Below are 230686 nucleotides of genomic sequence, written 5' to 3' on the forward strand. Positions count from 1 at the left end.
GTGCCGAGCTCGACCATCGTCGCGGCGAGCTCGCGCGCCTGATCCAGCGACTTCATGAACGCACCCGATCCGCACTTCACGTCCAGGACCAGTGCGCCCGTCCCCTCGGCGATCTTCTTGCTCATGATCGACGCGGCGATCATCGGGATCGACTCGACGGTGCCGGTGACGTCACGCAGGGCGTAGAGCTTCTTGTCCGCCGGGGCCAGATCCGCACCCGCGGCACAGATGACGGCGCCGACAGCAGGATCGTCGAGGAGTCGGGTCATCTCGTCGGCCGTGAGATCGGCCCGCCAGCCCGGAATGGACTCCAGCTTGTCCAGCGTGCCGCCGGTGTAGCCGAGACCGCGTCCCGACAGCTGCGGCACCGCCGCACCGCACGCCGCGACGAGGGGTGCGAGCGGGAGCGTGATCTTGTCCCCGATACCGCCCGTGGAGTGCTTGTCGACGGTGGGACGCGAGATGGACGAGAAGTCCATGCGGCTGCCCGAGGCGATCATCGCGTCGGTCCACTGACGGATCTCCACGCGTGTCATGCCGCGCAGCAGAATGGCCATCGTGAGGGCCGACATCTGCTCGTCCGCCACGTCGCCACGGGTGTACGCGTCGACCATCCATAAGATCTGGTCCGAAGAAAGAATGTGGCCATCGCGTTTGGTGGCTATCACCGATACGGCATCAGGCATCGGTCACCGCCTTCTCGGCGGTGTTCGAGACCTGCCCGGCGGCGAGATCGTCGGGGCCGAACGCCTCGGGGAGGAGGTCGCTCAGTGGACGCACACCCGACGCCGTGTCGATCAGCAGATCGCCTCCGCCGAACTCGAACAGAAGCTGCCGACAACGGCCGCACGGCAGCAGGATCGAGCCTCGACTGTCGCAGCACGAGAACGCGATCAGGCGTCCGCCGCCGCTCGCATTCAGCGCCGACACCAGTCCGCACTCGGCGCAGAGCCCGAGACCGTATGAGACATTTTCCACATTGCATCCGGCGACGATGCGTCCGTCGTCCACTGTCGCAGCGGCCCCCACGGGGTAGTTCGAATAGGGCGCGTAGGCGTGGGTCATAGCCTCACGAGCACTGTCGCGCAAGGATTTCCAGTCGACTTCCGGCATGAGGGCGATCCTGTCACGTCGAGGCTGCCACTGCAGGCAACTCCGAGCGACCCACCAGGTCATTGGACAGGCAAACCTAACTTCCGGTCGGCAGGGAAACGCCAGGCCCAACGCGAATTAGTGCGTGTCCGAGCATGGGATTAGAGTTCGAAGAAGTCGTTTCACACACACGATCGAGCTGGATTTCTCCGGTATCTCTCCGGGCGTCTTCGCTCGTCGCGTCCATCAATGATGTTGGAGGCACTGCACTCGATGGCTAGCACGACCGAAGCCGCCCCGACGCGGGAGCGCACGCGGTCTCTGTACCGCGGAGACCCTGGCATGTGGTCCTGGGTTCTGCACCGGATCACCGGTGTCGTCACGTTCTTCTTCCTGTTCGTGCACGTCCTGGACACGGCGCTCGTCCGCGTCGATCCCCAGGCGTACAACGACGTGATCGACACGTACAAGACGCCGATCGTCGGCCTGATGGAGCTCGGCCTCGTGGCCGCGGTGCTCTACCACGCACTCAACGGCATCCGAGTCATGCTCGTCGACTTCTGGTCGAAGGGAACCCAGTACCAGCGCCTCATGCTGTGGGTCATCCTCGGCATCTGGTTCGTCGTCATGATCCCGGGCGCGGCACGCATCCTCTACAACACCTTCACCGGGGGGCACTGAGCCATGGCGACCACCGACGCAGGTGCCAAGCAGGCACGCACGCTGGGAACGTCTCACGACCGTCCCGCCAGCCTCGACAATCCGCGCTCACCGCGCCGGAAGAACCGCGGCAACTTCGAGCTCTACGCATGGCTGTTCATGCGCTTCTCCGGACTCGCGCTCGTCGTCCTCGTCCTCGGCCACATGTCCATCATGTTGCTGCTCGACGACGGTGTTCACCGCATCAACTTCGCCTTCGTGGCCGGCCGCTGGTCGAGCCCGTTCTGGCAGGTGTGGGACCTGACGATGCTCTGGTTGGCGCAGCTGCACGGCGGCAACGGTCTGCGGACCGTCATCGCCGACTACTCGCGCAAGGACTCCACGCGGTTCTGGCTCACCACGCTTCTGGTGCTCTCGATGATCCTCATCATGGGTCTGGGCACGTACGTCATCTTCACGTTCGACCCCAACATCATCGCCAGCTAGGGGAGAGTGCACATGCAGGAACATCGTTACGACGTACTGATCGTCGGTGCCGGTGGTGCAGGTATGCGCGCGGCGATCGAGGCCGGTCCGCGCGCCCGCACCGCGGTGCTCACGAAGCTCTACCCCACTCGCAGCCACACCGGCGCGGCTCAGGGCGGCATGTGTGCTGCCCTCGCCAACGTCGAGGAGGACAACTGGGAGTGGCACACCTTCGACACGATCAAGGGCGGCGACTACCTGGTCGACCAGGACGCTGCCGAGATCATGGCGAAGGAGGCCATCGACGCGGTCCTCGACCTCGAGAAGATGGGCCTGCCGTTCAACCGCACGCCCGAGGGCAAGATCGACCAGCGTCGCTTCGGCGGGCACACCCGTGACCACGGCAAGGCGCCCGTGCGCCGTGCGTGTTACGCCGCCGACCGCACCGGTCACATGATCCTCCAGACGCTGTACCAGCAGTGCGTCAAGCACGACGTGGAGTTCTTCAACGAGTTCTACGCACTGGACATCGCGCTGACGGAGACCGACGAGGGCCCCGTGGCCACCGGCGTCATCGCCTACGAGCTGGCCACCGGCGAGCTACACGTGTTCCACGCGAAGTCGATCGTGTTCGCCACCGGCGGTTCGGGTCGTATCTACAAGACCACCTCGAACGCCCACACCCTCACCGGTGACGGCATGAGCATCATCTTCCGCAAGGGCCTGCCGCTCGAGGACATGGAGTTCCACCAATTCCACCCGACCGGCCTCGCCGGACTGGGCATCCTCATCTCCGAGGCCGTGCGCGGTGAGGGCGGAATCCTCCGCAACGCGGACGGTGAACGCTTCATGGAGCGCTACGCCCCCACCATCAAGGACCTCGCGCCGCGCGACATCGTCGCCCGCTCGATGGTGCTCGAGGTGCTCGAAGGTCGCGGTGCCGGACCGAACAAGGACTACGTCTACATCGACGTGACCCACCTCGGCGCCGACGTCCTCGAGGAGAAGCTCCCGGACATCACGGAGTTCTCCCGCACGTACCTGGGCGTCGACCCGGTCACCGAGCTGGTGCCCGTGTACCCGACGTGCCACTACGTCATGGGCGGCATCCCCACCAAGATCCGCGGTGAGGTGCTCCGCAACAACGACGACGTCGTTCCCGGCCTCTTCGCCGCCGGCGAGTGCGCCTGCGTGTCCGTGCACGGCTCCAACCGTCTCGGCACCAACTCGCTGCTCGACATCAACGTGTTCGGCCGTCGCGCCGGCATCGCTGCCGCCGAGCACGCCAACAGCGTCGACTTCACCCCGCTGCCCGAGGCTCCGCAGAAGATGGTCGAGGAATGGCTCGAACTCATCCTCTCGGATCACGGCAACGAGAAGGTCGCGACCATCCGCACCGAGCTGCAGCAGTCGATGGACAACAACGCGTCCGTCTTCCGTACCGAGGACACCCTCAAGCAGGCCCTGAGCGACATCCAGGGACTGAAGGAGCGCTACGGCCGGATCACCGTGCAGGACAAGGGCAAGCGCTACAACAGCGACCTGCTCGAGGCCGTCGAGCTCGGCTTCCTGCTGGAGATGGCGGAGGTCACCGTCGCCGGTGCTCTCAACCGCAAGGAGACTCGCGGCGGACACGCCCGCGAGGACTACCCGGAGCGCGACGACGTCAACTTCATGCGCCACACCATGGCGTACAAGGTGGGCGAGGGTCTGCTCTCCGATATCCGCCTCGACTACAAGCCCGTGGTGCAGACCCGCTACGAGCCGATGGAGCGTAAGTACTGATGAGCGCACCCGCTATCGACAAGTCCGAAGACAAGGGCGGTCTGCCTGCGGTTCCGGACGAAGCAGTGATGGTCACACTGAAGATCGCTCGCTTCAACCCGGAGGACGACAAGGGTTCGCACTGGGACAGCTTCCAGGTCCCCACCCTGCCGACCGACCGTCTTCTCAACCTGATGCTGTACGTGAAGAACTACCTGGACGGCACGTTCTCGTTCCGCCGCTCGTGCGCGCACGGCGTGTGCGGCAGCGACGCGGTCCGTGTCAACGGTGTCAACCGTCTGGCCTGCAAGGTCCTGATGCGCGACATGCTCCCGAAGGACTCCTCGAAGTCCCTCACCATCACGATCGAGCCCATCCGCGGTCTGCCCGTGGAGAAGGACCTCATCGTGAACATGGAGCCGTTCTTCGACGCGTTCCGTGCCGTCAAGCCCTACCTGATGACGTCCGGCAACGAGCCCACGCGTGAGCGCATCCAGTCGGCCGCCGACCGCGCGCGGTTCGACGACACCACCAAGTGCATCCTGTGCGCGTGCTGCACCACCTCGTGCCCCGTGTACTGGAACGACGGCAGCTACTTCGGTCCCGCCGCCATCGTCAACGCACACCGCTTCATCTTCGACAGCCGTGACGAGGGCGCTCCCGAGCGCCTGGACATCCTCAACGACGTCGAGGGTGTGTGGCGCTGCCGCACCACCTTCAACTGCACCGACGCGTGCCCCCGTGGCATCCAGGTGACGAAGGCGATCCAGGAAGTCAAGCGCGCACTGCTCTTCGCACGCTGATCCTCGCGCACCACCACGAGAGCCCGCTCCTGCACTGCAGGAGCGGGTTCTCGTGCGCTTCGGACTAGACGAACGCCGAGTACCCCGTCACTCCCCTGCCGACGATGAGGTTGTTCATCTGCGACGTGCCCTCGTACGAGTACAGCGCCTCGGCATCGGTGAAGTAACGGATCACGTCGTAGTCGAGCACGATGCCGTTGCCCCCCATGATCTCTCGGGCCCAGCCCACCACCTCACGCAATCGCGTGGTGGTGTAGCTCTTGGACAGTGCCGCGTGCTCGTCGTGCTGCACCCCGGAGTCCTGCAGCTGCGACACCCGCAGGGCCATCCCGAGGCACGCGGTGATGTTGCCGGCCATGCGCGCGATCAGGTCCGAGATCAACTGGAACGACGCGATGGGCGCCCCGAACTGCTCGCGCTCCTGTGCGTAGGCCACCGCCTTCTCGAAGGCGCCGATCATCACTCCGACCGCGCCCCACGCGACGCCGCCGCGGGTGAGGGACAGGACCTTGGCGGTGTCGGCGAACGAGTTCGCGTGCTCGAGTTTGTTCGCGGTGGGCACCCGGCAGTCCTCGAAGTACAGATCTGCGTTCTCGACCGCGCGCAGCGAGTACTTGCGCTCGATCTTCTCCGCACGGAACCCCTCGGGGAAGCCGTCGTCCCCCTTCTCGAGGACGAAGCCCTTCACCTCACCGTCCGCCTCGTCCTTCGCGTAGACGATGATCAGGTCGGCGAAGGTGGCGTTGCCGATCCACCGCTTGCTGCCGTTGAGGATCCAGTGGTCGCCGTCGAGCCGCGCCGTGGTCTCCAACCCGCCGGCGACGTCGGAACCGCCGTGCGGCTCGGACAGGCCGAAGGCGCCGATCTTGTCCATGCGGCGCATGGCCGGGAGCCACCGCTCCTTCTGCTCGTCCGAGCCCAGGATGGCGATGCTGCTCATCGCGAGCCCGCTGTGGACCGTGAACATGGTGCCTGTGGACGGATCGACCCGCGAGAACTCCATGCCCAGCCACCCGGTGAAGACCTTGCGTGCGGGCGCCCGACCGTCGAACTCGTACTCCAGACCGACGATCCCGAGATCGGCCAGGCGCGGGAGCAGATGGACCGGTGACTCCGCCTTCTCCCAGAACTCGTTCGCGCGCGGGGCGACCTCGTCCTCGAGGAAGCGACGCACCACCCCGACCGTCTCCGACTCCTCGTCCGTCAGAATGCCCTGGTAGCCGAACATGTCCGCGGCGAGGAACCCCTTCGCGAGAGGTCCCAGCGGTTCGTGCTTGCTCATGTGCGGCTCCTGTGTCGGTCGTCCGGCGAGTGGTCGGGTGACGCCTGTGTCTGTCACCGTGCTGCACGGATACCCCGACTGTCCCGAGATCGGTCGAACCCGTCGAACGGATCTCGAGGTGTTCTCGAGGTATCCGGAGTCCCCGCTGTGCGGTCTCGACGAGGTGGGGCCATAGTTGAGCGGTGACAGAACCCGGGGGCAGCTCGACGACCGAACCCACCATCGGCCGCGGGCTGGTCCTCCTGTTGGCCGTCACCTGCGGTGTCCTGGTCGCGAATCTGTACTACGCGCAACCGCTGCTCGACACGATCGCTCGCTCCTTCGACATCGAGGAGGGCACGGCGGGCATCCTCGTCACCACCGCGCAGATCGGCTACGCCATCGGTCTGGCGTTCCTCGTCCCGCTCGGCGACCTGATCGAACGGCGGCGCCTCATCGTCACCGCCGCCCTGATCTGCGCCGTCGCGGACGGCATCGCCGTGGTCTCCCCCGGCTTCCCGATGCTCGCCGCCGCCCTCGTCCTCGCCGGGGTGGGAGCGTCCGCCGCCATGGTCATCGTCCCGCTCGCCTCGGCCCTCGCCGCGGAGGAGGATCGCGGACGCACCGTGGGCACCGTCATGAGCGGCCTGCTCACCGGAATCCTGCTCGCCCGCACCGTCAGTGGGTTCCTGTCCGAACTGGGCGGCTGGCGGTTGGTCTACGGGGTGGCCGCCGTGGCCATCGCCCTGCTCGCGGTGGTGCTGCGGAAGTACGTCCCGGTGTCGACCCCGGTGGTGACCGACACCTACCGCGGCATTCTCGGCTCCATCCTGACGCTCGTACGCGAACTCCGGGAGCTCCGGTTGCGCATGGCTCTGGGCGCGCTCCTCATGGCCGCGTTCTCGGTGCTGTGGACCGGGCTCGCGTTCCTGCTCGCGGCTCCGCCGTTCTCCTACGGTGACGCCGTCATCGGCCTGTTCGGCATCGCCGGGGTCGCCGGTGCGTTGATGGCACCCATCGCCGGGCGCATGACCGACAAGGGACACGGACGGCGCGCGACGACGCTGTGCCTGACGATCCTGCTGGCCAGCTGGGCGCTGCTCTTCCTCGGATCGGGCAGCTCCGCCGTGTCGGCCGTCGTCGTCCTGATCGTCGGCATCATGGCTCTCGACCTGGGCACCCAGGGCGCGCACATCAGCAATCAGAACGTCGTGTTCGTCCTGGATCCGCCGGCGCGAAACCGTCTCAACACCGCGTACATGGTGAGCTACTTCGGCGGCGGCGTCCTCGGTTCCGTCGCCGCGTCCGTCAGCTATTCCGTCGGTGGGTGGGCGGTGCTGTGCCTCACCGGGGCAGCGATCTCCCTCGCCGCACTCGCCATCTGGCTCCTCGGCCGGAGCGCGTCATCGGGGAGTGTTGTGCGGAGTGACCACGTGCACGGGTGACGGCTCGTCCCGAACACCGTCCAGGGCACCGGCGGCCTGCATGAGCAACCGGCACGCCGACCGCGCGTCGGCACGCAGATCATGGTGCAGCACAGCCGAGATGGAGCGCTCGGCCAGCAGCCGACGGTTGTCCGCGTCGAGGTCGTGGGCGATGAACACCCGGCACCGACGACCCACCCGCTCGAAGGCCCGCACGGTGGCGACGTTGCCGCCGCCGATGGAGTAGACCGCCTCGATGTCGGGGTGCTGCGTCAACGCCTCGACCACCAGGTCCTCGACCGTGTCGTCGAGTCCGCTGCTGCGGGCGATGTCGAACACGGCCCGCGGCACCCCGGACGCCGTGCGGCGCAGGGCCCGACGGAACCCGATCTCCCGTTCACCCTCGTTGCGGAACGTGTCGTGGCTCAATGTGACCAGCACGCTCGACGTCGACTCCCCCAGCCACTGATCGACGAGGTACGCCGCGGTGGCGCCCGCGGCGCCGTCGTCGATGCCCACGTACGCGGTGCGCGCGCTCGACGGCACGTCGCTGACGTAGGTCACCACCGGGATGCCGGCTGCCACGACGGCGTCGAGCGCGTCGGACACCTGCGGATCGTCCGGTGCCTTGACGATCAGTCCGTGCGAGCCGCGCGCGCGGATGCCGTCGAGCGTCTCGAGCATCGCGGGCACCGACTCCGTCTCCCGGAAGTGGAACCGCGACCGGACCACGGCCGGTGACAGCATCGGCAACTCGGCCTCGAGGGCGGACCGCACCTGGGAACAGAACCGCTCGGGTGCCTGCATGACCACGTCGACGAAGAACTTGCGCCCCGACAACCGCAACTGGGTGCGCTGCTTGTCGAGGTCGGCGATGGCCTGGCGCACCTCCGCTCGGGTGTCCTCCCGGACACCGGGCCGCTCGTGCAGCACCCGGTCCACGGTCGCCTCGCTCAGGCCCGACTGCTGCGCGATCTCCCGCACTTTGTAGCGATGTCCCACAGCAGTGTCCTCTCGAGGTGTTTTTGATGCGTTCAGAGTGTTGATCACCGGCGCCGGGACCGCAAGACTTCCCGGTGTGGGCACTCTTCTGGACGACACCGTCGTTCTCGTCAGCGGCGGCACGTCCGGTGTGGGCGCCGCCGTCGTGCGAGCGAGCCTCGCCGCGGGCGCACGCGTGGCCTTCAGCGGCCGACGTGACGAGGTGGGCACCGCGTTCGAACGCGAGCTGCGCGCCGACGGCCACGACGCGACCTTCGTGCGCGCCGACATCGCCGACCCCATCGAGGCGATCGCGAGCGTCGAGCGCACCGTCGAGCACTACGGCCGCGTCGATGCCGTGTGCAACGCGGCCGGACTCACCTCCAGAGGGTCACTGCTCGACACCACCCCCGAGCTGTTCGACCAGCACATGGCCGTCAACCTGCGGGGACCGTTCTTCGTCATGCAGGCCGCCGTCCGCGACATGCTCTCGCGCTCGGCTCCCGGCACCATCGTGAACATCGGCTCCGTGAGCGGCCGCGGCGGGCAGTCCTACCTCGCCCCGTACGTGGCGGCGAAGGCCGGCCTGTCGGGGCTGACCAAGAACGCGGCACACGCTCACCGGTTCGACCGGATCCGCATCAACGCACTCGACATCGGCTGGACCGAGACCGAGGGCGAAGCCGTGACGCAGAGGACGTTCCACGACGCGCCGGACGACTGGGCCGCCGACGCGGCCGCGCGCATGCCGATGGGCAAGCTCGGACAGCCCGACGAGATCGCCGACATGGTGGTGTTCCTGCTGTCGCCGCGCAGCGGCGTCGTCACCGGCTCGGTCATCGAATGGGATCAACAGGTAGTAGGAGGGCAGGACTGATGGGCAACGACGTTCGGAACCAGCGAATCGGAGTCGTCGGACTGGGACGCATCGGTGCGTTCCACACCGAGACTCTCGCCGGACTCGACGGGGTCTCGAGCCTCGTGGTCACCGACGGACGGCCGGAGGTCACCGACGCCGTCGCCGCGAAGTACGGCGCGGAGAAGGTCGACGGGGTCGACGCGATGCTCACCGCCGGCGTGGACGGCATCGTCGTCGCGGCGGCCACGCCCGCGCACGCCTCGCTGCTGCTGGCCGCGGTGGACGCCGGGATCCCCGTCTTCTGCGAGAAGCCGTTGGCCTTCACCGCCACCGAGAGCAAGGCCGTGGTCGACGGCATCGCGACCTCCGACGTGCCCGTCCAGATCGGGTTCAACCGGCGGTTCGATCCGGCCGTCGCGGCCGCCGAACGTGCCGTGCGCAGTTGGGATCTCGGGTTCCTGCACACCGTGCGGTCCACCACTCTCGACCCCGCTCCCCCGCCGATGGCGTACATCGCGGAGTCCGGCGGCATCTTCCGCGACTGCAGCGTCCACGACTTCGACGTCGTGCGCTGGATCGTCGGCCGCGAGGTCGTGTCCGTGTTCGCCACCGGCTCGAACCAGGGCGATCCCGCGTTCGCCGCCGCCGGCGACGTCGACTCCGCCACCGTGCTCCTGACGTTCGAGGGTGGCGCCGTCGGTGTCGTGTCGAACTCCCGCTACAACGGCCGCGGCTACGACTGCCGCCTCGAGGTCCACGGCCGGGACGACACGGTCGTCGCCGGCTGGGATCCCCACACCCCGGTCCGGAACATGGAAGCGCCTCAGCTCTTCCCGAACGGCGAGCTGTTCCCGTCGGACACGCCCCACGGGTTCTTCATGGACCGGTTCGCCGCCTCCTACCGCGCCGAGCTGTCCGCGTTCCTGGAGGTCTGCGCCGGCACCCGCCCGTCCCCCTGCACCGCGCAGGACGCCCTCGAGGTCGCCTGGATCGCCGAGGCCGCCACCGAATCCCTGCGCCGCGGCGCACCCGTCACCCTGGAAGAGGTCCGCTCATGACCGCCGCACCCGTACGTATCGCCGGAGCACCCATCTCGTGGGGCGTCTGCGAGGTCCCCGGCTGGGGATACCAGATGGACAACGACCGCGTGCTCCGAGAGATGCGCGGCGCCGGACTCACCGCGACGGAGAACGGTCCCGAGGGCTTTCTCCCGGCCGATCCGGCATCCCTGGCCGCAGTGCTCGCCGGTCACGACCTCACCTCCGTCGGGGGCTTCGCTCCCGTTCTGCTGCACGAGGAGTCGCACGATCCGGTGCCGACCATCGCCTCGCTGCTCGACGGCTTCGTGGCCGCGAACGCCGACGTCATCGTCCTCGCCGCGTCCACCGGCCAGGAGGGCTACGACGCCCGTCCGACGCTCACCGCCGATCAGTGGACCGTGTTGCTGCGCAACCTCGATCGTCTCGCCGCCGCCTCCGCCGAGCGGGGAATCCTCGCCGTAGTGCATCCCCACGTCGGCACCATGATCGAGCAGCGCGACGAGGTGCACCGCGTGCTCGACGGCTCCTCCATCCCGCTGTGCCTGGACACCGGGCACCTCATGATCGGCGGCACCGATCCGGCCGAACTGGCCACCGCGGCGGCCGATCGCATCGCGCACGCTCACCTCAAGGACGTCGACGCCGCCCTCGCAGCACGGGTCCGGGCCGGCGAGCTCACCTACACCGACGCGGTCCGCGCCGGCATGTACACGCCGCTCGGAACCGGGGACGTGGGCATCGGCGGCGTCGTCGACTCGCTCCTCGACGCCGGATACACCGGCTGGTTCGTGCTCGAGCAGGACACCATCCTGTCCGAGGAGCCGGGCGAGGTGGGCGGCCCGGTGACGGACGTCGTCGCCAGCGTGCAGCACCTCCACGACATCGTCGCCGCCCGAACGGCCGCGGTGTGACGGCACCTCTGCGCATCGGGGTCCTCGGCGCGTCGCGCATCGCGGAGCAGGCGATCATCGGACCGGCTCACGCGCTCGGTCATCGACTGGTGGTCGTCGCGGCACGCGATCGCGGCCGCGCCGAGGCCTTCGCACAGCGGTACGGCGTCGAGCGCGTCGCCGACGACTACGACGCGGTGATCGACGATCCCGAGGTGGACGCCGTCTACAACCCGCTCGCCAACGCCCTGCACGCCGAGTGGAACATGCGCGCACTGCGCGCCGGCAAGGCCGTCCTGACGGAGAAGCCGTTCGCGCGCAACGCCGCCGAGGCGCGGGCAGTGCGCGATGTGGCTAGCGAGACGGGCGCAGTGATCGTCGAGGGGTTCCACTACCTTTTCCACCCGGTGACGCGGCGGCTGCTGGACATCGCCGCGAACGGCACCCTCGGTCGCCTCACGCGGGTCGAGGTCGTCATGGCCATGCCCGCACCCGCCGACGACGATCCGCGATGGTCGCTCGACCTCGCGGGCGGTTCCGTCATGGACCTGGGCTGCTACGGGCTCCACATGCACCGCCTGCTCGCCGACGTCGCCGGCGGGCCTCCCCGCGTGGTCTCCGCCGTCGCCACCGAACGTGACCCCGGCGTCGACGCGACGTCGACCATCGAACTCGCGTTCCCCGACGGCGCCACCGGCACCGTGACGAACTCGATGGAGCACGCCGAGCACGAGTTCACAGTGCTGCTGACCTTCTCCGAGGGAACGGCGTTCGCGCACAACCACATCAAGCCGAACACCGACGACCGCGTCTCCGTCACGGATGCGTCGGGGACGACGGTGGAGCACCTCGGCACCCGCCCGTCGTACGAGTACCAGCTCGAGGCCTTCGCGGCGCACGTGCAGAGCGGCGCTCCGATCCCCCTCGACGCCGACGACGCGGTGGCCACCATGGAGCTCGTCGATGCCGCGTACGCGGCGGCAGGTCTCCCTCTCCGCTAGCCCCCGAGAACGTCGGCCCCGCACCCCTGGGCGAAAACCCGGGGTGCGGGGCCGTCGTCGTCGGTGCAGTTCTGCTCACGAGCACTCGCGCGCGCGGTCCGGGTGCCGACACGACACGGGCCCCGCACCTCGTGTGAGGTGCGGGGCCCGGGAGTCGAGCGTCAGCGGCGCAGTTCGTGGGTGAGCGTCTCGAGCTCGTCGCCGCCGGCCATCTCCTTGGTGAGATCGTCGAGGCTGATCTCGTCGTAGGAGCAGTCGAGCTTCTGGCGGCCACGGTTGAGCAGCACGAAGTGGTCACCGACCATGTACGCGTGGTGCGGGTTGTGCGTGATGAACACGACGCCGAAGCCCTGCTCCTTGGCTGCCGAGATGTAGCGCAGCACCATGCCGGACTGCTTGACGCCCAGCGCGGCGGTCGGCTCGTCGAGGATGAGGACACGGGCGCCGAAGAAGATGGCGCGGGCGATGGCCACACACTGGCGCTGACCGCCGGAGAGCGAGCCGATGGGGGCGTCCACGTCGGGCAGGTCGATGCCCATCTTGTGGAGTTCCTCCTTGGTCGTCGCGCGCATCGCGGCGGCGTCGAGGGTGCGGAAGACACCCTTCTTCCGGAGCTCCTGGCCCAGGAAGAAGTTGCGCCACACCGGCATCAGGGACACGACGGCGAGGTCCTGGTAGACCGTCGCGATGCCCTTGTCGAGCGCGTCCTTGGGTGAGGAGAACTTGACCTCCTCGCCGTCGACGAGCAGCTGGCCCTCGGTCTGCTGGTGCAGGCCGGCCATGATCTTGATGAGTGTCGACTTGCCGGCACCGTTGTCGCCGAGCACACCGGTGACCTCGCCGGCGCCGACGCGCAGGTTGATCCCGCCGAGGGCGATGATGTTGCCGTAGCTCTTGCCGACGTTCTTCAGCTCGATCAGCGGGGTCTTGCCGCCACTGTTCGATTCGAGGGGAGTCTCGATGGTTGCACTCATGTCAGGTGTCACCTTTTCGCAGCGTAGGAACGGAAGCTGTTGTTGGCGATGACGGCGAAGAGCAGCATCGCACCGAGGAAGAACTTGAACCAGTCCGGGTTCCAGCCGGCGTAGACGATGCCCTGGTTGGTCATACCGAAGATGAAGGCGCCGATGGCCGCACCGATGGCGGTACCGAAACCTCCGGTGAGCAGGCAGCCACCGATGACCGCGGCGATGATGTAGAGGAACTCGTTGCCGACACCCTGGCCGGACTGGACGGTGTTGAAGGCGAAGAGCAGGTGCATGCCGACGAACCAGGCGCAGAAGCCGACGAACATGAACATGCCGATCTTGACCTTGGTCACCGGCACACCGATGGCGCGAGCCGAGTCCTGGTTGCCGCCGACCGCGAAGATCCAGTTGCCGACGCGCGTCTTCATCAGCACGTAGGTGGTGATGAGCGTGAAGACGAGCCACCACAGGACGGTGATGCGGACCGAGACACCGAAGACCGAGAACGACGAGGCGAAGACCTTCTTCGCGGACTCGAACCCGTCCATGTCGGAGATGGACTGCGTCGCGACCTGGCCGGTGACGAGCTTGGTCACCGCGAGGTTGATGCCCGTCAACATCAGGAACGAGGACAGGGTGATGAGGAACGACGGGATCTTCGTCTTCATCACCAGGTACCCGTTGAGGAATCCCACCCCCAGTGCCAGCACCAGGGCGAGGACCGAGCCGATCCACACGTTGAGGTGGAGGTTGTAGGCCAGCATGGACGCGGCGATCGAGGAGAACGTCACCGCCACACCGGTCGACAGGTCGAACTCGCCGCCGATCATGAGGACCGACACGCCGCACGCCATGATGCCGATGGTCGACGAGGCGTACAGCACGGTGGCCAGGGCCTCGGGGCTCCGGAACGGCGGGGCGACGATGGCGAAGAACACGAAGATGATGACGGCGCCGAAGAGGGCACCGATCTCCGGACGGACCAGCAGACGCTGGAACGGCTTCTGCTTCTTCACCCGCTCGTCGGTCACGACGGTATGCGTGGCGAGATCGAGATCTGCCTGAGTGGACATGGACTTCCTTACCTGACGGGGGATTCTCTGCGCTGGCGGAGCATTCGTTCGGATGACACCCCGTGAGGGAGGCGAGCGGCGAACGTTCCGTGTGATGTCGATGTAATACGCATCACAGCCATAAGTCAATACTTTGTTCGGACATTAGGACTGCAGCCGGACATACCCGCTAGAGCGTGACCCACCTTCCCGACTCCACCGACTCCGTCATCGCGTCCAGCACCGAGGCGCTGCGGACAGCATCCCGCACGGTCGCGCCGACGGAGGCGTTCTCGGCGATCGACTGCAGGAAGCGCGCCGCCTCGACCACCTTCAGGTCGTCGTACCCCATCGCGGACGCGGACCCCGGCTGGAAGACGCCGTACTCGCCCGCTCCCGGACCGACGAAGAGCGTCGACTGCGGCTGGTCCTGATACAGCGGCTGATCCTCGCCGGCCGCCCGCAGGCCCAGCTGCAGCTCCCCCATCCGACGGAAGTCCCACGAGACCGAGCCCTTGGTCCCGTGGATCTCGAACCCGTAGGAGTTCTGGTCACCCACCGCCACGCGGCTGGCCTCGAGGACACACCGGGCGCCGGTCGCCATGCGCAGCTGCGCGGACACGAAGTCCTCGTTCTCCACCGGGCCCTGCTCACCGCCCGAGGCGCGCATGTGGCCGCTGGTCACCCCCGTCGGCTTGGCACGCTGCGGGATGAAGACGGCGGTGTCCGCCACCAGTGAGGCGATGTCGCCGAGCAGGTACCAGATCAGATCCGCGCCGTGGGACGCCAGATCGCCGAGCACGCCGCTACCGCCACGCTCACGCTCGAAACGCCAGCTCAGTGCGCCGTCCGGGTGGGCCGCGTAGTCACTGAAGAACCGGAAGCGTGCATGTGTCACGTCGCCCAGTTCGCCGGACGCGATGATGCCGCGCGCCTGCTCCACGGCCGGTGCATTGCGGTAGTTGAAGCCCACTGCCGTCTGCACGCCTGCCTTCTCCGCGGCGATCGCCACTGCGCGGGCATCGTCCGCCGACAGTCCCACGGGCTTCTCGATCCAGAGGTGCTTCCCGGCCTCGGCCACCGCGACGCCCATCTCCCGGTGCAGGAAGTTCGGCGACGTCACCGACACGGCACCGATGGACGGGTCGGCCACGACGTCGCGCCACGACTCGGTGGACGAGCCGAAGCCGAACTGCTCGGCAGCCTCGGCGGCGCGGCCGGGCACCTCGTCGGCCACGGTCGCGAGAACGGGCAGGGGTCGGAGCGCGGGGTAGTGGTGACGCACGCGGCTGTAGGCCTGCGTGTGGACGCGGCCCATCCAGCCGAAGCCGACGACGGCGACAGGCAGAGTGGTGAGGCGAGGGTCGGACATGGGTGCACTCCAGACGAGGGGGGTTGTTGGACCGTTCCAAACAGAAGACTGTCCGCAGTCTGCCCGTCGCCCGATCGCGCTGTCAACGCTCTTTCGTTCACCGCGTCCGTCCCGCTAGGCTGCGTTTGGCACGGTCCAACTCGGCGGGGCCGCCTCACCGGACGGAGCGAGCCGTGACGAACATCGAGCGGCCACCCACGATCCGCACCGTGGCCGAACGCGCCGGCGTGTCCAAGTCGCTCGTCTCCCTGGTCCTGCACGACTCCCCCAACGTCAGCGACGAGAAGCGCACGGCCGTGCACGCCGCCATCGACGAGCTGGGCTACCGGCCGAACCTGTCGGCCCGCAACCTGTCCCGGCAACGGACGGACATCGTCGGGGTCCTCATCAACGACCTCCGCAACCCGTGGTTCGTGGACTGTCTCGAGGGCATGGCCCCGGTGCTCGAGGCACACGGGCTGACCATGATGCTCGGCGACGGTCGAGCCGACCGGAGCGGAGACGACACCGTCGTCCGCAAGTTCACCGAACTGCGACTCGACGCGCTCGTCCTGGTCGGCACCCGGTCACCCACTCCCCTGGTCGCCGATGCCGCGACGTCCATGCCTACGGTGATCGTCGCGAGCCGCGACCTCGAACTCCCCCGCGCGGACGTCGTGGCCAACGACGACACCGCGGGATCCGCGCTGGCGGTGGCGCATCTCGCGGAACTGGGTCACCGCCGGATCGCCCACGTGGCCGGGTCGTTCGGCGCCGTGTCCGCTCTGCGCGCCGACAGCTACCGCGCCGCGATGGCGTCGCGCGGTCTGGACACCGACGGCCTCGTCGAAGCGTGCGACCTCACCGAGGACGGCGGATACGACGCCGCCCGGAGACTCCTCGCCCGCACCCCCCGCCCGACCGCCGTGTACGCGGTGAACGACATCGCCGCGGTCGGTGTCATGACGGCCTGTCAGGAAGCGGGACTGGCCGTGCCGCAGGACATCTCGATCGTCGGATACGACAACACCTCCATCGCACAACTGCGCCACGTCTCCCTGACGTCGGTGGACAACGCCAGCGCGTCGGTCGGTCGCCGGGCCGCAGCGGCGGTGATCGACCGGATCGCTCGTCCGACGGCAGCCGGCACCCTCGACCTCATCGCGCCGACACTGCAGGTGCGCGGAAGCACGGCACCGCCGGCCGACACGTAGCTCCCCACGCGGCCTCCCGGGTGACTTAGGGTACCCCTACCTCCGCGGTCTCCGGAGGCATCGCGAGCAGCAGGGGTACCGCATGCGCAGCACGACATCACGACGATTCGCCACGGCCGTCGCCGTTCTGACACTCCTCACGGCGGCCGGGTGCAGCAGTGATCAGGCGTCCGACGCGGTGCCCGACAGCGACGCCCCGACGGGCACCGTGACCATCGAGCACGCACTGGGCTCCACCGCGATCGACCGCGCCGAACTCGGGTCCGACCCGCGCATCGTCGCCCTCACCGCTCCGGCCGTGGACGCCGCGCTCGCCCTGGGGGTGCAGCCGGTGGCCTTCGCCTCGGACACGACCGGGGCACCGGACGGCCGCTATCCCTGGCAGTCGGAGCTGGCGGCGAACGTACAGCTCATTCCCGTCCCCGTCGAGGGCGTCCTCCCCATCGAGGAGATCGCTTCGTACGCACCGGATCTCATCCTCGCCGACTTCGCCGCGTCGACACCGACCCAGTACGAGCAGTTGACCGCACTGGCCCCGACCATTCCCGTCATCGGCGACACGGTCTCGCCCTACGACGCGCTGACGCGCGCGCTGGGCACGGCGCTCGGCCGCGAGGACGACGCCGACGCGGTGATCGCGCGGACGCGGACCGCCCTCGCCGATGCCGCCGCGGAGCTGCCCGGACTGGCGGGGAGGACGGCGCTGCTGTCGCAGTACATCCCGGCCACCCAGCAGCTCGTCGTGGTGGCCGATCCCGACGACGGCGCCTCGGCGTTCTACCAGGAACTGGGGATGACGCTGCCGGCCGTCGACCTGCCCGCCACGGCCGGCAACCGGCTCGTCGTCGGGCCCGAACGCGTCGACGTCCTGAACTCCGACCTGGTGATCATCCTCGTGAACGGCGGTACCGCCGCCGATCTCGAGGCACTGCCCGGCTGGGCTGATCTACCCTCGGTGCGCTCGGGCGGCATGCTGATCACGGACTACGCGACCATCATCGCGCTGAACACACCGTCACCGGCGTCGCTGACGTACGCGCTGGAGAAGGTTCGGCCGACACTCCGGTCGATCGCAGGCTGACGCCTCCGGGTCAGCGGTCGACGAGGGTCGTGTCGAAGTAGTACCGCGACGCGCGGTACACGTGCGACCCGTACTCGACCACCTTGCCGGAGTCGTCGAACGCCGTCCGGTGCATGGTGAGCAGCGGCGCCTTCGGCTTCTCGTCCAGCAGGTGCGCCTCGTCGCGATCGGCCGCCTTCGCCCCGATGCGCTGGCGAGCGAGGCGGATGTGGACTCCCTTGGTGCGAAGCGACTGGTACAGGCCGTGCGCCTCGAGCTCGGCGGGCTCCGGCGCCACGTCGACGGGCATGTAGTTGATCATCAGCGCGAGCGGTTCACCCTTGGTCAGTCGCAGACGCCGCACGGTGACCACCTCGGACTCCGGCCCGATGTTGAGCTCGCGCGCCACGTCCTCGGTGGGCAGCCCGACCGAGTACTCGAGCAACTTCGTCGTCGGGTCCTGGCCGGCGCGCGCCAGGTCGTCGAAGAGGCTGGTGAGCTCCACCGGTCGATGCACCGGGCTCTGCACCACCTGTGTGCCGACGCCACGCTTGCGCACCAGCAGCCCCTTGTCCACCAGTTCCTGGATGGCCCGACGCGTGGTCGGCCTCGACAGGTTCAGGCGCTTCGCGAGGGCGAGCTCGTTCTCGAAGCGGTCACCCGGGGCCAGACTGCCGCCGAGGATCGCGCCCTCGATGGCCTGCGCGAGTTGGTAGTAGAGCGGAACGGGACTCGACCTGTCGAGCTCCACGGCGAGCGGTTGACTCACGTACCAGCTCCGATCCGAAACTAGGCGGGTGTGCGGGCGGGCTGCCCGAGAACAGAGTGTAAGTGACCGTGCGCAATATGACGGCAAGTTAGAATGTCAGGACAAACTATTGACAGGTTGGTGTGGCGCGGAGCACAGTGATACCGGCCCCCACGCACACGCCCCGAGTATCGATGGAGCAGACCTTGACCACAGTGAACAACACCGGCCCCACCGGTGATGCACGTTTCGACGTGCTCGCCATCGGACGCAGCGGAGTCGACATCTATCCCCTGCAGGTCGGTGTGGGCCTCGAGGACGTCGAGACGTTCGGCAAGTTCCTCGGTGGCAGCGCCGCCAACGTCACCGTCGCCGCCGCGCGACTCGGGCGCCGCACCGCGCTGATCTCCGGCGCCGGCGACGATCCGTTCGGCCGCTTCGTGCGCGCCGAGCTCGCCCGCCTCGGCGTCGACAACCGCTACGTCGTGGTCGACGGCCAGTACGCCACCCCGGTCACGTTCTGCGAGATCTTCCCGCCGGACGACTTCCCGCTGTACTTCTACCGCAAGCCCACCGCGCCGGACCTGCAGGTGCGTCCCGAGGACATCGACACCGAGGCCGTCCGGAGCGCCGCTCTGTACTGGTCGACGGTCACCGGTCTGTCCGAGGAGCCTTCGCGCAGTGCCCACTTCACCGCCTGGGAGGCGCGTGGACGCGCTCCGCTGACGGTGCTCGACCTCGACTACCGGCCCATGTTCTGGGAGAGCCCCGCCGCCGCGACCGAGCAGGTCCAGCGCGCACTGCGACACGTCACGGTGGCCGTCGGCAACCGCGAGGAGTGCGAGGTCGCCGTCGGCGAGACCGAGCCGGACCGGGCCGCCGACGCGCTGCTCGACATGGGGGTGGAACTGGCGATCGTCAAGCAGGGCCCCAAGGGCGTACTGGGCAAGACGCGCACCGAGCGCGTGGAGGTGCCACCGAACTTCGTCGACGTCGTCAACGGACTCGGTGCCGGCGACAGCTTCGGTGGATCGCTGTGCCACGGACTGCTGTCCGGCTGGCCACTCGAGAAGATCCTCCGCCACGCCAACGCGGCCGGCGCCATCGTCGCGTCGCGCCTCGAATGCTCCACCGCCATGCCCACCGCCGACGAGGTCGCCGCCCTCGCCGAGTCCGCGGTCACCGCACCGGGTTCCGATCTCGCCGATTCCGAGGAAGCACATGTCTGAGACCATCACCGCGACCTGCACCACGTACGCCGACGTCACCGAGATCCGGGCGCACGACCCGGGCGCGATCGACCGCGCCTGGGCCTCTCGCGTCACCCGTGAGACGGTGCGCGGAGACGGGCGGCTCATGATCGTGGCCGCCGATCACCCCGCCCGCGGTGCCCTGTCGGTCGGCTCGAACCCGACGGCCATGAACAGTCGCACCGAACTGCTCGACCGCCTGCGTACCGCGCTGGCCGACCCGGGAGTGGACGGTGTCCTCGCCACGTCCGAGATTCTCGACGACCTCGTCCTGCTCGGCGCCCTCGACGACAAGGTCGTCATCTCCTCGATGAACCGCGGCGGACTCGCCGGCGCGTCGTTCGAGCTCGACGACCGGATGACCGGCGCGACCGCGGCGTCCACCGCGAAGGCGCGGATGAACGGCGCCAAGATGCTGACCCGCATCGACCTCGACGATCCCGGCACGCTCGGCACCCTCACCGCCTGCGCGCAGGCCATCGACGAACTCGCGGCCGAGGGCCTCATGGCCATGGTCGAGCCGTTCCTGTCGTCGCGCCGCGACGGCAAGGTGGTCAACGATCTGCGTGCCGACGCCGTCATCAAGTCCATCCACATCGCCCAGGGCCTCGGCGCCTCGTCGGCGTACACCTGGATGAAGCTGCCCGTGGTCGACGAGATGGAGCGCGTCATGGACGCCACCACGCTCCCGACGCTGCTCCTCGGCGGCGACCCGCAGACCGCGCCCGACGAGACCTTCGCCAGTTGGGCACGCGCACTGAAGATCCCCGCCGTCCGCGGCCTCATCGTGGGCCGCACACTGCTCTACCCGAAGGACGGCGACGTCGCCACCGCGGTGGCGACCGCAGTCGACATGGTGCGGGGCGGGGCGGACGAGTGAACAGCGAGTTCTACATTCCCGCCGTCCCCGGTGCCGGAGTCACCGTCACCCCGGAGAGCGCGGGATGGACCGAGTCCAGTCTGCGCACAGTGCTTCTCGCACCCGGCGAGTCCGTCGATCTCTCCTCCGACGTCGACGAGATCATGGTGGTCCCTCTGCAGGGATCCGCGACCGTCACGTGCGGCGAGGAGTCGTTCGCACTGACGGGGCGCGCGTCGGTCTTCGACGGGCCCTCCGACTTCGCGTACGTCGGCCGTGACAGCAGCTACACCCTCCGCAGCGAGCAGGGTGGACGTTTCGCGTTGTGCGGCGCACGCGCCTCGCGGGCCCTGCCGTTCCGCTACGTTCCCGCCGCCGACGTCACCGTCGAACTGCGCGGCGCGGGCAACTGCAGCCGGCAGGTGCACAACTTCGGCACCGCCGACACGTTCGAGGCCGACTCGCTCATCGCGTGCGAGGTCATCACCCCCGGCGGCAACTGGTCGTCCTACCCCGGCCACAAGCACGACGAGGAGACCGAGACCGAATCGGCACTCGAGGAGATCTACTACTTCGAGATCGACAGTGGCCGTGACGGTTCCGCCGGTTTCGGATACCACCGCGTGTACGGCACACCCGAGCGTCCCATCGAGGTGCTCGAAGAGGTGCGCACGGGTGACGTCGTCCTCGTCCCGCACGGGTATCACGGGCCGTCCGTCGCGGCGCCCGGCTACCACATGTACTACCTCAACGTCATGGCCGGACCGGGCAGCGAGCGCGCCTGGAAGATCGTCGACGATCCCGACCACACCTGGATCCGCAGCACGTGGGACGGCCAGGACGTCGATCCACGCCTCCCCCTCACCCCCCGACCTCCGCTGGACTCAGCGCACCGTGGAAAAGGAGCCTGACGATGGTGTCCACCGCACCGATGTCACAGAGCAAGACCGAGAACGCCGAGCCGATGGTGCACCTCACGGTGTCCCAGGCCATCGTCCGCTTCCTCGCCAACCAGTACGTCGAGCGTGACGGGGTCCGGACCAAGTTCTTCGCGGGCTGCTTCGGCATCTTCGGCCACGGCAACGTCGCCGGTCTCGGACAGGCGTTGCTGCAGGCCGAGATCGACGCCGTCGAGGCGGGCACCGAGCCGGAGCTCCCCTACGTCCTCGGCCGCAACGAGCAGGCCATGGTGCACAGCGCCGTCGGCTTCGCCCGCCAGAAGGACCGTCTCCAGACCTGGGCCGTCAGCGCCAGTGTCGGACCGGGCTCGACCAACATGCTCACCGGCGCGGCGTTGGCCACCATCAACCGGTTGCCCGTCCTGCTGCTCCCGGCGGACACCTTCGCCACCCGCGCCTCCTCGCCGGTGCTGCAGGAGCTCGAGCTCCCGTCCAGCGGCGACGTCACCGTCAACGACGCGTTCAAGCCGCTCTCGCGCTACTTCGATCGAGTGTGGCGCGCCGAGCAACTGCCCGCGGCTCTGCTCGGCGCCATGCGCGTCCTCACCGACCCGGTGGAGACAGGCGCCGCCACGGTCGCCGTCCCGCAGGACGTCCAGGCCGAGGCACACGACTGGCCCGAGTCGTTCTTCGCGCCGCGCACCTGGCACGTCGCCCGCCCGCTGCCCGAACGGTCCGTCGTCGCCCGCGCCGCCGAGATCATCCGCTCGGCGAAGGCGCCGCTGATCGTCGCCGGCGGCGGCGTCATCTACTCCGGTGCCACCGAGGCGCTCGCGTCGTTCGCGGAGAAGACCGGAATCCCCGTCGGCCAGAGCCAGGCAGGCAAGGGCTCCCTCGTGTACGACCACCCGCAGTCGGTCGGAGCGATCGGGTCCACCGGCACCACGGCCGCCAACGCCCTCGCGACCGAGGCCGACGTCGTCATCGGGATCGGCACGCGCTACAGCGATTTCACCAGCGCGTCGCGCACGGCCTTCTCCAACCCCGACGTGCGGTTCGTCAACATCAACGTCGCGTCCATCGACTCGGTCAAGCAGGGCGGTCTCTCCGTGGTCGCCGACGCCCGGGAGGCACTCGAAGCACTGACGGACGCGCTCGCGGACCACGAGGTGAGCGCCGAGTACCGTGCGCGCGCCACCGAACTCGCCGCCGAGTGGGACCGCACCGTCGCCTCGGTCTACGCCGTGGACGACGACAACCTCGGCATGAACCAGAACCAGGTCATCGGTCTCACCAACTCGCTGTCCGACCCACGCGACATCGTCGTGTGCGCCGCCGGCTCGATGCCCGGAGACCTTCACAAGCTCTGGCGCACACGCGATGCCAAGGGCTACCACGTCGAGTACGGGTTCTCCTGCATGGGCTACGAGGTGGCCGGCGGCATCGGCGTCAAGATGGCGGCACCGGATCGCGACGTCTTCGTCATGGTCGGCGACGGCAGCTACCTCATGATGGCCACCGAGCTGGTCACCGCGGTCCAGGAGGGCGTGAAGGTCATCCTGGTGCTGGTGCAGAACCACGGCTTCGCCTCCATCGGATCACTGTCGGAGTCGCTCGGCTCCCAGCGCTTCGGCACCGCGTACCGCTATCGGTCCGAGTCCGGTCGACTCGACGGCGGTGTGCTGCCCGTCGATCTGGCGGCCAACGCACAGAGCCTCGGCGCCGACGTCATCCGCGTGAACACCGCCGGCGAGTTCGCCGACGCCGTCAAGGTGGCCAAGGCGGCGGACCGCTGCACGGTCATCCACGTCGAGACCGATCCGCTGATCGCCGCGCCGGACAGCGAGTCCTGGTGGGACGTCCCGGTCAGCGCCACTTCGACGCTCGAGAGCACGCAGACGGCGTACGAGACGTACGAGGCGTGGAAGAAGGTCCAGCGGCCGTACCTCCGTCCGTCCGCCGACTGACTTCTCGATCCGGACACACCCGGTCACCCGGGGCGGCGTGCGCGAGCGCGCCGCCTAGGGTGACCGGTGATGAACATTCACGACCGCACCGGACGCGGCCGACGGACAGCCGCGGCGATCGCGACGGCGGTCGTGCTCGTGGGTACGCCGGCACTCCTTCCGAGTCTCGCCGGGGCGCAGCCCGCACCGCCTCCGACGTCCACCCCGTTCCGGACGCCCGACACCGACGCCTGTCCCCACCGTGACGTGCCACCACCGGCCATCGATGCGTCCGAGGTCCCCGCTCCCGGCGACGCGGAACCGCAGCCCGTACCCGTCCCGGCCGAGACGGTCGGCGGCGAGGAACTGGCGGCGTGCGGTGTGATCACCGCGGCCGGTGCGCCCGCTCTTCCCGCGGACATCTCGGCGGCGGGATGGGTGCTCACCGATCTCGACTCCGGCGCGGTGATCGCGGCGAAGGATCCGCACGGCCGGTACCGGCCGGCGAGCACGATCAAGGTCCTGCTGGCGCTCGTCGCGCTCGACGAGCTCGATCTCGATCGCACCGTGGTGGCCACCGCGGAGGACGCGGCCGCCGAGGGCAGCGCGGTGGGCATCGGTACCGGCGGCGTGTACTCGGTGCGCCAGCTGATGCAGGGGCTGGTGATGGCGTCGGGCAACGATGCCGCGCACGCCCTCGCCGTCCAGCTCGGCGGCGTCGACACCGCCGTGGAGAAGATGAACGCGAAGGCCAGTGAGCTTGGTGCCCTGGACACGCGCACCGCGTCGCCGTCGGGTCTCGACGGACCGGGCATGGCCTGCTCACCCTACGATCTGGCGCTCATCTTCCGGGCCGCGATGGATGATCCGACCTTCGCGGAACTCGTTGCCACCGAATCGGTTCCGTTCCCGGGCTATCCCAAGGACGCGTCGAAGCCGGACAATCCCTCGCGGCCCGACATGCCCGGCGTGCCGGTGAACCCCGATCTGCCGCTCAACGAGGACCGGCCGGGCTTCACCCTCGCCAGCGACAATGCGCTGCTGTTCAACTACCCGGATGCACTGGGCGGCAAGAACGGCTACACCGACGACGCACGCCAGACCTTCGTCGGCGCGGCCGAACGCGGTGGCCGCCGGTTGGCCGTGTCGCTCATGAATGCCGACGTGCTGCCCATCCGGCCCTGGGAGCAGGCCGCCCGCCTGCTCGACTACGGCTTCACGCAGCCTGCCGACACGGTGGTGGGCACCCTGGTGACCGGGAGCCCGGACGCGGCGGCGGCGCCGACCTCGTCGACCCCCGCCTCGACCGCGCCGACCGATCGGCGGACCGAGGCGAGCAGTGGCGGCGCCTATGCCGGAGTGGACGACGAGAGCGAGGTGGCGATCAGGGTCGGTGCGGGAGTTCTGGGTCTGATCGTCGTGATCGGGCTCCTCCTGTGGGCGCGCACGCTGCACCGCAGACGGTCCTGACCACACTGCACGTCAGCGTCAGCGTCGGCGCCGGCCGCGCCATCCTCCCAGGCCGAGCACGGTGAGCACGCCGGCGCCGACGAGAGCTGCCGCACCGGCGGGTGAGACCCCTTCGCGGACCACCACCTGCGGTGCGATCACCGCACTGTCGGGCACGGCGGGTGCCGCGAGGGACAGGTTCTCCGTGGCCGTCGCCGCCCACGCCGTCGAGAACAAGAGGAAGCGTGACGTCGTGAAGGCGAACACGAGGATGCCGATGATCGGTCCGAACGTGGCACCGGCCGGACCGGACGTGACGCTCTCGAGGTAGACCGCGCCGACCTGCTTGAAGATCTCGAACACCACGGCCGCCAACAGCGCGGCGCGTGCCGCGCTGCGCACGGTCACGGGCTCACGGGGCAGCCGGGCGATGACCCACACGAACAGTGCCCACGTCGCTGCGATCGCCAGGGCGAACGACGCGATCTGCACGGCGACGCCGACACCGGGAACATCGTCCAGATTGACGGCCTTCAGGAGTGCGGGGACCACCGACCCGCTGGCCACCGCCGACAGGCCGAGCGAGATCACCAGGGCCAGACCCAGACCGAGCAGCGCTCCGAGATCCTTGGCCTTGGTGGCCAGGAAGCTGCCCGCCTCGTGCGGCGTCTCCCACATCGCGGTGAGCGCCTCCCGCAGATTGGCCGTCCATCCGAGGCCTGCGTAGAGCGCACCCAGGAGACCGATGATGCCCACGCTGGTGCGCGACTCGATGGCACTCGAGACCAGTTCGTTGATGGTGCCCGCGAAACTCCCGGGAACGTTCTCGGCGATCTGGGACTGCAGTTCCGTCAACAGGTCCGGCCGGGAGGCCAGAACGAAGCCCACCACGGCGAACGCGACCATCAGCAGCGGGAAGAGGGCCAGAACGCTGAAGTAGGTGATACCCGCGGCGTAGTAGTCGCCCTTCTGCTGCTGGTACACCGAGCCGGCCCGCGCGAGGTGATCGAACCACGGCCACCGCCGTCGACGTTCCTCGATGATCGCCGCGAAGTCCGGCATGGCGCTCAGCCTTTCGGTGGAAGGAATCCGACCCTGTCGTACACCTGTGCCAGCGTCCTGGACGCGATCGAGCGTGCGTGCTCGGCCCCGTCCCGAAGAATCCGGTCGAGTTCGGCCGGGTCGTTCATGTACTCCGTGAACGCCGTGCGCACCGGGGCGGAGAACGCCGACACCGCATCCGCGGTGTCGCTCTTGAGATCACCGTATCCCTTTCCGACGTATCCCTCGACGAGCGTCGCGACGGGCGTGCCGGTGAGGGCGGACTGGATGGTGAGCAGATTGCTGACACCGGGCTTCTCCGCCGTGTCGTAGCGGATCTCACGCTCGTTGTCGGTGACCGCCGAGCGAATCTTCTTCGCCGACACGGCGGGGTCGTCCAGGATGTCGATCCGGCCCGACACGCCGGAGCCGGACTTGCTCATCTTCGCCGTCGGCTCCTGCAGGTCGTAGATCTTCGCGATACCGGTGACGATGTGCGCCTCCGGCACGACGAACGTCTTCTTGTAGCGCGAGTTGAAGCGTTGGGCGAGATCGCGGGTCAGCTCGAGGTGCTGACGCTGGTCCTCCCCAACGGGCACTCGCTGCGGGCGGTAGAGCAGGATGTCCGCGGCCTGTAGCACGGGGTAGGTGAACAGGCCCACACTCGCCTGATCGCTGCCCTGGCGTGCCGACTTGTCCTTGAACTGCGTCATGCGGCCGGCTTCGCCGAATCCGGTGATGCAGTTGAGAACCCACGCGAGTTGGGCGTGTTCGGGTACATGGGACTGCACGAACAGCGTGGAGCGCGCGGGGTCGATGCCGACGGCCAGCAACTGCGCTGCGGCGCGGCGAGTCCGGGCGCGCAACTCCTTCGGATCCTGCGGCACCGTGATGGCGTGCAGGTCCGGAATGAAGTAGAAGGCGTCGTACTCGTCCTGCAGTTCGACCCATTGCCGCACCGCGCCCAGGTAGTTGCCCAAGTGGAAGGAATCCGCCGTGGGCTGGATGCCGGAGAGCACTCGGTGCCGAGGTGCGACTCCTGCGCTGTCGGTCGCGGTGTCGGTCGTCATGATCTACAGATTCAATCACCTCTGCTCGCAGGGTCTGCGCCATGACCGTCGCAGGGTCTGCGCCATGACCGTCGTAGGGTCTGCGCCATGACCGTCGTAGGGTCTGCGCCATGACCACTGACAGGACGTCCGACACCGCCGTGACCATCGGCTCGGCGCCGGGGATCGAGGTGGAGGTGCTGCCGTACGGTGCGACCCTGCTGCGCCTGACCGTCACGGGCGGGGACGGTGTGCGCCGCGACGTGTCGGTCGGCGTCGCCGGCGAAGCCGAGTTGCGCGCGGGCACGGACTACCTCGGGGCGACCGTGGGGCGCTACGCCAATCGCATCGCGCACGGGCGATTCGACCTCGACGGTGAGCGGGTGGAGGTGTCGCGCAACGACGGCGACAACCACCTGCACGGCGGAGTCGACGGCTTCGACTCCCGCACCTGGACGGTGGAGCGGGTCACCGCTGACGAGGTGGAACTGTCCCTGGTGAGTCCCGACGGCGACCAGGGCTACCCCGGCGAGGTGCGGGCACGCGCCGTCTACTCGGTCCGGGGAGACACGATGCGCATCGAGTACCTCGCGCAGACCTCACGTACGACAGTGGTGAACCTGACCAGCCATGCCTACATCGATCTCGACGGACACGGTGTCGACGACCTCGAACTGCAGGTGGACGCGGCCTCGTTCGTGCCCGTGGACTCCGCGGGAATTCCCACGAACGGTGTCGTCCCGGTCGACGGCACGGCACTCGACCTGCGGCTCCCGCGCCGCATCGGCGACGTCGTCCGGTCCGACGATCCTCATGTGGCGGCCACGCGAGGGGTGGACCACAACTTCGTCCTCGACGGACCCGAGGACGGCGGGGAGTTGCGCCGCGCCGCGCGTGTCACGTCGCATCGCAGCGACACGACGCTCGAGGTGTGGACGAATCGGCCAGGGCTGCAGGTCTACACCGGCAACTTCCTCGACGGCAGCACCGTGTCCCGACGCGGTACCGCGCTGCGTCAGGGCGACGGACTCGCGCTCGAGCCCCAGTTCTTCCCCGACAGCCCGAACCGGTCGGCGTTCCCGTCGGCCGTCCTGCGCCCGGGCGAGACGTCTCGCTGCGTGATCGAGTACAGGTTCGCCGCGCGATAGTCGGCCCACCTCCAGCCTTCCCGCGGTGTGGTCGTCCGGCCCTGCCGCGACATGACCGGCCCATCATGCCACTGATGTGAGCGTTCACATCACGTTTCGGCAATGTTCGCGAACCTCTTGACGCGGAGAGATGTTAACGCTCACACTCTGTGTCACGCGTCACACGGCGTGATGCCTACAGAGGAGACCACGATGACGTCGAAGAGAGTCGTTGCAGCGAGCACGTTCCTGGTGAGCAGTGCGCTGATCCTGAGTGCCTGCGGCGGCGGAGGCGACTCCGCGAGCGGCGGAGGCGGGACCGTTCTGGGGTTCTCGCAGGTCGGAGCCGAGAGCGGCTGGCGCACCGCCAACACCACGTCGATCCAGGGCGCGGCGAGCGAGGCCGGAATCGATCTCAAGTTCTCCGACGCGCAGCAGAAGCAGGAGAACCAGATCAAGGCCATCCGCACCTACATCCAGCAGAAGGTGGACGTGATCGCCTTCAGCCCCGTCGTCGAGACGGGCTGGGAGCCGGTGCTGCAGGAAGCGAAGCGCGCGAACATCCCCGTGATCCTCACCGACCGCTCGGTCGACACGACGGACGAGTCGCTGTACGCCACGTTCCTCGGATCCGACTTCGTCGCCGAGGGCGTCAAGGCCGGCGACTGGCTCGTCGAGAACAGCGCGACGTCGGACGTCAACGCCGACGGACGCATCAACGTGGTCGAGCTCGAGGGCACGACGGGTGCCGCACCGGCCATCGATCGCGCCGAGGGCTTCCGCGAGGCCATCGCCGCACAACCGACCATCGCCATCTCCAAGTCCCAGACCGGTGACTTCACCCGCGACGGCGGCAAGCAGGTCATGGAGTCGTTCCTGAACTCCGACAAGGCCATCGACGTGGTCTACGCCCACAACGACGACATGGGCCTCGGCGCCATCGAGGCCATCGAGGCGGCCGGCCTCGTCCCCGGCAAGGACATCAAGATCATCACCGTCGACGCGGTCAAGGACGGCATGCAGGCGCTGGCCGACGGCAAGATCGACTACATCGTCGAGTGCAACCCGCTGCTCGGACCGCAACTGATGGACCTGACGAAGAAGGTCGTCGCCGGCGAAGAGGTACCCAAGCGCGTGGTCACCGAGGAGACCACGTTCACCCGCGAGCAGGCCGCCTCCGTGCTCGCCGACCGCCAGTACTGACATGAGCACCGAGATGATCGTCCCCCCGCCGACCACGACGGCGACGGAACCGATCGTGGAGATGACGGACATCTCCATCACCTTCGGCGCCGTCCGTGCCCTCGACGGCGTCTCCCTGCGGCTCTACCCGGGCGAGGTCCACTCGCTGATGGGCGAGAACGGTGCCGGCAAGTCGACGTTGATCAAGGCGCTCACCGGCGTCTACCCGATCGACAGCGGCACCGTCACCGTCGACGGGACCGTGCACGAGTTCGCGAGTCCGGCGGCCGCTCAGGCCGCCGGCATCAGCACGGTGTACCAGGAGGTCAACCTCCTGCCCAACCTCACCGTGGCCGAGAACATGCTGCTCGGGCGCGAGCCGCGGCGGCTCGACCGACTGCTCGGCAGCACCGGCGGCGCGGTGCGCACCGTTCTCGACGCCGTGGGCGGTATCGACACCCGGGCGATGAACCGCCGCGCACTTGCGACGCTCGATCGACTGGGCCTCGCGGTCGATCCCGCGTCGGTGCTCGGCGATCACCCCATCGCCGTGCAGCAGTTGATCGCGATCGCTCGTGCGGTGGACGTCGACGCCCGCGTGCTCATCCTCGACGAGCCCACCTCCAGCCTCGACAAGGACGAGGTGGAGACCCTGTACGGGGTCATCGAGCGGCTGCGGGACGCGGGTACGGCCGTCGTCTTCGTCTCCCACTTCCTCGACCAGGTCTATCGCATCTCGGATCGCATGACGATCCTGCGCAACGGACGCCTGGTGGAGGAGCGGTCGGTGGCGGACACCCCGCAACTGACCCTGGTGGAACTGATGATCGGCCGGGAGCTCGACACCCTGCGCGAGTTGGACGACCGCGAGCCCACGGTGGTCGATCCCACCACCGAACCCGTCATGGAGGTGCTCGGCCTCGGCCGCAAGGGCGCCCTCGAGGCGACGGATCTCCGGCTGTACGCCGGGCAGGTCGTCGGCGTCGCGGGGCTGCTGGGATCGGGCCGCACCGAACTGGCGAGGTTGCTCGGCGGGGCGGACCGCGCAGATTCCGGCACCATCGAGATCCACTCCACCCGTCGACGTTTCCGCACACCACGCAACGCGGTCGATCGACGGGTCGCGCTCACCAGCGAGGACCGCAAGGCGGACGGCGTCGTGGGCGACCTGACGGTGGCCGACAACATGATGCTCGCGCTCCAGGCCACTCGTGGGTGGATGCGCCCGATCCCCCGTGCCACCCGCACCGCCCTGGTGGAGAAGTACATCACTGCACTCGACATCCGCCCCGCGGACCCGAACGCGTTGATGCGCAACCTCTCCGGCGGCAACCAACAGAAAGTGCTGCTCGCGCGCTGGCTCGTCACGGAACCGGAGATCCTGATCCTGGACGAGCCCACCCGCGGAATCGACATCGGCGCCAAGGCGCAGATCCAGGCTCTCGTGGCCGATCTCGCCGAACGCGGGATGTCGGTCGTGTTCATCTCGGCCGAGCTCGAGGAGATCCTGCGCCTCAGCGACCGCGTCGTCGTGATGCGCGATCACCACCTGATCGACGAGCGCGTCAACCGCGGAGTCTCCGTCGACGACGTCCTCGCGACCATCGCGGCGGGAACCCGCGCAGACGACAGGAGTTCCGAGGCATGACCGACACTCTGGGAGTACGACCGACGTCGACGCCCCCGCCACGGCCGGCGTCCGACGCCCCGGCCGGTCGCCGGACCCCGGGATGGATGTCGCACCCGGTCGTCTGGCCGCTGCTCGCCCTGATCGCGCTGATCGTCGTCAACGTCGTCGCGACACCGGACTTCCTCGACATCAGGATCGAGAACGGTGGCCTGTTCGGCAACGTCGTCGACATCGCGCGGAACTCCGCACCGCTCATCCTCGTCGCGGTGGGCATGACGCTCGTGGTCGCGACCCGCGGCATCGACCTGTCGGTCGGCGCCGTCGCGGTCATCGCGGCGGCCGTGGCCTGCACCCGTATCGCGGCCGCCCCGGACGAGGGCGCCGTCACCACCGTCGTCATGGCCGTCGTGTGGGCACTGGGAGCCAGCGTGCTGCTGGGCCTGTGGAACGGACTGCTGGTGTCGGTGTTCGGGATTCAGCCGATCATCGCGACCCTGGTCCTCATGGTGGCCGGCCGCGGCCTGGCCATGCTCATCACGGACGGTCAGATCACCACCGTGCAGGACGGGGCCTTCAGCTCGCTCGCCTCGGGGATCGTTTTCGGACTCCCCGTGGCACTGCTGATCGCGCTCGCCGTCGTCGTGGTGACCGCCCTGCTGACCCGCCGTACCGCCCTCGGCATGCTCGTCGAAGCGGTCGGCATCAATCCCGAGGCCAGTCGCCTCGCGGGAGTGAGCGCCCGCACGATCGTGTGGACCGTCTACGTCTTCGCGGCGACATGCTCCGGCATCGCCGGTCTCATCATCGCCGCCAACACCAACTCGGTGAACGCCAACAGCCTCGGTCTGTGGATCGAGCTCGACGCGATCCTCGCCGTGGTGATCGGCGGCACGGCACTCACGGGCGGACGCTTCTCGCTCGCCGGCACCGTGGTCGGTGCGCTGCTCATCGGCACCCTGACCCGCACCATCCCGAATCTCGGCATCCCCTCCGAGGCCAACTACCTCTTCAAGGCTCTGGTCGTCATCGTCGTCTGCCTCCTGCAGTCACCGCGTGCCCGAGCGTCACTGCTGGGCCTTCGACACAGGAGACCGACGACTCGAAAGGCGGCCCGGTCATGACCGATCTGCTGACACGCCCCCCGGCCACCTCCACTGCGCCGTCCCGCTGGGACCGCATCCGGCGCTATTCGCCGCCGAGCAGGTTCCTGCCGGTCATCGCCACCTTCGCGTTGCTCGTCGGCCTGTTCGGCGTCGGCGAGATGCGCTACCCCGGCTTCGCCGACCCGCAGCTGTTCCTCTCCCTGTTCGTCGACAACGCGTTCCTGATCGTCCTCGCTGTGGGCATGACCTTCGTCATCCTGACCGGCGGTATCGATCTCTCGGTCGGCTCCGTCGTGGCGCTGTCGACCATGATCGCGGCGCGCACACTGCAACTCGGCTGGTCCCCCTTCCTCGTCATCGCGGCCGTGCTGCTGTGCGGCACGCTGCTCGGCACCACGATGGGCGTGTTGGTGCACTACCTCCAGATCCAGCCGTTCGTCGCCACGCTCGCCGGCATGTTCCTCGCCCGTGGTCTCTGCTACATGATCGGCGTCGAGTCCATCCCCATCACCGACGAGACGTTCAGCTCCATCGCGTTCGCCGTGATCGAGCTCCCGGGCGGCTACACCATCACGTGGAGCGTCGTCATCGCACTCGTGACCGTCGCGGTGGCGGCCTACGTCCTCGCATGCACCCGTTTCGGCCGGTCGGTCTACGGCATCGGCGGCAACGAGGCGTCGGCCGTGCTGATGGGACTGCGTGTGGCGGCGGTGAAGGTGGGTGTCTACTCGATCAGCGGTTTCTGCGCCGCGCTCGGCGGACTCCTGTTCGCGTTCTACGCCCTGTCGGGTTACAGCCTCCACGCGGTCGGCATGGAGCTCGACGCGATCGCCGCCGTCGTCATCGGTGGGACGCTGCTCACGGGTGGCCGAGGCTACGTTCTCGGCTCGGTCGTCGGTGTCCTCATCCTCGGTGCCATCCAGACGTTCATCGCGTTCGACGGGACCCTGAGTTCGTGGTGGACTCGGATCACGGTCGGAACACTGCTGCTCGTCTTCGTCGTCGCTCAGCGTCTGACCACGGTGCCGCGGGCCCGCTTCCGTCCGAGGCGAGCATGACCACCACGACCGGCACGGACGGTCGACCTCCCGTCATGGCCGACGTCGCCCGGCTCGCCGGCGTGTCCCATCAGACGGTCTCCCGAGTCATCAACGGACAGAACAACCTTCGTCCGGAGACTCGGGAACGGGTCCAGCGTGCCATCGACCAGCTCGGGTACCGGCCCAACCGGGCCGCCCGCGCCCTGGTGACGAAGCGGTCGGCCACCATCGGCATCATCGGCTCCAAGCTCGGATTCTGGGGCCCGAGCACCACCCACCGCACCGTCCAGAGCGCCGCCCGCGAGGCCGGTTTCTCGGTCAGCGCTGTCAGTCTCACGACCCTCTCGCGCGACGAGCTCGTCGACGCGATGCACCACCTGCACGACCAGGGCGTCGAGGGCATCGTCCTCATCGCCGCGACCGACGACGCGGTGGCCGCGGCGCGCTCCGAGGAGGCGGTGGTGCCCGTCGTCGTCGTGGAGGGCGATCCGCTGACCTCGCGCTGGACGGTCGGCATCGACCAGGTCGGCGGCGCCCGCCTGGCCACCCGTCACCTCGTCGATTCCGGACATCGACGCATCGCCCACCTCGCGGGTCCGCTGGGTTGGGCCGAGGCTCGCGCGCGCGAACAGGGGTGGCGGGAGGTCCTCGACGAGGCGGGGCTGCCGTGGACCCCTCCGCTCCGTGGTGACTGGTCCGCGCGCAGTGGGTTCGAGCGCGGCTCCCGGTTGGCGGCCGATCCCGACGTCACGGCGGTGTTCTGCGCCAACGATCAGATGGCGCTGGGCCTGCTGCGTGCGTTCCACGAGCACGGCCGTCGGGTGCCGGAGGACGTGAGCGTCGTGGGCTTCGACGACATCCCCGAAGCCGCCTATCTCATCCCTCCGCTGACGACGATCCGACAGAATTTCACCGAGGTGGGCCGACGCGCCATCGAGATCCTGCGAGCGGCGATCGACGGGACCGGCGGTCCCGAGACGCAGATCGCTCCGGAACTCGTCGTGCGCGCGAGCACCACCCGAGCCACAGGAGAACAGCCATGACGACGCCCGATCACGAGACCTACACCATCGGAGTCGATTTCGGCACACTGTCCGGACGGGCCGTCGTCGTGCGGGTCTCCGACGGTGCCGAGCTGGGTACGGCCGTGCACGAGTACCGACACGGAGTCCTGGAGTCGACGCTGCCCGGCGGCTCCGTGCGACTCGGCGACGCCTGGGCCCTCCAGGTTCCCGACGACTACCGCGACGTGCTCCGCACCGCCGTCCCGGCCGCCCTGCGCGATGCCGGTGTCCCGCCCGACCGGGTGGTCGGCATCGGGACCGACTTCACGGCGTGCACGATGGTGCCCACACTCGCCGACGGCACCCCGCTCGACGAGGTCGCGCAGTTCGCCGATCGGCCGCACGCCTACGTGAAGCTGTGGAAACACCATGCGGCACAGGGCCAGGCCGATCGCATCAACGCCCTCGCCGCGGAGCGCGGCGAGACGTGGCTCCCCCGCTACGGCGGACTGATCTCGTCCGAGTGGGAGTTCGCCAAGGCGTTGCAGATCCACGAGGAGGACCCCGAGGTCTACGACGCCATGGAGCGGTGGGTCGAGGCGGCGGACTGGATCGTCTGGCAGCTGTGCGGACGCTACGTCCGCAACGCCTGCACGGCCGGCTACAAGGGCATTCTCCAGGACGGCGAGTACCCGTCGGCCGAGTTCCTCACCGCCCTGGCACCCGGGTTCGCCGCGTTCGTCACCGACAAGCTCGACCAGCCGATCGGCGAACTGGGTTCTCGTGCAGGGTCTCTGACCGCCGAGGCCGCCGCGTGGACCGGACTGCCCCAGGGAATCGCCGTGGCCGTCGGCAACGTCGACGCCCACGTCACGGCGCCGGCGGCCCGCGCCGTGGAACCCGGTCGCATGGTGGCGATCATGGGCACCTCCACCTGTCACGTCATGAGCGCGGACGTACTGCGGGAGGTTCCGGGGATGTGCGGCGTCGTCGACGGCGGCATCGTCGCGGGGTCCTACGGGTACGAGGCCGGGCAGTCCGGAGTCGGCGACATCTTCGGATGGTTCACGCGCACCGGGGTTCCTGCCGACTACCGCGACGCCGCCGCCGAGGCCGGCGAGTCGGTCCACGAGTACCTGACCCGGCTGGCGTCCGAGCAGGAGGTCGGCGAACACGGGTTGGTGGCCCTCGACTGGCACAGCGGCAACCGATCCGTCCTGGTCGACCACCGACTGTCGGGACTGTTGCTGGGTGCGACTCTCGCCACCAGGCCCGAGGACATCTATCGGGCACTGCTCGAGGCCACGGCCTTCGGCACGCGGGTCATCGTCGAGACCTTCCGCGCCAGCGGTGTTCCGGTCGAGGAGTTCGTCGTCGCCGGCGGACTGGCGAAGAACCCACTGCTGATGCAGATCTACGCCGACGTGCTGCGCATGCCGCTCTCGGTCATCGGGTCCGACCAGGGTCCGGCGCTGGGGTCGGCGATCCACGCGGCAGTCGCGGCCGGCTGCTACGCCGACGTGCCCGTGGCCTCGAAGGCGATGGGCCGCGTGCACCGCGGCGCGTACCAACCCGACGAGGGCCGGTCGCAGGCCTACGACGCTCTGTTCCGCATCTACTCCGATCTTCACGACCACTTCGGACGTCAGGTGTCCACCATGCGCGACCTGCGGGCCCTCCGCGGCGACGTGCTCGACCGGAAGGCGGTTCGACGATGACCGTTCTCGACAGCGCTCGCGGCACCGTGGAGGCGGTCCGCGCCGAGGTGTGCGCGCTGCACGCCGAACTGGTGCGGTACGGACTGGTGGTGTGGACCGCCGGCAACGTGTCCGCTCGGGTCCCCGGCCACGACCTCTTCGTGATCAAGCCGAGCGGCGTCTCCTACGACGACCTCACCCCCGAGAACATGGTGCTGTGCGATCTGCACGGCACCGTGGTCGAGGGCGATCATGCCCCGTCCTCCGACACCGCGGCCCAGGCCTACGTCTACCGCCACCTCGATCACGTCGGCGCCGTGGTGCACACCCACTCCCCCTACGCGGTGGCGTGGGCCGCCCGCGGCGAGCCGATCCCGGTGGTCACCACGATGTGCGCCGACGAGTTCGGCGGCGACATCCCCGTCGGACCGTTCGCCGCGATCGGTGACGACTCGATCGGACGCGGCATCGTCGACACGCTGCGTGGCAGCAGGTCGCCCGCCGTGCTGATGCAGAACCACGGCGTCTTCGCGGTGGGCCCGACGGCGCGGTCCGCTGTCAAGGCAGCGGTGATGTGCGAGGACGTCGCACGGTCGGTGCATCTCGCACACCAGCTCGGCCGGCCGCTGCCCATCCCGCCGGACGCCGTCGACGCGCTGCACGACCGCTACCAGAACGTGTACGGCCAACGCTGAACCGCCGCAGCACCACTCGCTCCGCACCCGACTTCACCCGCACTCGTTCCACCGCCTCTGCGGTGACCAGGAGGTTCCCATGTCCGTCGTCGAAACCAGGTCCGCCCCGTCCCCCTCGCCCGCACCGTCCGGTGTCGCCCGACCCGAGGTCTGGTTCCTCACGGGCAGCCAGAGTCTGTACGGTCCCGAGACTCTCGAGCAGGTGGCGGTGCAGTCCCGCACGATCGCCGAGAAACTCGACGACGCACTGGGTGTGACGGTGGTCTGGAAGCCGGTGCTCCTCGACGCGTCGTCCATCCTGAACCGGATGCGCGAGGCCAACACGACTGACGACTGCATCGGGGTGATCACCTGGATGCACACCTTCTCCCCCGCCAAGATGTGGATCGCCGGCCTCGACGCCCTCGACGTGCCTCTCCTGCATCTGCACACGCAGGCCGGGATGTCGCTGCCGTGGTCGACCATAGACATGGAGTTCATGAACCTCAACCAGGCCGCGCACGGCGACCGGGAGTTCGGTCACATCCAGTCCCGCGTCGGTGTGCTGCGGACCACCGTCGCCGGACACGTCGACGATCCCGCCGTCGTCCGGCGCGTCGAACAGTGGACGTGTGCGGCGCGCGGTCGCGCCGACATGCGGTCGCTCCGGCTGGCGCGCTTCGGCGACAACATGCGCGACGTGGCCGTCACCGAGGGCGACAAGGTGGAGGCTCAGCTGCGGTTCGGCGTCTCGGTGAACACCTACGGTGTCAACGATCTCGTCGAGGTCGTCTCCGCGGTGAACGAGGCCGCGGTGTCCGCCCTGGTCGACGAGTACGTCGAGACCTACGACGTCGCGTCCGCGTTGCGGCCGGGCGGCGATCGACACGAGTCGCTGCGCTACGGCGCACGGGTCGAGGCGGGAATGCGACAGTTCCTGACCGAGGGCGGATTCGGCGCCTTCACCACGAACTTCGAGGACCTCGGCGGCCTGCGTCAGCTCCCCGGACTCGCGGTCCAGAGGCTGATGGCCGACGGGTGGGGCTTCGGCGGCGAGGGCGACTGGAAGACCTCGATGTTGTTGCGCGCCATGAAGACCATGGCCATCGGGCAGCCCGGCGGCACGTCGTTCATGGAGGACTACACGTACCACCTCGTGCCCGGCGAGGAGAAGATCCTGGGGGCACACATGCTCGAGGTGTGCCCGTCCATCACCACGGCGACCCCGACTCTCGAAATCCATCCGTTGTCGATCGGCGGGCGCGAGGATCCCGTACGACTGCGCTTCACGGCGGATCCCGGCGCCGGCATCGTCGTGGGCATCTCCGACGTCGGCGAACGGTTCCGCCTCACCGCCAACGTCATCGAGGTCGTCGAGCCGGACGAGGCGCTGCCCTCCCTGCCGGTGGCCTGCGCCGTGTGGAAGCCGCAGCCCTCGCTGTCGGTGTCCGCGGAGTCGTGGCTCACAGCCGGCGCACCGCATCACACGGTGCTGAGCACCGCGCTCGATCTGCCGGTACTGGAAGCGTTCTCGGACATGATCGCGGTGGAGCTGCTCACGATCGAGGAGGGCACCACCACACGAGACTTCCAGCGCACGTTGCGCTGGAACGCCGCGTACCACCGACTGGCCGCCGCGTTGTGAGCCGACCGGTCAGCGGTAGACGACGGTGACCGGTGCGTGGTCGGACCACCGCTGGTCGTAGGTGTCGGCCCGCTCGACCACGGCGTCCTTCGCGCGGTCCGCGAAGTCCCGGGTGGCCATCTGGTAGTCGATGCGCCACCCGGCGTCGTTGTCGAAGGCCTTACCGCGGTACGACCACCAGCTGTAGGGCCCGTCGACGTCCGGGTGGAGCGCTCGCACCACGTCGACCCACGCTCCCGACTCACCGACGAGAGCGTCGAGCCAGGCGCGCTCGCTCGCCAGGAAGCCGGACTTGGTGCGGTTGCCCTTCCAGTTCTTCAGATCCCGTTCGGTGTGCGCGATGTTCCAGTCGCCGCAGACCACGTGATGCTCGCCCGAGGACGCGAGCGCCGCGAGACGGTGCTCGAACGAGGCCATGAACCGTTCCTTGGAGTCCTGCTTCTCGGTTCCCACCTCACCGGACGGCAGGTAGAGACTGGCGACGGTGACGGCCGGATCTGCTCCGACGGCCGGGAAGCAGGCCTCGATCCAGCGCCCCGCGTCGTCGAACTCGGCGCTCCCGAACCCGACGACGGCACTGACCGCAGGAACCCGCGACAGGATGGCGACACCGTTGCGGCCCTTCGCGGACGGCTCGGCGGACACGAGATGCCAGCCCTCGCCCAGCGCGGGAGCGAGGCAGGCGAGCAGCTCCTCGTCCGTCGCCCGCGTCTCCTGCAGGCAGACGATGTCCGCCGCGGACTGCTCGAGCCACTCGAGCATGCCCTTGCGCACCGCGGCGCGCACTCCGTTGACGTTGACCGACGTGATGGTGTGAGACACCGCAGCACCGTATCCGACAGGGCGGACAGGACCGTCAGGCGGCGAGACGAGCGTCGGTGCGACGCTGCATCGCCACCGACGTGGCCAGAACGGCGATGCCGGCGATCGCGAGACCGGCACCCACCACGGCCGGCGCCGTGTAGCCGAAGCCCGCGGCGATGACGGCGCCGCCGAGGGCGGCCCCCAGCGCGTTCGCGAAGTTGAACGCCGCGTGGTTGAGCGAGGCGGCGAGGGTCTGCGCATCGGCGGCGACGTCCATCAGTTGCGTCTGCAGTCCGGGCACGATGGCGGATCCCGATGCGGCGATGAGGAACACGACGATCAGAGCGGTCACCGGGTTGTGCGCCGCGGCGACGAACACCGCCAGGCTCACCGCGACGGACGTCATCGCCAGGAAGAGCCCGGGGACGAGCATGCGGTCCGCGATCCATCCGCCGGCCATGTTGCCGACCACCATGCCGAGGCCGTAGATCATCAGCGCCAGGGGCACCGCGGCCTTGGACAGACCGGCCACGTCCGTCAATGTCGTGGCGATGTAGGTGTACACGGCGAACATGCCGCCGAAGCCCACCATGCCCACGAAGAGGGTCATCCACACCTGCGTGCGCCGGAAGGCGCCCAGCTCGGTCCGCGGGTTCGTGGTGGGCATCGAGTCCAGTCGCGGCAGCCACACCGCGAGGGCGGTGACGGTGAGGGCACCGATGACGGCGACGATGCCGAACGCGCTGCGCCAGCCGAACGCCTGGCCGATCCACGTGGCCGCCGGCACACCGACGACATTGGCGACGGACAGTCCCATCATCACCATGGCCACCGACTTGGCACGCGCACCGGGATCGGCGAGGTGGGCGGCCACCAGCGCTGCCACACCGAAGTACGCGCCGTGCGGCAGTCCGGCGACGAAGCGGGAGGCCATCAGCTCGTGGAAGCTGGGCGCGAACACCGTGCCCAGGTTGCCGAGAGTGAACGCCACCATGAGGGCGAGAAGCAACGTCCGCCGCGGCACCCGCGCCGCGAGCGCGGCGATGACGGGCGCACCCACCACGACACCGACGGCGTAGGCGGAGATGAGGTGGCCGGCGCTGGGCTCGGACACCCCCATCGTGGTCGCCATCTCCGGGAGCAGGCCCATCGAGACGAACTCCGTGGTGCCGATGCCGAAACCGCCGAGCGCGAGCGCCAGCATCGCGACGCGTCGGCGGCGCACCCGCAGCCGATCCGCCGCGGGGTCCGCGGCAGCAGCGGGAAGGACGTCGAACGCGACGGAGGGGGGTGTCACGAGCTCACTTTCGGGTCTGCGCCCGTCGTCGATCGTTCATGATCGATTCAGAAGCGCTCGGGTGGTCAACGACGACGGGCGCCCCGAGAGGCGCCCGATCACCTGACCAGTCTGACCGTCGGCAGGATCATTCGCCAATCGAACGATCGTGAGTTCGGCCACCCTCGTGCCGTCGACACCCGACCCGCTACCATTCCCGCCAAGGTCATGAGTGCCAGCATCGAGCCCCGGCTTGCTGGCCGGCAACCCTCCAACCGCGGTGGGGTGCCCCGGGTGATGACCGGGTTACTCGGCCCGCACGGGCCGAGAGCAAGCGCGGGCCCGTCTCCTCGGGCCCACCGACCGACGATCTCGGAGGTACCCATGTTCTCCCACCGACTGTGTTGTAGCCGGCGATAGGCCCCGACCCTTCTCTCCACGAAGATCGGCTCGCCTACTGCGCTCTGCACACGGTGAGGTGCCTCTCGTGCTGCGGGCGTGGCGGCTGCCGACGTGGACCCCACTCGAGCACCCCACTCGAGCACCACCCCACGAGGAGCACGACACCCATGACCGATCACACTTCCGACACCGGTGCCACCGAGGGCGACGTCGTCGACGCAGCCGGAGCACCCGTCGAGGATCCGGCACTGAACTGGAGCTTCGAGACGCGGCAGGTGCACGTCGGACAGGTTCCCGACGTCACCACCCACGCGCGCGCCCTGCCGATCTACCAGACGACGTCCTACACGTTCGACAACACCGACCACGCCGCCGCGCTGTTCGGGCTCGCCGAGCCGGGCAACATCTACACCCGCATCATGAACCCGACGCAGGACGTCGTCGAGCAGCGCATCGCGTCGCTCGAGGGCGGCGTCGCCGCACTGCTCGTCTCGTCCGGACAGGCCGCCGAGACGCTGGCGATCCTGAACATCGCCGAGACCGGCGACCACGTCGTCTCCAGCCCCCGTCTGTACGGCGGCACGTACAACCTCTTCCACTACACGCTGCCCAAGCTGGGCATCACCGTGTCCTTCGTGGACGATCCGGACGACCTCGACCAGTGGGAGAAGGCCGTCCGCCCCGAGACCAAGGCGTTCTACGGCGAGACCATCTCCAACCCGAAGAACGACATCTTCGACATCCGCGGAGTGTCCGATGTGGCACACCGCCACGGCATCCCGTTGATCGTCGACAACACCGTGGCGACGCCGTATCTGATCCAGCCGCTGAAGCACGGTGCGGACATCGTGGTGCACTCGGCCACCAAGTACCTCGGCGGCCACGGCACCGCGATCGCCGGCGTCATCGTCGACGGCGGTGGCTTCGACTGGACACAGGGTCGCTTCACCAACTTCACCACCCCCGATCCCAGCTACCACGGTGTGGTGTTCGCCGATCTCGGCGCTCCGGCCTTCGCACTCAAGGCCCGCGTGCAACTGCTGCGCGACATCGGCGCGGCGGTCTCCCCGTTCAACGCGTTCCTCATCGGCCAGGGCATCGAGACACTGTCCCTGCGCCTCGAGCGACACGTGCAGAACGCGACGGCGGTCGCACAGTTCCTCGAGCAGCGCGAGGAGGTGACCAGCGTGAACTACGCCGGGTTGCCGTCCTCCCCGTGGTACGAGCGCGGACAGGAACTCGCCCCGCGCGGAGCGGGTGCCATCGTGGCGTTCGAACTCGCGGGCGGTGTCGACGCGGGCAAGCGTTTCGTGGATGCGCTGGAGCTGCACAGCCATGTCGCTAATATCGGAGACGTGCGTTCACTGGTGATCCATCCCGCGTCGACGACGCACTCGCAGTTGACGCCCGAGGAGCAGCTGGCCTCCGGAGTCACTCCGGGTCTGGTGCGACTCGCAGTCGGTATCGAGGGAATCGACGACATCCTGGCCGATCTGGAGAAGGGTTTCCGGGCCGCATCTTGACACTCGATCTCCACTCGCCTGCCCGTCCGTCGGCATTTCCGCCGGCGGACGGGCAGGTGGGCACCGTGCACATCGGCGACGTTCTCCTCGAGAGCGGACGCGTGGTTCCCGACGCGACGGTCGCCGTGCAGCGGTGGGGCGAGGTCTCGCCCGCGCGGGACAACGTCGTTCTCGTCCAGCACGCGCTCACCGGGGACTCGCACGTCACCGGACCGGCCGGACCGGATCACCCGTCGCCCGGGTGGTGGACCGGCATGGTCGGTCCCGGCGCACCCCTCGACACCGATCGCTGGTGCGTGGTGGCGACGAACGTGCTCGGCGGGTGCCGAGGTACCACGGGTCCCGCGTCGCTCGATCCGGACGGTGTCGCGTGGGGATCCCGATTCCCGGCCATCTCCATCCGCGACCAGGTGGCGGCGGAGCGCATGGTCGCCGACGCCCTCGGCATCGACCGCTTCGCGGCGGTCGTCGGCGGCTCCATGGGCGGTATGCGCACTCTCGAGTGGCTGGTCTCGTACCCGGACCGTGTCGCCTCGGCACTGGTGCTCGCCGTCGGTGCGCGCGCGTCCGCCGACCAGATCGGCACCCAGACCACGCAGATCGCCGCCATCACCGCCGACCCAGACTGGCAGGGCGGTGACTATCACGCCTCCGGTCGCGCCCCGCGTGCCGGACTCGCCGTCGCTCGGCGCATCGCGCACCTCACCTACCGCACCGAGCACGAACTCGACTCCCGGTTCGGCAACGAGCCCCAGATCGGCGAGGACCCGCTGAACGGCGGGCGCTACGCGATCGCGAGCTACCTCGAGCATCAGGCGACCAAGCTCGTCGACCGCTTCGACGCCGGGACCTACGTGCTGCTGTCGGAGGCCATGAACCGGCACGACGTGGGCCGCGGGCGAGGCGGGCTCGAGGCGGCCCTGGGGTCGATCCGCACGCCCACCATCGTGGGCGGCGTCGACTCCGACCGGCTGTACCCCCTGCGGCAGCAGCAGGAGATCGCCGATCTGATCCCCGGGTGCGACGGGTTGCGCATCATCTCCTCGCGCGACGGCCACGACGGCTTCCTCACCGAGCCCGATGCGGTGTCCACGATGCTCGTGGCCACCATGGCGTTGGCCTCCGACGCACTCGCGGCGAAGGACTGACCCTCACGCTCCCCTGAGCTTGGCAACTCTCACAAAGAAACCTGGAGTCCTCGAGGACGAGGGAAATCAAGTTTCTGGTTTGTTAGTGTTCGACATCGTGTGGTCTGCACCGCAGCGCTCGACGCTGCGGTGACCGAAGGGCCCACCGTGGGGATGCGAGCGAGCCGGGGGAACAGCATGTCGGACGATCACCCGGGCTCGGGCGCGGGAGCGGACGGCTACACGGAGGTCTTCGATCTCACCCGCGCGCAGCGGGACATGTGGTTGCTGCAGGAACTCGACCCCGAGGTCACCTTCGCCGTCGCGCACTACATGGACATCCGCGGCCCGCTCGACGTCGATCTTCTCGAGCAGGCCATGCGCCTCGCCACTCTCGACACCGGCTCGATGCTCACCCGACTCGTCACGAGTGACGCGCAGGACGAGCGCGTCGACTCCGACTCGCTCCGCCAGCGGCTCGACCTCTCACTCCTCGACATCGACCTCGATCGCATCGACGTCAGCGACGACGAGTTCCCCGAGGAGGCGGCGGCCGAGATCATGACGGAGTTCACCCGTCCCCTCGACATGTATCGGGACGCGCTGGGCTACACCGCCGTCATCACCCTGGCCGAGGACCACCACTACTGGTACGCCCGCGGCCATCACGTGGCCATCGACGGCTACGGAGCCTCGGTCGCCGCCGCTCGCACCGCCGAGATCTACACCGCGCTGGTACGCGGCGAGGATCCACCGCCGTCGCGAGCACGGCATCCCCGAGCCTTCGCCGAGGCCGAGGCGCGCTACCGGGCGTCGTCGCGGTACGAGCGCGATCGAGCCCACTGGGCCGGTCTACGCGACGTCCTCGGCGAGCCGGTCTCGATGTCCGGGCGGGTCGCGCCGCCGTCCGCGTTCAACCACCGCTGCGACACGCTGCTCGGTACCTCGGCGGACCGGACGGTTCACGACGCGGCGGAGCGTCACGGATCCACCGTCGCGGTCGTCGTCGCCGCCGCGTTCGCCGCGTTCCTCGCACGTGTCACCGACACACCCGACGTCGTCCTGACGATGCCGATGGCCGCCCGCGTGACGTCGTGGATGCGCGAATCGGCGTCCATGGCCGCCAACGCGGTACCCGTGCCCGCGCACTGCGGCGGCGGCGTCGACATCGGCTCGGTGGTCCGCGAGGTCGGGAACCGCGTCAGCGAATCACTCCGTCACCAGCTGCTTCCCGCCTCGGAGATCGCCCACCTGCTCGGTGCCCCCGGCGTCACCCTCGGTCCCACCATCAACCTCATGATGTTCGGCGAACGCGTGGTGCTGGGCGACATCCCGGCGGATCTCGAACTACTGACCTCCGGACCGACCGCGGACATGGCCGTGACGGTGCACGAGAGCACCACCACGGGTCGCCTGCGGGTGGACCTCGAGGGCAACCCCGCCCTGTACACGGCCGACGAACTGGTCGTCCACAGCGAACGGTTCGCCCGCTTCCTCGTCGACTTCGCCGAGGCCGACGTCGACACACCGCTGCGCGCGCTGTCGCTCGTGACCGACGAGGACCGCGCCGCCGTCCTGCCGGCACTCGATCCGCTGGTGCCGCCGTTCGCCACATTCGCCGACATCCTCACGCACGGGCTGGTGCTGGGCGAGAAGGTGCCCGCCGTCGTCGACGGCGACATCGCACTCTCCTATCCCGAGCTCGACCGCCGCTCGGACGCCCTGGCCCGCGAGTTGCTGGATCTGGGTGTCGGTCCCGACGTCATGGTCGTGTCCGCGCTCCCCCGCTCCCACGCGTCCGTCACCTCGGCCTGGTCCATCGCGAAAGCGGGCGGCGCATACGTGCCGGTCGACCCCGCCCTGCCTGCCGACCGGATCACCACCATCATCGGCGACAGCGGCGCACTGGTCGGCATCACGACGAGCGCACTGGTGAATTCGCTTCCCGCGCAGGTAGAATGGGTCCTCATCGACGAGGACAGAGCACCGCTCACCGCCGAGGGCCTCGTGGGAGCACGTCGCCCCGGACCGGACGACCTCGCCTACGTGATCTACACCTCCGGCAGCACCGGGACGCCGAAGGGCGTCGCGGTGACGCACCGGGGCTTCGCCGCGATGACGTACGCGGCCGTCTCGGCGCATCGTCTGCCGCGCGGCGCGCGGGTGATGCACTTCGTGTCACCGGGATTCGACGCCTCCGTCCTCGAGATGGTACTGGCCTTCGGGTCCGGCGGGACGCTGGTCGTCGTGCCGACCGACGTGCACGGGGGCGAGGAGCTGGCCGAGGTGCTCGACGCCCAGCGCATCGACGCCGGTTTCATCACGCCCTCGGCCCTCGCCACCGTTCCCGTGGCGCCGGGCGCGGGTCCGCGTGCCATCGGAGTCGGCGGGGACGTCGTCCCGGTCGCGCTGGTGGACGAGTGGGCGCCCGGACGCCGGATGGTCAACGTGTACGGGCCGACCGAGAGCACGGTGGCGGTGACGTTCGGTCCCCTGGTCGCCGAACACGAGGTGGAGCTGGGGTCGCCCTTCCCGGGCATCCGTGCCTTCGTCCTCGACAGCTCGCTCGCACTGACACCGCCCGGCTGTGTGGGTGAGCTCTACCTCGGCGGTACCGGCATCGCTCGCGGGTACCTCGGCCGTACCGCCCTCACGTCCGAACGTTTCGTCGCCGATCCGTTCGGACACTCCGACAGGCTCTACCGCACAGGCGATCTGGTGAAGTGGACCTCCCGCGGCACCCTGGTCTACCTCGGGCGCCGGGACAGCCAGGTGAAGGTTCGCGGATTCCGGATCGAGCTCGGCGAGATTGAGGAGGCGCTGCGCGCGCTGCCCGACGTCGCGGACGCCGCCGTGGTGGTCCGCGGTGACGGCACCCTCCGCACCGTCGAGGGCTACGTGCGCATGACGCACGCGGGCGCCGTCGCCGACACGCTGCTCGACGATCTCGCTCTTCTGCTCCCCCACTACATGGTGCCGAACCGGCTCACGATCCTGGACGAGATGCCGTTGACGCCGAACGGCAAGATCGACAGGCGACGCCTCCCCGAACCGCGTGCCCGTGAGAGCCGTCCCGCGCGCGCTCCGGAATCGGAGAACGAACTCCTGGTGGCCAGCGTCCTCGCCGACGTCCTCGGCCTCGACGACGTGGCCGCCACCGACGACTTCTTCGAACTGGGCGGCAACTCTCTGCTCGCGACGAGGGTCGCCGCCCGGATCTCCGCGGTGGGGGGCCATGCCCTCGGGGTTCGCGAGGTGTTCCGGCATCCCGTGGTCGAAGCGCTCGCACTGCACCTGGACGACGGCACCCCGTCCACCGGCGATCAGGACGGGCCCGTGCCCGTCGACCGTTCCGTGCCGATCCCCGCCTCGCCGTCCCAGCGCAGCATGTGGTGGATCGAGCAGTACCGGCCGTCGGCGACCTATCACGTGCCGCTCGCTCTCCGCGTCACCGGTACGTTCTCGGTCGAGGCGGCGCGGGCCGCGCTTCTCGACGTCCTCGATCGTCACGAGAGCCTGCGCACACTCTTCGACCGCGACGACGCCGTCGACGGCCCCGTGCAGCGTGTCCTCGACATCGACACGGCCACAGCTCTGTTCGATGTCGACGTGCTCGACGCGCCGGACACGGACGCCGTCCTCCCGGCACTGACGGACGTCGCCTCCCGCCCCTTCGATCTCGCCGTCGACCTGCCCTTGCGCGCCCGGATCGTCCGCGTCGCCGGCACGTCCGGACCGGCGGCCGATCACGTCCTGGCTCTCGTCCTCCACCACGTGTGTGTCGACGGGTGGTCGCTCGGCGTGCTGGCCACGGACCTCGTCGTCGCGTACTCCGCGCGGCTCGAGGGCCGCACCCCGGCGTGGTCCCCGCTGCCCGTGCAGTACGCCGACGCCTCGGAATGGAAGCGGCTGGCACTCGGGTCCGCGGACGATCCGGAGTCGGCTCTCGCGACGTCCGCGGCCTGGTGGGCCGACGCGCTCGCGGATCTCCCCGACGTCCCCACTCCCGGTGCCGATCGCCCGCGTCGCGCGGAACCGTCCGGACAGGGCGCGACGGTGTCCGTCGTCCTCGACGGCGATCGTGGAGTGCACGTCGATGCCCTCGCCCGCCGAGTCGGCCTGTCCCACTTCATGATCGTGCACGCCGCACTGGTCCTGGTGCTGAGTCGGTCCGGAGCAGGCGACGACGTCACCATCGGCACCGCGGTCGCCGGACGCGATCACCCGGACCTCGACGGGGTCGTCGGCATGTTCGTCAATTCCGTGGTGCTGCGCACCGTGGTCGACGGCGCGGCGACCGTCGCCGACCATCTCGACGCCGTGCGGGCGGCCGACCTGGACGCGTTGGCCCGAGCGGACATGCCCTTCGACACCCTCGTCGATCTCCTCGACCCACCGCGCACTCCGGGCCGCCACCCGCTGTTCGACGTCATGCTCACCACCCGCAGCACGCCGGACACGTCGGGCGCGGTGGGCGATGCACGGGTGACCGCCCACGGGATCGACGTCGCGCGGGCGAAGTACGACCTGGAACTGGTGCTCGACGAGTCACCCGGGCATGCCGGCCCGCGGTCGAGCATCGATCTCACCTATGCCACCGATCTGTTCGACGAGCGCACCGCGCGGGCCGTCCTCGATCGACTGCTGGCCGTGCTCGACGCGATCGCCGCCGACCCCGACGCGCTCGTCGCCGACATCGACGTCCTGCTGCCTCCCGAGCGCGCGGCGACGGTACCGATGCGGGAACGAGCGCGAGCTCGGTCGACGGACTCGACCTCCGCGCTCGACGCTCTCGTGGCGCATCACGCCGAGGCCACTCCGGACGCGGTGGCCGTGGTCGAAGGCGACCGGCGGACCACCTACGCAGAGCTCGAGGCACTCGTCGCCCGCGGCGCCGCACGCCTCGTCGACAACGGCGTCTCCGCCGACACGCGTGTGATCGGCCTGCTGCGACGCTCGACCGAGTCGGTGGCCGCGATCCTCGCCGTCTCACGCGCCGGCGGTGCCATCGTGCCCGTCGATCCCGACTACCCGGCGGACAGGCGCTCGTTCATGGTGCGTGACAGCAAGACGCTGCACGCCGTCTGCTCCGATCCCTCGGACGTCCCGAGCGACGGCTTCCTGTGGTCCACGACCGACTCACTGTTCGCCGAGGAGAACGTCCCGACGTGTCCCGACGACGGTGGCTGGGTGGTTCCGCTCGGCTGCACGGCGTACGTCACCTACACGTCGGGAACGACCGGACGCCCCAAGGGCGTCCAGGTCACACGTCAGGGATACGCGAACATCACCAGCGAACTGGTGCGCGCCTACGGGGCGGACACCGACGCCCGCGTGCTCGCCTTCGCCTCTCCCAGTTTCGACGCCTCGATGCTGGAACTGGGCCTCGCCTTCGGATCCGGAGGCGCGCTGGTGGTGGTGCCCCCCGGAGTCGTGGGCGGTACGGAACTGGCGACGCTGCTGCGCCGCCACGACGTGACGCACTGCTTCCTCACCCCCTCCGTCCTGTCGACGCTCTCCGCCGACGACCTCGTCCCCGGCGACCCGGTGCTACTGTCCGCACTCGGCGTCGGCGGCGAGAACTTCGGCTCGGAACTGCTCGATGCGGTCGCGCCCGGACGCACCGTCATCAACATCTACGGGCCCACCGAGACCGCGATCTGCACCCACGCCAGGACGCTGCACGAGGGTGACGACGTCGCACTCGGGCGCCCCGTCGCCGGGATGCGGGCAACCGTGCTCGATGCCTCGCTGCAACCGGTGCTGCCCGGAGTCGAGGGCGAACTGCACCTCGCCGGAGTACAACTCGCACGGGGTTACCTCGACCGGCCGGGCCTCACGGCGACACGCTTCGTCGCCGACCCGTTCGGCCCGCCGGGAAGCCGGACCTACCGCACCGGCGACCTGGCCCGGTGGACCTTCGCGGCCGATCCCGACAGCACCGAACCGGTCGTCCGCATTACCGGTCGCAGCGATTTCCAGGTCAAGATCCGTGGTCTGCGGATCGAGCTCGGCGAGATCGACGCCGTGCTCGCGTCGGCACCGGGTGTCGGTGGAGCCGTCACGCTGACGACGCCCGGACCGACCGGCGAGACCCTGCTCGTCTCCTTCGTCCATCCCGTCGTCGACGAGCCGGCCGCCCTGCGATCGAACGATCTGCTCCGCCTCGCCCGCACTCGGCTGCCGCGTCACATGGTGCCCACCGCGATCGTCGTCGTGGACGCGTTTCCGCTGACACCGGTGGGCAAGCTCGACCGTGCGGCGTTGCCGATGCCGTCCGTCCTCGTCGACGAGGACGACCGCGCTCCCGGAACCGCGGCGGAGGCAGCCCTCGCGGGTGTGCTCGCGCAGGTCCTGGGTGTCGAGCGGGTCGGTGTCACAGCGGACTTCTTCGCGCTCGGCGGGACGTCGCTGACCGCGACGCGCTACGCCGCGCGCATCACCGAGGTCACCGGTGTGCCCGTCGCCGTGCGCACCATCTTCGATCGACCGACGGTCGCCGAGCTCGCCGAACTGCCCGAGTTCACCGGCCTGACAACAGATTCGGGCACCCTCCCATCGGCCGCCGCGGTGACACCCGCGGAGCGACCCGATCCCGTCCCGCTGACGCCGGCGCAGCTGTCGATGTGGTTCTCGTCGAAGGTGGCGAGCACCGCCACGGCGTACACGATCGTGGCCGGACTGCTCGTGGAGGGTCCGCTCGACGTCGACGCCGTCGGTGCAGCCGTGAACGACGTGGTCGCGCGGCACGAATCGCTGCGCACCGTGTATCCCACGGTCGCGGGCGAGCCGGTGCAGGTGGTCCTCGACGCCGCTCCCGTCTACGTCGAGCTGGTCACTCCCTCCGACTCCGACCTCGATCCGTCGGCGCCCGAGGTGCAGGCGGCACTCGACGACGTCGCCCGGCGACGGTTCGATCTCGCGATCGAGGCTCCCGTCCGTGCCGTCGTGGTGCGCCTGTCGGAGCACAGCCACGTCGTCGGCGTCGCGGTCCATCACATCGCCGCCGACGGCGAATCGGTGGCGCCGCTCACCACCGACCTGCTGCTGGCCTACGAGGCTCGCCGCACGGGAGTCGCACCGGTGTGGCCGACGGAGCCGGTGCAGTACATCGATCACGCGCTGGCACTCACACTCTCGGTGGGCAGCGCCGACCACACCCGCGCCGTCGACTTCTGGCGCTCCGCCCTGGACGGTGCTCCCCCCGTGCACTCGGTACCGCTGGACAGCCCGCGCCCCGACCGGCCCACCGGCCGCGCCGACGTCGTCGACGCAGTCCTGAGTCCGCAGGTCCGCGAACGCGTGCTCGCCTGTGCGGCCGATCACCGCGGTACCGAGTTCATGGTGGTGCACGCAGCACTGGCTGCGGTGCTGGCCGCGCACACCCCCGGGATCGACCCGCTGCTCGGAACGGCGGACGTCGTCGTCGGCACCCCCTACGCGGACCGCGCCGGAGCCGAGTCGATGGTCGGCATGGCGGTGAACACCCTCGCGCTGCGGGTGCCGGTGTCGTTGGCATCCACCTTCGACGAGATCGTCGAGCTGGTGCGGGACCGCGATCTCGCGGCGCTCGACCATGCCGCGGTTCCGTTCGAGACGCTGGTGTCGACACTGCAGCCCGAACGTCATCCGGCACGCCACCCGATCGTCCAGATCATGCTCTCGGTCCACGCCGCACCGCCGCTGCACCTCGATCTCGGCGGGCGCACCGTCTCCGCCCTCCGCCTGCCCGTGGAGCGATCCGCCTTCGATCTCGTCGTGACCGTCCGCGCCCGGACGGACGGTGGTGCCGACGTGTCGGTCACCTATGCCCGAGACCTGTTCCTGCCCAGCACCGCTCGTCACCTGGCCGACGCCGTGGTGGACACCTTGGACCGCGCCACGTCCGATCCCGCACTGTCGATCGCGAGCCTCACGGGCCCGTCCCGCCTCCCGTCCGAGACGGAGTTCCTGGACGTACTCGTCGAGCGTGTCGCGCGCGACTCCCCGGAGCGCGTGGCCGTCGTCGCTCCCGAGGGCACCCGCACCTACGGTGAACTCCTCACCGCTGCAGACGCTCTCGCCGACCGCCTCCGCGCGGCCGGCGCCGGGCCCGGACGCACCGTGGCGCTCGCGATGAGCCGGTCCGCGTCCTCGGTGACGGCGTTCTGGGCCGTCGCGAGGACCGGCGCGACGATCCTCCCTCTCGATCCGACATATCCCGAGGAACGTCTGAGCTACATCCTCGACGACGCGAAACCCGTTCTGGCATTGCGAGCGGCCTCGGATCCCGTGGTCGCGCCGGACGCCGTCAGGTGGTGGACCCTCGACACCGACGGAACGCCCGATCACCCCGCCACGCCCGACGCGGCCCCGCCTGCCGCGGTCCGGCGCAGCCTCGACGACGTCGCCTACCTCGTCTACACCTCAGGAACGAGCGGGCGCCCGAAACCCGTCGGCGTCACCCATCGCGGCATCGAGAGCCTCGCCGTGGCCCTCGGAACCGCATTCGACACCGACCGGACGTCTCGCGTCCTGCACGCGGCGTCACCGGGTTTCGACGCGGCGATCCTCGAGATGTTGCTGATGGTGATCCGCGGATCGACGTCCGTGGTCGCGCCGCCCGCCGCCTACGCCGGCAGGGCGCTCGAGGCCCTGATCGAGCGTGAGCGCGTGGACGTGCTGTTCCTGACGCCTGCCGCGCTGGCGACCCTGGATCCTCACACCGTGTCCGGCGTGCGGTCGGTGGGCACCGGCGGCGAGGCGCTTCCCGCGGCTCTGCTCGAGGCGTGGGCCCCGGGTCGCCGCATGGTCAACGCCTACGGCCCCAGCGAGACCACGGTGGCGGCGACGACGGGCGTCCAGCGCGCCGGCCGCGCACCCCACATCGGACTCGCCGTGCCCGGGACCGCCCTGCGCGTGCTCGACACGACACTTGCCGAGGTCGCCGACGGCGACGTGGGTGAGCTGTACGTCTCCGGACCCGGAGTGGCACAGGGCTATCCGGGACGCCCGGGGCTCACGGCGGCACGATTCGTGGCCGACCCGTCCGGCCGCCCGGGCGGCCGGACGTACCGCACCGGCGACCTGGTGCGGGTCGCATCCGACGGCATGGTCGAGATGACGGGCCGATCGGACACCCAGAGGAAGATCCGCGGTGTCCGCATCGAACCCGCCGAGGTGGAGGCCGTGCTGGCCGCACATCCGGCCGTGACGTCGGTGGCCGTCGTCGTCGAGGAGAACTCCGTCGGCGCGGCGCTCGCGGCACACGTCACGGTGCACGGCACCGTCGACTCCGCCGCCCTGCGGAGCTTCGCCGCCGAGAAGCTCCCCCGTGCCCTCGTCCCCGCGACGGTCACCGTGCATTCGTCGTTGCCGCGCACCCCGCACGGCAAGGTCGACCGACGCGCACTGCTCATCCCCCTGGGCCGGCTCGAACCGCTGGCTCCGGATCATCTGAGCGCCGCACCTACCCGGACGACCACCGCCACGGCGATCGCGCCCGCCCGGTCGTTGCTCGACACCGTCCGGAGCGTCTTCGCCGACGTGCTCGGGGTGGACGCCGTCGGCCCGGACGACGACTTCTTCGCTCTCGGCGGGAACTCCCTCGCCGCGGTGCGGGTCATGGACGTCCTACGTGAGCGCCTCCGTGCCGACATCGCTACCGACGTCGACCCCGATTCCATCGACGTCACCTGGTTCTTCGACGCAGCCACCCCGGCTGCGTTGTCCGCTCGCTTACAGGAGCTGATCATGCTCGACGACAATCACGGCACCCGAGGCGACGGCGGCAGCCACGCGAACGGTTCCTCCACGAACGGCTCGGGCACGAACGGGTCCGCAGCCAACGGAACCGCCACGAGGACCGGATCACACGCGGCACCCCCGCCCGTCGCCGAGCCGTCCGCTCGCACCCCGAAGCCGCCGGTCCGCCGCACCAGCACCGACGCGGTGCTGCCGTTGCGTGCCGGCGACGACGGTGTGACTCCCCTCATCTGCGTGCATCCGGCGATCGGTCTCTCCTGGAGCTACACCGGACTGCTGCCACACCTCGATCCGTCGATCCCGGTGCTGGGTCTGCAGGCCCGCGGCATCGGCATCCCCGCACCCGAGCCCGCGTCGGTCGCGGAGATCGCGCGCGACTACGTCAACACCGTGCGCGCCCAGTTCCCCACCGGCCCCTACCGACTCCTCGGGTGGTCACTCGGCGGTCTCATCGCCCACGCGATGGCCGTGGAGATCGAGAAGCTCGGCGACGAGGTCGAACTGTTCGTCATGGACGCGTATCCCCTCGCCGGAAGCGACCGCCCGCGCACCGAGATGTCCGTGGCGTCGCTGATGCGTGACTTCCTTCCTCTCGAGGTGACCGTCGACGACGACATCGATCTCGACGAGGCCATCGCCATGATCCGCGGCGCGGGGGGACCGACCGCCCATCTCGACGAGGGGCAAATGCGACGGCTGTACGAGCGCTACCAGCTGTTCGTCGACCTCGGCCACGACCACACCCCGGCCCGGTTCTCGGGCGATCTCCAGTTCTTCTCCGCGACCGTCGATTCCGATCCCACCCTCACGCCGTGGGCATGGCGGCGCTACATCGCCGGGTCGATCACCGACTACCCCGTCGACGTCCCGCACAACGCGATGGGCACGCCGGACGCGCTGGCCGCCGTCGCACGTCGCCTCGGCGGTGTGCGTCCGGCGCTGCTCGCCGGTGCCCGGTGACCGCCGGACTCTCCGGAGGAGCGACTCTCGCCGTCGACGTCCGATCGTTGGTCAAGGACTACACGGGACGACGTAACACGCACCGGGCCCTCGACGGCGTCGACCTCACGGCCGCTGCGGGACAGGTCACCGCGGTGCTCGGCCCCAACGGCGCAGGCAAGACCACCACCGTGCGGATCGTCGCGACACTGATTCGGCCCACGTCGGGTTCCGTCCACGTCGCGGGCGTGGACGCCGTGAAGGACCCGCGCACCGTGCGTGGGCTCATCGGGCTGTCCGGCCAGTACGCCGCCGTCGACGGTCGGCTCACCGGCTACGAGAACCTCCGTATGCTCGGGCGGCTCTACGGGCTCAGCAGCAGAGACGCACGCGCGCGGGCGCGCGAGCTCCTCACCCGGTTCCGCCTCGACGACACCGGAACCCGCTCGGTCTCCACATTCTCCGGCGGTATGCGCCGTCGTCTCGATCTGGCGGGCGCGCTGGTGGCGCGGCCACCCCTCATCGTGCTCGACGAACCCACCACCGGTCTCGACCCCCGCAGTCGGAACGACATGTGGGACATCGTCACCGACCTCAAGGCGGACGGAACTGCAGTGCTGCTCACCACCCAGTATCTCGAGGAGGCCGACCGACTGGCCGACTCGATCGTCGTCGTCGACGGCGGTGTCGTCGTGGCCAGGGGCACCCCGTCCGATCTGAAGTCGCGCGTCCGTCCGCCGTCCGTCGAGGTGCGCCTCGCCGACCCTCGTGACCTGCGCCTGGCAGCGGATCTGCTCCCGCGGATGAACTTCCGCGTGCACCGCGCCTCTGCGTCCGCCGGGTGGTTCACGGTGGATGCGCCGTGGGGCAGCGAATCCATGGTCGACGTGCTGAGTCGCCTGCACGGCACCGGTATCCGTGTCGGCGACGCGCGGGTGAACGTGCCCGATCTCAACGACGTCTTCTTCCAGTCGACCGGTAGCGCGTCCCCCGCCGCCGCCCTCGCGACGGCCACCGCATGACCGCCGAACTGGTCGGTCCCCGCGGAGTCCGGGAGCAGAACGCCTCGAGCTTCCTCGTCGACTGCGTGACCATGACCCAGCGCAACCTGCTGACCATCCTGCGGGTCCCACAGTTGTTGCTCGGAGCGACGATTCAGCCCCTCATGTTCGTCCTGCTCTTCAGCTACGTCTTCGGCGGAGCACTGGGCGGTGCCACCTACCGCGAGTTCCTCATGGGCGGCATCTTCACGCAGACCGTCGTGTTCAGCGCCGCGTTCACCGCCATCGGGCTCGCGACCGACAGCAAGGAGGGCATCGTCGACCGGTTCCACTCGCTGCCGATGTCGCGTCTGTCCATCGTGCTGGGGCGCACTCTCTCCGACATGCTCGTGTCGGTGGTGAGCATCTCCGTGATGATCGGCGCGGGCTACGCCGTCGGGTGGCGTATCCGCGGGAGCGCTCTCGACGCGCTGGGCGCCGTACTGCTGCTGATGTTCTTCGGCTTCGCCATGTCGTGGATCGGCGCCGTGGTCGGATCCGTCGCCAGCACTGCCGAGAGTGCCCAGAGCGCGCTCATGATCATTCTGTTCCCGATCACGTTCATCTCGTCCGCGTTCGTGCCGTCCTCGACGCTGCCGGGTCCGCTCCGCGCTGTCGCACAGTGGAATCCGATCACCTCGGTGGCCCGGTCGACGCGCGAGTCGTTCGGCAATCCCACCGCACCGTCCGTCGCAATCCGCGAACCGATCAACTGGGCGTCGACACACCCGATGCTGTACTCGGTGATCGTCTCGCTGCTGATCCTCGCGATCTTCGTCCCGTTGACATTGCGGGTGACCCGCTCACGCGAGGGCTAGTCCGTCCCGAGCGGATCGATCGAGACGGCGAGCCACACCACCGCGCTGCCCACAGCAGCCAGCGAGAAGGTGTCGAAGGCGCGCGACCGCACGGCCAGGATCCCGACACGCTCACTTCCGAGGCACAACCGGCACGCGGCGGCGATCAGGGTCGCGACACCGAACACGAACGCACCGCGGCGCCACCGGTCGGCGAGCACCAGGACCACGGCGACGACGATCACCAGCACGACGGCGACCACCGGGATGCTGCGCCGGAGCATGTCCCGCGCAGGCCTCCGCCGCGTCGGCTTTCTCACGAACGGCCGGCCTCCGGCCTTCCCGCCCGTCACCGACCGGCCTCCGGCCTTCCCGCTCATGACGAGACCGACTCCGATGCGGCCAGCATGCGCTCCGCGCGCTCGACGACGTTGCTCAGCAGGAACGCGCGCGTGAGGGGTCCGACGCCGCCGGGATTCGGGGACAGGAAGCCGGCGACCTCGTCGACACCGTCGGCCACGTCGCCCTTCAGCCCGTCGTCGGTGCGTGAGACGCCGACGTCGATGACCGCGGCACCGGGCTTGACCATGTCCGGGGTGATCAGTCCGACGACGCCGGCACCGGCGACGACGATGTCCGCGCGCCGCACCTCGGTGGCCAGGTCACGGGTACCGGTGTGGCACAGCGTCACGGTGGCGTTCTCGGAGCGGCGCGTGAGGATGAGCCCGAGAGGCCGACCGACGGTCACGCCGCGTCCGACGACGACCACATGGGCACCGGCGATGGGGACGTCGTAGCGACGCAGCAGGTGCACGATGCCGCGGGGAGTGCACGGGAGGGTGGAGTCCTCGCCCAGGACCAGTCGGCCGAGGTTGACGGGATGCAGGCCGTCGGCGTCCTTCTCGGGGTTCACGCGTTCGAGAGCGCGGTTCTCGTCCAGGTGCTTCGGCAGCGGGAGCTGCACGATGTAGCCGGTGCAGGCCGGGTCGGCGTTCAGCCCGTCGATGACGGCGTCGAGCTCGTCGCTGGACACGTCCGCCGGGAGGTCGCGCCGGATGGAGGCGATGCCCACCTTCGCGCAGTCGTTGTGCTTGCCGCGCACGTAGGCAGCGGAGCCCGGATCGTCACCGACCAGCACCGTCCCCAAGCCGGGGGTGATCCCACGCTCGCGCAGTGCGGTGACCCGCGCGGTGAGGTCGACGAAGATCTCGTCGCGGGTGAGTTTGCCGTCCAGTCGCGTTGCGGTCACACCGCACAGTTTCCCACGCTCGGGCAGGCGGGTGGGACGTGGCAGTCTGATCAGGTGTTCCGTCTGATGTTCCACGAACCGCGTATCCCGCAGAACACGGGAAACGCCATCCGCCTCGTCGCCGGTACGGGGTGTGAGCTGCACCTGATCGAACCGCTCGGCTTCGACCTGTCCGAGCCCAAGCTGCGGCGCGCCGGCCTCGACTACCACGACCTGGCGTCGGTCACGGTGCACCCGAACCTCGAGGCGGCGTGGGACACCCTCGCGCCCGAGCGGGTCTTCGCCTTCACCGCCCATGCCACCACGTCCTACGCGTCGGTGTCCTACCGGCCCGGCGACGTGCTGCTGTTCGGGCCGGAACCCACCGGTCTGGCACCGGAGGTTCTCGCCGACCCCCATGTCACCGATCGCCTGCGCATTCCGATGCTCGCCGGGCGACGTTCTATGAATATCACCAACGCCGCATCCGTCGTCGTCTACGAGGCCTGGCGTCAGTGCGACTTCGAGGGCAGCGTCTGACCTCCCGGCGGTCGAATGGCGTTTTCGCTCCCGTCGAGGGCGTGCGGAGCGGGATCCCGCCGGATCGGCGCGCGAGAGGAGCAGAACGCCCCTCATCGGTGGATCAGCGGAAGTCTCGGGAGCGCAGCAGCACTCGCAGGTCCAGCGTCTCGAGCTTGTCGGCCACCAGCGTCACCACCCCCTCGGCGTTCTGCACGATGCCGCGGATGAACAGGGCCTGCGACAACTGCGCCGCGGAGCGGTACTTCTGCCACAGTCCCACCGAGCACACCACGTTGATCATCCCGGTCTCGTCCTCGAGGTTGATGAACGTGACTCCCGCGGCGGTGGCGGGACGCTGACGGTGGGTGACCGCCCCGGCCACGAGCACCCGGTCACCGTCTGCGACGGCCATCAAACCGTCGGCAGGGACGACGTCCATCTCGTCGAGCCGCTCGCGCAGGAACTGGGTGGGGTAGCTGTCGGGCGAGACACCGGTGGCCCAGATGTCCGCGGCGGCCAACTCCCACGCGCTCATGCCCGGCAGCGACGGAGCCCGGGTGGACGCACCGAGTGCCGGGAGTCGGTCGGGCCGTTCGGCTGCGGCGGCGCCGGCCGCCCACAGCGCTTCCCGACGCGTGACGCCGAAGCAGGCCAACGCACCGGCGGTGGCCAGTGACTCCGCTTGCGTGACGGTCAGTTCCACACGTCCGGTGAGATCGAGCAGAGACGTGAACTGCCCGCCGGACTCCCGCGCTGCCACGATCTTCTCGGCCAACGCCGTCCCGATGGACCGCACGTCGGACAATCCCAGGCGCACCTCGAGGCCGTTGTTCTCCACGGTGGCGTGGGCGAGACTGGCACGGACGTCCGGCCCGTGCACCAGGACACCGTGCCGTCGAGCGTCGGCCACCAATGATTGCGGCGAGTAGAAGCCCATCGGCTGAGCGCGGAGCAGCCCCGCACAGAACGCGGCCGGGTGGTGCAGTTTGAACCACGACGAGTAGAAGACCAGCGACGCGAAACTCTGCGAATGACTCTCGGGGAAGCCGAAATTGGCGAAGGCGTAGAGCTTGTCGAAGATGCGGTCGGCCTTCGCGCCGGTGATACCGTGTAGGTCGCGCATCCCGTCGTAGAAGCGTTGCCGCATGCGGTCCATCTTCTCCGGACTGCGCTTGGACCCCATGGCTCGACGCAGTTGGTCCGCCTCGGTGGCCGAGAACCCGGCGACGTCGACGGCCATCTGCATCAGCTGCTCCTGGAACAGCGGTACGCCGAGAGTGCGTTCGAGTGCCCGCTCGAGCGACGGGTGATCGAAGGTGACGGGCTCGAGTCCGTTGCGGCGCCGGACGTACGGGTGCACCGAATGTCCCTGGATGGGTCCGGGTCTGATGAGGGCCACCTCGACGACGAGGTCGTAGAACTCCCGCGGCTTGAGGCGAGGAAGCGTCGCCATCTGGGCCCGCGACTCCACCTGGAACACCCCGACCGAATCCGCGCGCTGCAGCATCTCGTACACCGCGGCCTCGCCGAGGTCGAGTTCGGCGAGATCGACGTGCAGTCCCTTGTGCTCCTTCACCAGGTCGATCATGTAGTGCAGCGCCGAGAGCATGCCGAGCCCGAGCATGTCGAACTTCACCAGACCCACTGCGGCACAGTCGTCCTTGTCCCACTGCAGCACGGTGCGGTTCTCCATGCGCGCCCACTCGACGGGGCACACGTCGGCGATCGGCCGATCGCAGATCACCATGCCGCCGGAGTGGATGCCGAGATGCCGTGGGAAGTTCTCGATCTGCGCGGCGAGTTCGAGCACCGGGAGCGGGATGGTGGTCTCGCGGGCCTCGGCGGACAGGTCTCGCCCCGGCACCCCCGACCAGCGGGTGATCTGCTTGCTCCACGCGTCCTGCTGACCCTGCGATGCCCCCAGCGCCTTCGCCATGTCGCGTACCGACGACTTCCCGCGGTAGGTGATGACGTTGGCCACCTGTGCCGCGTAGTCGCGGCCGTACTTGGCGTAGACGTGCTGGATGGCCTCTTCCCGACGGTCGGACTCGATGTCCACGTCGATGTCCGGCGGGCCGTCGCGCTCGACGGAGAGGAACCGCTCGAACAGCAGACCGTTGCGCACCGGGTCGACGTTGGTGATGCCGATCGCGTAGCAGACAGCGGAGTTGGCCGCGGATCCTCGCCCCTGGCACAGGATGTCGGCCCTCTTGCAGAAGTCGACGATGTCGTGGACCACCAGGAAGTAGCCGGGGAAGTCGAGTTCGGTGATGACGGCGAGTTCGCGGTCGATCTGGGCGTAGGCCGCAGGTTCGTCCTCGCGTCGACCGTAGCGTCGCTCGGCACCGCGCATCGTCAACTCGTGGAGCCACGTGATCTCGGTGTGGCCCTCCGGCACGTCGAACGGCGGCAGCTGCGGCGCGATGAGGTGCAGGTCGAACGCGCACTCCTCCCCCAGCGCCGCGGCGTGGGACACGGCGGTGGGATAGGCGGAGAACATCGCCGCCATCTCGGCCCCGGAGCGCAGATGGGTTCCGCCGAGCGGCGGGAGCCACCCGGACGCGTCGTCGAGACTGCGCCGCGCACGGACCGCGGCCATGGCCATCGCGAGCCGGCGCCGACTCGGCCGCGCGAAGTGTGCCGACGTCGTCGCGATGACGGGCAGCGAGAGACGCGCGGCGATGTCCGCCAGGGCGTCGTTGCGATCGTCGTCCTCGGCGACGCCCTGCCGCGTCAGCTCCACCGTCACACGGTCCGTGCCGAACCGATCCACCAGGTCGCGCAGCGCCTGCTCGGCAGCCGCGGGACCACCCTCGCTCAGCGCGCGACGCACGCTGCCCTTGCGGCACCCGGTCAGGATCTGCCAGTGCCCCCCAGCCGCCTCGGCCAGCGCATCGATGTCGTAGCGCGGACGCCCCTTCTCGCCCCCGGCGAGATGCGCGGCGGCGATCTGGCGGGACAGGCGCCGGTACCCCTCCTGTCCGCGTGCGAGCACCAGCAGATGCGTTCCGTCCGGATCGGTCGCGCCGGTGCGTGATTCGGTCGGCATACCCGGGTCACCGAGCGACAACTCGGACCCGAAGACGGTCTTCATGCCGAGCTCGCGCGCCGCTTCGGCGAAGCGCACGACGCCGTACATGCCGTCGTGATCGGTCAGCGCGATGGCGTCCAGACCCAGCCGCACGGCCTCCTCGACCATTTCCTCCGGCTGGGAGGCTCCGTCGAGAAAGCTGAAGGACGAGTGGGCGTGCAGTTCCGCGTAGGGAACGGTGTCACGCGGCCGCACCACCGCACCCTCGTAGGGATCACGCTTGCGCGACCACGCCGGACTGTCACCGCCGTCGCCCATCGCGAGCGGATCGATGACGCGGGGCTTTCCCGAGAGCAGACGCTCCATCTCGGTCCACGTGGGCGGCCCGTCGTTCCAGCCCATGACGCACCCCCACTCTCCGAACGTATGTTCCCATTGGACCACCACCTCCACTCCGACGGCAAGTCGACGGAAACCGTGGTCTCGCCCGGAACCACACCCCCACGGGGACACCCGGTACGAAAGGTGCCGAATGGTCCGCTTCCGTTGCACACTTCCTCTGGAAGCGACCATCGACGACGAAGAGGACATGCCGTGCGAATGCTCACCCGAACCCTTCTCGGCACTGCAGCAGCGATTCCCCTGGCCCTCGCCACTCCCGGTCTCGCTGCCGCGGCGGAACCCACCGACGTCACCTACTCGTTCGCTGTCGACGGCACGTCCGTCACCAACACCATCACCTCTGCTGCCGACGGCACCCTCAGCTGTGCCACGTCGTTGGCACCCGCACCGGACGGCGTTCTGCCGCCGCTGGAAGACATTCTCGGACCCGGGCAGACCCTCTACGACGGCGGTGACATCGAGCCCGGCACGTCGACCCAGACGGTGTCCGACGTTCCTCCCGGCTCGTACGTCGTGCTGGCGACCTGCGCACTCCAGGACGGCGACGCGACCGAGGCGATGTGGGTGTCCGACTACCCCGGTTTCGCTGAGTACATGGCCACGGTGTTGCCCTGGACCGTGTACACGGTCCAGCAGGCGTCGACGGTGATCACGGTGCCCGAGGCAGCACCGGAACAGGCTTTCCCGTCGCTCGACGACCTCGCGGACGCCTTCGGCAGCTGACCTGTCGACCGTTCGACGTCGAGTTTGGGGAACGGACGAATCGGGCACATCACGGCGATGTCGACTGCCGAACACGCGCCCACCGCCACCGTCTTCGCGCCGTCCCCGCTGCTCACCATCACCCTGGACGCAGCGCCGAACGGCGACACCGAACTCCACGTGCACGCCGGCGGCCAGGGCCACTGGATCGCCCGCATGGCCACCAACCTCGGCATGGACGTGACGCTGACCGGCGCGTTCGGCGGCGAGAGCGGCGGCGTGCTGCGCGATCTGATCCACCGCGAGGGCATCACCGTGCGTGCCGTGGACATCGGTGACGAATCCGGGTCCTACATCCACGACCGGCGCGACGGCGACCGCACCGAGGTGGCGACGATCGATCCCCCGCACCTGGCCCGGCACGCGCTCGACGATCTCTACGGGATCACCCTCGAGTCCGGAGCCTCGTCCGACATCGTGCTGCTGGGGGGCCCGCACACCGAGTCGGTGGTACCCGCAGACTTCTATCGACGGCTCACGACAGATCTGCGATCGCTGTCGAAGCCCGTCGTCGCAGATCTGTCCGGACCGACCGCGACGGCGGCTCTGCAGGGCGGTCTCACCGTGCTCAAGATGAGCCACGAGGACCTCATCGAGGACGGGCGCGCGGAGTCGGAGGACCCGGACGCCCTCATCGAGGCGATGCGCTCCCTGCACGACGAGGGTGCCGACATCGTGGTTCTCTCCCGCGCAGCGGACCCGGCGCTCGCCCTCGTCGACGGCACGGTGCTCGAGGTGGTCACTCCCGACCTGGAGCAGACGGACCACCACGGTGCGGGCGACTCCATGAGCGCCGGCATCGCCACCGGACTCGCCCGCGGCATGTCCATCGAGGAGGCACTCGCCCTCGGCGGCGCCGCCGGCACCGCCAACGTGACCCGCCGCGGACTGGGTACAGGACAGCTGGGGCTCGTCGAGACCATCATGTCGACGGTCGAGGTACGCCCCTTCTCGTCCTGACCGGCTGCACCCACTCGCAGGAGGCACACGTGCGCGTGCTCATCACGAACGACGACGGAATCGACAGCCACGGGATCGCCGTGCTCGCTCGGGTCGCCCTCGAGGCCGGTCACGACGTCGTGGTGGCGGCGCCGCACGAGGAGCGCAGCGGTGCGAGTGCGTCGCTGTCTGCGCTGCAGAACCGCGACCAGCTCATACTCTCCCGCGCGTCGATCGCCGATCTCGATGTCGACGCGTTCGCCGTGCAGGCCTCGCCCGCCATGATCGCGTTCGTCGCGACGCGAGGAGCCTTCGGTCCACGGCCGGACATCCTGCTGTCCGGCATCAATCACGGTCCGAACACCGGCTCCGCCGTCCTGCACTCCGGCACCGTGGGGGCGGCCCTCACCGCGTCCACCCACGGGGTTCCGGCGATGGCCCTGTCCCTCGCCGGCCTCGACACGGCGTCTCTCGCCGCGCCTGGCGACATCCACGACCGGATCGACCGTGAGGTCGCCTCGGGCGCTCCGAGCTGGGACACCGCCCACCTCGTGGCCCGGCGCGCACTCGACTGGTTTGTCGACCACGGTGCGGCGGACTGGGTCCTCAACGTCAACATCCCTCCGGTCGCACCATCGGAACTCCGCGGCATCCGCCAGGCCGACCTCGCGGCCTTCGGCGCCGTCCAGGCGGAGATCGGCGACACCGACGACGAGTTCGTCACCGTCCGCTTCGACGCCATCCACGCGCGGGACGACGACGACAGCGACGCCGGCCTCGTCGCCCGCGGATGGGCGACGACCACCGCACTGCGACCTCCGTCGAGGGTGGACGTCGACCTGGCAGGGTTGGAGTGATCGCGTCCTGTCACAGCAGGAGCAGCACGGCACCGACGAGGAGCAGGCCCGGGCCACGCAGGACCTGCCGGATCACGTCGACCGGCACCGTGCCGAACATGGTCACCACGGCGAGGCCGTCGTAGACACGCGGCGGCGCGGTGCGGGAGCGAACAACGGCGACCAGCGACGTCGACCCGACCACGATGCCCGCCCACCACGACACCGCCGCCGCTACCGTGACTGCGACGGTGAGCGCCACCAGCGACGGCACCACGAGGAACGCACCGGCCATCGTACGGTCCGGCAGCGCGAGTGAGAACCGTAACGATCTATCCGCCAACATATCTCGGAACCCGATGCTGGCCGCCGACGTCGCCACGTAGCCCACGAGAAGGCCCACGACGCCCGCCCAGTACGGCATCGACACCGCGGAGGCGGCGAGCACGACACCGAGTCCGGTCACCAGGACCGCCGGCAGCATCGTGTTCCGGCGATGCCGCATCAGGTCGGACCGTACCAGGGCGCGGACCGGGCCGACGGATCTTCCGGCACGACCCCGCGGGCGCACCGCCCCTCGGCGTCGGTGGGCCCTGGTCTCCAGCGCGGACACGAGGAACCCGACGTCGAGGAAGGACAGTCCCGCGGACCCGGCAGCCAGCAGATCGGCCCCCGACGTCAGGGACGTCCGACGAATTCGCCCGAGGCGGGAGTCGGCCGCCCACCATCCGATGACGGCCGCGACGGCGAGCACAGTCGCGCACGCGACAGCTGGAGGAGGCGGTGCGAGCGTCGCGACGCCCGCCGACACGACTGTTCCGAGCTCGATCATCGGCAGCGCGGACGACCACCTGCGGGACTGCTGCCCCAACACCGCCAGGACGACCACCAGCGCACCGGTCGCCGCCCCGACGACGGCCAACGGCCACCAGGACGTCGCACCCGCGATCAGTGCCAGCAGACGAGCGACCAGCACTCCGAGTGCGACGAGCGCGCCGGTCCAGGCGAGCACCCGGCCGCGCAGAAGAGTGTGTCGATCGAGCGGCGCCGACACGAGCCAATGCGTCGTGGCCGCGTCGGTTCCGATCGGTCCGACGACGCGCAGGACATGGAGTGCGGCCGCCGCGAGGACAATTCCGACACTCGTCGATGCCGACGCCGACAGCACCGGGTCCAATGTGAATCCCGTCCCGCGGCCGGACAGCACCCATAGCGCGACGGCCACCGTCGACAAGGCGCCGCCACCCCAGATCGACACCTGCTCGACCGCACTCTCGGTGCCGCGGCGGCGTCGGCGGAGCTCTCGGTGCAGATCGGCAGCGGAGGTCATCGCCATGTGTCGGCGTCGACGACGACGTCGGCCACGGCGTCGACGATTGCCCTGTCGTGCGAGACGAACAGCACCGCCACTCCGGCCTCCTTCTCGGCCGCCAGTGTGCGGGCGAGCCACGCGCGCCCGTCCGAGTCGAGATGCTGCTCCGGTTCGTCGAGGACGAGGACGCGACGAGGTCGCACGAAGGCGGAGGCCAGGACGAGCCGCCTACGCTGACCACTGGACAGCGTGACCGGGAGCTGATCGGCCGCGGCGGACAGGGCGAGCCCGTCGAGGATCGCCGTCTCGACGGCCTCCGCGTCGTCGACCGCATGGGCCGTGGCGATCAGTGTCAGATGTTCGCGCACCGACAGGTGAGGGAACATGCCCCCGTCGTCGAGGACGGCCGCGATCGCCGTACGGGTGGCGGGATCGGTCTCGTCGAGGTCGGTGCCGTCGAGGAGCACGCGCCCCTCGTCGACGTCGTCTGCGCCGACGGCACAGCGGAGGAGCGTCGATTTTCCGGAGCCGTTGGCACCGACCACGGCGCAGGCCGAGCCGGGACGAGCAGTGAGGTCGACGTGCCGGAAGACGGTGAACTCTCCGTGGGCACGGGTGATGCCGGACAGGTGCAACATGAGGTCTCTCTCCCACGATCCGAGATGTGAACGGTGTCGTCGGTGCGGAGACGCACGGCGCCGATCAGCTCGGCTGCGCCCCCGCGAGAGCTCCGGGTGCTCGGGGCATGGGACGGCCCGGCGTGGCGGGGTGGGACTGACGGCGGAAGGATCCGCGCAGTCGGCGTTCGTCGGCGGGAGGGCCGTTCGCCGACTCGACGCGCGCCACGAACGACTCGGGTCGCAGGAACGCGGCGGCGAGCAGAGCCACCGATACGGTGACGGCCACAGCTACGGCGACCTCGATGGGTTGCGGCATCGCGACGATCAGCGTGAGAGTCGTCGAGAGCACGAGCATCGCCACCGTCAGCCGTTCGCTGATCTGCCGTGCCGTTCGCATGGCCCGAACTGTACCGCCCGGTCTGTCCCCGCTCTCAGAGCTTCCCCAGAACCGTTCACTACAGTCACACACGACCGTGGATGCTCGACCTGACCGATATGGGGATTTTCTGTGACTCGCTGGGCTTCGTTCGTGGTGTCGCGGGCACGGTGGGTCCTGACCGCCGCGATCGTCATCGTTCTGGCAGGCGCCACGTGGGGACTCGGGGTCTTCGGCAGCCTCAGCCAGGGCGGATACGAGGATCCCGGCAGCGAGGCCGTGCAGGTCGCCCGACAGATCCAGGGCCTGGGAACCGCCGCCCCGGACATCATCGTCATCTACTCCGCGCCCGACGGCCGCACACTCGACGACATCGGCGCGGACGTCACGCCGGTGCTCGACGCGTTCCGGGCGGAGGTGGGTCCGAACGACATCACCTCCTACTGGACGGCCGGACCGGTGCAGAAGCCGTTCCTGGAGAGCAAGGACGGCACGAAGGGACTCGCGACCGTCACCCTCGGCGACGCCAGCGGCATCACGGTCGCGTCGTTCTCGGAGTTGCTCCCCAAGCTCGAGGTCGCCGGCATCGACACGCAGTTCGCGGGCGCCTCCGTCGCCGGCGTCTCCTTCAACACCCAGCTCCAGGAAGACTTGGTCCGTGCCGAGATCATCGCCATCCCGATCACGCTGATTCTTCTGGTCGTCATCTTCGGCGGCGTCGTGGCCGCCGCAGTGCCCGTGATCGTGGGAGCGCTCTCGGTGGCCGGCGCGCTGACCGTCCTGCGCATCTTCACCACGTTCACCGAGATCAGTTCCTTCGCCGTCAACGTCGCCAGCCTGCTGGGTCTCGGACTCGCCATCGATTACGGCCTCTTCATCGTCAGCAGGTTCCGCGAGGAACTCAGGGGCGGAGCCACGTCCCACGAGGCCGCACGACGCACGATGCTCACCGCCGGGCGCACCATCGTCTTCTCCGGTCTGCTGCTCATCTGTGCCTTCGCGGGGATGCTCGTCTTCCCGCAGGCCATCATCCGATCCCTCGGCTTCGGCGCGATGGCGGCCGTCGGATGTGCGGCTCTGCTGTCGTTGACGGCTGTACCGGCCGTCCTGGCCATGCTGGGTGACCGCATCAATGCCATCACCTGGTCCAGGACCGCCTCGGATCGCGGAGATGCACGCGCACACAGGTTCTGGGGCGGGGTCGTCACGAAGGTGATGAAGCGCCCCATCGCTGTCGCCACCCTGATCATCGTCGGCCTGCTGGTCGTTGCCGCACCGCTGGTCAAGGCCCAGTTGGGCGAGGTGTCCTACACCGCGCTGCCCGCCGACGATCCCGCGCGTATCGCGTTCGAAACCCTCGCCTCGGACTTCAGCAGCACCGGCGACAGCGCCACCATCGTGTTGGACGGAGAGTCGGCGCGGCCGGACGGCCCCGCCATCAATGCGGTCACGACGGCTGCGCGCGCGGTGAGCGGGATCGCCAACGTTCAGTTCGGCACGGCCAGCGGCGACTTCGTGGTCATCAACGCGACCTTTTCCTCGGACGTGTCCCAGGAAGCGCAACAGGATGTGGTGCAACAACTCCGCGCGATCCCGGCACCCGACGGAACCGACCTGACGGTGGGCGGAGCGGCGGCCCTGGTCCTCGACGGCAACAACGCCATCGTGAACTGGCTGCCGGTGATGCTCACCATCATGGTGGTGTCGACGCTGATCCTGCTGTTCCTGGCGTTCGGCTCGGTGGTGCTGCCGATCAAGGCTGTTGCCATGGCGGGACTGAGCATGGCCGCGACGTTCGGGGCTCTGACGTTCATCTTCCAGGAGGGTCACGGGGCGGGCCTGCTCGGCGTCACACCGGCACCGCTCGAGGCGACGTTCGTGGTTCTCATCCTCGCGGTCGTGTTCGGGCTGTCCACCGATTACGAGGTGTTCCTGATGTCCCGCATGGTGGAGGCGCGCACGGCCGGTGCCACCACCGAGGAGGCGGTGCTGATCGGCGCCCAGCGGACCGGACGCATCGTGACCGCGGCGGCGTTGATCCTGATCATCGTGACGGGGGCGTTCTCGATGTCCGGACTGTCCATCATGCGATTCCTGGGTGTCGGCATGATTCTGGCGTTGATCATCGACGCCACGATCATCCGTATGCTGCTGGTCCCGTCGCTGGTCAAGCTCATGGGCGAGGCCAACTGGTGGGCACCCGCGTGGATGAAGAAGGTGCACGAAAAAGTCGGCATCGGTCACTGATACCGCCGGTACTTACTCCGCGGTAAGGTCCGCGCATGAGTACTTACGTGGTCACCGGTGGCACAGGATTCCTCGGCCGGGCCGTGGTGCGCCGGCTGGTCGAACGCGACGCCAACGCTGTGGTCCACGTTCTCGTGCGACCGACCTCGGAACACCGCCTGAGCGGCGTCGCGGAGTCGTCCGGTCACCGCGTTCGCCCGCTGATCGGCGATCTCGAGCGACCCGGTCTCGGCATCGACGACTCGGCACTGTCCGCTCTGACAGCGGTCGACCACGTGATCCATCTCGGCGCCGTCTACGACCTCACGGCCGGCGACGAACAGCAGGCGACCAACGTGCAGGGCACCGCGGCGGTGGCCGCGCTCGCCGTCCTGCTCGGTGCGACGATGCACCACGTGTCGTCCATCGCGGTGGCCGGAGACCATCGAGGGATGTTCACCGAGAACGACTTCGACCTCGGTCAGAACTTTCCGACGCCGTATCACCGCACGAAGTTCGAGGCGGAGAAGGTGGTCCGCGAGACTCCGGGCCTCACCTGGCGGGTCTACCGACCGGCAGCGGTGGTCGGTGACTCGACCACCGGCGAGATCGACAAGATCGACGGCCCGTACTACCTCTTCCGGCTCATCTCCCTCCTCGCCGAGTTGCCCTCGGCCCTGCCGATGACGGTGCCCGCACTCTGCGCGACCAACATCGTCCCGGTCGACCACGTCGCCGACGCGCTGGTCGCCCTCCTGCACGCCCCGGATCTCGACGGCCGCGTGTTCCACCTCGTCAACCCGCGTCCGCAACCGATGCGGGAGATCTACTCCGCTCTCGCCGACGCGGCCGGCGCACCCCGCGCCGTGGGGAGCATTCCCGGCTCCGTCGTCACGCCGCTGCTGCGCTCGACCAATCGTCATGTCGTCGCCGCCCGCGACGCGGTGTTCGAGAACTACGACATCCCGCCCGTCATGGCCGAGCACCTCACGCTGCCCACCCGATTCGACTCGACCCTCACCCGTGCCGCACTGAACGAGGCGATGGGCGAGAACGCGGCCCGCGTACCGGAGTTCCGCACGTACGCACCCGCACTGTGGTCGTACTGGCGTGCGCATCTCGACCCGTACCGGGCGCGACGCGACGATCCGGCCGGGCCACTGGTCGACCGACACGTCGTCATCACCGGCGGTTCCTCGGGTATCGGCAAGGCCTCTGCCTTCGCTGCGGCCCGCAAGGGCGCGCGCGTCATCATCGTCGCCCGCGACGAGGCCAAGCTGGCGGCCGTCGTGGAGGAGATCCGGGCGAACGGCGGCGACGCGCACGGCTACGTCTGCGACATCACCGACGACGCGTCCGTCGCCGAGACCGTGGCCGCGATCCTGCGCGACCACGACCACGTCGACATGCTCGTCAACAACGCGGGCAGATCGATCCGGCGCTCACTCACCCTGTCGACCGACCGTCTGCACGATTTCGAGCGGACCATGGCCGTCAACTACTTCGGGGCACTCCGCCTGATTCTCGCGCTGCTCCCCCACATGCGCGAGCGGAAGTACGGCCACATCGTCAACATCAGCAGCGCCTCGGTGCAGAGCCACCCGCCGCGCTTCGCCGCGTACGTGGCGAGCAAATCGGCGCTCGACGCCTTCACCTCGGTCGCCGCGTCGGAGACCCTGGCGGACGGTGTCTCGTTCACCACCGTGCACATGCCCCTCGTGGACACCCCGATGATCGCCCCCACCGGCAACAAGAACGTCAACAAGGTCGAGACGCCGGAGAAGGCCGCCGCGATGGTGATGCGGGCACTGATCGAGAAGCCCAAGCGCATCGACGTTCCCACCGGAACCGCCGCGGAGTGGGGCAACCTGCTGATGCCTCGCTCGAAGGACCGCGTGCTGGCGTCGTACTACAAGGCGTATCCGGACAGTGCCGCCGCCAAGGGAATCACCGACACCAGCTCGTGGTCGTCCGGTCCCCGTGCACCGAAGAAGAACCGACGCGAGTTCCGGATGCCCCGGGTCGTGCGGCGGGCCGGACGATGGGTTCCCGGCGCCCACTGGTGATGTCACAGATGCCGGCTCTCTCTCGTCCTACTCTCGAACGGGTTCCACCGAGGACTCGCACGAGGGAAGGATGACGCCATGCGGATCGCAGTGGCAGGCGGAACGGGCGCAGCGGGGCGGCACGTGGTGGAGCAGGTGCGGGCGCGAGGACACACTCCCGTGGTACTCGCGAGATCGGCCGGAATCGATCTCGTGCGGCCGACGCCGGAGCTCGACCGGGCACTGACGGACGTCGACGCGGTGATCGACGCCGCGAACGTCACGACGATGTCGGCGCGCGCGTCCGAGAAGTTCTTCGGCGCCGTCACGTCGACGTTGCTGGCCGCCGGTGAGCGCGCGGGAATCCGTCACCACGTGGCGTTGTCCATCGTGGGGTGCGATCGTGTCGACTACGGCTACTACGCCGGTAAACGTCTGCAGGAGAAGCTCGTACGCGAGTCGACGCTGCCATGGACGATCCTCCGTGCGACGCAGTTTCACGAGTTCACCGATCAGGCTCTCGCGATGACTCCGGGTCCGGTCGCGATGGTCCCGACGATGCGGAGTCAGCCGGTCAGCACCGCCGAGGTCGCCGCCCACATCGTCGACCTGGCGGTGGGGACACCGCTCACCTCGGTCGTGGAGTACGCCGGTCCGCGCCCGGAGTACCAACCCGATCTTGCCCGGAGGCTGCTGCGCGCGCGTGGATCGAAGCGTCTCGTCCTCCCCCTGCGGCTGCCGGGCGCCGGGGGTCGCGGCATGGCGAACGGTGGGCTCCTTCCCGGTCCGGACGCTGCGCACGGTGAAGAGACGTTCGATCAGTGGCTCGCGCGCGTGGGTGCCTCGACCCGGTGAGTGTCACCGACGACTTCGTCCGCGTCCGTCCACGGCTGGTCCGCATCGCCTACGCCGTCCTCGGTTCGCACGCCGACGCCGAGGACGTCGTGTCCGACTGCTGGCCGAAACTGGTCGCGGCCGATGCGACGTCACCCGTTCTCGACGTCGAGGCGTGGGCCGTGGTCGCTGTCTCGCGCGCAGCACTGGACGTGCTGCGGTCGGCCCGCGTGCGACGAGAGACGTACGTGGGACCGTGGTTGCCCGAGCCATTGGTCGGACCGGCCGACTCGCCGCCCGACCGGGTGACGCTCGACGAGAGCGTGCGCTTCGCGCTCATGGTGGTGCTCGAGACGCTGTCCCCGGCCGAACGCACGACATGGGTCCTGCACGACGTGTTCGACGTCCCGTTCGACGAGATCGCGCGGATCGTGGGCCGCACTCCGAATGCCGTGCGGCAGCTCGCGTCTCGTGCACGACGGCACGTGACGGAGGGGGCTCCACGTTTCGCGGTGTCGCCCGAGCTGCATGCCGGCGCCGTGCGTGACTTCACCCGTGCCGCCGGTACGGGAGTGCTCGCCGATCTGCTGACGACGTTGGACCCCGACGTCGTTCTCGTCAGCGACGGGGGCGGAGTCGTCTCGGCGGCACGGCGTCCCGTGATCGGCGCCGACCACGTCGCGAGATTCCTCCTCGGCATCGCGGCGAAGGCGGGAGACGGTCTGCGGGTGCGTCCGTGCCGTGTGAACGGCAGAACGGGACTCGCCCTCGTGGCGGGCGACGGGTTGGTCGGCGTCGTCTCGTTCGAGGTGTCGTCGACGGGCCTGGTGTCGCGGATCGACATGATCCGGTCACCAGCCAAGCTCGCGCTCGTCGACCCCTCGGTCTGGCAGGACCGACCCGACAGCTAGCGGCCGATCGAGTCGAGGGACGCGAGCGTGCGCACCACCGCGCTCGCCGCCTCGACACCCTTCTTCTCGAGGTGCTCCGCGAAGAAGCTCGTGTGGTCGGCATGCTCGTGGAAGTGGTGCGGGGTCAGCACCACCGAGAACACGGGCACATCGGTGTCGAGCTGCACCCGCATGAGTCCGTCGATGACGGCCGTCTCGACGAAGTCGTGCCGGTAGATACCGCCGTCCACCACCAGCGCCGCCGCGACGACGGCCGAGTACCGGCCCGTGAGCGCGAGTCGCTTGGCGTGCAGGGGGATCTCGAACGCACCGGGCACCTCGAAGGTGTCCACGTCACGCCCGAACTCCCGCACGAAACCCTGGCGCACCCGGTCCACCAGTTCGCGATGCCAGGTGGCCTGGACGAAGGCCACCGAGGGAGTCGCGTCCGTCGTCATCGAACGGGCGCCAGCACGGTCAGCACCGGCGCCGCGGTGACGATCGAACCGAGTTCACTGCGACCCTCGGGCGTCGCCCGGAACGCGCGGTAGGCGGCGTCGGCCTCGACGCTGGCCCAGCTCTCGACGATGACGACGTGCGCCGGATCCTTCACGTCCGCCGTCACCTCGACACCGAGGCATCCCTCGAACGCGCGGGTGGCGACGAGGGTCTCGTCGATGATGCGGTGCGACTCCTCGAGGCGGGCGGGATCGAGACGCAGTTCGAGCAGAGCGGTGATGGCCACGGGACGTCCGTTCGGTCGGGGATCGCTGTCGATGCCAGTTCACCACGCGTGTGGTCAGCCCCAGTTGGCGGCATCCGTCAGGCAGAACGGATGGCCGGCCGGATCGAGGAGAACGCGCCACGTCTCGCCCGGCTGCGGCTCGGCGAGCGTCGCCCCCAGCTCGATCGCACGGGCCTCGGCCACCGGGATGTCCTCGACCGCGATGTCGAAGTGGAACTGCTTGCTCCCGTCGGGGTTCGGCCAGGCGGGTGGCCGATAGCCGTCCACCCGGCCGAAGCCCAGCGCCGGGCCCCCGTTCGCGGCAGAGAGCATGGCGTAGTTCTCGCCGTCGCCCATCGTCTGGGTCAGACCGAGGAACGCCGCCCAGAACTCGGCCACAGGAGGAACCTCGGCACAGTCCAGAGTCATCATCGCCAGTCGCGTCGTCGTCATGACCCCAGCCTCCCTCACCATCGGGACCGTGACTTGAACAAACGCGCCACCTCGAGCGGTACGGTTCGCTCCGTGACGGAGGATCCGTTGACCCGAGCAGGCCGACGCGCGCAGTCGGCGATTCTGCATCCCGCACGTGCGGACGGCCGAATCGTCGTCGGCCGGTCCCTGCCTCCCGACGACCTCGCGACCGTCGTCGACTACTTCTGGTGGGTGGAGTGGCACTGTCCCGAACCACACGTGCAGGAGGTCGTTCCGCGCCCGGTGATCCATCTGACGGCGGAGTCTCGGAACGGCGCTCCGCGGCTGCTGGTGCACGGCGTGATGCGACATCGCTTCGAGCGCACCCTCGTCGGTGACGGGCGCACGGTGGCAGCAGCGTTCCGTCCCGGAGGTTTCCGCCCGGTCCTCGGCCGGCCCGTGAGCTCGATGACCGATCGGATCGGGACCGTCGAGGAGGTGCTGGGGACCGACGATCGCCGACTCGCCAGTCTCCTGCTCGACCCGGACGCGGACGTCACCGCGTGTGTGGACCGGCTGTCCTCGTGGCTGATCGAGCGGACCGGGGCGGCCGATCCGGTCGCCGCCGACATCGCGGACCTCGTGGAACTGGCCGAGACGGACACGACCATCATCCGGGCGCAGCAGCTCGCGGATCGCGCGGGAGTGAGCCTGCGGACGCTGCAGAGACAGTTCGCCGACCATGTCGGCGTCGGGCCCAAGTGGGTGGTGCAGCGGTGCCGACTCCTGGACGTGGCGGGCGCCGCGCACACCGGCGGCGCGGTGGACTGGGCAGCGCTCGCGGCCGACCTCGGGTACGCGGATCAGAGCCATCTCGTCCGGGCGTTCACCGCCCTGGTGGGAAGTCCTCCCGCGCGCTACCGGGCGAACACCTGACTCACCCGTCCCGCGTGTGCGCCTCCCGTGCCTCGTCGACGAGGCGGTGGATACGGCGTGCGACCTCGTCCAGCTGATCGACGATGTCACGCCGAAGTTGGTCCACCGCATCCTGATCCAGCGGCACCGTGGGCGCACGATCGGGGTCACCGATCTCGATGAGCAGCTCGATGTTGGTGCGCAAGGCGGTGAGCGGTGCCAGCAGCTCGGTACCCGCGTCGACGATGAGGTGGTTCTGCGCGAGCCGTGAGCGTTGCAGGGCCGCCAACATGTCGTTGAACCGATCGGCGAGGTGCGCCAGCTCGTCGTCACCCACCACGGCCACCGGACTGAGGTCGCCGGTCTCGGTGATCCGCCGCGTGGCGCGGGTGAGTCGGCCGACCGGGCGCAGGCCCGTCCGCGCCACCAGGTACCCCGACAGCCCTGCCAGCACCACCAGTGCGCCGCCCACCGTGACGAAGATGAGGAGCAGTCCACTCATCACCCCGTCGAGCGACCGGTAGGACTCTCCGACCAGCACCGTCGACCCGCTCGGCGCCTTCTCGATGGCCACCGCGTAGCCGTTCAGGTCGGTGACGACGCGGTCCGACTCCCCCGCGACCACCGACGCGACCACCGGTTCCAGCACGCCGTCGGGAGAGGCGAACGGAGTGAAACTTCCGGACGCGGAGTACACGTCACCGTCCTCGCTGACGATGCCCACCTGCAGATAGCGTCCCGCGCGAGGTCCGGCAGCGAAACCGAAGGCCGCGGGCGAGAGTCCGGAGGAGTCACTGGCGATCAATTTGTCGGCGTCCCGGCCCACCCGATCGGAGAGCTGCGCACGCAGAGCGTCCTCGGTGACCATGTAGATCACGAAGGAGCAGATCGCGACGGCCAGGGCCGCCACGCTCACCGTGAGAAGTCGGATGCGACTCCGCAGCGACAGCGTCGCCGCGCGGGGCCGGGTGACGGTCATGACACGACGGTAACCGGCGGATCGTTCGGCGGCTGTGCGGTCCTATCGACCGCGTGCGAACCGGTCCCGCACGGCTCGGCCCCAGATCGGGAGGAAGCCGACGGTCATGTAGGCCAACGGTCCCACCGTCCCGCCCCACTTGACGATGCTGAGCGCACTCGACACGGTCGCGGTCGTGTCGGTGATGCGGCGGGTGTCGCGGTGGAGGTAGAGGTTGACGACGTTCTCGGTGATGTCCGCGGTGGCCGCGACGGCCGGGGCGGCGACGAGCACCGCGCGCAACGACCGCGACATGGGAACCAGCTCGGCGAGCCGCACGGCGCCCAGCCGCAGCGCCGCCGCGTAGAGCACCGGGTGGTGGAAGTTGGCGTGGTATCCGTTGGTCAGCTCCCGCGCGGCGCGTGGACTCATCCCGTCGACGACCGACCGGTAGCGCGCACCCGACGGACACACCTGCAGTTGCGCGTAGGCGGCCCCGCCCTGACCGGTGACCCTGATGAGGCTGAGCTCGGACACGGCGTACATCAGGGCATGAGCAGCGAGTTCGCCGTCGGTCCGGGTCACGGTGAACTGCTGGGTGGGTGCCGTCATGCGCCGACGGTAACGACTGTGGCCGCCAGGGACATCGAGGACGTCGTCGGTTCTGGACGCCTCACAGGGCGCGGGGAGTTTCCTGGTGCTCGGCGAGGAACGGGCCGACCGCGGCGTCGAACTCGGCGAACCGATCCCGATGCACACTGTGGCCGCTGTCCACGGCGACGACCCGGCTGCGCGGCACCAGCGCCGTCATCGCCTCGAGGCGCGCGCGGTCGACCATGCCGGTGGGACCACCGACGACCAACAGCACATCACTCTCCATGTGCGCCAGCGCCTCCCACCACAGCGGATCGGGGGCGCGGAACTGGGTGAGTGCGGACGAGGTCATCGACCGATCGAAGGCCAGCACGGCGCGGGGGTGTCGGATCACGCTGGTCGTGGCGTGCAGCAGTTCGCGCGCGGACGGGAACTTCGTCGTGATCGACGGGGTCTCGTCACCAGGACGGATGGGGAGTGGAGCCTCCTCGACCACGAGCTTGCGCACCGTCGTCGGACGGCGTTGGGCGACGAGCGTCGCGGCGTGGCCTCCCAGGGAGTGGCCGACGAGGTCGACGCGAGTCAGCGAGAGATGATCCAGGAGCGCCTCGAGGTCGTCGCCGAACTCACCGAACAGGTAACTCCGTGCGCGTCCGCTGCGGCCGTGCCCGCGGAGGTCCGGGACGACGACACGGCGGCCCCGCCGAACCAGTGTGCGCGCGAACGCGTCCCAGGTGTGGCCGTCGCCGCCCATGCCGTGCACCAGCACGACGGGCGACCCCAGCACGTCGTCACCACCGGAATCTCGATAGTGCAGCCGCACGCCCTCGGCGTCCACCACACCGTCCGTCATGATCATCGAGCCATCCTCCCAGAGGCGCCGACCCTCACTCGTGGAGCATGGGCACCGATGTCTGCTCCTCTCGCCCGAGCAGCACACCGCGCGTGAGCGCGGAGGTGCCGAACCGGCGCTGCACTCCGTCGAGCGCCTCGTCCAGGGCCGTCCGGTCTATGGTCGGATGCTCGTCCTCCGGCGTCTCGAACGGCAGCTCGAGCTGCATCGCGGCGCCGTCCTCGAGATTCGACACCGCCACGCCGACAAGGGTGAGGCCCTGCATCGTGATGGTCGACATCGATGCGCCCAGCAGCGATCGGGCCGCGGTGAGCACGACGTGGGTGTCGGCCGTCGCGCGGGTCAGCGTCGTGGATCGCGTCGCTCGCGTGAAGTCGTCGAAACGCAGGCGCAGCGTGATCGTGCGACCTGCCCGGTGACCCTTCCGCATGCGGTGAGTGACACGGTCGACCAGTCCGACGAGGGCTGCGTCGATGTCCGCCGGGGTCTTGTGACGACGCCCCAGAGCATGTTGGGCGCCCACCGACCGCCGGCTCCTGCCGGTGCTCACCCGGCGCGCGTCGACACCGTTCGACAGGGCGTGCAGGTGCCGACCGGCGGCCGATCCGAGGACGGCGGCCAGCGCGCCCTCGCGGTGCGCGGCGAGGTCACCGATGGTGCGGATGCCCTGCGCGTGCAGCTTGTCGGCGGTGATCCTGCCGACGCCCCACATGCGCTCCACCGGAAGCGGATGCAGGAACTCGAGCTCACGGTCCGGCGGAACCTCCAGCAGGCCGTCGGGCTTGGCGACGGCACTGGCGATCTTGGCGAGGAACTTGGTGCGCGCCACCCCGACGGTGATGGGGAGACCGACATCCTCCGCCACCGTGCGACGCAGGTCCCGAGCGATGTCCGACGGCGATCCGGACAGCCGCGCCAACCCGGTGACGTCGAGGAAGGCCTCGTCGATGGAGATGCCCTCGACCAGCGGGGTGACGTTCTCGAACACCTCGAAGACGTCCTTGCTCGCCTGCGAGTAGGCGGCCATCCGGGGCGGCACCACCACCGCCTGCGGGCACAGAGCGCGCGCCTGCCGGCCACCCATGGCCGTCTTCACGCCGAAGGCCTTGGCCTCGTAGCTCGCCGCCAGAACCACACCACCGCCGACGATGACGGGTCGCCCGCGCAGCGACGGGTCGTCCCGCTGCTCCACCGAGGAGTAGAAGGAGTCGAGGTCCGCATGCAGGATCGTGGCCTCGCCCGTGCGTTCCCGTGCGCGTTCCGCCGTCATTCGTAGATCCCTTCCACGAACCATCGTCCACCGTCGTGCAGGACCAGCAGGGCACGGGTGTCCTCCAGCAGCACCTGCGCCCGTGCCACCTGGCGGGCCGTGGAGGTGGCGCCGAGATCCCACCACCGCTCGTCCGCCGCCCACGGTCCCGCCCAGCCGTGCAGCACCCAGCTCCGCGATCCCCAGTCGACCCGGCCGGGCACGCGATCGAACATGCCGCGCTCGGTGACCTGCACCGCCACTCCCGACTCGTCGGTCACGGCGATCTCCGGACGCGTCGGCATCAGCGCCGAGGGCGACGGGGACGGCAACCGGCCGGGCCACGGAGCGGAGGGATCAGCATCGGGCACCGGCTCGTCGCCCCACGGCAGCATCGTCACGCGCTCACCCGGCCCCCGACCACCGCTGAGCACACCCACCTGGACGGCGTCGCCGCCCAGCAGACCCTGCACCCGCACCAGGGCACGGCGGGCCCGCTCGTCCTCGTCGCCGACTCCGCCCCACAGTCCCAGCTGCAGCGCACCCGCCGACACCACCTCCACGGGCTCGAGACGCAGCAGGACGATGCCGGCGGTCGGCTTGTTCTCACTGCGGCCGGTGAGCCAGCCGTCGAGCTGCCATCGCACGCGATCCGCGGTGCCCTCGGGAGTGAGCGGTTCCGCGCATCGCCACGTGCGGGAGAGGTGTTCACCGTTGGCCGTGGTGGCCTGCACCAGCAATCGGGTGCAGGCCACGGCCGCGGCCGACAGCGTCATGTGCAGTCTCTCGGCCAGGGCACGACCCGCGAACGCCGCCGCGTCGACGCGATCGATCGGAGGGTCGCAGCGGTACTCGACCTCGAGATCGGGAGGAAGTACCCGCGCCGAGGGCGGCCGCTCCGGCTCACCTCGCGCGCTGCGGTGCGCGAGGACCGCGTCGGTGCCGAAGCGGGAGGCCACGTCCACCGGTGACAGTGCCCCGAAGTCCCCCACCGTGCGCAGACCCAGCCGCACCAGCAGATCCACCAGGTCCACCCGCTCCGGCGCCGCGAGAGACGGTTCCGCCGACAACTCGGCCACCGGGAGCGGAGCCAGGAACTGCGCGCCGCTCCCCCGCGGCACGATCGCGCCGTGCCGAGCCGCGACGACGGCCGTCGACACCTCGTCGGCGATCCCCACCTGGCACTCGACACCGACCGCCGCGACGGTGTCCACCAGTCGCTCCGCCGCGGCCTCCTCCGAACCGAAGTACCGCGCCGCACCGCGCGCCGACAGCAGCAACAGGCCGGGCCGCAGCACCTCGATACCGGGCACCACCTCGTCCACCGCCGAGGCGACCGGCTCGAACAGTCGCGCGTCACGATCCGGATCCGCCCGCGCCACATACAGTTCCGGACAGCGGGCCTGCGACTCACGGCGTCGGCCGCCGCGACGGACCCCCTCGGCGCGTGCCGTCGCGGAGCAGGCGACGACACGATTGGCGGAGACCACCGCCACCGGCGACGAGGCCGGGATCTCCGCCGCGGCGGCAGCGGCCACGGCCGGCCAGTCGGGGCACCACAGAGCCAGCACCCGGCTCCGACGGTCGGTGCTCACGACGGCAGCGCTTCCAGCACCGGATCCTGATGCGACACGGCGGAGTCGGCCGATCCCCACTCGACCCCGTCGCCCGTGGACGTCAGGGTCAACCGGCCGGTCCGCGGCCGGACGGCACGGCCCTGCACCTCGACGCCCAGATGCACGGCGCGCACCCGGCCGTGACCCGTACGGGCCCCCGAGCCGAGCCCGCCGTACCCGCGGATGCGGGCGTCCAACCGGAGCTCGGCGCCGTCCCAGCGTCCGTCGGTGACGATCAGCGTGGCGCCCTTGTTGCGTGCCCGAGCGACCACCGCCCGCGCTCGCGACGGCGGCACCGACATGCCGCCCAGCCCCAGCACCACCAGATCGATGCCGTCGAGCAGCACGGCGGCGACCTCCACCGGGTCCGGCCCGGGATCCGGGACCAGCGCCACCCGCTGCAGATGCGCCCCCATCTCCGACGCCGCCAACAGTCCCAGCCGCGGCAGACCGATGACGGCGGCGTGCCGTCCCGATCCGGTGACCGACGCCAGGATCCCGAGGAGCAACGATCCGGCGCCGGACACCGAGACCACCGTGCCGCGGGCCAACCCACCCTCGGGGAGCAGCGCCGACAACGCCTCCGGGACCGGGAGAACCGGGCGGACCCGGGCCGGCGCAGGATCCGGGGCAGTCGCGGTGGCCGTGAGGGTGACCGGTGCGGCAGGAGCGGGGGCATCGGCCACACGCGCAGGTGAGGACCGGATACGACGCCGCAGGAACTCGATCCGCTCGGTGCGGGACAGCCCTTCGAGGCCTTCGAGATCAACGGAAACAGGCATACTCACTCCCCGGTCGGGACGGTCGAGACTGCGTTGGAGACCCGGGGGAAGACCGAGAATTCGAACATACTTTCGAACGCTCACACCAGTAAAGCCGCTGCCCGTTCGAACGTCAAGACGCCCGGAAACGTCCTGGTGACAGCCCTGCCCGGCACTCGATCGGCTCGTCCGATAACCTCGAACACCGTGACTGATCACCAGCAGCCCAGCGGAGCGGTGGCCGGCTCGGGGCGCACGCGACCGGTCATCGGACCCGACTACCTCCTCGCCGGTCGCTACCGACTCGACTCCAAGCTCGGCGGCGGCGGAATGGGCGCGGTGTGGCTCGCGAGCGACACGTTGCTCAGCCGCAAGGTGGCCGTCAAACAGGCCACCTCGACCGTGGACCTCACTCCCGAGGCCGCCCGCGAGATCCGCGAACGCGCCATGCGCGAGGGGCGGATGGCGGCCCAGCTGAACAACCCGCACGCCATCGCCATGCACGACGTCGCACTCGACAGCGGCGAGCCCTGGCTCATCATGGAGTACCTCCCCGCCCGCAGCCTCGCGATGGCCCTCAACATCGCCGAGTCGCTGCCCCCGGACGAGGTCATCCAGATCGGTGCCCAGATCGCCGACGCCCTCACCGCCGCCCACGCCGCCGGCATCGTGCACCGCGACATCAAGCCGGGCAACATCCTGGTCGCCGATCGCGGCAGCGCGCTGGGCATGGTCAAGATCAGCGACTTCGGCATCTCGCGCGCCAAGACGGACACGCACGAGGAGAACAGCGCCGTCATCACCGGCACCCCCGCGTACTTCGCACCCGAGGTGGCGCGCGGCGCGGACCCCACCGAGGCCAGCGACGTCTTCTCGCTCGGCGCCACGCTGTACACCGCGACCGAGGGACAACCACCCTTCGGCATCGACGCCGACTCCATCGCCCTGCTGCACCGCGTCGCCGGGGGGCGCATCATCCCACCGCGCAAGAGCGGACCGATGACGGCCACGTTGCTGCACATGCTCGAACCCGACCCTGCGCGCCGCCCCACCATGGCCGAGGTCCGCACCCGCTTCGTCACCCTCGCCGTGGGCAAGAACGGCAACGCCGGATCGGTGATCAACCACCCGCTGCGCGCGACCGACGGTCAGGTCCCGTTCTGGGCGCTGCGCGGCTCCCGAGTCCCGGGCACCTCCCGGCGAGGCGAACGCATCCACGGCCGCACCATGACGGGGCTCCCGGCAGCGGACACCGCCACCCCTCTGGATCGGGTTCCACGTCCGACGGCGGCGTCCACCACGCCGGCACCTGGGCCGGCTCCGCGCCCGACGTACTCGCCGCCCGCGTTCGAGACGAAGGAACCCAAGTCCTTCAGCGCCCCCGCCGGGCTGCCGCTCTACCTCGCGATCGGCGGCGCGGTGCTGCTCCTGCTCATCGTCCTGCTCCTGGTGCTCTGACCCGCTCCCGACCCCGGCGAATACGGCCGTACTGTCGCGAACATCCACCACAGGACGACAGTTCGGACGTACTCGCGAGATCGAGGTGGGTCAGGGGACGTCGACGGTCGCGACGAGCCCCCGGTGATCCGATCCCACGATGTCGACGGGCTCGAGGGAGCGCACCTGCGCGTCCCGCACCACGACGTGGTCGATCCCGACCACCGGTGGGTACCACGTGTCCATCGGGTAGGTCGGGATCAGCCCGGCACCGACGGCGTCCGCGGCGTCCACGTATCCACCGGTGAGCAGATCGCGGAACCGCTTGTGCGCGTGCGTGGAATTGAAGTCACCGCCGACGATCACCGCTCCCGGCGACGCCTGCGCCAACTCGTCACCGAGCATGTCGAGCTCCGACGCCCACACCGGGGTGGGTGTCGGCCAGGGCGGCACCGGATGCACCGCGTAGACCCGGAGCGGCTGCGCCGCACCGACATCGAGATCTGCCGTCACGCTCGCGAGCAGGTAACCGGGCAGTTCCCGGCCGTTCGACAGCGGGAACCGGCTGTAGACCGCGGCGCCCGCGCCGCCCTGATACGGCGCCACGAACCGGTAGGGCAACGCGGCGGAGAGCCCGGCCGCGTCGAACGCCCCCACCGACTCCTCGGTGAGCTCCTGCACGGTCAGGACGTCGATGCGGCGCTCCCGCACCGACGCCACCAGTGCCTGTGGATCCGCCTCTCCCAGTTTGACGTTCGCCTGCATCACGCGCAGCGGCTCACCGGGGGCGGCATCGGCGACTCCCGCGGCGCCCGGTACGTACAACGGCACCACGACCACTGCGGCCGACCCCAGGAGAACGGCGGACGCCGCGGCGATCCACCACCGCCGCGCGAGCAGGCACACCAGGACTCCGACGACGGTCACGCACAACAGGATCGGCGCCGCGGAAGCGGGACCCACGACCACCATGCTGCGGGTCTCGAGCATCGACGAGACGACGGCCACCAGACCCGCGGCGAGCCCACCGAGGCCGACGACGACGGCCGCGACCGCACGGGCCCTCATTCGATGCGCCGTCGGTGTGCCCAGCGGGTGAGGGCGTTCCTGTTGGACTGCTGGGTCTTCCGCAACACGTTCGAGGCATGGGTCTCGACGGTCTTGATCGAGATGAAGAGCGTCTCGGCGATCTCGCGGTAGGTGTAGCCGCGGGCGAGCAGACGCAGCACCTCCATCTCGCGCGGCGTCAGGGAGTCGAGCTCCGGATCGAGCGGCGGTTCCGGTGCCGCGGAGCGACCGGTGAACGAGTCGAGGACGAACCCCGCCAACCGCGGTCCGAACACGGCGTCACCGCCCGCGACGCGGCGCACCGCGTCGGCCAGATCGGACCCCGAGATGGTCTTGGTGACGTAACCCCGAGCACCGGCGCGGATCACGGCGATGACGTCCTCGGCGGCGTCGGACACGCTGAGCGCCAGGCACACCGGGCCCTCCGCGATGGACTGCAGAACGGCGACCCCACCGCCGTCGGGCATGTGCACGTCGAGCAGGACGACGTCGGGACGGATCTCGTCGATACCACGGACCGCGTCCGCGACGCCCCCGGCCTCACCGACCACCTCGATGTCGGTCTCGCGCCCCAGTTCCGCGCGCACCCCCGACCGGAACACTCCGTGATCGTCGACCAGGAAGACTCGCAGGGTCACGCGGACCGTTCCTCTCTCGCGGTGTCGGGCGCGGAGTCCGCGTGCCCGGTGGTACCCGTGCCGCGCACCCGCGGCACACAGATGTGGATCTCGGAACCCTGCCCGGGTGCGGACCGCACCCGCACCGAGCCGCCCCGGCGTTCGATGCGTGCCCGCACACTGCGCGCCAGGCCCTGGCGATCCTGCGGCACGCTGTCCGGATCGAATCCGCACCCGCGGTCGCGGACGAAGACCTCGACGGTGTCGCAGCCCGCCTCGGCGTACAGGTCGACGGAGGTCACCCCGGAGTGCTTGGCGGCGTTGACGAGTGCCTCGCGCGTGGCTCCGAGCAGAGCAGTGGCGACCTCACGGTTCAACCCCGAACTCTCGACCGGCTCGTCCAGGGCCACGTCGCCCACGGTCACGGGATCCACGGTCACACCGTAGTGGTCCTCGACCTCACCGGCGATGGTGGCCAACGCGCGGACGAGAGATGCGTGGTCGTCCCGGTCTCCCCCGAACAGCCACTTGCGCAGCTCTCGTTCCTGGCTGCGCGCGAGGCGCATCACCTCGGCGGAGTCGGTGGACTGCTTCTGGATCAGAGCGAGGGTCTGCAGCACGGAGTCGTGCAGGTGCGACGCGATCTCCTCGCGTTCGTCGTTCCGGATGCGTGCCGCGCGCTCGTCACCGAGGGCGCGCCACAACCGCATCCAGAGCGGGACGGTGAGCAGTACCGCCCCGACCAGCGTCACGACGACGGCGAGCAGGGACGACTGCAGCGCCCGCACGTCCACGCGGGCGACGAGCACGACACAGAGCCCGATGATCACGAGCGTGACCCCGGCGACGATGCGCGCCCACCCGAGTACCGACGTGCGTGCGTGCCGAGGCCGGGTGTCCGCCGTCCGGGTCCCGGCCGCGTCGAACTCCCGCCACACCAGCGCGGCGCCGAGCGCGACGACGACGACAGGGGCGATGATCGTGGACGAGCTGCCCGTCAGCCCCGACCCCAGCGCGACGGCGCCGCCGATCCCGAGGGCGATCAGCCCGTACGCGCGACGCTTCTCCGAGCGGTCCGGCCTGCGGACGTCGGTACCCGCGGAGGTGAAGATCCACAGCAGTCCGTAGGCGACGGCACCGGCGCCGGCCGCGGCGCACAGCACCGCGAAGACGACCCGCACCCGGAACACGTCGACGTCCAGGTGATCGGCGACACCGCCCGCGACACCGCCGACGACACGTCCGGCGGCACGGCGACGGAGCGCCGGCGTCGGCAACGGCGGACGGCCGGGGGGCTCCCGCGTGTGCGGAGGCTGTGCGGGCAGGGTGGACACGCCTCGATACTGGCACGGCTCACGGCTCCGCGGTATCGGGGTTCTCCCCCATCTCGGTCGAGTCGCACGACGCGTGGACACCGGCGAAATCAGGGTTCGCCCCGATGTGCCGGGACGCCTCGGCAGCCCAGGATGTATCCATGACCCACGCCACCGCGTCCGCCCAGCTGTCCGAGATCTGGCGAACCCGACCCGTGCGCCTGCCCGATCAGGGCCCCGGTGCCGGTGTCGCCGCCGGAATCGGGCACCGCTACCGCGTCGACCCCGTTCTCGTCCGTGTCGCGTTCGTCGTCTCCACCCTGTTCGGTGGATCCGGCCTGGTCCTGTATCTCGCTGCCTGGCTGGTGCTTCCGCGCCGCGGCGATGTCGTGTCGCCGGCGGAGTCGCTGCTCGGCCGCGGCCGCACGTCGGACTCCCACACGACGGCCGTGGTGCTGTCCGTCGCTCTCGTCATCTCGGTCCTCACGGTCGGACCACTCGGAATGGGATCGGGGCTGGTGTCCACGATCGCCATGCTGGGGGCCCTGTACCTGCTGTTCCGTCGGACTCCGAGCGCGCCGACACCGGCCGAGCTCGCCGGCGCTCCCCTCTCCGCGCACGATCCGGCCGCACAGCAGTGGAACGCCTACTCGACGCTCCCCGACCAGTACGTACCGGAACCCGCCGCCCACCCCGCGCCCGTCTCGTTGTCGAAGGACGACCCGGACACACCGTCCACTCCGCCGCCGCCGAGCTGGGATCCTCTGGGAGTCGCCCCGTTCGCCTGGGACCTCCCCGAACCGGGTCGGCCCGTTCTCCCGGTCCCCGCACCGACGCGGAAGTCGCACCTGACGTCCACGGTGATCGGCCTCGCCATCATCGCCTCCGCTGTGACCATCGGCATCGGCGCCGCCACGGGCGCCGCCGTCGTGACCGCTCCCCGTGTCGGCGCGGTGGCGCTGACCGTCGTCGGCATCGGACTGATCATCGGCGCGTTCCTGCGGCGCGGCTACGGCTTGCTCGTTCTCGCGGCCCCGCTCGCCGGGTTCGTCCTCGTGTCGTCCCTGGTCGACGTGCAAGACCTGCGCGGTGTCGAGTCGCCGAACATGGGCAACGTGACGATCGCGCCCACGTCGATGGCCGCGCTGGCGCCCGCGTACGAGTCCGGTGTGGGGAACTTCGTCCTCGACCTGCGCGGGCTCGACCTCACCGAGGACCGCACCGTGACCGTGGAGAAGGCCGTCGGCAACACCGAGATCCTGCTGTCACCGACCATGAACGTCGTCACCGACTGCAGTAGCGCCGTCGGCAACGCGAACTGCATCGGCGCCGGCGGGGTCGACGGCGGATCCGACGGGACGGCAGGACCGACCCTGACCATCGAGGCCAGCACTGCGCTGGGAAATCTGGAGGTGCACCGTGACCGATGAGACCGGACACGATACGAGCGGTACCGATCGCCGCGGACCCTCACCGGTCCTGCTGATCGCCGGAGTGGCGGCACTGCTGCTGGCGATCCCGACGCTCGTCGGCGCGGACCCCACCGCGATCGTCGCCGGCGCCGCGTCGGGCTGGACCCTGGTGATCGCCGCGATCGTCGTCGGCGTGGTCCTCGTCCTGGCACCCGTCAGGCGACGGAAGTCCCGCTCGCAGTAGGGCTCTCGCCGTTCGACCGCAGGCGGTCCGCCGCCGGGCTCACTCCCATTCGATGGTGCCCGGCGGCTTGCTCGTCACGTCGAGCACCACCCGGTTCACCTCGCGCACCTCGTTGGTGACCCGGGTGGAGATCCGTTCGAGCACGTCGTACGGCAGCCGGGTCCAGTCCGCGGTCATCGCGTCCTCGCTCGACACCGGACGCAGGACGATGGGATGGCCGTAGGTCCGGCCGTCGCCTTGCACACCCACACTGCGGACGTCGGCGAGCAGCACCACGGGGCACTGCCAGATCTGGGAGTCCAGACCCGCCATCGTCAGCTCCTCGCGGGCGATGGCGTCGGCGTGGCGCAGCGTCGCCAGGCGATCGGGCGTCACGGATCCGATGATGCGGATGGCCAGGCCCGGGCCGGGGAACGGTTGCCGCGCCACGATCTCCTCGGGCAGGCCGAGCTCCCGGCCGACGGCGCGGACCTCGTCCTTGAACAGCAGCCGGAGCGGCTCCACGAGCGAGAACTGCAGATCCTCGGGCAGACCGCCGACGTTGTGATGGCTCTTGATGTTGGCGGTACCGCTCCCGCCGCCGGACTCGACCACGTCCGGGTAGAGCGTGCCCTGGACGAGGAAGTCGATCGACTCCCCGTGCGCCGCACTGTCACCCAGTTCCGCGCTCACCGCACCCTCGAACGATCGGATGAACTCGCGGCCGATGATCTTGCGCTTGGTCTCCGGATCCGAGACGCCGTCGAGCTCGCGCAGGAAGGTGTCCACGGCGTCTACCGTCACCAACCGGGCGCCGGTGGCGGCGACGAAGTCCTGCTGGACCTGCTCGCGCTCTCCCGCTCGCAGCAGTCCGTGATCGACGAACACACACGTCAGTCGGTCACCGATCGCGCGCTGCACCAACGCCGCGGCGACCGCCGAGTCGACACCGCCGGAGAGACCGCAGATGGCCCGGCCGTCGCCCACCTGCTCGCGCACCTGTTCGACCAGTGCGTCCGCGATGTTCGCCGCCGTCCACGTCGGCGCGATGCCGGCGATGTCGTGCAGGAAACGGGACAGCACCTGCTGACCGTGCGGGGAGTGCAGGACCTCCGGGTGATACTGCACCCCGGCGAGGCGTCGTGCCCGGTTCTCGAAGCCGGCGACGGGGGCGCCGGCACTGGTCGCCACGACCTCGAAGCCCTCGGGAGCTTCGGTGACGGCGTCGCCGTGACTCATCCACACGGGCTGCGTCGACGGCAGCCCGTCGTGCAGCGTTCCGCCGGAGACGTCGATGTCGGTGCGCCCGTACTCGCGGGTGCCCGTGTGGGTGACGGTGCCTCCCAGCGCGCCCGCCATTGCCTGGAACCCGTAGCAGATACCGAAGACCGGGACGTCCAGGTCGAACAGCGCCGGATCGAGCTGCGGCGCACCTTCGGCGTAGACGCTCGACGGACCACCGGACAGCACGATCGCCGCGGGCTTCTTCGCCGCGATCTCGTCGACCGTCATCGTGTGTGACACGACCTCGGAGAACACCCGTGCCTCACGGACGCGCCGCGCGATCAACTGGGCGTACTGCGCGCCGAAGTCGACGACGAGCACCGGATTCGCGTTCTCGAGGGGCGGGACGGGATCCTGCTGCGGGGAGTCGGTCACGCGCACAGTCTAGAGAGCGCGTCCGCCCTCATGCCGCGCCGGTGCTGCCCGCGTGGCTGGCGACCCGCGTCGAGGACGGCGGCGTACTCGTCGGCGTCCGGATCTCGACGATGGGCAGCACGAGCGCCGCCGGTGCGTGCGCGGGAACCACCGGGCTGCGGGGTGCGATGGGTTCGATGCGCTCGTACGGCAGTCCCTGCGCGGGCCGAAGGTCCTTCTCCCCCTTGTTCGGCCACAGCGACGCGGCCCGCTCGGCCTGCGCGCTGATGGTCAGCGAGGGATTGACGCCCAGGTTGGCGGACACCGACGAGCCGTCGACGATGCTCAGCGTCGGGTAGTTGTGCACGCGGTGGTACGGGTCGATGACGCCGTTCTCGACGTCCTCGGAGATGACGCAGCCGCCGAGGAAGTGGGCGGTGAGCGGGATGTTGAAGACTTCTCCCCACGTCCCGCCGGCGATCCCGTCGATCTTCTTCGCGATGCGCCGGGTGGCCTCGTTGCCCATCGGGATCCACGTGGGGTTCGGCTCGCCGTGTCCCTGCCGGCTGCTGACGTGGCGACGCCCGAACGGACCACGCTTGGTGAAGGTGGTGATGGAGTTGTCGAGGTTCTGCATCACCAGCGCGATGATGGTGCGCTCGCTCCAGTGCCGCGTGTTCATCATGCGCAGGAACCGGACGGGGTTCTTGACCACCTCGGCGAGGAACTTGAGCCACCGCGGGGTGCGGCCGCCGCCGTCCGTCATGAGCGTCTGCAGCAGGCCCATCGCGTTGGAGCCCTTGCCGTAGCGGCACGGTTCGATGTGCGTGTCCGCACTGGGGTGGAACGACGACGTGATCGCGACACCGCGGGTGAGGTCGATCGACGGGTCGTAGGTCAGCTTGCCCGCGCCGACGATGGACTCCGAGTTGGTGCGCGTCAGGCGCCCGACCGTGGGCGAGAGGTTCGGCAGTGAACCCGTGTCGCGGAACTTGTGCATGAGCTGCTGGGTGCCCCACGTACCGGCGGCGAGGACGACGTGCCCCGCGGTGTAGGTGGCACGGCCCTTGCGCAGGCGCGCGCCGGTCCGCTCGGTGGACACGACCCACGAACCGTCCGGTCGCGGTGTCAGGTCGGTGACGGTGGTCATCGGCACGATGTCCGCGCCGGCCTTCTCGGCGAGGCCGAGGTAGTTCTTGAGCAGCGTGTTCTTGGCGTTGTGGCGGCAGCCCGTCATGCACTCGCCGCACTCGATGCAGCCGGTGCGGTCCGGGCCCATGCCGCCGAAGTACGGATCGGGCACCGTCTTGCCGGGCTCGTCGCCGAAGAACACGCCGACGGGCGTCTGAATGAAGGTGTGGCCGACGCCCATGTCGTCCGCGACGGACTTCATGACGTGGTCCGCCGGGGTCATGTGCGGGTTCTGCACGACACCGAGCATCTTCTGCGCCTGCTCGTAGAACGGCGTCAGCTCGGAGTGCCAGTCGGTGATGTGCGACCACTGCTGGTCCTGGAAGAACGTCCGCGGCGGCTGGTAGAGCGTGTTGGCGTAGTTCAGCGACCCGCCGCCGACGCCGGCGCCGGCAAGGATGAGGCAGTCACGCAGCAGGTGGACGCGCTGGATGCCGAAACAGCCCAGCTTCGGCGCCCAGAGGAACTTCTTCAGGTCCCAGCTGGTCGCCGCGAAGTCGTCGTCCTCGAACCGACGCCCGGCCTCGAGAACGCCGACCGAGTACCCCTTCTCGACGAGCCGCAGCGCCGTGACACTGCCACCGAAGCCGGACCCCACGACGAGGACGTCGTAGTGCGGGGTGGCGCTCGTCGTGGTTGCGTCGCTCATCGAGACCTCCTGATAGACCCGGACGTGATCGGCACCACGATACCGTACGTGTGAATCCGGGTGACAGGAACTGGTCGCGACTATCCGCGGATGTTGAGGCCCACCTTCTGGAACTCCTTGAGATCGGAGTAGCCCGACTTGGCCATCGACCGTCGCAGGCCGCCGACCAGGTCCAGCGAACCGAACGGGTCCGTCGACGGACCGGACAGGACGCGGTCCAGCGACGGACGGTCCTCGCCGAACGACACGGGCAGGAACGCACCGCGCGGCATCGACGGGTGCGCCGCTGCCGACGGCCAGTACCAGCCGCGGCCGGGAGCCTCGTCGGCCAGGGCGAGCGGTGCGCCGAGCACGGCGGCGTCCGCACCGCAGGCGATGGCCTTCGCGAGATGACCCGATGTCGAGATCCCGCCGTCGGCGAGCACGTGCACGTACCGGCCGCCGGTCTCGTCCAGGTAGTCACGACGGGCGGCGGCGGCGTCGGCGATCGCGGTGGCCATCGGGACACCGATACCGAGGACCTCGCCCGTGGTGGTGGCACCCTCGGTGGATCCGTACCCGACGATGACACCCGCGGCGCCGGTCCGCATCAGGTGCAGGGCGGTGCGGTGGTCGCTCACGCCGCCGGCCACGACGGGAACGTCGAGCTCGGCGATGAACGTCTTCATGTTGAGCGGTTCCTCGCTCGGGTGCCCCACGTGCTCCGCAGAGATGATCGTGCCCTGCACGACCAACAGGTCGATGCCCGCGGCCACCAGTGCCGGAGTCAGCGACCGTGCGTTCTGGGGACTGACGCGCACGGCGACCGTGACACCGGCCTCCCGCACCTGCGCGACGGCGGCGGCCAGCAGATCCGGCTGCAGGGGTGCGGCGTGGAGCTTCTGCAGCATCTTCACCGGCGCGTCCGCGTCGACGTCCGATTCCGCGAGCTCGACGAGCTGATCGATCACCGACTCCACGTCGGCGTGGCGGCTCCACAGGCCCTCACCGTTGATGACGCCGAGGCCACCGCGCTTGCCCAGCTCGATCGCGAACGACGGAGACACCAACGCGTCGGTCGGGTGCGCGACGATCGGGATGTCGAAGCGGTAGGCGTCCAGTTGCCATGCCGTCGACACCTCCTTCGACGACCGGGTACGCCGGGACGGGACGATGTCCACGTCCTCGAGCTCGTACGTCCGTCGAGCCGTGCGGCCCATGCCAATTTCCACCAGGTCGCGCACGCGCGTCCTCTCTCGTAAGCCTCCCGGACCTCGTGGGTCGGGAGGCGCTCGACTCCGGCCGGAATCGAGTCAGCGGGCAGTGTAGTTCGGTGCCTCGACGGTCATCGTGATGTCGTGCGGGTGGCTCTCCTTGAGTCCGGCAGAGGTGATCTGCACGAACTGCGCCTCCTGCAGCTCCTCCACCGAGTTCGACCCCGTGTAGCCCATCGCGGCCCGCAGTCCGCCCGTGAGCTGATGGATGACCTGGGACAGCGGGCCTCGGAACGGCACGCGCCCCTCGATGCCCTCGGGCACCAGCTTGTCCTCGGCCAGCACGTCGTCCTGGAAGTAGCGGTCCTTGGAGAAGGACTTCGTCGCGCCGCGTCCCTGCATGGCGCCCAGCGAACCCATGCCGCGGTAGCTCTTGAACTGCTTGCCGCCCACCAGGATCAGCTCACCGGGCGACTCGGCGGTGCCCGCGAGCAGGGATCCGAGCATCGCGGTGGAGGCGCCGGCGGCGAGAGCTTTGGCGATGTCACCCGAGAACTGCAGTCCGCCGTCGGCGATGACGGGCACACCGGCGGCCTTGCACACCGCGACCGCCTCGAGGATGGCCGTGATCTGCGGGGCACCGACGCCGGCGACGACGCGGGTGGTGCAGATGGAACCGGGACCCACGCCCACCTTCACGGCGTCCGCACCCGCCTCGACCAGGGCGCGCGCTCCCGAGCGGGTGGCGATGTTGCCGCCGACGACCTGGACACGCTCGCCCACCTCGGCCTTGATCTTGCTGACCATCTCGAGGACCTGGGAGTTGTGCCCGTGCGCCGTGTCGACGACGAGCACGTCGCACCCTGCCTCCGCGAGAAGCATCGCGCGGGACCAGGAGTCGTCGCCGACGCCGACGGCGGCACCGACCAGCAGGCGACCGTCGCGGTCCTTGGTGGCGTAGGGGTGCTGCTCGGTCTTGACGAAGTCCTTGACGGTGATCAGACCGGTGAGCCGGCCGTGTCCGTCGACGATGGGCAGCTTCTCGATCTTGTGACGACGCAGCAGGCCCAGCGCGGCGTCGGCCGTGACACCCTCGCGCGCGGTGACCAGCGGAGCCTTGGTCATGACCTCCGCGACGGTGCGGTTCTGGTCGACTTCGAACCGCATGTCGCGGTTGGTGATGATGCCGACCAGTTCGCCGCGCTCGTCGGTGACGGGCAGGCCGGAGATGCGGAACTTGGCGCACAGCGCGTCGACCTCGGCGAGCGTGTCCGACGGCGAGCACGTCACCGGATCCGTGACCATGCCGGCCTCGGACCGCTTGACCACCTCGACCTGCGCCGCCTGATCGGCCGCGGACAGGTTGCGGTGCAGGACGCCCATACCGCCGGCGCGAGCCATGGCGATGGCCATGCGTGCCTCGGTGACGGTGTCCATGGCGCTGGACACCAGGGGGACGCGCAGCCGGATCTCGCGGGTGAGCTGGCTGGACGTGTCCACCTTGCTCGGAATGAGATCCGATGCGGCGGGTATGAGGAGAACGTCGTCGAAGGTGAGGCCCAGCATGGCAACCTTGTTCGGGTCGTCGCCACCGGTGCGGACACGGGTCGCCTCGACGCGGGCGGTCGAGTCCTCTGCGGCGGTCACGGGCCTGTCGGGGGTACTCATACGGATCGGGCCCTCCTGAGCTGCGGTCGATCGATGTGCGAGCCGGGGACTTCCCTCGTCCGCTCGCGGTACATCGTATCGGTCCCCCGCCCGGCGCAGGTCACCCCGTGCGCCGGAGGCCGCCGGACCCCCGCGGAGCCGTGTAGCGCTGGCGCAGACCGGCACTTGCTGCGTACCGTGGACGTGTGCGCGATCAACTGCCTCCAGGTCTGCCGCCGGATCCCTTCGCCGGCGATCCAGCCGACCCCTCGGCCGCCCTCGACGCCATCGAGCCCGGACAGCCCCTCGATCCCCAGGAACGCCTGGCGGTCGAGGAGGATCTCGCGGATCTCGCCGTTTACGAGGCACTGCTCGCCCACCGCGGCGTGCGAGGCCTCGTCGTGTGCTGCGAGGACTGCCAGCAGGACCACTACCACGACTGGGACATGCTGCGCGCGAACCTGCTGCAGCTTCTCGTCGACGGCACGGTGCGTCCCCACGAGCCCGCGTACGACCCGATTCCCGACGCGTACGTCACGTGGGACTACTGCCGCGGATACGCGGACGCGTCCATGAACGACGCGCTCCAGGGCGACGGGTACGACTCCTAGGGCGTCGGCGCGCGACACCACTTCACGACGAAGGCCCGCAGACAGTGTCTGCGGGCCGTCGTCGTGCACGTGGTCGGTGACTCGAGGTCAGTTGGGCACCACGGACGTGTCCGGGGTGACCGCCGCCGTCGTCGACGGCACGGGCATCGGTGCCCGCAGGATCTCCGGCGGGACGGTGACCGTGGTAGTGGGCGCCTGCGGGAAGAACGGCAGGTCCGTCGGCAGCGGAATCCCCGGCAGTTGGATGTCCGTCGGCAGCTGCGGGATCTCCGTCGGGAGCGGGATTTGCGGGAGCTGCAGGCTCGGATCGACGGGGATCTCCGGGATGACGTCCTGCGGCACGGTCGGCACCGTGGTGACCGGCGGGGTCGGCAACGCCGGCGGCGGAACGGCGGCCGGCGCTGTCAGCTTTGCCAACTCGTCCGACAGGCGCGTCCACCACATCTGCAGCTGGGCACGCTCGTCCTCGTCGCGGATGCTCTCCGTGCGCTGTGCGGCCTCGGCCAGACGAGTCTTGGCCGTCTCCGCGTCACCACGAGCGAGCAGATCCTCGACCTCCTGCAGCGCCGACGTGGTATCGACCTGCGCGACCGTCGAATCGGCCTGCTGGGTGAAGACGACCTCCTTCACCTTCCACAGGGGATCGCCCGGCATCGCGCTGTACGAGAACGCCGTGACACCACCCGCGAGGAACGCGACGGCGGCCGCGGCACCGGCGACGGGACGCAGGAAACGCATGCGGCTCCGCGTGCGCTGACGGTGCAGCGCGTCCTCGGCCAGCGCGAGATCGATCGCCGCGGCGACCTGATCGAGATCGGGACTCTCGGGGAGCGGGTCGGCGAGGATGTCGGAACGCCATTCGGCCAGCAGGCTGGCCAGGCGATACTCGTCGGAGTCGACGGTCGCGACGGGACCGTCGCTCGCGATCGCATCGATGAGCGCGTCGTCACGGCGCACGGCCATGATGTCGACGGGGCCGGACGACTCGAGGTCGTCGACGGCTCGGGGATCGACGCCACCTGCGCCGGAGGCGTCGGGGCGGCCGGTGGCTCCGTGTCCGGAGGCGCCGTGCCGAGAATCTCCAGCGCTGCCGCGCCACGAGTCCCTAGCCATACTTGTCACCTGCTCCCACTACTTCGTTCTTCAGCTTCGCTATTGCCCGGTGCTGCGCCACACGAACGGCGCCTGCGGTACTACCCACGGCGGCGGCCGTCTCCTCTGCCGACAACCCGACCACCAACCGGAGCACCAGGATCTCGCGGTGCTTCTCCGACAGCGTCGACAGCAGTTCGTTCATGCGGCGTCCTGCCTCCGAATCCAGCGCCCGTTGCTCGGGGCCGTCCTCGATGGACATGACATCCGGTACATCGGCCATCGGTTCGGATTTGTTACGCGACGAGCTGCGATGGGCGTCCGCGACCTTGTGCGATGCGATCCCGTACACGAACGCCATGAAGGGGCGGCCCTGGTCCTCGTAGCGCGGCAGCGCTGTCATGACCGCGAGGCACACCTCCTGGGCGACGTCGTCAGCAGACAGCTGACCCCTCTCACCTGCACCGACGCGCGCGCGGCAGTACCGGACCACGATCGGCCTGATGGTTTCGAGGACGACGGAGAGAGCCCTTCGGTCGCCGCGAGCAGCTGCGGCGACGGCCGAGTCCAGCCCCTCACCCGTGGCAATCATCGTCAGAGTGTTTCCCACCTCACATCGGGCCCGCTCCGGAATCGAGCGCGCTTCCTCCCGGTCCCCGACGGCCCGGTGCGGAACCTCTCAAGGATAGTCGCCGCCCGACGCGGCTCGACCGAACCGTACGGTTCGGTCACGAGAATTGCCCACCGCGTGACCGGATCGCAACCTCGAACACCCGTCGGACAGCGCCGGCGTCGCGGTCACCGCACGCTTCGGACAGGCAGGCGGAGGCCCACGCGAGCGGGAGCAGGTCGGCGGCGACGGCGTCGTCGCGCACCGAGCGCGCTGCCGTCGCGGCGACGGAGTGGTCACCCGCCACCAGCAGGGCCGCGGCGTGCACCACACGGGACTTGACGAGGTGCCGCGGCGACCGGAACTCCCGTGCCGCCCGAACGGATGCCTCCGCCGCGTCGAGGGCGCGCCGCGCGTCACCCGACGCCATCGCCACCTCCGCACGGACCCACAGCACGCGGAGAGACACTCGCTGGTGCCCGGGCCGGGTGGCGAGCACCGACTCCGCCCGGGCGAGGAGGACGTCGGCCCGCGCGAGGCGGCGGGGACCGATGGCATCGGCGGCGAGACCGACGAGGGCGTCGACGGCGGCGTCGACGTCGATCGCCCGGCGCGGACCTGTCCCACGGGAGAAGCCGCTGTCGACGAGCGCCGCGCCGTCACGCACCGCGGCGTCGGTGTGGCGGCCGAGTTGGCGCAGCAGCGACCCCTCGAGGCTCGCGCTCAGGGACCGCACGGCCGGATCGGCGTCGCGCCGCAGCGACCGGGCCCGGGTGAGCGAGGCGGCGTACCACCCGCGGGCCCCGGCGTCGACGGCCTCCGACCACCGTGTCAGGGAGTCCGGACCGGGCACGGGAGGACACGAGGACTGCACGGGAAACAGAATAGTCTTCGGGCGTTATCCAGGAATTTACACACGAAATGTCACGACATTTCCGGGCACAGTGTGTCGGTGTCTTGTCGACGATGTGACAGGGACATTACGAGGACTCCCCTACCGGCTCGACACCAGAGAAAAGTGTCGTCCGAGTTAATTAATGCCTGCTCGGAGTATGCAGATCACCACGATCGAGACTGTTGACGGTGAAACTCGCCCGGCTCTACGGTTGCGACAGATCGTGAACTGCACCAGAAGAATTCACGACCGTGCGTGAGAGTCCTAGGAGTACACAATGCCCCAGCCCAATCACCTTCCCGGACCCAATGCCGATATCTGGGATTGGCAGATGCACGGATCGTGCCGCGGCGAGGACTCGTCGATGTTCTTCCATCCCGATGGTGAACGAGGACGAGCGCGAGCGCAACGCGAGATGAAGGCCAAGGAGATGTGCCGCGCGTGCCCCGTCCTCGCCCAGTGCCGGAGCCACGCGCTCGCCGTGAGCGAGCCGTACGGCATCTGGGGCGGCATGTCCGAGACCGAGCGAGAGGTCTTCGCGCGGCGCAACCGTCGCCGTCTGGCCTCCTGACCCCACCGACGAGCGAGGCCCCACCGGACAGTGTCCGATGGGGCCTCGCTCGTCGAGAGGGTGGTCAGTGGTTGTGGCCGTGACCGTGGCCGCCCTCGTCCTCGACGACCTCGGGCTTGTCGACGACGGTCGACTCGGTCGTGAGGATCATCTTCGCGACGGACGCGGCGTTCACCACGGCCGAGCGAGTGACCTTGACCGGGTCGATGACGCCGTCGGCGACCAGGTCGCCGTACGTCAGCGTGGCGGCGTTGAAGCCGGTGCCGTCGTCCGCGTCGACGAGCTTGCCGACGACGACGGAACCGTCGATACCGGCGTTGCTCGCGATCCAGTACATCGGGGCCCGCAGCGCGAGGCGCACTGCCTCGACGCCGATGGCCTCGTCGCCCGTCAGACCGAGGTGGTCCTTCAGGCCGCGGCTGGCGTGCACGAGTGCGGCGCCTCCACCGGAGACGATGCCTTCCTCGACAGCTGCCTTGGCGGCGTTGACGGCGTCCTCCACGCGGAACTTGCGCTCCTTGAGGTCGGTCTCGGTGGCGGCACCGACCTTGATGACCGCGACTCCGCCGGCCAGCTTCGCCAGACGCTCCTCGAGCTTCTCGCGGTCCCAGTCGGACTCGGTCGCCTCGATCTCGCGACGGAGCTGTCCGACGCGGTCGGCGATGGCCTCCGCGGTGCCCGCACCCTCGACGATGGTGGTCTCGTCCTTGGTGACGACGACGCGGCGTGCGCTGCCGAGCAGGTCGAGGCCCGCATCCTTGAGGCTGAGGCCGATGTCGGAGTTGATGACGGTGGCACCGGTGACGATGGCGAGGTCCTCGAGGAACGCCTTGCGGCGGTCTCCGAAGAACGGCGCCTTCACCGCGACGGCCTTGACCGTCTTGCGGATCGAGTTCACGACGAGCGTGGACAGTGCCTCGCCCTCGATGTCCTCGGCGATGATGAGAACCGGTTTGCCCGACTCCGCGATCTTCTCCAGGAGCGGCAGGAAATCGGGAAGGGACGAGATCTTCTCGCGGTACAGCAGGATCTGCGCGTCCTCGAACACCGCTTCCTGACTGTCCGGATCGGTGACGAAGTACGGCGAGAGGTAGCCCTTGCCGAACTGCACGCCCTCGGTGATGACGAGTTCGGAGACGAGCGAGCTCGACTCCTCGACCGTCACGACACCGTCGGCGCCGACGCGGGTGAGCGCCTCGCCGACCATCTGGCCGATGACCTCGTCGCGGGACGACACGGTGGCGACCTGCGCGATGGACTTCTCGCCCTGCACGGGAACCGCGGCGGCGAGCAGTGCCTCGGACACGTGCTCGACGGCCTTGGTGATGCCGGCGCCGAGCGCGATGGGGTTGGCACCGGCGGCGACGTTCTTGAGCCCCTGCTTGACCAGGGCCTGTGCCAGTACCGTCGCCGTCGTCGTACCGTCACCGGCGACGTCGTTGGTCTTGGTGGCGACGCTCTTGACGAGCTGTGCGCCGAGGTTCTCGAAGGGATCCTCGAGGTCGATCTCACGGGCGATGGACACGCCGTCGTTGGTGACGGTGGGACCACCGAAGGCTTTGGCCAGCACCACGTGCCGGCCGCGGGGCCCGAGGGTGACCTTGACGGCGTCGGCGAGCTTGTCGACGCCCCTCTCGAGGCTGCGTCGTGCGACCTCGTTGAATTCGATTTGCTTGGACATGTGGCCTACCAACTCCTCATCAGTACGGCGTGACGCATTCCGCCCCGGGTCCTCGAGACAAGGACACCGGGGCGGAAGGCGTGGGGCTTACTTGGAGATGACTGCCAGCACGTCGCGTGCGGACAGGATCAGGTACTCCTCGCCGGCGTACTTGATCTCGGTGCCGCCGTACTTGCTGTAGATGACGGTGTCACCCTCTTTGACGTCGACAGGGATGCGATTTCCCTTGTCGGTCACTCGGCCTTCACCCACGGCCACCACGGTGCCCTCCTGGGGCTTCTCCTTGGCGGTGTCGGGGATGACCAGGCCGGAGGCGGTCGTCGTCTCGGCCTCGACGGCCTGGACGAGGATCTTGTCCTCGAGCGGCTTGATGTTCACGCCTGCCACGATGAGCCCTCCACTTTCACGATTGTCGGTCCGGGGCTGGTCCCCGGCACGGATTGTGCTGGTGTTCGTCCTGCTGGGTACTGCTCTGGTTCACGACGCACGATTGCGGTGGCCCGTCGTCGCGGGTGCCGGGTCACTGAACCTGTCGTCGACTAGCACTCTATACACGCGAGTGCCAGCACTCAACCTTCACGAGTGCACATTCTCGTGTCGCGTCGAGGACGCCATCGCCTCGCGGACCAGAGGCGCTACCTCGCGGCCCAGAAGTTCGATGGAGCGCAGCACCGTCTCGTGGGGCAGCGTGCCGACGCTGATGCGTCAGACGGATGCGCTCGGTCCGCGCCGCGATCGCCGCGAGCACGACGGCGGGCGCGGACGCGGCGAAGTCCTCGCGGTGATGCTCACCGACGCCGTACACGTCCAGTCCCACCTCGTCGGCGAGCTGGGCCTCCTCGACCACCTCGCGCAGTCGTCGACCGTGGCCGCGCACCTCCTGGACTCCCTCCTCCGGGTAGGTCTCGGCGAAGGTGGTGATGCCGATCTCGACGCTCGCAGACACGGTGACGCGCCCCTTTCTCACTTTCGTGACGTCTCGTCATTGCACTGGTCAGGAAGGGGTTCGGTGTCCCTCCGCGGCCGGAACCAGCGCGGGATGTGCACTATTTCCGGCGGAGTTCGGTAACATTCGTATAACGGCAGCGTAGGAACGACCGCCCGAGGAGGTGCATGCACGTGTCGGACACACAGCAGGAGAGTGTGGTCCCCGAACCCACCATCGGGGTCTCGGCAGGATCCGAGGTGGTGTGCTGCGCCGTCCTCACCACCGCTCCCGACGGCACCGAGACCTTCGACTACCGCACCGTGACCGCCGAGGGCGCCCGCTCCGACATTGGTGACCTGGTCGCCACCTCGCTCGATCTCGCGTCCCACCACCTCGTCGACGACGACACCCGCCCCGCCACGTCGGGCGGACGTATCGCCGTGGCGCATCGCGGCGGCCTCGGATCGCGGTCCATTCTGTCGGCGACCCGTCGTCATCACGTGACGGACGACCATCTGGTGACCGACACCGACGCTCTGCTGTGCTGGCTCCGGCACACCGGCGAGGTGGCGCGGTACGGCCACGTCCTGCTCGTCGACGTCGGCGCCTCGGGCACCACCACGACGGTGATCGATCAGGTCGACGGCACCGTGCGCGCGGTCCGGCGCACCGACGAGGTCAGCGGAGCCGTCCTCGACGCGCACCTCCTCGCCCTGACCGCCGAGAGGCTGCCCGCGGTCACCACTTCGGATCGCCCGGTGGTCGCGGCGCGTCTACGCACGGCCAAGGAGCAACTGTCCTTCCACGAGTCCGTCACCGTGGATCTGCCCGGAGCCGAGACGCTCACCGTGACTCGCGCCGAGATGGTCGTCGCCATCGCCGCACCGTTGGCTGCGCTGCGCGAGCTGGTACTCGAGGTGCTCGACGAGGCCGGCCCGACCGCGCGTCCCGAGGCGGCCGCCGTGGTCGGCGGCGGCGCCCACGTGCCCGCCGTGGTCGAGACCATCACCCACGCCGCCGACGTGCCCGCGGTGCCGACGCCCGAACCCGATGCCGCCGTGGCCAAGGGCGCAGCCCTGCTGGCCCGCGACCTCGGCCACTCGGTGCTGCCCGCGTCCACCCGGCCGCCCACCTCGATCGCCGGGGGCCTGCGAACGGTCGGGCTGCTCGCCGCGGCGTGCGCGGCCATGGCCGTCGTGCTCGCGTACGGCGTCCAGGCCCTGACCCCGTCGAGCGAGCCGGCCGTCACCACGGTGGCCACCTCGGAACTCCCGAACTCCACCACGGAGGAGACGGCCACCAGCGCGTCGGCACCCGAGGCTGCGCCGCCGGCTCTGACCGGTGGCTGGGAGGACGACGCGCCGGAGCCCACGGCCGCGGAACCGTGGCCGACGACCGACTACACCTACACCCCCGAGGTGCGTCCCTACCCGACTCGCTCGTCGTCACCGTCGGCCACGGCGACGACGACCGTGGCGCCGCCGACATCCACCACCCCGACACTCCGCCCGGCTCCCGATCTTCCGGTCATCGTCCTGCCGGACGTTCCCGGAATCCCGCCGTGGTGGACGGACCTGACCAGTGTGCTGCCGACCCCGCCGGTGACGACGCCGGAGAGCACGCCCGAGTCCGGATCGACACCGGTGTCGCCCGCGCCCGGTGCCGTGGTGCCGGAGTCCGTGCTCCCCGAGGGCCTCGTTCCCGTACCGACCACGTCCGCTCCGGCGGTCACACCATCGACTGCACCACCCGCCTGACGGGCCGTCAGACGACCTGGCTGACCGAGACGGGCAGGCCCGGATCGGTCGCCGCCGTCAGTGGTGACGGCTCGGCTCCGGATGCAGCGATGTGCGCCCCGAGCGTGGCGATCATGACGCCGTTGTCGGTGCATCGACGCGGAGTGGGCACGCGCAACGTCACCCCGGCCGTGGCGCACCGCTCCTCGGCGAGCGATCGGATACGCGAGTTCGCAGTGGCACCGCCGCCCAGGACGAGGGTGCCGATCCCCCGGTCGGTCACAGCGCGCAGCGCCTTCATCGTCAGGACATCGGCGACGGCCTCCTGGAACGACGCGGCCACGTCGGCCACCACGATCGGACGGCCGGCGCGCTGCGCCGACTCGACGTGGCGAGCCACCGCGGTCTTGAGGCCGGAGAACGAGAAGTCGTAGCGGGAGTCGCGTGGTCCGGTCATGCCGCGAGGAAACGCGACGGCGCGCGGATCACCCTCTGCGGCGAGCGCGTCGAGCACGGGACCGCCGGGATACCCGAGTCCGAGGAGCCGGGCGACCTTGTCGAAGGCCTCTCCCGCCGCATCGTCGACGGTGCTGCCCAGTTCGACGATCGGTTCGGCGAGGGAGGACACCTCGAGCAGGTGCGTGTGTCCGCCCGAGACCAGCAGCGCGACACACTCCGGCATCGGGCCGTGCTCGAGGGTGTCCACCGCGACGTGACCACCGAGATGGTTGACCGCGTAGAACGGCACGTTCCACGCGGCCGCGTAGGCCTTCGCCGCCGCGACACCGACGAGGAGCGCTCCGGCGAGGCCCGGTCCGATGGTGACGGCGACGGCGTCCGGGCGACGGATGCCCGCCTGCGCCAACGCTCGTCGCATCGTGGGCACGATGGCCTCGAGGTGTGCGCGCGATGCGATCTCGGGGACGACACCACCGAAGCGGGCGTGCTCGTCGACACTGGACGCGACCTCGTCGGCGAGCATCTCGCACGTGCCGGTGCCCGACGCGTCTCCGGTGTAGCGGACGATGCCGACACCGGTCTCGTCGCACGAACTCTCGATCCCCATGACGATCACGGGTGACCACCTCTCGTAGTCGGGGCGGGCCTGGTCATGGTGTACGCGTCCGCACCGCTGGGCTGGTAGTAGCGGCGGCGCGTCCCGACGATGTCGAAGCCCGCCCGGCGGTACAACTCGATGGCCGACTCGTTGTCGGTGCGCACCTCGAGGAACACCGGACCGCCGTGCAGGTCCGCCTCGTGCAGCAACGCGTCGAGCAGTGCCCTGCCGATACCGCGACGCTGCGCGGCGGGATCGACGCCGATGGTGTGGACCTCGGACTCGGTGTCCTCGCCCTTGCCCAGCAACGCGATCCCGGCGTACCCGACGGCCCGACCGTCGTCCTCTCGCACGACGAAGTACCGCACGTGCGGGCCGCGCAGTTCCTCGACGAAGGCCGATGCGGGCCAGGGCCCGTCGGTGGGGAACAGCACGGCCTCGAGCTCCGCGCACCGGTCCGCGTCCTCGACGCGCATCGGTTCGACCGTGCCGATCATGCGCGGGTCTTCGCCGCTCGATCGGCCGTCGCGACCGCGTCGGGACGCCGGAGATACTGCGGCACCAACGACGTCGGCTCCGCGCCGGAGCGCAGCGCCTGCGCGGCCACGGCGACGAGGCATTCCGGGGACGGACTCTCGACCGGTTCCACGGGCAGGTCCACCAGATCGACGTGCAGTGCCGATCCGGCCACCACCGTCGACTCCCCCACGACGATGTCCGCGGCGGGCGAGACGAACGGTCCGGCGACGCGCTCGGCGCCGCGGAACCGTGCCCAGTACACCTCCCGGCGACGCGCATCCGTGACGACGAGGACCTCGCGATCACCGGGCACGGCCGCGGCGATGGCATCGAGACTGCCGACACCGTGCACCGGGATGCCGAGGGCGTCACCGAAGGCGGCTCCCGTCGCCATGCCCACGCGCAGGCCGGTGAACGGCCCCGGTCCGGTGCCGACGACGACAGCGGACAGGTCGTCCGCGCTGATGCCGGCGTCGGCGAGGCACTCGAGGATGTGTGGGGTGAGAACTTCGGCGTGCTTACGGGCGTCGACGGTGACGCGCGTCGCGAGCGGCTGCGGGCCGGTGTCGTCGAGCCGCACCACCCCGGCCGTCACGGCGGGAGTGGAGGTGTCCACGGCGAGTATCAGCACGGGGATCCAGATTACCCGTGCTCACCCGATCCACTGCCACGTGGCGGTGCGGACGTCGGACTCCGGCTCGCGCCGCAGCCGGATCAGCAGGTGCCGGTCGGCGAGGGCCTCCGCGATGCCCTCGCCCCACTCCACGACGACGACGGAGTCCGCCAGCTCGGTGTCGAGGTCGAGGGCGTCGAGCTCGTCCATCGCCGAGGCGCCGGTTCCGAGCCCCAGCCGGTAGGCGTCGACGTGCACGAGCCCGGGGCCGGTGTCCCCGCCGGCGCGGTGGGTGCGCGCGATCATGAACGTCGGCGAGCTCACGCGGCCGAGCACGCCGAGTCCGCGGGCGAGACCCCTCGTCAGCGTCGTCTTACCTGCGCCGAGGGGTCCGTCGAGCACCACGACGTCGCCCGCTTCGAGCTCCGCGGCGAGGCGCTCGCCCAGGAGCTCGGTGTCCTCGGCCGTCGAGAGGACGGCCTCCCCCTCGACCGGCACCGCGTCAGCCAACGGTTCGCCTCGTCGGTTCGGCGCGGACCCGTCCGTCGCGTGCACGCTGTACCAGACGGTCCAGGGCGTCGTTCACCTCGTCGGGGAACTCGAGCTGCACCAGGTGACCGGCGCGGCGGACCCGGACCATCTCGGCGTGCGGGAGCGCGTCGGCCAGCTGCTCGGACTTGTCGAACGGGATGACCCAGTCGTCGTCGCCGCACAGCACCAGGGTCGCCGTGTCCGCGATGACGGGCAGCGCCTCCAGTTCGTCGTGCAGCTCGAGCGCCTGGAGAAAGTTGACCATCGTCACCACCGAGGTGTCGTGGATCATCTGCTCGGCGAACGCCTCGAGGGCGGGACTGACCGCGGTGCCGAACGACGCCGCGCGCAGCACCGGGGCGATGACCCCGCGCACGACACCGCGGCCGAACTGGACCGCACCCGGAGCGGTCCGCACCGCGAGCCGGAACGCGTCGACGGCCGGATTCTGGAGGTTCCGTCCGAGACCGGTACGCGCGAGACCCGCTGCGGTGGTGGACATCAGCGCGACTCCGACGACCCGCTCGGCCACCGCGTCGGGGAACTGGCGAGTGGCCGCCAGCACCGACATGCCGCCCATCGAGTGGCCCACCAGCACCAGCGGCCCACGCGGTGCGACGGCCCGGATCACGTCGGCGAGATCGATGCCGAGGCGGGCGATGTCGCACTCGTCCGGCGAGACGTCGCCGGATCGGCCGTGACCGCGCTGGTCGTAGAACACCATCCGCACGTCGTCGCCCCACCGGCGGGCGAGCTCGCGACGCTGGTAGTGCCAGCACTCCATGCGCAGGCAGTACCCGTGCACGAACACCACGGTCAGCGGCGCCTCGAGTGGACCGACCTCGCGCACCGCCAGCGGCACTCCGTCTCCGCTGGCGACGACGCACCCGCGATCGAACTCCATCGACTCGAAGTCCTCGCGCCGACCGGCGTCGGGCACCGGCGGGCCCACCCGGCGCCGCACCGCCGTGATGCCGGCCACGGCGGCCACGGCCGCGATACTCGCCGCGCCCCCGGCCATTCCGGCGAGACGGGCGCTGATCACGAGACCCCTCCGGCGAACGTCCGTCGTACTCGACCGCGGATACCGGTCACCACCTCGTAGTTGATCGTGTCGAGCGTCTCCGCCCAGTCCTGGGCCGTGGGCTCCCCGTGGTCGCCCGGTCCGAAGAGGTACGCGGTGTCCCCCTCGGCGACGTCGGGACGGCCGGGTCCGAGGTCGACGACGATCTGGTCCATGCACACCCGGCCCACCGCCGGATACCGCACGCCGTGGATCGACACCTCGTATCGGTTCTTCAGCGCACGCGTGATGCCGTCGGCGTAGCCCACGGGCAGCAACGCCACCGTCGTGTCGACGGGAGCGATCCACTCGTGGCCGTAGGAGACGCCGTCGCCGGCAGCCACCCGCTTGAGCAGGATCACCGTGGCGCGCAGCGTCATGACGGGGCGCAGTCCGAACCATCCGAGATGGGGTGCCGGGGACAGGCCGTACAGCGCGATGCCCGGTCGGACCATGTCGTAGGCCAGGTCGGGGCGGGTCAGGGCACCGGCGGAATTGGCGATGTGCCGTACCTCGGGTGCCACGCCCGCTCGGGCCATCGCGCCTGCGGCGGCGTCGAAGCGCTCCTTCTGCCGGTCGTTGATCGGATCGCCGGGCACGTCCGCATCGACCAGATGGGAGAACAGGCCGCGCACGCGCAGCGCGCCACCACGCTGCTCCGCCACCAGGGCGTCGACGGCCGCGTCGAACTCGTCCGCACCCACCCCGTTGCGATTCATGCCGGTGTCGAGCTTGAGGGACACCACGGCGGGACGGCCGACACGGCGTGCGGCGTCGGCGACCTCCGCTATCTGACGGGGCGAGGACACGCCGATCTCGACGTCCGAGTCGATCAGTCCCGTGAAGTCGGTGCCGGGGGCGTGCAACCAGCACAGCACCGGCGCCGTGAGACCCGCGGCGCGCAGTCCGAGCGCCTCCGCAGCCGTGGCGACACCGAGTTCGCGAGCACCGGCCGCGAGCGCCGCCCGCGCGACCTCCACTCCGCCGTGGTTGTAGCCGTCCGCCTTGACGACGGCCATCACCGCAGCATCGCCGGCGTGCTCGATCAGGATGCGGGTGTTGTGCGCGACGGCGTCCAGATCGATCAGCGCCTCGGCCTGCGGGCGAGAAGTCGGAGCCGGTGCGACCGGACTCGTCGGCACCTCCTGCGCGCTGTTCACCGGCGTCATTCTGCCATCGACACCCCGCACCGACGTGCGGTGGCGGGTGTCAGGCCTGTGCGCGGAGGTCGCCGACCGCGTCCGGAACGGCGCGGAGCAGCGGTGAGGCGGAGATGGGAGCAGCGGTACGCCGACCTCGATCGGTGGCGGCGAGCGCGGCCGCCCGCGAGTGCGCGCGAGCGCCCATGACGGCGGCGGTGCGGGCCGGCACGCCCGCCGCGAGGAGCGCTCCGATCATGCCGGACAGCACGTCGCCGGACCCGGCCGTCGAGGACCAGGACGACCCCGCGTCGTCGACGGAGACGGTGCCGTCGGGATCCGCGATCACCGTCGCTCGCCCCTTGAGCAGCACCGTCACGTTCCAGTCGGCCGCGAGGGCGCGGACGGACCGGACACGATCGGGTCCGGGCGCGGACCCGGTGAGTCGCTCGAACTCTCCCGCGTGCGGTGTCAGTACGGTCGCCGACGAACGTCCGCGCACCAGCTCGGGTCGCTGCGACAGCACGGTCAGTCCGTCGGCGTCGACGAGGACCGGGACGTCGGACTCCAGGACGGAGCGCAGCCGGTCGGCCGCGTCGTCGTCGGTGCCGAAGCCGGGCCCTACCACCCAGGCCTGTACACGTCCTGCCTCGTCGACCGAACGGGCGGTGACCACCTCCGGGTAGTGATGCACCACCTCGGCGCCGCCCTGCCCGACGTAGCGGACCATGCCGGACGTCGCCGCCGCCGCAGCGCCCGTGCACAGCACGCCCGCGCCGGGATACTTCTCGCTGCCCGCCATGATGCCGGTGACGCCCTGGGAGTACTTGTCGTCCGCAGGTCCGGGTACCGGCCACGCGCGGCCTACCTCGCCGTCGTCGGGAGACGTGATCGTCGCGGCGTCCGGAACGAGGCCGATGTCGATCAGGTGCAGCTCGCCGCACCACGCGCTCGCGAGCACGTGCACCGGCTTGTAGGCGCCGAACGCCACCGTCACGGCGGCACGGACGGCGGGACCGTCGACGGCGCCCGTGTCCGGGTCGACACCCGACGGCAGGTCCGCAGCCACGACGGGGGCGGTGAGTCCGTCGACGATCGCGGCCGCGTCCGGTCGGAGCGATCCCCGCGCGGACAGGCCGACGATGCCGTCGATCACCAGATCGGGGTCGCCGGCCAGCGTCACCACACGTCCCGTGGCGGCCCGGAACGCCGCCAGTGCGGCGGGGTGGGCGCGATCGGGGCGGAGCAGCAGTGCCTCCACGGCGACGCCGCGCCGCCGTAGTTCGGCGCCGGCGAACAGCGCGTCGCCGCCGTTGTCCCCGGATCCGGCGAGAACGAGCACCCGTCTGCCGACCACCCCGCCGGTGCGGGCCCGGAGTTCACGAGCGACGACCGTCGCCAGTCCGTGGGCCGCGCGGCGCATCGCCGCGTACTCGGGCAGTCGGGCCAGCAGCGGGGCTTCCGCCGCTCGCACCTCGTCGGCGGTGTGGAAGTGACGCATGCGTCCCACGGTAGCGCCGACCGGCCACAATGCACGGCAGGTCTACCGTGGGAATCATGGCTCGCCTGACAACACTCGCGGCGACGATCGGAGTCACTGCCGCACTGGCACTGTCGCTCACATCGTGCACCGAGGACGCCCCCACCGCCGAACGTCCGACCGGGCCGAACGTCGTCACGGTCGCCGCGATGGCCTACTCCCCCGCCAGCGTCACCATCTCACCCGGCGACACCGTCACGTGGTTCTTCGACGACACCGGTGTCGCGCACAACGTGATCGGCATCGACGCGGCGTCCCGTCTGCTGCACAGCCCGATGATCTCGTCGGGTCAGTTCAGTCAGACGTTCGACGACCCCGGCACGTACCCGTACTTCTGCTCGGTGCACCCGAACATGACGGGCACCGTCATCGTCCGAGAGAGCTGATCACTCGACGGTGACCGACTTCGCGAGGTTGCGCGGCTTGTCCACGTCGTAGCCGCGCGCCTGCGCGACCTCGGCGGCGAACACCTGCAGCGGCACCGTCGACAGCAGCGGCTGCAGTAGTGACGGCGCGGCCGGGATCTCGATGAGGTGATCGGCGAACGGCCGCACCGTCTCGTCGCCCTCCTCGGCGATCACGACGGTCCGGGCGCCGCGCGCCTGGATCTCACGGATGTTGCTGAGCATCTTCGAGTGCAGCACCGCTCGGCCCTTCGGCGACGGCATCACGATGATCACGGGCAGGTCGTCCTCGATGAGGGCGATCGGACCGTGCTTGAGCTCGCCGGCGGCGAAGCCCTCGGCGTGCATGTACGCGAGCTCCTTGAGCTTGAGCGCACCCTCGAGAGCCACCGGGTAACCGACGTGGCGACCCAGGAACAGCACCGTCGGTGACGACGCCAACTCGCGGGCCAGGGCACGGACGGGCTCGACCGTCTCGAGCACCTTCCTCACCAGCTCCGGCATGGCCTCGAGATCCGCGTACTCCCGTGCGACCTCGTCCGGGTACTTGGTACCGCGAGCCTGCGCCAACGCCAGTCCGACCAGGTAGTTGGCCGTCACCTGGGCGAGGAACGCCTTGGTCGACGCGACACCGATCTCCGGTCCCGCCCGCGTGTAGAGCACCGCGTCGGCCTCGCGCGGGATCTGGGAACCGTTGGTGTTGCAGACGGCCAGGACTCGGGCCTTCTGCTCCTTCGCGTGCCGGACCGCCTCCAGCGTGTCGGCGGTCTCGCCCGACTGGGAGATGGCCACCACGAGTGTCGAGCGGTCGAGAACGGGGTCGCGGTAACGGAACTCGCTGGCCAGCTCCACCTCCACGGGGAGGCGCGTCCAGTGTTCGATCGCGTACTTCGCCAGCAGCCCGGAGTGGTACGCGCTGCCGCACGCGACGACGAACACCTTGTCGACGTCGCGCAGCTCCTGATCCGACAGTCGCTGCTCGTCGAGGACGATGCGACCGTCGGTGAAGTGTCCGAGGAGGGTGTCCGCGACCGCCGCGGGCTGCTCCTGGATCTCCTTCAACATGAAGTAGTCGTGACCGCCCTTCTCGGCGGCGGCGAGGTCCCAGTCGATGCGGAACGGACGCCCCTCGGCCTCGGACCCGTCGAAGTTCATGACGTCGTAACCGTCGGCGGTGATCACCACGACCTGGTCCTGCCCGAGCTCGACCGCGTCGCGCGTGTGCTCGATGAAGGCGGCGACATCGGACCCGACGAACATCTCGCCCTCGCCGACGCCGACGACCAACGGGGTGGAGCGACGGGCCGCGACGATGGTGTCGGGGTGATCGACGTGGGTGAACACGAGCGTGAAGGCGCCTTCGAGGCGCTGCAGCACCGCGAGGGCGCTCTGGACGAAGTCTCCGGCCGTGGGGCCCTCGTCGTAGGCGGCGGCGACCAGATGGACGGCCACCTCGGTGTCGGTGTCCGACTCGAACTCGACGCCTGCGTTCTCGAGCTCGGCGCGCAGCGGCGCGAAGTTCTCGATGATGCCGTTGTGCACGACGGCGACGCGGTCGGCGCGGTCGCGGTGCGGGTGGGCGTTGCGATCGGTGGGCCGTCCGTGGGTGGCCCACCGGGTGTGGCCGATCCCGCTGGTGCCGACGAAGGTGTCCCGCCCGAGTTCGTCCAGTTCGGCCTCGAGGTTGGCCAGTTTCCCGGCCTTGCGCTCGACGGCCATTCCCCCGGACCCGTCCAGGACGGCGATGCCGGCCGAGTCGTATCCGCGGTACTCCATCCGGCGCAACGCCTCCACCACCACCGGTAGCGCTCGACGATGTCCGACGTACCCGACGATTCCGCACATGGGACGACAGCCTACTTCGGCGCGGACGGCGCTCCGGCCGCCCGCACGTCGACGGCATGGCGAACTGCCGCGTCGACTACGGTCAGTGCTGTGCCGAAGACGCAGAAGTTGGTCGCCGACCTGACCAAGCGGGGTCCCCATCGCGTGCTGCGCGGTGACCTCGCTCTCGCGGGCCTGCCCGGTGTGATCTACACGCCCAGTGAGGGCACGGGACTGCCGGCGATCGCCTTCGCGCACGGCTGGATGACCGGCGCCTCGCACTACGACTCCACGCTGCGGCACCTCGCGTCGTGGGGCATCGTCGTCGTCGCGCCGAACACGCAGCGCGGACCGGTGCCCTCCCACAGTGCCCTGGCGCAGGATCTCCTCGTCGCGCTCGACGTGTGCACCGGCATCCGTCTCGGCACCGGCGACATCAGCGTGCACCCCGCCAAGCTCGGCCTGGTGGGCCATTCCATGGGCGCGGGCGCCGCGGTGATCGCCGCGGCTCAGCGATCGGACGTCGCCGCTCTCGGTGCGCTCTATCCGGCGCCCACCTCTCCGCGCGCCCTGTCGCCCGGCATCGCCGACGCGGTCACGGCGCCCGCTCTGGTTCTCGGCAGTCCCTCCGAACTGAACTCCCTCACCGCCGAGCCCGTCGCGCTCGCCGATGCGCTCGGTGGCCCCACCCTGCTCCGCGTGATCGACAAGTCGGAAGGTGACGGCATGGTCGAGGGCCGGAAGCTGCTCAGCTTCCTCGGCGTCGGCAACGCCCAGCCGAAGACTCGGCGCTCGGTGCAGGCACTGCTCACCGGCTTCCTCCTGCACCGCCTCGCGGGCGACGACACGTACTCCGACTTCTCCGATCCCGACGCCGTCGTCAAGGGCACCGAGGTGGTCGACCCGAACGCGCCGACCGCGGACGCCCCCAAGAAGGTCAGCGCGATCCGTCAGCTGAGCCACCTCGCCGGTCGCTGAGGCGCCGCCGGCGGAGCCTCGTCGCCGGCCACCGCCTCTGTGGGCGATCGCAGGATCACTCCGGCGCGACGCGGCACCACCCGCGCGGCCTCCGAGCGCTTCCGAGCCTCCTCGTCGATGGCCGCGAGGCGGGTCCGCACACGTCGCGTCGCCCGCCGGTGCTCCCGCACGACGGCGTCGATGATGTCCGCGGTGTTCTGCGAGTTCACAGCGGACCGGCTTCCGCGAGCTCGGGTCGCGCCGGCTCGCCGACCGTCGCTGCCTCACCGCTCGGGTCCGTGACCGGTTGCGGCGCAGCGGGTTCCGTGACACCACCGGATTCCACCGCAGTGGGAATGCAGTCCGGTGGTGCGACGACCGGGGCCTCGACGACCGGGGCCTCGACGACCGGGAGCCCTTCATCCGCTGCGTCCTGTTCGACTGCCTCCCGATGCGGCTCGTCCCGTTCCGCTGTGTCCGGGGTCTCGGACGACGGCTCCGACGGCTGATCCGATTGCGGCGCCGCCTCGTCCATCACCTCGGTGAGGACGGGCAGTCCGAGAGGCCCGGCAGCGAGAGCGAAGTGATGGGACTCCCCCGCCGCGTCGTGGGTGCGGATGTCCACAGCCCCGTCCGCGCCGAGGGCGACACTCACCCCGCGACCGTCGAGCTCCGCCTCGAGGTGACCGCGCTCGACGTTCTCGGCAGGCGCAGTCAGCGCCGCCTCCGGTGAGATCTGCGCCTCGGCGGGCGGTGGGTCGCACGGCGCCGCAGTCGACACCACCTCGGTCACCGCGTCCCGCACCGCCCGCCCGATCAGTTCGGCGAGCGGTGAGCGATCCTCGACGGGAGCGAGAGGCAGCGTCGCGGGCGGCTCCGCGACCACAGGAGAGGGCGCGACGGCGAGCGACGGCGGCTCGGGTGCAGCGGCCGGCGCCGTCACCGACGCCGGCGTGGTCGCTGCAGCCGGCACGGTGCCTTCCGCCGGCACACACTCGCACGCGTCGTCCTCGACGGACCGGTGACCACTCGGCCACGGGGAGCCGTCGATGTCCACCGCAGCGGCGCAGAGTGCCGCGTAGATCTCGGACACGGCGGTCTCCGTCGAGGTGCACAGTTCCTCGAATGCGGCCACACGCTCGGTCATCGCCGGCACGAACACGGTGTCCAACCACTCTCGGCATCGGGCTGCGACCGGTTCGAGCACCTCGGCCTGCCGCCGGCCGGGATCCGACGCGGACAGCAGCATCGCCTCGAGGCCCGGGAACACCGAGGCCAGCGTCTCCACCGCGTCGGGTGCGGATGCACCTCCGGCTCCGGCGATGGTGGCCGCGACCTGCGCTGCATCGCGACCGCCCACCTCGTCGGTGCGGAACGCGGAGGCGGCGATCGACTTGTCCTCGACGATCGCGTGCAACCCCGCCGACGCGGAGGCCATCGCTGAACCGATCGCCTCGAGCTGATCGGCGTGGCCGGCCGACCTCGCGCACTGCCGTCGAAGGAGGTCGAGCGCGGCGTCGGCGGCATCTCCCGACCAGGCCTGCCCCAACGACTCCGCTGCGTCGGACTGACGCCCGATCTCCGCGCGCGCCTCGGCCGCCGCGGCGCCGAGCCGGTCGGCGTCAGCCCGGAGAGCCTCGGTGTCGAGTCCGCGTTGCTCGTCGTAGCGAGCGCAGAGCGCGACGTGGGTCGTGGTCATCGGCGCGCCGCTCGCTCCGACCAGCGGGAGGAACGTCGCGAAGAACGTCAGGCCCTCACTCCCGAGATCCAGCAGACCGTCGATCGTCGACGGCACCGGTGCGGTCACCGGTCACCTCGCTGTGCCGGCACACCCGGCGCCGCGACGCGCAGGGCGGTGACATCGTCGAGCGACACCGAGCCGTCGATCGACGCCCGCAGGGCGGCCGACGTCGCAGCGGTGGCGTCCGACCAGGACCGCAGGCCCTCCGACAACCGCCCGAGGCTGTCCTGCAGGGCGGCCGCCTCCGCCCGGTGGTTCCGGCCCGCCGACTCGACACCGAACAGACCGCCCACACCGCGCTCGGCGGACCTTCGTACGGCTGTCGCGGACTCCTCGAGGGCCGCGATCGCCGCCCGGGCTGCCCCCTCGTCCAGCGTCGTTCCGCCTCGCGACGTTCCACTGGCCATGTCGTCCCTTCCGAAGTGATGCACGAGAGCGCGATCCCCACAGATCAGACGCACCGCCGCTCCCCCGCGTTCCCGCGAAACGGCAGCCGTCGGTGGGCACGGCCGGTAGGACCGGTAACCTCCGAATTCACAGGTGAGTAACACACACTTCGGCGATCAGGGAGCCCCATGCGCATCGGTATGCAATTGAACTACTCGGGCGGGTTCAGCGAGACGGTCGAGGAGGTCGGGGCCCTGGAGAGGGCGGGAATGGACATCGCGTTCATTCCCGAGGCGTACTCGTTCGACGCGGTGAGCCAGATCGGCTTCCTCGCGGCGAAGACCTCGACGATCCAGCTGGCATCGGGCATCTTCCAGATCTACACCCGCACGCCGTCGCTGCTCGCGATGACTGCCGCCGGTCTCGACTACGTCTCCGGCGGACGATTCGTGATGGGTATCGGCGCGTCCGGCCCCCAGGTGATCGAGGGATTCCACGGCGTCAAGTACGACGCCCCGCTCGGCCGCACCCGCGAGATCATCGAGATCTGCCGCCAGGTGTGGCGCCGCGAGAAGGTGCAGTTCGAGGGCAAGTACTACCAGATTCCGCTGCCCGCCGATCAGGGCACGGGTCTGGGCAAGCCGCTCAAGCTCATCAATCATCCTGTGCGAGCCGACATTCCGATCGTCATCGCGTCACTCGGACCCAAGAACGTCGCGCTCACCGCCGAGCTGGCCCAGGGCTGGGAGCCCATCTTCTTCCATCCGGAGAAGGCCGAGTCGGTGTGGGGCGAGTCGCTCGCGGCCGGTAAGGCGAAGCGCGACCCGTCTCTGGGTGAGCTGGACGTCTACGCCAGCCCCGCCGTGGCCATCGGCGACGACGCCGACCAGTTCCTTCCGTGGATCAAGCCCCAGCTCGCGCTCTACATAGGTGGCATGGGCGCCAAGGGCAAGAACTTCTACAACGACCTCGCGGTGCGGTACGGGTACGAGGCGGAGGCAGAGAAGATCCAGGACCTCTACCTGGCCGGCAAGAAGGAGGAGGCCACGGCCGCCGTTCCCGACGAGCTGGTCCGGTCGATCTCGCTGATCGGCACCGAGAGCTACGTCAAGGAGCGCCTCGCCGCCTTCGAGTCCGCGGGTGTGACCACACTGAACATCCACCCCATCGCAGCCGACACCGCTGGCCGCGTGGGTCAGGTGGAGCAGCTCAAGGCCCTCATCGGCTGACGGGCCGAGACGTCAGCCGACGGCGCCGACCACATCCGCGATGTGGTCGGCGAGCCGGCGGGCGGTGTCTGCAGTGTCCGCTTCCACCATCACGCGGACGAGCTGCTCGGTTCCCGAGGGACGCAACAGCACTCGCCCCTCTCGTCCGAGCTCGTCCTCTGCACGGGTCACCGCGTCCTGCACGAGCGGAGCCGACGTCGCGGCGGACTTGTCCTGCACGGGCACGTTGATCAGCACCTGGGGCAGCGTGCGCATGACGGACGCGAGGTCCTTGAGGGTGCGTCCCGTCTCGGCCATCCTGGCCATGATCTGCAGGCCCGTCAGCACACCGTCACCGGTGGTGCCGAAGGCGGGCAGGACGATGTGCCCCGACTGCTCACCGCCGAGTCCGTAATTGCCGGCGCGCAGTTCTTCGAGAACGTAGCGATCGCCGACAGCGGTGGTGCGCACCGTGATTCCGGCGTCACGCATCGCGATGTGCAGTCCGAGATTGCTCATGACGGTGGCGACCAGCGTGTCGTCGGGAAGCTCGCCGCGCTGGTGCATCGCGATCGCGAGGATCGCCATGATCGCGTCCCCGTCGACCACGGCGCCGCTCGCGTCCACTGCGAGACAGCGGTCCGCGTCGCCGTCGTGGGCGAGTCCGAGGTCTGCGCCGTGCTCGACGACGGCCTTCTGCACCACGTCGAGGTGAGTGGACCCGCATCCGTCGTTGATGTTGAGGCCGTCCGGGTCGGCGTTGATGGCGATCACGGTCGCACCCGCGGCGCGGTAGGCGTCCGGCGCGGCGGTCGAGGCGGCTCCGTGAGCGCAGTCCACGACGACGGTGATGCCGTCGAGGCGTCGGGTGACGATGGTCGCGAGATGGCTCTCGTAGCGGGCGAGGGCGTCCGGGGCCTGTCGCACGCGGCCGATGGCGGCACCGACGGGGCCCGTGGCGGGCGCGTCGAGCAACGCTTCGATGCGGTCCTCCTGGTCGTCGTCCAACTTGTGGCCGCCGGCCGCGAAGAACTTGATGCCGTTGTCGGGCATCGCGTTGTGCGATGCGGAGATCATGACGCCGAGCTGCGCGTCGTAGTCGTCGGTCAAGTAGGCCAGGGCCGGGGTGGGGACGACACCGACCGTGAGGACGTCGACTCCGGCGGAGGACAGTCCGGCCACGATCGCGGCTTCGAGCATCTCGCCGCTCGCGCGCGGGTCCCGTCCGACCACGGCCAGGGGGCGGGTGGTCGACGAGGCGACCTCGCCGAGCACCGCTGCGGCGGCACGGCCGAGTCGTAGTGCGAGGTCTGCCGTCACCTCCTCGTTCGCCAGTCCCCGAACTCCGTCGGTACCGAACAACCGGGCCATGACAGTTACCTCTTCCGAGCAGGTGGAGCGAATGCAGGTGCCGTGACACGAAGCAGGCGCCCGCGGCGGTCCGAGGACCAGCCGGAGCGCCTGCTTCTCCAGAAGTGCTGAGATCAGCGCTTCGAGTACTGCGATGCCTTACGAGCCTTCTTCAGGCCGTACTTCTTGCGCTCCACGGCACGCGGGTCACGCGTGAGGAAGCCGGCCTTCTTGAGGGCGGGGCGATCGTCCGGGGTGACCTCGATGAGGGCACGGGCGATGGCGAGACGCAGGGCGCCTGCCTGGCCGGACGGGCCGCCACCGTGCAGGAGGGCGACGATGTCGAAGCCGTCCGCACGCTCGACGGTGACGAACGGGGACTTGATGAGCTGCTGGTGCACCTTGTTGGGGAAGTAGTCCTCGAGGGTGCGGCCGTTGAGCTTGAAGTCGCCCGAGCCGGGGGTCATGCGCACGCGCACGACGGCTTCCTTACGACGACCGACCGTGGTGACGGGGCGATCGATGTAGATGGCGGGACGAGCGGCGGCCTCGATGTCGGCGACGACCTCGGGCTCCTCGACGGAGACGAACTCGTCGGCGATCTCGACGGAGTCACCGATGGGGACGGTCTCTTCGGCCGTCTCGGTCACGACGTTCTCTTCGGGAGCGGTCACTGGGACACCTGCTTGATCTCGTACGGGACGGGCTGCTGAGCCGTGTGGGGGTGATCGGGACCTGCGTAGACCTTGAGCTTGCCGGCGATCTGGTTGCCGAGCTTGGTCTTGGGGATCATGCCCTTGATGGCCTTTTCCACGACGCGGTCGGGGTTCTTGTCCAGAACCTCACCGATGCTGCGCGCACGGAGACCGCCCGGGAAGCCCGAGTGGTGGTAGTGGAACTTGTCGGTCCGCTTGTTGCCGCTGATCGCGACCTTCTCAGCGTTGATGACGATGACGAAGTCTCCGCCGTCGAGGTTGGGGGAATACGTGGGCTTGTGCTTGCCACGCAGCAGAGTTGCTGCCTGGACTGCGAGGCGGCCGAGAACGACGTCGGTGGCGTCGATCACGTGCCAGGTCCGGGTGACATCCCCGGCCTTTTGGCTGTACGTGGACACAGAACTTCCTTGTCTCATCGCTGATGGTGCTGGCCAGGCGCGTGGTCGATCGTCTCGGCGGCCAGTGGAGACCCGAGGGACCGGTATCGGTCGTGCATGACGACTCGATGTACCGAACGCCAACGGTGTACCTTACCGGCCCACGTACTGGCAGGTCAAAACCCCTCGACCGTCATCGCCGACGAGAGGTGCACTCGATGCAGCGGCGAGCAGTCGGCAGCGCCTCGAGGCGGGGGTCGGAGATCGCCCCGCCGCACACCTCGCACTGTCCGTAGGTGCCGCGCTCGATCCGCATCTCCGCGTCGTCGAGTTCGCGCAGTTCCTCCCGCGCCTCTCTCGACATCGATGCGATGGCGGCGCGCTCGAACGCGATGGTCGACCCCTCAGGATCGTGCTCGTCGTCGTCCGTGGTCCACCGGGACCCTTCGACGATGGCCTGGTGCTGTCGTGCGAGCGACACGATGCGGGCCTCGGTGAGCGCACGTTCCGCCGCGACCCGGCTGCGGGCGATCGCCCGAGCCGCGTGGTCGCGGTCGCTCGGGTCGGTGACGGGCTGATCCGGCTGTGTCATGACGACGTCCAGTATCCGCCCCGCGCCGCCCGGAGTCGTACGGACCGTCGGAGATGGGCAACCGGACACCCCCCACGCCCCGGTTGCCCACCTCGTCCGTGATCAGGCGAACATTCCCCGGTTCGCCGCCTCGCGTGCCTGCATGTCGGCGTTGCCCTGACCGACGGCACTGCCGACCGCCTCGAGAACCTGATTGAGCTCCAGGGCCGCCGAGTCCCACTGGCGCTGCTTGTCCTGGTACGACTCCGACGCCGTGCCTTCCCATTCCGCCACCAGCGGCGAGATGATCTGGCGCAGTTCGTCGAGCTTGCTGTTGAGAGTGGCCTGCTTCGCGTCGATCTGAGCAGTGACCTGGTCGATGGCACCGAACACGTATCTCATGGTGAACGTCCTTCCTGACGTGAGTGATGGGCAGATCGGATGATCGGCGGGTCAGAGGTTGAGCGAACCGCCCGCGGCGGTGACGGTGCGCGTGTTGTCGTCGTCGGCAGCGCCGTAGGCGGTCCCGCTCGACTTGATGGCGTCCCCGATCGAACCCAGCGCGAGTTGCAACTTGTTCGCGCTGCCGTCCCAGCTGGTCATGACGTTCTGGAACGCGATCGCCGCCGCGCCTTCCCAACTCCCTCCGACGGCCTGGACGTCGCCACGCAGCTGGTCCAGCAGCGCCTTGATCTCGAGCGTCAGCTGGTCCACCTTCCCTGCGGTGACGTGCATCGTCTCGACGGTGGTCTTCATCTGCGACATGGTCTCTCGATCCCCCCTCGGTGTGGTCCGGGCCGGTACCCGGAACTTCCCCTGCACCTCCTTCGACGCGACGACTCGGCGAACGGTTCCGTCTCCGCCACCGCGTCACCCGACGACGAGGGACGCGAGGACCGCGGTGCAGACCTCCGCCATCACGGGGTTCGCGGCCTCGGTGCTCTGACAGCCGAGACTCGTCTGCTCCCCCGGTGACACGATCACCGTCCACGCCACCGTCGAGCCGTCGGACGCCTTCTCGGTGTAGACGAGCGCGGGACGATCGGATACGTCCGACCGTCGATCGAGCCCGCCGAGTCGATCGGGTGCGGCGTCGACCCCGGCCGACAGGGTGGCCTGCACGTCGGAGAGTCCGACGCCCACACCGAGTTCGCGGACCACCAGCACAAGTCGCATGCCGGCGGGTGCGTCGGGACGGATCTCGACCCGCTCCGTACCCGGCTCGACATGCCACCCCACCGGCACGATCAGGTGTGTTCCGGCGATCGAGAAGTCGGTACCGGCGGGGGCGCTCGTCGTCGTCGCGGCGGCCGGCTCGGTGGTGGGCGCGGTGGGTCGAGTGGGCCCGGCCGGGACCATGGACGGTTCTGCGGCTCGTGGTCGCTCCGTCGCAGGCGCGGGCGACTGTCCGCTGGTCAGTGCCGCGACGCCGATGCTGACGCACACCACCGCGGTCGCCACCGCTGCCACCAGGACCGGCCGTCGGGTCGTGCGCCGACGGTCCACGGCCGCCGCGGCGGCTCGTTCGGCCAGCCACGCGCCCGTCCTACCGGGCGTGAGCTCGGCCGGTACGGACGTTGTGACGGGCGGAACCGGGAGGGGGCTCGCGCCCGCGCTCGGGACCACGGCTGCCGCCATCTCCTCGTCGTCCACCGTCACCACCGTCAGATCGCTCATCTCGTCGAGTACGGCTCGCGGCAAGGTGTCATTCGTGCCGTGCACGACGAGTCGGCAGGCCGGCGCGGCAGCGAGAACTCCGTCCACCGCGGCACGAGTGCGCGACACCGTCAGCTCGTCGTCCCCTCCGATCGTGGGGTCGGTCAGAACACAGTCCACGACGTCGCTGCTGATGGCCGTACTCACCACGGTCGAGACCGTGGTGCGGTGCGGTGTGCGGTCGAGAACCACTGTTCGGCAGCGTGATCCACCGCACGGGCAGGGCCGGGCCGACTGCGCCGCGTCCCGCGCGACGAGCGCCGACGACACGAGGAGGACGTCACGCGCGAGGGGGCGCGCGGCCGCGGTGAGGACGCTGCAGCGCACGGCTCCCCAGTGCGGTGGGTGCACCAGCACAAGGTCGTGGTCCCCACCGTGCACCCCCGCATCGCGCAGAGCGTCGGTGAACATCTCGGACACCATCGTCGACACCTCGACCTCGTGTCCGTCGGCGAGAGTGACGACGCGGTCGTCGATGTGGCCGAGGACGTCCACGGACGCGGAACCGTCTGCGGGAGTTCTCGACAGCACCCCGAACCGTGAACACCACACCGCGTCCACGGTCGTGACGAGCCCGACGGGCGACGTCACCGCTCGTCCGGCGCGGTCTCGCACAGCGCGGTCTGCACCAGTGTCGCCGTTCCGCGCCCGACCAGCACACCGCGTCCGGGTGGGAGTTCGGACGGACGGACGGAGCCGAGCAGGACGCCCTCCTCTCGGCTCCCGCTCATCACCAGTCCCGGTGATGCCAGGTCCTTGAGCCTCGCGAGGACCGGTTCGTACAGTGCCCGAGCGGATCCGCCGCACCGACGTGCGACGACGAGATGCAGACCGACGTCCCGCGCCTGCGACAGCAGTTCCAGCAACTCGGTCAGCGGGTTTCCGTGCGGCGTGACGACGAGGTCGTAGTCGTCGACGACCACGACGATCTCGGGACCGGTCCACCAGGATCTCGCAGCGAGTTCGCGACGAGTGGTGTCCGGTCCCGGACGGCGGGCACGCAGGTAGGTCGCGAGTTCGGCGACCATCGTCGTGGCCTGCTCGGCCGTGGACGCGTGACCGGCGAGCCGATCGGACGGGATGTCGCCCAGCAGGGTTCGTCGGTAGTCGACGGCGAGGATTCTCAGCGACGTGGCGTCGTTGGCCTGCGCGAGCGAACGGCAGATCGATCGCAGCAGACTGGTCTTCCCGCAGCCCGAGTCGCCGAGGACGAGAAGGTGCGGATGCTCGGCCAGATCCAGAACGACCGGCGCGAGATCGTTCTCGTCGACACCCACCGGCACGGTGGCGACGAATGTCCCCGAGGCGGACGGTGGCCACCACGCCGACACGGACGACAGAAGGTCGTCGCGCTCGAGTCGACGCGGTAACAGTCGCACCGGGGGCGTCGGTGCGTCACCCCGCCACCGGTGGACCGACTCGGCGATCGCGCGGTCGGTCCCGTGTCCGAGATCGTCCGTGTCGGCGATGCCGTCGACACGCGGGAGCGCGACGAGCAGATGCAACCCGTCCGGGGTGATGCCTCGACCGGGCCGACGCGTCGGGACGTGCATCGCCCGTGCTCGGCCGATGTCCGAGTCCGACGGATCACCCATGCGCAGTTCGACTCTCGTGGTGACGGCATCCTTCACCGCGGGACGGAGCTCGGCCCACCGACTCGCGGCGAGGACGACGTGCACCCCGTAGGAGAGTCCGCTCGACACCAGCTGGTGCAGGGACGGTTCGAGGGCCTCGAACTCGGCTCGGATGGTGCTCCACCCGTCGACGACCAGAACGATGTCCGGCACCGGCGGTGCACTGTCTCCACCCGACTCTCGCCTGCGCCGCGCGTCGGCCATCGACCGGATCTCGCCGGTGCGGAACAACTCCTCGCGGCGTCGAACGGTTCCGACCACGTCGGCGACGATGCGTCGCACGGCGTCCGCCTCCGAGCGGACCGCGACGGATCCGACGTGAGGAAGGCCTACCAGCCGTCCGACGGATCCACCGCCGAAGTCCAGGATGTGGAACTGCACGTGGTGCGGGGAGTACCGCAGAGCCAGATCGAGGACGAGCGTGCAGAGCGCGGTGGACTTGCCGGACTGCGGTCCCCCGACGATCGCCACGTGCCCGGACGCACCGGTGAGGTCGAGTTCGAGTGCATCGCGTCGCTGGTCGTACGGCCGGTCGACCAGTGCGACCACGGCGCGCAGTGACCCCGCCGCGTCAGGCCGGTCACCGCCGAGCGCCGTGTCCGGTGAAACCGAGTCGAGTGTGACGGGCCGGTCCAACGGCGGTAGCCACACCCGGTGTGCGGGACGCCCGTGACCGCGCACTCGCGCGACGACGGCGGAGAGGATGGTGCCGCCGTCCGACGACTCGGACGGAGACGGCGGTTCGCCCGCCGGTTCGAGGGCGGTCTCGTCGAGCAGCGGCACCGGCGCCGCCGTGAAGAGACGGGGCCCGGTCGAGCCTGCGCCGACCGAGAGCGCTGCGGGCTCGTCGCTCCGCAGACGGGGACCCGAGACGTACATCGCGGTGAAGCGCACCAGCTCGCTGGAGTCCGTTCTGAGGAACCCCACTCCCGGACCCCCGGTCACGTGATGCGCGTCGGCGACACCCAGAACCGATCGAGATTCGGAGGCCGAGAACGTCTTCAGACCGATGCGGTAGGAGAGATGACTGTCGAGTCCGCGCAGCCGACCCTCGTCGAGCCGCTGGCTCGCCAGCAACAGATGGATGTGCAGCGAGCGCCCGAGTCGCCCGATCGCGACGAAGAGCTCGGCGAACTCCGGGAACCGGGTCAGCAGTTCGGAGAACTCGTCGACGACGACGAAGAGCGCCGGTAGAGGCGCGAGTGCGGCACCACCCTCGCGCGCACGGGTGTAATCGGAGACGTTCGCGTAATTGCCGGCGGCCCTGAGCAGTTCCTGCCGTCGAGTCATCTCGCCCGCGAGCGCGTCGCGCATCCGCTCGACCATCTGCGCTTCCTCGGACAGATTGGTGATGACGGCCGCGACGTGAGGCGCCGATTCCAGTCCGAGAAACGTGGCCCCACCCTTGAAGTCGACGAGGACGAGATTCAGGACGTCGGGCGGGTGCGTCGCGACGAGTCCGAGCACCAGCGTCCGCAACAGTTCCGACTTTCCCGATCCCGTGGCGCCGATACAGAGTCCGTGCGGTCCCATACCCCCCTCGGCGGCCTCCTTCAGGTCGAGCTCGACGACGCGACCGTCGTCGTCGAGTCCGAACGGGACGCGCAGTCGCGACCGCCCGGAACGGGAGGACCAGGCGACGCCGGGGTCGAGACTGTCGGGAGACGTCATGCCGGGCAGGTGTTCCCATGCTCGGACGCGCGGGCCACCCTCCGCCCGCACGACGGTGTCGCCCGTCCGGAATCGAGCGAGTCCCCGCGCCACCACGGCGGCGGTGACCACCTCCACACCGTCCGCGGTACCGAACATCTCGACTCCGGCCGCGCTCCGTGCGCCGAGCGCAGGCCTGTCCGCGCCGTCGCCGACGACCAGGACGAGTGTGCGATTCGCGGTGCCGTCCCGGCCCGCACCGGACACGGTCAGGACCGTCACGTCCCCGCCCCTCGTCACGGTCTCCCATGTCTCGGCATCCTCGACACCGTCCTCGGCACCGCGATCCACGACCACGATGCGATGGGGCCGCGCACCGGTCGACGAGTCTGCCGCCGGGACGGCGAGGTCCCGCGCTGCCTCCGCCGGCGATCCGAAGGTCAGCCGCCGTCGCCCGCCACCGTCCGACGCGGTCTCGTCCCCGTGGTGCGGCAACCACTTCGTCCAGTCCCACGTCGCCGCGATGCAGTCGTCCACGACGACCACCACACTGATGTCGTCCGGACTGTGGAAAGTGCACGCCTGCAACACCATCGAGCGCACGAGCGCTCTCGCCGCCTCGACGGGGCCGTCGACACCGATCACGGAGAACGCGCGCAACGAGACCGCGGTGGGAAGGTCCGACACGATGGCATGGGTCCGGACGAACGAGCGCAGGAGGGCGGCCGACACCGGCTCGAGACCCTCGGGCGGACCCGTGTCGGGTGTAACGAGGCGAGTGGCGAGTCGTTGGTCGCCCACGCCCACCCGCAGATGGACGAAGTCGTCGTCTGTCGACCGCCTCTCCCACATGCGTGAGGTTCCGGCGAACGAGGACAGCGTCGACGGATCAGGATGGGAGAAGGCCAGTGCCTCGTGCTGCGCCGACGCCGTCGACCGGACCCGCTCGCGCATCGCACCGAGGTACGTCAGATAGTCCTTGCGCGATTCGTCGAGTTCGGCCGTCCGTGGCCCGCCTCCGCGGCCCCCACCGGCGAACATCCCCAGCATGGACACCACCATCATGGCCGGGAACAGCAGCGTCATCGGGTTGGCGGCCGCGCCCGACGTGATCATGAGGGCAACCATGCCGACCATCGCGACCACCATGACCAGAGGCAGCATCTTCAGGAGCGGGTTCCCCGGGACCACCCGCGGAATCTCCGGTGGCGGCTCCATCTCGACGGTGCCGCCCGGCACCCGCGGCGCGTCCTCGCGCGGCGGTCGACCATGGACCACCCGCGTGTCCACCGCCGCCGCGTACTCGCCCTCACGTCCGACCACCACGTCCACCCCCCAGTGGCTCGCCGCCCCGTTCGGCGAGTCGGGTCAGACCGTAGCGCCGGACGCCGACGACCGGGAGGGAAGACGACGAGGGTTGTGGACGAACCCTCGTGCCTGTGCATATCGCGAGGCGATGTCACCGAACTGACCTATAGTGCTCGCACGACCCGCGGTGCGACCGCGGGAAGAGAGTTCGGGGGGACTTTCGATGACCATCGCGCCGACCGCTGCGCCGCTGTCCACGACGCGCGAATCCGCTGTACGCCGGATCGAGCCGGCCGTGCTGCGCATCACCGTGATCACGGGGGACGTCGAGGTGGACGTCTCGGTTCCCGGCGGAGTCGCCGTCGCCGCGACGGTGCCCGCTCTGACGGCGCTGATCGACGAGCGCGCGGACTCGGATCGTTCGCCGGGCCCACGGTCGCTCTCGACGATGGTGGGAGTGCCGCTCGACGCGCGTCTCTCGTTGCTGGACAACGGTGTTCGGGACGGCGACGTGCTGGTTCTCCACCGCGGACGAGAGTCCTCACCGCCGGTCTTCGACGATCTGACGGAGGCGGTGGCCGTTCTCTGCAACGGCCACTCGTGGACCCGGTCCGACTCGGTCGTCGCAGCCACCGTCGTGTCGACGGCGGCACTGGCGACCGCGGGATGGACCGCGACGAGAACGAGCGGAGTCCCTGCGGCAGCGAGTCTCGCCGTCCTCGCGCTGCTCACCGTCGTGGCCGCGTGTGTGTGCACCGCGGCGCGCGTCCCCTCGGCCCTGAGCTTCGGTCTCAGGTCGACCGGGTGTCTCCTCGCGTTCGCCGCGGGCACGATGCTCGTTCCCGGCCAGGATGCCGCGGCCGACGCAGTGCTCGGATTCGCGCTGAGCGCGGCGGCGTCCGTCGTCACCTCGATGGTCGCCGGCCGCGAGGGACGCGCCACGTTCACCGCGGTGTCGACCGTGAGCCTCGTGGGCGCCGTCGCCGCTGCTGTCGAGGCGCTGAGTGACGTGCCCACCGTGACGATCGCGGCGGTCACCGCCGGCGTGTGCACCCTGGCGCTCACCCGCGCCCCGCGACTGTCGGCCGCACGAGCCGGAATACGCCTTCCCCCGGTACCACTCGCCGATGCCGGCGCTCGTCTCGACCACCCGGGACACGAGGGACCGCCGACGCGGCCGTCGGAAGCCGCCCTCGTCGCCGCACACGAGTCCGCTCTCGCCGACGTCGACGTCGTCGCGGAACGTGCTCGCACAGCTCAGCAGTACCTGACCGGCTACACGACGGGGTTGTCCCTGCTCGCCTCGATGGGGGCGATCGTCGTGGCCACGCACGACATCGCCGCGACCGTCGATCCGGGCAGACTCGCTGCCGCTGCCGCGATCGCCTCCGTCCTGTGCTGCCGGGGCCGCGTGGGTGTCGATCGTCTGCGCTGCGCCTTCGCTGTCACCGCGGGTGTCGCGGTCGTCCTCGTCGTCCTCGCAGTCGGTGCGTCCACACGTGCCGACCTGTGGCCGTGGTGGACCGGGGCTGCGGTGGCGGTCGGCGTCCTCGCGATACTGATCGGTGTCGTCGCGCCGGGTCGGCGATTCTCCCCCGTCGCGCGCCGGGCGGCCGAACTGGCCGAACTCGCCGTCGTGGTCTCGATCGTTCCTCTCGTCTGTCTCGTCGTCGGGGCCTACTCGGCAGCGCGCGGCCTGTGACGGCTCAGCGACGACCAGGGGTGACCGCATGTCTCGTCGCAGCAATGGTCGTTCTGGCCCTGCCCACGACGGGTACGGCAGCCGCGGACACACCGTTGATCGATCCCGGACTGCTCCCCGAGCCGGCTGCCGCGGCCCCGTCCGAACCGACCGAGCAGCGCACCCGGTGCGCGGCCGTCTCCGAGGCGCCCGTGACGTCGGTGGTACCCGCGGCTCAGAGGACGCTCCGGTTCTCGGACGTGTGGAGCCTCACCCGAGGCGCCGGTCAGATCATCGCCGTCATCGACACCGGGGTCGCACCACATCCGCTCCTCCCGACTCTGCGCGCCGGCGGCGACTACGTCTCGACGGGCGACGGGCTCGAGGACTGCGATGCACACGGCACCGTCGTCGCCGGACTCATCGCTGCTCGGCCGGTCGCGGGATCCGGCTTCGCCGGCGGAGCGCCGGACGCCACGATCCTCTCCATTCGTCAGTCCAGTGCAGCCTTCGCCGCGACGTCCTCCGAGCGGGAGGCCGACGAGAACGGTTCCACCTCCGCGGGGTACGGCGACGTCGAGTCGATGGCTGCGGCGATCCGCACCGCTGTCGACGCGGGCGCGGACGTCGTCAACATCTCGGAGGTCGCCTGTGCGAGCGCTGGATCGTCGATGGGCGACGGCGCACTGGGAGCCGCCGTGCGGTACGCCGCGGTGGACAGGGATGCCGTGATCGTCACAGCTGCGGGGAATCTGGACGGCCGTCGGTGCCGGACGCAGAACGACCTCATCCGCGGCATCGACGGACGAGACACGGCGTTGCCGGTGACTCTCGCGTCGCCGGCGTGGTTCGACGAGTACGTCCTCACCGTGGGGTCGCTGGACCTGGACGGGCAGCCGTCGTCGTTCAGCTTGAACGGGCCGTGGGTCGACGTCGCGGCTCCGGGTACCGAGGTCACGTCCCTCGGTGCCACGGGTACCGGTCTGGCCGACGGCACCCTCGACGACGAGGGGCGCCGAACAGCCTTCACGGGAACGAGTTTCGCCACACCGTTCGTCTCCGCGACGGCCGCCCTGGTGCGGGCGCGTCATCCGGAGCTGTCCGCGGCAGATGTCGTCGACCGCATCGTGACGACGGCGCACTCACCGGCAGGTGACTGGGACTCGGCTGTCGGCCACGGCAGTCTGGATCCGGTGGCGGCGGTGACGGGCAGCGCGGTCGCACGGGGTGAGGACGCGTCCGTGCGACTGTCCCCGCGCACGACACCTCCGGTCACCGACCGTCGCGACGCACTACTCGCCCTGGCGTCCTCCGTCGGGATCCTGCTGCTCGTGTCCGGCGCACTGGCGGTACGCGCGGTGGTCCGGCGTCAGGACCCGTCGTGACCCACACGGGCCGCATCGACGGTCAGCGCCGGACCGGTCGGCAGCAGTCCCACGACGGGCCACGGCGCCGGTGCCGGATCGCCGAGTCCGAGTGCCTCCGCGTCCTGCGTGAACGGGACGCCGAAGCGGGTTCCCGTGTCGGCGACGTAGAAGGCGGAATCGCGGCGCGGGTCGTCGGCGGCCTGCCCGGTGGTGGCGACGTACAGCCCGGACCCCGGTGCCACGAAGAAGGTGTCCAGCCCATCCCCTGCACCGTCCGCCCCGGCCAGCGCCACGGCGCGCGCGTCGGCAGTCGCACCGATCGTCATCCTCGTCTGCGCCCCGCGCCCCGTCGACTCGTCCGGCCCGACCCACTCCACGCAGGTGGCGTCGCCGCCCGTCACGATGATCGGTGGTCGCTCCGGAAACGTGTCGACCGCCAGAGGTGCAGCGGTTCTCGGAGCCCGAGCGATCACATCGGGCGGGACGGCGTCGACACCCACCCGGCCGGCCGAATCGGAGAAGCGCAGCAGCTGCGCGGTGGCCGCTCCGATCGCCTGCACGCCGTCCTGCAGAACGACGTAGTGCTCGCTGCGATCCCCGAGATCGACCGTCACCACGGATCCGACGGGCCGACCCCCGATCGAATACGGGGCAGCAGCGCCCGACCCGATCACCGTGGGGGTCACGATCTCCGGCGCTTCGGGCACCGCGTCGAAGAGCCCCGCCGACACCGGAGTGGGTACCGCGTCCTCAAGGCCGAGGGCTCGGGTCACGGCGGTGTTCTGCAGGTCCACCCGTGCGCGCACCTGTCCGTGCACCAGGTAGTCGACGCCGTCGCGGCGCCACACCAGCGCGTCGTCGGGGTCGAGTGCGTGACGCGGTGCGACGGACTGCGTCCCCACCGGTTCGACGGTCACATCGGTCGTGCCGCTGTCCGACTCCTCGCACACGGACCAGACCATCGCACCAGTCGTGACCGGAAGCGCCTGCGGCGCACCGCCGATACCGATCACGGCGCCTCGGGCGCGTCGAGCGATCTCGTCCGGACCGACCGCGGTGGGCTCGTCCGGCCGACCGACGAACAACCGGGCGGACGCCAGATCGGACGCGGGGTGGAGCGTGTCGTCCTCGACGACGTACAGAGCGCCGCTCTCGTCGTCCAGCACGATCACGGCATCACCGATACGTGCGGCCGGTCGGACGAAGGCGAGCGCGGCGCAACCGGCGAGGATCAGGACCGCCACGACGACGCCGACCCCGGAGGCCCGCGCCGTCGATCGCAGCGGTTCGTGCCGCATCGACGTGTCACCCAGGACCAGTGCGTGATCGAGCCGTCTCACAGAGAACCGATGCGCACCGATCTGCCATCGCGTGGTCGGTGTTCCTGCCATCGATATCCCCTGCCCTCGGTGCCGCGGCGACGCGGCCCGGCCCCCCGCCGGACACGCCGGACCCGATGGAGGGGTCCCGCGTGAGGGCACAGTACAACGACCGCAGAGAAGGAGCCATGGTGTCCGAGACTCGCCCGGGGATGACGGCCGCACGCGACGTCGTGGTGTCGCAGGCAGTGGCGCTCGGCGTGGCCGTCGCGCTCACGACGTCGGGAGTGCCTGCACGATGGGCGATCACGGCCGCAGTGGTCGTCGTGATCGGACTCTGCCTCCCCCGGGACGGGCGTCCTGTCGTGGGTCACCTCTCGGCGTGGCCACGGCTTCTCGCGCATCGACCGGTACCCGCGCGCACGGTGCTGTCGTTCGATCGTCCCGGCGGTCCGATCGGTGTGGTGTGGAACGGATCCGACCTGACGATCGTCGCGGAACTCCACGTCGAACCGGCTGCGGCCGGATGGTCGACGGTCGGCTCACGCGGTGCGACACCCGATGCCGTGGTGCCGCTCCGCGACCTCGTCGACCGACTGTCGCAGGGCACGGACGCGCCCACCCACCTGGGTGTCACCTCCGTCGGCACGCGTCCGGCACGGGGTCGCCGCGCCGCGGACTCCTACCTGTCCATGGCCGGACCGCTCGCGTCGGTGGCGCGGCGGCGAACCTTCCTCTCCCTCTCGACCGATGTCCACGAGGGTGAGACGGCCGCGGCGCGTCGGGGCGGAACTGCTGCGGGGTCGGTGCAGATGCTCGCCACGACCATGGCCCGACTGCAGCACGTCCTGCGCACCCACGGTCTCGTGGGCAGCCTTCTCACCGCCGATCAGATCCGTGCGGCGGATCTTCTGGTGACGAGTGGGGCTCCCCTCCGTCACGTCCGTCCGCAGTGGCGCTTCGCCCGGCTCGGCGGATCGACCTGGCGCTCCCGGCGGCTCGCACCGTCCGCCTGGACCGCGGCGGCGGTCGACTCGATCGGCGATCACGACGCGGACGTCACGAGTCTCGCCGTCCGGGCGGCTCTCTCGACCACCACCGAAGCGACGGCGACCTACGGCTACTTGTCGGCCGAATCTCCGCAGCGCCGATCGATCCGGGTCGCGGGGTCCAGCACGCTCGACGGCCTGCATCGACAGGGCCTGGAGGACGTCCTCGTGTCGACCGCCCGGCCGGCGACGCCCACGCACCCCGTCGAGGGAGCGCAGTGGAGCACCCTCGTGCTGCCGGTCGCGGGATGCGGTCAGGTCGTCGGTGTCGACTCCGACGGAACCACGGTCACCGCACGACTGTTCGGAAGGGACGTCCACACCGTCGACGTCCACGGCGAGCTGTACGTGGTCCACCAGATCGTCTTCCGCGCCGTGGCCGTCGGTGCGGTGGTCCTGGTGATGACCGACCGACCCCATGCATGGCGCCATCTCGCCGTCGCGGTCGCGGATTCGGGCACCCTCTCGGTGGTGACTCCCGTGTCGGACGTCGAGTCCGGCACCGCGGTGGATCTGGTGGTCGCCGATCATGCCGGAGACAGACCGACTCCGGTACCGGGAACGGTGCTGCGGGTGAACCCTGCCTCGTCGACCGGCGGGACCGACATCGTCATCGACCAGTCCCCGGACGTCACCGACGAGGTGTCCCTGACGATGGCGTCGCGGAGCATCACCCTGCGGCTCGTCACCACCGCGGCCGAGACCGAGGCCATCGGTCGACCGCGGGGTCTCCCACGACCGGGCTCAGCCGCGCGGGTAGGGCTGACCGGCGCCCTCTGACCACCACAGCAACTGATCGATCATCCGCTGTGCGCCATCGATCGCGGCACCGTCGGACGTCTCACCGTGCGCGTCGAACGCCTTCTTCACTCGGGGGAACAGCACGGCGTCGCGCACGGATGCCATGTGCAGCTCCGCGACCACCAGACGCAGCTGCTCCACAGCGCGCACTCCCCCGGCCGTGCCGCCGTAGGAGACGAAACCCACCGGCTTGCCACGCCATTCGAGCTTCACCGAGTCCAGTGCCAATTTCAGCGATGCCGGGCAACCGTGGTTGTACTCGGGAGTGACGAGCACGAAGGCATCGCAGCCGTCCACCCAGCGCGTCAGCTCGTCGACACCGGGGCCACCCGAGAGATCCATCGGCAGAACGACATCCGCGAGGTCGAGTACCCGGACCTCGAATCGCCCGTCCGCCGACGCGCGGCGCACGAACCACTGAGCCACTGTGGGGCCGATACGCCCCGTCCGGACCGAGCCGATGATCACGCCGAGAACAGGAGCCATGCCCTCGAGGCTAACCGCAGCAGGCTCCGGGCAACGACCGCGTTGCCCGGGTCGTGCGACTGCGATCGGCCAGCTCCGTATCGGCCGGGTAGTCGACGCGCACCAGCGACAGTCCGTGAGCAGGGGCCACGGTGATGGAGCTGGACCTGGCATCGCTGGACAACAGGCCGCGTACCCACGTGAGGTCCCGGCGTCCTTCGCCCACCGCCAGCATCGCCCCGACCAGGGAACGCACCATCGACCAGCAGAACGCGTCCGCGCTCACGTGCGCGGTGAGATCGTCGCCGTCCCGCACCCAGTCGAAGCGCTGCAGCTCCCGCACGGTGGTGGCACCGTCACGGCGCTTGCAGAAGGCGACGAAATCGTGGAGGCCGACGAGGGTCGACGATGCCTCCTGCATCGCCGCCACGTCGAGTGTGCGGGTCCACGGCACCACGAAACCCGCTCGGAGGGGCGGAGTTCCGTAGGGCGCGGTGGACAATCGATACTCGTAGTGCCGCCGCAGTGCGGAGAACCGGGCGTCGAAATCGTCGGACACGAACGTCACACGCAGGACGCGGACGTCCGTCGGCAGGAAACGCGCGAGTCGCCGCACCAGCAACGACGGGTCGGGTGCGCGGTCGGGATCGCGAGGATCGATGCGGGCCAACGCGGTTCGCGGCACGTCGACGTGGGCGACCTGGCCCTCGGCGTGCACGCCGGCGTCGGTACGTCCGGCGACCGTGAGTTCGAGTGGGGTACCGAAGATGGCGGACAGTCGCTGCTCGAGCACACCGCACACGGTCCGTTGGTCGCGTTGTCGAGCCCAGCCGGCGAAGGCAGTGCCGTCGTAGGCGACATCGAGACGCAAACGGGCGAGCCCGCCACCCCCGAAAGGGGTGACGGGCTCGCCCAGAGAGTCCGAGGACACTCTTACTTCTTGTCTGCCTCATCGGCGTTGGCCGCGTGAGCGTCCTCTGCCTCGACACCCTCGATGACGGCGTCTGCATTCTCGACCTGAGCGTCGGTTGCCTCGGCCTCGACGGCCTCGACGACGTTCTGATCGGATGCAGCCTCGTCAGCGGCGGTCTCGTCGTTCGTGGCGGCAGGCGCGGCCTGCGATGCCTGGACACGACGAGCACGGTCCGCCTCGTTGGCCACCGTCTGCTCGCGAACGAGCTCGATGATGGCCTGAGGAGCGTTGTCACCCTTGCGGGGGACGGTCTTGATGATGCGGGTGTAGCCGCCTGCGCGCTCGGCGAAGTGCGGGCCGATCTCTGCGAACAGAGTGTGAACGACATCCTTGTTGCGGATGTCCTTCATGACCTCACGACGGTGAGCCAGCGAGCCGGCCTTCGCGTGCGTGATGATCTTCTCGGCGTAGGGGCGGAGGCGCTTGGCCTTCGACTCCGTGGTGGTGATCCGTCCGTGCTCGAACAGCGCCGTCGCCAGGTTGGCGAGAATCGCCTTCTGGTGCGACGCCGATCCGCCGAGACGGCGACCCTTGGTGGGCTTGGGCATGTCAATCTCTCCTGATCAAGAGCTCGGGACGCGAGTGCGTCAGAGCTGTTCGGTCTCGGCGTAGTCCTGCTCGGCGCCGTCGGCATCGCTCACGGCGGTGTCGGTGTCGCTCCAGGTACCGGTGGCGGCGTCGTATCCGGCGACAGTGCTCGGATCGAACGTCGCGGGGCTGTCCTTGAGCGAGAGGCCGAGCGAGTGCAGCTTGACCTTGACCTCGTCGATGGACTTCTGTCCGAAGTTACGGATGTCCAGCAGATCCGACTCGGTACGGCCGACCAGCTCGCCGACGGTGTGAACACCCTCGCGCTTGAGGCAGTTGTAGGACCGGACGGTGAGGTCCAGATCCTCGATCGGCAGACCGAAGGATGCGATGTGATCGGCCTCGGCGGGCGAGGGTCCGATCTCGATGCCTTCTGCTTCGACGTTGAGCTCACGGGCAAGCCCGAACAGCTCGACCAGGGTCTTGCCCGCCGAGGCGAGCGCGTCCCGCGCGGTGATGGAGTTCTTGGTCTCCACGTCGAGAACGAGCCGATCGAAGTCGGTGCGCTGCTCGACGCGGGTGGCCTCCACCTTGTAGGTCACCTTCAGCACGGGCGAGTAGATCGAGTCGACCGGGATACGGCCGATCTCGGCGCCCGACGCCTTGTTCTGAACAGCCGGAACGTATCCGCGGCCACGCTCGACGACGAGCTCGATCTCGAGCTTGCCCTTGTCGTTCAGGGTCGCGATGTGCAGATCCGGGTTGTTCACGGTGACGCCGGCCGGAGGAACGATGTCGCCTGCAGTGACAGTTCCGGGGCCCTGCTTGCGGACGTACATGGTGACCGGCTCGTCCTCTTCCGAGGACACGACGAGACCCTTGAGGTTCAGGATGATGTCGGTGACATCCTCCTTCACGCCGGGGACCGTGGTGAATTCGTGCAGAACGCCGTCGATACGGATGCTGGTGACAGCAGCGCCGGGGATCGACGAGAGAAGCGTGCGGCGAAGCGAGTTGCCGAGGGTGTACCCGAAGCCAGGCTCGAGGGGCTCGATGACGAACTTCGAGCGGTTGTCAGCGATGACCTCTTCGGTCAGCGTGGGTCGCTGAGAAATGAGCATTGATGTCCTCCTGGGAAGAGCGTCCGCTATTTGACGCTCGTGGTGGGGCGGTCAACGCCCCGTGCGCCTCGCGTGTTCCCGCAGGGGGAGGTCACGTGAGGCACACGGGCCGATGGCCTACTTCGAGTAGTACTCGACGATGAGCTGCTCGGTCAGCGGGATGTCGATCTGCGAACGCTCCGGCTCCTGGTGGACCAGGATGCGGAGACGGTTCGGAACGACCTGCAGCCAACCGGCAACGGGACGATCGCCGTAGGTCTCGCGGGCGATCTGGAAAGGCAGCGTGCTCAGCGACTTCTCTCGGACGTCGATGATGTCGTACTGCGAGACGCGGTAGCTGGGGATGTCGACCTTCTTGTTGTTGACCAAGAAGTGGCCGTGCGTGACCAGCTGGCGTGCCTGACGACGCGTGCGAGCGAGGCCCGCACGGTAGACGACGTTGTCGAGACGCGTCTCGAGGATGCGGAGCAGGTTCTCACCCGTCTTGCCCTTGAGGCGGTTCGCTTCCTTGTAGTACAGCGAGAACTGCTTCTCCATGACGCCGTAGGTGAAGCGTGCCTTCTGCTTCTCCTGCAGCTGGAGCAGGTACTCGCTCTCCTTGATACGCGCGCGGCCGTGCTGGCCGGGCGGGTACGGGCGACGCTCGAAGGCCTGGTCGCCTCCGACGAGGTCGACGCGCAGTCGACGCGACTTGCGGGTGATGGGTCCGGTATAACGAGCCATGTTCTGTTACTTCCTTCCCGCTAGACGCGACGGCGCTTGGGCGGACGGCAGCCGTTGTGCGGCTGGGGGGTGACATCGGAGATGGTGCCGACCTCGAGGCCTGCCGCCTGGAGCGAACGGATCGCGGTCTCGCGGCCGGAGCCGGGACCCTTCACGAAGACGTCGACCTTCTTGACGCCGTGCTCCTGCGCCTTGCGCGCGGCACTCTCGGCAGCGAGCTGAGCGGCGAACGGAGTCGACTTGCGCGAGCCCTTGAAGCCCACGTGGCCCGAGGACGCCCACGAGATGACGTTGCCCGACGGGTCGGTGATCGACACGATCGTGTTGTTGAACGTGCTCTTGATGTGAGCGCTGCCGTGCGGGACGTTCTTCTTGTCCCTGCGGCGCGTCTTCTGGGTCTTCTTCGGACCGGAGGTGCGTGACTTCGGGGGCATTACTTCGCCTTCTTCTTGCCGGCAATGGTGCGCTTCGGTCCCTTACGGGTGCGCGCATTGGTCTTCGTGCGCTGTCCACGGACGGGCAGACCACGACGGTGGCGAAGGCCCTGGTAGCAGCCGATCTCGATCTTGCGACGGATGTCGGCCTGCACCTCGCGGCGCAGGTCGCCCTCGACCTTGAGCGACTCCTCGATGTACTCGCGGAGCTTGGTCAGGTCCTCGTCGGTGAGGTCCTTGCTCCGGAGATCGGGGCTGACGCCCGTGGCGGAGAGAATCTCCTGCGAACGGGTACGGCCGATGCCGTAGATGTAGGTGAGTGCGATCTCCATGCGCTTCTCGCGCGGAAGATCCACACCGGCTAGACGTGCCATGTGGCGTTTTCCTTCATTCGTGCGGAGGTCTGCTCCCAGTCCGTCCCCATACATGTGGTGCTCGGGGCCCCGGCCTCCGCGGCCGGGGGTGTACTACCCGCGTGTGGGCAGCTGGTGCTGGGAGGTCTTCTTCTGGCATGTGGAGCCAAGTAGATCTTCGAGAGGGGGGTTGATCAGCCCTGACGCTGCTTGTGGCGCAGGTTGTCGCAGATCACCATGACCCGGCCGTTACGGCGGATCACTTTGCACTTCTCGCAGATCGGCTTGACGCTCGGCTTGACCTTCACGTCTGTTCGATCTCCTGGTCGCGTCCGAGGATCACGCGCGAACGCGTCGAACCTCGGACATGGTTGATCCCCGGCTCGCGAGGAACCGGGGACTCTTGACTACTTGTAGCGGTAGACGATCCGCCCGCGTGTCAGGTCGTAGGGAGACAGCTCGACCACGACGCGATCCTCGGGGAGGATGCGGATGTAGTGCTGCCGCATCTTGCCGCTGATGTGAGCGAGCACCTTGTGACCGTTCTCCAGCTCGATGCGAAACATCGCATTGGGCAGGGGTTCGACTACTCGGCCCTCGACCTCGATTGCGCCGTCCTTCTTTGCCATATCCTCCGCGATCCTGGTTTGCACACCTGATTGACGTCTCGTAACCACACTTCGTGCAGGCACGCGTGAACGCACCGACGTTCCATGTTACCGGGTCGGAGCGAGCAGGCCAAACCAGCCGTCCACAGGCGCGGAGCACCCTCAGCCCGAATGGCCCCGATAGGTGCCGAAGGACCAGTGCACCCCCTCGGGATCGAGGCAGGTGAAACCCTGGCCGCCGTAGTCCTCGTCGCGCAGGGGTTCCACGATACGGGCGCCGGCCTCGCGCGCGCGATCGTGCAGTCGCGTCAGTTCGTCCTGTCCCACGGCAACGTAGACGGCGCCGACTCCGGGCGGCAGGCCCGCGATGGTGCTGTCCGGTCGCGCCGAGCCGAGCATGACGGCTCCGCCGCCGGGGCGGACGAGCTCGGCGTGGTCGACGCGCTCCCCCTCGCCGTACACGGCGGCCTCGGTGAAGCCGAGGACGTCGACGAGGAAGGCGATCGCGGCACGCGCGTCGTCGTAGCGGAGTGCGGGCCAGACGACGGTCGGGGTGGTCTCGGTGTGCTGTGTCTCGGTCATGCCGTCGATCCTGTCGCCGCAGAGGTGCGCTCGTCTTGTACGGATGCGAACACCTCGTTCGCACGCCACACCGAGGGCGCCGATCCCGCCAGCGCGCGCCAGTCCCGTGCCATGTGTGCCTGGTCGAAGTAGCCGCAGACCGACGCCACCTCGGCGAGCCGGGGCGGTTCGGCCACCCGCAGCATCGCGTGCGCTCGGGCGAACCGCCCCAGCCGGACCGCGTCCCGCGGCGTGACGGCGTACTCGGAGGCGAACGCGGTCTCGAGGCGTCGACGGCTCCATCCGACCTCCGCGGCGACCTGCTCCACCGACATCGCGGTGGGACCGGTGGTCCGCGCCCACGCCCGCTCCAGCCGGGCATCCGGTTGCGGGGCCCGGCCCAGTCGCGCGCACAGCGTGCGGTCCAGCAGCGCGAATGCCTCACGCCATCCGGTCGCTGCGTGCACGCCGTCGAGAAGCCGAGCGGCATCGCGCCCGAGCAGGTCCTCCAACGGCACGATGTACTGGCGCAACTCGGCGGGCGGGACGTGGAGCAGCGCGCGGCACCCCGCCGGCGTCACCGTGATCTGGACACCGCGCTGCTCGCCGTCGTGCTCGATCACGACGGGTTCGGTCCCCAGACCCGACGCGAGGGCACCGAACTCCCCCGGCCGCTGATCCGCCATCGCGGTGCGGGAGATCGTGAGCGGTGGCCCGATCGGCAGAATGATCGTCAGGTCGACGGACGGCATGCCGACGTGCGAGCCCGGCGCGAAGCCGGAGAGGCGGTACCCCTCGTAGCGACGCACGAGGCCGCGGAGTGGCCGCGACGGCACCGCGGTCGCGCCGTCCGACACGGCTGTCATGGGCACACGGTAGAACGGTACGAGCGAGGCCGCACGGCATTCGTGCACACGCTGCGGACGAGGAGGACCGATCGATGGCCGAGGATCCAGGACGCGTCGAGAAGGCGTTGGTGTCGATCCTCGATAACGGGAGCCGACTGCAGGGCCCCGCCGTCGAGAAGTACGTCTGGCGAATACGCCGCGCGCATCCCACCGAGTCGCCGGCGCAGATCATCGGTCGCCTGGAGAAGACGTTCCTGAACGCCGTGACGGGAAGCGGCGGGGCTGCCGGGGCCACCGCCGCGGTGCCCGGCATCGGCACCGTCGCGTCGGTCGCTGCCGTCGGCACCGAGACGGCCTTCTTCGTCGAGGCCTCCGCACTGCTCACCCTGTCGGTGGCCGCCGTCCACGGCATCGCCGTGCACGACCACGAACAGCGGCGTGCGCTGGTGCTGGCGGTGGCTCTCGGTGAGTCCGGCCGGGAGATCGTCGGCAGGACACTGGGCCGCGGCAACGTGGGCCGCGTGCTCACCGCCGGGATCCCCGGCGCGAACCTCGGCAGTCTGAACAAGCGGCTCGTCCGCAAGTTCGTCGCCAAGTACGCCGCGAAGCGAGGGGCGGTCATGCTCGGCACGCTGCTGCCCGCGGGCATCGGAGCCGTCATCGGCGGAGCCGGCAACCGCGCCTTGGGCAAAGGCGTCGTCACCAATGCACGGGACGCCTTCGGGCCGCCGCCGGCGCGGTGGCAGGACGCACCGGGCGTCGTCGAGCCGGACGCCTGACGCGTGCACGTCACCACCGAGACGAGCCCCGGACACGCGCTCGAGGCGCGTGACCTCACCAAGACGTACGGAACCGCGGTCGCCGCCGCGCGGATCGGGTTCGTCGTACCGCGCGGATCGGTGACCGGGTTGTTCGGACCCGTCGGTTCCGGCACGTCGACCACGCTGCGAATGCTCCTCGGGCTCGTACAGCCCGACGAGGGTGCGGCGCTGGTGGAGGGCCTGCCGTACGCGGCACTCGTCGAGCCGGGCCGCGCCGTCGGTGCCGTGCTCGGCGGCGGCGGCGCGCACCCCCGCCGCACGGCGCGCGCACACCTGCGCACTCTCGCGCCCGTCCTCGGTGTCGCCGACTCCCGTGTGGAGGAGGTGCTCGCACTCGTCGGTCTGCACGACGTCGCCGGTCGCCGCGTCGGCGAGTTCTCTCTCGGGATGCGGCAGCGCCTCGCGCTCGCGGCGGCACTGCTCGGCACACCTCGCATCCTCGTGCTGGACGAGCCGACCGACGGTCTCGACCCCGGCGGCATCGTGTGGCTCCGCGACTTCCTGCGCGGATTCGCTCGTGCGGGCGGCTCCGTTCTGGTGTCCGGCCACGTCGTTCGCGAGCTCGAGGCCGTCGTCGACCACGTCGTGATCCTCGACCGCGGCTCGGTCGTCTTCCACGGCAGTATCGGTGAGCTCCGCGGTACCCGTCCCGCCCGAATCCTGGTGCACAGTTCGAACCCCGCCGCCCTGGCTCTGGGCCTCGCCGCGTCCGGCCACACCGACGCCGTGCTGGGTCCCGACGGCCGACTCGTGGTCACCGATGTCGGCGAGGCCGTGATCCGGTCGACGGCGCACGCGTCCGGGGTGACCGTCCACGGAACCGTGGTGTCCGCCGTGGACCTCGAGCAGATCTACCTGTCCCTCACGACCCCGGTCGGTCCGCATCCAGCCCTCACCGGAGCTCGGCGATGAGCCCCACGGCAGGCGGTCTGCTCCGAGCGGAGATCCGCCGGGTCGGATCCTTGCGGTCGTGGTGGGCACTGGGTCTACCGCCCGTGCTGATCGGCGGATTCGCCAGCGCCGTGTACGCCGCCATCGCGTCGTCGGACGCGCTCACCGGCGTCGACGACGCCAATCGCGTCGCCGCTCTCATCGGGTTGTACGTCACCGTGGGCGTGTCGGTGCTGTTCGCCGCCGTGTTCGGCGCGGTGCACGCCGCGACCGACCTGCGCCACGGCGCCGCGTCCACGACCTTCCTCGCCGCGCCGCGTCGCGGTCAGGTGGTGGCCGCCAGGATTCTCGTCTCGGCCGCCGTCGGTGTCGCGTACGCCGTGGTGTCCGTCCTCGTCAGCGTGGCGTCGCTCGCACTGTTCGGGGGCAACACAGTGGTGGACGACGGACTGGTGATCGCGGTCTGTCTTCTCGGCATCGTCGTCTCCGCGCTGTGGTGTGTCCTCGGCTGCGGGCTCGGGCTGCTCACCGGCTCCCCTGCCATCGCGGCGATCGTCGTGGTCGCGTGGCTACCGATCGGAGAGCTCGTCGTGATCGCGGTGCTCAGCGGCATCGGCGCGGAGGCGGTCGCCGCCCTGCTCCCCGGAGCCACCACCGTCGCGATCATGGCAGCGGACAAGGGGACGGACGGCGACATGCTGCTTCCGTTCTCCGCTGCCGTCATCGGACTGCTGCTGTGGACCATCGGCATCGCCGGAGCCGGGTGGCTGCGCACCACTCGCCGAGACGTGACGTGAGCACTCCCGATTCGCGAGGGTGGATCCGCAGGCTGGCGTCGGACTGCTTCGCTCATCGCCGCGTCGCGGTGGGCGCACTCGCGGTGACCTTCGTGGCCGCTGCCATCGACATCATGTTCCCCCTCCTCACCCGCGCCGCCGTCGACGGCGCGTCGGCCAGCCGCACCGACCACATCGCCACCATCGCCGCGGCCATCGCGGGACTGGCCGTCGTCCGCTTCGCGTGCCAGTTCGGGCGGCGCCTCCTCGCCGGCGCCCTGTCCATCGACGTGCAACACGGACTGCGCCAACGCCTGCTCGCGTCGCTGCACCGCCTCGACGGCGAGCGGCAGGACGAGGTGCAGGTCGGTCAGGTGGTGTCGCGCTCGATCACCGACCTGCAGCTGGTGCAGGGTCTGCTCGCCATGGTCCCGTTGTCGGCGGGCGCCCTGCTGCAGTTCGTCCTGGCTCTCGGCGTGATGGCGTACCTGTCGCCGCTGCTCACCCTGGTGGCGCTCGCCGTTGTACCGGCCATCAGCGTGCTGGTCGTCCGCATGCGCCCCACGCTGTACGCGGCCACCTGGTCGGCCCAGCAGCAGGCCGCGGAACTGGCCGGGCACGTGGAGGAGACGGTCACCGGTGTGCGCGTGGTCAAGGGCTTCGACCAGGAATCGCGTGCCGTGGACACGCTGGAGCGCATCGGCCGGCGGCTGTACGCCGAGCGCCTGCGCGCCGCCGTCGTGAACTCCCGATTCGCCCCCGGCATGGCGGCGCTGCCGCAGCTCGGTCTGGTGGGTGTGGTGGCCCTGGGTGGGTGGTCGGCTCTGTCCGGTTCCATCACCGTCGGCACGTTCCTGGCCTTCGCGAGTTACGTCGCCACGATGGCCGCCGTGACCCGGACACTGACGTCCGTCGTGGTCATGGCCCAGCTGTCCCGTGCCGCGGTCGAACGGGTGTACGGCGTCATCGACACCCGGCCGGCGCACGAGGAACCCGAGAATCCGGTACCGATCCCGGACGGACCACTGGGCCTGCGTCTGCGCGACGTCCGATTCGGTTTCGACCCCGACGCCCCCGTGCTGGACGGACTGGACCTCATGGTCGCGCCGGGCGAGACGGTGGCGGTGGTGGGCCCCTCCGGCAGCGGCAAGTCGACCCTGTCCATGCTGCTGCCGCGGTTCTACCGACCGTCGTCGGGCAGCATCGTGCTCACGTCCGAGAACGGCGACGTCGACATCGCCGACCTGTCCGCCGACGACCTCCGCGCGGCGGTGTCGGTCGCGTTCGACGATCCGTTCCTGTTCTCCTCCAGCGTCGCGCGCAACATCGCCCTCGGTGCCCCCGACGCGTCGGAGGCGAGTGTCCGCGACGCGGCCACGCGCGCCATGGCCGACGACTTCGTCCGCGACCTGTCCGACGGTTACGACACCACGGTGGGTGAGCGCGGGCTCTCGCTGTCCGGTGGCCAACGCCAACGCATCGCGCTCGCGCGGGTCCTGCTGTCCTCCCCGCGCGTCCTGGTCCTCGACGACGCCACCTCGGCCGTCGATGCCCGCACGGAGGCAGCGATCTTCGACCGGCTGCGTTCCGGTCCACGCCGGACGACGGTGCTGCTCGCGCACCGTAGGTCGACGCTCGCGCTGGCCGATCGCGTCGCCGTCCTGGACCGGGGGCGCATCGTCGACATCGGCACCGAGGCCGAACTCGACGAGCGTTGCCCCCTGTTCCGCGCGCTGATGTCCGGCGCAGGCGAGAAGTCCCAGCCGGCGCAGGACGACGTGCCCGCCGACTCGCTGTGGCCGGACGACGGCGACTCCACCGAGTTCGCGTCCTCACCCGCCTCCCGCGCGAGCGCGGACGGCGCGGCTGCCGGCGGCCCTCCCGGCCCGGGCGGTCACATGGCGTCGTCACTCGGCGGCGCCGTGCCCACCGAGGCCATGACCGAGATCCTGACCCGACTCGCCCCGGCCGACGAGGACCCACGCGTCGACACCGCGACGGCTCGGCGGGACGAGTCGACGTTCACCCTGCGGCGCACCCTCGCCCCCGTCGCCGGACTGCTCGCGGTGGTCATGGTCTGCCTGGCGTTCGACTCGGCCGTCACCATCGCCTTCCCGTCGATCGTGCGGTTCGCCGTCGACCACGGTGTCGCCGAGAGGTCCACCGGAATCCTCGCGGCGGTGTCGGGCATCGCGCTGGCGCTGGTGATCGTCGACTGGCTCGTGGTCCGCACCATGACGGTGGTGACCGCGCGGGCCGGTGAGCGCGTGCTCTTCGGGCTCCGCGTCCGCAGCTACGCGCACCTGCAGCGTCTCGGCCTCGACTACTACGAGCGAGAACTGTCCGGCCGGATCATGACCCGCATGACGACCGACGTGGACGCGTTGTCGGCGTTCATGCAGACGGGTCTCTCGACGGCCGTCGTCAGCCTCCTGACGATCGTCGGCGTGTCGGCCGCCTTGATCCTCACCGACGGCGTCCTCGCCGCGGTGGCCCTGTCGGTCGTCCCGATCCTGGTGGTGGCGACGCTGGTGTTCCGCCGCATCTCCGCTCGCGCGTACTCGACGTCACGCGAGCGCATCTCGGCCGTCAACGCGGAGTTCCAGGAGAACGTCACCGGACTACGGGTCACGCAGGCGTACCGGCATCAGACGGCTGCGGCACGCTCGTTCCTCGCCCGCTCCGAGTCGTACCGCCGCAGCCGGATGCGGTCGCAACGGGCCATCTCGGTGTTCTTCCCGTTCATCGCGTTCCTGTCGGACCTCGCCCTCGCCGCCGTGGTCCTCGTCGGTGCGTACCGCGTGGCCGACGGGCGCACCTCGGCCGGCGCCCTCGTCGCCTTCGTGCTGTACCTGGGTCTGCTCTTCGGCCCCATCCAACAGTTGTCCCAGGTGTTCGACGGCTATCAGCAGGCGTCCGTGGGTCTCACTCGCATCGGTGACCTGTTGCGCACCCGCAGCTCGATCGAGCAGGCCGGGTCGTCGACGCCGGTCTCGGTCCCACCGCGACTGCGCGGCGACATCGCGCTGAAGGACGTCACCTTCCGCTACGCCGGGGCTCCGCGGGATGCGCTGACGTCGGTCGACCTGCACGTTCCGGCGGGATCGACGGTGGCACTGGTGGGTCGCACCGGCGCCGGCAAGTCGACCATCGTGAAGTTGATGGCGCGGTTCTACGACCCGACCACCGGGGACGTCGTCGTGGACGACGTGCCCGTGCGGTCGTACCCGCTCGGCGACTACCGCCGACGTCTGGGAGTCGTTCCGCAGGAGGCGCATCTCTTCAGCGGCACCATCGCTTCCAACATCGCTTTCGGGCGTCCGGACGCGACGCGCGCCGACATCGAGAGCGCGGCCCGCGCCGTGGGTGCACTGCCCGCCATCGCCACACTCCCCCTCGGCATGGCGACGCCCGTCGGAGAACGTGGCCGCGGCCTCGCAGCGGGAACCCGACAGTTACTGGCGCTGGCGCGCGCCGAGCTGGTCGATCCGGACATCCTGTTGCTCGACGAGGCGACGGCGACCCTGGACCCGGCGACGGAACGAGCGGTCCTGGACGCCGGCCGCACCGTGACCACCCGTCGGACATCGGTGATCGTGGCGCACCGCCTCGCGACCGCCGCGCGGGCCGACCTCGTCGTAGTGGTCGACGACGGGCGCATCGTGGAGAGCGGAACCCACGAGAACCTGGCGCGCTCGGACGGTTTCTACGCCGAACTCTGGGAAACCACCGAAGGACGTACCACGGCTGCGAGTGGCGCGGGTCACGCACCCGGCGACGGCACGACCACACCACACACCGGTGAAGCCGATCACAAGGGTGATCCGGACACACGGCCGCGGACCGAAAGGTCTAACCTTGATCGTGCCGTGCGCTGAGCGAGAACGAAGAAGGAAACGAGGCGAACACCTGCCGTGAGCAGCAGCTCTACAACACAGTTCGGACAGAATCAGTGGTTGGTCGACGAAATGTACCAGCGTTTCAAGACCGATCCGTCGTCGGTCGACGAGAGCTGGCACGAGTTCCTCGCCGACTACACGCCCGAGCAGAACGGTAGCGGCGATCCCGCCACCGACACCGAGACCACCACAGCCGCACCCGCTTCCGCGACGGCAGCTGCGCCGAAGGCGGAGAAGCCTGCTGCGCCGAAGACCGAGAAGCCTGCCGCGCCGAAGGCCGACAAGCCGGCCGCCGCGAAGACCGACAAGCCGGCACCGAAGGCGGAGACCAAGCCCGTGACCACAGCTGCCCCCGCGAAGTCGACCGCCGCCGCCGGGCCGGCCGAGAAGAAGTCCGCGGCCGTGCCGCCCGCACAGCCGGAGTCGGACGCGCCGAAGGAGGACACGACCAAGGTGCTCCGCGGCGCCTCGGCCGCGGTCGCAAAGAACATGGCCGCCTCGTTGCAGATCCCGACGGCCACCAGCGTGCGCGCCATCCCCGCGAAGCTGATGATCGACAACCGTCTCGTGATCAACAACCACCTCGCGCGCACCCGCGGTGGCAAGATCTCGTTCACTCACCTGCTCGGCTACGCCATCGTGCAGGCGGTCAAGTCGTTCCCCAACATGAACCGGCACTTCGCCGAGATCGACGGCAAGCCCAACGCGGTCACCCCCGCGCACACCAACCTCGGCCTCGCCATCGACCTGCCGGGCAAGGACGGTTCGCGGTCACTCGTCGTCGCCGCGATCAAGGGGTGCGAGGAGTTCACGTTCAACCAGTTCCACACTGCCTACGAGGACATCGTCCGTCGTGCGCGCGACGGCAAGCTCACCGCCGCCGACTTCAGCGGCGTCACGATCTCGCTGACCAACCCGGGCACCATCGGCACCGTGCACTCGGTTCCACGTCTGATGAACGGCCAGGGCACCATCATCGGCGCCGGCGCCATGGAGTACCCCGCAGAGTTCCAGGGCTCCAGCGAGGAGCGCATCGCCGAGATGGGCGTCGGCAAGCTGATGACGCTCACCTCGACGTACGACCACCGCCTCATCCAGGGCGCGGAGTCGGGCGACTTCCTTCGCACGATCCACAACCTGCTGATCAGCGACGAGTTCTACGACCAGATCTTCCACGGTCTGGCCATTCCGTACGAGCCGATCCGCTGGCGTCGTGACCTGCCCACCGGCGGCGTCGACAAGAACACGCGCGTCCTCGAGCTCATCGCGGCCTACCGGAACCGTGGCCACCTCATGGCCGACACGGATCCGTTGATGTTCACCAAGGACAAGTTCCGGATGCACCCGGACCTCGACGTGATCAGCCACGACCTGACGTTGTGGGACCTCGACCGCGAGTTCCAGGTCGGCGGCTTCCACGGCCAGGACAAGATGAAGCTGCGCGACGTGCTCAGCGTGCTGCGCGACTCCTACTGCCGGCACGCCGCCATCGAGTACACGCACATCCTCGAGACCGACCAGGTGGCGTGGCTCCAGGAGCGCGTCGAGGCCAAGCACGTCAAGCCGACGGTCGCTCAGCAGAAGTACATCCTGAGCAAGCTCAACGCGGCCGAGGCGTTCGAGACGTTCCTGCAGACCAAGTACGTCGGACAGAAGCGCTTCTCGCTCGAGGGCGCAGAGTCCGTCATCCCGATGATGGACTCGGTCATCGACCAGTCCGCCGAGCACGCCCTCGACGAGGTCGTCATCGGCATGCCGCACCGTGGACGCCTGAACGTGCTCGCCAACATCGTCGGCAAGCCGTACTCGAAGATCTTCACCGAGTTCGAGGGCAACATGAACCCGGCCGCCGCACACGGGTCGGGCGACGTGAAGTACCACCTCGGTGCCGAGGGCAACTACATCCAGATGTTCGGCGAGAACGACATCAAGGTGTCGCTCACGGCCAACCCCTCGCACCTCGAGGCAGTCGACCCGGTCCTCGAGGGCCTGGTCCGCGCCAAGCAGGACATGCTGAACAAGGGCGACTCGTCCGACGGCTTCTCCGTCCTGCCGCTCATGCTGCACGGCGACGCGGCCTTCGCGGGCCAGGGCGTGGTGGCGGAGACGCTGAACCTCGCACTGCTGCGCGGGTACCGCACCGGCGGCACCGTGCACATCGTCGTCAACAACCAGGTCGGCTTCACGACGGCGCCGGAGCACTCGCGCTCCAGCGAGTACTGCACCGACGTCGCGAAGATGATCGGCGCACCGATCTTCCACGTGAACGGCGACGACCCGGAGGCGTGCGCCTGGGTGGCTCGACTGGCGGTCGACTTCCGTCAGAAGTTCCACAAGGACGTCGTCATCGACATGATCTGCTACCGCCGTCGCGGCCACAACGAGGGTGACGATCCCTCGATGACGCAGCCGGCGATGTACGACGTGATCGACACCAAGCGCAGCGTCCGCAAGAGCTACACCGAGTCGCTCATCGGTCGTGGCGACATCAGCCTCAAGGAGGCCGAGGACGCACTCCGCGACTACCAGGGCCAGCTCGAACGCGTCTTCAACGAGGTGCGCGAACTCGAGAAGTACACCCCGGAGCCGAGCGAGTCCGTCGAGCTCGACCAGCAGCTGCCCGCCAAGCTCACCACCGCGGTGGACAAGTCGGTTCTGCACCGCATCGGCGACGCGTTCGTCAACGTCCCGGACGGTTTCACCGTGCACCCGCGCGTGCAGCCCGTCCTCGACAAGCGTCGCGAGATGGCTTACGAGGGCAAGGTCGACTGGGCGTTCGGCGAGCTGCTCGCACTCGGCACGCTGATCGACGAGGGCAAGCTCGTGCGCATGTCCGGCCAGGACACCCGTCGCGGCACGTTCACGCAGCGGCACTCGGTCATCATCGATCGCAAGACCGGTGAGGAGTACACGCCGCTGCACAACCTCGGCAGCGACGATCCGGGCAAGTTCCTGGTCTACGACTCCGCGCTGAGCGAGTACGCGGCGGTCGGCTTCGAGTACGGCTACTCCGTGGGCAACCCGGACGCGCTGGTGCTGTGGGAGGCGCAGTTCGGCGACTTCGTCAACGGTGCCCAGTCCATCATCGACGAGTTCATCTCGTCCGGTGAGGCCAAGTGGGGACAGCTCTCCGACGTCGTGCTGCTGCTGCCGCACGGCCACGAGGGCCAGGGCCCCGACCACACCTCGGGGCGCATCGAGCGGTTCCTGCAGCTGTGCGCCGAGGGATCGATGACGGTCGCGGTGCCGTCCACGCCGGCGAACTACTTCCACCTGCTGCGTCGTCACGCACGTGACGGCATCCAGCGGCCCCTGGTCGTGTTCACCCCGAAGTCGATGCTGCGCAACAAGGCTGCGGTCAGCAACATCGAGGACTTCACCGACGGCAAGTTCCACTCCGTCTTCGACGAGCCCACCTACGACTCGGGCGACGGTGACCGCAAGAAGGTCGAGCGGGTGCTCATGGTCAGCGGCAAGCTGTACTACGAGCTGCTCGCCTTCAAGCAGAAGAACAAGCGGGACGACGTCGCCATCGTGCGGGTCGAGCAGCTCTACCCGATCCCGAGCCGCCGCATCGCGGAGGCGCTGGACGGCTACCCCAACGCCACCGAGTACCGGTGGGTCCAGGAGGAGCCGGCCAACCAGGGTGCGTGGCCGACGTTCGGTCTCGCGTTCCCGGAGCTGCTGCCCGAGCGTCTGTCCGGCATCAAGCGCGTCTCGCGGCGTCCGATGTCCGCACCGTCGTCGGGTTCGAGCAAGGTCCACGCGGTCGAGCAGGCCGAGATCATCGACACGGCCTTCAACGGGTGATCGTTCACCTGTGACGCTGCCACTGAGCCGGGTCGAGTTCACTCCACGGAGGGGATTCGACCCGGCTTCGTGGTATCTGCAGGTACCCGTGGTCGCCGAGATCGTGCGCACCGGGCTCGACTTCGACAGTCCCGTGACCGTGATCGTCGGGGAGAACGGAACCGGGAAGTCGACGCTGATGGAGGCGCTGGCCGCGTGCTGGGCCTTCGGTCTCGGTGCGGCCGACGCGATGTGGTCACCCGGCGGCGGGGCGCAGGACACCGACCTGCACAAGCACCTGACGTGCCACGGTGCCCGACCGCGGCCGCAGGGCGGGTGTTTCCTGCGCGCCGAGACGATGCACGGATTGTTCGAGTCCGCGGACGCACGGCGAGTCCGCGACACCGACGTCGTCTACAACGCGCTGTCCCACGGACAGTCGTTTCTGCGCTATGTCGCGGATCGCCCTGTCGCAGTGGGGCTCTGGTTGATGGACGAGCCCGAGGCGGCCCTATCGTTCCAGTCGTGTCTGGCGTTGATCTCGGTGATGAAGGAACTGGTCGAGGAGGGCTCACAGATCGTGATGGCGACGCACTCGCCGGTGCTCGCCGCCATGCCGGGTGCACGCCTGCTCGAACTCGGCGAGGACGGTCTGTCGTCCACGACGTGGGAGGAGGCGCAGGTCGTCCGGGACTGGTCGGCCTTCCTCGACGCCCCCGACCGGTTCCTGCGCCACCTCTGACACGCCTAGGCGGTCGGGGCCTCCGGCAACGTGACGACCTGGCCGGCGAACGACAGGCCGGCACCGAAACCGAGCAGCAGGGCGGTGTCGCCCTTCTTCGCCTTGCCGGTGCGCAGCACCTCCTCCACCGCGAGCGGGATCGAAGCGGCCGAGGTGTTGCCGGCCTCGGCGATGTCGTGTGCCACCGGGATGTCCTCGGCGAGCTCGAGGCTCTTCGCCAGCAGATCGGTGATGCGGGAGTTCGCCTGGTGCGGCACGAAGACGTCCAGCTCGGAGGCCTTGACGCCTGCCTTGTCGAGGGCCTCGCGCGCCACCTTGGCCATCTCGAACGCCGCCCAGCGGAAGACCGCGATACCGGTCATCGCGATCCACGGACGATCGGCGTTCGGATCCTCCTTCAGGTCCGCGAAGTACTGCAGCCAGTCCTTGTCCTGCTTGATGGCGTCGGCCTGCGAGCCGTCCGAACCCCAGACGACCGGTCCGATGCCGGGCTCCTCGGTGCGTCCGACGACCATGGCGCCGGCACCGTCGCCGAAGATCATGCGCGTGCCGCGATCGTCGGGTCGCGTCGTGACGCTCAGGTGCTCGGTGCCGATGACCAACACCTTGTCCGACGTGCCCGCGCGGACCATGTCCGAGGCGAGTGCGAGGCCGTAGCAGAAGCCCGCGCAGCCCGCGCCGAGGTCGAAGGCGCCGGGGCCACCGGTGCCGAGTGCGTCCGCGATGATCGACGCGGCGGGCGGTGTGAGCAACAGGTGAGTGGACGTCGCGATGATGACGCAGCCGATCTCGGCGGCATCCACGCCGGAGTTCTCGAGGGCGCGGCGTCCGGCCTCGATCGACATGGAGACCACGTTCTCGTTCTCCCCGGCGAAGCGGCGGGACTCGATGCCCGTACGGGTACGGATCCACTCGTCGCTCGAGTCGATGGTGTTGCAGATCTCCTCGTTGGTGACGACACGCTCGGGCCGGTAGGCCCCGATACCCAGGATTCCCGAGTGTCGCGTCTCGGTCGGGATACTGATCTGCGCGCCCATCGAAGGCCGTCCTCTCGTGCTGCCGACCGCCGCTCGTGCGCCGGTGTACGCCCTCACGTTACTGGTGCGGACCCGTCGATCGAAGGGGGTGTCGCTCGAGGTGTCATCCCGCGTCGGCACTCGCCCACGACAACTCGGTCGTGTCCGCCGTCGGCAGCGCCACGGCAGGCAGCGCGTGCACCAGCAGTTCGATCAGCTCGTCCCGGCTGAGGTCCTCCTGGTTCAGCCAGGTGATGGTGACCTCCTCGCAGAACGCCACCCAGCCGCGGATGGCCAGCGCGATCCGCGGGGTGCGCTCGACACCGAGCAGCGGGAGCTGCGACACCGTCCGTTCGACCATGACGTCGCGGGTGCGCTCGAAGACGGCCCGCATGTCGGGATCCCCGCTCGCGGTGCCGCGCAGCAGCGAGACGTAGCTGGAGCGGTGCTCGGTGACGTAGTCGACGTAGGACGCGAGTGCTACGGCGAGCGTCGTCAACGGGTCGAGCCCGACGGGCGGCTCGGTGGCGTCGAGCATCTGTCGGCTGGTGTGCTCGACGATCGCGACGTGGAAGTCGTGCTTGGACGAGAAATAGTGGAAGAGCAGCCCACGCGACACGCCCGCCTGGTCGGCGATGTCCTCGACCGAGATGGCGTCCAGCGTGCGCTCCGAGAGCATCTCGACCCCCAGGTCGATGAGCTGGGCCCGCCGCTGTTCCGGACTGAGCCGCGTTCGCTTCACGCTGTCCATGCGCTCCATACTACTGAACGTTCGTCAGTAACTGTTGACCTGCGCTCAATAAGGACCTAGTCTGGGTTCATGAGTCTTCCAGTTACAGATACCGACGCTGTCGCTGCACGCTACGTCGACACCATCATCATCGGCAGCGGTTTCGCAGGACTGGGCGCCGCGATCAAGCTGAGCCAGCAGGGAAGCACCGATTTCCTGGTCCTCGAGCGCGGCAGCGACGTCGGTGGCACGTGGCGCGACAACACCTACCCCGGTGCCGCCTGCGACGTGCCCTCGCACCTCTACTCGTACTCGTTCGCGCTGAATCCGGACTGGACCCGCTCGTTCTCCCGTCAGCCGGAGATTCAGAAGTACATCGAGAGCGTCGCGCGGCAGTACCGCGTGTACGACCGCCACGTCTTCGACTGCCACGTCGAGTCGGCCCGCTGGAACACCGCCACCTCGCAGTGGGACATCGTGACCACCCGGGGGAACTTCACGGCCAAGAAGGTCGTGTCCGCCGTCGGCGCCCTGTGCGAGCCGAACCTTCCGGACATCGCCGGCATCACCGATTTCCAGGGCGAGATCTTCCACTCGGCCCGCTGGAACCACGACGCGAGCCTCGAGGGCAAGCGCGTCGCCGTCATCGGTACCGGCGCCTCCGCGATCCAGATCGTCCCGGCCATCGCGCCGACGGTCGCCCATCTCGACGTCTACCAGCGCACCGCCCCGTGGGTCCTCCCGCGCTTCGACCGCGAGTACACCCGCATCGAGAAGCTGGCGTTCAAGTACCTCCCCGGCTACCAGCGTCTGTCACGCACCGGCATCTACGCCGCACGTGAGACCCAGGTCGTCGGCCTCACCCGCGTCCCCAAGCTCATGAAGGCGTTCGAGTTCATCGCGCGCCGACAGATCGCGAAGGGCATCCGCGACACCGAGCTGCGCCGCAAGGTGACGCCGAACTTCCGCATCGGCTGCAAGCGCATGCTGATCTCCAACAACTACTACCCGGCACTGGATCGACCGAACGTCGACCTGGTGACCGACGGTATCCGTGAGGTGCGGGCGCACTCCATCGTGACGGCCGACGGAACCGAGCGTGAGATCGACGCCCTGGTGGTCGCCACCGGATTCCACGTGACCGACTCCCCCACCTTCCAGGGCATCTTCGGCAAGGACGGCCGCTCGCTCGCCGAGGTCTTCGACGAGCGCGGACAGCAGGGATACAAGGGCGCCACGGTCGCGGGCTTCCCCAACCTGTTCTTCCTGGTCGGACCCAACACGGGCCTGGGGCACACCTCGATGGTGTTCATGATCGAGTCGCAGCTGAACTACGTGATCGACGCGCTCAACACGATCGACAAGCACGATCTCGGTGTCGTCGAGGTGCGCCGCGAGGTGCAGGACGAGTTCAACGCCGACCTGCAGACCAAGCTGAACAAGACGGTGTGGCTCAACGGCGGGTGCGCGAGCTGGTACCTCGACAAGCACGGCAACAACACGACGCTGTGGCCGGACTTCACCTTCGAGTTCCGCCGCATCACCCGCAACTTCGACCTCGAGGCATACGACTCCCTCGCGGCCGGCGACGTCACGAGGCCTGTGAGCGCCGTTGACGGCACCCCCACCCCTGCGACGACCGACAACGACGACGAGAAGGCGATCTCCCGATGAGCGAGTTCCATGGACGAGTGGCCGTGGTGACCGGAGCCGGATCGGGGATCGGCCGTGCGCTGGCTCTCGAACTGGCTTCGCGCGGAGCACGACTCGCGCTGTCCGACGTCGACTCGGTCGGCCTGGCCGCCACCGTGGCGGCCGTGGAGCAGCGCGGCGGAGAGGTCCGCAGCGACCACCTCGACGTCAGCGAACGCGGCAGCGTGCTCGACTACGCGGAGACCGTGCGTCGGCACTTCGGTGTGGTGAACCAGGTCTACAACAACGCCGGCATCGCCTTCCACGGCGACGTCGAGAAGACCGAGTTCAAGGATCTCGAGCGCGTGATCGACGTCGACTTCTGGGGCGTCGTCAACGGTACGAAGGCATTCCTCCCGCATCTCGTCGAGTCGGGAGACGGTCACGTGGTCAACGTGTCCAGCCTGTTCGGCCTCCTGTCGATCCCGTCCCAGTCCGCGTACAACGCAGCCAAGTTCGCCGTGCGCGGCTTCACCGAGGCGTTGCGCCAGGAGATGCTGATCGCCCGCCACCCGGTGCACGTCACATGTGTCCACCCGGGCGGCATCAAGACGGCGATCGCCCGCAACGCGACCGTCGCCGAGGGCCAGGACCAGAAGTCGGTGGCCGAGTTCTTCGACCGTCGCCTCGCGAAGACCACCCCGGAGCAGGCCGCCCTGGTGATCCTGCGCGGAGTGGAGAAGAACAAGGCCCGCGTGCTCATCGGCAACGACGCCCGCGCGCTCGACGCCCTCGCCCGCATCACGGGATCGCGGTACCAGGACATCATCGTCAGGCTGTCCTCGCGCGTCCTGCCGCGGACGACCACCCAGCGGTAGGGCTGACGGTAGGTTCGGGCGATGCGACCGATGACTCTGCCGTTGCCCGTGGTGTCCCGAGTTCTGAAGCCTGTGTTCCGGGTGATTCTGAACCCGCGCCTCCCGGTTCCGGTGCAGCGCACACTGCTCGAGGTCGCGGCCCGGTCGCTACCGCTGCCGGAGGGCACGGTGATCCGCAGCGAGACCGTGGGCGGTGTCCCGGTCGAACGGGTCACCGTCGGTGCCACCGTCCGCCGCACCGCCGTGCTGTATCTGCACGGCGGTGCGTACACGCTGGGGTCGCCGCTGACACACCGCGTCGTCACGTCGTCGCTCGCCCGCGACAGTGGCGCCGTCGTGGTGGCGGCGCACTATCGTCTGGCTCCGGAGCATCCCTGCCCGGCCGCGCTCGAGGACGCACTGGCCGTGTTCGACGGGCTGGTCGCCGACGGTGTCGCGGCCGATCACATTGCCGTGGTCGGCGATTCGGCCGGCGGCGGTCTGGCCGCGGCGACGACACAGGCGCTCGTCGACCGTGGCACACCACCGTCGTGCGTCGCGATGATCTCCCCGTGGGCCGATCCGGCGGACCAGGACTTCCCGGCACCGCGCGACTTCCTGCTCGACGCTCGCTGGTTGCGGAACTCGGCGCGGCAGTATCTGGGCGACGGCGACCCGACCGATCCGCGCTACGCCCCCGTGCGTGGCACGTTGACCGGCTTCCCCTCGACGTTGATCCAGTACTCCGCCGACGAGATCCTGCGGCCCCAGATCCTTCGCTTCGTCGACGCATTGACCGAGGCCGGTGTCTCCGTGCGGTGCACCGAACTCAAGGATCTGTGGCACGTCGCCCACCTGCAGGCCACCCTGCTGGCCGAGGCGGCGACAGCGGTCCGGGAGATCGGCGCCTTCGTCCGCGACGCGACCGCCCACTCAGAACGACTGCGTCCCTAGCCAACTCGCGGCGACCGCGCCCGGATCCTCACCGCCGCGGACACGGTCGACCATCTCCGCGAGATCCGCGGTGGTGAGTTCGCCGGCGATGATCTGCAGCGGACGGTCCAGCGTCTCGTCCACGGAGCCCTTGCGGACGAGGGGGACGAGGACGTCGGCGGTGAGGCCGTCTCGATCGTCGGCGAGCACCACGTCGGTCGCATCGACCACGGCGACCCGGTCCGTGGCCCGGACGATCGTCACCTCGGTGGGGCCGGCAGGGGCGAACGCACAGTCGTAACTCTCGGAGAGGGCCCGTGTCACCGCGGACGCATCGACGGCCGGGTCGACGGCGGCGGAGAAGCGGGAACACTGCGGAGACAGAGCCGACAGAGTGGCTTCGGGGAGAGCCGATCCCGCGGCCGCGGTGACGGACACCGTCGGCCCGTTCTCGGCGAGACCCTGGTCGGTGACCGCCAGCCACTCCGGCAGTGCACGCGCCAGATCGGCGTAGACGTCCTCGGGCGCCCGCGCGGCGGACGACGGATCCAGTTGCGCCAGAAACGATCCGGTGAAGCCGGGGACGAGCGCGACCGAGGCGTCGTCGAGGCCGGCGAGCGCGCCGGGGAGACCGTCGACCGTGTCCACCCGAGCGGCCGCTCCCCCGCGTGACAGCGCGTCGGCGTACAGGTGCGCCAGCACCGCCTGCACCGGAGTTCCGGTATCGGCGACCACCAGCGGCTGCGGGCGCGTCGTCCCCTCGGGGCCGCCGGTACTCGAACACCCGGCCACCATCGAGGCCGCGAGCAGCGCCACGACGGCCGACCTGCAGACCCGCATCGACCATCCTCTCGAACCCGGTACCGGCGTTCCGGCGCCGAAAGCGGGCCGGTGTCGGGGCCTATCGTTACACTCGAACAGTGAACACGACACGTCGCACCACCTCACGTTCCGTGCGCGTCGCCGCCACCGCTCTGGTGGCCGCTGCAGCACTCACCCTGTCCGCCTGCGGCGGCGACTCCGATCCACTGAGCAGCGGCGGTGAGGGTGGTAGCGGAGGCGATCCGAACACCATCGTCGTCGGTTCCGCGAACTTCACCGAGTCCGAGATCATCGCCAACATCTACGCCGACGCGTTGAAGGCCAACGGCTTCGACGCCAGCACACGCCTGTCCATCGGCAGCCGTGAGGCCTACATCCCGGCCGTGCGCGACGGCTCCATCGACCTCATCCCGGACTACACCGGAAACCTGTTGCTGTACTTGGACCCCGAGGCCACGGCCACGGCGCCCGACGAGGTGAACACCGCCCTCACGGCGGCACTGAGCGACGATCTCCTGGCATCCACGCCGGCCCCCGGCGAGGACAAGGACGCCGTCGTCGTCACGCGGGACACCGCGACGCGCTGGAACCTGACCAACATCGCCGATCTCGCGCCGTACGCGGGTGAGGTCAAGTTCGGTGGGCCGCCCGAGTTCGCCGAGCGTCCCGTCGGCCTGCCCGGCCTGCGCGACAAGTACGGCGTCGACATCCCGGCCGCCAACTTCGTCCCGATCTCCGACGGCGGCGGCCCCGCCACCGTGGCCGCCCTCGCTGCGGGGGACATCACCGCGGCGAACCTGTTCACCACCACGCCCGCGATCGTCGAGAACGACTTCGTGGCACTGGGCGACCCGGACAACAACTTCCCGGCGCAGAACGTGGTCCCGGTCTACAACTCGTCGAAGAAGTCGGACAAGCTCACCGCCGTCCTGGACGCCGTGTCGGCCAAGCTCACGACGGTCGAGTTGCTGGCGCTGAACCAGGAGGTGTCGGGCGACGCGAAGACCGAGCCCGCCGCCGCCGCGAACGCCTGGGTCGTCGAGCAGGGTCTGGACAAGCCGGTCTCGTGATCTCGTTCGAGGGAGTCACCAAGCAGTACCCGGACGGAACGCTCGCGGTCGACTCTCTCGATCTCCGGATCGAGGACCGGTCGTTCACCGTCTTCGTCGGCCCGTCGGGCTGCGGCAAGACGACCTCGATGCGGATGATCAACCGGATGATCGAGCCCACGTCGGGCACGATCAGCGTCGATGGTCGAGACATCTCGACCATCGACGCCGTCAAGCTTCGGCTGGGCATCGGTTACGTCATCCAGAGCGCCGGCCTGCTGCCTCACCGCACCGTCGTCGACAACGTCGCCACCGTTCCGGTGCTGACGGGTCGTTCACGCAAGGAGGCCCGTCGCGACGCGATGGAGGTCCTCGAGCGCGTCGGCCTCGATCTGTCGCTGGCCACCCGGTACCCCGCTCAGCTGTCGGGCGGCCAGCAGCAGCGCGTCGGGGTCGCGCGTGCCCTGGCGGCAGATCCTCCGATCCTGCTGATGGACGAGCCGTTCAGCGCCGTCGATCCGGTGGTGCGCGAAGACCTGCAGACCGAGATGCTCAGGCTGCAGGCCGATCTGAAGAAGACCATCGTCTTCGTCACGCACGACATCGACGAGGCCATCAAACTCGGCGATCGCATCGCCGTGTTCGGCACCGGCGGAACGTTGCAGCAGTACGACACCCCGGACGTGGTGCTGTCGGCTCCCGCGACCGACTTCGTCGCGTCCTTCGTCGGTCGGGACCGCGGCTACCGTGGACTGTCGTTCCGCCACGGTGACGGGGTGTCCCTGCATCCCATCACGACGGCGTCGGAACAGGACGCGGCGTCGATCCGTCTCGACCAGGGCCAGTGGCTTCTCGTCGTCTCCGCCGAGGGCCGTCCGCGAGGCTGGATGGACGTCACCGGCCTCGAGGCGCTCAAATCCGGCGCCAGCATCGCGGACAGCACCTCCGCGGGCGGTTCGCTGTACCCGCCGTCGGGCGATCTGCGACAGGCGCTGGACGCGGCCATCTCGTCGCCGTCCGGCGTCGGCGTGGCGGTCGACGCGAACGGCGCTGTCCTCGGCGGTATCGACGCCACCGAGGTGGTGGCGTTGCTGGCGGACCAGCGTCGAGCCGAGGACCGCGAGCGCGGCCGCCAGTACTTCGAGAAGCCCTGATGCGCTGGCTGATCGACAACATCGACATCGTCCTCGAGCTGACGCGGACCCACCTGTACCTGTCGCTGGTGCCGCTGCTCGTCGGACTGGTCGTCGCGGTGCCCGTGGGCGCGGCCGTGCGCACGGTGGGCTGGCTGCGGCGTCTGACCCTGGTGGTGGCGAGCGTCGCGTTCACGATCCCCTCGCTCGCACTGTTCGTCACCATCCCGCTCATCGCGGGACTGCGTGTCCTCGATCCGTTGAACGTGGTCATCGCGCTCACGGTGTACTCCACGGCGCTGCTCGTCCGCGCAGTGCCCGAGGCACTCGACTCGGTGTCCCCCGCCGTCGTCGACGCGGCCACCGCGGTCGGCTTCGGACGGTTCCGCCGCGCCGCGACCGTCGAACTGCCGCTGGCACTTCCCGTGCTCGTCGCGAACGTCCGCGTCGTCGCGGTCACCAACATCTCGATGGTGTCGGTCGGGTCGGTCATCGGCATCGGTGGTCTCGGACAGCTCTTCACCCAGGGTTACCAGCGCGACTACCCCGACCAGATCCTGGCGGGCATCATCGCGATCGTCGTGTTGGCCCTGGTCTTCGACGCGCTGCTGTTCCTGCTCGGGCGTGCGTTGACGCCGTGGACCCGCGCCGGTGCGCCCTCGACGCGCCGGCGACGAGTGACGGAGGCCCGCGCATGAGCATCTTCTCCGACGCGATCGGCTACATCCTCGACGGCGCCAACTGGTCCGGCGGCACCGGCATCGCGACGCGTCTCACCGAGCACGTCTGGTACAGCTTCCTCGCCGTGTTGTTCTCCGTCGTCGTGGCGGTTCCGCTGGGACTGCTGATCGGGCACCTGCGCCGCGGCGAGGTGGCCCTGGTCGGCCTGGTGAACAGTCTGCGCTCGCTACCGACGCTCGGCGTGCTGACGTTCCTCGTCCTGCTGCTCGGGCTGGGCCTGGTGCCACCACTGATCGCCCTCGTGCTCCTGGGCATTCCGCCCATCCTCGCCGGGACGTATGCGGGTGTGGCCAATGTCGACGCCACCGTCGTGGACGCGGCACGGGCGATGGGCATGACCGAACGCCAGGTGCTGCTGCGGGTGGAGATTCCCAACGCGCTGCCGCTGCTGCTCGGGGGCATCCGCAACGCCACCCTGCAGGTCATCGCCACCGCCACCGTCGCCGCCTTCGTCAACCTGGGCGGCTTCGGGCGGTACATCTTCGACGGTCTGGCGCTCTACAGCTACGACCGAGTGGTGGTCGGCGCGATCCTGGTGGCCGTGCTGGCTCTCGTGGCGGACGGCCTGCTGGCCCTCGCCGTGTGGGTCTCGGCGCCCGGGACGGGGCGGCTGCGCCGCGCGCCCCGTCTCTGAGACCTCTCAGGCGACGCCGTCCGCCTTCGCAGCCGCGGCCACTGCCGCCGCGACGGCCGGAGCGACCCGCGGGTCGAGTGGGCTGGGCACGATCATGTCGACGCTCAGATCGTCGCCGACCACGGACAGGATCGCGTCCGCGGCGGCCAGCTTCATGTTCTCGGTGATGCGCCGCGCGCCCGCATCGAGAGCACCGCGGAAGACACCGGGGAACGCCAGCACGTTGTTGATCTGGTTGGCGAAGTCGCTGCGTCCGGTGGCGACGATGCCGGCGTACTTCTTCGCGTCCTCCGGATGGATCTCCGGGTTCGGGTTGGACAGGGCGAAGACGATGCTGTCGTCTGCCATCGAGGCGATGAGCTCGTGCCCGATCTGTCCCGCGGAGACCCCGAGGAACACGTCCGCATCGGTCAGGGCGTCGGCAGCCGTCCCGGAGAGGCCGCGCGGGTTGGTACGCGAGGCGAGGTCGACCTTCACGGGATTGAGGTCGGCGCGATCCGCACCGACGATGCCCTTCGAGTCGAGCACCACAACGTCCGAGATGCCCGCGGCGAGCAGGATGTTCGCGCACGCGACGCCCGCGGCTCCCGCACCGGAGATGACGACACGCAGACCCGCGAGCTCGCGCTTCTGCACTGCCACAGCGCCTTTCAGCGCAGCCAGGACGACAATGGCCGTACCGTGCTGGTCGTCGTGCATGACCGGGCAGTCGAGTGCCTCGACGACGCGCTTCTCGATCTCGAAGCACCGGGGTGCCGAGATGTCCTCGAGGTTCACGGCTCCGAAGCTGGGCCGCAGGCGGATCAGCGTCTCGACGATCTCGTCGACGTCGTTGGTGTCGAGCACGAGCGGGATCGAGTTGAGGCCGGCGAACTTCTTGAACAGTGCCGCCTTGCCCTCCATGACGGGCAGCGAGGCGCGCGGGCCGATGTCGCCCAGACCCAGTACCGCGGAGCCGTCGCTGACCACCACCACGAGTCGCTCGGTCCAGGTGTACTTGTTCACCAGCTCCTGATCGGCGGCGATCGCACTGCTCACCTTGGCCACCCCGGGGGTGTACGCGATGGAGAGGTCGCGCTTGGTCTCGAGCGGCGCGGTGAGCTCGACGGACAGCTTGCCGCCCACGTGGCTGAGGAAGATCTCGTCGTCCGTGATGGTCGTGAGGTCGTCGCGGGCAGGCCGGAGGCCGGTCGTGTGTTCGGTCGGATCTGTTGCGGCGGTCACTGGGCGCTCCTTCATCGTCCGCACGGAGGGTGCGGATCACAGGCGTGAGGGGAAGTCGAGATGCGCGCCCGGGGGATGAGAACCGAGGGCAGGCGACATCTCGATGCGTGCGCGGCGGGTGAGCCGACTTCGCGCGCCACCGACGAGCGGTGACCGGGGTCGATCACCACGGGGTGGCGGTGATCGCGAGTGGAGCCAGTGTGCCACCGCCGGTTCCTCGGGAGCAAACAGGTGCCGGTCAGCCTCACCCTTGTCTCGTCAGCCCCACCATTGCGTCCACAGCAGGGCTCCCGCGACCACCAGCACGCCCAGTGAGCCGAGGAACGACACCCCACGCGAGCGATGGTCGGCGATCCGCTGGAGCAGGAGCGCCGCGACGACGGCGGCGACGTGCCACGCGATGGACGCGGTGCCGGGGCCGGGGAATCCCCGATCACCGCCGACGACGGCGGCGGCGATGACGAGCGCCGTGAGGACGACGAGACCCGCGGTGATCGATCCGCTGAGCGCCTTCACCGGCGGCCTCCGGGTACGACGAGCGGCACGCCCGTCGCCCGGCTCACCAACGCGTCGAACTGGTCCTCGGCGGTGGTGCGGGCCGCGATCGGCGTCGTCTTGTTGGTGCCGTGGTAGTCGGAGGATCCGGTCACGACGAGATCGTGCTCGCGCGCGATGTCGCGCAGGGCGTCCGCGTCCTCGGGGCTGTGGTCGGGGTGATCGACCTCGAGTCCGCCGAGTCGCCCACCGGCGGCGAGCTCGAGAATGTGGTCGGTGTGCAGGAGCCGACCTCGCGTGCGCGCGCGGGCGTGGGCGATGACGGGCACTCCCCCGGCGTCGGCGATCAACTCGACGGCGAGGTCGAGTGGGGTGTCCGCCTTCTCGACGTAGTACGTCCCACCGGTCCGCAGCAGGTCGGTGAACGCGTCGTTCACGGTCTCGACGACTCCGGCCGCGACGAGTGCACGGGCGAGGTGCGGGCGGCCCGCCGACGGACCTGCCGCGGCGAGGATGGTGTCGGCGTCGACGTCGTAGCCGTCGGCCGCCATACGGTCGATCATGCTGCGCAGACGCACTTCCCGCTCCCCACGTAACCGGCTGCGCTCCTCGGCGAAGGCGACGTGCCCGGGGTCGAAGAGGTACGCGAGCAGATGCACCGTCACCGGGTCACCGTCGGCTCCGCGGCCCTGGCACGACATTTCCATGCCACGGACGAGGGTGGGCGCACCGGCCGTCGCGGTCACCGCGGCCACGGCCTCGTCCCAGCCGTGGGTGGTGTCGTGGTCGGTCAACGCGATCACGTCGAGGCCCGCGGCGGTCGCCGTGGCGATCAGCTCGGTGGGCGTCTCGGTTCCGTCCGACGACGTGGAATGGGTGTGGAGATCGATCAGCACGCGCCCAGTCTGTCAGGTGCGCGAGCGCTCAGGTGGGCGGGCGCAGCGACGCCGCCGAGCGCCGCGGGTCGGCGATGTCGATGCCCGCCTCGGTCCACGCGTCGCGCAACGCATCGGCTCCGCGCAGGCGCACCCACGCGGCCTCGGTGCCGGTGATCGGGACTGCCCGCAGGAACCGCACCGGATCGTACGGTTCGGGCAGCTCGAGGTCGGCCACCCCGGACTCGGCCGTCAGCAGCACCGCCGTGAACGGAGCGCCGGGCCAGAGAGGCTCGCCGGCGTCCAGCAGGGCGTCGGGCACCAGCACGATGCCCTCCACCGCGGGCGACGCGGCGAAGACGGCGAGCGTGCGCCAGACCTCGGCGACGGACTCGTCGACTCCGCGCAGGGCCAGGATCAGCTCGGCGCGCGGGCCTCGCTGCGAGTCGGTGACCATGTCGGACGGGTCGGCCATCGGATGCCGCGAGCACCCGAGAGTGGTGAACCGCACGACTCCCTCGACGTCGGCAGCGAACAGCAACACCTCCAGCGGCTCGAGGCCCAGGAAGGTCACGGACGCGCTGGACGGGTCGTCCTGACCGAGCACCGTCTGCAGATGGGTTCGCACCTGCGCTGTCACGTCGCTCCCACTCACACCGTCCATCCAACCCCACGACGTCCGTACCGGCTCCGACGGGACCGGCGTGCCGGTACGGTCCTGCGTGTGGTGACTGTGCTGACCGTGTCCGACGAGGTGGTCGAAGGCCTGTGGAACGCCCGCACACTCCCGTTCGACGTCGACCTGGTCCTCGGTGCGGGCGACCTGCCGTTCGAGTACCTCGAGCACCTCGCCGAGGCCGCCGACGCCCCGTGCGTCTTCGTCCCCGGCAACCACGACGCCGACCTCACCGGGTACTCGGCCGGTCGAGCCGGCTGGATGCGTGCCGGGCTGCCGTCGAGCTGGCCCGGTCCGGACGGCGCCGTCAACGCCGATCGACGGATCGTCAGCGCCGCCGGTCTGCGGATCGCGGGGCTGGGCGGGTCCATCCGCTACCGCGACGGACCCAACCAGTGGACGGAACGGCAGCAGAAGCGGCGCGCCGGCTCCCTGCTACGGACCCACACCTGGCACCCGCTGCTGCGACGCGGAGCCGACGCACACGGGGTCGACGTCCTGCTGACCCACAGCCCACCGTTCGGTGTCGGCGACGCCGAGGACGCACCACACCGCGGTTTCCGGTGTCTCGATCCGCTCACCGAACGGTTGCGGCCTCAGCTCCTCGTCCACGGACACATCCACCCGCACGGCACGAGGCCGGCCGACCGACAGCTGCACGGAGCCACGGTGATCAACACCGTCGGCTACGCCCTGATCGACATCACCCCGGGCGGCGACACCGCGCCCATCATCGAGAGGCGACGTCATGGCTCGTGACACCGGATTCCCCGCTGCCGACGCGCAGAACGACTTCTCCCGCCAGCGCCGGCGCGCGGACGTGGCGCGGTTGGTCGGCTGGCTGCGCCGTCAACCGGACGACATCAACACGATCCTGCCGTTCGACGAGGTGGTCGCCGCCCTGGGCAAGGTGCGGGAGCGCCGCGTCGGACTCGAGGTCATCCGGGTCGACTCGATCGTGGGCAGCGTGGATCGCACCCGCGACTTCGACCGGTACTTCCGCCCGACGTCGACGCGGACACGCGAACGCTGGCAGCGCCTCGCCACCGCCTGGCGCCGCGGCGAACCGATGCCGCCCATCGAGGTGTATCGCGTCGGCGGCATGCACTTCGTCATCGACGGGCACCATCGCGTGTCCATCGCCTGCGCGATGCACAGTCTCACCATCGAGGCCTACGTCACCGAGATCATCACCCGCATCTCCCCCGACGGCATCTCCACGAGGGGCGATCTCCTCGTGAAGGATCACCGGCGCATCTTCCTCAGCCGTGTCCCCCTCACCGGGAAGTCGCGCGAGGCGATCGAGTTCACGGATCCGTGGCAGTACGCCGAACTCTCGGATGCGGTGGAGGCCTGGGGTTTCCGGCTGATGCAGGAGCTCGGCGAGTTCGTCGACCGGCGCACCGTCGCCCGCCGCTGGTTCGGTGAGGAGTTCCTGCCGGTCGTCCGGATGGTGCGGTCCGTCGGGGGCATGTTGACCCGCCACACCGACGCCGAGGCCTACATGTGGGTGGCGCGCGAGCGTTACCGCCTGGTGCGCAGTCACATCTGGAACGACGAGATCATCGCGCAGCTCAAGGAGGCCGCCCCGAACTGAGACGGGCGCCGACCGAGACGGCGACGGCCCCCACCGTGCGGTGGGGGCCGTCGTCGCGTTCGAGCGGTCAGAGCGTCAGGTTGGCACCCGACTCGACGTCGAACACCGACACGCGCTTCTGGTCGAACCACAGCTCGATGGACTCACCCATGCGAGCGGCGGACTCGGCCGAGAGTCGAGCGACCAACTGGCCGCCGTCCGTGCCGGAGTCCGCGGCCAGCTCGTCGAGTTCGCGCGAGGTGACCTTGGGGCCCTCGGCGGAGAAGTAGATGTACTTGTCCGACCCCATCGACTCCAGCACCTCGACTCGCGCCGAGAACGTGCTGCCGTTGATCTTCTGGTACGACTCGACGAGCGAGGCGTCCTCGAGATGCTCGGGGCGGATGCCGACGACGACGTCCCCCTTCGCGTTCTTCGAGGCGATCTTCTGCCGCGCCTCGTCGCTCAACCGGATCTCGCCGAGCGAGGTGGTGACCCCGCCGTCCGTCAGACGACCCGACACGAAATTCATGGACGGCGACCCGATGAAGCCCGCCACGAACAGGTTTCGAGGGTGATCGTAGAGCTCCTGCGGCGAGCCGATCTGCTGCACCAGTCCGCCGCGGAGCACGACGACGCGGTCGCCGAGCGTCATGGCCTCGGTCTGGTCGTGCGTCACGTACACCGTGGTGGTCTCGAGACGCTTCTGCAGCTGGGCGATCTCGGTCCGCATCTGCACGCGCAGCTTGGCGTCGAGGTTCGACAGCGGCTCGTCCATGAGGAACGCCTTGGGGCTGCGGACGATCGCGCGTCCCATCGCGACGCGCTGACGCTGACCACCGGAGAGGTTGGACGGCTTGCGGTCGAGGTGCTGGCCCAGGTCGAGGATGCGGGCGGCGTCGTCGACCTTCTTCGCGATGTCCTCCTTGCTCATCTTGGCGAGTGTGAGGGGGAAGGCGATGTTGTCGCGCACCGTCATGTGGGGGTAGAGCGCGTACGACTGGAACACCATCGCGATGTCGCGATCCTTCGGTGCCCGCTCGTTCACGCGCTCACCGGCGATGCGCAGCTCGCCGCTCGAGATGTCCTCGAGGCCGGCGATCATGTTGAGCGTGGTGGACTTTCCGCAGCCGGAGGGTCCGACCAGGATGATGAACTCGCCGTCGGCGATGGTGATGTCGACGTCGCTCACCGCCGCGGCACCGTCCGGGTACAGCTTGGTCACTTTGTCGAGAACGATTTCGGCCATGGACTTATCCCTTCACTGCGCCGGACGTCAGGCCCGCCACGATACGACGTTGGAAGAACAGGACGAAGATGATGATCGGGATGGTGATGACCACGGCCGCAGCCGCGATCGAGCCCGTCGGTTCCTCGAACTGCGAACTACCGGTGAACTGTGAGATCGCTGCCGGCACCGTGACCGAACGCTCGGTGGCCGTCAACGAGATGGCGAGCAGCAGGTCGTTCCACGCGAAGATGAAGACGAGGATCGCCGCGGTGACGATGCCCGGTGCCGCGAGCGGTGCGATGACCTTGCGGAACGCCTGTCCCGGGGTGGCACCGTCCATCTTGGCGGCCTTCTCCAGCTCCCAGGGGATCTCACGGAAGAACGCCGACAGCGTGTAGATGGCGAGCGGGAGCGCGAACGTGATGTACGGGATGATCAGGCCCGGCCAGGTGTCGAACAGGCCCAGCGCACGCTCGATGTCGAACAGCGGTGTGACGAGCGAGATCTGGGGGAACATCGCGATGAGCAGCGCGGCGCCGACGAGGAGCTTCTTGCCGGGGAAGTCGAGACGAGCGACGGCGTAGGCCGCCATCGTGCCGATGACCACCGCGATGAGCGTGGTGATGAGACCGATGCCGATGGAGTTGATCAGTGCGCTGGTGAACTGGGACGTCTGGAAGATGCCCTTGTAGTTGTCCAACGTCCACGTCGTCGGGATGAACTTGCCGTCGGCGATGTTCGCCACCGGCTTGAACGACAGGCTGATGATCCACACGAGCGGGATCAACGCGTACAGCAGGACGAGAAGGTTGACGATCGACCAGCCGGCCTTCGTCTTCGTGGTGGCTGCCATGGGTCAGCGTCCTTCCGCGTCGGAGCCGGGTGCGGAGGCCCCGAACAGTTTGATGAAGACGAAGGCGATGATGGCCACGCAGAAGAAGATCAGCACGCTGATGGCCGACCCGATACCGAGGTTGAACGCCCCGAAGAGGTTGTCGTACCCGAGGATCGACACCGAACCGGTGCTGTTGCTGCCCTTCGTCAGAACGTAGATGTTGTCGAAGATGCGGAACGCGTCGAGCGTGCGGAACAGCAGCGCCACGAGGATGGCCGGCTTCATCAACGGGATGATGATGCGGATCAGTCGGGTCCACGCGCCGGCGCCGTCCACCTGGGCCGCCTTGAGCAGATCGTCGGGAACGAGCGCGAGACCGGCGAGCAGCAGCAGTGCCATGAACGGCGTCGTCTTCCACACCTCGGCGAGCACGACGATGGCGAGCGACGGAAGCTGCTGTGTCAGAGGCGCACTGCCCTCGGGAAGCAGGTTGGCCAGGTAGCCGGTCTGCGGTGTCCACGCGTAGTACCAGCTGTACGCGGCGGCGACGGTGACGATGCCGTACGGGATCAGCACGACGGTGCGAACGACGCCGCGCCCGAAGATGGTGCGGTGCATGACCAACGCGACCGCGAGGCCGAGGACGAACTCGATGATCACCGAGATGACGGTGATGCCCACGGTCACCGCGAACGCCGTCCACCAGTAGCCGTCGGTGAGGACGGAGACGTAGTTGGACAGGCCGACGAATTCCTTGTCGTCCGGGAATGCCAGGTTGTACTTCTGCAGACTCAGCCAGAAGGCGTAGATGATGGGATACGCGGTGACGGCGATCATCAGGATCGCGGCGGGAGCGACCAGCAGGAGCCCCAGTCGGCGCTCCGCCTTCTTGCCCTCGGACACCGCCTCGGCCGCCTTGGCGTGCTTCTGCGGGCGTCGGGGCTCGTCGGTGACGGTCATGGGATCAGCCCTTCGGAGTTCACGGCCTGGCGGACCAGATCGGCGAGCCTGTCGACGTCTCCCACGGGATCGATGTCCTGCGGGGGGTTGAGCGCGTCGGTCAGGAGGATCGAGATGGACTGGTACGCGGGCGACACCGGTCGGACCGCGGCACTCTCGATCGAGCCGAGAACGCCCTCCCATGCCGGGTAGGCGGCCTGGAACTCGGGATCGTCGTAGAGCGAGCGGATCACCGGCGGCACACCGCCGTCGACGGCGTTGTTGCGTTGGTTCTGCTCATCGGTCAGGCACGCGACGGCGGCCCACGCCTCGTCGGGATGCTCGGTGGTCTTGGCGACACCGATGTTGAACCCGCCGATGGTGACCTTGGCGGGCTCACCGGGGTTCACCGAGGGGTACGGCGCGCTGCGGAACACCTCGTTCACCGCCGCGTCCTGCTGGTCGGCGGGAACGGTGGACAGGTCGAGGAAGGACACGCCGCCCGCGGCGGCGTTCTCCTTGAGTCCGGGGAGCACGAACGGGTAGTTCACCTCGGCGAACATGGTGCCCGCCTCGACGCCGAGACGTGCTGTGCCCTCGTCACTCTGGGAGACCGAGGGGTCGGCGCCGGGAGCGGTCGCGACGCTCTTGATGATCGAGAGCGCCTTCTCGGTGGCCGCGCGGTGCTCGGGGGTGTCGTTCAGTGTCACGGTGGTGCCGTCCTCGCCGACGACGGATCCGCCGGCACTCTCGAGGAGGGTGTTGAACCAGACCATGAAGCCCTCGTACTGCTTCGCCTGCACACCGATGGCCGCGGGCTTGCCGGAGGCGGCGTTCTCGCCGGCGGTGGCGATGAGGTCGTCCCACGTCGCCGGGGGCTGGCCGTTCGGCACCATGTCCGGGCGGTACCAGAGCAACTGGGTGTTGGAGTTCAGCGGGACCGCGTACAGCTTGTCCTTCTGCTCTGTCTCGGGGTCGAGCCACTCGGCGGTGGCGAGCGGGCCCTCGAGCACCGATCCGTCACGCAGCTTCGCCTCGAGATCGTCCGGAACCGGCAGTGCCCAACCGGCTTCGGCGAACTCGGCGGTCCAGACCACGTCGAGTGTCATCAGATCGAGCGTGCGGTCGTTGCCCGCCAGACGGCGAGCGAGCTGCAGGCGCTGATCGTTGGCGCTCTTGGGGAGCGTGCGCTGCTCCACCCGGTACGCGCCGCCCGACTGCTCGGTGCACGCCTGCGCCGCCGCCGCGTACTGCTCCGCGCCATCGGCGGCGGTGTAGAAGCTCAACACGATTCCGTCGTCGGAGGATCCACACCCCGCCAACAGACTTCCGGCCACCACCGCGGCGGCCCCTGTCGCTGCGAGTTTCCTCGCCCTGTACCTCTTCGGCACGACCGCCTCCTCTGCCGCAAGAGAAGGCGCCACAGTCGGCCCGACTCCGCAGCGTGTGCTTCGTTGGACACGCATTCCCTGCGAAGTGGAACCTAGTCGAAAGCTGAGAGGAAAACGGTGGCTTGTTGCAATCCCGTGATGCTTTCGGTACCGACGGGTCGGTGGTGAGAGGTCAGATGGCGAGACGCGCCAGCAGATCGCGCGCCTTCTCGGCCGTCTTCGGCTCGCACAGCACGTCGTACCGCCCCGCGACCAACTGCATCGTCGACGCGAAGTCGCGCTGCCCCTTCGTCGCCGCGTAGGGAATGGTGGCCGAGATCAGTCCGAAGACGATGCCGCCCAGCACACCGACGAGGAGCGCGCTCAGGTAGTTGGTGTTCGTGATGATTCCGAGAACGAGTCCGAGGAAGACACCGAGCCAGGCGCCCGAGATGATGCCGCCGCCAATCACTTTGGCCCAGGTGAGGCGACCGATGACACGCTCGACCTGCATGAGGTCGACACCCACGATGGTGACGTCCTGGACCGAGAACTCCTGATCGGAGAGGTAGTCGACCGCGCGCTGCGCCTCGGCGTAGGTGGGATAGGAACCGATGGGCCAGCCCGACGGCGGGGTGGGGAGGCCCTGTCCGGGGCGGCCGGACTGCGACATGGGGTTCGTCATGACTCCATTGTGCCTGCTGGCGGGTCGGTCGTGGGGTCCGGTGCGGGCCGCGCACCGCTGCGCACCATGCCGGCCGCGTCGGCGGCCTCGACGAGGGCCCGAGCCATTCGATGACCCGCCTCGTCGACCATCTCGTCCCCCACCATGACGGCCCCGCGCGCTCCCCCGTCGACGGAGAGGTACCGACGGTAGGTCTCGACGATGTCGTGGGCGCGGTCGACGTCGGCCTGACGCGGCGAGAACGTCTCGTTGGCGATGTCGATCTGCGAGGGGTGCAGCACCCACTTGCCGTCGTAGCCCAGAGCCGCGGAATGCCGGGCGGCGCGGGTGAACCCGTCGGTGTCGCGGACCTGCACCCAGGGTCCGTCGATGGCCTGGAGCCCGTGGGCCCGGGCCGACAGCAAGATCGTCATCAGCACGTGGTGGTAGGCGTCGCCGCGCTCGTAGCCGGGCGGCTGCTCCCCCACCGTGAGGGTGCGCATGCCGACGTCGGCCATGAAGTCACCCGGCCCGAACACCAGGGTCTGCACCCGCGGCGAGGCCGTCGCGACGGCGTCGATGTGGAGCAGACCCACGGCGTCCTCGATCTGCGGCTCGATCCCGATGCGGCCGACGGGCAGGTCCGACTCGCGTTCGAGTTGTGTCAGAAGCAGATCGAGCGCCTGCACCTCACCGGCCGAGCGCACCTTGGGCAGGACGAGGGCGTCGAGGTGGGCACCCGCCCGTCCGACCACCTCGAGCACATCGCGGAACGTGGCCTCCGTCGTCCAGTCGTTGACCCGCACGAGCCGGAGCTGCGTGCCCCACCCGTCCCATCCGAGCGCGTCGGCGACGTCGATGCGTGCCTGCGCCTTGGCGGCCGGCGCGACCGCGTCCTCGAGATCCAGGAAGACGGCGTCGGCGGGCAGGCTCAGAGCCTTGCGCATCATCTTCGGACTGCTGCCCGGCACGGCGAGCACGGAGCGTCGGAGGCGGGCGCGCGGCACTGTGGTGGTCACCACGGCACACTATCGGCCCGCACCGCGTGCGAGGCCCCCGTCTACTGTTGCGCCCATGGCAGCAGTGAACAAGGTGTTCGCCGCCAGGCTCGCGGGCCTCGTGGTGCTCGGACCCGACGGTGAGAGCATCGGCCGTGTCCGCGACATCGTCGTGACCGTGCGCGTCGGCCGCCAGCAACCCCGCGTCCTCGGCCTCGTGGTCGATCTGGCCACGAGGCGCAAGATCTTCGTTCCGATGCTGCGCGTGACGGCCGTCGAACCGACGTCGGTGACGCTGACCACCGGCAACGTCAGTATGCGCCGCTTCGTCCAGCGACCGGGCGAGGTGCTGGCCCTGGCCCAGGTCCTGGACTCGCGGGTCCGGACCGACGATCCGGACGCCGAGGACCTGCACGGCGTGGACTGCGTCGTCGTCGACCTCGGTATCGAGCAGACCCGCACGCGGGACTGGGTCATCGCGCGCGTCGCCGTGCGCCCCCACCGCACCCGGCTGGGTCGCCGCGGCAGCATCCACGTGCTCGACTGGCAGAACGTGCAGGGCCTCACCTGGTCCGATCTGTCCCTGCCGGGTCAGGGTGTGTCACAGCTTCTCGCCCAGTTCGAGGGACTCCGGCCCGCCGACGTGGCCGACGCGATCCGCGACCTCCCGGAGAAGCGGCGACTCGAGGTCGCCTTCGCCCTGGACGACCAGCGCCTCGCGGACGTCATCCAGGAGATGCCCGACGACGATCAGATCGACCTGGTGCAGGCGCTCGCCCCCGCCCGTGCCGCCGACGTGCTCGAGGCCATGGACCCCGACGACGCAGCCGACCTGCTCGGCGAGTTGCCGGAGCCGGAGGCCGAATCGCTGCTGCGCCTGATGGATCCGCAGGACTCCGAGCCGGTGCGACGTCTCCTCGAGCACTCCCCCGACACGGCGGGTGGTCTGATGACACCGGAACCGGTGGTGCTGAGCGCGTCCGCGACGGTCGCCGAGGCGCTCGCTCGTGCGCGCAACCCCGACCTCACGCCCGCCCTCGCGTCGCTGGTCTTCGTCGTGCGACCGCCGACGGCCACACCCACGGGCCGCTACCTCGGCTGCGTGCATCTCCAACAGTTGCTGCGCGAACCGCCGGCCAGTCTGGTCGGCGGCGTGATCGACACGACACTGTCGACGCTCTCCCCGGACGACAGTCTCGCCGCCGTCACGCGATACTTCGCGGCGTACAACCTGGTCTGCGGACCGGTCGTGGACGCCGAGGAGCATCTCATCGGCGCCGTGACCGTGGACGACGTCCTGGACCACCTTCTTCCCGACGACTGGCGCGAACAGGAGCACGTGGGACATGAGTGAGAAGTCGGCGGCGACCGCCAGACAGCGCCTCGACACTCCACGCGGATCCCGACGGTTCAAGCTCGACATCGACGTCGACTCGGTCGGCCGGACCGGCGAGAACGTCGCGCGATTCCTCGGTACGGGGCGATACCTGGCGATCCAGACGGGGATCGTCATTGTGTGGATCCTGCTCAACGTCTTCGCGGTGAGCCTGCAGTGGGACCCCTACCCCTTCATCCTGCTCAATCTGGCGTTCTCGACGCAGGCCGCCTACGCGGCCCCGTTGATCCTGCTCGCTCAGAACCGGCAGGACGACCGCGACCGGGTGTCGCTCGAGGAGGATCGCTCGCGCGCCGCGCAGACCAAGGCGGACACCGAGTTCCTCGCTCGTGAGCTCGCTGCGCTCCGGATCGCGGTCGGCGAGGTCGCCACGCGCGACTACCTCCGCCGCGAACTCGACGACCTGCGCGCGGCGCTGCTCGATCCCGCGCAGGCGGCGGCCGAGGAACAGAAGGCGCGCAAGAAGTCTCGCAAGAAGTCGGTCGACGAGGACTCCACCTCGTTCGCCGCCGCCCCTTCCGTCGAGGAAACAACTCGTTTCGACCACAGCGAGGACACGCGACGGTAACCTCGGTCACACTGCGCGTCGGGTCTCGGTGAGTGCGCAGCCGAGTGTTCGTGGGGGTTTGTCGTATGCGCGTCGGTCGAGACTCTCGACTCGGAGGTGCACTGAGTGCCTCGATTCTTCTTCTCAGCGCGGTCACGCTGGCCGCCGGCTCGGTGACGCCGAGTTCCGCGCACGGTTCCGTCGCGATGGCGGCCGCCGAATCGGTTGCGGCGCCCACACTCCCACCACGGGAGCGCGCAGTCGGCCTGGTCGAGCCCGCCGATCGGCAACCGGTCGCGTTCCGGTCCCCGAAACCAGCCGTCGCCGCGCCCGCGGGCGCCCCGGCCGCTGCTGCGGCGCCGCTGTCCGCCGTGCTCGTCGGCGCACTCGGCATTCCCGAACTCGTCCTGCAGGCCTACCGCTCCGCCGAGGCCCAGCTCGCCACCTCGACACCGGGCTGTCACCTGCCGTGGCACCTGCTCGCCGCCATCGGGCGCATCGAGTCCGGCCACGCGGGCGGCGGCCGCACCGATGCCGCCGGCACCACGATCACGTCCGTGCTGGGCCCGGTGCTCGACGGTCGATCGGCCGCGGACGCGGTCATCACCGACACCGACGGCGGCGCGCTCGACGGGGACGCGGGGCACGACCGTGCGGTCGGGCCGATGCAGTTCATCCCCGCCACCTGGGCCGGCTACGCCTCGGACGGCAACGGCGACGGTCGGAGCGATCCGAACAACGTCTTCGACGCGGCTCTCGCCGCGGGCAAGTACCTGTGCTCGGGCGGCCTGGACATGACGAATCCGGCGCAGGCGACCACCGCCGTCATGCGATACAACAACTCCGCCGCGTACACCGCCAACGTGCTGGCCTGGTCCGCCGCGTACTCCGGCGGCGGCACCCCTGTCGTCGGACGGATCGGCGAGGCGGCGCCCTCCCCCGCGGACGCGCTGGCCGTCGCCGCGGCGGCCGCCGCGGGCGGCGAGGTCACGGATCCCACGACCGCGGCCCCGACGACCACCGCCACGACCACCGCGATGCCGGACACCTCGCTCACTCCGGTGACACCACCGCCGGCGTTCGGCATCCCCGGACTGCCGCCGCTCCCGGTCATCGAGCTCCCCACGATCCCGTGTCTCCTGTGCCCTCCTGCACCAGTGGCACCACCCGCCCCACCTGAGCAGGACACGTCCGTCACGACACCGTGACCGGTCGTGGCTCACATCACGGGCCGGTAACGGATCGGCAACGGATCAGGTAGCCTCGCTCCGACAGCAAAGGTCGGAAGCGCCCCGGAACGGGGCGGGAACAGTCGTCGCGGATCACGAGTCTCGCGGGGGCGAGGAGGTTGTGTATCCGTGGGTCGGCACCGCAAACGATCGTCTTCCACTCTGCGACGGAACACGGTCATCGCGCTGACCGGTCTGATCCCCGCGGGAGCGATCACCGTGGCCAGTGGCTACGGCGCCAGCGCCGACATCCCGTTCCTCCGCACGCACACCACGGCCAGCGAGTCCGCCCTCGAGCCCACCGACGTGGCCCCGGCGGTGGACGTCGCGCCCGCACCCACCACGCAGTCCGCGCCCGAGCCCGTGGCACCGCCGGCGCCGGAGCCCGCTCCCGCCCCCGCGCTGCCCGAGTCCCTCGCGGCCGGCCCGCTCGGCGTCCCGGGCATCAACGTCGCCGCCTACAAGAGCGCCGAGACCCTCCTGGCGCAGACCACCCCCGGTTGCTCGATGAACTGGGCCCTCCTCGCCGGTATCGGCCGGGTCGAGTCCACCCACGCGAACGACGGCAAGGCGGGTGCCGACGGAACGCTGTTCGAACCGATCCTCGGACCGGTCCTGGACGGCAGCCTCGCCGGCAACAACGTGATCATGGACACCGACGGCGGCGAGCTCGACGGCAACGCCACGTACGACCGCGCCGTGGGGCCGATGCAGTTCCTGCCGGCGACGTGGAAGCACTACGCCACGGACGGGAACGGGGACGGCAGGGCCGACCCGCAGAACCTGTTCGACAGCGCCGCCACCACCGGGAAGTATCTGTGCGACGGCGGCCTGAACATGGCGGATCCGATCCAGGCCACACAGGCGATCCTGCGCTACAACAACTCGATGGCCTACGTGGCCAACGTGGTCGCGTGGTCGGTCGCCTACTCCACCGGCATCGCCCCCTCCGAAGCGGACCTGCCCCGAATTCACTGACGCGGTACCGCATACCATGGAGAGATGCCCGTAGCCACCGAATCGGACGTTCGCAGCGCCCTCGCGCGCGTGAACGATCCCGAGATTCGCAAGCCCATCACCGAACTCGGCATGGTCAAGAGTGTCGCGCTCGGTAACGACGGATCCGTGGACGTCGGCATCTATCTGACCACCGCCGGGTGCCCGATGAAGACGGAGATCTCCGACCGGGTACGCAAGGCAGTGGCCGACGTCGCCGGTGTCGGTGAGATCCGCGTGGAGCTCGACGTCATGAACGACGAGCAGCGCACCGAACTGCGCAAGTCGTTGCGGGGAGATTCCGCCGAGCCGGTCATCCCGTTCGCTCAGCCCGGCTCCCTCACCCGCGTGTACGCGGTGGCGTCGGGGAAGGGCGGTGTCGGCAAGTCGTCCGTCACCGTCAACCTGGCCGCCGCGATGGCCGCCAAGGGACTGTCGGTGGGCGTCCTCGACGCCGACATCTACGGCCACTCGGTGCCCCGCATGCTCGGTACCGACGCTCGCCCCACACAGGTCGAGCGCATGATCATGCCGCCCGTGGCGCACGACGTGAAGATGATCTCGATCGCGCAGTTCACGCAGGGCAACACGCCCGTCGTCTGGCGCGGTCCCATGCTGCACCGCGCCCTGCAGCAGTTCCTCGCCGACGTGTTCTGGGGCGACCTGGACATTCTTCTGCTGGACCTACCGCCGGGCACCGGCGACGTCGCCATCTCGGTGGCCCAGCTGATCCCCGGCGCCGAGATCCTCGTCGTGACCACCCCGCAGCAGGCCGCGGCCGAGGTCGCGGAACGTGCCGGCGCCATCGCCCTGCAGACGCGTCAGCGAGTCGTCGGGGTGGTGGAGAACATGTCGTGGCTCGAGCTGCCCGACGGATCGCGGATGGACATCTTCGGTTCCGGCGGCGGCCAGGCCGTGTCGGAGCGACTCACCACCGCGGTCGGCGCGAAGGTCCCGCTGCTGGGCCAGATCCCGCTCGACACCGCGGTGCGCGAGGGCGGCGACTCGGGCGTTCCGATCGTGCTCAGCGATCCGGAGTCGCCCGCGGCCAAGGCCATGATCGAGGTGGCCGAGAAGCTGTCGGTCCGTAGTCGCGGCCTCGCGGGCATGAGCCTGGGTATCGACACCACCCGGCACCTCTGACGGCCGGAAGGACCTAGGTCGCGTCGGGGTCGATCGGGGGACGGTCCCCGGTCGGCAACGGCGCCGACCCGCTGGACTTCGTCATGTTCGGCGTCCCGGACTGCGGGGTCGACGACTGTGTCCCGGACTGCGGCTTCTCGTCGAACTTCCCGGTGAAGATCGAGTCGTCGCCGTCGAGCAGGTGCTTGGTGATGACCGCGCGCGGGGTCATGCCGCGGAGTTGGTTCAGGTCGGCCAGGGGCTTGCGAAGATCGTCGAAGTCCGTCCCCAGCTCGTCCTTGAGTTGTTGGCTGGCCCCACTGGCATAGTCACGGACCTGCCGGAGCGACCGGGTGGTCCACGTGATGGCCCCGGGCAGACGCTCGGGACCGAGGATGACGAGTGCGGCGACGAGAAGAACCATCATCTCGCCCCAGCCGATGTTCGAGAACACGTCTACACCTTACGCATCCGACACCGGAGTGACCGTCACGTCGACGGTCCGCCCCGAGCGGACGAGTTGCACCTGCACCGGCGTACCGATCTCCTGCTCCTGGACGGCGACCGTCAGCTCGTCGGCACCGGAGACGGTGCGGTCGCCGACGCGGACGATCACGTCGCCCTCCGCGATACCCGCCTGCTGAGCGGGGCCACCGGCGGTGACGTTGGCGATCTGCGCACCGCTGAGCGCGTCGTTGACGACGGACCGCGCGTTGACGCCGATGTCGGGATGATTCATCGCGCCGGTCCGGATGAGGGACTGCGCGACCTCGGTGACGTCGTCGATGGGGATGGCGAAGCCCAAACCCACCGATCCCCCGCTCTCACTGCGGATCGCGGAGTTGATGCCGATGACGCGACCCTCGGCGTCGATCAGGGGACCGCCGGAGTTACCGGGGTTGATCGCCGCGTCGGTCTGGACCGCGTCGATGACGGCGTCGGTGTCCGTGCCCTCCCCGGACAGTCGCACGGGACGATCGAGCGCACTGACGATGCCGCGGGTGACCGTCTTGCTCAGTCCCAGTGGAGATCCGACGGCGACGACGTCGTCGCCGACCGCCACGTCCGACGAGCGGCCCAGTCGGGCGACGCTGAGGTCCGCGACGTCCGTCTTCAGAACGGCCAGATCGGTTTTGGTGTCACGGCCGACGATCTGCGCGGGCACCTTGGTGCCGTCGGAGAACGTCACGTTGAGCGTCGCGCCCGGGTTGGTCGCAGCCATCGAGATGACGTGGTTGTTGGTGACGATGTAGCCGGCTCCGTCGATGACGACTCCCGAGCCGGTACCGGCGTTGCCGCCGAACGTCTCCTGGACCGACACCACGGACGGCAGGACGGCCTCGGCGACCCTGGCCACCTGGCCCTGCGGGAGTTCGCTGCCGCCCTGTTCCAGGGTCACGCGCGAGCTGGTCAGCGAGCCGCCCAGATCGGCCGCGACACTACCGACGACGCCGCCGAGCAGACCGATGACCAGTGCGACGCCCGCGAGCGAGGCGAGAGCGCCGGCGGAGACTCGGCGGCCGAACAGTACTTCCCGCGCACCCAGTCTCGTGCCGGGCGTCAGCGGCGCGGGTTCCGGTTCGTCGAGCGCGGGCGAGACCGTCGTGACAGCCGACGAGGGCACGCGCCACGGGTTCTGAGGTTCGGGTTCCTGCTCGACCTCGGGAGCCTCGGGCTCGCGCACCAGGGATTCGGTGACACCGGGCGGCCGACCGAAGGCCTCGGTGAGGACGGGATCGGGCGCCGCGACGCGGATCGACGAACTGTCCCGTCGTCGGGTCTGCGCATCACCGAAGGAATCGCGGATGCCGTGGGGGCGACCGAACGCCCGCACCACGTGCGCGTCGATGGTGGGCCGGTAGAGCGGACGCGGAGGAAGCCGCGGCGCATCGTCGTCGGGTGCTCCCCCGTCCGCCGAAGAAGCCGTGGGGTCCGGTCGGTACTCGTCGGCTGGAGTCACCTCTGCACGCTACCGGCGCCGGAAACGTGACCCGACGACCGACCCCAGGCCATGACGCAGGCCGGAGCCGATGCCGGGTTCGGATCGGCCGGGCTCGGGAGACGTGCAGTGCGGGATCTGGTGCAGGAGACCCAGGAGTGAGGACGGCATGGACATCTCCGGCGAGCCCTGGAGGGCGACACGGGCCTGTTGCTGCGCCTGGACCTCGTCGGCACAGGAAGCGCATTCCGACACGTGCCGCGCGGCGCGCAGGTAGGCGTTCATGCGCAGTTCGCCGTCGACGTAGGCGGCCACCGCCTCACTGGCGAGGTGGTCGGTGGGGCTGAACTGCCGAGGATCACGAAACCGAGTCATGCTGCCTCCACTCCATGCCGTGCCGATGTGCGGATCGTCCCGGGGTGAAACGCACGGCACCGGCCGGAAGTTCCCGGTCCGCATCCGTTCCCCACAGAACGGTACTCGCGCCGGCGGCTACTCGGCCGAGGTCAGCGACTCGCGGGTGCGCCGACTGGCGGCGAGGTGGTCGCGCAGCGCCTGGCGGCCACGGTGGATACGGCTACGGACGGTGCCGAGCTTGACCCCCAGGGTCGCGCCGATCTCCTCGTAGGACAGACCCTCGATGTCGCACAGCACGATGGCTGCACGGAACTCGGGAGCGAGCGAGTCGAGCGCCGCCTGCAGATCCGGGTCGAGCCGGGCGTCGTGGTAGATCTGCTCGGGATCGGGGGTGTCGGACGGCACCCGGTCGTAGTCCTCCGGCAGCGCCTCCATGCGGATGCGGTTGCGGCGACGCACCATGTCCAGGAACAGGTTCGTCGTGATGCGGTGCAGCCAGCCCTCGAAGGTGCCGGGCTGGTAGTTCTGCAGCGAGCGGAACACGCGGATGAAGGTGTCCTGCGTGAGGTCCTCGGCATCCTGCGCGTTGCCGGACAGCCGGTAGGCGAGGCGGTAGACGCGGTCACCGTGCTCGCGGACGAGTTCGTCCCAGGACGGCATCGACGTCGCGTCTCCGGTCGCGTCGAACACCGCGGTGCCGGACAGCTCCTCGGGACCGTCGACGGTCTGTTCGGACTCGGCGGCGGGGCGGGAGGTCGGGGACGTGAGGGCAGCGTGTTCGCGCGGGCTGGTGATCATGTGGATCGTTCAATCCTCCTACTCGGGCGATCATCGCGGCGTGGTGTCGACGTGCGATGTGGTGTTACCCGTGTTCGGCGCGACCGAAGCGTGAGGACGATCCGACGAACCCGCGTAGGGAAACTATGTCGCGGGCAGGTGTGCGACCCGTGTGAGAAGGCTGAGTGTGGGCTGAGAGTCTGGACGCGAGGAGTTCGTGGGCGGGTTAGGGTCCCTTCGTGACTGCCGACGCCGCCAAGATGCTGCACTACGCCGAAGCCTCCGTCGTGGAGGACGAGATCCTGCAGGCCGCGCGCGAGCGCGCCGTGGATCTGGGCGCCGCGCCGATACCGGCGTCCGTCGGTGCCGTGCTCAGCATGGTCGCGCAGTTGTCCGGAGCGCGCACGGTGGTGGAGGTCGGAACCGGCGCCGGCGTCAGCGGGCTGTGGCTGCTGGACGGGATGCGGCCCGACGGGGTCCTCACCACCATCGACACCGAACCGGAGCATCAGCGCGCCGCCAAGGAGGCGTTCCGTTCCGGCGGCATCGGGGCATCGCGGACCCGGTTGATCAACGGCCGCGCCCTCGACGTGCTCCCCCGCCTGGCCGACGCGTCCTACGACCTGGTGTTCGTCGACGCGACGCCGCGGGACCACGTCGGATTCGTGACGGAGGGCGTACGGATGCTCCGCCCCGGTGGCGCCCTGATCCTGCACAACGCGTTGCTGGGTGGACGCGTCGCGGACGCCTCGTCACGCGACGAGGCCACCGTCGCCGTCCGCGCGGCCGCCCGCGCCATCGCGGAGAACGACAGCCTGACAGCGGTCGTCCTTCCCCTCGGCGACGGCCTGCTGTGCGCCTCGCGCGTGCCGGAGTGACCTAGATCCAGACACCCTTGCCGACGGCGACCACGCCGTTGGCGCTCACGTTGAACCGCTCGCTGTCCCGCTCGCGGTCGACGCCGATGATCTCGCCGTCGTTCACCACCACGTTCTTGTCCAGGATGGCGTTGCGGACGACCGCATTACGACCGATGCGCACTCCGGGCATGATGACGCTGCCCTCCACGGTGGCGCCCGCGTCGATGATCACCGACGAGCTCAGCACCGAGTTGCGCACCGTCGCGCCGGACAGGATCGATCCCGCTCCGACGATCGACTCCTGAGCCAGACCGCCCTGCACGAACTTGGCGGGCGGCAGGTTGTCCGCGGCGCCGCGGATCGGCCACCGCTTGTTGTAGAGGTTGAAGATCGGGTGGACCGACACCAGGTCCATGTGCGCGTCGTAGAATGCGTCCAGGGTGCCGACGTCGCGCCAGTAGCCCTTGTCCCGCTCGGTCGCACCCGGGACGACGTTGTCCTTGAAGTCGTAGACCGATGCCTTCCCGGCCGCGACGAGCGCGGGAATGATGTTGCCGCCCATGTCGTGATCGGAATCCGAGTCCTCGGCGTCGGCACGGATGGCATCGACGAGCACCTTGGTGGTGAAGACGTAGTTGCCCATCGACGCGAACGTCATGGTGGGGTCGTCCGGCGTTCCGGGCGGGTCCGACGGCTTCTCGAGGAACTCGGTGATGTTGCCCGAGGCGTCGCTGTCGATGCAGCCGAATGCCGTTGCCTCGGCGCGCGGTACGCGGATGCCGGCCACCGTGACACCGGCACCGGAATCGATGTGCTGCTGCACCATCTGCTCGGGGTCCATGCGGTACACGTGGTCCGCACCGAACACGACGATGTACTCGGGATCCTCGTCGTACACGAGGTTCATGGACTGGAAGATGGCGTCGGCACTGCCGGTGTACCAGCGGGGCCCGAGCCGCTGCTGCGCGGGCACGGGGGTGATGTACTCACCCGCGAAACCCGACAGCCGCCAGGTCTGGGAGATGTGCCGGTCGAGCGAGTGCGACTTGTACTGGGTCAGAACGCACAACCGCAGATAGCCGGCGTTGACGAGATTGCTCAGCACGAAGTCGATCAGGCGGTACGCACCACCGAACGGGACCGCGGGCTTCGCGCGATCGGCTGTCATCGGATACAGGCGTTTGCCCTCACCTCCGGCGAGCACGATTCCGAGTACATGCGGCTGGGTCCTCACAACAGCCAACCTATCCGGTTGTGACGAGCAATCGCTACGTATAGGCCGAATGCACACCGACGCGTTACGTTCCTCTCATGCGAGTGGCGATGATGACGAAGGAATATCCCCCCGAGATCTACGGCGGCGCGGGCGTTCACGTGACGCAGCTGGTCGACCGTCTCCGCGCACTGTGCGAGGTCGACGTGCACTGCATCGGCGCGCCGCGCGAGACCGCCGTCGTGCACTCGCCGGACCCGGCCCTGGTCGACGCGAACCCGGCCTTGACCACGCTCTCCACGGGACTGCGGATGGCGAACGCCGCCGGCGGCGCCGACGTGGTGCACTCGCACACCTGGTACACCGGCCTCGCCGGCCACCTCGCGGCCGAGCTGTACGGGATCCCGCACGTGCTCACCGCGCACTCGCTGGAACCGCGCCGCCCCTGGAAGGCCGAGCAGCTGGGCGGCGGCTACCGCATCTCGTCGTGGTCCGAGCGCAACGCCATGGAGTACGCCGACGCCGTCGTCGCGGTCAGCGACGGCATGAAGGCCGACGTGCTGGACTGCTACCCACGCATCGATCCGGACCGAGTTCACGTGGTGCGCAACGGCATCGACACCGAGGTGTGGCACGCCGGCGGCCCCGCGGACGGCGCGCCGTCCGCGCTCGAGGCGATCGGCGTGCGCACCGACGCCCCCATCGTCGCGTTCGTCGGCCGCATCACCCGGCAGAAGGGCGTGGGGCACCTCATCGCCGCGGCCCACTCGTTCGATCCGTCCATTCAGCTGGTGCTGTGCGCGGGTGCGCCCGACACCCCGGAGATCGCGGTCGAGACCGAGCGCGCCGTCACCGCCCTGTCCGAGAGCCGCGGCAACGTGTTCTGGGTCCGCGAGATGCTGCCGACCGAGCAAATCCGCCAGATCCTCTCGGCGGCCGCCGTGTTCGTGTGCCCGTCGGTGTACGAGCCCCTCGGCATCGTCAACCTGGAGGCGATGGCCTGCGAGACGGCCGTCGTCGCGTCCGACGTGGGCGGCATCCCCGAGGTCGTGGCCGACGGCCGTACCGGGGCTCTCGTGCACTACGACGCCGCGGACACCGCCACGTTCGAGGCGGACCTGGCCGCCGCGGTCAACGACCTCGTCGCCGACGAGAGTCGAGCAGCGCGGCAGGGTGTCGCCGGTCGCGAGCGCGCCGTCGCCGAGTTCTCCTGGGAGTCGATCGCGCAGCAGACGATGGAGGTCTACGCCGCGGCCCGCGCGTAGACACCGAGGGTCACCGACACGGTGACCTCGCGCGCGGGCGGCATCTCGTCGACCCGCGCGCGCAGATCCGCCGCCGGGATGTGGCGCGCCGACGGCCCCATGCTCACGACGTCGACGATCTCGTCCCGCGAGAGCGTGGTCGAGTAGGTGATCGGGACCCGGCGCACCCGCTCGAACCGGCCGCCGAGCGTGTCGCCCAACCTCTGCGTCTTGTTCTCGTCCACCCGGACGAGACCCAGATCGTCGACCAACTCGACGAGATGGCGCTCGGTGGGGGTGAGCACCACCAGCACCCCGGCCGGTGCGAGCACGCGCGCGAGTTCCTCGGCGTTGCGCGGCGAGAACACCGACAGGGCCGCGTCGATCACGCCGGAGCGGACCGGGATGCTCTGCCAGACGTCGGCGACCACCGCGGAGGCCCGAGGGTGCGATCGTGCGGCGCGGCGCGCAGCCGCCTTGGACACGTCGAGACCGACGCCGACGGCATCGGGGACGCCCGCGTCCAGCACGCGGGCGAGGTAGTGCCCGGTGCCCACTCCGACGTCGAGCACGCGGCGCCGGTCCCCCACGGCGTCGGCCACGGCGTCCATCAGCGGGTCGTAGTGCCCGCGGTCGAGGAACTCGGCGCGCGCAGCGACCATCTCGGTGGAGTCGCCGACGATCTTGCCGCCGGACCCGGAGAGCAGGCTGACGTATCCCTGGCGCGCGACGTCGAACGTGTGCCCGCGGTCGCACAGCAGCGCGGCAGATCCCGAGTCCGGATCGTCGGCCTCGAGGTCCGACCCGCAGTGTGGGCACGCGAGCAGGGCCACCGCATCGTCGTTCACGGTTCCTCCGCTCGTCGTGGTGGGTCGCTCGTTCGGTCGGGACGAGAACAGCCCCACCGGTCAGGGTCGGCCGGTGGGGCTGTTCTCACGGTGATGACAGGTGTGGTGTCAGCTGGTGACGCCCTTGAGCTCGTCGCCCAGAGCGGCTGCCTCGTCGGGAGTCAGTTCGACGACCAAGCGTCCTCCGCCTTCGAGTGGAACCCTCATGACGATTCCTCGTCCCTCTTTGGTCGCCTCGAGCGGACCGTCCCCGGTCCGGGGCTTCATGGCCGCCATTCTCTGCTCCCTCCAGATCTGCGCTGCCCTGCATCGCGCGCTGCATCAATTCGGTCGCGCCTCGCCGGGGTCCGACGAGGCTCGTGCACTTATTGTTCCCTATCCTCCGGATCCGTGGGCAACGGACACCCTCGAACGAGCGGGACACGGGTGTGTACTAGCGCGCGGGAACCCAGCATCCGGCGAGGTGATCGTCGACCATTCCGGTCGCCTGCATCAGCGCGTACGCCGTGGTGGGGCCGACGAACGCGAAGCCGGACTTCTTGAGAGTGCGCGCGAGAGCGGTGGACTCGGGTGTCACCGCGGGAACGTCCTGCAGGCTCGTGGGGCGACCGCGGCGCGGCGGTGCGAACGACCACAGGAGCGCGTCGAGATCGAGGTCCTGATCGACGATGGCCCGCGCATTACGCACCGCCGCAACGATTTTCGCGCGGTTGCGGACGATCCCCGCGTCACCCATGAGGCGTTCGACGTCGTCGTCTCCCCACCGCGCGACGACGGTCGGATCGAAGTGCGCGAACGCCGCTCTAAAGGCGTCGCGCTTGCGCAGAATGGTGATCCACGAGAGTCCCGACTGGAACGCCTCGAGGGTGATCCGCTCGTAGAGGGCGTCGCGACCGTGGACGATGACGCCCCATTCCTCGTCGTGGTACCGGGCGTACAGCGGATCGGTCGTCGGGTCACCGGCCCAGAGGCAGCGGGCCCGTCCGTCCGAACCGATCCGGAGACCGGACTCAGACGTCGTCACCGGGCGCGTCCTCCACGACGGCTTCCGACGGCTCGGCCTCGCGCAGGCGTAGCCGCAAGCTGTCGATCTCGACCGCGAGTCGATCGAGGGCCCAGTCGACCTCGCGGGCGTCGTACCCGCGCAGCGTGAGGGAGAATCGCAGCGCGCGCACGTCGCGCCCGGAGATGCCACGAGCGGGCAGCGCGGTGGCCGTGGTCCCCTCCGGCAACGGTTCCATCTCCTCCCCACGGCCGAAGACGACGGACGCGAGGAGGAACAGGGCCGCGGCCACGACCGCGATCACGACGACGTACAGCAGGATCGTCACCATGACACGGATCCTGTCACGACGAGGCGACAGGATCCGCGGCGGTGGTGCGCCTCTGCCGACCTGGACTTCTCAGCCCCCCGACTTCTCAGCCCCCCGACTTCTCAGCCCCCCGACTTCTCGACTCCCGACTTGCCCGCCCACGGCCGCACCGTGCGCATGGGCGGCCGGTCGGCCAGCGAGACGTCGGTGATCGAGGGCACGAAGGTCTCCCCGTCGAGGACGAACTGCGTGAGACCGGCTCCTGAGTCGGCGATGCCGGCGCGCGCCAGCATGGTTCCGACGATCTGACGGCTCATGGCCCCCAGCTCCACGAGCGGCCGGTTGCGGTGACGCCGGACTCCGAGGTTCACCTGCCCGATCGCGTCCATGCCCAACCGGTCGTACGTGTCCATCAGCAGACCGATCTCCACGCCGTACCCGGGCGCGAAGGGCACCGAGGACAGCAGTTCGCGGGTGCCCGCGTACTCCCCGCCCAGCGGCTGGATGACCCTTCCGAGCTCGGGACGCAGCGCGGCCAACAGCGGTCTGGCCACCAGTTCGGTCACGCGCCCACCACCGTGTGCTTCGGTCGACCCGCTCAGCGGCCGGCGGTAGTAGCCCTTGACCAGATGGATGCCGTCCCCCATGAGCAACGGCCCGAGGAGCTTGGGCACGAACTGCGGGTCGGGATCGATCAGGTCGGAGTCCACGAACGCGATGACGTCGCCCGTCGTGGCCGCGATCGCGCGCCACAACACCTCCCCCTTGCCGGGAGCGGGGGCGAGTTCGGGAACCGCCTCCTCCCGGGAGACGACGGTGGCACCGGCGGCCGTCGCACGCACGGCGGTCCGGTCGGTCGACCCGGAGTCGAGCACCACCAACTCGTCGACCAGTCGCCCGAGGAGCGGCGAGATGGTGTCGAGGACACCGGCGACGGTCTCCTCCTCGTTCAGTGCGGGAAGCACGACCGAGACGGTCCGGTCACCCTTCGCCGCCTCGAGCTCCTCGAGGGTCCAGGAGGGTGATTCCCAGCTGTTCTCGCGATCCCAGTCGGTCGCGGTGGTGAGCATGCCTGCGAGTGTCATGCCAGACCCCGTACCGTCCGGGCGGGAGCCCTGGTGCCTGCTATCGCTGCCACCATGTCGACCACCCGTCTCGTCGCTGCCACCTCGTGCACCCGGAACATCCGAGCACCCTGTGATGCCGTCAAAGCTGTCGCGGCCAATGTTCCCTCCAACCGTTCGGCAAGTCCTACACCCAGAGTCTCCCCGATGAAATCCTTGTTGCTCAGTGCCATCAGGACAGGCCATCCGGTGTTTACAAGACTGTCGATCCGACGCAACAGTTCGAGCCCGTGATAGGTGTTCTTGCCGAAATCGTGGGTCGGATCGATGATGATCCCGTCCGCTCGCACGCCCGCGGCCAGAGCAATCTCGGCCGATCGAGTCACCTCGGAGAGCACGTCGGCGACCACGTCGGGGTAGCGAACGCGGTGCGGCCGGGTCCGGGGAACGGCTCCGCCGGTGTGCGAACAGACGATGCCGGCACCGACCTCGGCGGCGACGTGCACGAGCTCGGGGTCCGCGCCGGCCCACGTGTCGTTGATCAGATCGGCGCCCTCGGCGCACGCGAGCCGAGCGACCTCGGCCCGCCAGGTGTCCACGCTGATCACCAGATCCGGGTACGCGGCGCGGATGGCGGCGACGAACGGCACGACCCGTCGGGTCTCCTCGGCGGCGTCGACGGTGGCGCCGGGTCCGGCCTTCACACCGCCGATGTCGACGAGGTCGGCACCCTCGTCCACCGCACGGCGGACCGCGTCCATCGCGGCGTCGTCCTCGAACGTCGCGCCGCGGTCGTAGAAGCTGTCGGGGGTGCGGTTGACGATGGCCATGACCAGCGCACGGTCGGTCGCGACCGGTCTACCGCACAGGGTGTCGGCGGGGACGGACGTCTCGGGTGCGCTCACACCACCATGATGCCCGTCCCCGGGGGCCACCTCAGCCCTTGGGCAGCTTGCCGGCACCGACCTCGTCGACGTACTCGTCGTAGCTCTCGACGTAACCGCCGGACTTGCCCTTCAGGACGAACAGGTCGCCGTCCCCGTCGCCGTAGCCCACCTTGCGGAGCTCGACCTTCTTGCTCTTGAACGTGGACGTGGCCTCGAGCGAGTCCACGACGCGGATGAACAGCGGCACGGCGTAGCCGGGCAGGTTCTTGTAGGCGTGCTCGGCGAAGCTCGCGCCGTCGAAGCTCTTGTCGTGGCGCAGGGTCACCGCCGCCATGCCCGCCTTGCCGTCGGTACCGGAAACGTCGACACCGAAGACCACGGCCTGATCGACGTCGGGGTGCGAGTTGAGCGCGCCCTCCACCTGGGTCGTGGCGACGTTCTCGCCCTTCCACCGGAAGGTGTCGCCGAGACGGTCGACGAACGCCACGTGCCGGAAGCCCTGCTGACGCACCAGGTCTCCGGTGTCGAACCAGCAGTCGCCGTCCTTGAACCCGTCCTTGAGGAGCTTCTTGTTCGTGGCCTCCTCGTCGGAGTACCCGTCGAACGGCGCGCGGTCGGTGATCTTCGACAGCAGCAGGCCCACGCCGCCGGACCCCACCTTGCGCAGCCGACCGTTGTCGTCCCGCTTGGCCTTGCCCGTCTCGTCGTCGTACTCGACGACGGCGTACGGCAACGGGCAGAAGCCTGCGGTGCGGTCGATGTTGAAGGCGTTGATGAACGCGATGTTGCACTCGCTGGCGCCGTAGAACTCCGCCACGCGCTCGATGCCGAAGCGGGTGGTGAACTCCTCCCAGATCTCCGGGCGCAGCCCGTTGCCCACGATCAGCTTGATCGTGTTGTCGGAGTCCTGCGGGGTCTCGTCCTGCGTCAGCAGGTAGCGGCACAGCTCACCGATGTAGGTGAACGCGGTGGCCTCGTTCTCGCGGACGTCCTTCCAGAAGTTGGACACCGAGAACTGCTTGCCGATGGCGATGGTGGCGCCGGACGCCAGCACGGACGACAGGGACACCGTCAGCGCGTTGTTGTGATAAAGCGGGAGGCAGCAGTAGAGGACGTCATTCTTGTCCAGACGCACGCCCATGCTGCCGAGACCGGACATGGACTTCATCCAGCGGAAGTGGCTCATCAGGCTGGCCTTGGGCATGCCCGTGGTGCCGGAGGTGAAGATGTAGAACGCCTTCTCCTTGGCCTGGACCTCGGCCGTGGTGGCCGGGTTCTCCGCGCTCGCCGACGCCGCCTTCTCGTCCAGCTCGTCCGCGTGCAGGATGACCTTCTCCGGGAGCGCCTCGTCGAGGGACTCGAGGGCCTCGACGCAGTCGCCGTCCACGACGAGGACGCGCGCGTCGAGGATGCCGAGACTGTGCTCGAGCACGTCGCCGCGCTGATTGAAGTTCAGCATTCCGGCCGTGGCGCCGAGCTTGACGGTGGCCAGGGCCACCAGCAGCGTGCGCATCGAGTTCTTGGCCAGCACACCGACGACGTCACCGCGCCGGACGCCGCGGTCGGTGAGCACGCTCGCGTACCGGTTCACCAGATCGTTGGCCTGGCCGTACGTGAGGGTGTCGCCCTCGAAACGTACGAACGGGTGGTCCGGCGTCTTCGCCGCGACGCGCTGGAAGATGTGGCCGATCGACTCCTTGTCGTCGGGCTTGCGCAGGAACCCGGGCACACCCCGGAGGACACTGGGCAGCGCCGCCGTCATCTTCGGAAGTGTGGCGGCGATGTCGAGCAATCCGACCTTGTGACGAGCCTCGGCACCCATGCTGTGGTTCCCTCCCCTGGCGAGCCGGCTGCGTCTCCGGCTGTGACGACGCTTACCTTACTGATTGGTAATGTTCACGGTGCGCGTGCCCTGCACGAGCCCACACGCCGTCAGAGCCGTGTCCACGTCCGCCGTGACGACCAGGCGATCGAGCGGGCGCTCGGAGACGAATCCCGTCCCGACGAGCGAGCGCATCCAGTCGAACAGCGGTGTGAAGTGGTTCACGGGATCCAAGACTACGACCGGTTTGTCGTGCATTCCCAGATATCCGGCGGTCCAGGTCTCGAACAGTTCCTCGAGCGTGCCGATCCCGCCCGGGAGCGTGATGAACGCGTCCGCCCGGTCGTCCATGATGCGTTTGCGCTCGCGCATCGTCTCGGTGACCACCAGCTCGTCGGCATCGATGTCCGCCACCTCGCGGTGCACCAGGGCCTGCGGGATGACTCCCACCGTGAATGCCCCCGCGGCGCGTGCGGCCGCCGCGACGGCGCCCATCATGGAGACGTTGCCGCCCCCGGACACCAACGTGCCGCCGCGACGTCCGATCTCGGTGCCCACGGCGGCGGCCAGATCGAGGTGATGCTGCTCCACCGGGCCGGACGCGCAGTAGACGCACACCGCGATCGACCCGGTCACTGCTCGGTCTCGCTCGCCCGCGACTCGGTCGCCGCGATCTCGGCCGCCCGGCTCTCGTCGACCCAGCGGACCACCTCCGCGACACTGTCCGTGCAGCGGATCAGCTCGAGATCCGCCTCGGACACCGTGCCGGCGGCCACCAGCGTAGTGCGGATCCAGTCGAGCAGCCCGCCCCAGAACTGCGTGCCGAACAGGATGATGGGGAACCGGGTGACCTTGCGGGTCTGCACCAGCGTGAGTGCCTCGAACAACTCGTCGAGCGTGCCGAATCCGCCCGGCATGCAGACGAAGGCCTGCGAGTACTTGACGAACATCGTCTTGCGGACGAAGAAGTAGCGGAAGTTGACGCCGAGGTCCACCCACTCGTTGAGCGACTGCTCGAAGGGCAGCTCGATACCGAGGCCGACCGAGAACCCGCCCGATTCGCAGGCCCCCTTGTTGGCGGCCTCCATCGCGCCCGGTCCCCCGCCCGTCACCACGGCGTAGCCGGCGCCGGCCAACGCGGTGCCCAGTTCGACGCCGAGCGCGTACTCCGCGGACTCGCGCGACGTCCGTGCCGACCCGAACACCGTGACGGCCCGAGGCAGTTCCGCGAGTGCGCCGAAGCCCTCGACGAACTCGCTCTGGATCCGCAGCACCCGCCACGGATCGGTGTGCAGCCAGTCGGCGGAGCCCCGCGAGTCGAGGAGCCGCTGATCGGTGGTGGACCCACCGAACTCCCGTCGGTCCATGACGGGCCCGCGGTAGTTCGTGGACCTCTCGCCGGCGTTCTCCCGGCTCTCGTGCGCTCCCATGACGGAGAGGCTAGTGGGCGCCGGTGGCGGTCAGATACCGGCGCAGGACGTCGGCGACATCGGTGATCTGCTGCACCGGTACACGCTCGTCGCGCTTGTGCGCGAGGTTGGGATCGCCGGGACCGTAGTTCACCGCCGGGATGCCCAGCGCGGAGAACCGGGAGACGTCGGTCCAGCCGTACTTGGCGCGGAACTCTCCCCCCGCCGCCGTGACCAGCGCCGCCGCCGCGGGTGCGGCCAGACCCGGCAGCGCGCCCGGCGACCTGTCGGTCACCTCGACGGTGAGATCGAGATGCTCCGCGTCGGTCGCCTCGCGCACGTGCTCGATCGCCTGCTCCACACTGCGGTCGGGGGCGAAGCGGAAGTTGACGTCGACGAATGCCTCGTCGGGGACCACGTTCCCGGCGACGCCGCCGCTGACACGGACCGCCTGCAGTCCCTCCCGGTACACGCAGCCGTCGATGTCCACGCTGCGCGGCGTGTACGCGGCGAGCCGGTCGAACAGCGGGCCCAGCTTGTGGATCGCATTGTCTCCCAGCCACGATCGGGCCGAGTGGGCGCGCGTCCCCGTCGCGGTGAACCGCATGCGGAGCGTCCCCTGGCACCCCGCCTCGATGTAGCCACCCGACGGCTCACCGAGAATCGCGACATCTCCGCGCAGCCACTCGGGCATCTCCCGCTCGATGCGACCCAGACCGTTGGCCGACGCCTCGATCTCCTCGCAGTCGTAGAAGATCAGCGTCAGGTCCGCGGTGGGCTCCGCGACCGTCGCCGCCAGGTGCAGGAACACCGCGTCCCCCGACTTCATGTCGACGGTTCCGCATCCGTGGAGGACGTCGCCCTCGGCGTGCCCGCGCTCGCGACGACTCGGCACGTTGTCGGCGATGGGGACCGTGTCCAGGTGACCCGCGAGGATCACCCGCGTCGGGAGCCCCCGGTTCGTCCTGGCCAGCACGGCGTCGCCCGAGCGCACGATCTCGAATCCTGTGGTCTGCTCGCGCAGCGCCCGCTCCACCGCGTCGGCCAGCGTGGCCTCGTCTCGCGAGACGCTGGGAACGTCCACCAGCGCCGCCGTGAGGTCGACGGGATCGGCGTGCAGGTCCAGGGAGATCGGTGCGCTCACGCAGCCGACCTTACGTTCGCCCGGCCGTCCGGTCGTCCTCTAGGCTCGGTCCCCGTGACCACAGGAGCAACGGCAGTCGGCATCGCACACATCACCTCGTCGGGAACGGTGCTGGACACCTGGTTCCCCGCTCCCGAGCTCGCCGAGGTGGCCGAGACCGGCACCGCACGGCTCGACGCGGCGGACGTTCCCCCGGAACTGGCCGCGCTGGTCGGACACGACGACGCCCGCGACCTCGACATCGTCGCGGTGCGCACCACCATCTCCTCCCTCGACGACGCCCCGGTCGACGCGCACGACGTCTACCTGCGCCTGCACCTGCTCTCGCATCGCCTCGTCCGGCCGCACGGCCTCAACCTGGACGGCCAGTTCGGCCTGCTGTCCAACGTGGTGTGGACCAACCACGGCCCGGCGGCCGTCGACGGCTTCGAGGCGACGCGCGCCCGTCTCCGTGCACGGGGCGCCGTCACCGTCTTCAGTGTCGACAAGTTCCCGCGACTCGTCGACTACGTACTCCCCACCGGTGTCCGCATCGGCGACGCCGGTCGCGTGCGCCTCGGCGCCCACCTCGCATCCGGCACGACGGTCATGCACGAGGGTTTCGTGAACTTCAATGCCGGCACGCTCGGCTCGTCCATGGTCGAGGGCCGCATCTCCGCCGGCGTCGTCGTCGACGACGGCTCCGACGTGGGCGGCGGCGCCTCGATCATGGGCACTCTGTCCGGCGGCGGCAAGGCCGTCATCTCGGTGGGACAGCGTTGCCTGCTCGGCGCCAACGCGGGCCTCGGCATCTCCCTCGGCGACGACTGCGTCGTCGAGGCGGGCCTCTACATCACCGCGGGCACCAAGGTCACCGGCCCGGACGGCACCGTCGTCAAGGCGGCCGATCTCAGTGGGCAGTCGAACATGCTCTTCCGTCGTAACTCCGTTTCCGGTGCCGTCGAGGTCGTGCCGTGGAAGGGTACGGGCGTCGAGCTCAACTCGATCCTGCACGCCAACGACTGAGCGATTCGGCGGCAGGCTGCGTCCGGGGGGACCGTGAGCCAGGAAGCGATACAGCAGGAACCGCGACTCGAGTCGGTGATCACCGACGATCTGGGTGACGCGGACGCCCACACGTGCGAGGGGCTGGTGCGCGGCGCCTTCGGCGAGCGCTTCACCCCGCACGACTGGCAGCACGCCCTGGGCGGTACCCACTTGATCCTCCGCGACGGCGACCGCATCATCGGTCATGCCGCCGTGGTGCCGCGCCTTCTCCACCACGGCGGCGACGAGTTCGACGGCGGCTTCGTCGAGGCCGTCGCCCTGGACCCGGAGTTCCGGGGCACCGGGCTGGGTGCGCGGCTCATGGCCGCGATCGAGGAGCAGATCGAGTCGGACGACGTGGTCGGCGTGCTCAATTCCCTTCCCGACGCCGTCGGGTTCTACGAGCGGCGCGGTTGGGTGCTGTGGCGCGGACTGCTCGGCGGCATCGGCAACACGGAGGAGCCGACACCGCCCGACGAGGACGACGCCGTCATGGTGTTCCGTCCCGAGTCCCGTCTCGATCCGGACGGCACGCTGCTGGTCAACAATCGCGTCGGGTCGCGCTGGTAGTCCTGCCCTCCCGAACATGTGAATCACCGTTCCGTCCTTGACACCAGTGCGGAACGGGCGTTCACTTCTTGCCATGGTGTACCGACGGACCGCTGCGGTCCAGGAGCGGCTCGATGCCGCCCGATCTCGAATCGTCACCGCTGCACTGTCTCTCGTGGCCGAGCGGGGGTACGCCGCATGTTCGATGGCCGACGTGGCCGCCCGCGCCGGCATCGGTGTCGGCACCGTCTACCGCTACTTCCCCGGCAAGGGCGAACTGTTCGCCGAGGTCTTCCGCGACGCCTGCAGCCGCGAGGTGGCCGCCGCGACAGCGGCGGGTGTGCGCGCCGCCGCGACCGGCACCCACACCGACAGCCTGCTCGCCTCGGTCAACACCTTCTGCGATCGCGCCTGTCGCGCACCGACTCTCGCGTACGCGCTGCTGGCCGAGCCCATCGACGCCCTCGTCGACACCGAGCGTCTCGCCTTCCGGCAGTCATTCGCGGACGCGTTCGCCGCCGCCATCCGTGCCGCCGTCGAGGCCGGTGAACTCCCGGACCAGGACGCGCCCCTGACGGCGGCGTGCATCGTCGGCGCCATCGGCGAGGCACTGGTCGTCCCACTCGCCCGCGGCGAGGCCGACGCTCGCGTTCTCGCCGCACTCGAGACCTTCACACTCCGCGCCCTCGGCGCCCCGACCGACAGGAGAGCGTCATGACCCCCACACACACCGTCACCAATCAGGTTCCGCCGCTCATCGGCCACGACGTCGCCGACCACCCGGTCGTCCTGGAGGCCCTGCACCGCGAGGGTGCCGACGACGCGCTCGACGAGCTGCACCGGCTCGGTCGGCTGGCCGGGAGCGAGCAGGCGCAGCGCTGGGGCGATCTCGCCGAGGAGCACCCGCCCGTCCTGCACACGCACGACCGCTACGGGAACCGCATCGACGAGGTGGTCTACGACCCGGCGTACCACGAATTGATGCGCACGGCAGTCGAATTCGGCATGCACGGGGCGCCGTGGCGCGACCCGTCACCGCACGCACATCTGATCCGTGCCGCGAAGTTCAGCGTCTGGGGCGCGGTGGACGCGGGGCACGGGTGCCCGATCTCCATGACGTACGCCGTCGTTCCCGCACTCCGAGCGAACGCGGAACTGTCCGCGCTGTACGAACCGCTGCTCACCTCGTCGACGTACGACCCCTCGTACCGTCCTCCCGCGACCAAGACGGGTCTGATCGCGGGCATGTCCATGACCGAGAAGCAAGGGGGTTCCGACGTCCGGGCGAACCGCACGACGGCCGTGCCGCAGCCGGACGGCTCGTACCGGATCACCGGCCACAAGTGGTTCACGTCGGCGCCGATGTCTGACGTCCTGCTGGTCCTCGCGCAGGCGCCCGGCGGCCTGTCGTGCTTCTTCCTGCCCCGCGTCCTCCCGGACGGCACTCGCAACGCCATGGCGATCCAGCGCCTGAAGGACAAGCTGGGCAACCATTCCAACGCCTCGAGCGAGGTGGAGTACGACGACGCGACCGCCTGGCTCGTCGGCGACGAGGGTCGCGGCGTGCGGACCATCATCGAGATGGTCAACATGACGAGGCTCGACTGCACCCTGGGGTCGGCCACGGGAATGCGGGCGGGCACCGCTCAGGCCGTGCATCATGCGGTGCACCGGCAGGCGTTCGGGAAGAACCTCGTCGACCAGCCACTCATGCGAAATGTCCTGGCCGATCTCGCGATCGAGTCCGAAGCGTCGACGACCGTCGCCCTGTGGCTCGCCGCGCTCACCGATCAGGCAGCTGCGGGCGACGAGCGTGCCGCCGCACTGCGGCGCATCAGCCTCTCCGTCAGCAAGTACCTGGTGTGCAAGCGCGGCCCGGCGCATGCGGCGGAGGCCCTGGAATGCCTGGGCGGCAACGGGTATGCGGAGGAGTCGAGGATGCCGCGGCTCTACCGGGAGGCTCCACTGCTGTCGGTGTGGGAGGGTTCGGGCAACGTCGCGGCGCTCGACACCCTGCGCGCCGTGGCACGACAGCCGGAGACGCTCGCCGTGTTCTTCGACGAGCTCGACGGCTGCCGCGGAGCCGATGCGGCGCTCGACGCCGCGGTGCGGTCGCTGAAGGACTCCTTCACCGACATCGCCACCCTCGAACAGCGGGCACGCCGCGTCGTCGGCGAGATGGCACTGGCACTGCAGGGCTCGCTGCTCGTGCGGCACGGCCACCCCGCGGTCGCCGACGCGTTCACGACGAGCCGACTCGGCGGCGACTGGGGCAGCGTGTACGGCACCCTGCCGACCGGGGTGGACACGGCCGCCATCATCGAGCGATCGACGCCGAAGGTTCCGGCGTGACCGACGCACCCGCCCCGTGGCGGGAGGGGTGGGACGAGCGAGCCGACTCCCCCTTCACCGGCCGCACTCCACAGCAGGACTCTCCGACGTTCCGGACGCTCACCTACGAGGTCGACGGGCGGATCGCCCGGATCACCTTCGACCGACCGGAGCACGGCAACGCCATCACCGCGGACACCCCCGTCGAACTGGCGGCGGCCGTCGAGCGGGCAGATCTCGATCCGCGAGTACACGTCATGCTGCTGTCCGGTCGCGGCAAGGGGTTCTGCGGCGGCTACGACCTGTCGATCTACGCCGAGAATCTCGATCGGGGCGACAGCGGGGCCGTGGACACGACGGGGACGGTTCTCGATCCCGTCGTCCAGGCCCGCAACCACGATCCGTCGGGCCAGTGGGACCCGATGATCGACTACGCGATGATGAGCCGATTCAACCGCGGATTCGCCAGCCTGCTGCACGCGAACAAGCCGGTGGTGGCCAAGCTGCACGGTTTCGCCGTGGCCGGCGGTACCGACATCGCGCTGTACGCCGACCAGATCATCTGTGCGGACGACACGCGGATCGGCTACCCGCCGACCCGCGTCTGGGGCGTTCCCGCCGCCGGGATGTGGGCACACCGCCTCGGCGACCAGCGCGCCAAACGACTGCTCCTGACCGGTGACTGTCTCACCGGGACGCAGGCGGCGGAGTGGGGTCTCGCCGTCGAATCGGTGCCTGCGGATCAGCTCGACGCCCGCACCGAAGAACTTGTCGCACGGATCGCGCGCATGCCGATCAACCAGCTGATGATGGTCAAGCTGGCGCTCAACAGCGCGTTGATCAGCTCCGGCGTGCACACCTCCACGATGATCAGCACGGTCTTCGACGGCGTCGCCCGGCACACCCGGGAGGGCTTCGCGTTCCAGACCCGCGCTGCCACCGTCGGATTCCGGCAGGCCGTCCAGGAACGCGACGAACCGTTCGGTGACGCGAAGCGGAGGTGACGTGAGAACGGGGGAACAGGCCCCGCGATAAATCGGTTGGCTCCGAGTACGGCTCGATGAGACAGTCGAGCGGTACGTGAGGAGTCGTGTGTGTCCACCGGAGTGCTCGATCGCGGAACGAGACGTGCGGTCGAGGCGTCCTCCGCGACGGTGACCTCGTCGCTCCGCCGCTTCGCCCCGTTCCTGGCGCCGTATCGCTGGTACTTCGTCGGGTCCATCGTGGTCTCGCTGATCGCCACGCTCACCGGCCTGGTGATCCCGCTCGTCATCCAGAGCATCATCGACGGCCCGATCACCCGCGGCGACGTCGCCGGCGTGTGGTGGCCTGCGGCGCTGGTGCTGCTGCTGGGAACGATCGATGCCGCCGGCATCTGGATCCGTCGCTACCTGGTGTCGGGGCCGTCGAGTCAGTTCGAGATCACGGCCCGCGCGCACGTGTTCGCGAAACTGCAGCACGTGTCGGTGGCCGCGCACGACAGCTGGGAATCGGGCCAACTGCTCTCCCGCGCCATCTCCGACCTCTCCGCGCTGCGCCGCTTCGTCGCCTTCATCGGACCGTTCATCATCATCAACGCGGTGACCCTCGTCGTGGGTCTCGGTGTCCTGCTCTCCCGCGCATGGCAGTTCGGCGTCATCATGCTCGTCGTGGCGATTCCGCTGGTGTGGGCGTGCGTCCGGTTCGAGGAGCTCTATCGCGTCGTCGCACGCGACGCCCAGGACCAGGCCGGCGACGTCACCACCACCGTCGAGGAGTCCATCCACGGCATCCGGGTGCTCAAGGCGTTCGGCCGCAGCGCCCACCTGGGACGCCGCTTCCTCGCGCAGGCCGCGACGCTCCGCACGACCGAGCTCACCAAGGTCCTGTACCTGGCGATCCTGTGGACCGTCATCGTCGGACTGCCACCGGTGGCCGTCGGCGGCATGCTCGCCTACGGGACGTACGCCATCGTGACGGGGACCCTGACGGCCGGAACTCTGGTGGCGACCATGGCCATCGTCGCCTTCCTGCTGTGGCCGATCGAGTCCTTCGGTTTCCTGCTCGCCGAGCTGAACAACGCGCGGACGGCGGCGGATCGGTACTGGGAGATCATGGACACCCCGGACACCATCGTGGATCCGGTCTCCCCCGTTCCCCTGCCCGACCCGGTGCGGGGGAACATCCGCGTCGACCACGTCTCCTTCGCATTCCCGGACGCATCCGACCACCTCCTGCACGACGTCACGTTCGAGGTGCGTCCGGGCGAGACGGTGGCTCTCGCCGGCAACACCGGAACGGGGAAGTCCGTCCTGACGACGCTGATACCTCGGCTCTTCGACGTCGACGGTGGCGCGATCACTCTCGACGGTGTCGACGTCCGGTCGATGCGGCTGGCGGATCTGCGCTCGGTGGTCTCGGTCGCCTTCGAGGAGCCGGTGCTGTTCTCGGCCAGTGTGCGCGAGAACGTCGCGCTGGGCCGCCCCGACGCCACGGACGAGGACGTCGCGGAGGCACTCGAGATCGCGCACGCGACGGATTTCGTCGAGAAGCTGCCGTGGGGCCTCGACACCCGGATCGGCGAGCAGGGACTGAGCCTGTCCGGCGGTCAACGCCAGCGACTGGCGCTGGCGCGGGCGGTGCTCGGCCGGCCCCGCGTGCTCGTGCTGGACGATCCGCTCTCCGCACTCGACGTGGACACCGAGGCGACGGTTCAGCGCAGGCTGCGCACCGTGCTCGCGCACTCCACGACCGTGCTGGTGGCACACCGCCCCTCGACCGCCGCGCTCGCGGATCGCGTCGTGCACCTCGGCCACGGCACGGTGATGGAGACCGGGACGCACGAGCACCTGCTCGCCACCTCGGCGGCGTACCGCGACGTGATGGGCTCGATGTCGGGAGCGGAGCGAGATCATGGCTGACACCGACTGGCGCGGCGTCGGCGGTGAGGACACCGACGTGGACCGGGCAGGCAACCTCGTCCTGGCCGGTCGCTCACGTCGACTGCTCTTCTCGCTGCTGCGTCCGCACCGCCGCCGCACGGTCCTCGCGATGGCGATCATCTTCCTGGACAACCTGGCGTTCGTCGCGGGACCGCTGTTCATCGCCCACGCTCTCGACACGGGCGTCGCCGCTGCCGTCGACGGACGATGGGCGCCGCTGGTGTGGACCGTGGCGGGATACGTCGTGGTCGGGTTCCTCGGCGCCGCCACCACGTACGCGTTCCTCATGGTCTCGGGCCGCCTGAGCCAGGACATCCTGTTCGATCTGCGCGAGCGGGTGTTCCGCCACGCGCAGGCACTGTCGCTGTCCTTCCACGAGAAGTACACGTCCGGCAAGGTGATCTCGCGGCTGACCAGCGACGTCGAATCACTGCAGACGCTTCTCGAGAGCGCGCTCAACGATGCGTTGACCGCGATCCTGTCGATGGTCTCGATCGCGATCATCCTGTTCTGGCTCGACGTTCCGCTGGCCCTCGTCGTGCTCGCGGGATTCGTTCCGCTGCTACTGATCACACGCTGGTCGCAGCGCCGCCAGCGCCGCGCCTACCGACGCACCCGGGTGTCCATCGCGCGCGTCGTGGTGCACTTCGTCGAGTCGATGGTCGGCATCCGCGCCGTCCAGGTGTTCCGCCGCGAGCGCCGCAACGACGCGATCCTGCTCGCGGAGGACACCGAGTACCGGGACGCCACCACCACTGCGCTGCGCGGAATGGCGAGCTACACCGGCATCGTGCGCTGGATCGGCAACGCCACCCTCGCCGTCATCGTGGTCGTGGGCAGCATGCGGGTCATCGGCGGTGCCCTCGACATCGGCGTGCTCGCCGCCTACGTGCTGTACCTCCGCCGCTTCTACGGGCCGCTCGACGAACTCGCGCAGGTGTTCAACGCGTACCAGTCGGCCGCGGCGGCGCTCGAGAAGATCTCGGGCGTGCTCGAGGAGGAACCGACCGTGGCGCCTCCCACCACCCCGGTGCCGATCGGAATCGCGGCCGGCGACGTAGAGTTCGACCGGGTCTCGTTCGGCTACGCCGCGGACGCGCTGGTGCTGCAGCCCTTCTCGCTGCACGTGCCGGCCGGACAGGTGGTCGCCATGGTCGGCGCCACCGGTGCCGGCAAGTCGACGGTGGCCAAGCTCCTCGCGCGGTTCTACGACCCCACGGACGGCCGGATCCGTCTCGACGGCATCGATCTCCGCGACCTGGCCGACGACGACCTGCGTCGCAACGTCGTCATGGTGACGCAGGAATCGTTCCTGTTCTCCGGATCGATCGCGGACAACATCCGACTCGGCCGACCGTCCGCGACCGACGACGAGGTGCGGGCGGCCGCCGACGCCGTGGGCCTCACCCCGTTCCTGGCCGCACTGCCGCGGGGCATCGACACCGACGTGCGCAAGCGCGGTGGACGTCTGTCCTCCGGACAGCGACAGCTGGTGGCCTTCGCGCGGGTGTTCCTCGCCGCACCGTCGGTGATCGTGCTCGACGAGGCCACGTCCAGCCTCGACATCCCCGGCGAGCGCCTGGTCCAGCGCGCCCTCGAGACGATCCTGCACGGCCGGACCGCACTGATCATCGCTCACCGCCTGTCGACGGTCGCGATCGCGGACCGCGTTCTCGTCATGGCCGACGGACGGATCGTCGAGGACGGCACCCCGGAGGCCCTCGTCGCCGGCGACGGCAGGTTCGCGCACCTGAACACGGCGTGGCAGGAGAGCCTGGTCTGACGCGAGACGGTGGTCTCAGGCCACCGTCTCGTCTGGCTCGGTGACGTCGTCGATCTCGGCCGGTGTCGCGTCCGCCATGAGTTCGGTGAGGACGTCGAGCACCCGCGGATCCGACAGCAGCGCGAGGTGCCCGGTGCCGACGAGCGTGTGCAACTCCGTCATCGGCCCCCGTGCGCTGCGCAGCGTCACCAGTCCGTCTCCCACGGCGTCGGCCCACCAGGCCGTGTCGTCGGCGGCCAGGGTGGCGGCGACCGCGACGTGCCGGATCCCGGGGGCGAGCGCCACGTCCGTGGCCAGTCTCAGGTCGTCCACGCCGCGGCTGCGGACGTCGAGCAGGTCCGCCCACACCGCCGTCTGCCGCACCTTCCGCAGAGCACGGGAGAGGTGGTACACGCCCGTCGCGAGCGGTGCGCCCTCGTGCGGGGTGCCCAGGTAGCAGGCCGTGCGCACCAGCGGCAGCCAGGTCGCCCTGCTCGCCTCGACCGCACAGGCACGCCGCACCACGAGCCCGCCCATCGAGTGCCCGACGAGGTCGATCCGCTCGACAGGGACGGGCCAGACCGCGATCAGCTCGTCGAGGAGGCCGGCCAGTGCCGCCCCGTTGTCCTCGATCCCGGCGCCCGTGTTGTACCGCAGACAGACCGCGCTGATGCCGTGCGCGGCCAGCGCCTCGCCGTAACTGCCCCGCCCGTCGTGGCGGTAGTACCAGGCCTGCTCGGTCTCCCCCAGCCCGTGCACGAGCACGGCGACGTGACCCGTGGCCTTCGGATACGCGGTGGTCAGCATCGCGGTGTCGTTCCCGACGATGCGGCGCTCGTGATGCGGCCCGAGTTCCACCGTCAGGTCGTTGCCCTCGGCGGCGAGCCGGTCGCCCAGCAGCCCGTTGACGGCGCCGACCACGACCGATCCGGCCGCGGTGGACGTGACCGCGTGGGACACGCGGTCCTCGGGCAACAGCCGGGACACCGCGGTGACGGCCTCGGCGGCCGCCACACCGCCCCCGCGCACAGCCTCGTAGACCAGGTCGGCGATGCCCTCGTTCAGGATGCGCACGGGTGCCGCGGAACGGCCCAGCACCCCGAACACCACATCGTTGATCGCGCGGTGGGTCCCCTGGACAGGGCGGCTGAGGATGTCGATGGCCGTGGCCACGACGTCAGCAGCGCCCGCTACTTCGTTCCGATCGCGATTCGAGTGCACACGTGTACTCTAACCGTCACGCCACCTTGACGACGAGCTTGCCGAAGTTCTTGCCCTCGAGCAGCCCGAAGAACGCGTCGGGAGCGTTCTCGAGACCCTCGACCACGTCTTCCCGGTAGCGGAACGACCCGTTGTCGATCCACTCGGCGACCTCGCGCAGGAAGTCCTTGTAGAGCTCCGGGACGAATTCGCTCTGGATGAAGCCGCGGATTGTCAGGCTCTTCGTCAGCACGCGCGTGAAGAAGCCGGGCAGCCGATCCGGACCCTCCGGTGCCTGCGTGTCGTTGTACTGCGCGATGAGACCGCACACCGGCACGCGTGCGTAGAGGTTGAGCCGCGGGAGCACCGCCTTCGCGACGGCGCCGCCCACGTTCTCGAAGTAGACGTCGATGCCGTCCGGAGTCGCGGCCTTCAACTGATCCTTGAAGTCCGGGGCGCGGTGATCGACGGCGGCATCGAAGCCGAGCTCGTCGATCAGGTACGCACACTTCTCGGGACCGCCGGCGATGCCGACGGCGCGCGCACCCTTGATCTTCGCGAACTGGCCGACGGCCGAGCCGACGGGCCCACTGGCCGCCGCGACCACGACGGTCTCCCCCGCCTTCGGCTGCCCGATCTTCGTCATGCCGGAGTACGCGGTGAAGCCCGGCATCCCCAGCACGCCCAGCGCGGTGGACACGGGCGCCTTCTCCGGATCCAGCACTCGCACGGACGACGCGTCGACCACCGCGTGCGACTGCCACCCCGTGTAGCCGAGCACCACGGCGCCGACCGACACGGCGTCGCTTCGAGACTCGATCACCTCGGAGACCGTGGCGCCCACCATCGTGTCGCCCACCTCGACGGGCTCCGCGTACGACTCGGCGTCGCTCATCCGGCCGCGCATGTACGGGTCCAGCGACAGGTACAGGGTCTTCAGCGAGACCTGACCGTCACCGACCTCGGGGAGATCGACCGTCTCGGTCCGGAAGTTCTCGGCAGTGGGTGCGCCGGTGGGACGAGAGGCCAGGACGATGCGAGTGGAGGAGGTCATGTCTCCCGACGCTACTCCAACAGGTTCTTGCGGACCTTGCCCATCCCGTTCCGCGGCAACGAGTCCACCACGCGTACCTCACGCGGCCGCTTGTGCACCGAGAGCTGTTGTGCCACAGAGTCTACGACTGCTCTCGGCTCCACCTCGTCACCCACGACGAACGCCACGATGCGCTGGCCGAGATCGTCGTCGGGCAGTCCCACGACCGCCACCTCACGCACTCCGGGAACACCGAGGATCGCCGTCTCCACCTCGCCCGCGCCGACGCGGTACCCACCGGTCTTGATCAGGTCCGTCGACTCCCGGCCGACGATCCGATGGAAGCCCGCCGGGTCGATCGCCGCGACGTCTCCCGTCCGGAACCACCCGTCGTCCGTCCAGCAGGCCGCGGTGGCCTCCGGCTTGTTCAGGTAACCGTCGAAGAACCGGCCGCGCACCTCCAACGAACCGATGGACTCCCCGTCGCGTGGGACCTCCGACCCGTCCTCACCGCGCAGCCGAGTCTCGATGCCGCGCACCGGAACTCCGACCCAACCGGGTCGCCGCTCACCGTCGGCGCGCGTACTCAGCGTGATGAGGGTCTCGCTCATGCCGTAGCGCTCGATCGGCTCGAGACCCGTGAGAGCGGCGATCTTCTCGAACACCGGCACCGGCAGCGGGGCACTGCCCGAGATCAACAACCGAGCGTGCGACAGCGCCGCGGCGGACTCCGGGTCGGCCGCCACTCGCGACCACACGGTGGGAACCCCGAAGTACATCGTTCCCCGCGCCGCGGCGTACCGCTCCGCGGAGGGCTTGACGGTGTGGATCACTCGACTGCCGAGTCGCAGCGGACCCAGGACTCCCAGCACGAGCCCGTGCACGTGATAGAGCGGGAGTCCGTGCACCAGAGTGTCGTTCGCCGTCCACCCCCACGCCTCGGCGAGCGCGTCGATGCCGGCGGCGAGCGCACCGCGGCTGAGGATCACGCCCTTCGGAGGGCCCGTGGTTCCCGAGGTGTAGAGCACGAGACCGGTCGTGTCGTCCGACGGCTCCGCGTAGCTGTGCCAGGACCGTGCGTGCATGCGGACCGGGACGACGGGCAGACCGCCGTCGTGCTCGGGCGCGACACCCAGCCACCCGCGGGCACCGGAGTCCGCGAGGATGTGGTCGAGTTCGGTCGGCCCGGAGTCCGGGGGCACCGGCACCACGGCCACTCCGGCGATGAGCGCACCGACCACGGCGACGACGGTGCGGGCGGTCGGTTCGGCGAGGACGGCCACCCGGTCGACGCCCATGATGCGCTCGGCCACCGACGTGGCGGCCCCGAGCAGATCGCTTCGAGAGAGGACGACGTCACCGACGGTGACCGCGTCGTCGGCGTCGCCGCCATGGGTGATCGCGTACGAGTTCAGAGACCGGAGCAGCACACCGAGCAGTCTCTCACGACGCCCGCAGCTGCTCCGTGACCTCGATGCACGTGCAGCCCCCGGCGACCGCGGAACAGTCGACGACGAGGGTGTGCCGGACGGCGTGCAGCAGAACACAGGCGTCGTCGGTGCACTCGACCGCACCGTGCAGGTGGACGACGAGCGTGCCGTGACAGTGGTCGAGAGCGCCGAGACACTCGACGCATCCGGTCAGCGAATCCTTCATGACTCCATCTGTACCACCGGCCCCCGACACGTCCTCGGCCTCGCGGCGGCGCGTCGTCAGAAGAAGACGGTGAGAACGGTCGCGATGGACGCGGTGCCGATCATGGCGACCACGAGGACGGCGGCGACCATCTTCACACCGGACCGGGACGCGGCGGGAGCGTCCGACCACTCGTCGAACGCCTCGACATCGACGCCCTCCTGCGCGAAGTAGTGCACCTCGCCGGGCGGCTCCCACTCCTCGCCGCTGGCACGCACCCGCGACTCGAGCACGGCCAGCCGCTCGCGAACGCGGGGCGGATAGGCCCGCGACGGCGCGTTGATGGGCAGTCGGCGCGCGAGCACCAGCGGTGTCGGGCACGCGGCGACGAACGAGTCGAGCGCGTGCCGCACCAGCGGGTCGGCGTCGTCTCGATCCGTGAGGAACCAGGCCGCACCGGCACCGGCCGGGTCGTCCATCGCCAGGCACGCGTAGCCGAGGAGGTCGAGCGCGGGTTGCGAGGCGGCGTCCTGATCCAGCAGCGCTGTCAGGCGCTTGCGCGCACTCCATGGTTCCCCGCGGGCCAGATCCTCCTGCGCGCGGTCGAGCGCTCCCACGGCCGGGCTCAGACCGTGAGACGGGCGACGGCAGCGGCGATGCGCTCGTCGGTCGCCGTCAGCGCGATGCGGACGTGGGTGCCGCCGTCGGGACCGTAGAACTCCCCCGGAGCGACGAGGATGCCGCGTTCGGCGAACCAGCGCACGGTGTCCCGGCACGGTTCACCGCGCGTGGCCCACAGGTACAGGCCGGCCTCGGAGTGATCGATGGTGAATCCGGCCGCCACCACGGCGGCGGCGAGCGCGGTCCGACGATCGCGGTAGCGCTCGCGTTGCACGTTCTCGTGCTCGTCGTCGCTCAGCGCCGCGGTCATGGCCGCCTGCACCGGAAGGGGAACCATCATGCCCGCGTGCTTGCGGACCGCGAGCAGTTCCGCGACCAGGGCGGGATCGCCGGCCACGAAGCCGGCGCGGTAGCTCGCGAGGTTCGACGTCTTGGACAGCGAGTGCACGGCCAGCAGGCCGGTGGTGTCCCCTCCGCACACCTCGTCGTCGAGGATCGAGACGGCGCGTCCCTCCCAGGTGAGTCCGAGGTAGCACTCGTCCGACACGACGATCGTGCCGCGTTCGCGGGCCCACTCGACCACCTTGCGCAGGTGGGCTACACCGAGCACCCGGCCACTGGGATTGGACGGCGAGTTGACGAACATCAGGGACGCGCGTTCGGGACCGAGACGCGACACCCCGTCCGCGCGCAGTGTGCGGCATCCCGCGAGCAGGGCCCCGACCTCGTAGGTGGGGTACGCCAATTCCGGGATGACGACGAGATCGTCCGGGCCGAGCGCGAGCAGGGTCGGCAACCAGGCGATGACTTCCTTGGTTCCGATCACCGGCAGGATCGAGCGTTCGTCCAACCCACCGATGCCGTAGCGGCGTGCGAGCGCACTGACGGCGGCCGCCCGCAGCTCGGGTGCGCCCACTGTCGTGGGGTACCCCGGCTGCGCGGAGGCCGCCGCGAGAGCGTCACGGACGACGTCGGCGACCGGGTCCACCGGCGTACCGACGGACAGGTTCACGATGCCGTGCGGATGCGACCGCGCCAGCGCGGTGACGTCGGCCAGCGTGTCCCACGGGAACTCGGGCAACAGGCTCGCCACGGATCGACGAACAGCGGGCGACCGACGCGAGACGACGGGTGCGTCCGTCACGCTCAGTTCTCACCCATGGGGGGCAGAGCCTTGATGAACGGCGGGTCGTAGTCGGTCTTGCCGACCTTGGCCGCGCCACCGGGTGAGCCCAGTTCGTCGAAGAAGTCGACGTTGGCGCTGACGTAGGCGGACCACTGCTCGGGGACGTCGTCCTCGTAGAAGATCGCCTCGACGGGGCACACCGGCTCGCAGGCACCGCAGTCCACGCACTCGTCGGGCTGGATGTAGAGCATGCGTCCACCCTCGTAGATGCAGTCGACAGGGCATTCCTCGATGCATGCCTTGTCGAGGACATCGACGCACGGTTCAGCAATCGTGTACGGCACTGAGGTTCTCCTTAGCCTTTCCGAACTCTGAGCGTGTCGCGGCCCCGCGGGGACGCGTTCGACGCGGACGTGCTGGTCTGCTCGACCCACCGGCGCCCCAGCTTCGCAGCTCGGGACAGTGCGCCGCGCTCGCCGAAGTACCCGGCGACCGCACCGACCACGGGCAGGTTACCGAGCCATCTGTAAACGGTACGGCTGCGGGGCCGCTTGTCCAATTCGTCGGTGACGGCCTTGAGGATCTTGGTGACCGACCACAAGGTCGACAGCAACGCGAACGGGGACCGGGACAAGCGACCGGACGGCTCGGTGACACGGCTGTCGTCCGTGACGCCGTCGACGTCGGGTTCGGGCGCGTGGATGCTGGCACCCTTCGGCAGCTCGCGGTTGCACAGCACCGATGCCAGCAGGCGGACCTGCTCGTCCTGCTCGGTGATGCCGTACTCGCGGGCGACGGCCACCAGGACGATGGCCTGGTTCGCGAACCCGAGGACGTCGCCGAGCGGGAGTCGGCGAGCGAGTACACCGAAGATGCCGGGGAACGCCACCGCCACGGTGCCGATCCCGCCGACGCGGCCGACCCACCACGAGACACGCTGGTCGACGGTCATCGACTCCCACGCCTTGGTTCCCGGTGTGTCGGCGGCGTCGAACACCGACGCGACGGCGTTCAGCGCCGCGTCGACCTTCGTGCCGTTCGCGTCCGCCTGCTCGCGGAACGTGCGCTTCTTGAGGCCGAGCGGGTCGCGGTCCGCGAGCAGTTCGAGGACCGGCACGATCACGCGCACTGCGGCCTTGAGAACTCCGGCGACGCGCTCGTCGCCCAATCGATCAGCGCTCATGCTGCTTCCGTCCGGTCTGCGTAGGCGGTGGTGCGCTCGACTGCGCGTCGTCCAATTCCCTCGGCGATCGCGTGTAGTTCCTCGACGGTCTTCTCCGATCCGTGCTGCGATCCCGCCATCCGCGAGATCGTCTCCTCCATCAGCGTGCCACCCAGGTCGTTGGCGCCGCCGTTCAGCATCACCCGAGTTCCCGTCACGCCGAGTTTCACCCAGCTCGTCTGGATGTTGTCGATGCGGCCGTGCAGCATGATCCGCGCCAGTGCGTGGACGGCCCGGTTGTCGCGCTGCGTCGGTCCGGGTCGTGACGCCCCCGCCAGGTACAGCGGCGAACTCTGGTGCACGAACGGCAGCGGCACGAACTCGGTGAAACCACCGGTGCGGTCCTGGATCCGCTTGAGCACGTTCAGATGTCCCACCCAGTGCGAGGGATTGTCGACGTGGCCGTACATCATCGTCGAGCTCGACCGCAGTCCCACCTCGTGCGCCGTGGTGACGACGTCGATCCACGTCTGGGCGGGCAGCTTGCCCTTGGTGAGCACCCAGCGGACCTCGTCGTCGAGGATCTCCGCCGCCGTACCGGGGATGGTGTCCAGCCCGGCCTCCCGCAGTTCGGTCAGCCAGTCGCGCACCGACTGGCCACCGCGCGAGGCCCCGTTGACGATCTCCATGGGCGAGAAGGCGTGCACGTGCATCGACGGCACCCGCGCCTTCACCGCGCGCACCAGGTCTGCGTATCCGGTCACGGGCAGCTCCGGATCGATGCCGCCCTGCATGCAGACCTCGGTGGCGCCGAGGACGTGCGCCTCCCAGGCCCGGTCGGCGACCTCGCTGGTCGACAGCGAGAACGCGTCGGCATCGCCCTTGCGTTGGGCGAAGGCGCAGAAGCGGCACCCGGTGTAGCAGATGTTGGTGAAGTTGATGTTCCGGTTCACGACGTACGTGACGTCGTCACCGACGACGTCACGGCGCAGCTGATCGGCGAAGGCGGTCACCGCGTCGAGCGCCGCACCCTCGGCGGTGGCCAGCGCCAGGTACTCCTCGTCGGTGCAGTTGCCGGGATCCTTCTCCGCGGCGCGGAGGGCGGCGACCACGTCGCGGTCGACGCTGTCCAGGGTCGCGAGGTGCGCCACCTGCTCGCGGATGGACTCCCAGTCGCCGAACGCGCTGCCCATGTCGCTGCGCGTCTCGGTGTTGCGACCCTCGGTGTCGATGCCGGTGTGGAGGTCGACGCGGCCGGTGGACTCCCACACCTCGTCGGGTTCCTGCCACGGCAGACCGGACGGGATCGTCTCGGGCACCGCCAGCCCGGTCGCGTCGTCGGCGAGCGCACGCACGTGCGCCGAGATCCGTGGGTCGATCCACGGTGAGCCCGCCAGGACGTACCGCGGCTGCACCGCCGTGCGTTCGGTCAGCGTGAAGCCGGCGTCCGCGGACAGCTGCGCGAGAGTGTCGAGGTTCGGCCACGGCCGCTCGGGATTGACGTGATCGGGGGTGAGCGGCGAGACACCGCCCCAGTCGTCGACGCCCGCGGCGAGCAACGCCGCGCACTCCTGCGCGGACACCAGATTCGGCGGCGCCTGGATGCGCATGGCCGGGCCGAGAAGGATGCGGGACACGGCGATGGTGGCGAGGAACTCCTCCAGGCCGGCGTCGGGTGCGGATCGCATCGCGGTGTCGTCCTTGGCCAGGAAGTTCTGCACGATCACTTCCTGCACGTGACCGAATGCCTTGTGCGACTTCCGGATCGCCATGATCGACTCGGCGCGGTCACGGATCGTCTCGCCGATGCCCACGAGTATGCCGGTGGTGAACGGAACGGTGAGACGACCGGCGTCGGTGAGCACGCGCAGACGCACCTCGGGGTCCTTGTCGGGGCTGCCGTAGTGGGCCTGCCCCTTCTCCTCGAACAGTCGACGCGAGGTGGTCTCGAGCATCATGCCCATCGACGGTGCGACCGGCTTGAGGCGCGACATCTCCTCCCAGCTCATCACTCCGGGATTGAGGTGCGGGAGCAGACCCGTCTCCTCGAGCACGCGGATCGACATCGCCCGCAGGTAGTCCAGCGTCGAGTCGTAGCCACGCGCGTCCAACCACTCCTGCGCCTCGGGCCAGCGGGCCTCGGGGCGGTCGCCGAGCGTGAACAACGCTTCCTTGCATCCCAGTTCGGCACCGCGCCGCGCGATGTCGAGCACCTCGTCGGCCTCGAGGAACATCCCGTGCCCCTCGGCGCGCAGCTTGCCGGGGACCGTCACGAACGTGCAGTAGTGGCACGTGTCCCGGCACAGCCGGGTGAGGGGAATGAACACCTTGCGCGAGTAGGTCACCGTGCCGGGGCGGTTCTCGGCGAGCAGTCCCGCGTCCCGCACCCGCGCCGCGGACGCGCACAGATCGGTCAGGTCGTCGCCGCGGGCGTGCAGCAGCGTGGTCGCCTCGTCGACACTGATCACCACACCGTCGCGGGCACGGCGCAGCGCACGCCGCAGCGCCGATGCGGTCGGTGCCGGGCTGTCGGGAGGCGTCACTCGGGTGTCGGCGCGCGCGGGAGTACTCGGATCGGGCAACATCGTCACCGTTCGATCATGCGCCCTCCGGCCGGAGGCGTGCCACAGCAGGGGTGATGCGACGTGTCCGACAACAGTCCCGGTGTGGTCCTCACCGATCCCGCGCATCGCCCCGATCCGCGGGCGAAGATTCTGTGGGCCGTAGCAGCCGCCCTGCTGTGGCTCCCGGTGGTCGTCGCCGTGATCGTGTGGGCCGTGGTGCTCGCGGTGAACGTCGAGCGCCCGTCCTGGACGCCCGTGGTGGCCGCTGCCGTCGCCGTGGCGGTCCTCGCGGGAGCGCACGTGACCATCGCGCCGCAGTGGCGCTATCGGGTGCACCGCTGGGAACTGAGCGACACCGCCGTCCACACGCGCACCGGCTGGGTGACTCAGGAACGGCGCATCGCTCCCCTGTCCCGAGTGCAGACCGTCGACACCGAGCGCGGGCCGCTCGACCGGGCACTCGGACTGGCCACCGTGACGGTGACGACCGCGTCCTCCGCGGGAGCTCTGGAGATCGCGGGGCTCGACCTCGCGACCGCCGATCGCACCGTCGCCGCCATCACCGCGGCGGCCGCACGCTCACGAGGCGACGCCACGTGACGCAGGACGCCGGCCTGCGCGTCGACGAGTTGCCGTGGCTGCGACTCGACAAGCGCATGCTCCTGATCCACCCGGTCACCGAGCTGGTCCGCCTGCTGCCGGTGCTCCTGGTGTCCCTCGTCCTCGGATCGCAGAGCGGCACGCACGTCTGGGGCCTGATCGTCGTGGTCCTGCTCGTGGGCGCGGCGATCCTGCGCTGGTTCACCACCGGGTACCGCATCGGCTCGGACGACGTCCAGCTGCGCCGCGGGCTCTTCCAGAAGAAGGTGCTCTCCATTCCGCGTGGTCGAATCCGCAGTGTGGACGTGCGAGCCGGGCCGCTGCACCGACTGCTGGGACTGTCGATCCTCACCGTGGGCACCGGTCAGCAGAAGTCGGACAAGGCCGACTCGTTCGAGCTGAACGCCCTCGCCTCGAACCTGGTCCCCGCCCTGCGTGAGGAGTTGCTGGCGGGCACCGGCCGGACGGTGGGAGTGGATCCGGTCGCAGTGACCGAACCCGCCGTGACGCCCGAACGTGAGATCGCCCACTTCCGCACCGGCTGGGTTCGATTCGCCCCCTTCACGGCCACGGGCATCGTCGTCGTCGGTGCGGGATTCGGGCTCGTGTTCCAGTCCGGGTTCGCCGGTGACATCGCCTCTTCGCCGGCCCTCGACGACACCTATCAGGCCGTTCTGCGCCTCGGCATCGTGGTCGCGGTGGTCGTCGCCGCGGCCCTGCTGCTCGTCGTGTCGAGCATCGTCTCCGTGGTGCGCTACCTGGTCGTCTACGGCAACCTCTCCGTGACCGACGACGGCACCAGGCTCCGCGTCGGCCACGGACTGCTGTCGACGCGGCACACGACGCTGGACCGCGACCGCCTCCGCGGCGCGACGCTGCGTCGACCGCTGGTCCTGCGGTGGGCGCGCGGAGCACGCCTGGATGCCGTCATGACCGGGGTGTCCGCTTCGGAGAAGGAGTCGTCGCTGCTCCTGCCACCCGCTCCCCTGCCGGCCGCCCGCCACACGATGGACGACGTGCTGGCGGGTCTGCCGGAGAGCGCGCCGGCCACGGTGACACTGCAGAAGCACGGACCGGCGGCTTTGCGGCGCAGGCTCACCCGCGCCGTCGGGCCGGTCCTGCTGGTCGCTGTCGCACTCCTCGTGGTCCGGTCGACCGGCCGGGACGTCCCGATCGCCGCGTGGATCGGCGTCGCGCTCCTCGTGGTGGCCGCCGTCGCCCTGGCGCTCGATCGGTACGCCGCCCTGGGCCACCGTGCCCACCCGGGAGTTCTGATCACCGAGCACGGCAGCCTCGACCGGCGACGCGTCGTCCTCGACACCGACGGCGTGGTCGCCTGGGGTGTCCGGCAGACCTTCTTCCAGCGACGGGCCGGTGTCGCGACCATCGTCGCCGCCACCGCGGCCGGCACGGGCCGCTACACGGTCCTCGACGTACCCGCCGACCACGCGTGGTCGATCGTCGAGAGCGCTCAGCCCGGTGCCGGCGACGTGTGGGTCGAGCGCCCGTGACACCCGCCTCCGGTACACCCCGGAGCATCCCCGAACTCGATGTGGCGGTGTCGGAGTGCCGCACGTGTCCGCGCCTGGTGGAGTGGCGTGAGCTGGTGGCGCGCGAGAAGCGTGCCGCGTTCCGTGACGAGACCTACTGGGGCCGACCGGTTCCGGGTTTCGGCCCCGTGGACGCTCGGCTGCTGATCGTCGGCCTGGCGCCGGCGGCTCACGGCGCGAATCGCACCGGGCGGATGTTCACGGGCGACCGCAGCGGCGACGTTCTCTACGCGGCCATGCACGCCGTCGGCCTCGCCACGCAGCCCACGGCGACCCACATCGCCGACGGCCTCGAGTTGATCGGCACGCGCATCACGTCGCCGGTGCACTGCGCTCCCCCGGCCAACAAGCCGACACCGGAGGAGCGCGACCGGTGCCGTCACTGGTTGGAGACGGAACTGCACATCCTGGCGCCGACCGTTCGGGCAGTGATGGTCCTGGGCGGATTCGGCTGGCAGGCACTGCTTCCGGTCCTCGACGGCGCGGGGTGGACGATCCCCCGACCGCGCCCGAAGTTCGGCCACGGTGCGCACGTCGTGCTGACGTCACCCGAGAAGGAGTTGCCGGACCTGCATCTGTTCGGATGCTTCCACGTCAGCCAGCAGAACACCTTCACCGGACGGCTCACGCCGGCCATGGTGGAGCAGGTGCTCGCCGCGGCGGCCGACGCCGCCGGAATCGACAGGAGTCAGCCGCGTCCGAGTTCGGCGAACTGACCCATGCGCAACGCGAACAGTTGCACCACAGCGGGAAGCAACCCGCCTGCCACGAGGACCAGGGTGCGCCAGTCGGCCACGACGAGCACGTCTCCACCCGGTCCCCCCAGCATGGCCAGCACGAGACCCACGAAGAATCCCGCGACCGGGAGAGCGGCGCGGGAGACGTTGTGCGTCACCGAGAACGCGACCCGCACGAGGATCACGTTGACGATGCCGGCGAGGACACCACTGACGGGGAACGGAGTGCTTCCGAGATACAGCGGGAGGAACAGCACTGCGGTCACGGCGCACAGGAACCCGTCGAGCACCAATGCGCCGACGATCGACGCCTTGATGCCGGACACCACGCCCTCCCCGGCGTGGCCCGTCATCGCGCCGATCCTGTCGGCGCCGTGAACGTCAGCGAGGAGGGAACCCGATCGACGTGAGGTAGTTGCTCACGAACGTCGCGAAGCCGCCCACGGAGTTCAGGTAGATCTCGCGCTGCAGATCGGCTGTGGGTCGCAGGGAATCCACGAACGCCACGATGGCGTACTGAAGATCGAAATTCATGGGAAGAGCTCCTTCGAGTCGAAGTCACCGGGTACGTCCGACCCCGTCCGGTGATGCCGCTCACAGCATAACCCGGCACCGAGCCCGGTTCGGACCCGCACACCGTCCCCGGGCAGACACTGGGGGCCGTCACACGATCCCCGCGAACAGGTCGGTCTCGCGCCCCGACGAGTCGACCGGTCCGAGATCGCCGCGGACGAGGATGTACTGCTCGTCCTCGAGGACTGGCTGCGCGATGTCGTTCGACAGGGCGTAGACCCGACCGGACTCCGCGACGGTGACCTGAGTTCGGTGCGCGCGCAACGCGAGTCGTTTGAGATCGAGCACCGGGCGGACGTCGACGGACGTGGTGATCGTGTCGTCGGGCACGCTCGGCAGCTCGCCCTCGACAGGCATGCGCCACTGCTGGGGGACGTCGCCGAGGTCGCTCAGGCCTGCGGTCAACTGATGCAGACCGGTGACCGTCCAGTACATCTTGTCCACCGACCAGGCCGGCCCCGTCTCGGCGAACCGGGCAGGGTCCTCCGCCGCCTCGACGGCCAGTCCAGCCAGCCGGTGCACCTGCATGTGGTCCGGGTGGCCGTAGCCGCCCTCGGGGTCGTAGGCCACGAGGACCTGCGGGCGAACGTCACGGATGACCTCGACCATCGCGCCGACGGCCTCGTCCGGGTCGGCGTTGACGAAGGCACGCGGATGACGGGCCGCGGGGGTTCCGGCCATGCCGGAGTCGCGCCAACGCCCGGCACCGCCGAGAAACCGCGGCGGCCGGCATCCGAGCGACTCGAGCGCCACGGTCAGCTCGTGGATGCGGTAGCCGCCCAACTGATCCGCGCGATCCGCGACCAGTCCGGCCCACGTCTCCCCGATCACCTCACCCTCCTCGCCGAGCGAGCAGGTCAGGACCGTCACGTCCACGCCCGCCTGCACGGCGCGGGCGATGGTGCCGCCGGTGGTGATGGTCTCGTCGTCGGGGTGCGCATGGACGACAAGCATCCGGGGCCGCTCCGTCACGGCGTCACCCGCATCCAGTCGTCCGCGTCCCCGAAGACACCGAGTTCGACGGGCCCCGCGAGCGTCGCGCCGCTCACGCCGGGACCGACGGCGACGACGGAACTGTCCTGCGCGATGGGGAGCACGGTGTGCAGGTTCCACAGCTGCGGCTGCGCCGCGATGACGGCCTCGGTCGGGTTCACGTCGCCTCTCAGGCTCTGGTCCATCACCGGCTCGAGCGACGGATCGCAGACTCCGGACAGGTTGCTCGCCGCCACCGGTTCGGCGTCGGAATCGGGTGCCGTCGTCGTCGACGTCGCGAGATCGGTTGCTGCACATCCGTAGCGCGACGACCAGGCGGTGGCCACATCGGTACCCACGTGGCTCCACCCGACGACGGCGTCGACCGTGCCCTCGAGCAGCGCGGTGCCGTACAACTCCTCCGGATCGGTGGGAGCGACGCTGGCGTCGACGCCCGCGTCGCGGAGTTGATCGGCGGCCGTGTTGGCCACCGCGACCGCGACCGCGTCGTTCTCGGGAGCGCCGATCACGACGGTCAGCGCGCGCGTGGTACCCGGCACCGGCGTCGTCGTCGCGGTGGGTTGGCCCGAGGTGGGAGCCAGGGCCGGCGGCAGCGGCACCGGAACGAATCCCGCGTCGGCGAGCAGCTGCAGTGCCTCGTCCCGCGGGAGAGTCTGCGGAGCCGTGGGGACGTAGCCGGGCTGGGACGGCGAGAGAACCTGCGCGCGAACGGTGTTCGCGGCCGTGCCGGTACCCGACGCGACGGTGGACAGCAAGTCCACGTCCAGCAGACCCATGACGCCGCGGCGCACGTCGGCGTCCGCGAGTTCCGGCACCCGGCCGTTCAACGTCAGTTCGAGGGTCCGCGAACGGAACCGGGTGTCCGTACGGACGTTGGGGATGGCGCCCAGTTGCGCCAGTGTCGCCGAACCGCCACGCACCTCGGCGATCTGGGCGTCACCGGAGCGCATCGAGTCGGCGAGCTGGGCGTCGCTGCCCCCGCGTCGGAGGAGGATCTGATCGGGCGTGGAGGGTGACCCCCAGTAGCGGTCGTTGCGCTCGAGCAGGATCTCGTCGCGGCCACGATCGATCGACTCGATGCGGAAGTGTCCGCCGGAGACGGACACGTTGTCGCGCAGTCCGCGCTCGAAGCCGCCCAGCGAGTCCTTGAGCAGATGGGAGGGCAGCAGATTCTCGAAGAGCTCGCGCCACGCGGGATACGGCGTCGCCATCGTGACGGTGACGGTCTTGCCGCCGTCCGTGGACGCGATGTCGTCGATCGCCTCGTAGCCTGCGGGATCCACCACGCCGGGCGCGTCGATCATCTGTTGCCACAGGTAGCGGAAGTCCTCGGCCGCGATGGGCGCACCGTCCGACCACTGCGACTCGTTGCGCAGCCGGTAGGTGATGGTGAACGGGGCCTGTGACGTCACCTCGGCCGAGAGCACCAGCGACGCGTCGGGCAGCCACTCGACTCCTGTCCCCACCGACGCGGGGCGGAAGGGGCTGGGGAACACCAGCGTGGACACCGCGGTGTTCGCGGGCGACTGGTCGGCCAGCAGGTGCGGGTTGAATCCCGTACCGACGTCGTCGATGGCCACCACGACCGGATTACCCGTGGCCGCCGGCGCTGCGGGAGGCGTTGTCGTGGCCGTCTCGGTGCTCTGGATCGGCGGCGGCGGATCGGCCGTGCACGCGGACAGCGCGAGCAGGGCAGCGGCCAGCGCCGCACCCACCCGCGCCACCGACATGATTACAGAGCAGCCTTGTCACGCGACTTGCTGCGCGAACGCTCACGCGCACGCTCGTTCGAGTCGAGGTGCACCTTGCGCACGCGGACGACCTCCGGCGTGACCTCGACGCACTCGTCGCCGGCACAGAACTCCATCGCCATCTCGAGGTCGAGCTTCTTCGGCTTGGCGAGGGTCTCCATCACGTCGGCGGAGGACTGACGCATGTTGGTCAGCTTCTTCTCGCGGGTGACGTTGATGTCGAGGTCCTCCTGGCGGGGGTTGATGCCCACGACCATGCCCTCGTAGGTGTCCGCACCGGGCTCGACGAAGAACGTGCCGCGGTCGGCCAGCTGGATCATGGCGAACGGGGTGACGCTGCCCTGACGGTCCGAGACGAGCGAGCCGGTGTGGCGCGCGCGGATCTCGCCGGCCCACGGTGCGTAACCGTGGAAGACGGCGTTGGCGATGCCGGTGCCGCGCGTGTCGGTGAGGAAGTCCGTACGGAAGCCGATGAGACCGCGCGAGGGGACGATGAACTCCATACGAACCCAGCCTGCGCCGTGGTTCGTCATCTGGACCATCTTGCCCTTACGGGCGGCGAGCAGCTGCGTGACGCCGCCGAGGTACTCCTCGGGAGTGTCGATGGTGAGCTCCTCGAAGGGCTCGTGCAGCTTGCCGTCGACCTGGCGGGTGACCACCTGCGGCTTGCCGACGGTGAGCTCGAAGCCTTCGCGGCGCATCTGCTCGACCAGAATGGCGAGCGCGAGCTCGCCACGACCCTGGACCTCCCACGCATCGGGGCGACCGATGTCGAGGACCTTGAGCGAGACGTTGCCGATGAGCTCCTGGTCCAGACGCGACTTGACCATGCGGGCGGTCAGCTTGTGGCCGCTCACGCGTCCCACCAGGGGGCTCGTGTTGGTACCGATGGTCACCGAGATGGCCGGCTGATCGACGGTGATGCGCGGCAGGGCGACCGGGTTCTCGAGGTCGGCCAGCGTGTCACCGATCATGATGTCCGGGAAGCCGGCGACGGCGACGATGTCACCGGCGACACCCTTCTGACCGGGAACGCGCTCGACACCGATGGTGGTGAGCAACTCGGTGATCTTGGCCTTCTGGACGACGGGCTCGCCGTCGACCTCGCGCATCCAGCTCACGGTCTGACCCTTGTTGAGCTCACCGTTGTGAATGCGGACCAGGGCGAGACGGCCCAGGAAGGCGGAGGCGTCGAGGTTGGTGACGTGAGCCTGCAGCGGCGCCTCGACGTTGCCCTTCGGTGCCGGGATGTAGCTGAGCAGGATCTCGAACAGCTCGTCGAGGTTCTCCGCGTCGGGAGCGTGTCCGTTCTCCGGCTGCTTCGTCGACGCCTTGCCCTCACGGCCGGAGGCGTACAGGACGGGGAGGTCGAGGGCCAGCTCGGCAGCCTCGGAGGCCTCGTCGTCGAGGTCCGACGCCAGGTCGAGGAGCAGGTCGTGGCTCTCGGAGACGACCTCCTCGATGCGCGCGTCGGGACGGTCGGTCTTGTTGACCACGAGAATGACGGGCAGCGACGCGGCGAGCGCCTTGCGGAGCACGAAGCGCGTCTGCGGCAGCGGGCCCTCGGAGGCGTCGACGAGCAGCACGACACCGTCGACCATGGACAGGCCGCGCTCGACCTCGCCACCGAAGTCGGCGTGGCCGGGGGTGTCGATCACGTTGATGACGGTGGTGCTGCCGTCGGCGTTGCGCTTGTGCACGGCCGTGTTCTTGGCCAGGATCGTGATGCCCTTCTCCTTCTCCAGGTCACCCGAGTCCATCACGCGGTCGATGGCCTCGGCGCGTTCCTCGAAGGCACCGGACTGGCGCAGCATCGCGTCGACGAGCGTGGTCTTGCCGTGGTCGACGTGCGCGACGATGGCGACGTTGCGGAAGGTGGTGGGTACGGTCTGACTGGCGGTGGGGCTGGTCACGCGTGAAATCTCCTGGGTCGAATGCGGGGTGAAGAGCGAGCGGCTTCCTCTCCCAGAGAGCGCGCTGCGTCGCCGACGAGAAGCGCGACCGGATCAGTTTACTCGGTCGGCTCGGGTGACGGCGGTCACGCAGGCCGGGACGGTCGGCACGGGCTCCACCTCAGGGTACCCTCACCCGATGTCCTCGGCATCGAAGGTCGCTCGCGGCAAGGCCAAGAAGAAGTGCTGCCGCAGCAAGACTCGCTGTCTGACGTGTCCGGTGGTGATCATGCGGATGAAGAAACTGGAACAAGCAGGTGTCACGGGCAAGGACCTGAAGAAGGGTCTGAAGAAGGCCCGCGCGGCCTGACTACAGCAGCGCCGCGAGATCCGGCAGCCACGCGGCGTCCGCCGGCACCAGATCGACTCCGTGCAGATCCGCCGCGTCGACCCAGCGGAGGGCTTCGTGCTCGAGCGCCGTCGCCGTCCCGGAGAACCGTGTGACCGCGTAGGCGCGCAGTGTCAGCGACGCCGAGAGTGCGACGTCGACACCGACGGGCTCGCCGACGGTCACCTCGATACCCAGTTCCTCGCGCAGTTCCCGGACCAGTGCGTCCTCGGGGGTCTCGCCGGGGTCGACCTTGCCGCCGGGCAGTTCCCAGAGTCCCGCCAGTTCCGGTGGGAAGGCGCGACGCGCGAGCAGCAGGCGCCCGTTCTCGACGAGGGCGCCCGCGACCACCAGCGCGGGCTCGGGAACTGGCACCATCGCAGTATGGCCGACTTGCTGAACGACACGGAGATCGACGACGCACTCACCCGCCTGACCGACTGGCAGCGAGACGGGGACACCCTGGTCCGCACCGTCGAGTCGGCGAGCTTCCTCGAGGCGATCGACCTCGTCCGGCGCGTCGCGGAGGAGGCAGAATCGGCGGACCATCATCCGGACATCGACATCCGATGGCGGTCGGTGACCTACCGGCTGTCGACGCACTCCGCGGGTGGACTCACCGGGAAGGACGTCCTGCTCGCGGCCGCGATCGACCGCCTGGCGAGGTGACGCGGCGGCCCACCACCGCGATCCAGACGAACAGTGCCAGGGTGCCGACGGCGTAGACCGATCCCGCCAGAGCGAGTGGCCACGGGCGGGAGATGTCCCAAATGGACGGTTGTTCGAAGCTGAGGATCCACGGCACGCCGATCAGGGTGACCACGAGCCAGTACCCCGCGAGCACGCGCGCTCCCGGCGCACCCGACAACGGACCGTGCATCAGCCAGATCGACATGGGCACCACCCAGACCCAGTGGTGGGACCAGGAGATCGGCGAGATCATCAGGCCCACGAACGAGACGACGACGAGCGTCCCCAGGCGATCGTCGCGTGCCAGCGTCCGCCAGGCCAGGAATGCCGCGGCCAGCACCACGGCCGCCGCGACCAGCCACACCGGCCCCTGGCCGACGTCCTGCCCGGCCACGCGTGACAGCGCTCCGCGCAGGGACTGGTTCCACACCGAGCCGACGGGACCGATCCGGTCCGCGTCGCCCAGCAGGGTGGTGAAGTACGTCGTCGCGGCGGACCCCACCAGCAGGAAGCTGATCGCGACCGTCGCCGCGAAGGCGACGGCGGAGAACGCGGCGGCCGCCCACCGACGCTGCGCCAGGAAATAGAGGCCGGTGATGGCGGGGGTGAGCTTGACGCCTGCCGCGACGCCGACCAGGGCACCCGACAGCCACCAGCGGGCGCTGCGGGCCGCGAGCATCGCCAGCAGAACCAGGAACACGTTGACCTGGCCGTAGTCCAGGGTGGTGCGCATCGACTCGGTCCACAGGCCCACCGTCGTCCAGAGCAACGCCGCCCGGTGTCCGGACCAGAGGCCCGACCCGACCATGCCCTGTGCGAGTCGGACCACCGCGTACAGCGCGGCGATCGTGGCGATCATCCAGGCAGCGCCCACCACCGGGAACGGCAGGAAATGCAGCGGATAGAACACGAGCGCGGCGAACGGTGGGTACGTGAAGGGCAGGGGGAAGTCGGGAGTCTCCTCCGAGTAGGTGAAGTCGTAGAGGTCGCCGCTGAACAGGCGGGCCGAACCGTCGACGTACACGTGGAGATCGACCCAGTTGCTGCCGTTGGGGGTGGCGACGGTCCACACCACACGCAGGATCAGCGAGATCACGAACAGGGCCGGTGCTGCTGCCAGCAACGTGCGCCCGGCCGATCGCCGTACTTCACTCACGAGTGTTCTTCCGATCGACGGGGGTCGCAGCCAGAGCGCAGCCTATCCGCACCGTGCGACGTGACTCTTCTGCACCACGGAGCCGCCGCGTTGTCACGCGACACGGCTCACAGCAGTAACGATCGCATCACTGTTCACTCTGACAACACCAGACACTCTATTAACAGACTACCGTTCGAATCGGAGCGAGCGACACGGGTCGATCGACCGGTGAGCTGCTGTACAACCGTCACTCCGTGTACATAGAGTGACCCCGCGCCCGACTGCCTCGCACGGCGGTGACGGGCAGATAGTGCATCGTGGGTCGCCTCGGATCGGTTCGAGGCGGCCGGAGGAGAAACGGGGACATCATGCGGGACATCGGGACAACGGGAACGCGCGTCGCAGCGCGACGTGTTCTGGGCGGAGTGGCCGTCGCCGCCGCCTGCGCCTTCGTCGCACCCGCTGCGGCAGGCGCGGCACCCGCCCCCGTCCTGCCGCTGCCCGCCGAGGTTCCGGTGGTGCCGGGCTACGAGGCACTGGCCGCCCTGGCCCCCACCCTGCTCGACGCCGCGGAGCGCGACGCAGCGTCGCCGCAGAGCGATCTGCTGGTGCGCGCGAAGGCGCTGCTGGCCACGGCCCCGCTGTCGGACCAGGCGAAGCGCATCCTCACCAGCATCATCACGTTCCTCGACGGCAGCGGTGGTGGCGGCCCCGAGATCCCCGAGAACGGCCCGGACATCTCGCAGTTCTTCTACCCCACCGTCGGCAAGGGCTGCATCTCGGCCACGGCCGACTCCGTCGCGAGCGCGCTCGCGGTACCCGGCCCGGCACAGTTGCCGCCTCCCGGACCCGCAGCCGGTCAGGCCGGCTTCGTCTTCACGGCACTCGGCACCGCACCGCTCGCCGACGTCCAGGTAGCGCCGCTGACGGCGAACTGGGTCAACGTCGACACGGGTCGCACCGGAGCGACCGTGCTCACGGGTGCCGCGGGGATCAACCCCGACGGCCCGGCCACGCTCTCGGCACTCGCGGACACCGGGACCGGTCGCGTCCTGGCCGCCGTCTCCGGGTCGATCAGCACCGAGGCCGGCATCACGTGCAGCTTCCTGCCGACCATCGGCGCCTTCGTCGTCTGACGATCGGGACGAGACCGGCGTTCAGGAACCGAACGCGGTCGAGATCTGGGTGTAGATCGCTCCGGCGATCGCGTACAGGTAGTCGATGAACTCCATGGTAGTGCCTCTCCGTAGGTGTGACTGCTGTGACAGGTGTGTCGTGCGAGGTCGCCGCCGCGTTACGCGGACAGGCTCCACTGCCCGTAGTCCTCGCGCAGCACGGTGTTGACGTCCACACCCACTCCGTCGATCGCTCGCTTGTCGATCTCGATCTGATGCAGGTGGGCAGCCGGGTTCACGTAGCCCTTCGGCGTCCCCCAGTTGTGCTGCCAGTACCAGGCACCGAGTCCCGCTGCCGCCGCGAGGTCGATGGTCGGCGAGTTGGCGTACACGCCCGTGTTCTCGGCCCCGACCACCGACTGCCAGCCGAGCAGGTACGGCGCGATCATCGCGGCGAACTCGACCGCGGTCGGGTTGTCGTCGATCGACGCGTAGATGGGCCGGTCCGCCGGTCCGCCTGCCTCCGTGTGCAATTCGAGGCCGCGCGTCGCGTGCTTCACGCCGGCGGCGAATCCGCCACGCCAGTCGGCCGTCGCCCCCTTGCCGAACTGGTAGCACGACACCACCTGGAGACCGGCCGCGGTGAGCTCGTCCGCCTCGGCGGCGGTCATCGGCTTGCCCGTCATCCAGGCGGCACCGGGTCGACGGTCCGAGACGTAGCGGATGGCGCCCAGATGGCCGGCGGCGGCGATGGCAGAGGCAGACGGCACTCCCCCGGCGTAGTCGACGATCGTGCCCAACGCTGCGGGTGCTGCGGGCGCGGCAGAGGCGACGCCGCGAGCGGCGACACCGGTGACCCCGACCGCGACGGAACCGGCGGCGGCATAGCGGAACAATTGACGACGCGACACGTGCACTGGGGTCTACCTCTCGATTCGCCCGGCGCGCCTTCCTCGACATGACGGCCCGGGCTGGTAACTTCTCACGATTTCCGGCGCTATTGCACCACAGACCTCAGGGACCCCGCTAGTCCCGTGAGTCCCCTCGTCCCCAGCGATCAGTACCACTGCGTCCAGAACCGCGTGAGCACGCCGCCGCTCTGGGCCCACCCCGCGGGGACGCCGGACAGCTCGTACAGGGAGTACACCGCGTCGAAGAAGACGCGGTTGACCTGCGGCACGAACAGCAGGGCCACCACGATGAGAACCCCGTAGGGCCCGATCTGCGCGAACGACCGCCGCGCCCCGGGCGACAGATACGGCTCGATCGCGCCGAAACCGTCCAGGCCCGGCATCGGGATCAGGTTCAGCACCACGGCGACCACCTGCAGGAAGGCGAGGAAGCTCATGCCGAACCAGAAGGAGGCGTGCTCGCTGCCCGGTGCCCACACCGCGACGATCGCCAGAAGGATCACCGCGAGAACGAGATTGGCGAACGGGCCGGCCAGGGACACCGTCGTCCGCTGCCGCCTGGTCATACCGCTGGTGTTCAGCCACACGGCGCCGCCCGGCAGACCGATCCCGCCCAGCGCGACGAAGATCAGCGGCAGCACGATCGACAGACCGGGCACCGTGTACTTCAGGGGGTTCAGCGTGAGATAGCCGCGCGCGGCGGTGTCGTGATCACCGAAGCGCCAGGCCGTCACCGCGTGGGCGAACTCGTGGAGACACAGGGACACCACCCATCCACCGATGACGAGGACGAAGACACCGGCGTACGACAGGACGTCGCCCGGCCTGGTCGAGTTCCAGGCCAGAACACCGCCGATCACGGCGACGGCGACGACCGCGAGGAAGACGGGGCTGGGTCGTACCGACGTGGACAGTGCCATGTCAGCAGCGTAGGCGGGTCACCTGAGCGCTTCCCGCACTCGATCGACGGCCTCCCGCAGGCAGTCGGTGTACGCGTCGGCGTCCATGACGTCGTCGCTCGTCACGATCGAGAGGGTCACCACGTCGCCGATGCCGTGCACTCCGTGCGTGACGCCGACCGTCGGCGAGAGGGCCGGGAACCCGGCGCTCAGCACGACGGGCCGACCGCTCAGCGTGAGGTCGGCGACGCCTCGATTCACACTGGAGACCACCGTGTGACCCGCCACCGTCGTCGGCGCCACCGACAGGTCGGCGCGGTCGACGTCGCGCCGGACGATCACCGCGGGAACGGTCTCCGTCGCACGATCGCCGACCCCGAACGCGGGGTGTTCCAGCCGTCTTCGCCGATCTCGCAGGGAGTCGTCGATCGCCCGCGCCCGCGCGCGGAGATCCTGCACGGACGGGTGCAGATCCACCCCCGCGTTGTGAAAAGCATTGGCAGCAGCGGTGGTTCGACTCTCCCCCGGTATGGCGATCATGACCTCGGCCCCGAGGTCGTCCGGAACCGGCTCGCCCAGGGACGCGAGATGCCGACTCATCGCGTCCGACACCACGACGAGCGCGGCCACGGTGACACTGACGGTGTCGGTGCGGAGGTCCGACGCCGGGCACACCACGCACCGGATGCGGGTGGTCCCGCCTGCCGGGCGGGACAGCAGCGTCGGTGCTCGGGGAAGCGGCGGGCCGGGGATGACGCCGGCCACAGTGTCGGCCGTGCGCCGACGATCGGCCACCACCGCCTCACGTGCCCGACGCACCATGCCGATCACCCGCGCGGGAAGCTCGACGGCACCACGCGCGACCGCGAGGGGCGCCGGCACCACCACCGTGCGCACCGCCGCTGACAGCTCGTCCGACAGCAACGCGCGAGCCAGCGCCGACACCCGCCCGCCGTCCCCGAGAGCGTGCGCGATCTGCAGGACGAGCACCGTCGCCGACCCCGTCGTGCCGGGCACCCCGTGGACGCACGGGTACAGATGCACGCGCCACGGCTCGCGGCGCGGCTCGACCTGATCCCCGAAGGTCTCCGCCACCCGGTCGAGGCAGTACTGCCACGTCCCGCCGGCGTGGACGCGGACCCGGTCGCGGGTCACCTCCGTGGGCACCCAGTAGGGGTAGTCGGCCGTCCACCGCGTCTCGCGCAGACGGACCGACAGCCCGCCCACCGCACGCGCCCGACGCACGAGTGCCGTGGCGACGGCGTCCGGGTCGTCGAGCACACCGTCGAACGCGTAGACCAGGAACTGGTCGCTCGGCAGGCGCCGCGACAGCCAGTACATGCGGGCGTCGGTGGCCGTGAGTCGACCGGTCACGTCAACGGTCCTGCTGCTCCGCCTGCAACTTCAGCGCGGCGAGTCCCTTCTCGAAGTCCCTGCCGATGAACCTGTCCATCGGCACGATCCTGCCGACGAGACGCGCGACGAGGTTCTGCTGTCCCGTCATTCGCCACGTCACCTCGGTGCCGCTTCCTGCCGGCGACAGCAGGAAGACAGTCACGTTCGTGGCCTTGAACGGTTTCGTGAACAGCAGATCGAGCACGACACGATCGTCCGTCGAATCCACGATGGTCATCGACCCGGCACCGGCCTTGCGATTACCCGACCAGGCGTAGGACGCCCCGACCCCGGACTCCGAGCCGCTGTAGGTGCGGGACAGATCGGGGTCGCTGCCCTCCCACGGCGACCAGGACGTCCACCGGTGCAGATCGTCGAGGAAACCGTGCACGGTCGACGCCGGAGCGTCGACGAGGACGGAACGTTCGATCACGAACTCGTGGACCCTGTCGGTGGTCATGGGGTGATGGTAGGGCGCAGCAGTCAGTCGCGCCTGCACAGGCAGAAGAGGTGACCGACGGGATCCTGCAACACGCGGAAACCCGGGTGTTCGCCGTCGTCGTCCAGCACGCGGGCACCCTGCTCCACAGCGAAGGCCTGCGCCGCCTCCATGTCGTCGACCACGAGATCGAGGTGGATGCGGATGCCCTCCCGAGGCCAGTACAGCGGGACGAAGTCGGGCGCCTTCTGGAAGGCCAGACGCGAGCCGCCGGTGCCCTCGATCACGGTCCAGTCGGGATCGTCCTGCACCACCTTCCACCCCAGCAGAGCGGTGTAGAAACGCCCGAGCGCCACCGGATCGGGACAGTCGAGAACCGTGTAGTCCATGTCGATCGTGGGTCGTGTCATGTCCGAATTCTAGCCAGGCGTGCCGATGCCCGAGAGACTTCCCGCTTGTCGGTACCCGGTCAGGACAACCCATTCCGCACCCTCGCGCCACGGTGCCACCGACCAGGTGGAGAAGCGCTGCACGGCCGTGAAGCCGGCGTCCCGGACGTCTCGTTCGGCCCGGTCGGCGGTGTACTCGCGGTCCGTCGCGAACCCCAGGATCACCACCCCGCCCGGGACCACCGCGTCGTACCAGCGCCGGAGCACCGTCGACTCGGTGCCCGGGGCGAGGAAGACCATGACGTTGCCGGCGGCCACGATCGCGTCGAACGACTGCGGCTCCAGATCCATGGTCGCCAGGTCGCCCTCCACCACCGTGATGCCGTGCTGTCGACGCGCCTCCGCGACCAGGACCGAGTCGAGATCCACGGCGGTCACCGTGTGTCCGCGCCGCGCGAGTTCTGCGCCCAGTCGTCCGGTTCCGCATCCTGCGTCGAGGACACGCGCGGCTCGGGGCAGCACGGCGTCGACGAAGCGGGCCTCCCCGTGCATGTCCGCGCCCGACGCCTCCAGTTCCCGGAAGCGGGCGACGTAGGCGTGCGAGTCCTCGGCACTGCGCTCGGCCGACCACCGGGTAGCGGTCACCGGTCGAGGTAGAAGCGCGCGGTCTCGGTCGCCACGTCGGACACCGCGGACGCCAGCCCGGGCTCGAGATTCAGGGCTTCGGCGAGTTCGCTGCCACGCAGCCCCTGCGAGCGCAGCAGGTCCCAGGCCTTCTCCACCAGCCGTACCGACGTCGCGTGATCGAGTTCCGGCCGGTTCGATCGCAGGGCCGTCGCCGCCCAGTCCGCGTCGAACGTGCCGTTGGGCGGACCGAACACCCGCTCCCCCGTGGAGTAGGGCTTCGGGTCGGTGCCACCGGCGTGTGTCATGCCCGTGACGCTATCCCCTGCCCGTAGCGGGCGCCGCGATGCTCGTCTTGTTCCCCGCCGACCACGCGTAGGGCAGGTCCTCGCCGTTGAGCATGTGAGCACCCACCGAGCGCAATTTGTAGAGCACCGGGTTGTGCACGGAGATGGTGCGCGCGTTGCGCCAGTGCCGATCGAGGGCGAGGGTCTCCGACACGATCGATGCTCCGCCGACCTCGAACAACTGCGTCGTCGCGTCCAGCACGAGGTCGACGACCACGGCCTGGGCGTGCGACGTGCTCAATTCGGCCCGGTCGAGCGATGCGTCGTCGCCCACCTCGACGGCGCGCTCGACGTCTGCGGCCGCCGACAGAACCAGGGCGCGGGAGGACCAGGCGGCAGCTTCGAGCCGCCCGATGAGCTGCTGCACCACCGGATCGTGTCGCGGCAGGTCGGCGGCGGCGTGGGTGTAGCTGCGGGTGCGGGCGCGGACCCACGCGGTGACGTCGTCGGCGGCGCGGCGCGCGATGCCGGCCAGGACCGCGAGCTGGACCAGCTGCAGGTACGACGTCGCGTACGTGCGTCCGGGTGCGCCGTACCCCGGTCCGAGCAGGCGCGACTCGTCGACGGCGACGTCGGTGAACGTGGTGGTGCCGCTGACGGTGAGCCGCTGCCCGAAGCCGTCCCAGTCGTCACGCTGCACGACGCCGGGAGCGTCCGAGTCGACGAGCACGGACACCCGCTCGCCGTCGAGGTCGGCAGCGACCAGGATGTGGTCGGAGTAGAGACTGCCCGTGCTGTAGAACTTCTCGCCGTTCAGACGCAGACCGTCCGGGCCGCGCGTGACCGTCGTGCGGTAGTGGTCCACCGCCCCGACACCCGGCTCGGTGATCGCGTTGCCGACGAGTGTGCCGTCGGCGATCGCCCGCAGCCACGCGTCGCGATCGGGTCCCGGTTCTGCCGCCACCTGGTCCTCGACGAAGCTCCAGTGCACGCGCAGCGCCTGCGGCAGATTCGACTCGGCGGCCGCGAGATCGACCAGCAGCGAGAACAACTGCGTCACCGAGGCGCCGGAGCCACCGTGCTCGACCGGCACGCGCAGTGCGCCGAAGCCGGCCTCGCGCAGCAGCGCGATCTCGTCATGGGCGAGCCGTCTGTCCTTCTCGCGGGCCACCGCGCCCTCGGCGATGCGGTCGAAGACGGGTCGGAAGCGGGCGCGGAGGGCCTCGTCGGTCGCCGGGCCGTCGGTCACTCGGTCGTGTGTCGTCGTCACGGGAGACGAGACTGCTCGTCGGCGCCGTCGGCCGACACCGTTGGACTCGAGGAGATTCTTGCCACGCCCGCTGCCCGAGGCAGTACGGTGACCCGAACGGGGGGAACCATGGCGCTGTCGCGCAGCATGAATCGACTGATCGCGGGGCGGATCACACCGGAGATGGCGGCGGATCCGCACGCCGCCATCCTGCCGACCCCCATCGCCGACGACTCCTTCTTCGACACGCCTGATCACGACCTGTCACCGGGTGTCCTCGTGCGCCACCGCGATGCGACGGGATGGTTCCCGCGACCACGAACCCGCCTGCGCCAGTTCATGGTCGGCTCCACCGACGCTCTCGGTCGTTCGGTGCCCGTCACCGCCACGCTGATGGAACCGAGGAGGCCGTGGCGCGGGTCGGGTACCCGGCCCGTGGTCGTGCACAACGTCGCGATCGACTCGCTCGGCACCCGGTCGACACCGTCGTATCGCATCGTCCACGGCGTCGGCCAGGACTTCCCCACGGTGGTTCCGCTCTGGCTTCAGCGCGGGTACGCGGTGCTGATCCCGGACCATCAGGGACCGCGTATGGCCTACGCCGAGGGGACCATGGCAGGGCACGCCGTGCTCGACAGCATCCGCGGACTCGTCGCGCTCGACCCGTCCTACGCGACGAGCCCGACCGCCCTCTACGGCTACAGCGGCGGTGCCATCGCGACGGCCTGGGCCGCGCAACTGCACCCCTCCTACGCGCCCGAGCTCGTCCTGCGCGGCGCCGTGGCCGGAGGATCACCGGTCGACGTCGGCTTGCTGCGCGGGACCATGAACGGCACTCTCGGAGCCGGCCTCTTCGGGGCGGCGATCATCGGCATGGCTCGCGAACACCCAGCCCTGGTCGAGCAGTTCAGCCCCACCGGCATCGTTCTCGCGTCGATGATCAAGGACCTGTCCGTCGTCCCGCTGGCCTTGTCCGGGCTGGCGCGGTTGCGACTGGAACGGCTGTCCGTGGACCCGGGCGTGTTCGAGTCCGCCACCGCGCGCGCCGTCATCGAGGCGAACACTCCGGGGGCGGACGCGCCCGTCGTACCCGTGGCGTTCTATCACGGTGCTGCGGTGCCCCGGTTCGCCGATCGGTGGATCCCTGAGCAGGGCGTCCTGAACCTGGTCGACGCGTGGCGCGGACGCGGCGCGGACGTGGAGTACCGGCCTGTGTTCGGCGACCACTTCGTGGGCGCGCTGTCCGGTCTGCCGTTCGCGATGCGGTGGATCGACGCGAGGTTCCGGGACGGCTAACCGTCCACCACCCACCAGGCGGCGTACGGCGGGAGCCAGACGGTGTCGTCGTCGACCGACCCGACGCCCGTCAGCACCTCCCGCGGAGCGACGATTCCCGAGCGGCCGAGGACGGACACCGCCACCGGGCGGTGTGTGTCGCTCACGTTGAACAGGGCGACGAGTGTGCCGCTCGGGTGCCGACGGCGGACACCCAGCACTCCGTCGTCCAGATCGCCCAGAACGTCGACCGGCGCCTCGGCATGCAGCATGGGCAGATCCGACCGCACGCGGGCGATGTGCGCGATGCCGTCGAACACCCGCTGCGCGTCGGAGCCCTGCTCGTGGCGTCGCGCCCTGTCGGCGTCGGTCACGCGCGGTCGGTGCACCCACCGGTTGTCGTCCTCGTGGCCGGGTTCCGCCGCCCAGTCGGGATCACCCGGCGAGCCGATCTCGTCCCCGCTCCACACCACGGGGATCCCGCCCCAGACCGCGACGAGGGCGTGGGCGAGGAACAGCCGGGCGAACGCGCCGTCCGGATCCCGTCGCTCCGCACCGAGGCCCGAGAGCGCCGCCGCCGTCCCGCTGATCCGACGGTCGCCGGTGTCCGGATTGTGTTGGAACACCAGACCTTCCGCCCACGACTGCGGGAACTCTCCGGAATACCAGTCGGCGAGGAAGTGTCGGTGGCCGGCGCCGGACAGACCCATCGCGGCCGCGTCGCCGTCGTCGATCGCCCATCCGATGTCGTCGTGGCACCGCACGTACGTCACCCACGTCCCGCCCGGCGGAGTCGGTGGCAGTGTCGACAGGGCGTGGCGCGCCAGCTCGGTGCTGCCCGAGGCCAGCATCGACCACACCTGGACCATGAGGCTGTTGTGGTAAGCGATGTCGGACACCCGACCGGTGTGCGATCCGGTTCCCAAGTAGGGCAACAGATCTCGTGGTCCGACGATCGCCTCGGCCTTGAACAACAGCGCAGGCGAGGCCATGCGCGCCGTCGCCCGCAGGATCTGCGTGATCGCGTGCACCTCGGGCTGATTCTGACAGTTGGTTCCCAGCCGCTTCCACAGGAAGGCGATGGCGTCGAGACGGACCACCTCGATGCCCAGGTTCGCGAGAGCGGCGACGATGTCGACGAACTCGACCAGCACCGCGGGATTGGCCCAGTTCAGATCCCACTGCCACTCGTTGAAGGTCGTCCAGACCCAGCCGTCGACGCCGTCGTCCCACGTGAAGTTCCCCGGTGCGAAGTCGGGGAACACCTCGGGCAGCGTGCGCTCGTAGGCGTCGGGCGTCGACCTGTCGGGATGGATGTGGAAGTAGTCGCGGCGGACTGCGTCGCCCTGTTGCGCCAGTTCCGCCCACTCGTGTTCGCGGGCAACGTGATTGAGGACCAGGTCGATCACGGGACTGATCCCGCGCTCGCGCAGGGTGGTGGCGAGCGCGCGGAGATCGTCGACCGTCCCCAGGTCCTCCCGCACCGTGCGGTAATCCATGACCGCGTACCCGCCGTCGTTGTCGCCCGGACGCGGCGTGAGCAGCGGCATCAGGTGCAGGTAGGTGACACCGAGATCCGTCAGGTGGTCCAGCCGATCCGCCAGACCGGACAGAGTGCCACCGAAACGGTCGACGTAACAGGCGTACCCGAACATGGTGGGCTGCTGGAACCAGTCCGGCTCCAGCAGTCGCCGCTCGTCGAGCCGGTGCAGCTCGTCGGGCCGGTCCGCGAACGCGTGTGCCGCGCGCTCGACGAGGATGCGCGCCACCGCATCGGGCTCCGCGTACAGGGCGGTGACGGCCTCGTGGAGGTCGGGCCACCAGCGCTCGACACGGAGAGTGAAGGTGTCCCGCCGGTGCGGCGGGAGCGGGGCGAGTGCCGCACCGATGATGTCGTGGATCGCGTCGGGTACGGCGGTGCGCGGCATGGTCGGGATTCTTCCACGCCCGGCAGTGGGTAGCCTCGAACTGCAGCTCACACGATCAACGAGAGGACGACCGATGGTGAACTTCGGCGAGATCAAGCGCAAGCTCGACCAGAACGAGGAGAAGGTCGAACAGGCACTGGACAAAGCGGGCGACGCGGCCAAGAAGAAGTTCGCCGGGCACGACTCCCAGATCGACGGCGCGCTGGACAAGGCCAAGGACGCCATCGGCGAGAAGAACAGCGACCGCACCGACGGTCCTCCCGCCTAGTGGTCGCGGTGGGGAACTTTCTGACAGGAGTGCTGGACGAGGCGCTCGACCGGACGGTCGTGCCCGGCTACTCCCGTATCGGGTCGGCCGTCCGTCGTCGATTCTGGGCGGCCGATCCGGCCCCGTTCCCCGCCCCCATCGACGTGATCGTCACCGGCGGCAGCTCGGGTCTCGGCGCAGCTGCCGCCCGACAACTGGCCGTCCTCGGTGCGCGGGTGCATCTGGTCGGGCGTTCGGCGCGGCGGCTCGACGCCTCCGCGACCGAGATCCGCCACACCGTGCCCGGCGCCGAGCTCGTCGCGCACGAGTGCGACATGAGCGACCTCGATGCCGTGGCTGCGCTGGTCACCACACTGACCGCTCAGCTGACGTCGATCCACGCGGTGGTGCACTGCGCCGGCGTCATGCCGCCCGAGCGCACCGAGACGGCACAGAAGCACGAGATGGCCTTCGCGACCCACGTGCTCGGGCCCGTCGCGCTCACGGTCGGGCTACGCGAGCTGTTCGACGCGGGGTCTCGCGTGGTGTTCGTCTCCAGCGGCGGCATGTATCCGGTGCCGCTGCAGACCACCGACGTCGAGTTCGCTCACGGCGACTACTCGGGCCTCACCGCCTATGCCCGCACCAAGCGCATGCAGGTGGTGATCACCGAGCAACTGGCGGAGCGCCTCACCGGGCCCGACGATCCCGTCGTGCACAGCATGCACCCGGGGTGGGCGGCCACACCCGGTGTCACGGACTCCATTCCGATGTTCGGCTCGGTGATGAAACCCATCCTCCGCACCGCCGACGACGGAGCCGACACCATCGTGTGGCTCGCGGCCGCCGATCAGCCACTCGCGTCCACGGGGATGTTCTGGCACGACAGACGACCGCGCCCCACGCACTACCCGTCCTGGCGGCGGGACTCGCCGGAGGCACGGGACGCACTGTGGGGCGCGGTCGTGGAGGCCACGGGTATCGACCTCGGCTGACGTCTCCGTCAGAGGAGATCGGTCAGGTTCGACACGATCGAGGACCAGACCCACGGTTGATTCCAGATCCAGAGCGAAAGCATGGCGGTAGTCCTCACTGCAGGGAACATCTGTCCCCGACAGTCAAGACGCGTCGTTGCAGGCGTGCACCTCGGACGGCGGATGTCGGTGACGAGTCACTGTCACGCTCGGTGCATCACGACATTCACGACGTTTCCGTCAGGAGCGCGCACGAGGAATCGTCGGACTCCCCACTCCTCCGTGGTGAGCGGATGCACGATCTCGTGACCGCGACGGACGGCCTCCTCGTACGCCGCATCGACGTCGTCGACGTGAACCGACATCGCCGACTCCACCGGACTCGTCGCATCTCGCGTCACCAGTTGTACGTGCGCACCGGTCTCCGGTGACGTGAAGCGGGCGACCCAACCGAGATCGAACTCCTCGACCGCGAGTCCCAGGAAATCGGTGTAGAACGACTTCGCCTCGGCGATGTCCTCGACCGGCAGGTTGGTGGTGATGCGCTCGACTCGCATGGTGCGCATTCTGCCCCTCTCGGCCTGTTCGTGTCGGTGCCCGCTGCTATCTTCGCACACATGTTCGAACAGGGGTGGGCGACGCGCGATCCGGAGGCCATGGGCCTACCCGGACACCTCGCCGATGTCACGGTCGACGGCGTCCTCGGCGCACTCACCCACGCCACCGCCGGCGCCGCGTACCTCGAATGGACCCGCTACCGGGCCGCGGCGGAACTGCACACCCGACTGGTCGCACCACTGGACACCGCCGACCGCCGCCGCTTCGACGCGACCACCCACTGCGCCGCTCGCATCGCCGCAGTCCTGTCGATCACCCAGGGCGCAGGCGAGGGCATACTCACCCGTGCCGTGGCCCTGCGAGATCGTCTGCCCGACGTTGCCGCCTGCCTCCGCGACGGCCTCGTGACCCCGAAGTACATCCACACCATCATCGCCCGCACCGACCTCGTCGACGGCACCGACCATGCCCACCTGGTCGATGCCGAGATCGCGACGGCACTACGGCGACGCGGCTCCTGGTCAGTGGCCCGGATGCGCGACATGGTCGACCGCATCGTCTACCGCCACGACCCCGACGCCGTCCGCGAGCGTCGCACTCGCGCGAAGGACGACCGCGGCTTCTGGATCGACCCCGCACCCGACGGCATGGCTTATCAGTGCGCCACCATGCCCGCCGAGAACGCCGTCCTCGTCGCCGCTGCTGTCGACGACCTCGCCGGACGCGTCTGCCCGAAAGACCCGCGCAGCGCCGGCGCCCGACGCAGCGACGCCCTCTTCGCCCTCGCCACGCGCACCCCCTTCGAATGCCAGTGTGACCGTGACGACTGCGACGCTCCCGGCTGGACCGGCGAGGACGGCCTCCTGACCACCGTCATCGTGCACGTCGTCGCCGACGCCGCCACCGTGAACGGGGACACCGCCTCCGCGCAGCAGGGCAACCCGGGTTTCCTCGCGGGCCACGGCGCCATCTCCGCCGACCACGTCGCCGACCTCGCTGCGCGCCCCGACGCGGTTCTGAGGCCTGTCGCCGCCACCAACCCCGCCTCGCAACCCGCGGATCCCTACCGCCCGTCCAGTGCCCTCGACACGTTCGTGCGCATCCGCGATCAGTACTGCACCTGGCCCGGCTGCAGCAACGCCGTCTGGACCGGCGACCTCGACCACATCACCGAGTACGACCACGACGATCCCGCGGCCGGTGGACAGACGACCGACGTCAACCTCGGCGCCAAGTGCCGCTTTCACCACAACCTGAAGACGTTCGGCGACTTCGTCGACGACCAGTACCTCGACGGAGACACCGGACGAGTCGTCTCCACCATCGCCACACCCGAGGGACGCGTGATTCCGGGCCCGGCGCACAACGGGTACGACCTGTACCCCGGACTCGCCGACATCACCTTCGAACAGCCGGCGCAGGCCCCACCGGATGCCCCGCGCACATCACCGACCAGGCGAAGAACCCGCCTGGCGGACAAGCATGCGCGGCGGCGGTCCGAACGCTCCCGAAACCGACGTAGACGAGAGTTCGCCGACAACGACGACCCACCACCGTTCTGACGGGACGTCAGTCCAGGCAGAATTCGTTGCCCTCGACGTCCTGCATCACCATGCAGGACTCTTCTCCGTCGCCCGCGGGCAGGAGCCGCACTCGCGTGGCTCCGAGGTCGACGAGGCGTGCGCATTCCGCTTCCAGAGCCCCGAGGCGCTCGTCACCGACCATGCCGACGCCCACACGGACGTCGAGGTGGACGCGGTTCTTGACGGTCTTCGCCTCGGGTACGCGTTGGAAGTACAGCCGTGGGCCCACCCCGTTCGGGTCCACGCATGCGAAGGCCGACCCCTGTTTCTCGGCGGGGAGCGAACGGTCGAACTCCGCCCAGTCGGCGAAGCCCGCGGGCGCCGGCGGCACCACGTATCCGAGAACCTCGCACCAGAATCGGGCGACTCGCTCGGGGTCCGCGCAATCGAAGGTGACCTGCACCTGTCTCACCTGAGCCATGGATCCACGCTAGGCGACGGTGGCGGCCGCCGGAAGGGAAATATTCGGGCGCCGTCAGCGTTCTCCGGTGCATGAAGAACATCGGGTTCCTGTCGTTCGGGCACTGGTCACCGTCGCCGCACTCGCTGACGCGCTCCGCATCGGACGTGTTGCTGCAGTCGATCGACCTCGCGGTCGCCGCCGAGAAACTCGGTGCAGACGGCGCGTACTTCCGCGTTCACCACTTCGCGAACCAGCTCGCGTCGCCGTTCCCTCTGCTCGCGGCCGTCGGTGCCAAGACCAATCGCATCGAGATCGGCACCGGCGTCATCGACATGCGCTACGAGAACCCGTTCTACATGGCCGAGGACGCCGGGTCCGCCGACCTGATCTCCGGCGGGCGGCTGCAGCTCGGTGTGAGCCGGGGATCGCCCGAGCAGGTCATCGACGGCTTCCGCTACTTCGGCTACGCCCCGGCCGAGGGCACCGACAGCGGAGACATGGCCCGTGAGCACACGCGCATCTTCCTGGACCTGTTGGAGGGCAAGGGCTTCGCGGAGCCGAACCCCTCCCCCATGTTTCCCAACCCGCCCGGCCTGTTGCGCCTCGAGCCGCACTCCGACGGGTTGCGTGAGCGCATCTGGTGGGGTGCAGGTACTCGTGCGACCGCCGAGTGGACGGCGCAGCAGGGCATGAACCTCATGAGCTCGACTCTGCTCAGCGAAGACACCGGCGTGCCGTTCCACGAACTGCAGGCCGAACAGATCGAGCGCTTCCGCAAGACGTGGTCCGACGTCGGCCACTCGTTCGAACCGCGAGTGTCCGTGAGCCGCAGCATCTTCCCGATCGTCGACGACGTGGATCGTGCGTACTTCGGCCGCGAGGGCGGCAGCGGCGATCAGGTCGGCTACATCGACGGCGGCATCGCTCGTTTCGGCAAGACCTACGCCGGCTCACCAGACAAGCTCATCGCGGAGCTGGCTAAGGACGAAGCCGTCGCCGCGGCCGACACACTGCTCCT

216 protein-coding genes, 1 pseudogene and 1 riboswitch (2 of these 218 only partly in view) are annotated in these 230686 nt (G+C 69.5%); of the genes and pseudogenes, 91 read left to right on the forward strand and 126 right to left on the reverse strand.

The features are described from left to right. Positions 1-686, reverse strand: the 5' portion of a protein-coding gene (locus OHB23_RS17025) for a thymidine phosphorylase (protein WP_328809971.1). Its footprint begins 598 nt before the window's first position; the window shows 686 of its 1284 coding nt (coding positions 1-686); its start codon is at positions 684-686; the stop codon falls past the left edge of the window. Continuing rightward, positions 679-1113, reverse strand: coding sequence for a cytidine deaminase (locus OHB23_RS17030; RefSeq protein ID WP_027503722.1), 435 nt, complete (start codon positions 1111-1113; stop codon positions 679-681). The genes OHB23_RS17025 and OHB23_RS17030 overlap by 8 nt, the downstream gene beginning before the upstream one ends. 252 nt (positions 1114-1365) lie before the next feature. Between OHB23_RS17030 and sdhC the strand changes: the two genes are divergently transcribed. The 4 genes from sdhC to OHB23_RS17050 are packed head-to-tail and all read left to right on the forward strand — an operon-like array spanning position 1366 to position 4784. Then, entirely contained in the window at positions 1366-1773 is a 408-nt protein-coding gene (gene sdhC / locus OHB23_RS17035) for a succinate dehydrogenase, cytochrome b556 subunit (protein ID WP_081821085.1), read from the forward strand. 3 nt (positions 1774-1776) lie between these two features. Next, a complete protein-coding gene (locus tag OHB23_RS17040; RefSeq protein WP_328809972.1) occupies positions 1777-2238 on the forward strand; it encodes a succinate dehydrogenase hydrophobic membrane anchor subunit in 462 nt (153 codons plus the stop codon). A gap of 12 nt (positions 2239-2250) precedes the next feature. Beyond that, positions 2251-4002 carry a succinate dehydrogenase flavoprotein subunit gene (gene sdhA / locus OHB23_RS17045; protein WP_027503725.1) on the forward strand — a complete coding sequence of 584 codons (1752 nt, stop codon included), beginning with the start codon at positions 2251-2253 and terminating at the stop codon, positions 4000-4002. Next, positions 4002-4784, forward strand: coding sequence for a succinate dehydrogenase iron-sulfur subunit (locus tag OHB23_RS17050; RefSeq protein ID WP_027503726.1), 783 nt, complete (start codon positions 4002-4004; stop codon positions 4782-4784). Before sdhA ends, OHB23_RS17050 begins: the two co-directional genes overlap by 1 nt. A 64-nt stretch (positions 4785-4848) precedes the next feature. Here OHB23_RS17050 and OHB23_RS17055 read toward each other — a convergent pair whose 3' ends face one another. Beyond that, positions 4849-6066 (reverse strand): acyl-CoA dehydrogenase family protein, encoded by a 1218-nt coding sequence (locus tag OHB23_RS17055; protein WP_328809973.1) that lies wholly within the window; start codon positions 6064-6066, stop codon positions 4849-4851. A gap of 182 nt (positions 6067-6248) precedes the next feature. Between OHB23_RS17055 and OHB23_RS17060 the strand changes: the two genes are divergently transcribed. Further along, entirely contained in the window at positions 6249-7490 is a 1242-nt protein-coding gene (locus OHB23_RS17060) for an MFS transporter (RefSeq protein WP_328809974.1), read from the forward strand. Here OHB23_RS17060 and OHB23_RS17065 read toward each other — a convergent pair. Continuing rightward, positions 7449-8471 carry a LacI family DNA-binding transcriptional regulator gene (locus OHB23_RS17065; RefSeq protein WP_027503728.1) on the reverse strand — a complete coding sequence of 341 codons (1023 nt, stop codon included), beginning with the start codon at positions 8469-8471 and terminating at the stop codon, positions 7449-7451. The genes OHB23_RS17060 and OHB23_RS17065 overlap by 42 nt on opposite strands. Positions 8472-8547: 76 nt before the next feature. Here OHB23_RS17065 and OHB23_RS17070 point away from each other — a divergent pair, with 76 nt between their 5' ends. The 4 genes from OHB23_RS17070 to OHB23_RS17085 are packed head-to-tail and all read left to right on the forward strand — an operon-like array spanning position 8548 to position 12240. Beyond that, positions 8548-9327, forward strand: coding sequence for an SDR family oxidoreductase (locus OHB23_RS17070; RefSeq protein ID WP_328809976.1), 780 nt, complete (start codon positions 8548-8550; stop codon positions 9325-9327). Continuing rightward, positions 9327-10367, forward strand: coding sequence for a Gfo/Idh/MocA family protein (locus OHB23_RS17075; protein WP_328809977.1), 1041 nt, complete (start codon positions 9327-9329; stop codon positions 10365-10367). The genes OHB23_RS17070 and OHB23_RS17075 overlap by 1 nt, the downstream gene beginning before the upstream one ends. Then, entirely contained in the window at positions 10364-11260 is an 897-nt protein-coding gene (locus tag OHB23_RS17080; RefSeq protein ID WP_328809978.1) for a sugar phosphate isomerase/epimerase family protein, read from the forward strand. The genes OHB23_RS17075 and OHB23_RS17080 overlap by 4 nt, the downstream gene beginning before the upstream one ends. Then, positions 11257-12240, forward strand: a complete 984-nt coding sequence (locus OHB23_RS17085; RefSeq protein WP_328809979.1) for a Gfo/Idh/MocA family protein — start codon at positions 11257-11259, stop codon at positions 12238-12240. Before OHB23_RS17080 ends, OHB23_RS17085 begins: the two co-directional genes overlap by 4 nt. Before the next feature lie 161 nt (positions 12241-12401). Here the strand turns inward: OHB23_RS17085 and OHB23_RS17090 are convergent, their stop codons facing one another. From OHB23_RS17090 to OHB23_RS17100, 3 genes are all read right to left on the reverse strand, one after another. After that, positions 12402-13214 (reverse strand): ATP-binding cassette domain-containing protein, encoded by an 813-nt coding sequence (locus tag OHB23_RS17090; RefSeq protein ID WP_027503733.1) that lies wholly within the window; start codon positions 13212-13214, stop codon positions 12402-12404. An 8-nt stretch (positions 13215-13222) separates the two neighbouring features. Beyond that, positions 13223-14281, reverse strand: coding sequence for an ABC transporter permease (locus tag OHB23_RS17095; protein WP_027503734.1), 1059 nt, complete (start codon positions 14279-14281; stop codon positions 13223-13225). A 169-nt stretch (positions 14282-14450) separates the two neighbouring features. After that, positions 14451-15632, reverse strand: a complete 1182-nt coding sequence (locus tag OHB23_RS17100; protein WP_056447675.1) for a Gfo/Idh/MocA family protein — start codon at positions 15630-15632, stop codon at positions 14451-14453. Positions 15633-15805: 173 nt separating this feature from the next. On the opposite strand from OHB23_RS17100, the gene OHB23_RS17105 reads away from it, so the two are divergent. Further along, entirely contained in the window at positions 15806-16825 is a 1020-nt protein-coding gene (locus OHB23_RS17105) for a LacI family DNA-binding transcriptional regulator (protein ID WP_328809981.1), read from the forward strand. A gap of 82 nt (positions 16826-16907) precedes the next feature. Then, a complete protein-coding gene (locus OHB23_RS17110) occupies positions 16908-17906 on the forward strand; it encodes an ABC transporter substrate-binding protein (RefSeq protein WP_328809982.1) in 999 nt (332 codons plus the stop codon). Between the two features lie 10 nt (positions 17907-17916). Here OHB23_RS17110 and OHB23_RS17115 read toward each other — a convergent pair whose 3' ends face one another. Next, positions 17917-18654, reverse strand: a complete 738-nt coding sequence (locus tag OHB23_RS17115) for a GntR family transcriptional regulator (RefSeq protein ID WP_027503738.1) — start codon at positions 18652-18654, stop codon at positions 17917-17919. A 173-nt stretch (positions 18655-18827) separates the two neighbouring features. On the opposite strand from OHB23_RS17115, the gene iolC reads away from it, so the two are divergent. The 5 genes from iolC (at position 18828) to OHB23_RS17140 (ending at position 25057) form a co-directional block, all read left to right on the forward strand. Further along, positions 18828-19862 carry a 5-dehydro-2-deoxygluconokinase gene (gene iolC, locus OHB23_RS17120; RefSeq protein ID WP_051612912.1) on the forward strand — a complete coding sequence of 345 codons (1035 nt, stop codon included), beginning with the start codon at positions 18828-18830 and terminating at the stop codon, positions 19860-19862. Further along, positions 19855-20763, forward strand: a complete 909-nt coding sequence (locus tag OHB23_RS17125) for a Cgl0159 family (beta/alpha)8-fold protein (RefSeq protein ID WP_027503740.1) — start codon at positions 19855-19857, stop codon at positions 20761-20763. Before iolC ends, OHB23_RS17125 begins: the two co-directional genes overlap by 8 nt. Continuing rightward, on the forward strand, positions 20760-21653 hold the full coding sequence (gene iolB / locus OHB23_RS17130) for a 5-deoxy-glucuronate isomerase (RefSeq protein WP_328809983.1): 894 nt from the start codon (positions 20760-20762) through the stop codon (positions 21651-21653). The genes OHB23_RS17125 and iolB overlap by 4 nt, the downstream gene beginning before the upstream one ends. A gap of 2 nt (positions 21654-21655) precedes the next feature. After that, a complete protein-coding gene (gene iolD / locus OHB23_RS17135; RefSeq protein WP_222638737.1) occupies positions 21656-23608 on the forward strand; it encodes a 3D-(3,5/4)-trihydroxycyclohexane-1,2-dione acylhydrolase (decyclizing) in 1953 nt (650 codons plus the stop codon). A gap of 69 nt (positions 23609-23677) precedes the next feature. Beyond that, positions 23678-25057, forward strand: coding sequence for a D-alanyl-D-alanine carboxypeptidase family protein (locus OHB23_RS17140; RefSeq protein ID WP_328809984.1), 1380 nt, complete (start codon positions 23678-23680; stop codon positions 25055-25057). An 18-nt stretch (positions 25058-25075) separates the two neighbouring features. Here OHB23_RS17140 and yhjD read toward each other — a convergent pair whose 3' ends face one another. After that, positions 25076-26098, reverse strand: a complete 1023-nt coding sequence (gene yhjD, locus OHB23_RS17145) for an inner membrane protein YhjD (protein ID WP_328809985.1) — start codon at positions 26096-26098, stop codon at positions 25076-25078. 5 nt (positions 26099-26103) lie between these two features. Next, positions 26104-27147, reverse strand: coding sequence for a tryptophan--tRNA ligase (trpS, locus tag OHB23_RS17150; protein WP_056447663.1), 1044 nt, complete (start codon positions 27145-27147; stop codon positions 26104-26106). 110 nt (positions 27148-27257) lie between these two features. Between trpS and OHB23_RS17155 the strand changes: the two genes are divergently transcribed. The 9 genes from OHB23_RS17155 to araA all read left to right on the forward strand — a co-directional run bounded on the left by OHB23_RS17155 (position 27258) and on the right by araA (position 38228). Next, complete coding sequence (locus OHB23_RS17155) at positions 27258-28274, forward strand: aldose epimerase family protein (RefSeq protein WP_328809986.1); 1017 nt, start codon at positions 27258-27260, stop codon at positions 28272-28274. Positions 28275-28466: 192 nt separating this feature from the next. Continuing rightward, positions 28467-29456, forward strand: a complete 990-nt coding sequence (locus OHB23_RS17160; RefSeq protein ID WP_056447659.1) for an ABC transporter substrate-binding protein — start codon at positions 28467-28469, stop codon at positions 29454-29456. Position 29457: 1 nt separating this feature from the next. Next, positions 29458-31083, forward strand: coding sequence for a sugar ABC transporter ATP-binding protein (locus tag OHB23_RS17165; protein WP_328809987.1), 1626 nt, complete (start codon positions 29458-29460; stop codon positions 31081-31083). Then, positions 31080-32186 (forward strand): ABC transporter permease, encoded by a 1107-nt coding sequence (locus OHB23_RS17170; protein WP_231476089.1) that lies wholly within the window; start codon positions 31080-31082, stop codon positions 32184-32186. Before OHB23_RS17165 ends, OHB23_RS17170 begins: the two co-directional genes overlap by 4 nt. Further along, complete coding sequence (gene yjfF, locus OHB23_RS17175; protein WP_285188662.1) at positions 32183-33226, forward strand: galactofuranose ABC transporter, permease protein YjfF; 1044 nt, start codon at positions 32183-32185, stop codon at positions 33224-33226. The genes OHB23_RS17170 and yjfF overlap by 4 nt, the downstream gene beginning before the upstream one ends. Continuing rightward, positions 33223-34251, forward strand: a complete 1029-nt coding sequence (locus tag OHB23_RS17180; RefSeq protein WP_027503751.1) for a LacI family DNA-binding transcriptional regulator — start codon at positions 33223-33225, stop codon at positions 34249-34251. The genes yjfF and OHB23_RS17180 overlap by 4 nt, the downstream gene beginning before the upstream one ends. Continuing rightward, positions 34248-35930: a ribulokinase gene (gene araB / locus OHB23_RS17185; RefSeq protein ID WP_328809988.1), complete on the forward strand. Its 1683-nt coding sequence runs from the start codon at positions 34248-34250 to the stop codon at positions 35928-35930. The genes OHB23_RS17180 and araB overlap by 4 nt, the downstream gene beginning before the upstream one ends. Continuing rightward, positions 35927-36604, forward strand: coding sequence for an L-ribulose-5-phosphate 4-epimerase (locus OHB23_RS17190; RefSeq protein ID WP_222627238.1), 678 nt, complete (start codon positions 35927-35929; stop codon positions 36602-36604). The genes araB and OHB23_RS17190 overlap by 4 nt, the downstream gene beginning before the upstream one ends. Positions 36605-36683: 79 nt before the next feature. Beyond that, entirely contained in the window at positions 36684-38228 is a 1545-nt protein-coding gene (araA, locus tag OHB23_RS17195) for an L-arabinose isomerase (RefSeq protein WP_328809989.1), read from the forward strand. 9 nt (positions 38229-38237) lie between these two features. Here the strand turns inward: araA and OHB23_RS17200 are convergent, their stop codons facing one another. Both OHB23_RS17200 and OHB23_RS17205 read right to left on the reverse strand, forming a co-directional pair. After that, on the reverse strand, positions 38238-38990 hold the full coding sequence (locus OHB23_RS17200; protein ID WP_442973046.1) for an exodeoxyribonuclease III: 753 nt from the start codon (positions 38988-38990) through the stop codon (positions 38238-38240). Positions 38991-39084: 94 nt separating this feature from the next. Next, positions 39085-40236, reverse strand: coding sequence for an MFS transporter (locus tag OHB23_RS17205; RefSeq protein ID WP_328811671.1), 1152 nt, complete (start codon positions 40234-40236; stop codon positions 39085-39087). Between the two features lie 296 nt (positions 40237-40532). After that, positions 40533-40651, forward strand: a riboswitch (SAM riboswitch). A 226-nt stretch (positions 40652-40877) separates the two neighbouring features. On the opposite strand from OHB23_RS17205, the gene OHB23_RS17210 reads away from it, so the two are divergent. The 5 genes from OHB23_RS17210 to OHB23_RS17230 all read left to right on the forward strand — a co-directional run bounded on the left by OHB23_RS17210 (position 40878) and on the right by OHB23_RS17230 (position 55901). Beyond that, entirely contained in the window at positions 40878-42233 is a 1356-nt protein-coding gene (locus OHB23_RS17210) for a bifunctional o-acetylhomoserine/o-acetylserine sulfhydrylase (RefSeq protein WP_081821014.1), read from the forward strand. Next, positions 42230-43381 carry a homoserine O-acetyltransferase MetX gene (metX, locus tag OHB23_RS17215; protein WP_328809991.1) on the forward strand — a complete coding sequence of 384 codons (1152 nt, stop codon included), beginning with the start codon at positions 42230-42232 and terminating at the stop codon, positions 43379-43381. Before OHB23_RS17210 ends, metX begins: the two co-directional genes overlap by 4 nt. 177 nt (positions 43382-43558) lie before the next feature. Further along, positions 43559-54064, forward strand: a complete 10506-nt coding sequence (locus OHB23_RS17220) for a non-ribosomal peptide synthetase (protein WP_328809992.1) — start codon at positions 43559-43561, stop codon at positions 54062-54064. Continuing rightward, the gene (locus OHB23_RS17225) at positions 54061-55065 is read left to right on the forward strand and encodes an ATP-binding cassette domain-containing protein (protein WP_328809993.1); all 1005 of its coding nucleotides are present in this window, start codon (positions 54061-54063) and stop codon (positions 55063-55065) included. The genes OHB23_RS17220 and OHB23_RS17225 overlap by 4 nt, the downstream gene beginning before the upstream one ends. Continuing rightward, positions 55062-55901 carry an ABC transporter permease gene (locus tag OHB23_RS17230; RefSeq protein ID WP_328809994.1) on the forward strand — a complete coding sequence of 280 codons (840 nt, stop codon included), beginning with the start codon at positions 55062-55064 and terminating at the stop codon, positions 55899-55901. Before OHB23_RS17225 ends, OHB23_RS17230 begins: the two co-directional genes overlap by 4 nt. On the opposite strand, the gene OHB23_RS17235 is transcribed toward OHB23_RS17230, so the two are convergent. Beyond that, positions 55898-56164, reverse strand: a complete 267-nt coding sequence (locus tag OHB23_RS17235; RefSeq protein WP_027503762.1) for a DUF3017 domain-containing protein — start codon at positions 56162-56164, stop codon at positions 55898-55900. The two genes, OHB23_RS17230 and OHB23_RS17235, sit on opposite strands and share 4 nt — an antisense overlap. A 92-nt stretch (positions 56165-56256) precedes the next feature. Next, positions 56257-57129 (reverse strand): bifunctional methylenetetrahydrofolate dehydrogenase/methenyltetrahydrofolate cyclohydrolase, encoded by an 873-nt coding sequence (locus OHB23_RS17240; RefSeq protein WP_027503763.1) that lies wholly within the window; start codon positions 57127-57129, stop codon positions 56257-56259. Between the two features lie 54 nt (positions 57130-57183). Between OHB23_RS17240 and OHB23_RS17245 the strand changes: the two genes are divergently transcribed. Continuing rightward, positions 57184-57648, forward strand: coding sequence for a tRNA (cytidine(34)-2'-O)-methyltransferase (locus OHB23_RS17245; protein WP_285188645.1), 465 nt, complete (start codon positions 57184-57186; stop codon positions 57646-57648). A 103-nt stretch (positions 57649-57751) separates the two neighbouring features. On the opposite strand, the gene OHB23_RS17250 is transcribed toward OHB23_RS17245, so the two are convergent. Beyond that, positions 57752-61063, reverse strand: a complete 3312-nt coding sequence (locus tag OHB23_RS17250; RefSeq protein WP_328809995.1) for an error-prone DNA polymerase — start codon at positions 61061-61063, stop codon at positions 57752-57754. A gap of 198 nt (positions 61064-61261) precedes the next feature. Between OHB23_RS17250 and OHB23_RS17255 the strand changes: the two genes are divergently transcribed. From OHB23_RS17255 to surE, 3 genes are read left to right on the forward strand one after another with little or no spacing between them, the layout of a single operon-like run. After that, on the forward strand, positions 61262-61786 hold the full coding sequence (locus tag OHB23_RS17255) for a hypothetical protein (RefSeq protein ID WP_328809996.1): 525 nt from the start codon (positions 61262-61264) through the stop codon (positions 61784-61786). Positions 61787-61843: 57 nt separating this feature from the next. After that, positions 61844-62785: a 1-phosphofructokinase family hexose kinase gene (locus OHB23_RS17260; protein ID WP_027503767.1), complete on the forward strand. Its 942-nt coding sequence runs from the start codon at positions 61844-61846 to the stop codon at positions 62783-62785. A gap of 29 nt (positions 62786-62814) precedes the next feature. Next, positions 62815-63621, forward strand: a complete 807-nt coding sequence (gene surE / locus OHB23_RS17265) for a 5'/3'-nucleotidase SurE (RefSeq protein WP_328809997.1) — start codon at positions 62815-62817, stop codon at positions 63619-63621. Positions 63622-63631: 10 nt separating this feature from the next. On the opposite strand, the gene OHB23_RS17270 is transcribed toward surE, so the two are convergent. The 3 genes from OHB23_RS17270 to OHB23_RS17280 all read right to left on the reverse strand — a co-directional run bounded on the left by OHB23_RS17270 (position 63632) and on the right by OHB23_RS17280 (position 65929). Continuing rightward, positions 63632-64930 (reverse strand): DUF6297 family protein, encoded by a 1299-nt coding sequence (locus OHB23_RS17270; RefSeq protein WP_328809998.1) that lies wholly within the window; start codon positions 64928-64930, stop codon positions 63632-63634. Further along, a complete protein-coding gene (locus tag OHB23_RS17275; RefSeq protein WP_328809999.1) occupies positions 64927-65550 on the reverse strand; it encodes an ABC transporter ATP-binding protein in 624 nt (207 codons plus the stop codon). The genes OHB23_RS17270 and OHB23_RS17275 overlap by 4 nt, the downstream gene beginning before the upstream one ends. A gap of 64 nt (positions 65551-65614) precedes the next feature. Beyond that, positions 65615-65929: a DUF6412 domain-containing protein gene (locus tag OHB23_RS17280; protein ID WP_285188631.1), complete on the reverse strand. Its 315-nt coding sequence runs from the start codon at positions 65927-65929 to the stop codon at positions 65615-65617. Positions 65930-66040: 111 nt separating this feature from the next. On the opposite strand from OHB23_RS17280, the gene OHB23_RS17285 reads away from it, so the two are divergent. The 4 genes from OHB23_RS17285 to sigJ all read left to right on the forward strand — a co-directional run bounded on the left by OHB23_RS17285 (position 66041) and on the right by sigJ (position 71924). Further along, positions 66041-68155, forward strand: a complete 2115-nt coding sequence (locus tag OHB23_RS17285) for an MMPL family transporter (protein ID WP_285188630.1) — start codon at positions 66041-66043, stop codon at positions 68153-68155. A 35-nt stretch (positions 68156-68190) separates the two neighbouring features. Continuing rightward, a complete protein-coding gene (locus OHB23_RS17290; RefSeq protein WP_328810000.1) occupies positions 68191-70200 on the forward strand; it encodes an SDR family oxidoreductase in 2010 nt (669 codons plus the stop codon). 78 nt (positions 70201-70278) lie between these two features. Then, positions 70279-71034, forward strand: a complete 756-nt coding sequence (locus OHB23_RS17295) for an SDR family oxidoreductase (protein ID WP_328810001.1) — start codon at positions 70279-70281, stop codon at positions 71032-71034. Continuing rightward, positions 71031-71924: an RNA polymerase sigma factor SigJ gene (sigJ, locus tag OHB23_RS17300; protein WP_222627294.1), complete on the forward strand. Its 894-nt coding sequence runs from the start codon at positions 71031-71033 to the stop codon at positions 71922-71924. The genes OHB23_RS17295 and sigJ overlap by 4 nt, the downstream gene beginning before the upstream one ends. On the opposite strand, the gene OHB23_RS17305 is transcribed toward sigJ, so the two are convergent. Genes OHB23_RS17305 through OHB23_RS17315 form a run of 3 tightly spaced genes read right to left on the reverse strand, consistent with a single transcriptional unit; the run spans position 71921 to position 73080 of the window. Continuing rightward, positions 71921-72361, reverse strand: a complete 441-nt coding sequence (locus OHB23_RS17305; RefSeq protein ID WP_027503771.1) for a 6,7-dimethyl-8-ribityllumazine synthase — start codon at positions 72359-72361, stop codon at positions 71921-71923. The two genes, sigJ and OHB23_RS17305, sit on opposite strands and share 4 nt — an antisense overlap. Next, positions 72358-72648: a putative quinol monooxygenase gene (locus tag OHB23_RS17310; protein ID WP_027503772.1), complete on the reverse strand. Its 291-nt coding sequence runs from the start codon at positions 72646-72648 to the stop codon at positions 72358-72360. Before OHB23_RS17310 ends, OHB23_RS17305 begins: the two co-directional genes overlap by 4 nt. Positions 72649-72702: 54 nt before the next feature. After that, positions 72703-73080 carry a VOC family protein gene (locus OHB23_RS17315; RefSeq protein WP_328810002.1) on the reverse strand — a complete coding sequence of 126 codons (378 nt, stop codon included), beginning with the start codon at positions 73078-73080 and terminating at the stop codon, positions 72703-72705. Between the two features lie 72 nt (positions 73081-73152). Between OHB23_RS17315 and OHB23_RS17320 the strand changes: the two genes are divergently transcribed. Further along, positions 73153-73977 (forward strand): helix-turn-helix domain-containing protein, encoded by an 825-nt coding sequence (locus tag OHB23_RS17320; protein ID WP_328810003.1) that lies wholly within the window; start codon positions 73153-73155, stop codon positions 73975-73977. Between the two features lies 1 nt (position 73978). Here the strand turns inward: OHB23_RS17320 and OHB23_RS17325 are convergent, their stop codons facing one another. The 6 genes from OHB23_RS17325 to OHB23_RS17350 form a co-directional block, all read right to left on the reverse strand. After that, on the reverse strand, positions 73979-74935 hold the full coding sequence (locus tag OHB23_RS17325) for a sensor histidine kinase (RefSeq protein WP_328810004.1): 957 nt from the start codon (positions 74933-74935) through the stop codon (positions 73979-73981). Between the two features lie 42 nt (positions 74936-74977). Next, positions 74978-75526 carry a hypothetical protein gene (locus OHB23_RS17330; RefSeq protein WP_328810005.1) on the reverse strand — a complete coding sequence of 183 codons (549 nt, stop codon included), beginning with the start codon at positions 75524-75526 and terminating at the stop codon, positions 74978-74980. Between the two features lie 61 nt (positions 75527-75587). Beyond that, positions 75588-76367, reverse strand: coding sequence for an alpha/beta fold hydrolase (locus OHB23_RS17335; RefSeq protein ID WP_027503776.1), 780 nt, complete (start codon positions 76365-76367; stop codon positions 75588-75590). 28 nt (positions 76368-76395) lie between these two features. Beyond that, positions 76396-77631 (reverse strand): DNA polymerase IV, encoded by a 1236-nt coding sequence (dinB, locus tag OHB23_RS17340; RefSeq protein WP_037183817.1) that lies wholly within the window; start codon positions 77629-77631, stop codon positions 76396-76398. Further along, positions 77628-79205 (reverse strand): DNA polymerase Y family protein, encoded by a 1578-nt coding sequence (locus tag OHB23_RS17345; RefSeq protein ID WP_056442473.1) that lies wholly within the window; start codon positions 79203-79205, stop codon positions 77628-77630. The genes dinB and OHB23_RS17345 overlap by 4 nt, the downstream gene beginning before the upstream one ends. Beyond that, positions 79202-80008: a hypothetical protein gene (locus OHB23_RS17350; protein WP_328810006.1), complete on the reverse strand. Its 807-nt coding sequence runs from the start codon at positions 80006-80008 to the stop codon at positions 79202-79204. The genes OHB23_RS17345 and OHB23_RS17350 overlap by 4 nt, the downstream gene beginning before the upstream one ends. A gap of 186 nt (positions 80009-80194) precedes the next feature. On the opposite strand from OHB23_RS17350, the gene OHB23_RS17355 reads away from it, so the two are divergent. Continuing rightward, the gene (locus tag OHB23_RS17355; RefSeq protein ID WP_328810007.1) at positions 80195-81445 is read left to right on the forward strand and encodes a serine/threonine-protein kinase; all 1251 of its coding nucleotides are present in this window, start codon (positions 80195-80197) and stop codon (positions 81443-81445) included. A gap of 90 nt (positions 81446-81535) precedes the next feature. Here the strand turns inward: OHB23_RS17355 and OHB23_RS17360 are convergent, their stop codons facing one another. From OHB23_RS17360 to OHB23_RS17370, 3 genes are read right to left on the reverse strand one after another with little or no spacing between them, the layout of a single operon-like run. Next, positions 81536-82492 carry an endonuclease/exonuclease/phosphatase family protein gene (locus OHB23_RS17360; protein WP_328810008.1) on the reverse strand — a complete coding sequence of 319 codons (957 nt, stop codon included), beginning with the start codon at positions 82490-82492 and terminating at the stop codon, positions 81536-81538. Then, positions 82489-83124, reverse strand: a complete 636-nt coding sequence (locus tag OHB23_RS17365; RefSeq protein WP_037184132.1) for a response regulator — start codon at positions 83122-83124, stop codon at positions 82489-82491. Before OHB23_RS17365 ends, OHB23_RS17360 begins: the two co-directional genes overlap by 4 nt. Positions 83125-83126: 2 nt before the next feature. Beyond that, complete coding sequence (locus OHB23_RS17370; RefSeq protein WP_442973047.1) at positions 83127-84434, reverse strand: sensor histidine kinase; 1308 nt, start codon at positions 84432-84434, stop codon at positions 83127-83129. 149 nt (positions 84435-84583) lie between these two features. Here OHB23_RS17370 and OHB23_RS17375 point away from each other — a divergent pair, with 149 nt between their 5' ends. Both OHB23_RS17375 and OHB23_RS17380 read left to right on the forward strand, forming a co-directional pair. Further along, on the forward strand, positions 84584-85852 hold the full coding sequence (locus tag OHB23_RS17375; RefSeq protein ID WP_222638123.1) for a PspC domain-containing protein: 1269 nt from the start codon (positions 84584-84586) through the stop codon (positions 85850-85852). Then, a complete protein-coding gene (locus OHB23_RS17380; RefSeq protein ID WP_056442488.1) occupies positions 85842-86078 on the forward strand; it encodes a hypothetical protein in 237 nt (78 codons plus the stop codon). The genes OHB23_RS17375 and OHB23_RS17380 overlap by 11 nt, the downstream gene beginning before the upstream one ends. A gap of 39 nt (positions 86079-86117) precedes the next feature. Here OHB23_RS17380 and guaA read toward each other — a convergent pair whose 3' ends face one another. The 4 genes from guaA to guaB form a co-directional block, all read right to left on the reverse strand. Next, complete coding sequence (gene guaA, locus OHB23_RS17385; RefSeq protein WP_056442621.1) at positions 86118-87716, reverse strand: glutamine-hydrolyzing GMP synthase; 1599 nt, start codon at positions 87714-87716, stop codon at positions 86118-86120. Between the two features lie 28 nt (positions 87717-87744). Further along, on the reverse strand, positions 87745-89535 hold the full coding sequence (locus tag OHB23_RS17390) for an FAD-dependent oxidoreductase (RefSeq protein ID WP_051612917.1): 1791 nt from the start codon (positions 89533-89535) through the stop codon (positions 87745-87747). Between the two features lie 80 nt (positions 89536-89615). Next, the gene (locus OHB23_RS17395) at positions 89616-90758 is read right to left on the reverse strand and encodes a GuaB3 family IMP dehydrogenase-related protein (RefSeq protein WP_027503786.1); all 1143 of its coding nucleotides are present in this window, start codon (positions 90756-90758) and stop codon (positions 89616-89618) included. A gap of 69 nt (positions 90759-90827) precedes the next feature. After that, a complete protein-coding gene (gene guaB, locus OHB23_RS17400) occupies positions 90828-92294 on the reverse strand; it encodes an IMP dehydrogenase (RefSeq protein ID WP_027503787.1) in 1467 nt (488 codons plus the stop codon). A 287-nt stretch (positions 92295-92581) separates the two neighbouring features. Between guaB and OHB23_RS17405 the strand changes: the two genes are divergently transcribed. Beyond that, on the forward strand, positions 92582-92986 hold the full coding sequence (locus OHB23_RS17405; protein ID WP_027503788.1) for a DUF5319 domain-containing protein: 405 nt from the start codon (positions 92582-92584) through the stop codon (positions 92984-92986). Positions 92987-93073: 87 nt separating this feature from the next. On the opposite strand, the gene OHB23_RS17410 is transcribed toward OHB23_RS17405, so the two are convergent. The 3 genes from OHB23_RS17410 to OHB23_RS17420 all read right to left on the reverse strand — a co-directional run bounded on the left by OHB23_RS17410 (position 93074) and on the right by OHB23_RS17420 (position 95562). Further along, positions 93074-94099 (reverse strand): anti-sigma-D factor RsdA, encoded by a 1026-nt coding sequence (locus OHB23_RS17410; RefSeq protein WP_328810010.1) that lies wholly within the window; start codon positions 94097-94099, stop codon positions 93074-93076. Beyond that, positions 94092-94670, reverse strand: a complete 579-nt coding sequence (locus OHB23_RS17415; protein WP_027503789.1) for a sigma-70 family RNA polymerase sigma factor — start codon at positions 94668-94670, stop codon at positions 94092-94094. The genes OHB23_RS17410 and OHB23_RS17415 overlap by 8 nt, the downstream gene beginning before the upstream one ends. 136 nt (positions 94671-94806) lie before the next feature. Then, complete coding sequence (locus tag OHB23_RS17420; protein WP_328810011.1) at positions 94807-95562, reverse strand: hypothetical protein; 756 nt, start codon at positions 95560-95562, stop codon at positions 94807-94809. A gap of 298 nt (positions 95563-95860) precedes the next feature. Between OHB23_RS17420 and OHB23_RS17425 the strand changes: the two genes are divergently transcribed. Further along, a complete protein-coding gene (locus tag OHB23_RS17425; RefSeq protein WP_037183820.1) occupies positions 95861-96154 on the forward strand; it encodes a WhiB family transcriptional regulator in 294 nt (97 codons plus the stop codon). Between the two features lie 64 nt (positions 96155-96218). Here OHB23_RS17425 and groL read toward each other — a convergent pair whose 3' ends face one another. The 3 genes and pseudogenes from groL to OHB23_RS17440 all read right to left on the reverse strand — a co-directional run. Continuing rightward, positions 96219-97835 carry a chaperonin GroEL gene (gene groL, locus OHB23_RS17430; RefSeq protein WP_027503791.1) on the reverse strand — a complete coding sequence of 539 codons (1617 nt, stop codon included), beginning with the start codon at positions 97833-97835 and terminating at the stop codon, positions 96219-96221. 87 nt (positions 97836-97922) lie between these two features. Further along, entirely contained in the window at positions 97923-98222 is a 300-nt protein-coding gene (gene groES / locus OHB23_RS17435) for a co-chaperone GroES (RefSeq protein ID WP_027503792.1), read from the reverse strand. A 316-nt stretch (positions 98223-98538) separates the two neighbouring features. Beyond that, positions 98539-98712: pseudogene (locus OHB23_RS17440) on the reverse strand (LLM class flavin-dependent oxidoreductase); the annotation flags it as partial. A 242-nt stretch (positions 98713-98954) separates the two neighbouring features. Here OHB23_RS17440 and OHB23_RS17445 point away from each other — a divergent pair. Further along, complete coding sequence (locus tag OHB23_RS17445) at positions 98955-100520, forward strand: Hsp70 family protein (protein ID WP_222627316.1); 1566 nt, start codon at positions 98955-98957, stop codon at positions 100518-100520. A 7-nt stretch (positions 100521-100527) separates the two neighbouring features. On the opposite strand, the gene tsaD is transcribed toward OHB23_RS17445, so the two are convergent. From tsaD to OHB23_RS17480, 7 genes are read right to left on the reverse strand one after another with little or no spacing between them, the layout of a single operon-like run. Then, positions 100528-101574: a tRNA (adenosine(37)-N6)-threonylcarbamoyltransferase complex transferase subunit TsaD gene (gene tsaD / locus OHB23_RS17450; RefSeq protein ID WP_328810012.1), complete on the reverse strand. Its 1047-nt coding sequence runs from the start codon at positions 101572-101574 to the stop codon at positions 100528-100530. After that, entirely contained in the window at positions 101571-102053 is a 483-nt protein-coding gene (gene rimI, locus OHB23_RS17455) for a ribosomal protein S18-alanine N-acetyltransferase (RefSeq protein WP_307093471.1), read from the reverse strand. Before rimI ends, tsaD begins: the two co-directional genes overlap by 4 nt. Then, on the reverse strand, positions 102050-102706 hold the full coding sequence (gene tsaB / locus OHB23_RS17460; RefSeq protein ID WP_285188593.1) for a tRNA (adenosine(37)-N6)-threonylcarbamoyltransferase complex dimerization subunit type 1 TsaB: 657 nt from the start codon (positions 102704-102706) through the stop codon (positions 102050-102052). The genes rimI and tsaB overlap by 4 nt, the downstream gene beginning before the upstream one ends. 21 nt (positions 102707-102727) lie before the next feature. Further along, complete coding sequence (gene tsaE / locus OHB23_RS17465) at positions 102728-103186, reverse strand: tRNA (adenosine(37)-N6)-threonylcarbamoyltransferase complex ATPase subunit type 1 TsaE (RefSeq protein WP_328810014.1); 459 nt, start codon at positions 103184-103186, stop codon at positions 102728-102730. Positions 103187-103190: 4 nt separating this feature from the next. Further along, complete coding sequence (locus tag OHB23_RS17470; RefSeq protein ID WP_027503799.1) at positions 103191-104240, reverse strand: alpha/beta fold hydrolase; 1050 nt, start codon at positions 104238-104240, stop codon at positions 103191-103193. Between the two features lie 20 nt (positions 104241-104260). Next, positions 104261-105451, reverse strand: coding sequence for an alanine racemase (alr, locus tag OHB23_RS17475; protein WP_442972992.1), 1191 nt, complete (start codon positions 105449-105451; stop codon positions 104261-104263). 40 nt (positions 105452-105491) lie between these two features. Next, complete coding sequence (locus OHB23_RS17480) at positions 105492-106922, reverse strand: NAD(P)H-hydrate dehydratase (RefSeq protein WP_328810016.1); 1431 nt, start codon at positions 106920-106922, stop codon at positions 105492-105494. A gap of 56 nt (positions 106923-106978) precedes the next feature. Here OHB23_RS17480 and OHB23_RS17485 point away from each other — a divergent pair, with 56 nt between their 5' ends. Then, positions 106979-107347, forward strand: coding sequence for a plastocyanin/azurin family copper-binding protein (locus OHB23_RS17485; RefSeq protein ID WP_037184149.1), 369 nt, complete (start codon positions 106979-106981; stop codon positions 107345-107347). On the opposite strand, the gene glmS is transcribed toward OHB23_RS17485, so the two are convergent. After that, entirely contained in the window at positions 107348-109210 is a 1863-nt protein-coding gene (glmS, locus tag OHB23_RS17490) for a glutamine--fructose-6-phosphate transaminase (isomerizing) (RefSeq protein WP_222627330.1), read from the reverse strand. It abuts the gene before it with no gap. A gap of 90 nt (positions 109211-109300) precedes the next feature. Here glmS and OHB23_RS17495 point away from each other — a divergent pair, with 90 nt between their 5' ends. Further along, the gene (locus OHB23_RS17495) at positions 109301-110167 is read left to right on the forward strand and encodes a dienelactone hydrolase family protein (RefSeq protein ID WP_027503804.1); all 867 of its coding nucleotides are present in this window, start codon (positions 109301-109303) and stop codon (positions 110165-110167) included. On the opposite strand, the gene OHB23_RS17500 is transcribed toward OHB23_RS17495, so the two are convergent. Genes OHB23_RS17500 through OHB23_RS17510 form a run of 3 tightly spaced genes read right to left on the reverse strand, consistent with a single transcriptional unit; the run spans position 110140 to position 112294 of the window. Next, a complete protein-coding gene (locus OHB23_RS17500) occupies positions 110140-110376 on the reverse strand; it encodes a hypothetical protein (protein WP_222627333.1) in 237 nt (78 codons plus the stop codon). The genes OHB23_RS17495 and OHB23_RS17500 overlap by 28 nt on opposite strands. After that, positions 110373-111953, reverse strand: a complete 1581-nt coding sequence (locus OHB23_RS17505) for a hypothetical protein (RefSeq protein WP_328810017.1) — start codon at positions 111951-111953, stop codon at positions 110373-110375. Before OHB23_RS17505 ends, OHB23_RS17500 begins: the two co-directional genes overlap by 4 nt. Beyond that, a complete protein-coding gene (locus tag OHB23_RS17510) occupies positions 111950-112294 on the reverse strand; it encodes a hypothetical protein (RefSeq protein WP_222627337.1) in 345 nt (114 codons plus the stop codon). The genes OHB23_RS17505 and OHB23_RS17510 overlap by 4 nt, the downstream gene beginning before the upstream one ends. 168 nt (positions 112295-112462) lie before the next feature. Between OHB23_RS17510 and OHB23_RS17515 the strand changes: the two genes are divergently transcribed. Next, on the forward strand, positions 112463-113503 hold the full coding sequence (locus OHB23_RS17515; RefSeq protein WP_222627338.1) for an LLM class F420-dependent oxidoreductase: 1041 nt from the start codon (positions 112463-112465) through the stop codon (positions 113501-113503). A gap of 12 nt (positions 113504-113515) precedes the next feature. Here OHB23_RS17515 and glmM read toward each other — a convergent pair whose 3' ends face one another. The 8 genes from glmM to eccCa all read right to left on the reverse strand — a co-directional run bounded on the left by glmM (position 113516) and on the right by eccCa (position 122714). Further along, the gene (glmM, locus tag OHB23_RS17520; protein ID WP_328810018.1) at positions 113516-114853 is read right to left on the reverse strand and encodes a phosphoglucosamine mutase; all 1338 of its coding nucleotides are present in this window, start codon (positions 114851-114853) and stop codon (positions 113516-113518) included. A 113-nt stretch (positions 114854-114966) separates the two neighbouring features. Further along, positions 114967-115452, reverse strand: coding sequence for a 30S ribosomal protein S9 (rpsI, locus tag OHB23_RS17525; protein WP_371831715.1), 486 nt, complete (start codon positions 115450-115452; stop codon positions 114967-114969). A 50-nt stretch (positions 115453-115502) separates the two neighbouring features. Continuing rightward, complete coding sequence (rplM, locus tag OHB23_RS17530; RefSeq protein WP_027503810.1) at positions 115503-115946, reverse strand: 50S ribosomal protein L13; 444 nt, start codon at positions 115944-115946, stop codon at positions 115503-115505. A 172-nt stretch (positions 115947-116118) separates the two neighbouring features. Beyond that, the gene (locus OHB23_RS17535; protein WP_222650302.1) at positions 116119-116517 is read right to left on the reverse strand and encodes a TraR/DksA family transcriptional regulator; all 399 of its coding nucleotides are present in this window, start codon (positions 116515-116517) and stop codon (positions 116119-116121) included. A 102-nt stretch (positions 116518-116619) separates the two neighbouring features. Further along, complete coding sequence (locus OHB23_RS17540; protein WP_027503812.1) at positions 116620-116898, reverse strand: WXG100 family type VII secretion target; 279 nt, start codon at positions 116896-116898, stop codon at positions 116620-116622. A 51-nt stretch (positions 116899-116949) separates the two neighbouring features. Continuing rightward, the gene (locus tag OHB23_RS17545; protein WP_162246747.1) at positions 116950-117252 is read right to left on the reverse strand and encodes a WXG100 family type VII secretion target; all 303 of its coding nucleotides are present in this window, start codon (positions 117250-117252) and stop codon (positions 116950-116952) included. A gap of 114 nt (positions 117253-117366) precedes the next feature. Further along, a complete protein-coding gene (locus tag OHB23_RS17550; RefSeq protein WP_328810019.1) occupies positions 117367-118803 on the reverse strand; it encodes a type VII secretion-associated protein in 1437 nt (478 codons plus the stop codon). Then, positions 118800-122714, reverse strand: a complete 3915-nt coding sequence (eccCa, locus tag OHB23_RS17555) for a type VII secretion protein EccCa (protein ID WP_328811673.1) — start codon at positions 122712-122714, stop codon at positions 118800-118802. Before eccCa ends, OHB23_RS17550 begins: the two co-directional genes overlap by 4 nt. Before the next feature lie 313 nt (positions 122715-123027). On the opposite strand from eccCa, the gene eccD reads away from it, so the two are divergent. Next, positions 123028-124506, forward strand: coding sequence for a type VII secretion integral membrane protein EccD (gene eccD, locus OHB23_RS17560; protein ID WP_328810020.1), 1479 nt, complete (start codon positions 123028-123030; stop codon positions 124504-124506). 44 nt (positions 124507-124550) lie between these two features. Then, on the forward strand, positions 124551-125870 hold the full coding sequence (mycP, locus tag OHB23_RS17565; protein WP_328810021.1) for a type VII secretion-associated serine protease mycosin: 1320 nt from the start codon (positions 124551-124553) through the stop codon (positions 125868-125870). Here mycP and eccB read toward each other — a convergent pair. Then, entirely contained in the window at positions 125855-127243 is a 1389-nt protein-coding gene (gene eccB / locus OHB23_RS17570) for a type VII secretion protein EccB (RefSeq protein ID WP_328810022.1), read from the reverse strand. The two genes, mycP and eccB, sit on opposite strands and share 16 nt — an antisense overlap. Positions 127244-127359: 116 nt before the next feature. Here eccB and OHB23_RS17575 point away from each other — a divergent pair, with 116 nt between their 5' ends. Continuing rightward, positions 127360-129000 (forward strand): type VII secretion protein EccE, encoded by a 1641-nt coding sequence (locus tag OHB23_RS17575; RefSeq protein WP_328810023.1) that lies wholly within the window; start codon positions 127360-127362, stop codon positions 128998-129000. On the opposite strand, the gene OHB23_RS17580 is transcribed toward OHB23_RS17575, so the two are convergent. The 11 genes from OHB23_RS17580 to OHB23_RS17630 form a co-directional block, all read right to left on the reverse strand. Continuing rightward, positions 128965-129507: an NADPH-dependent FMN reductase gene (locus OHB23_RS17580; RefSeq protein ID WP_328810025.1), complete on the reverse strand. Its 543-nt coding sequence runs from the start codon at positions 129505-129507 to the stop codon at positions 128965-128967. The two genes, OHB23_RS17575 and OHB23_RS17580, sit on opposite strands and share 36 nt — an antisense overlap. Positions 129508-129517: 10 nt before the next feature. Next, positions 129518-130357 (reverse strand): tRNA pseudouridine(38-40) synthase TruA, encoded by an 840-nt coding sequence (truA, locus tag OHB23_RS17585; protein ID WP_222650508.1) that lies wholly within the window; start codon positions 130355-130357, stop codon positions 129518-129520. A 62-nt stretch (positions 130358-130419) separates the two neighbouring features. Beyond that, complete coding sequence (gene rplQ, locus OHB23_RS17590; protein WP_328810026.1) at positions 130420-131007, reverse strand: 50S ribosomal protein L17; 588 nt, start codon at positions 131005-131007, stop codon at positions 130420-130422. A gap of 39 nt (positions 131008-131046) precedes the next feature. After that, complete coding sequence (locus OHB23_RS17595; protein WP_027503822.1) at positions 131047-132108, reverse strand: DNA-directed RNA polymerase subunit alpha; 1062 nt, start codon at positions 132106-132108, stop codon at positions 131047-131049. Between the two features lie 117 nt (positions 132109-132225). After that, the gene (gene rpsD / locus OHB23_RS17600) at positions 132226-132831 is read right to left on the reverse strand and encodes a 30S ribosomal protein S4 (protein ID WP_027503823.1); all 606 of its coding nucleotides are present in this window, start codon (positions 132829-132831) and stop codon (positions 132226-132228) included. A 20-nt stretch (positions 132832-132851) separates the two neighbouring features. Continuing rightward, positions 132852-133265, reverse strand: coding sequence for a 30S ribosomal protein S11 (rpsK, locus tag OHB23_RS17605; protein ID WP_027503824.1), 414 nt, complete (start codon positions 133263-133265; stop codon positions 132852-132854). Beyond that, entirely contained in the window at positions 133265-133639 is a 375-nt protein-coding gene (rpsM, locus tag OHB23_RS17610) for a 30S ribosomal protein S13 (protein ID WP_027503825.1), read from the reverse strand. Before rpsM ends, rpsK begins: the two co-directional genes overlap by 1 nt. Positions 133640-133812: 173 nt before the next feature. After that, on the reverse strand, positions 133813-133926 hold the full coding sequence (gene rpmJ / locus OHB23_RS17615; protein ID WP_009679193.1) for a 50S ribosomal protein L36: 114 nt from the start codon (positions 133924-133926) through the stop codon (positions 133813-133815). 99 nt (positions 133927-134025) lie between these two features. Continuing rightward, entirely contained in the window at positions 134026-134247 is a 222-nt protein-coding gene (infA, locus tag OHB23_RS17620; RefSeq protein WP_005140011.1) for a translation initiation factor IF-1, read from the reverse strand. Positions 134248-134388: 141 nt separating this feature from the next. Beyond that, positions 134389-134808 (reverse strand): VOC family protein, encoded by a 420-nt coding sequence (locus OHB23_RS17625; RefSeq protein ID WP_027503826.1) that lies wholly within the window; start codon positions 134806-134808, stop codon positions 134389-134391. Further along, on the reverse strand, positions 134805-135653 hold the full coding sequence (locus OHB23_RS17630) for a helix-turn-helix domain-containing protein (RefSeq protein WP_328810029.1): 849 nt from the start codon (positions 135651-135653) through the stop codon (positions 134805-134807). Before OHB23_RS17630 ends, OHB23_RS17625 begins: the two co-directional genes overlap by 4 nt. A 74-nt stretch (positions 135654-135727) precedes the next feature. Here OHB23_RS17630 and OHB23_RS17635 point away from each other — a divergent pair, with 74 nt between their 5' ends. The 6 genes from OHB23_RS17635 to OHB23_RS17660 are packed head-to-tail and all read left to right on the forward strand — an operon-like array spanning position 135728 to position 146553. Then, positions 135728-136414, forward strand: coding sequence for a hypothetical protein (locus tag OHB23_RS17635; protein ID WP_056442559.1), 687 nt, complete (start codon positions 135728-135730; stop codon positions 136412-136414). A 3-nt stretch (positions 136415-136417) separates the two neighbouring features. After that, positions 136418-137368, forward strand: coding sequence for an ATP-binding cassette domain-containing protein (locus OHB23_RS17640; RefSeq protein ID WP_328810030.1), 951 nt, complete (start codon positions 136418-136420; stop codon positions 137366-137368). Continuing rightward, positions 137365-138144 (forward strand): hypothetical protein, encoded by a 780-nt coding sequence (locus OHB23_RS17645; protein WP_328810031.1) that lies wholly within the window; start codon positions 137365-137367, stop codon positions 138142-138144. The genes OHB23_RS17640 and OHB23_RS17645 overlap by 4 nt, the downstream gene beginning before the upstream one ends. Beyond that, the gene (locus tag OHB23_RS17650) at positions 138141-142001 is read left to right on the forward strand and encodes an ABC transporter ATP-binding protein (RefSeq protein ID WP_328810032.1); all 3861 of its coding nucleotides are present in this window, start codon (positions 138141-138143) and stop codon (positions 141999-142001) included. Before OHB23_RS17645 ends, OHB23_RS17650 begins: the two co-directional genes overlap by 4 nt. 36 nt (positions 142002-142037) lie before the next feature. Further along, entirely contained in the window at positions 142038-145832 is a 3795-nt protein-coding gene (locus OHB23_RS17655; RefSeq protein ID WP_328810033.1) for a multifunctional oxoglutarate decarboxylase/oxoglutarate dehydrogenase thiamine pyrophosphate-binding subunit/dihydrolipoyllysine-residue succinyltransferase subunit, read from the forward strand. A gap of 10 nt (positions 145833-145842) precedes the next feature. Then, positions 145843-146553: an AAA family ATPase gene (locus tag OHB23_RS17660; protein WP_328810034.1), complete on the forward strand. Its 711-nt coding sequence runs from the start codon at positions 145843-145845 to the stop codon at positions 146551-146553. A 5-nt stretch (positions 146554-146558) separates the two neighbouring features. Here the strand turns inward: OHB23_RS17660 and OHB23_RS17665 are convergent, their stop codons facing one another. After that, the gene (locus OHB23_RS17665; protein ID WP_328810035.1) at positions 146559-147590 is read right to left on the reverse strand and encodes a beta-ketoacyl-ACP synthase III; all 1032 of its coding nucleotides are present in this window, start codon (positions 147588-147590) and stop codon (positions 146559-146561) included. Positions 147591-147693: 103 nt separating this feature from the next. Beyond that, entirely contained in the window at positions 147694-148320 is a 627-nt protein-coding gene (locus tag OHB23_RS17670) for a TetR/AcrR family transcriptional regulator (RefSeq protein WP_027503833.1), read from the reverse strand. Positions 148321-148389: 69 nt separating this feature from the next. On the opposite strand from OHB23_RS17670, the gene OHB23_RS17675 reads away from it, so the two are divergent. Genes OHB23_RS17675 through OHB23_RS17685 form a run of 3 tightly spaced genes read left to right on the forward strand, consistent with a single transcriptional unit; the run spans position 148390 to position 151742 of the window. Beyond that, the gene (locus OHB23_RS17675; RefSeq protein WP_328810036.1) at positions 148390-149973 is read left to right on the forward strand and encodes a flavin-containing monooxygenase; all 1584 of its coding nucleotides are present in this window, start codon (positions 148390-148392) and stop codon (positions 149971-149973) included. Next, positions 149970-150809 (forward strand): SDR family NAD(P)-dependent oxidoreductase, encoded by an 840-nt coding sequence (locus OHB23_RS17680; protein WP_328810037.1) that lies wholly within the window; start codon positions 149970-149972, stop codon positions 150807-150809. Before OHB23_RS17675 ends, OHB23_RS17680 begins: the two co-directional genes overlap by 4 nt. Positions 150810-150830: 21 nt before the next feature. Further along, positions 150831-151742 (forward strand): alpha/beta hydrolase, encoded by a 912-nt coding sequence (locus OHB23_RS17685; RefSeq protein ID WP_328810038.1) that lies wholly within the window; start codon positions 150831-150833, stop codon positions 151740-151742. Here the strand turns inward: OHB23_RS17685 and OHB23_RS17690 are convergent. Further along, entirely contained in the window at positions 151722-152561 is an 840-nt protein-coding gene (locus OHB23_RS17690; RefSeq protein ID WP_328810039.1) for a glycine betaine ABC transporter substrate-binding protein, read from the reverse strand. The genes OHB23_RS17685 and OHB23_RS17690 overlap by 21 nt on opposite strands. An 80-nt stretch (positions 152562-152641) precedes the next feature. Here OHB23_RS17690 and OHB23_RS17695 point away from each other — a divergent pair, with 80 nt between their 5' ends. From OHB23_RS17695 to OHB23_RS17710, 4 genes are read left to right on the forward strand one after another with little or no spacing between them, the layout of a single operon-like run. Then, positions 152642-153613 carry an ABC transporter substrate-binding protein gene (locus tag OHB23_RS17695; RefSeq protein WP_027503838.1) on the forward strand — a complete coding sequence of 324 codons (972 nt, stop codon included), beginning with the start codon at positions 152642-152644 and terminating at the stop codon, positions 153611-153613. Beyond that, positions 153610-154746, forward strand: a complete 1137-nt coding sequence (locus tag OHB23_RS17700) for an ABC transporter ATP-binding protein (RefSeq protein ID WP_328810040.1) — start codon at positions 153610-153612, stop codon at positions 154744-154746. The genes OHB23_RS17695 and OHB23_RS17700 overlap by 4 nt, the downstream gene beginning before the upstream one ends. Next, on the forward strand, positions 154746-155423 hold the full coding sequence (locus OHB23_RS17705) for an ABC transporter permease (RefSeq protein ID WP_056442575.1): 678 nt from the start codon (positions 154746-154748) through the stop codon (positions 155421-155423). Before OHB23_RS17700 ends, OHB23_RS17705 begins: the two co-directional genes overlap by 1 nt. Further along, entirely contained in the window at positions 155420-156100 is a 681-nt protein-coding gene (locus OHB23_RS17710; protein ID WP_027503841.1) for an ABC transporter permease, read from the forward strand. The genes OHB23_RS17705 and OHB23_RS17710 overlap by 4 nt, the downstream gene beginning before the upstream one ends. Before the next feature lie 6 nt (positions 156101-156106). Here OHB23_RS17710 and OHB23_RS17715 read toward each other — a convergent pair whose 3' ends face one another. The 4 genes from OHB23_RS17715 to OHB23_RS17730 form a co-directional block, all read right to left on the reverse strand. Next, entirely contained in the window at positions 156107-157339 is a 1233-nt protein-coding gene (locus tag OHB23_RS17715) for an NAD(P)-dependent malic enzyme (protein WP_082544356.1), read from the reverse strand. 243 nt (positions 157340-157582) lie between these two features. Then, the gene (locus tag OHB23_RS17720) at positions 157583-157840 is read right to left on the reverse strand and encodes a hypothetical protein (RefSeq protein ID WP_027503843.1); all 258 of its coding nucleotides are present in this window, start codon (positions 157838-157840) and stop codon (positions 157583-157585) included. Next, positions 157837-158715 (reverse strand): PHP domain-containing protein, encoded by an 879-nt coding sequence (locus OHB23_RS17725; RefSeq protein ID WP_222638153.1) that lies wholly within the window; start codon positions 158713-158715, stop codon positions 157837-157839. The genes OHB23_RS17720 and OHB23_RS17725 overlap by 4 nt, the downstream gene beginning before the upstream one ends. Before the next feature lie 28 nt (positions 158716-158743). Further along, a complete protein-coding gene (locus OHB23_RS17730; protein ID WP_222627377.1) occupies positions 158744-159358 on the reverse strand; it encodes a suppressor of fused domain protein in 615 nt (204 codons plus the stop codon). Positions 159359-159418: 60 nt separating this feature from the next. Between OHB23_RS17730 and OHB23_RS17735 the strand changes: the two genes are divergently transcribed. Continuing rightward, positions 159419-160129, forward strand: coding sequence for a metallophosphoesterase family protein (locus OHB23_RS17735; protein WP_328810041.1), 711 nt, complete (start codon positions 159419-159421; stop codon positions 160127-160129). After that, positions 160119-160967, forward strand: a complete 849-nt coding sequence (locus OHB23_RS17740; protein WP_027503847.1) for a hypothetical protein — start codon at positions 160119-160121, stop codon at positions 160965-160967. The genes OHB23_RS17735 and OHB23_RS17740 overlap by 11 nt, the downstream gene beginning before the upstream one ends. Before the next feature lie 67 nt (positions 160968-161034). Here the strand turns inward: OHB23_RS17740 and OHB23_RS17745 are convergent, their stop codons facing one another. The 6 genes from OHB23_RS17745 to OHB23_RS17770 form a co-directional block, all read right to left on the reverse strand. Further along, a complete protein-coding gene (locus OHB23_RS17745) occupies positions 161035-162195 on the reverse strand; it encodes an ABC transporter ATP-binding protein (RefSeq protein WP_328810042.1) in 1161 nt (386 codons plus the stop codon). Positions 162196-162199: 4 nt separating this feature from the next. Continuing rightward, positions 162200-163030, reverse strand: a complete 831-nt coding sequence (locus OHB23_RS17750) for a carbohydrate ABC transporter permease (RefSeq protein WP_027503849.1) — start codon at positions 163028-163030, stop codon at positions 162200-162202. A gap of 3 nt (positions 163031-163033) precedes the next feature. Beyond that, positions 163034-163972: a carbohydrate ABC transporter permease gene (locus OHB23_RS17755; protein WP_027503850.1), complete on the reverse strand. Its 939-nt coding sequence runs from the start codon at positions 163970-163972 to the stop codon at positions 163034-163036. Next, the gene (locus tag OHB23_RS17760) at positions 163969-165342 is read right to left on the reverse strand and encodes an extracellular solute-binding protein (protein ID WP_231476097.1); all 1374 of its coding nucleotides are present in this window, start codon (positions 165340-165342) and stop codon (positions 163969-163971) included. Before OHB23_RS17760 ends, OHB23_RS17755 begins: the two co-directional genes overlap by 4 nt. 172 nt (positions 165343-165514) lie before the next feature. Then, positions 165515-166006 (reverse strand): general stress protein, encoded by a 492-nt coding sequence (locus tag OHB23_RS17765; RefSeq protein WP_027503852.1) that lies wholly within the window; start codon positions 166004-166006, stop codon positions 165515-165517. Continuing rightward, entirely contained in the window at positions 166003-167004 is a 1002-nt protein-coding gene (locus OHB23_RS17770) for an HpcH/HpaI aldolase/citrate lyase family protein (protein WP_268788555.1), read from the reverse strand. Before OHB23_RS17770 ends, OHB23_RS17765 begins: the two co-directional genes overlap by 4 nt. A gap of 55 nt (positions 167005-167059) precedes the next feature. Between OHB23_RS17770 and OHB23_RS17775 the strand changes: the two genes are divergently transcribed. The 5 genes from OHB23_RS17775 (at position 167060) to OHB23_RS17795 (ending at position 172294) form a co-directional block, all read left to right on the forward strand. Beyond that, on the forward strand, positions 167060-168337 hold the full coding sequence (locus OHB23_RS17775) for a magnesium transporter MgtE N-terminal domain-containing protein (RefSeq protein WP_027503853.1): 1278 nt from the start codon (positions 167060-167062) through the stop codon (positions 168335-168337). Next, positions 168330-168947, forward strand: a complete 618-nt coding sequence (locus tag OHB23_RS17780; protein ID WP_081821023.1) for a DUF1003 domain-containing protein — start codon at positions 168330-168332, stop codon at positions 168945-168947. The genes OHB23_RS17775 and OHB23_RS17780 overlap by 8 nt, the downstream gene beginning before the upstream one ends. A 65-nt stretch (positions 168948-169012) precedes the next feature. Continuing rightward, positions 169013-170134 (forward strand): lytic transglycosylase domain-containing protein, encoded by a 1122-nt coding sequence (locus OHB23_RS17785; protein WP_222638155.1) that lies wholly within the window; start codon positions 169013-169015, stop codon positions 170132-170134. A gap of 150 nt (positions 170135-170284) precedes the next feature. Next, positions 170285-171133 carry a lytic transglycosylase domain-containing protein gene (locus OHB23_RS17790; protein WP_027503854.1) on the forward strand — a complete coding sequence of 283 codons (849 nt, stop codon included), beginning with the start codon at positions 170285-170287 and terminating at the stop codon, positions 171131-171133. A gap of 24 nt (positions 171134-171157) precedes the next feature. Continuing rightward, on the forward strand, positions 171158-172294 hold the full coding sequence (locus OHB23_RS17795; RefSeq protein ID WP_027503855.1) for an Mrp/NBP35 family ATP-binding protein: 1137 nt from the start codon (positions 171158-171160) through the stop codon (positions 172292-172294). 13 nt (positions 172295-172307) lie between these two features. Here OHB23_RS17795 and tatB read toward each other — a convergent pair whose 3' ends face one another. From tatB to sigE, 4 genes are all read right to left on the reverse strand, one after another. Then, positions 172308-172727 carry a Sec-independent protein translocase protein TatB gene (gene tatB, locus OHB23_RS17800; protein WP_027503856.1) on the reverse strand — a complete coding sequence of 140 codons (420 nt, stop codon included), beginning with the start codon at positions 172725-172727 and terminating at the stop codon, positions 172308-172310. Between the two features lie 9 nt (positions 172728-172736). Further along, complete coding sequence (locus OHB23_RS17805) at positions 172737-174233, reverse strand: S1C family serine protease (RefSeq protein WP_373425231.1); 1497 nt, start codon at positions 174231-174233, stop codon at positions 172737-172739. A gap of 9 nt (positions 174234-174242) precedes the next feature. After that, positions 174243-174587: a hypothetical protein gene (locus OHB23_RS17810; protein ID WP_056442598.1), complete on the reverse strand. Its 345-nt coding sequence runs from the start codon at positions 174585-174587 to the stop codon at positions 174243-174245. A gap of 117 nt (positions 174588-174704) precedes the next feature. Next, positions 174705-175367: an RNA polymerase sigma factor SigE gene (gene sigE / locus OHB23_RS17815; RefSeq protein WP_204866810.1), complete on the reverse strand. Its 663-nt coding sequence runs from the start codon at positions 175365-175367 to the stop codon at positions 174705-174707. A gap of 239 nt (positions 175368-175606) precedes the next feature. On the opposite strand from sigE, the gene OHB23_RS17820 reads away from it, so the two are divergent. Next, positions 175607-176224: an O-methyltransferase gene (locus tag OHB23_RS17820; protein ID WP_027503859.1), complete on the forward strand. Its 618-nt coding sequence runs from the start codon at positions 175607-175609 to the stop codon at positions 176222-176224. A gap of 1 nt (position 176225) precedes the next feature. Here the strand turns inward: OHB23_RS17820 and glgC are convergent, their stop codons facing one another. Next, complete coding sequence (gene glgC, locus OHB23_RS17825; RefSeq protein WP_027503860.1) at positions 176226-177440, reverse strand: glucose-1-phosphate adenylyltransferase; 1215 nt, start codon at positions 177438-177440, stop codon at positions 176226-176228. Between the two features lie 77 nt (positions 177441-177517). On the opposite strand from glgC, the gene glgA reads away from it, so the two are divergent. Next, positions 177518-178684, forward strand: coding sequence for a glycogen synthase (gene glgA, locus OHB23_RS17830; RefSeq protein ID WP_056442603.1), 1167 nt, complete (start codon positions 177518-177520; stop codon positions 178682-178684). On the opposite strand, the gene OHB23_RS17835 is transcribed toward glgA, so the two are convergent. The 10 genes from OHB23_RS17835 to dapE form a co-directional block, all read right to left on the reverse strand. Then, positions 178663-179511 carry a methyltransferase domain-containing protein gene (locus OHB23_RS17835; protein ID WP_328810043.1) on the reverse strand — a complete coding sequence of 283 codons (849 nt, stop codon included), beginning with the start codon at positions 179509-179511 and terminating at the stop codon, positions 178663-178665. The genes glgA and OHB23_RS17835 overlap by 22 nt on opposite strands. Positions 179512-179619: 108 nt before the next feature. Further along, positions 179620-179787: a DUF3117 domain-containing protein gene (locus OHB23_RS17840; RefSeq protein WP_003406247.1), complete on the reverse strand. Its 168-nt coding sequence runs from the start codon at positions 179785-179787 to the stop codon at positions 179620-179622. A gap of 157 nt (positions 179788-179944) precedes the next feature. After that, positions 179945-180508, reverse strand: coding sequence for a DNA-3-methyladenine glycosylase I (locus OHB23_RS17845; protein WP_027503863.1), 564 nt, complete (start codon positions 180506-180508; stop codon positions 179945-179947). Between the two features lie 13 nt (positions 180509-180521). Next, positions 180522-180845 carry a DivIVA domain-containing protein gene (locus OHB23_RS17850; protein WP_222638160.1) on the reverse strand — a complete coding sequence of 108 codons (324 nt, stop codon included), beginning with the start codon at positions 180843-180845 and terminating at the stop codon, positions 180522-180524. Between the two features lie 101 nt (positions 180846-180946). Further along, positions 180947-181909: a glucosyl-3-phosphoglycerate synthase gene (locus OHB23_RS17855; RefSeq protein WP_285188446.1), complete on the reverse strand. Its 963-nt coding sequence runs from the start codon at positions 181907-181909 to the stop codon at positions 180947-180949. Beyond that, a complete protein-coding gene (folP, locus tag OHB23_RS17860) occupies positions 181906-182718 on the reverse strand; it encodes a dihydropteroate synthase (RefSeq protein ID WP_285189008.1) in 813 nt (270 codons plus the stop codon). The genes OHB23_RS17855 and folP overlap by 4 nt, the downstream gene beginning before the upstream one ends. Positions 182719-182824: 106 nt before the next feature. Continuing rightward, positions 182825-184597, reverse strand: a complete 1773-nt coding sequence (locus OHB23_RS17865; RefSeq protein ID WP_328810051.1) for a long-chain-acyl-CoA synthetase — start codon at positions 184595-184597, stop codon at positions 182825-182827. Positions 184598-184654: 57 nt separating this feature from the next. Further along, positions 184655-185233, reverse strand: a complete 579-nt coding sequence (locus OHB23_RS17870; RefSeq protein WP_328810052.1) for a TIGR00730 family Rossman fold protein — start codon at positions 185231-185233, stop codon at positions 184655-184657. Further along, positions 185230-186027, reverse strand: coding sequence for a TIGR00730 family Rossman fold protein (locus tag OHB23_RS17875; RefSeq protein ID WP_027503866.1), 798 nt, complete (start codon positions 186025-186027; stop codon positions 185230-185232). Before OHB23_RS17875 ends, OHB23_RS17870 begins: the two co-directional genes overlap by 4 nt. Before the next feature lie 10 nt (positions 186028-186037). Then, positions 186038-187150, reverse strand: coding sequence for a succinyl-diaminopimelate desuccinylase (dapE, locus tag OHB23_RS17880; protein ID WP_328810053.1), 1113 nt, complete (start codon positions 187148-187150; stop codon positions 186038-186040). A gap of 54 nt (positions 187151-187204) precedes the next feature. On the opposite strand from dapE, the gene dapD reads away from it, so the two are divergent. The 7 genes from dapD to OHB23_RS17915 all read left to right on the forward strand — a co-directional run bounded on the left by dapD (position 187205) and on the right by OHB23_RS17915 (position 195760). Beyond that, a complete protein-coding gene (gene dapD, locus OHB23_RS17885) occupies positions 187205-188155 on the forward strand; it encodes a 2,3,4,5-tetrahydropyridine-2,6-dicarboxylate N-succinyltransferase (RefSeq protein WP_328810054.1) in 951 nt (316 codons plus the stop codon). 33 nt (positions 188156-188188) lie between these two features. Beyond that, entirely contained in the window at positions 188189-188746 is a 558-nt protein-coding gene (locus OHB23_RS17890; RefSeq protein ID WP_328810055.1) for a GNAT family N-acetyltransferase, read from the forward strand. A gap of 73 nt (positions 188747-188819) precedes the next feature. Continuing rightward, positions 188820-189443 carry a TetR/AcrR family transcriptional regulator gene (locus OHB23_RS17895; RefSeq protein ID WP_328810056.1) on the forward strand — a complete coding sequence of 208 codons (624 nt, stop codon included), beginning with the start codon at positions 188820-188822 and terminating at the stop codon, positions 189441-189443. Further along, complete coding sequence (locus tag OHB23_RS17900; protein WP_222650273.1) at positions 189440-191077, forward strand: acyl-CoA dehydrogenase family protein; 1638 nt, start codon at positions 189440-189442, stop codon at positions 191075-191077. Before OHB23_RS17895 ends, OHB23_RS17900 begins: the two co-directional genes overlap by 4 nt. After that, positions 191074-192060, forward strand: a complete 987-nt coding sequence (locus tag OHB23_RS17905) for a crotonase/enoyl-CoA hydratase family protein (protein WP_328810057.1) — start codon at positions 191074-191076, stop codon at positions 192058-192060. Before OHB23_RS17900 ends, OHB23_RS17905 begins: the two co-directional genes overlap by 4 nt. Before the next feature lie 90 nt (positions 192061-192150). Then, on the forward strand, positions 192151-193956 hold the full coding sequence (locus tag OHB23_RS17910) for an ABC transporter ATP-binding protein (protein ID WP_328810058.1): 1806 nt from the start codon (positions 192151-192153) through the stop codon (positions 193954-193956). Beyond that, positions 193949-195760 carry an ABC transporter ATP-binding protein gene (locus OHB23_RS17915; RefSeq protein WP_307095027.1) on the forward strand — a complete coding sequence of 604 codons (1812 nt, stop codon included), beginning with the start codon at positions 193949-193951 and terminating at the stop codon, positions 195758-195760. The genes OHB23_RS17910 and OHB23_RS17915 overlap by 8 nt, the downstream gene beginning before the upstream one ends. Before the next feature lie 15 nt (positions 195761-195775). On the opposite strand, the gene OHB23_RS17920 is transcribed toward OHB23_RS17915, so the two are convergent. Genes OHB23_RS17920 through OHB23_RS17960 form a run of 9 tightly spaced genes read right to left on the reverse strand, consistent with a single transcriptional unit; the run spans position 195776 to position 205101 of the window. Further along, positions 195776-196960: a lipase family alpha/beta hydrolase gene (locus tag OHB23_RS17920; protein ID WP_056447435.1), complete on the reverse strand. Its 1185-nt coding sequence runs from the start codon at positions 196958-196960 to the stop codon at positions 195776-195778. Positions 196961-196976: 16 nt separating this feature from the next. Beyond that, complete coding sequence (locus OHB23_RS17925) at positions 196977-197993, reverse strand: NADP-dependent oxidoreductase (protein WP_307095030.1); 1017 nt, start codon at positions 197991-197993, stop codon at positions 196977-196979. An 11-nt stretch (positions 197994-198004) separates the two neighbouring features. Then, positions 198005-199402, reverse strand: a complete 1398-nt coding sequence (locus tag OHB23_RS17930) for an acyl-CoA synthetase (protein WP_285188425.1) — start codon at positions 199400-199402, stop codon at positions 198005-198007. Positions 199403-199415: 13 nt separating this feature from the next. Further along, complete coding sequence (locus tag OHB23_RS17935; protein ID WP_056447430.1) at positions 199416-199628, reverse strand: hypothetical protein; 213 nt, start codon at positions 199626-199628, stop codon at positions 199416-199418. A gap of 56 nt (positions 199629-199684) precedes the next feature. Continuing rightward, complete coding sequence (locus tag OHB23_RS17940; protein WP_056447428.1) at positions 199685-200224, reverse strand: DUF6584 family protein; 540 nt, start codon at positions 200222-200224, stop codon at positions 199685-199687. An 8-nt stretch (positions 200225-200232) separates the two neighbouring features. Further along, complete coding sequence (dapC, locus tag OHB23_RS17945; RefSeq protein ID WP_328811674.1) at positions 200233-201321, reverse strand: succinyldiaminopimelate transaminase; 1089 nt, start codon at positions 201319-201321, stop codon at positions 200233-200235. Positions 201322-201374: 53 nt separating this feature from the next. After that, positions 201375-201698, reverse strand: coding sequence for a ferredoxin (fdxA, locus tag OHB23_RS17950; RefSeq protein ID WP_027503879.1), 324 nt, complete (start codon positions 201696-201698; stop codon positions 201375-201377). 11 nt (positions 201699-201709) lie between these two features. Continuing rightward, positions 201710-202537 (reverse strand): hypothetical protein, encoded by an 828-nt coding sequence (locus OHB23_RS17955; protein ID WP_328810059.1) that lies wholly within the window; start codon positions 202535-202537, stop codon positions 201710-201712. Then, entirely contained in the window at positions 202534-205101 is a 2568-nt protein-coding gene (locus tag OHB23_RS17960; RefSeq protein WP_056447631.1) for a bifunctional FO biosynthesis protein CofGH, read from the reverse strand. Before OHB23_RS17960 ends, OHB23_RS17955 begins: the two co-directional genes overlap by 4 nt. Before the next feature lie 60 nt (positions 205102-205161). Here OHB23_RS17960 and OHB23_RS17965 point away from each other — a divergent pair, with 60 nt between their 5' ends. From OHB23_RS17965 to OHB23_RS17975, 3 genes are read left to right on the forward strand one after another with little or no spacing between them, the layout of a single operon-like run. Beyond that, positions 205162-205680, forward strand: coding sequence for a PH domain-containing protein (locus OHB23_RS17965; protein WP_307109058.1), 519 nt, complete (start codon positions 205162-205164; stop codon positions 205678-205680). Beyond that, positions 205677-207191 carry a PH domain-containing protein gene (locus OHB23_RS17970; protein ID WP_056447421.1) on the forward strand — a complete coding sequence of 505 codons (1515 nt, stop codon included), beginning with the start codon at positions 205677-205679 and terminating at the stop codon, positions 207189-207191. The genes OHB23_RS17965 and OHB23_RS17970 overlap by 4 nt, the downstream gene beginning before the upstream one ends. Beyond that, positions 207188-207946 carry a uracil-DNA glycosylase gene (locus OHB23_RS17975; RefSeq protein ID WP_328810060.1) on the forward strand — a complete coding sequence of 253 codons (759 nt, stop codon included), beginning with the start codon at positions 207188-207190 and terminating at the stop codon, positions 207944-207946. The genes OHB23_RS17970 and OHB23_RS17975 overlap by 4 nt, the downstream gene beginning before the upstream one ends. Here the strand turns inward: OHB23_RS17975 and OHB23_RS17980 are convergent. The 5 genes from OHB23_RS17980 to typA all read right to left on the reverse strand — a co-directional run bounded on the left by OHB23_RS17980 (position 207919) and on the right by typA (position 213197). Then, positions 207919-208320, reverse strand: coding sequence for a hypothetical protein (locus OHB23_RS17980; protein ID WP_027503883.1), 402 nt, complete (start codon positions 208318-208320; stop codon positions 207919-207921). The two genes, OHB23_RS17975 and OHB23_RS17980, sit on opposite strands and share 28 nt — an antisense overlap. 28 nt (positions 208321-208348) lie before the next feature. After that, the gene (locus OHB23_RS17985; RefSeq protein WP_162246780.1) at positions 208349-208501 is read right to left on the reverse strand and encodes a glycoside hydrolase family 6 protein; all 153 of its coding nucleotides are present in this window, start codon (positions 208499-208501) and stop codon (positions 208349-208351) included. A gap of 129 nt (positions 208502-208630) precedes the next feature. Then, positions 208631-209494: an N-acetyl-1-D-myo-inositol-2-amino-2-deoxy-alpha-D-glucopyranoside deacetylase gene (mshB, locus tag OHB23_RS17990; protein ID WP_328810062.1), complete on the reverse strand. Its 864-nt coding sequence runs from the start codon at positions 209492-209494 to the stop codon at positions 208631-208633. Between the two features lie 14 nt (positions 209495-209508). Next, entirely contained in the window at positions 209509-211263 is a 1755-nt protein-coding gene (locus OHB23_RS17995; protein WP_328810063.1) for an ABC transporter family substrate-binding protein, read from the reverse strand. 2 nt (positions 211264-211265) lie between these two features. Then, positions 211266-213197: a translational GTPase TypA gene (gene typA, locus OHB23_RS18000; protein ID WP_037183854.1), complete on the reverse strand. Its 1932-nt coding sequence runs from the start codon at positions 213195-213197 to the stop codon at positions 211266-211268. A gap of 178 nt (positions 213198-213375) precedes the next feature. Between typA and OHB23_RS18005 the strand changes: the two genes are divergently transcribed. After that, complete coding sequence (locus OHB23_RS18005; RefSeq protein WP_204866762.1) at positions 213376-213546, forward strand: hypothetical protein; 171 nt, start codon at positions 213376-213378, stop codon at positions 213544-213546. Here the strand turns inward: OHB23_RS18005 and OHB23_RS18010 are convergent, their stop codons facing one another. Then, a complete protein-coding gene (locus OHB23_RS18010) occupies positions 213547-213939 on the reverse strand; it encodes a (deoxy)nucleoside triphosphate pyrophosphohydrolase (protein WP_269320087.1) in 393 nt (130 codons plus the stop codon). 9 nt (positions 213940-213948) lie between these two features. Here OHB23_RS18010 and OHB23_RS18015 point away from each other — a divergent pair, with 9 nt between their 5' ends. Then, positions 213949-214233 carry a 4a-hydroxytetrahydrobiopterin dehydratase gene (locus OHB23_RS18015; protein ID WP_222638174.1) on the forward strand — a complete coding sequence of 95 codons (285 nt, stop codon included), beginning with the start codon at positions 213949-213951 and terminating at the stop codon, positions 214231-214233. On the opposite strand, the gene OHB23_RS18020 is transcribed toward OHB23_RS18015, so the two are convergent. Next, positions 214181-215410, reverse strand: coding sequence for a mannosyltransferase (locus OHB23_RS18020; RefSeq protein WP_051612927.1), 1230 nt, complete (start codon positions 215408-215410; stop codon positions 214181-214183). The genes OHB23_RS18015 and OHB23_RS18020 overlap by 53 nt on opposite strands. Before the next feature lie 350 nt (positions 215411-215760). On the opposite strand from OHB23_RS18020, the gene OHB23_RS18025 reads away from it, so the two are divergent. After that, complete coding sequence (locus OHB23_RS18025; protein WP_328810064.1) at positions 215761-216528, forward strand: Rv1157c family protein; 768 nt, start codon at positions 215761-215763, stop codon at positions 216526-216528. Positions 216529-216686: 158 nt separating this feature from the next. On the opposite strand, the gene OHB23_RS18030 is transcribed toward OHB23_RS18025, so the two are convergent. The 8 genes from OHB23_RS18030 to OHB23_RS18065 all read right to left on the reverse strand — a co-directional run bounded on the left by OHB23_RS18030 (position 216687) and on the right by OHB23_RS18065 (position 222721). Continuing rightward, positions 216687-217424, reverse strand: coding sequence for a DUF1906 domain-containing protein (locus tag OHB23_RS18030; protein ID WP_222627421.1), 738 nt, complete (start codon positions 217422-217424; stop codon positions 216687-216689). Between the two features lie 140 nt (positions 217425-217564). Further along, positions 217565-218338, reverse strand: a complete 774-nt coding sequence (locus OHB23_RS18035; RefSeq protein ID WP_027503891.1) for a site-2 protease family protein — start codon at positions 218336-218338, stop codon at positions 217565-217567. Between the two features lie 18 nt (positions 218339-218356). Beyond that, positions 218357-219691: a WS/DGAT domain-containing protein gene (locus OHB23_RS18040; protein WP_328810065.1), complete on the reverse strand. Its 1335-nt coding sequence runs from the start codon at positions 219689-219691 to the stop codon at positions 218357-218359. A gap of 1 nt (position 219692) precedes the next feature. Further along, a complete protein-coding gene (locus tag OHB23_RS18045; protein WP_222638179.1) occupies positions 219693-220172 on the reverse strand; it encodes an SRPBCC family protein in 480 nt (159 codons plus the stop codon). Between the two features lie 23 nt (positions 220173-220195). After that, entirely contained in the window at positions 220196-220561 is a 366-nt protein-coding gene (locus OHB23_RS18050) for a VOC family protein (protein ID WP_027503894.1), read from the reverse strand. Between the two features lie 9 nt (positions 220562-220570). Beyond that, on the reverse strand, positions 220571-221185 hold the full coding sequence (locus OHB23_RS18055; protein WP_328810066.1) for a class I SAM-dependent methyltransferase: 615 nt from the start codon (positions 221183-221185) through the stop codon (positions 220571-220573). Then, positions 221182-221472 (reverse strand): hypothetical protein, encoded by a 291-nt coding sequence (locus OHB23_RS18060; RefSeq protein WP_328810067.1) that lies wholly within the window; start codon positions 221470-221472, stop codon positions 221182-221184. The genes OHB23_RS18055 and OHB23_RS18060 overlap by 4 nt, the downstream gene beginning before the upstream one ends. 10 nt (positions 221473-221482) lie before the next feature. Then, on the reverse strand, positions 221483-222721 hold the full coding sequence (locus OHB23_RS18065; RefSeq protein ID WP_308115383.1) for an acyl-CoA dehydrogenase family protein: 1239 nt from the start codon (positions 222719-222721) through the stop codon (positions 221483-221485). A gap of 108 nt (positions 222722-222829) precedes the next feature. Here OHB23_RS18065 and OHB23_RS18070 point away from each other — a divergent pair, with 108 nt between their 5' ends. Beyond that, on the forward strand, positions 222830-223996 hold the full coding sequence (locus tag OHB23_RS18070) for a lipase family protein (RefSeq protein ID WP_082544616.1): 1167 nt from the start codon (positions 222830-222832) through the stop codon (positions 223994-223996). On the opposite strand, the gene OHB23_RS18075 is transcribed toward OHB23_RS18070, so the two are convergent. Next, positions 223993-225903 (reverse strand): alpha-amylase family protein, encoded by a 1911-nt coding sequence (locus tag OHB23_RS18075; protein ID WP_328810068.1) that lies wholly within the window; start codon positions 225901-225903, stop codon positions 223993-223995. The genes OHB23_RS18070 and OHB23_RS18075 overlap by 4 nt on opposite strands. Positions 225904-225976: 73 nt before the next feature. Between OHB23_RS18075 and OHB23_RS18080 the strand changes: the two genes are divergently transcribed. Then, positions 225977-226171, forward strand: a complete 195-nt coding sequence (locus tag OHB23_RS18080) for an antitoxin (RefSeq protein ID WP_037183861.1) — start codon at positions 225977-225979, stop codon at positions 226169-226171. An 8-nt stretch (positions 226172-226179) separates the two neighbouring features. Then, a complete protein-coding gene (locus OHB23_RS18085) occupies positions 226180-227145 on the forward strand; it encodes an SDR family NAD(P)-dependent oxidoreductase (protein WP_285188402.1) in 966 nt (321 codons plus the stop codon). Positions 227146-227327: 182 nt separating this feature from the next. Here OHB23_RS18085 and OHB23_RS18090 read toward each other — a convergent pair whose 3' ends face one another. Continuing rightward, the gene (locus tag OHB23_RS18090) at positions 227328-227681 is read right to left on the reverse strand and encodes a VOC family protein (protein ID WP_222638182.1); all 354 of its coding nucleotides are present in this window, start codon (positions 227679-227681) and stop codon (positions 227328-227330) included. 60 nt (positions 227682-227741) lie between these two features. Between OHB23_RS18090 and OHB23_RS18095 the strand changes: the two genes are divergently transcribed. Next, positions 227742-229244, forward strand: coding sequence for a DUF222 domain-containing protein (locus OHB23_RS18095; protein WP_328810069.1), 1503 nt, complete (start codon positions 227742-227744; stop codon positions 229242-229244). 7 nt (positions 229245-229251) lie between these two features. Here OHB23_RS18095 and OHB23_RS18100 read toward each other — a convergent pair whose 3' ends face one another. Continuing rightward, positions 229252-229686, reverse strand: a complete 435-nt coding sequence (locus OHB23_RS18100) for a VOC family protein (protein WP_056447390.1) — start codon at positions 229684-229686, stop codon at positions 229252-229254. 71 nt (positions 229687-229757) lie between these two features. Between OHB23_RS18100 and OHB23_RS18105 the strand changes: the two genes are divergently transcribed. Further along, positions 229758-230686: the 5' portion of an LLM class flavin-dependent oxidoreductase gene (locus OHB23_RS18105; RefSeq protein ID WP_328810070.1), read on the forward strand. Its footprint extends 91 nt past the window's final position; only the first 929 of its 1020 coding nucleotides appear in the window; the start codon lies at positions 229758-229760; its stop codon lies beyond the right edge, outside the window.

The sequence above is a fragment of the Rhodococcus sp. NBC_00294 genome, from assembly GCF_036163995.1.
Classification (GTDB): domain Bacteria; phylum Actinomycetota; class Actinomycetes; order Mycobacteriales; family Mycobacteriaceae; genus Rhodococcoides.

What these genes read in the sequence shown, in the direction of transcription:
- OHB23_RS17030 (WP_027503722.1), bottom strand. Translation starts at nt 1,113, where the DNA reads ATGCCGGAAGTCGACTGGAAATCCTTGCGCGACAGTGCTCGTGAGGCT.
- sdhC (WP_081821085.1), top strand. Translation starts at nt 1,366, where the DNA reads ATGGCTAGCACGACCGAAGCCGCCCCGACGCGGGAGCGCACGCGGTCT.
- OHB23_RS17040 (WP_328809972.1), top strand. Translation starts at nt 1,777, where the DNA reads ATGGCGACCACCGACGCAGGTGCCAAGCAGGCACGCACGCTGGGAACG.
- sdhA (WP_027503725.1), top strand. Translation starts at nt 2,251, where the DNA reads ATGCAGGAACATCGTTACGACGTACTGATCGTCGGTGCCGGTGGTGCA.
- OHB23_RS17050 (WP_027503726.1), top strand. Translation starts at nt 4,002, where the DNA reads ATGAGCGCACCCGCTATCGACAAGTCCGAAGACAAGGGCGGTCTGCCT.
- OHB23_RS17055 (WP_328809973.1), bottom strand. Translation starts at nt 6,066, where the DNA reads ATGAGCAAGCACGAACCGCTGGGACCTCTCGCGAAGGGGTTCCTCGCC.
- OHB23_RS17075 (WP_328809977.1), top strand. Translation starts at nt 9,327, where the DNA reads ATGGGCAACGACGTTCGGAACCAGCGAATCGGAGTCGTCGGACTGGGA.
- OHB23_RS17080 (WP_328809978.1), top strand. Translation starts at nt 10,364, where the DNA reads ATGACCGCCGCACCCGTACGTATCGCCGGAGCACCCATCTCGTGGGGC.
- OHB23_RS17090 (WP_027503733.1), bottom strand. Translation starts at nt 13,214, where the DNA reads ATGAGTGCAACCATCGAGACTCCCCTCGAATCGAACAGTGGCGGCAAG.
- OHB23_RS17095 (WP_027503734.1), bottom strand. Translation starts at nt 14,281, where the DNA reads ATGTCCACTCAGGCAGATCTCGATCTCGCCACGCATACCGTCGTGACC.
- OHB23_RS17100 (WP_056447675.1), bottom strand. Translation starts at nt 15,632, where the DNA reads ATGTCCGACCCTCGCCTCACCACTCTGCCTGTCGCCGTCGTCGGCTTC.
- OHB23_RS17110 (WP_328809982.1), top strand. Translation starts at nt 16,908, where the DNA reads ATGCGCAGCACGACATCACGACGATTCGCCACGGCCGTCGCCGTTCTG.
- iolC (WP_051612912.1), top strand. Translation starts at nt 18,828, where the DNA reads ATGGAGCAGACCTTGACCACAGTGAACAACACCGGCCCCACCGGTGAT.
- OHB23_RS17125 (WP_027503740.1), top strand. Translation starts at nt 19,855, where the DNA reads ATGTCTGAGACCATCACCGCGACCTGCACCACGTACGCCGACGTCACC.
- iolD (WP_222638737.1), top strand. Translation starts at nt 21,656, where the DNA reads ATGGTGTCCACCGCACCGATGTCACAGAGCAAGACCGAGAACGCCGAG.
- OHB23_RS17140 (WP_328809984.1), top strand. Translation starts at nt 23,678, where the DNA reads ATGAACATTCACGACCGCACCGGACGCGGCCGACGGACAGCCGCGGCG.
- yhjD (WP_328809985.1), bottom strand. Translation starts at nt 26,098, where the DNA reads ATGCCGGACTTCGCGGCGATCATCGAGGAACGTCGACGGCGGTGGCCG.
- trpS (WP_056447663.1), bottom strand. Translation starts at nt 27,147, where the DNA reads ATGACGACCGACACCGCGACCGACAGCGCAGGAGTCGCACCTCGGCAC.
- OHB23_RS17155 (WP_328809986.1), top strand. Translation starts at nt 27,258, where the DNA reads ATGACCACTGACAGGACGTCCGACACCGCCGTGACCATCGGCTCGGCG.
- OHB23_RS17160 (WP_056447659.1), top strand. Translation starts at nt 28,467, where the DNA reads ATGACGTCGAAGAGAGTCGTTGCAGCGAGCACGTTCCTGGTGAGCAGT.
- OHB23_RS17165 (WP_328809987.1), top strand. Translation starts at nt 29,458, where the DNA reads ATGAGCACCGAGATGATCGTCCCCCCGCCGACCACGACGGCGACGGAA.
- OHB23_RS17170 (WP_231476089.1), top strand. Translation starts at nt 31,080, where the DNA reads ATGACCGACACTCTGGGAGTACGACCGACGTCGACGCCCCCGCCACGG.
- yjfF (WP_285188662.1), top strand. Translation starts at nt 32,183, where the DNA reads ATGACCGATCTGCTGACACGCCCCCCGGCCACCTCCACTGCGCCGTCC.
- OHB23_RS17180 (WP_027503751.1), top strand. Translation starts at nt 33,223, where the DNA reads ATGACCACCACGACCGGCACGGACGGTCGACCTCCCGTCATGGCCGAC.
- araB (WP_328809988.1), top strand. Translation starts at nt 34,248, where the DNA reads ATGACGACGCCCGATCACGAGACCTACACCATCGGAGTCGATTTCGGC.
- OHB23_RS17190 (WP_222627238.1), top strand. Translation starts at nt 35,927, where the DNA reads ATGACCGTTCTCGACAGCGCTCGCGGCACCGTGGAGGCGGTCCGCGCC.
- araA (WP_328809989.1), top strand. Translation starts at nt 36,684, where the DNA reads ATGTCCGTCGTCGAAACCAGGTCCGCCCCGTCCCCCTCGCCCGCACCG.
- OHB23_RS17200 (WP_442973046.1), bottom strand. Translation starts at nt 38,990, where the DNA reads ATGCTCGAGTGGCTCGAGCAGTCCGCGGCGGACATCGTCTGCCTGCAG.
- OHB23_RS17205 (WP_328811671.1), bottom strand. Translation starts at nt 40,236, where the DNA reads ATGCTGGCGCTCGCGCTCGGCGGTTTCGGCATCGGCACCACGGAGTTC.
- OHB23_RS17210 (WP_081821014.1), top strand. Translation starts at nt 40,878, where the DNA reads ATGACCGATCACACTTCCGACACCGGTGCCACCGAGGGCGACGTCGTC.
- OHB23_RS17220 (WP_328809992.1), top strand. Translation starts at nt 43,559, where the DNA reads ATGTCGGACGATCACCCGGGCTCGGGCGCGGGAGCGGACGGCTACACG.
- OHB23_RS17230 (WP_328809994.1), top strand. Translation starts at nt 55,062, where the DNA reads ATGACCGCCGAACTGGTCGGTCCCCGCGGAGTCCGGGAGCAGAACGCC.
- OHB23_RS17235 (WP_027503762.1), bottom strand. Translation starts at nt 56,164, where the DNA reads ATGCTCCGGCGCAGCATCCCGGTGGTCGCCGTCGTGCTGGTGATCGTC.
- OHB23_RS17250 (WP_328809995.1), bottom strand. Translation starts at nt 61,063, where the DNA reads ATGGGCTGGAACGACGGGCCGCCCACGTGGACCGAGATGGAGCGTCTG.
- OHB23_RS17255 (WP_328809996.1), top strand. Translation starts at nt 61,262, where the DNA reads ATGCTCACCCGAACCCTTCTCGGCACTGCAGCAGCGATTCCCCTGGCC.
- OHB23_RS17260 (WP_027503767.1), top strand. Translation starts at nt 61,844, where the DNA reads ATGTCGACTGCCGAACACGCGCCCACCGCCACCGTCTTCGCGCCGTCC.
- OHB23_RS17270 (WP_328809998.1), bottom strand. Translation starts at nt 64,930, where the DNA reads ATGACCTCCGCTGCCGATCTGCACCGAGAGCTCCGCCGACGCCGCCGC.
- OHB23_RS17275 (WP_328809999.1), bottom strand. Translation starts at nt 65,550, where the DNA reads ATGTTGCACCTGTCCGGCATCACCCGTGCCCACGGAGAGTTCACCGTC.
- OHB23_RS17280 (WP_285188631.1), bottom strand. Translation starts at nt 65,929, where the DNA reads ATGCGAACGGCACGGCAGATCAGCGAACGGCTGACGGTGGCGATGCTC.
- OHB23_RS17290 (WP_328810000.1), top strand. Translation starts at nt 68,191, where the DNA reads ATGAGTACTTACGTGGTCACCGGTGGCACAGGATTCCTCGGCCGGGCC.
- OHB23_RS17295 (WP_328810001.1), top strand. Translation starts at nt 70,279, where the DNA reads ATGCGGATCGCAGTGGCAGGCGGAACGGGCGCAGCGGGGCGGCACGTG.
- OHB23_RS17305 (WP_027503771.1), bottom strand. Translation starts at nt 72,361, where the DNA reads ATGACGACGGACGCGACTCCCTCGGTGGCCTTCGTCCAGGCCACCTGG.
- OHB23_RS17315 (WP_328810002.1), bottom strand. Translation starts at nt 73,080, where the DNA reads ATGACGACGACGCGACTGGCGATGATGACTCTGGACTGTGCCGAGGTT.
- OHB23_RS17325 (WP_328810004.1), bottom strand. Translation starts at nt 74,935, where the DNA reads ATGACCGTCACCCGGCCCCGCGCGGCGACGCTGTCGCTGCGGAGTCGC.
- OHB23_RS17330 (WP_328810005.1), bottom strand. Translation starts at nt 75,526, where the DNA reads ATGACGGCACCCACCCAGCAGTTCACCGTGACCCGGACCGACGGCGAA.
- OHB23_RS17335 (WP_027503776.1), bottom strand. Translation starts at nt 76,367, where the DNA reads ATGATCATGACGGACGGTGTGGTGGACGCCGAGGGCGTGCGGCTGCAC.
- dinB (WP_037183817.1), bottom strand. Translation starts at nt 77,631, where the DNA reads ATGACGGCGGAACGCGCACGGGAACGCACGGGCGAGGCCACGATCCTG.
- OHB23_RS17350 (WP_328810006.1), bottom strand. Translation starts at nt 80,008, where the DNA reads ATGCCTGTTTCCGTTGATCTCGAAGGCCTCGAAGGGCTGTCCCGCACC.
- OHB23_RS17360 (WP_328810008.1), bottom strand. Translation starts at nt 82,492, where the DNA reads ATGAGGGCCCGTGCGGTCGCGGCCGTCGTCGTCGGCCTCGGTGGGCTC.
- OHB23_RS17375 (WP_222638123.1), top strand. Translation starts at nt 84,584, where the DNA reads ATGACCCACGCCACCGCGTCCGCCCAGCTGTCCGAGATCTGGCGAACC.
- OHB23_RS17390 (WP_051612917.1), bottom strand. Translation starts at nt 89,535, where the DNA reads ATGAGCGACGCAACCACGACGAGCGCCACCCCGCACTACGACGTCCTC.
- guaB (WP_027503787.1), bottom strand. Translation starts at nt 92,294, where the DNA reads ATGCTGGGCCTCACCTTCGACGACGTTCTCCTCATACCCGCCGCATCG.
- OHB23_RS17410 (WP_328810010.1), bottom strand. Translation starts at nt 94,099, where the DNA reads ATGGCTAGGGACTCGTGGCGCGGCAGCGCTGGAGATTCTCGGCACGGC.
- OHB23_RS17415 (WP_027503789.1), bottom strand. Translation starts at nt 94,670, where the DNA reads ATGATTGCCACGGGTGAGGGGCTGGACTCGGCCGTCGCCGCAGCTGCT.
- OHB23_RS17425 (WP_037183820.1), top strand. Translation starts at nt 95,861, where the DNA reads ATGCCCCAGCCCAATCACCTTCCCGGACCCAATGCCGATATCTGGGAT.
- groL (WP_027503791.1), bottom strand. Translation starts at nt 97,835, where the DNA reads ATGTCCAAGCAAATCGAATTCAACGAGGTCGCACGACGCAGCCTCGAG.
- rimI (WP_307093471.1), bottom strand. Translation starts at nt 102,053, where the DNA reads ATGATCGGCACGGTCGAACCGATGCGCGTCGAGGACGCGGACCGGTGC.
- OHB23_RS17470 (WP_027503799.1), bottom strand. Translation starts at nt 104,240, where the DNA reads ATGGCCGGGGGCGCGGCGAGTATCGCGGCCGTGGCCGCCGTGGCCGGC.
- alr (WP_442972992.1), bottom strand. Translation starts at nt 105,451, where the DNA reads ATGACGCCGGTGAACAGCGCGCAGGAGGTGCCGACGAGTCCGGTCGCA.
- OHB23_RS17480 (WP_328810016.1), bottom strand. Translation starts at nt 106,922, where the DNA reads ATGCGTCACTTCCACACCGCCGACGAGGTGCGAGCGGCGGAAGCCCCG.
- OHB23_RS17485 (WP_037184149.1), top strand. Translation starts at nt 106,979, where the DNA reads ATGGCTCGCCTGACAACACTCGCGGCGACGATCGGAGTCACTGCCGCA.
- glmS (WP_222627330.1), bottom strand. Translation starts at nt 109,210, where the DNA reads ATGTGCGGAATCGTCGGGTACGTCGGACATCGTCGAGCGCTACCGGTG.
- OHB23_RS17510 (WP_222627337.1), bottom strand. Translation starts at nt 112,294, where the DNA reads ATGGCCAGTGGAACGTCGCGAGGCGGAACGACGCTGGACGAGGGGGCA.
- OHB23_RS17515 (WP_222627338.1), top strand. Translation starts at nt 112,463, where the DNA reads ATGCGCATCGGTATGCAATTGAACTACTCGGGCGGGTTCAGCGAGACG.
- glmM (WP_328810018.1), bottom strand. Translation starts at nt 114,853, where the DNA reads ATGGCCCGGTTGTTCGGTACCGACGGAGTTCGGGGACTGGCGAACGAG.
- OHB23_RS17535 (WP_222650302.1), bottom strand. Translation starts at nt 116,517, where the DNA reads ATGACACAGCCGGATCAGCCCGTCACCGACCCGAGCGACCGCGACCAC.
- OHB23_RS17540 (WP_027503812.1), bottom strand. Translation starts at nt 116,898, where the DNA reads ATGAGATACGTGTTCGGTGCCATCGACCAGGTCACTGCTCAGATCGAC.
- OHB23_RS17545 (WP_162246747.1), bottom strand. Translation starts at nt 117,252, where the DNA reads ATGAAGACCACCGTCGAGACGATGCACGTCACCGCAGGGAAGGTGGAC.
- eccCa (WP_328811673.1), bottom strand. Translation starts at nt 122,714, where the DNA reads ATGGAGCCGCCACCGGAGATTCCGCGGGTGGTCCCGGGGAACCCGCTC.
- eccD (WP_328810020.1), top strand. Translation starts at nt 123,028, where the DNA reads ATGACCATCGCGCCGACCGCTGCGCCGCTGTCCACGACGCGCGAATCC.
- mycP (WP_328810021.1), top strand. Translation starts at nt 124,551, where the DNA reads ATGGTCGTTCTGGCCCTGCCCACGACGGGTACGGCAGCCGCGGACACA.
- eccB (WP_328810022.1), bottom strand. Translation starts at nt 127,243, where the DNA reads ATGGCAGGAACACCGACCACGCGATGGCAGATCGGTGCGCATCGGTTC.
- OHB23_RS17575 (WP_328810023.1), top strand. Translation starts at nt 127,360, where the DNA reads ATGGTGTCCGAGACTCGCCCGGGGATGACGGCCGCACGCGACGTCGTG.
- OHB23_RS17580 (WP_328810025.1), bottom strand. Translation starts at nt 129,507, where the DNA reads ATGGCTCCTGTTCTCGGCGTGATCATCGGCTCGGTCCGGACGGGGCGT.
- rplQ (WP_328810026.1), bottom strand. Translation starts at nt 131,007, where the DNA reads ATGCCCAAGCCCACCAAGGGTCGCCGTCTCGGCGGATCGGCGTCGCAC.
- OHB23_RS17595 (WP_027503822.1), bottom strand. Translation starts at nt 132,108, where the DNA reads ATGCTCATTTCTCAGCGACCCACGCTGACCGAAGAGGTCATCGCTGAC.
- rpsD (WP_027503823.1), bottom strand. Translation starts at nt 132,831, where the DNA reads ATGGCTCGTTATACCGGACCCATCACCCGCAAGTCGCGTCGACTGCGC.
- rpsK (WP_027503824.1), bottom strand. Translation starts at nt 133,265, where the DNA reads ATGCCCCCGAAGTCACGCACCTCCGGTCCGAAGAAGACCCAGAAGACG.
- rpsM (WP_027503825.1), bottom strand. Translation starts at nt 133,639, where the DNA reads ATGGCACGTCTAGCCGGTGTGGATCTTCCGCGCGAGAAGCGCATGGAG.
- infA (WP_005140011.1), bottom strand. Translation starts at nt 134,247, where the DNA reads ATGGCAAAGAAGGACGGCGCAATCGAGGTCGAGGGCCGAGTAGTCGAA.
- OHB23_RS17625 (WP_027503826.1), bottom strand. Translation starts at nt 134,808, where the DNA reads ATGACCGAGACACAGCACACCGAGACCACCCCGACCGTCGTCTGGCCC.
- OHB23_RS17630 (WP_328810029.1), bottom strand. Translation starts at nt 135,653, where the DNA reads ATGACAGCCGTGTCGGACGGCGCGACCGCGGTGCCGTCGCGGCCACTC.
- OHB23_RS17635 (WP_056442559.1), top strand. Translation starts at nt 135,728, where the DNA reads ATGGCCGAGGATCCAGGACGCGTCGAGAAGGCGTTGGTGTCGATCCTC.
- OHB23_RS17645 (WP_328810031.1), top strand. Translation starts at nt 137,365, where the DNA reads ATGAGCCCCACGGCAGGCGGTCTGCTCCGAGCGGAGATCCGCCGGGTC.
- OHB23_RS17665 (WP_328810035.1), bottom strand. Translation starts at nt 147,590, where the DNA reads ATGGGCGCGCAGATCAGTATCCCGACCGAGACGCGACACTCGGGAATC.
- OHB23_RS17670 (WP_027503833.1), bottom strand. Translation starts at nt 148,320, where the DNA reads ATGGACAGCGTGAAGCGAACGCGGCTCAGTCCGGAACAGCGGCGGGCC.
- OHB23_RS17675 (WP_328810036.1), top strand. Translation starts at nt 148,390, where the DNA reads ATGAGTCTTCCAGTTACAGATACCGACGCTGTCGCTGCACGCTACGTC.
- OHB23_RS17680 (WP_328810037.1), top strand. Translation starts at nt 149,970, where the DNA reads ATGAGCGAGTTCCATGGACGAGTGGCCGTGGTGACCGGAGCCGGATCG.
- OHB23_RS17685 (WP_328810038.1), top strand. Translation starts at nt 150,831, where the DNA reads ATGCGACCGATGACTCTGCCGTTGCCCGTGGTGTCCCGAGTTCTGAAG.
- OHB23_RS17690 (WP_328810039.1), bottom strand. Translation starts at nt 152,561, where the DNA reads ATGCGGGTCTGCAGGTCGGCCGTCGTGGCGCTGCTCGCGGCCTCGATG.
- OHB23_RS17705 (WP_056442575.1), top strand. Translation starts at nt 154,746, where the DNA reads ATGCGCTGGCTGATCGACAACATCGACATCGTCCTCGAGCTGACGCGG.
- OHB23_RS17710 (WP_027503841.1), top strand. Translation starts at nt 155,420, where the DNA reads ATGAGCATCTTCTCCGACGCGATCGGCTACATCCTCGACGGCGCCAAC.
- OHB23_RS17715 (WP_082544356.1), bottom strand. Translation starts at nt 157,339, where the DNA reads ATGAAGGAGCGCCCAGTGACCGCCGCAACAGATCCGACCGAACACACG.
- OHB23_RS17730 (WP_222627377.1), bottom strand. Translation starts at nt 159,358, where the DNA reads ATGGACGGTGTGAGTGGGAGCGACGTGACAGCGCAGGTGCGAACCCAT.
- OHB23_RS17740 (WP_027503847.1), top strand. Translation starts at nt 160,119, where the DNA reads ATGGCTCGTGACACCGGATTCCCCGCTGCCGACGCGCAGAACGACTTC.
- OHB23_RS17745 (WP_328810042.1), bottom strand. Translation starts at nt 162,195, where the DNA reads ATGGCCGAAATCGTTCTCGACAAAGTGACCAAGCTGTACCCGGACGGT.
- OHB23_RS17750 (WP_027503849.1), bottom strand. Translation starts at nt 163,030, where the DNA reads ATGGCAGCCACCACGAAGACGAAGGCCGGCTGGTCGATCGTCAACCTT.
- OHB23_RS17755 (WP_027503850.1), bottom strand. Translation starts at nt 163,972, where the DNA reads ATGACCGTCACCGACGAGCCCCGACGCCCGCAGAAGCACGCCAAGGCG.
- OHB23_RS17765 (WP_027503852.1), bottom strand. Translation starts at nt 166,006, where the DNA reads ATGACGAACCCCATGTCGCAGTCCGGCCGCCCCGGACAGGGCCTCCCC.
- OHB23_RS17775 (WP_027503853.1), top strand. Translation starts at nt 167,060, where the DNA reads ATGGCAGCAGTGAACAAGGTGTTCGCCGCCAGGCTCGCGGGCCTCGTG.
- OHB23_RS17780 (WP_081821023.1), top strand. Translation starts at nt 168,330, where the DNA reads ATGAGTGAGAAGTCGGCGGCGACCGCCAGACAGCGCCTCGACACTCCA.
- OHB23_RS17785 (WP_222638155.1), top strand. Translation starts at nt 169,013, where the DNA reads ATGCGCGTCGGTCGAGACTCTCGACTCGGAGGTGCACTGAGTGCCTCG.
- OHB23_RS17795 (WP_027503855.1), top strand. Translation starts at nt 171,158, where the DNA reads ATGCCCGTAGCCACCGAATCGGACGTTCGCAGCGCCCTCGCGCGCGTG.
- OHB23_RS17810 (WP_056442598.1), bottom strand. Translation starts at nt 174,587, where the DNA reads ATGACTCGGTTTCGTGATCCTCGGCAGTTCAGCCCCACCGACCACCTC.
- sigE (WP_204866810.1), bottom strand. Translation starts at nt 175,367, where the DNA reads ATGATCACCAGCCCGCGCGAACACGCTGCCCTCACGTCCCCGACCTCC.
- OHB23_RS17820 (WP_027503859.1), top strand. Translation starts at nt 175,607, where the DNA reads ATGCTGCACTACGCCGAAGCCTCCGTCGTGGAGGACGAGATCCTGCAG.
- glgA (WP_056442603.1), top strand. Translation starts at nt 177,518, where the DNA reads ATGCGAGTGGCGATGATGACGAAGGAATATCCCCCCGAGATCTACGGC.
- OHB23_RS17840 (WP_003406247.1), bottom strand. Translation starts at nt 179,787, where the DNA reads ATGGCGGCCATGAAGCCCCGGACCGGGGACGGTCCGCTCGAGGCGACC.
- OHB23_RS17850 (WP_222638160.1), bottom strand. Translation starts at nt 180,845, where the DNA reads ATGGTGACGATCCTGCTGTACGTCGTCGTGATCGCGGTCGTGGCCGCG.
- OHB23_RS17855 (WP_285188446.1), bottom strand. Translation starts at nt 181,909, where the DNA reads ATGACACTCGCAGGCATGCTCACCACCGCGACCGACTGGGATCGCGAG.
- folP (WP_285189008.1), bottom strand. Translation starts at nt 182,718, where the DNA reads ATGGCCATCGTCAACCGCACCCCCGACAGCTTCTACGACCGCGGCGCG.
- OHB23_RS17865 (WP_328810051.1), bottom strand. Translation starts at nt 184,597, where the DNA reads ATGGGTGCCGAGGCTCGTCACAAGGTCGGATTGCTCGACATCGCCGCC.
- OHB23_RS17875 (WP_027503866.1), bottom strand. Translation starts at nt 186,027, where the DNA reads ATGGGAGCGCACGAGAGCCGGGAGAACGCCGGCGAGAGGTCCACGAAC.
- OHB23_RS17895 (WP_328810056.1), top strand. Translation starts at nt 188,820, where the DNA reads ATGGTGTACCGACGGACCGCTGCGGTCCAGGAGCGGCTCGATGCCGCC.
- OHB23_RS17900 (WP_222650273.1), top strand. Translation starts at nt 189,440, where the DNA reads ATGACCCCCACACACACCGTCACCAATCAGGTTCCGCCGCTCATCGGC.
- OHB23_RS17915 (WP_307095027.1), top strand. Translation starts at nt 193,949, where the DNA reads ATGGCTGACACCGACTGGCGCGGCGTCGGCGGTGAGGACACCGACGTG.
- OHB23_RS17925 (WP_307095030.1), bottom strand. Translation starts at nt 197,993, where the DNA reads ATGACCTCCTCCACTCGCATCGTCCTGGCCTCTCGTCCCACCGGCGCA.
- OHB23_RS17935 (WP_056447430.1), bottom strand. Translation starts at nt 199,628, where the DNA reads ATGAAGGATTCGCTGACCGGATGCGTCGAGTGTCTCGGCGCTCTCGAC.
- OHB23_RS17955 (WP_328810059.1), bottom strand. Translation starts at nt 202,537, where the DNA reads ATGAGCGCTGATCGATTGGGCGACGAGCGCGTCGCCGGAGTTCTCAAG.
- OHB23_RS17960 (WP_056447631.1), bottom strand. Translation starts at nt 205,101, where the DNA reads ATGTTGCCCGATCCGAGTACTCCCGCGCGCGCCGACACCCGAGTGACG.
- OHB23_RS17980 (WP_027503883.1), bottom strand. Translation starts at nt 208,320, where the DNA reads ATGACGGGCCACGCCGGGGAGGGCGTGGTGTCCGGCATCAAGGCGTCG.
- OHB23_RS17985 (WP_162246780.1), bottom strand. Translation starts at nt 208,501, where the DNA reads ATGAATTTCGATCTTCAGTACGCCATCGTGGCGTTCGTGGATTCCCTG.
- mshB (WP_328810062.1), bottom strand. Translation starts at nt 209,494, where the DNA reads ATGCTTGTCGTCCATGCGCACCCCGACGACGAGACCATCACCACCGGC.
- OHB23_RS17995 (WP_328810063.1), bottom strand. Translation starts at nt 211,263, where the DNA reads ATGTCGGTGGCGCGGGTGGGTGCGGCGCTGGCCGCTGCCCTGCTCGCG.
- OHB23_RS18005 (WP_204866762.1), top strand. Translation starts at nt 213,376, where the DNA reads ATGTCCTCGGCATCGAAGGTCGCTCGCGGCAAGGCCAAGAAGAAGTGC.
- OHB23_RS18015 (WP_222638174.1), top strand. Translation starts at nt 213,949, where the DNA reads ATGGCCGACTTGCTGAACGACACGGAGATCGACGACGCACTCACCCGC.
- OHB23_RS18025 (WP_328810064.1), top strand. Translation starts at nt 215,761, where the DNA reads ATGCGGGACATCGGGACAACGGGAACGCGCGTCGCAGCGCGACGTGTT.
- OHB23_RS18035 (WP_027503891.1), bottom strand. Translation starts at nt 218,338, where the DNA reads ATGGCACTGTCCACGTCGGTACGACCCAGCCCCGTCTTCCTCGCGGTC.
- OHB23_RS18045 (WP_222638179.1), bottom strand. Translation starts at nt 220,172, where the DNA reads ATGACCACCGACAGGGTCCACGAGTTCGTGATCGAACGTTCCGTCCTC.
- OHB23_RS18050 (WP_027503894.1), bottom strand. Translation starts at nt 220,561, where the DNA reads ATGACACGACCCACGATCGACATGGACTACACGGTTCTCGACTGTCCC.
- OHB23_RS18060 (WP_328810067.1), bottom strand. Translation starts at nt 221,472, where the DNA reads ATGACACACGCCGGTGGCACCGACCCGAAGCCCTACTCCACGGGGGAG.
- OHB23_RS18070 (WP_082544616.1), top strand. Translation starts at nt 222,830, where the DNA reads ATGGCGCTGTCGCGCAGCATGAATCGACTGATCGCGGGGCGGATCACA.
- OHB23_RS18075 (WP_328810068.1), bottom strand. Translation starts at nt 225,903, where the DNA reads ATGCCGCGCACCGCCGTACCCGACGCGATCCACGACATCATCGGTGCG.
- OHB23_RS18080 (WP_037183861.1), top strand. Translation starts at nt 225,977, where the DNA reads ATGGTGAACTTCGGCGAGATCAAGCGCAAGCTCGACCAGAACGAGGAG.
- OHB23_RS18090 (WP_222638182.1), bottom strand. Translation starts at nt 227,681, where the DNA reads ATGCGAGTCGAGCGCATCACCACCAACCTGCCGGTCGAGGACATCGCC.
- OHB23_RS18095 (WP_328810069.1), top strand. Translation starts at nt 227,742, where the DNA reads ATGTTCGAACAGGGGTGGGCGACGCGCGATCCGGAGGCCATGGGCCTA.
- OHB23_RS18100 (WP_056447390.1), bottom strand. Translation starts at nt 229,686, where the DNA reads ATGGCTCAGGTGAGACAGGTGCAGGTCACCTTCGATTGCGCGGACCCC.